A 216,449-nucleotide genomic window follows, 5' to 3' on the forward strand; every position below is an offset into this window, starting at 1 on the left:
TCGGCGGGCTCTCCTGGGCGGCGCCGCAGGCGCTGCGGGTGCTGGACGCGGCCGGCTGCGAGGTGATCCTGGTCGAGACCGTCGGGGTCGGCCAGTCCGAGGTCGAGGTCGCCGCCCAGGCGGACACCACCGTGGTGCTGCTGGCCCCCGGGATGGGCGACGGCATCCAGGCCGCCAAGGCCGGGATCCTGGAGATCGGCGACCTCTTCGTGGTCAACAAGGCCGACCGGGACGGTGCCGACGCCACCGCGCGGGAGCTCAACCACATGCTGGGCCTCGGCGAGGCCCGGGAGCCGGGGGACTGGCGCCCGCCGATCGTCAAGACCGTCGCGGCCCGCGGCGAGGGCGTGGACGAGGTGGTCGAGGCGCTGGAGAAGCACCGCGCCTGGCTGGAGGAGCACGGCGAGCTCGCCGCGCGCCGCCGCCGCCGGGCCGCCGAGGAGATCGTGGCGATCGCGCTGGCCGAACTGCGCGCCCGGATCGGCGACCTGCGCGGGGACCGGCACCTGGCCGCCCTGGCCGAGCGCGTGGCCGACGGCGCCCTCGACCCGTACGGCGCGGCCGACGAACTGGTTGCCGGCCTGACCGCGAGCTGAGCCCGCGCGCGGTGAGCCGGCCGGGCCGGCTCACCGCGCGGCGGGAACGACGAAGGGCCGGTCCCGGGGGACCGGCCCTTCGGTGCGGCAGGGCCTACGGCTTGCCGCGGAGGCCGCGGAGGTGCTCGGCGACGGGGGCGAGGGCCTCGTACATGTCGTCGAGCTGCTCCGGGGTGAAGCGGTCGATGAAGTGGGCCCGGACGCTGCGCACGTGGTCCGGGGCGACCTGCTGCATGGTCTCCCAGCCGTGCTCGGTGAGGTGGGCGTAGAGGCCGCGGCGGTCGCCGGGGCACTCCTGGCGCAGGACGAGGCCGGCGTTCTCCATCCGGGTGATCTGGTGGGAGAGGCGGCTCTTCGACTGGAGGGTGGCGGTCGCGAGGTCGGTCATGCGCATCCGGCGGTCCGCGGCCTCGGAGAGCACGACCAGGATCTCGTAGTCGTTGATCGCCAGGTTGTGCGGCTGGAGTTCACGGCTGAGCTGGTACTCCAGCAGCTTGGACACCTCCAGATGGGCGCGCCACATCCGCTGCTCCCTGGCGGTCAGCCAGGGGGTCTCCTCCCCGGGCTGCGACGGCGGGTCGTCCGCAGTGTCGATCGTGTGCGTATCCATGGGCCCAGCATAGCCGATATAGTTCAATCTTGTACAAGTTTACAGACCGAAACGTCGGCCGAGGTCGCCCAGGTTACCGAGGCCCGGCAGGTTCGGATTCCCGCCGCCGTGCCCGCCCGGCTGGATCGGCACCCCGCCGACCGGCACTCCCGCCTCGGCGCCGACCTGTCCGACCGGCTGCTCCGCCATCAGCTTTTCACTCGATTGCAGCAGCACCTGGCCGGCGCCGATGAACTCGAACTGGTGCTCCTCGCCGGAGGCGCCGCCGAAGCCGGTCAGCCGCCGCAGGCCGCCGATCAGCCCGTGCATGTAGTCGTGGTCGTAGTGGTGGCACGGCGCCGGGCAGTCCGCCCAGCCGACCAGCGCCTGCGGGTCCACCCGGATCGGCGGCTCGACGAAGTGCACCGGGCCGTTGGAGGCGGCCACGAAGCGGCCGGTGCCGATCAGGGTCAGGAAGCCCGGGATGATCGACTGCTTGAGCCGCAGCGTCGGGTCGAAGGCCAGCAGGTTGCCGGAGCGGACGGTCAGGTTGCCCTCGTCCAGGTCGTACGAGTTGAGGTCGAACGCCCGGTCGGCCAGCAGCAGCTTGCCGCGGCCCTCGGCGATCACCCAGTCCGCCGCGTGCATCGGCGAGTTGAAGTGCTGCCCGAGCATCCGGTCGATCGCCCCGGCCCCGACGCCCCGGAAGGAGATGTCGCCGTAGTAGGCGACCATCTTGCCCTTCTGGAGGAAGTACGAGCCGTTCAGGTCGACCGAGAAGGCGTACGGGTTGACGTTGTCCCCGGCCGGCAGGCTGTGGGCGTCCCACACCACCGGGCCGGCGTCGCCCCGGCCGGTCGGCAGCGGGGCCACCGGTCCGCCGAACTGCTCCTGGGCGTAAGGCTGTTGCTGGCCGTACGGCTGCTGCTGGGGCTGCTGGGCCGGCGGGGGCGGCGGGTAGCCCTGCTGGGGGTGGCCGCCGGGCGGCGGCGGGTAGCCCTGCGGCGCGCCGTAGTTCGGCGGGGGCGGCGGGACCGCGAAGCCGGGCTGGGTCGGCTGGTTGTGCGGCGAGCCGTACGGGGGCTGCGGCGGGTAGGACATCAGAGCTTCTCCTCGCTCGCCTGGACGTACACCGCACCCTGCCCGGACAGTTCCAGCTGGAACGCCTCGCCCGAGCCGCGGCCGATCATGTCGCGCCACCCCAGCGCGGTGGACAGCTTGTTGCGGACGTCGCCGCGGTGCGCCACGTACGCCTGCGGGTCGACGTGCACCGACTGGCCGGGGACGATCGGCAGCTCGAAGACGCCGCCGTGGGCCATCACCGCGACCGCGCCCTGGCCCTCCAGCTTGGTGGTGAACAGGCCCTGCCCGGTGACCTGGCCGCGGACCATGCCCATCACGCCGCCCTGCGAGCCCATGAACATGGTGGACTGCCGCAGCGTGCCCTCGAAGGCGAGCAGCCGGTCCGCCTCGACGTACAGGGTGTCGCCGAACAGGTCGATCACGTGGACGTGGTGGCCGCCGTGGCCGAACATCACCCGGCCCTGGCCCTCGACGGTCATCAGCGGGGTGTCCTCGTTGGCCACCCGGCGGCCGATCATCGACATCACGCCGCCCTGCCCGCCGGTGATGTTCGGCGTGAAGCGGACGTCGCCGCTGTACGCGAGCATCGCGCCGCGCTGGCTGAACAGCCGCTGCCCGGGCACCACCTGGGCCTCGACCATCTTGCCGTTGATCTTCGTGAAGCCCATCAGACGTCGCCCCCGACGGTGACCTTCTCGGAGGGCTGGACGTACACCAGGCCCTCGCCGGTGAACTCGATCTGGACGGCCTCGCCGCCGCCCTCGCCGATGACGGTGGTCCAGCCGGCGCCCGACTTCAGGCTGCGCTGCAGGGTGCCGGTGTGCGCCACGTACGCCCCCGGGTCGACGCGCAGCGGCATGCTCTTGTCGACCCGCAGGATGACGGCGGGGCCGTTGGAGGTGACGGCCGCCCAGCCGTGGCCCTCCACCTTGGTGGTGAACAGGCCGTTGCCGGAGGACATGCCGTTGAGCCCGGTGAAGCTGGTGCCGGTGTGCAGGGTGCCCTCGGTGCAGAGCAGGTTGTCCGCCTCGACGTACAGCGTCTCGCCGTTCAGCCGGACCAGATTGATCTCGGTGGCCTTGTCGGCGAAGTAGCAGGTGCCCTGTCCCTTCACCTCCATGACCGTCATCTTCTCGCCGGTCAGCCTGCGGGTCACCATGCCCCGCAGGCCGTCCCCGCCGCCGGTCAGCTTCTTGAAGGCCATCTGCCCGGTGTAGGCGACCATCGAACCGTTTCGCGCCTTGACGGCGTCCCCGCCCAGCTCGACTGCGAGCACGCGGGATCCCTGGAGTCTGAACTGAGCCACGGCCGCAATCTAGCCGCTGCGGGCGCGACCCGGGGAGAGTGCGCGGGACAACTGGTACCGGGCTGCGACAAACGCGCCGGTCAGACTCCGGCGCGCGCCCCCCGTCCGGAGTGCGGAACGGTGCCGGCCGCCTGCTCGACCTCCAGCAGCGAGGCCGAGTGGCGCTCCGCCTCGAAGGCCGCCACGCCGCCGCGCAGCCCGAACAGGCGCTTGGAGAGCATGATCCAGAGCACCGCCGCGATGTTCAGCACCAGGGTGCAGACCTTCAGCGCGCTGACGTGGTGGCTCAGCTCGTAGCCCTCCAGCGGCAGGAAGGCCGCGGTGGCGACCACCGTCAGGTACTCGGCCCAGCGCTTGTTCAGCCAGAGGCCGACCGCCTCGACGATCTCGACCACCGCGTAGGCGATCAACGCGCCCGCGACGATCAGCAGGGTGCTCTTCCTGAACTCGAAGGTCTTGCGGATCGTCTCGACGATCGGGGCGTGTTCGAGGTCCCAGTGGAAGTGGTCGGTGACCGGCTTGAAGACCGTGAGGTTCTCGTCGAACACCCGGTGCACCGCGTCCTGGCTGTTGGAGAACTTCCACACGGCCCAGGCGACCACGATGATCAGCAGTCCGCGCAGCACCCGCTCGACGGCCAGGAAGCGCAGGATGAACAGGTCCCGCAGCGCCTTGCCGCGCGGCACCAGCGGCGCGTCCCCGGCCGGGCCGGAGCCGTGCGGGTCGCCCAGCGCGAAGTCGCCGCAGCGCAGGCAGCGCCAGGCGTCGCCGAGGGCGGTCGTGGCGTGCAGCCGGGAGGCCAGCTCGGGCTCCGTCGGCGCGTAGGTGATGTGACCGCGCCTGGCGCAGGTCCTGCGGTCCCAGTCGAGCTCGAACATCTGCGGCTACCCCCGTGTGCGATGCGTCGGCGCCCGGATCGGTGGGCGCGCGGGCAGCAGGATAGGGGTTCCCGGCGGTCGGCGGCCGCGCTCGGCGGCGTTCCGGAACACGGCTGTGACAGGGCGGCCCGGCCCTATGAGATGCGGCACGGAGGCCACCCCCGGCCGGGGTGCCGCACATGTGCTCGGTGATAATGGGCCGGAAGGCTTGTGAGTCGCTTCACAAGCGCGTCCGCGCCGCCGACCCCCGTATCGAGGTATCCATCGTGAACAGCAGCGCCGTCCACCGCCTGCGCCTGGTCTCCGGCCCCGAAGGGGTCTCCTTCATCCTGCTGCTGATCTGCTCGGTACTGAAGCGGACCACCTCGTTCGACGCCGTCCCGGTGATGGGCATGGTCCACGGCGTCCTGTTCATCCTGTACGTGGTCTTCTGGATCCAGGCCTGGCAGGCGCAGAAGTGGGACGCCAAGCGCGGCGTCCTGATGTTCGTGCTGGCGGTGCTGCCCACCGGCGGCTTCTTCGCCGAGCGGATGCTCGGCCGCGAGGAGCGGGGCGAGCCGAAGCCCGCCACCGCCTGAGCCCCGGCTCCATCGTGGACGGTCGACAGGCTGCCACGGCCTCCTCTCCCAAAGGGCCGCGGCAGCCTGTCGCCGTTTCTTACCGGGGGTGGCTCGTCTCCCGCCGGGGTGGCGCGGTCGGCCGCTAGTTGACGTTCACCGCGCTCCAGGCCGCCGCGACCGTCTTGTACTCGGTGCTGGTCGCGCCGTACAGGTCGGTGGCCGCCTTCAGGGTCGCCGCGCGGGCGGCCTTGTAGTTGGTGGTGGAGGTCATGTAGACGGTCAGCGCGCGGTACCAGATCGCGGCCGCCTTGGTGCGGCCGATCCCGGTCACCGTCGAGCCGTTGGAGGTCGGGCTGTTGTAGCTGACCCCGTTGATGACCTTGGCGCCGCTGCCCTCGGAGAGCAGGTAGAAGAAGTGGTTGGCGACGCCCGAGGAGTAGTGGACGTCCTTGTTGCCGACCGTGGAGGACCAGTTGTCGGCCGACGCGCCGTCCTTGGAGGGCTTGTCCATGTAGCGCAGCGGGGTGCCGTTGCCGTTGATGTTGAGCTTCTCGCCGATCAGGTAGTCACCCGGGTCGACGGACAGGTTGGCGGACCACTCGACCATGGTGCCGAAGATGTCCGAGGTGGCCTCGTTGAGGCCGCCGGACTCGCCGGAGTAGATCAGGCCGGCGGTGGCCGAGGTGACGCCGTGGCTCATCTCGTGGCCGGAGACGTCGATGGCGGTCAGCGGGTGGGTGTTGCTGGAGCCGTCGCCGTACGTCATGCAGAAGCAGGAGTCGTCCCAGAACGCGTTGACGTAGTTGGTGCTGTAGTGCACCCGGCTGGCGGCGCCGACCCCGTTGTTCTTGATGCCGTTGCGGCCGAAGGTGTTCTTGTAGTAGTCCCAGGTGGCCGCCGCGCCGAACTGGGCGTCCACGGCGGCGGACTCGCGGTTGGAGGGCAGGCCGTTGCCCCAGGAGTTGGTGGTGTTGCTGAACAGCGTGCCGCTGCCCGAGGTGCCGCCCTTGAGGTCGGTGGTGGACTGGTTGCCCCGGGAGGCGTCCTTCAGCTGGTAGGAGCTGCCGCTCTGGGTGGTGGTCAGCGTGACGGTGCCGACGTTGACGCCCTTGCCGGTGCCGGTGGCGGTCTGCACCTTCTCGTCGCTGGCGAGCAGCGCGCCGGTGGCGGCGTCGGTGATCACCTCCTGGCGGCTCGGGGTGCCGTCCGCGCGCTGGCCCTCGACCACGGTGCGGTGGGCGAGCCGCGGGGTGCCGTCGGCGGCCCAGACGACCAGCTCGGGCGCGCCGGCGCCGTCGACCCGGCTGAGTGCCGCCTCGTCCCGGTCGGCGGCGACGCCGACGGTCGCGCGCACCGCGGCGGTGGCCGCCTCGGCGGCCTGGGGCGCGGCGAGGCCCGGGGTCAGGCTGGTCACCGCCAGCTGCCCGGCGAAGGCCCGGTCGACGGACTTCACCGAGCCGTCGGCCTTCTGGTGGACGACCAGGTCGCCGCCGATCACCGGCAGGCCCGCGTAGGTCCGGTCGTACCGCAGGTGGCGGGTGCCGTCCCGGTCCACCACCACGTCCTTGGGAACCAGCTTCTCCTGGCCGCCGAGGGCGAGGGCCTGGGCGACCGGGGCGCTCTGCCCGGCGGCCAGCGCGAGCAGCGCGGACTGCTGCTGCGCCGGCGAGGGGGCGGCGGCCTGGGCGGGGACGGCGGCGATCTGGATGACGCCGGCCAGCAGGGCGGTGGCGGAGAGTACGGCTCCGACAGTCAGCTTTCGCTTCACGTGCGGGGGTTCCTTCCACGAGACCCGCGGGTGCGATGCGGGTGCGCCGCGTACCGGGGCGCCGGGGTTGGCGCCTTGGGGGCGGTAGGGCGCGGACGTGCCGGTCCCGTGCGGCTTCTGACACTCCGCCGGATGTGGGTGGGGCGGCGGAGGATCGGACGGGACTTGGTCAGAAGCATGACAATTGTCGGCAGGGATGGACAGGGCGCCTCCCGGATTGGCCAGGAACCGCCAGCGCCGGTACGGATGGTTCGGCTGCCGCCCGTTGCCCGGTTTCCGGCGGTTCGTCCCCCCTGGCGGGACTCCGCCAGCCGGACGGCCTTGACAGCCGCCCGGGACGGCGGACGGCCCGGCGGGGAACGGCCGGACGCCCGGGCCCTCCCTGGGGAGGACCCGGGCGTCCGGTGCGCCGGTGCGGTGCGTCAGTTGACGTTGACGGCGGCCCAGGTCGCGGCGACCGCGCTGTACTCGGCGCTGCTCGCGCCGTACAGGTCCGTCGCCGCCTTGAGGGTGGCGGTGCGGGCGCCCGCGTAGTTGGTGGTCGAGGTCATGTAGACGGTCAGCGCCTTGTACCAGATCTGCGCGGCCTTGTCCCGGCCGATGCCCGTGAGCGTCGAGTTGTTGTAGGTCGGGCTGTTGTAGCTGACGCCGTTGATGGTCTTGGCGCCGCTGCCCTCGGCGAGCAGGTAGAAGAAGTGGTTGGCCACGCCCGAGGAGTAGTGGACGTCCAGGCTGCCGACCGAGGACGACCAGTAGTCGGCCGAACGGCCGTCCTTGGACGGCTTGTCCATGTAGCGCAGCGGGGTGCCGTTGCCGTTGAGGTCGATCTCCTCGCCGATGAGGTAGTCCGGCTTGTCCGTGGAGAGGTTGGCGTAGAACTCGACCATGGTGCCGAAGATGTCCGAGGTGGCCTCGTTGAGGCCGCCGGACTCGCCCGAGTAGTTCAGGTTGGCGGTGGCCGCGGTGACGCCGTGGGTCATCTCGTGGCCGGCCACGTCCAGCTCGGTCAGCGGGTGGGTGTTGCTGGCGCCGTCGCCGTACGACATGCAGAAGCACTGGTCGGACCAGAAGGCGTTGACGTAGTTCTTGCCGTAGTGGACCCGGCTGGCGGCGCCGACGCCGTCGTTGCGGATGCCGTTGCGGCCGAAGGTGTTCTTGTAGAAGTCCCAGGTGGCCGACGCGCCGAACTGGGCGTCCACGGCGGCCGACTGGCCGTTGGCGACGGTGCCGTCGCCCCAGGCGTTGTCCGCGTCGGTGTAGAGCGTGCCCGAGCCGGAGGTGCGGTTCTTCATGTCGCTGGTGGACTGGCCGCCGCGGGAGGCGTCCTTCAGCGAGTAGCCGCCGGACACCTGGGTGGTGGTCAGGGAGACGTTGCCGACGAAGACGCCGTTGCCGGAGCCGGCCGCGGTCCGGACCTGCTCGTGGGTGGAGAGCACCTGGCCGGTCGCGGCGTCGGTGACCAGCAGCTGGCTGCTCGGGGTGCCGTCGGCGCGCAGGCCCTCGACCGTGGTCTGGTACGCCAGGCGCGGCGAGCCGTCGGCGGCCCAGACCACCAGCTTGGCGGCGCCGGTCTGGTGGACCTCGGTCAGCGGCGACTCGTCCTCGTCGACGGCGATGCCGACGGTGGACTGCACGGCGCCGGTCGCCTGGGCGGCGGCCTTGTCGGCGGGGATCTGCGGGGTGAGGCTCGGCAGGGCGATGGTGGCGCCGGTGGCCTTGTCCACGGAGGTGGTCGAGCCGTCGGCGCTCTGGTGCACCACCAGGTCACCGCCCAGGACCGGGAGGCCGGCGAAGGTGCGCTCGTAGCGGAGGTGGCGGGTGCCGTCGGCGTCCACCACGGCGTCCTTGGCCACCAGCTGCTCCTGGCCGCTCAGGGCCAGGGCGTGCGCCACCTTGCCGGCCTGGCCGTTGGCCAGGGCGATCAGGTCGGCGCGCTGCTGCGCGGCCCGGGAGTGCGGGGCGGGGTCCGCGACGGCCGCGGTGCTCACCTGGACGACACCGGTGAGCAGGGCGGTGGCGGAGAGTACGGCGACTGCGGCGAGCTTTCGCTTCACGAACGAGTCCTTCCGGGAAACCGCGAGCAGGCGCGGTCGCGCGGCGTTCCGGGGGCCGGGGCGGCACCTGAGGGGCGGAACGTGCGCTGACGTGCAGGCCCCGTGCGGTCGAAGCGGCTTCGCCACCGGTGGGTGGGGGTGGTGGCTGTCGAACGGGGTTGGCCGAAAGCATGACAATCGAGCACATCAAATGACAGGTCTTGCTCATGAATTGGCCAAGTTCCGCCAAGGTGAAGGAATATGAACGAGCGGATAAAAGGGACGTATCGCTCGTCCTTGCAGCGGGTTACCGTCCGAACCGAAGCCTGGTGGCGCGGCGCGGGGCCGATCCGGGGTCAACCCCGCCGCGACCGGAGCCCGTTGCCGCGCGTTCACACCGCCGCAATGTCCTGGTATGGACCTGGCCGTCCGGTTGGCGGGTTCTCGCCACGTGCTGCGCTTGTCCACCATCAGGGACGCCTGGTACCGCGAACCCCCTGCGCCGGTACGGTAAGGAGGTGGCCAAGCCCCTCGCTCTCGACTTCGACCCGATCGCCCGCGCCGACGAGCTGTGGACCCGCCGTTGGGGCGGGGTCCCCTCGATGGCGGCGATCACCTCGATCATGCGCGCCCACCAGATCCTGCTGTCCCGGGTGGACGCGGTGCTCAAGCCGTACGGGCTGACCTTCGCCCGCTACGAGGCGCTGGTGCTGCTGACCTTCAGCCGGACCGGCGAGCTCTCGCTCTCCAAGGTCGGCGAGCGGCTCATGGTCCACCCCACCAGCGTCACCAACACCGTCGACCGCCTGCAGCGGGCCGGCCTGGTCGCCCGCCGCCCCAACCCGCTCGACGGCCGCGGCGTGCTGGCCACGATCACCGACCGCGGCCGCGAGGTGGTCGAGGAGGCGACCCGCGAGCTGATGGCGATGGACTTCGGGCTGGAGGAGTACGACGCCGAGCAGTGCCGCCAGGTGTTCGATCTGCTCAGGCCGCTGCGGATCGCCGCGGGGGACTTCGCCGAGCAGGCCGAGGGGGCTGCGAAGCGGAGGAGGTGAAGGCGGCTACCCTCGTGTGAGCGGTGCGCGGATCCGGGCGTACCGGCCGATACTGCCGAGCGACGCGAGGAAGATCATGAAGGCGACCCCCCTGCTGGGCTGGTACCGGGGCCTGGCCATTGCGACCGGTCTGGCACTGCTGGTGTTCTGCGGCTTCATGGTCGCGAAGTACGGCTTCGAGACCGCCGAGGGCGTGACCACGTACGTCGCGATGCTGCACGGCTACCTCTACATCGGGTACTTCGTGGTGACCTTCATGCTCGGGCAGAAGCTGAAGTGGCCGATGGGCCGGCTGGTGCTCACCCTGGCGGCGGGCTGCATCCCCTTCCTCTCCTTCGTCTTCGAGCGCAAGGTGGCCCGCGAGGCCGCCGAGAAGCTCCCGGCGGGCGCCGGCGCCCGCCAGCCGGCCGGGGTCTGAGCCCCGCCTCCCGCGCCTTCCGGAGCGCCCCTTCCCCGACCGGGGGAGGGGCGCTCCGGCGTTCGCGCGGCCGCGGTCCGCCGTGGTCACCCGTGCTTCCTGCCCGTGCTTCCCGCCCGCGCTTCCCGCCCGCCGGGGGCGACTGCGACCCGGCTGCCATCGACAAGTAGTAGGACGTCCGAGTAAATTGTTAGGACGTCCTACTAGCTGTGCCGCCCCGTCGCCGTGGCGGCCGTACGGAGCGGAGTTCGGGGTCATGGACGCCGAGGAGATCGAGCGCGGCCGGCAGCGCTGGCAGCAGCGATACGACAAGGCCCGCAAGCGCGACGCGGACTTCACCACCCTCTCCGGCGACGAGGTCGAGCCGGTCTACGGCCCGCCCGCCGGGCAGGCCTACGAGGGTTTCGAGCGGATCGGCTGGCCGGGCGAGTACCCGTACACCCGCGGTCTGCACCCGACCGGCTACCGGGGCCGCACCTGGACCATCCGGCAGTTCGCCGGCTTCGGCAACGCCCGGCAGACCAACGAGCGCTACCGGATGATCCTGGACGCGGGCGGCGGCGGCCTCTCGGTCGCCTTCGACATGCCCACCCTGATGGGCTACGACTCGGACGACGCCAAGTCGCTCGGCGAGGTCGGCCACTGCGGCGTGGCCATCGACTCGGCCGCCGACATGGAGGTGCTGTTCGACGGCATCCCGCTCGGCGAGGTCACCACCTCGATGACGATCAGCGGCCCGGCCGTGCCGATCTTCTGCATGTACCTGGTCGCCGCCGAGCGCCAGGGGGTGGACCCGGCGGTGCTCAACGGCACCCTCCAGACGGACATCTTCAAGGAGTACATCGCGCAGAAGGAGTGGCTCTTCGCCCCCGAGCCGCACCTGCGCCTGATCGGCGACCTGATGGCCTACTGCGCCGAGGGCATCCCCGCGTACAAGCCGCTGTCGGTCTCCGGCTACCACATCCGCGAGGCCGGTGCGACGGCCGCGCAGGAGCTGGCGTACACCCTCGCGGACGGCTTCGGCTACGTCGAGCTGGGCCTGTCCCGCGGCCTGGACGTGGACGTCTTCGCGCCCGGCCTGTCCTTCTTCTTCGACGCGCACCTGGACTTCTTCGAGGAGATCGCCAAGTTCCGCGCCGCCCGCCGGATCTGGGCCCGCTGGATGCGCGACCGCTTCGGCGCCAAGACCGACAAGGCGCAGTGGCTGCGCTTCCACACCCAGACCGCCGGCGTCTCGCTGACCGCGCAGCAGCCGTACAACAACGTGGTCCGCACCGCCGTCGAGGCGCTGGCCGCGGTGCTCGGCGGCACCAACTCGCTGCACACCAACGCCCTGGACGAGACCCTGGCGCTGCCCTCCGAGCAGGCCGCCGAGATCGCCCTGCGCACCCAGCAGGTGCTGATGGAGGAGACCGGCGTCGCCAACGTGGCCGACCCGCTGGGCGGTTCCTGGTACGTCGAGGCGCTGACCGACCGGATCGAGCAGCAGGCCGAGGCGATCTTCCAGCGGATCCTGGACAAGGGCCGCGAGGACCACGAGATCGGCCCGATCACCTCCGGCATCCTGCGCGGCATCGAGGAGGGCTGGTTCACCGGGGAGATCGCCGAGGCGGCCTTCCAGTACCAGCAGGGCGTGGAGAAGGGCGAGAAGCGCGTGGTCGGCGTCAACTGCCACCCGCGCAGCGTCACCCCGGAGCTGGAGATCCTGCGGGTCAGCCACGAGGTCGAGCGCGAGCAGGTCCGGGTGCTCAAGGAGCGCAAGGCGGCCCGTGACGAGGCGGCCGTCCGGGCCGGGCTGGACGCCATGCTGGCGGCGGCGCGCTCGGGCGAGTCGATGATCCCGCCGATGCTGGACGCGGTGCGCGCCGAGGCGACGCTGGGCGAGATCTGCAACGCGCTGCGGGAGGAGTGGGGGACGTACCGGGAGAACGCGGCGTTCTGATCCGCTGACGCGCCGGTCCGCCGGTCCGCCGGTCCGCTGGCCCGCAGACCCGTCGACCCGCGCAGGCCGCCCGTACGGGAATCCGTACGGGCGGCTCCGCCGTGCCCGGGCGGGTCAGCCGGCGATGAGCGGGCCGAGCAGCAGGTCGGTGAAGCGGCGGGTCCACTCGGCGGTGATCGGCTCGCCGCTGACCAGGACGCGGTGCTCGACGGTGCCCGCGATGGTGTCGAAGATGATGTCGACCTCCTCGCGGGCCGCCGCGGCGTCGGTGTCCGCGTCGAGCTCGCCGCGCGCCTGGGCGGCCGCCCGGCCCTGGCGGACCAGCCGCTTCTGCGGGTCCACGATGGACTCCCGGATCCGGCGCCGCAGCTGCCGGTCCCGGGTGCCCTCGGCGAACAGCGCGAGCAGCGCGGCCTGGGTCTCCGGGCGGGCCAGCAGGTCGGCGAACTGGGTCACCACGGCCTCGATGTCGGCCCGCAGGCTGCCGAGGTCGGGCATCTCCAGCTCGTCGAAGAGGCTGGCGACGGCGTCCACCACGAGCTCGTTCTTGGACGGCCAGCGGCGGTAGAGGGTGGTCTTGGCGACCCCGGCGCGGCTCGCCACGTGGCCCATGGTCAGGCCGCCCCAGCCGAGTTCGGCCAGCGCCTCGCGGGTGGCGTCGAGGATGGCGCGGTCGGCGGCGGCGCTGCGCGGGCGGCCCTTGGCCCGGATGATCCCTGCGGGCTCCGCGGCCGCCGGGACCCGGGCCGTCGGGGCCTGGTCGGAACAGGCCTGGTCCGGGCTCTCCGGGCTGTCCGGGCTCGCTGGGGGCTGGGCGGCCGGCACCGGGCCTCCTTGCGCTTTACCGGTAAGTAACTTGGGTGGGGCTGGTAACGGTAGCGACTGTTCCCCCGTTCGGGGAGCGGGGCACCCCGGGAAAGTGGGGCAGGTCACGTCCCCGAACCGCCGGTGGGGCTTGCGGGCGGGGCACCGGCTCCAGTTACGCTACGACTCGTAGCGAAAGCAGTGACAACCAGGCGCCGCCTCCTGTGGGACGGGAGCGGCGCGGGCGCGGGTGGGGATCCGCGCCGAACGGTCCAGGCTACCGGGGGAGGGGCACCGCGCCCGGGAATCCGCACCGCGCGGCCCGTGCGGGGCGACTTTCCGGAGGTTGGTGCCCGCGAGCAGCGCGGACGGGGGAGGATGGTGCCATGCAGCCACGGAATTCGCGTCTCAACAGCTCCGCCCTGCGCGGAGCGGTCGACCTCGCCGCAGTGAAGGCGGCCGGCGAAGCCGCCCAGAAGGCCGAGCAGGCCCGGGCCGAGCGGGCCCGTCAGGCGGCGGCCGCCGAGTCGGCCGGAGCGGCCCCGGCCCAGTCCGCCTACCAGCTCGTCATCGACGTCACCGAGGACGACTTCGAGACCGAGGTCGTCCAGCGCTCCACCGAGGTGCCGGTCGTCATCGACTTCTGGGCCGAGTGGTGCGGGCCCTGCAAGCAGCTGAGCCCGGTCCTGGAGGGGCTGGCCGAGGAGTACGCCGGCCGCTTCGTGCTCGCCAAGATCGACGTGGACGCCAACCCGCTGCTCTCCCAGCAGTTCGGCATCCAGGGCATCCCGGCCGTGATGGCCGTGGTCGCCGGCCAGCTGGTGCCGCTGTTCCAGGGCGCGGAGAGCGCCGCCAACGTCCGCAAGATCCTGGACCAGCTGATCCTGGTCGCCGAGCAGCGCTTCGGCGTGTCCGGCGGCGCGGGTGCCCCGGGCGAGGCCGCCCCCGCCGCCCCGCAGCGTCCCGAGGACCCGGCGCTGTCCGCCGCGCACGACGCGCTGGCCGCCGGTGACCTGGGCGGCGCCATCCAGGCGTACCGGAACGTGCTGGCCGACGAGCCGGGCAACACCGAGGCCAAGCTGGGCCTGGCCCAGGCCGAGCTGCTGAAGCGGATCGAGGGCCTGGACCTCCAGACCGTCCGGGCGGCGGCCGCCGCCGACCCGAAGGACGTCGAGGCCCAGCTCAAGGCGGCCGACCTGGACCTGGTCGGCGGTCATGTCGAGGACGCCTTCGGGCGCCTGGTGACCACGGTCGGGCGGACGGCCGGCGAGGACCGGGACACCGCCCGGCTGCGCCTGCTGGAGCTGTTCGAGGTGATCGGCCCGGAGGACCCGCGGGTCGTCGCGGCCCGTACGGCGCTGGCGCGCGTGCTGTTCTGAGCCCGGTTCGGGCCGGGTTCGGGCCCATCCCCGCCCCGGTGCCGGCTCGGTTCCGCGCCGGGTTCGGGCCGGGCGCCTGGCACGGTGGATGACCTGCGGTGTCGTCGGGTGATTTGGCGACAATCCGGTCAACCGCCCAGAGGTTTACCAAATCTTGATTTCACCCGTGGATGGTCACGTCATGTGACCGTCCACGGGTGTTTCGCTTCTGTTTCCGGCGGATTTCGTCCTCACGTTTCCTTCAAGTCGTCACGCAGGGTGCACTTCGGGCCGATTCCATGATCAATGCCACCCAGTGTTGGATTACCCGTCAGTAAGTCACCCCTTGTGCTTCGCCCGGGATTCAAGCACGATCGGCCACGCCCGGTCCCGGGCTCCACGGCCCCCGACCCCGGTCGGTCACGCGGAGTGCGGGATCCCCACCGGGTGATCCGCCGGCTCCGGCCGGCGGGAGGGAGGGCAGGGGGGTATCCGCGGTCCCACGGCGGTTCCTGTCCTTCGACCGGCCGCGCGGCCCTGCGCGGTCGCTGGTTGTCGCTCGGGGGTGATCGCCGATGTCGTCGGTCCTGCCCGCCGCCCCGCAAGGACGGCCGGTGCTTGGACGGGACGCCCGCTGCACGCGGGCCGTTCCCGCGTCCGACGACGCCCAAGGCGCTCTCCGCTACCGAGGACGTAGCTCTCTCCCATCCCAGGCCCCCACCGGTGCGGGACGCACCGCCGGGGAGCCGGAGATGTACGTCCTAGAAGGAGGACTCGCATGTCCCAGACCTACGGCAAGACCCGCTGGAAGCGCTTCGCCCTGGTGATGGTGCCGAGCGTCGCGGCCACCGCGATGGTGGGCGTCTCGATCGCCAACAGCGCGCTCGCCGCCTCGTTCAGCATCTCCGGCCAGCAGTTCAAGGTGAGCACCTCTCACCTGCACGGCACCAACTTCGCCCAGTTCGGCACCGTCGACATCGAGGCCAACGGCACGCCGCACCCGGTCGCCGTCTCGGCCTTCGACCACGCCGACATCGAGAACCTGTGCCAGTCGGTGGTGACCGACCTGTCCGGCTTCGGCCTCGGGAAGATCACCCTCCAGCTGAACGCCGGTACCGAGGCGGGCAAGCCGGTCCAGGCCGACAACCTGCTGATCGACCTGGAGCAGCTGAAGGCGGACGCGACCTTCACCAACATCAACATCGGCCAGGACGCCTCCACCCTCGCCGGCTCGGCGACCCAGGGCTGGTCGCCCCACGCGGCCGTCCAGAAGGCGACCGGGAACAAGGGCCTGCCGACCGGTGCCACCGGCTTCGCCCAGGCCGCCAAGGAGGCCGACCTGACCGGCGTCCAGCAGACCGCCCGGGCCACCTCCGCCGGGACGTTCAAGCTGAACGGCCTGAACCTCTCCCTCAAGAGCGGCGACGGCAAGGGCAACGAGTGCTTCTGAGCCTCGCCTGACGGTGCGCCGGACGGCGTGCCCGAGTGACGGCCCGGGGCCGGGGGCGGTGACAGACCGCCCCCGGCCCACCCCCATTGTTCTTCCCTCGTAGCGACGTCGAGGAGCTGCACCATGTCCAGCGCAACGGTCGAGACGCGGCCCCGCCAGCAGAACCCCGTCGGGTGGCTCTGGCGGCACTTCCGTGAATTCCGCCGCACCAGGCCCTTCTGGGGCGGACTGCTGGCCATGATCGCCGGCGTTCCGATCCTCTACTTCCCCTACGCCCACCTGTCGTTCGGCGGCCTGACCATCGCGATGTCCACCACGGCCGGCGCGGGGTCACTGATCATCGGGATCCTGATGGTCATCCTCGGGCTGACCGCCTGGTTCCAGCCCGCGGTACGGGTCTTCGCCGGCATCGCGACCATCCTGCTGACGCTGGTGTCGATCCCGGTCTCCAACCTCGCGGGCTTCGGCCTGGCGCTGCTGCCGGGCCTGATCGGCGGCGGGCTGATGGTCTCCTGGGCGCCGCTGCCGGAGCCCACCGCCGGGACGGCGGCCAAGGGCCGACGCCGCCGGGCGAAGGGCGCCGACGGCGCCGCGGCCGGGAACGCCGTGGCGCAGAGCATCGCCACCGAGCCGGCCGTTGAGCCGCCGACCGCCGAACTGCCCGCCCAGGGCACGCCGCAGGCCGCCGGGACCGCTGTCGAGAACGCCGCCGTCCCGAAGCAGGGCGGAGCCGTGGAGCAGGAGGAGGCACGGTGACCGGGCCGGCCGAGCAAGCCGACGGCACGACCGTTCCCGCGCCGCGCTCCGGCCGGCACGCGGCCCCGCGCACGTCCGTCCGGGTCCGGCTGAGAGGCCGGGCGCTGGCGATGGCGGCGGTGCCGACCGCGCTGCTGATGGCCGCCGCCTACACGCCCAACCCGGCGGTCGCCGAGTCCGCGGCGGGCAAGCCCTGCGGCACCGCGCCGGCCGTCGTGCCGGACGTCGCGCCGATCGAGACGCCGGTGCCCAAGAGCGAGCTGCCCGAGCCGCCGCCGGGCCCGTCCACCGCGCCGGGTACGGCCCCGACCGCCGCGCCCCCGGCCGGCCCGTCCACCGACCCGGGCTCGGTGCCGACGCAGGCGCCGCCCGGCGCGCCCGTGCAGCAGCCCACCTCGCCGGTCAAGCCGCCGGCCGCCGGGACGGCCACCCCGTCCGCCGAGCAGTCCGCCGCCCGTTCTGCCGCCACCGGCGACGCGGCCGTGTCGGGCGCGGTCCACCAGGGCACCGCCACCGGGACCGGTACGGTGTCCCAGGCCGGGCTGATCGACGACCTGGTCGGCGGCATCACCCGGCTGTTCAACCCGGACGGTTCGCCGAGCAGCCCCGCCCCGGCCACCACCCCGGCGGCGCCGACCACCCCGGCGGCGCCGACCACCCCGGCCGCCCCGGCAGCCCCGCCCGCCCCCGCCCCGCGTACGGGCACCGCGGACCAGCCCGCCCAGCCGCAGGCCCCGGCCGCCGCCGCCCAGCAGGCCGCGCCGCCCGCGACCCAGCCGGCCGCCGGCCGGCCCTCGCCCACCGCGACGCCGAGCGGCAAGGCGAGCACCAAGCCGGCGCCCTCCGCGGACGCCAGGCCGACGCCGTCGGCGACGCCCTCCGCGGGCGCCTCCGGCACCCCGTCCGCCACGCCCACCGAGAACCCCGACTGCGATGTGGACGCCCGCGGCCTGACCGCCGGGGCGGCCGCCTCCGGGCACGTCGTCCCGGAGCAGAACTGGACCCTGAAGACCAGCCGGCTCGCCCTGCACGGCGCGGCGTTCCACGGCGTCTACGACGTGAAGACCCCGACCAGGACCAAGCGCGTGCTGAAGTTCGTGGTCGACAGCGTGGACATCGACAACCTCGACATGTCGACCCTGGAGGGCAACGGCGTCACCTTCCACGTCCAGGGCGCCCCGGGCTCCACCTCGACCATGCGCCAGGGCCCGGTCACCATGTACGTGGAGCGGCTGTCCGGCCACCTCTCCAAGGTGCTCGGCCTGCCGATCCCGATCGACCTGGGCGAGATCACCCTCACCCCGGACACCCTGCCGCGCTGGCTGTACGACCTGATCGGCGCCATCCCGATCCCGCTGGACCTGGAGCTGACCGGCGTCACCGCCAAGCAGGCCGGCCAGTTCGGCGGCACCCTGCACATCCCGGGGATGCACCTGTTCAACGACGACGCCCCCTACAGCGACAAGTGAGCGGGAGCCGACGCCGAAACGCCCGTGGGGCGGCCCTCCCGGAGGAGGACCGCCCCACGGGCGTTCGGGCCTGACGGGTGCTCACTCGCCCCGGGTGCCCAGGTGGTGCACCTGCACCATGTTGGTGGTGCCGGGGATGCCGACCGGGACACCGGCGGTGACGATGACGGTGTCGCCCTCGTCGAGCCGGCGCATCCGCAGCAGCTCCCGGTCGACCTGCGCGACCATCGCGTCGGTGGTGGCCACCTGCTCGGTCACGTACGCCTCGACGCCCCAGCTCAGCGAGAGCTGGTTGCGGGTGGCGGAGTCCGGGGTGAAGGCGATCACCGGGATCGGCGAGCGGTAGCGGGACAGCCGGCGGGCGGTGTCACCGGACTTGGTGAAGGCGACCAGCGCCTTGCCGTCCAGGAAGTCGCCCAGCTCGCACGCGGCGCGGGCGACCGAGCCGCCCTGGGTGCGCGGCTTGCGGCCCGGGTTGAGCGGCTGCAGGCCCTGGGAGACCAGCTCCTCCTCGGCCTTCTCGCAGATCCGGCTCATGGTGCGGACGGTCTCGACCGGGTACTTGCCGACGCTGGACTCGGCGGAGAGCATCACCGCGTCGGCACCGTCCAGGATGGCGTTGGCGACGTCGGAGACCTCGGCGCGGGTCGGGCGCGAGGCGTGGATCATCGACTCCATCATCTGGGTGGCGACGATGACCGGCTTGGCGTTGCGGCGGGCCAGGGTGATCAGCTGCTTCTGGACCAGCGGCACCCGCTCCAGCGGGTACTCGACGGCCAGGTCGCCGCGGGCGACCATGATGGCGTCGAAGGCGAGGACGATCTCCTCCATGGCCTCGACGGCCTGCGGCTTCTCGATCTTGGCGATGACCGGCACCCGGATGCCGACCTCGTCCATGACCTCGTGGACGTCCTTGATGTCGTCCGCGTTGCGGACGAAGGACAGGGCGATCATGTCGACGCCCAGGCGCAGCGCGAAGCGCAGGTCGTCCTTGTCCTTCTCGGACAGGGCGGGCACGTTCACGGCCGCGCCGGGCAGGTTGATGCCCTTGTTGTTCGAGAGCACGCCGCCCTCGACCACCACGGTCCTCACCCGCGGGCCGTCGACGCTGACGACCTCCAGGGCGATGACGCCGTCGTTGATCAGGATCGGGTCGCCGGGCTTCACGTCGCCGGGCAGGCCCTTGTAGGTGGTGCCGCAGATGTGCTGGTCACCGGGGACGTCCTCGGTGGTGATGGTGAACTCGTCGCCGTTGTCGACGGTCACCGGGCCGTTGGCGAAGGTCGCCAGACGGATCTTCGGACCCTGGAGGTCGGCAAGGACGCCGATGGCCTTGCCGGTGTCCTCCGAGACCTGGCGGACCTTGCGGTACCGCTCCTCGTGGTCCGCGTGGTTGCCGTGGCTCATGTTCAGTCGGGCGACGTTCATCCCCGCCTCGACGATGGCCTTCAGCTGTTCGTAGGAGTCCGTCGCCGGACCCAGGGTGCAGACAATTTTCGCTCGGCGCATATGGATCAGTCTATCCGTTCGTGTTATAGGTGCATTCGGCACGCACCGGGAGGAATCGCCGACGAATGGTTCCGAGGAGTGAGACGGTTTCGTGTCAGTCCTCGGACTCCCGGCGTTCCCGGTGCACCAGCGCGAAGGCCTGTCGGGCGATCTCCAGCTCCTCGTCGGTGGGCACCACGGCGACCGCCACCCGGGCGTACTCGGGGGAGACGATCCGGGCCTCGCCGGACCGCACCGAGTTCAGCTCCGGGTCGACGGCGATGCCCAGTTCCTCCAGTCCCGCGGTGGCCGCCGCGCGCACCGGGGCCGCGTTCTCCCCGACGCCTGCGGTGAACGCGATCGCGTCCACCCGGCCCAGCACCGCGTAGTAGCCGCCGATGTACTTGCGCAGCCGGTGGACGTACGAGTCGAACGCCAGCTTCGCGTCCGCGTCCCCGTCGTCGGCCCGGCGCATGATCTCGCGCATGTCGTTCTCGCCGCACAGCCCGCGCAGGCCGCTGCGGCGGTTGAGCAGGTCGTCGATCTCGTCCACGGACAGCCCGCCGACCCGGTGCAGGTGGAACACCACGCCGGCGTCGATGTCGCCCGAACGGGTGCCCATGACCAGGCCCTCCAGCGGGGTCAGGCCCATCGAGGTGTCCACGCAGCGGCCGCCGGCGACCGCCGAGGCGGAGGCGCCGTTGCCCAGGTGCAGCACGATCACGTTGACCTCGGCCGGGTCCTTGCCGAGCAGCCGGGCGGTGGCCCGCGAGACGTACTGGTGCGAGGTGCCGTGGAAGCCGTAGCGGCGCACCCGGTGCTGGTCCGCGACGGCCCGGTCGATCGCGTACCGGGCCGCGTACTCGGGCATCGAGGCGTGGAAGGCGGTGTCGAAGACGGCCACCTGCGGGAGGTCGGGGCGCAGCGCGCGGGCCACCTCGATGCCGGTGATGTTGGCCGGGTTGTGCAGGGGCGCGACCGGGATCAGCCGGCGGATCTCCTTGAGCACCTCGTCGGTGATCACCGTCGGCTCGGTGAACCGCAGGCCGCCGTGCACCACCCGGTGTCCGATCGCGGCCAGCTCGGGGGAGTCCAGCCCGAGGCCGTCGGCGGCCAGCTCCTCGGCGACGGCCTTGAGCGCGGCGGCGTGGTCCGGGAAGACCTGGACGGCCTCGCGCGGCCCGCCGGTGCGCGGGGTGTGCACCAGCCGCCCGCCGGCCTCGCCGATCCGCTCGACCAGCCCGGAGGCAAGCGCGGCCCCGTCCAGCATGTCGATCAGCCGGTACTTCACCGACGAGGAGCCGGCGTTCAGGACGAGAACGCGGGTACCTTCAGTCATGCGCCGGGCTCCTTGCTGTCCGACTCGTGGTTCTGGGCCTGGATGGCGGTGATCGCGACGGTGTTGACGATGTCCTGCACCAGCGCCCCGCGGGAGAGGTCGTTGACGGGCTTGCGCAGCCCCTGCAGCACCGGGCCGACCGCGACCGCGCCGGCCGAGCGCTGGACCGCCTTGTAGGTGTTGTTGCCGGTGTTGAGGTCCGGGAAGACCAGCACGGTGGCCCGTCCGGCCACCGCGGAGCCCGGCAGCTTGGTGGCCGCGACGTGGGCGTCCACCGCCGCGTCGTACTGGATCGGGCCCTCCACCAGGATGTCCGGCCGCAGCTCGCGGACCAGCTCGGTGGCCTTGCGGACCTTGTCGACGTCCGCGCCGGAGCCGGAGGTGCCGGTCGAGTACGACAGCATCGCGACCCTCGGCTCCACCCCGAACTGGGCGGCGGTGGCGGCCGCCTGGATGGCGATGTCGGCCAGCTGCTGGGCGTCCGGGTCGGGGTTGACCGCGCAGTCGCCGTACACCAGCACCTTGTCGGCCAGGCACATGAAGAAGACCGAGGAGACGATCGAGGCGCCCGGCGAGGTCTTGATCACCTCGAAGGCGGGCCGGATGGTGGCGGCGGTGGAGTGCACCGCGCCGGAGACCATGCCGTCCGCGATGCCCTCCTGGACCATCAGGGTGCCGAAGTACGAGACGTCGGTGACCACGTCCAGGGCCAGCTCGACGGTCATCCCCTTGTGGGCGCGCAGTCTCGCGTACAGCTCGGCGAACTGGCGGCGCAGCGGGCTGGTCGCCGGGTCGACGATCCGCACCCGGGCGCGGTCGGCGGCCGGGGCCTCGGCCGGGAGGTCGATGCTCAGGCTCGCGGCCTTGCGGCGGACGGCGTCCACCTCGCCGAGCAGGGTGAGGTCGCAGATGTTGCGGCGCAGCAGGATCTCGGCGGCGCGCAGCACCCGCTCCTCGGTGCCCTCCGGCAGCACGACGTGCCGGCGGGCGGCCCGGGCGCGCTCCAGCAGCTCGTGCTCGAACATCATCGGGGTGACCCGCTCGGACCGGCCGACCTCGATGCGGTCGGTCAACTCGACGGTGTCGACGTGCAGTTCGAACAGGCCGAGGGCGATCTCGGCCTTCCGGGGGCTGGCCGAGGTGAGCTTGCCCTCCAGGTGGGTCAGATGGGCGGCGGTCGGCCAGCTGCCCTCGGGGACGACCGCGACCGGGGTGCCGGGGGCGAGCCGGGCGGCCAGCGCCATCACGTTGGGGCCGGGGTGCTGGCCGAGCGTCAGCAGCACGCCGGCGATCGGCGGGGCGCCGGCGGCGTGCGCGGCCAGCGAGCCGACCACCAGGTCGGCGCGGTCCCCGGGGGTGACCACCAGGGCGCCCTCGGTCAGCGCGTCCAGGAAGGTGGGCAGCATGGCGCCGCCGAAGACGTAGCCGCGCACGTCCCGGGCGAGGCCGGCGGCGTCCCCGAGCAGCACTTCGGCGCCGGTCGCCTCGACCAGCTGCGCGACGGTGGGCGCGGCCAGCGCCGGCTCCTCCGGGATGACGTAGGCGGGGATCGGCAGCTTCTCGCCGAGGGTGCGCTGGATCCGCTGCTTGGCGCCCGGGGCGACCCGGTTGGCGATCATCGCCAGGGTCTCGCAGCCGAGGTCGGTGTACGCCCGGTGGGCGTTGCGGACCTCGGCGGTCACCGTCTCGGCGTCCGCTCCGTGGCCGCCGACCACCGGCAGCACGGCGGCGCCGAACTCGTTGGCCAGCCGGGCGTTGAAGGCCAGTTCGTCCGGGATGCCGGTGTCGGCGAAGTCGGTGCCGAGCACCAGCACCGCCTGGCAGCGCCGCTCCAGCGCGTGGAAGCGGTCGACCAGGACGGAGACCAGCTCGTCCTGCCCGTGGGCGGCCTGCAGCGCGGCGGCGTCCTCGTAGGTGAGGCCGTACAGCTCGGTGCCCGGGAGGTCGAGCCGGTACCGCGCGCGCAGCAGCTCGACGACGTGGTCCGACCCCGACTCGCCGGGCGCGGCCGCGTGCACCAGCGGACGGAACACCCCGACCCGGTCCACCTGGCGGGTGAGCAGTTCCATGACCCCGAGTTCGACGGCCTGTCGGCCGTCCCCCCGGTCGATGCCGGTCACGTACACGCTGCGCGCCACGTGGGTGTCTCCGTCCCGTCGTCTCGGAAAGTGGTCATATCGACCATACCTTCGCACCCCGAACGACCGTCCGCGAGCAGAGGGGCGGGGCTCGGGCAAGGGGCGGAGGTCCCGCCCGGGTGCGCGCCCGGCGGGGCGGGCACCCGGGGCCGCCGGGCGCGTGGCCGAGCGGCCCCGGGCGGGCGGGCCCTCAGCGCACCGGGCGGGCGGGCCCTCAGCGCACCGGGCGGAGCCAGAGGGTGGCGAGCGGGGGGAGGACCAGATCGGCGGAGCGGGGCTGACCGTCCCACTCCACCGGCTCGGCCTTGACCGGGTGGGAGTTGCCGGTGCCGCTGCCGCCGTACTCCTCGGCGTCGGTGTTCAGCACCTCCTCCCACAGCTGCTCGCGGCCCGCCAGCCGGGGCAGGCCGACCCGGTGGCCGTGCCGGACGACCGGCGAGAAGTTGCAGACCGCGACCAGCGGGGAGCCGTCGGCCGCGTACCGGACGAAGGAGAGCAGGTTGTCCTCGGCGGCGCCGCCGTCGAGCCAGCGGAAGCCGTCCGGGACGGTGTCCAGCTCCCACAGTGCCGGGGTGTCGAGGTAGCGCCGGTTGAGGTCGCGGACCAGCCGGCGCACCCCGAGGTGGTCCTCGTGGGCCGGCCACTGCTCGTCGAGCACCCACCACTGCGGGCCCTGCTCGTGGTCCCACTCCGCGCCCTGGGCGAACTCCTGCCCCATGAACAGCAGCTGCTTGCCCGGGTGGGACCACATGAAGCCCAGGTAGGCGCGGTGGTTGGCGCGCTGCTGCCACCAGTCGCCGGGCATCTTGGAGACCAGCGCCTGCTTGCCGTGCACCACCTCGTCGTGCGAGATCGGCAGGACGTAGTTCTCCGAGTAGGCGTACACCATCGAGAAGGTGATCTCGTTGTGGTGGTACTTCCGGTGCACCGGCTCCTTGGACATGTAGACCAGCGAGTCGTGCATCCAGCCCATGTTCCACTTCAGCCCGAAGCCGAGGCCGCCGGCGTCGGTGGGGCGGGTGACCCCGTCCCAGGCGGTGGACTCCTCGGCGACGGTCACCACGCCCGGGCAGCGCCGGTAGACGGTGGCGTTCATCTCCTGGAGGAAGGCGGCCGCGTCCAGGTTCTCCCGGCCGCCGAACCGGTTGGGCGTCCAGGCGCCGCCCTCGCGGGAGTAGTCGAGGTAGAGCATCGAGGCGACGGCGTCCACCCGCAGGCCGTCGACGTGGAACTCCTCGCACCAGTACACCGCGTTGGCGACCAGGAAGTTGCGCACCTCCTTGCGGCCGTAGTCGAACTCCAGCGTCCCCCAGTCCGGGTGCTCGGCGCGCAGCGGGTCGGCCGGCTCGTACAGCGGCTCGCCGTCGAAGCGGGCGAGCGCGAAGTCGTCCTTGGGGAAGTGCGCGGGCACCCAGTCGACGATCACGCCGATGCCGTGCCGGTGCAGGGTGTCCACCAGGTACCGGAAGTCGTCGGGGCCGCCGAGCCGGGCGGTGGGGGCGTAGTAGCCGGACACCTGGTAGCCCCAGGAGCCGCCGAAGGGGTGCTCCATCACCGGCATGAACTCCACGTGGGTGAAGTTCAACTCCTTGAGGTAGCCCGGCAGTTCCTCGGCGATGGCGCGGTAGGTGGTGAGCTCGGGGCGCCAGGACGGCAGGTGCAGCTCGTACACCGACATCGGCGCCCGGTGGTGCGCCGTGCGGGCCCGGCGGGCCATCCAATCGCCGTCCTGCCACGCGTAGTCGGAGGAGGTGACCACCGAGGCGGTGCCGGGCGGGCACTGGGCGGCCCGGGCCAGCGGGTCGGCCTTGTCCAGCACCCAGCCCTGCCGGGTGTGCACCTCGTACTTGTAGCAGGCCCCCTCGGCGAGGCCGGGGACGAACAGCTCCCAGATCCCGGACGAGCCGAGCGAGCGCATCGGGTGCCCGGTGCCGTCCCAGTGGTTGAAGTCGCCGATCAGCCGCACCCCGACGGCGTTCGGCGCCCAGACCGCGAAGGCGGTGCCGGGCACCCCGTCGACGGTGCGCGGGTGCGAGCCGAGCGCGCGCCACAGCTGCTCGTGCCGGCCCTCGGAGATCAGGTGCAGGTCGAGCTCGCCGAGGGTGGGCGCGGCGCGGTAGCCGTCGTGCTGGCGCAGCGGCTCGCCGCCGGGGTACGTCACCAGCAGGGTGTACTCCGGCGGCTCGCCGCCGGCCACCAAGCCGGTGAACAACCCGCCCTGCTGGTGGGTGAGTTCGGCGGGGCCGTGGGCGGTCTCGACGACCACCCGCTCGGCGAACGGGCGCAGCACCCGGATCGCGGTGCCGCCGTGCACCGGGTGCGCGCCGAGCAGGGCGTGCGGGTCGTGGTGCTGCCCGCCCACCAGCCGGTCGACCTCGGCCGGCGGCAGCGGCGCCTCGGGCAGCCGCAGCGCCCCGGCGGGGGCGGGTCGCCCGCTCCCCGCGGGCTCCCCGGCCGCGGGCGGTCGGGCGGTCGGGGGCTCCGGTCCGGTGCCGGTGCCGGTGCCCCCCTCCTCCGCGGTCGCCCGGCGGGCCGCGCGCTCGCGGCCGGCGCGTCCTTCGGCCGCCCGCCCTCCGGCGGGGAGCGGTCCGGCCAGGAAGGTGGCCGGCACGGGGCGGGTGGGGCGGCCGGTCGGGTCGATCGGCGTCACGGCGGGGTCCTCCTGGGACGGGGTGGGCGGGGCCTGCGGACGGGACGGGAAGCGGGGTCAGACGGACAGGGCCAGCCGGTTGATCGCGGCCAGTGGGATCGGCAGCCAGCTCGGCCGGTGCCGGGCCTCGTAGACCACCTCGTACACCGCCTTGTCGATCTCCAGCGCACGCATCAGCTCCGGTGAGGCGGCCGGGTCGGCGCCGCCGCCGGCGGTGTAGCCGGCGCAGTAGGCGGTGCGGTTGCGCTGGGCCCAGGCGGCGGCCAGGTGGGCCAGTTCCGGGTCGACCGGGCCGCCGGCCAGCAGGTGGGCGGCCGCGTAGTCGAAGGAGCGCAGCATCGCGGCGACGTCGCGCAGGGCCGGCTGGGGCTCGCGGCGCTCGTTGACCGACTTGGCCGGCTCGCCCTCGAAGTCCAGCAGCACCCAGCCGTGCGGGGTGCGCATCGCCTGGCCGAGGTGGAGGTCGCCGTGGATGCGCTGGACCGGCAGGCCGTCCGGGTGGGCGTCGGCGAGCTGCTGGAAGGCGGTGCGCAGCGCGGCCCGGAAGCGCAGCAGCCCGGGGACGGCGGCGACGGCGCTGTCCAGCCGGTCGGCCATCGCGCCGGCCAGCCGTCCGGTCTGGGTGCGGTCGAGCCGGGCGACCGGCATCGAGCGGGCCAGCACCCGGTGCACCTCGGCGGTGGCCCGGCCGAGCCGGTGCGCCTCGATGGCGAAGTTGCCGGGGGAGCGGTCGCCCTTGAGCCGGCCGACCTGGTCGAGGGCCAGCTCCCAGCCGTCCTCGGCGTCCGGCAGGTAGCGCTGCAGCAGTCCGAGGGTGGCGGGCTCGGCGCGCTCCATCCGGCTCTCGAACCAGGCGGCGACCCGGGGGATGCGGGTGGAGCCGGCCCGGGAGAGCGCGAGCGAGAGTTCCAGGTCCGGGTTGGTTCCCGGGTGGATGCGGCGGAACAGCTTGAGGATGTACGAGGTGCCGTAGATGACCGAGCTGTTGGACTGCTCGGCGGTGGAGGCCCGCCCGGGGAGGTCGGCGGGCAGTCCGGAGCCGGGGGTGCGGCGGAAGGACAGCGCGCCGAAGCGGTCGCCGGTGGCCAGGTGCTCCAGCAGCCGCCCGGTGAGCTCGGGGTCGTGCACTGCGTCGTAGAGGGTCGCGCCGTCGTAGGGGCCCTGGCTGAGCCGGCCGAGCACGGCGCCGGGCCCGATGTCCCCGAGGCCGCCCGAACGGATGCCGAGCAGCAGCTGGTAGATGTCGCCGTGCGGGGCACCGGCCGTGGTGGCGTGCTCGACCCGCAGCAGCAGGTGCAGCAGGGCCGGGTCGCCGACCTGCAGGGGGGTGCCGACCACCGGGGTGAGGCCGGTGATCGGCCGCCCCTTGCCGGCGTACCAGCGCTGGGTGGGCAGCCATGCGGAGATCAGCGGCAGGGCCGCCTGGACGAGTTCGCTGACGCCCACGGCGGTTCTCCGGGCCCCGGTGCCCCGGGTGCCCGCGGCGGCGGAACCGGCGGCGGAGTCGTCCTGGAGGTGGGCTTGAGAACGGGAGATTTCGGACATGACTCCCTTTCCCCGGAAGCGCGCGGGCTGCCCGGGTCGTGGCCGGGTCCGTCAGTCTTCCGGATTGCGGCGGCGCGGCGGTCGCGGCACGCGAGCACGGCTCGGGTGTCACGCCTTCGTGTGGGTGGCCGTTGGGCTGTTCTCCGTACGCGGTGTGCAGAGAACTCCGGGGGCGCGGGGTTCTACTCGCGCCCCCGGAGGGTCTGGTGGTGCTGTTCATGCTGGTGCGCGGCGTGCGGCGGATCGTTACTTCGATCGCCTGGTCCCGCTCAGGCGCGGGGGCTGCCGGAGCTGGAACCAGTAGAAGCCGTGTCCGGCCAGGGTGAGCAGGTAGGGCCACTCGCCGATCGACGGGAAGCGCACCCCGCCGATCAGCTCGACCGGGTACCGGCCGCCGTACTGCCGCAGATCCAGCTCGGTCGGCTGCGCGAACCGCGAGAAGTTGTTCACGCACATGACCAGGTCCCCCTCGTACTCGCGCACGAAGGCCAGCACGGCGGGGTTGCTGGAGGGCAGCTCGGCGTAGCTCCCGAGGCCGAACGCCGGATTGAGCTTGCGGATCTCGATCATGCGACGCGTCCAGTGCAGCAGCGAACTCGAACTGCTCTGCTGTGCCTCGACGTTGGTCACCTGATAGCCGTACACCGGGTCCATGATGGGCGGCAGACTGAGCCTGCCCGGGTCGGCGGAGGAGAAACCCGCGTTGCGGTCCGGGGTCCACTGCATCGGGGTGCGCACGCCGTCCCGGTCGCCGAGCCAGATGTTGTCGCCCATGCCGATCTCGTCCCCGTAGTAGAGGACCGGCGAGCCGGGCAGCGAGAGCAGCAGGGCGGTGAACAGCTCGATCTGGTTGCGGTCGTTCTCCAGCAGCGGGGCGAGCCGGCGGCGGATGCCCACGTTGGCGCGCATCCGCGGGTCCTTGGCGTACTCCGCGTACATGTAGTCGCGCTCCTCGTCGGTGACCATCTCCAGGGTCAGCTCGTCGTGGTTGCGCAGGAAGATGCCCCACTGGCAGCCGCCGGGGATCCGCGGGGTCTTGGCGAGGATCTCCGACACCGGGTACCGGGACTCCCGGCGCACCGCCATGAAGATCCGCGGCATCACCGGGAAGTGGAACGCCATGTGGCACTCGTCGCCGCCCGAGGTGAAGTCGCCGAAGTAGTCGACGACGTCCTCGGGCCACTGGTTGGCCTCGGCGAGCAGCACGGTGTCCGGGTAGTTGGCGTCGATCTCCTTGCGGACCCGCTGGAGGAACTCGTGGGTCTCCGGCAGGTTCTCGCAGTTGGTGCCCTCGCGGGCGAACAGGTACGGCACCGCGTCCAGCCGGAAGCCGTCGATGCCGAGGTCGAGCCAGAACCGCAGCCCGGCGATCATCTCGTCCTGGACCCGGGGGTTGTCGTAGTTGAGGTCCGGCTGGTGGGAGAAGAAGCGGTGCCAGAAGTACTGCTTGCGGACCGGGTCGTAGGTCCAGTTGGACGTCTCGGTGTCGACGAAGATGATCCGGGCGTCCGGGTACTGCTTGTCGTCGTCGGCCCACATGTAGAAGTCGCCGTACGGCCCGTCCGGGTCGGTCCGGGAGGCCTGGAACCACGGGTGCTGGTCGCTGGTGTGGTTCATGACGAAGTCGATGATGATGCGCATGCCGCGGGCGTGCGCGGCGTCGACGAACTCCATGAAGTCGGCGAGGTCGCCGAACTCCGGCAGCACCGACGTGTAGTCGGACACGTCGTAGCCGCCGTCGCGCAGCGGCGAGGCGAAGAACGGGGGGAGCCAGAGGCAGTCGATCCCGAGCCACTGGAGGTAGTCGAGCCTGGCCGTGAGCCCCTTGAGGTCCCCGACCCCGTCGCCGTTGCTGTCCTGGAAGGACCGCACCAGCACCTCGTAGAAGACCGCACGCTTGAACCACTCGGGGTCGAGCTTCTTCTTCGAGGTCTCGGGGAAGGTGTCGGGGACGGGCTCGTTCACTGTCACGCTGGGTTCCTCCGAACCGTGAGGAGGTGAGCCGGCTCGGCTGAGGGATCGAGCCGGACGTAGTTGCGCCGGCCCCAGGTGTAGACGGCGCCGGTGAGCTCGTCGTGCACCGCGTAGGGGCCGTCGCCGTCGAGCGTGACGGTGGCCTCCTGGACGTGGTGCGGGTCGAGGTTCACCACGGTGATGACCTGGTCGGTGAGCCCCTCGGGGGTGGTCGCGGTCTTGGAGTAGGCGAGCACCTGGTCGTTGTCGGTCGGGTGGAAGCGCAGGTCGCGCAGCTGCTGGAGGGCGGGGTGGCGGCGGCGCAGCCGGTTCAGCACGGTCAGCAGCGGGGCCAGGGTGTCGGTGCGGCTCCAGTCGCGCGGGCGCAGTTCGAACTTCTCCGAGTGCAGGTACTCCTCGGAGCCCGGGTGGGCCGGCTCGTTCTCGTACAGCTCGTAGCCGGCGTAGACGCCGTAGCTGGGGGAGAGGGTGGCGGCGAGCACCGCGCGGACCGCGAAGGCGGCCCGGCCGCCGTGCTGGAGGTACTCGTGCAGGATGTCCGGGGTGTTGGTGAAGAAGTTGGGCCGCATGTACGCGGCCGCGTCACCGCTGAGTTCGGTGAGGTACTCGGTGAGTTCCGGTTTGGTGGTGCGCCAGGTGAAGTACGTGTACGACTGGTGGAACCCGATCTTCGCCAGGGTGTGCATCATCGCCGGGCGGGTGAAGGCCTCCGCCAGGAAGACCACGTCGGGGTCCGTCCGGGCGACGTCGGCGAGCACCTTCTCCCAGAACACCACCGGCTTGGTGTGGGGGTTGTCGACCCGGAAGATCCGGACCCCGCGGGACATCCAGAACCGGAGGATCCGGATGGTTTCCTTGACGATTCCGTCCATGTCCTGGTCGAAGTTGATCGGATAGATGTCCTGGTACTTCTTCGGCGGATTCTCGGCGTACGCGATGGTGCCGTCCGCGCGGTGGCTGAACCATTCCGGATGCTTGTTCACCCACGGGTGGTCGGGGGAGCACTGGAGGGCGAAGTCCAGCGCGACCTCCAGGTGCAGCGCCCGCGCCTCGGCGACGAAGTGGTCGAAGTCCTCGATGGTGCCGAGGTCCGGGTGGACGGCGTCGTGGCCGCCCTCGGGGGAGCCGATCGCCCAGGGCGAGCCGACGTCGTGCGGACCGGCCGTCAGGGTGTTGTCCGGGCCCTTGCGGAAGGCTCGGCCGATCGGGTGGACCGGCGGCAGGTAGACCACGTCGAAGCCCATCGCGGCGACCGCCGGCAGCCGCTCGGCAGCGGTGCGCAGGGTGCCGGAGCGCGGCGGCTCGACGCCGGCCGGATCCACCACGGCGCCCTCCGAACGGGGGAAGAACTCGTACCAGGAGCCGAACAGCGCGCGCTCGCGGTCCACCTGGAGCGGCAGCGGGCGGGAGGCGCTGAGCAGCTCGCGCAGCGGGTGGCGGGCCAGCACGTCGAGCACCTCGGGGGCGAGCGCGGCGGCCAGCCGGGACAGCGGCGGCATGGTCGGGTCGCGCAGCGCGTCGGCGGCGGCCAGCACGTCGGCGCGGCCCTCCTTCTTGGGCACCCCGGCCGCGGCCCGCTCCAGCAGCCGGGCGCCCTCCTCCAGGACCAGCGCGGTGTCGATCCCGGCGGGCAGCTTCACCGAGGCGGTCCGGCGCCAGGTGGCGACCGGGTCGCTCCACGCCTCCACCAGGTACGACCAGCGGCCGGGCGCGGTCGGGGTGACGTACGCGCCCCAGCGGTCGGTGCCCTCGGCCAGCTCGCGCATCGGCGTCCACGGGCCGCTGCGGCCGCGCGGGTCGCGCAGCACCACGTTGGCGTTGACGGCGTCGTGGCCCTCGCGGAAGACGGTCGCGGTGACCAGGAAGGTCTCGCCGACGACCGCCTTGGCCGGGCGGCGGCCGGCGTCGACGAGGGGACTGACGTCCAGGACGGGGATGCGGCCGATCACGGTGTCGCTCTCTGTCGTCTTGCGGGCGGAGGGCTTGCGAGCGGTGGACTTCCGGGCGGGCGCCCGGGTGGCCGGCGCCCCCGTGGCGGCGGCCTCCGGCGTGGCGGCCTTCGCGGCGCCGGCCTTGGAGGCGCCGGCCTTCGGGGCGGTGGCGGTGGCGCGGCGCGTGGTGGTGCGCCTGCGGGGTGCCGCCGCCGGGTCCTCCTCGGCCCCGGGGTGCCGGGCCGCCGCGGAGGGCTGGGCTTCGGAGGATCCGCCACGGACCGCCCCGGACGCCCTCGGCGCCGGCATCGCCGGATCTGTCCGAGTGTCAGAATCCATCCGTCCGGCGGATTCCGCGACCGCTGCGTCGTGGCCTTCGGCCACCGGTGTGGACTGGTCCCGCGTGTCGCCGTGCATGCCAAGCTCCTGCCCGAGATCGGCGGCAGCTCCCCGCGGGCCGGGGTCGGGCCGGGGGAGTACCGGAGGACTGCTGGGTGGGGAGGACGTGCGACCGGAGCCTGCCCGCGCCGCTGTTCCCGGCAACCTGCCCGGCGTCCGCCGGGCCGGTGGCGGGACGTCCCGGAGCCCGTGTGCGTCCCGGCGCACGCCTCCGCGGGGCACGTCCCCGACCGACCCGGTCCACCCGTGAACGAGCGGGCCGGGGGCGAGGACACGCGTCCGCGCGCGGCGGGCGCCGAATGGGCTAAGAAGGACGGGAACGGCCAACGCGAAAAGGATTCGGACGTGCTGCTTCGCGGGGGACGCCACCCGTCGTCGCACTCCCCACAGCATCAGCGGCCTTCGGTCATCCTCGCACCGGCGGCGAGGTTTTCGCAGCGGTACGACAGTAGTTTCGGGCCTTCTCCCGGGCGGACACACGATCGGAAATGGCCCCGTACCGAAGAGTTCACGTATTGGTAGCGCGGGCCCCCGAAATGTGCGCCCCGCGCGCCCCCCGTACAGACCAATGCGCCGAATGCGATCTCATCAATAGCCCGAACGGGCGCCCAATAGCCCACTTGACGCACTGTCGGGCCGACCGCCGCGGCTACGCTTCACGCCGTGAAGGCAATCCGCAGATTCACCGTCCGCACCGTCCTGCCCGAACAACTCCAGCCGTTGCACGAGCTGGCCCTCAACCTGCGCTGGTCCTGGCACCCCGAGACCAGGGACCTCTTCCGGTCCGTGGACCCGGAGGTCTGGGCCGCGACCGGCGAGGACCCGGTGCGGCTGCTCGGGGAGGTCCCGGCCGCCCGACTGGCCGCACTCGCCACCGACCGGCGCTTCCTGCGCAGACTCGGCGACCTCGCCGACGACCTGCGCGAGTACCTCACCGGCCCCCGCTGGTACCAGACCCGGCAGCAGTCCGACGCCGCCCCGCTGCCCGCCGCGATCGCCTACTTCTCGCCCGAGTACGGCATCGCCGCCGCGCTGCCCCAGTACTCCGGCGGGCTCGGCATCCTGGCCGGCGACCACCTCAAGGCCGCCAGCGACCTCGGCGTGCCGGTCATCGGCGTCGGCCTGTTCTACCGGCACGGCTACTTCCGCCAGTCCCTGAGCCGGGACGGCTGGCAGCAGGAGCGCTATCCGCTGCTCGATCCGGACGAACTCGCGGTCAGCCTGCTGCGGGAGGCCGACGGCACCCCCGGCCGGGTGGACCTCGCCCTGCCCGGCGGCCGCACCCTGGCCGCCCACATCTGGAAGGCCCAGGTCGGGCGGGTCCCGCTGCTGCTGCTCGACTCCGACATCGAGGCCAACTCGCCCGCCGAGCGGGACGTCACCGACCGGCTGTACGGCGGCGGCAGCGAGCACCGGCTGCTCCAGGAGATGCTGCTCGGCATCGGCGGCGTCCGGGCGGTGCGGGCTTACTGCCGGCTCACCGGGCACCCCGCCCCCGACGTCTTCCACACCAACGAGGGCCACGCCGGCTTCCTCGGCGTGGAGCGCATTCGGGAGCTGGTCGCCGACGGCCGGAACGGCCTCGACTTCGCCGCGGCCCTGGAGACCGTCCGGGCCGGCACCCTCTTCACCACCCACACGCCCGTCCCGGCCGGCATCGACCGCTTCGACCGCGAGCTGGTCGCCCGCCACTTCGGCGGCGACGCCGCGCTGCCGGGCGTGCCGGTCGACCAGGTGCTCGCGCTCGGCGCCGAGAGCTGGCACGACGGGGACCCGAAGCTGTTCAACATGGCCGCCATGGGCCTGCGGCTGGCCCAGCGCGCCAACGGGGTCTCCACCCTGCACGGCGAGGTCAGCCGCTCGATGTTCAACGGCCTGTGGCCCGGCTTCGACGCCGCCGAGGTGCCGATCACCTCGGTCACCAACGGCGTGCACGCCGCCACCTGGATCGACCCGGCGGTGGTCCGGCTCGGCGCCGCCGAACTCGGCGCCGAACGCGCCGAGGAGGCCATGACCACCGGTGAGACCGGGCGCTGGACGGGCCTGGAGCGGATCGGCAACACCGAGGTCTGGGAGCTGCGGCGCGCCCTGCGGGCCCAGCTGGTGGAGGAGGCCCGCCGCCGGCTGCACGCATCCTGGCGCCGGCGCGGGGCCGGCGGGGCCGAGCTCGGCTGGGTCTCCTCGGTGCTCGACCCCGACGTGCTCACCATCGGCTTCGCCCGCCGGGTGCCCTCGTACAAGCGGCTCACCCTGATGCTGCGCGACCCGGAGCGGCTGCGCGCCCTGCTGCTGCACCCCACCCGGCCGGTGCAGGTCGTGGTCGCCGGCAAGGCCCACCCGGCCGACGACGGCGGCAAGCGGCTGATCCAGCAGATGGTCGCCTTCGCCGACGACCCGGCGGTGCGGCACCGGATCGTCTTCCTGCCGGACTACGACATGGCGATGGCCCAGCGCCTCTACCCGGGGTGCGACGTCTGGCTGAACAACCCGCTGCGCCCGCTGGAGGCCTGCGGCACCTCCGGGATGAAGGCCGCGCTCAACGGCTGCCTCAACCTGTCCGTCCTGGACGGCTGGTGGGACGAGTGGTACGACGGCCGAAACGGCTGGGCGATCCCCACCGCCGACGAGGGCGGCGGGGCGCTCGACCCGGACAGCGGCGAGGCCGAGCGGCGCGACGACATCGAGGCGGCCGCGCTCTACGACCTGATCGAGAACCAGGTCGCCGCCCGGTTCTACGACCGGGACGCGGACGGGCTGCCGCAGCAGTGGATCGCCATGGTCCGGCACACCCTGGTCACCCTCGGGCCCAAGGTGCTGGCCGGGCGGATGGTCCGGGAGTACGTCGAACGGCTGTACGCCCCGGCGGCGCAGGCCCAGCGGGAGCTGGTGGGTGAGCACCCGGAGGCGAGCGGGCGAGTCACCCTCCCGCCCCGAGCCGAAGGGCGCGCCGGTGGCGAAGGTGAGGAGCGACAAGCGATCGACGGAGGAGGGAGTGCCGGAGCGACGACCGTCGGCGCCGGGTCCGAGCGCCCGGAGGCGAGCGGGCGAGTAGCAGCCGGGCGGTTCACCGGCGCCCGCGAGCTGGCGGTCTGGAAGGCGAAGGTCCGCGAGGCGTGGCCGGCCGTGCGGGTCGAGCACGTCGAGGCGGACTGCCCGGCCGAGGCGCAGGAGCTGGGCAGCTCGCTGGCGCTGCGGGTGCAGGTCGCGCTCGGGGCGCTGGAACCGGGCGACGTCGAGGTGCAGGTGGTCTCCGGCCGGGTGGACGAGCGGGACCGGATCTCGGACGCCTGCCTGCTCGCCCTCAAGCCGGTCGGCGGGCCCGACCTGGACGGCCGCACCCGCTACGAGGGCTCGCTGGAGCTGTGCCGGACCGGTCCGTTCGGCTACACCGTCCGGGTGCTGCCCGCGCACCCGCGGCTGGCCTCGCCGGCCGAGTTGGGGCTGGTCGCCCTGCCCGCCGAGTCGGCCGGGATGGACGCCGGACTGCTGCGCTGACCGCACGGACGGCCGCCGTCCCGCCGAGGCGGACGGCGGCCGCCCACGCGGCACCGCCGTGAACCGGGCGCACGGCCGCGGCCGTACCTCCGGTCGGGAAGTGGGGTGGCCCGTCCGGGTGCGTGACGGCGCACCCGGACGGGCACATTCAGGGGGCCGAGGGCCTAGACCAGGCTGTCCCGCCAGGCCCGGTGGAGGGCGGCGAAACGGCCGGAGCCGTCGATCAGCTCCTGTGGGGAGCCATCTTCCACGATCCGGCCCTGGTCCATGACCAGGACCCGGTCGGCGATCTCCACGGTGGAGAGCCGGTGGGCGATGATCACGGCCGTCCGGCCGGCCAGCACGGTGCGCATCGCCCGCTGCACGGCCTGCTCCCCGGGGACGTCCAGGGAGCTGGTCGCCTCGTCCAGGATCAGCACCGCCGGGTCGGCCAGCAGGGCGCGGGCGAAGGCCACCAGCTGGCGCTGGCCGGCCGAGATCCGGCCGCCGCGCTTGCGCACGTCGGTGTCGAAGCCGTCCGGCAGGGCGGCGATGAACTCGTACGCGCCGATGTCGCGGGCGGCCTGCTCGACCTCCTCGCGGGTGGCGCCGGGACGGCCGATCGCGATGTTCTCGGCGACGGTGCCGGAGAACAGGAAGGACTCCTGGGTCACCATCACCACCCCGCGCCGCAGCTCGGGGGTGGCCAGGTCGCGCAGGTCCACGCCGTCCAGCCGGATCCGGCCGTCGGTCGGGTCGTAGAAGCGGGCCAGCAGCTTGGCGACCGTCGACTTGCCCGCGCCGGTGGCGCCGACCACCGCGACCGTCTGCCCGGCCGGGATCAGCAGGTCGAAGGCCGGCAGCACCTCCTTGCCGGTGCGGTAGGCGAAGCGGGTCTTCTCGAAGGAGACCTCACGGGCGGTGGTCCGCCCACCCGGGAGGGGCTTCGGCTCGGCCGGCTCGGCGACGGTCGGCTCGTGGGCGAGCAGGCCGGCGATCTTCTCCAGGGCGGCGGCGGCCGACTGGTAGCTGTTCAGGAACATCGCCAGCTGGTCGACCGGGTCGTAGAGCCGGCGCAGGTAGAGCGCGAAGGCGGTGAGCACGCCCAGCTCCAGCGCGTCCTCGACGACCAGGTAGCCGCCGAGCAGCACCACGCCGGTGGTCCACAGGTTGGCGGTGGTGCGGGAGAGGCCGACGTAGCGGGCGAGCTCCAGGAAGCCGTCCGCGGTGGCGAGGGCGGACTGCCGGTTGATCACCGCGAAGGCGGCGTCGTTGGCCTCCTCGCGGCGGAAGGCCTGCACCGGGCGGATGCCGTTCATGGTCTCGGTGAAGCGGACGATCAGCGAGGCGGCCGAGGTGCGCGAGCGCCGGTAGACCCGGCGCGAACGGTGGCGGAAGGACCGGGCGATCAGCGCCAGCGGCAGGAAGGACGCCAGCGAGACCAGGCCGAGGCGCCAGTCCAGCACCACCAGCAGCACCGAGATGTAGCAGACCGACAGGAAGACGGCCAGCAGCTCCTGCAGGCCCTCGGAGAGCAGCTCGCGCAGGGCGTCGATGTCACTGGTGGCGCGGGAGATGATCCGGCCCGAGGTGTAGCGCTCGTGGAAGTCCAGGCTGAGCCGCTGGGCGTGCCGGAAGATCCGGCCGCGCAGCTCCAGCACCACGTCCTGGTTGACCCGGGCGCTGATCTTGATGAACACCCACTGCAGCACCGGGCTGAGCAGCGCGCAGAACAGGTACGCCGCGACCACCGCGATCAGCGGGCCGGCGTCGTGGTCGCGCAGCGCCGGGATGCCGCGGTCCATCGCCACCGCGACCAGCAGCGGGCCGGACTGGAGCGCGGCCTGCTGGACCAGGATCACCACCATGGCGATGGCGATCCGGCCCCGGTGCGGGCCGAGCAGCGAGCGCAGCAGCGCCCGGGGCGCGCCCGGCGGGACGGGGATGTCCTCCTCGTCGGCGGGCGGCGGGGGCAGCTCCTCCTCGATCGGCGCGGCGGGGCCGGCCTGCACGGGTTCGGCGGTGGTGGTCACGCGTGCCCTCCTTTCGACAGCAGGGGGCCGTCGGGCACCGGGGTGGCCTCGCCCGACATCAGTTCTCGGTAGTGCGCGCAGTCGCGCAGCAGCTCCTGGTGGGTGCCGACGGCCGTGATCCGGCCGTCCGCCAGCACCGCGACCCGGTCGGCGAGCAGCACGGTGCTGGGGCGGTGGGCGACCACCAGGGCGGTGGTGGCGCCGAGGACCTCGCGCAGCGCCCGCTCGACCAGGGCCTCGGTGTGCACGTCCAGCGCGGAGAGCGGGTCGTCCAGCACCAGGAAGGCCGGGTCGCCGACCACCGCGCGGGCCAGCGCGAGGCGCTGGCGCTGGCCGCCGGACAGGCTCAGGCCCTGCTCGCCGACCTCGGTGTCCGGGCCCTGCGGGAGCTTCTCGACGAAGCCGGCCTGGGCGGTGGCGAGGGCGGTGCGCAGCTGCTCCTCGCCGGCGCCCGGGGCGCCCATCAGGACGTTCTCCCGGACGGTGGCGGAGAACAGGGTGGGTTCCTCGAAGGCGACCGCGACGAGTTCGCGCAGCCGCTGCCGGGGGAGCTCGCGGATGTCCCGGCCGTCCAGCGTGATGGTGCCGCCGGTGGCCTCGTACAGCCGGGGGAGCAGCGCGGTGAGCGTGGTCTTGCCGCTCCCGGTGGCGCCGACCAGGGCCATCGTCTCGCCGCTGCGGATGTGCAGGTCGATGCCGGCCAGCAGGTCGGGGGTGCCATCGGGGGCGTCGGGATAGCGGAAGCGGACGCCGGTGAGGCGGATGCCGTCCCGGGCGGCGGGCCCGGCGGCGGCGCCCGGGGCGGGGGTGTCCGCCTCGGGGGTGTCCGGCTCGTCCAGCACCTCGAAGAAGCGGTCGGTGGCGGTGGCCGCCTCGTTGGCGTAGGCGAGCAGCCAGCCGAGCGACTCGACCGGCCAGCGCAGCGCGAGCGCGGTGGACAGGAAGGCGACCAGGGTGCCGGCGCTCAGCTCGTCGTGGGCCACCAGGTAGGAGCCGACGGCGAGGGCGCAGCCGAGCGCGATCTCCGGCAGGCCGACGATCACCGCCCAGAGGTTGGCGAGCAGGTGCGCCTTGTGCAGCTCGGTGCGGCGCAGCTGCTGGGTCTGGGCGCGGAAGCGGTCGGCCATCGAGCGGTGGCGGCCGAAGGCCTTGAGGATGCGGATGCCGAGGACGGACTCCTCGACCAGGGTGGCGATGTCGCCGTTCTGGTCCTGGGCGAGCCGGGCGGCGCCGGAGTAGCCGGCCTCGAACCGCCGGGTGAGCACGAACAGCGGGACGGCCGGGGTCAGGGCGATCAGCGCGAGCCGCCAGTCCTGGGTGAACATCACCGCGGTGCCGGCCAGGAACATCACCGAGTTGACGATCAGGAAGACCAGCGGGAAGGCCAGGAACAGCCGCATGGTGTACATGTCGGCGGTGGCCCGGGAGAGCAGCTGGCCGGAGCCCCAGCGGTCGTGGAAGGAGACCGGCAGCCGCTGGAGCTTGGCGAAGAGGTCCCCGCGCATCGCCGTCTCCAGCCCGGCCAGCGGGCGGGCCAGCACCACCCGGCGGGTGTAGAACAGCGCGGCCTCGACCAGGCCGAGGAGCAGCAGCAGGCCGACCAGCGGCCAGAGGCCGGCCAGGTCGTGCTCGGCGAGCGGGCCGTCCACGATCAGGCCGAGGACCACCGGCACGGCGAGGGTGCTGAGCATGCCGAGCGTGGCGGTCGTCACCGAGACGGCCAGCCGGCCGCGGACGGCGCGGGCGTACGGCCACAGGCGCAGCAGGGAGCGGACCGCGGAGCGCCGCGGCCCGGGCCCGGTCGGACCGGCTCCGTCGGCTCCGTCGGTCGGTGCGAGCGCGTCGGTCGGGGCGGTCCGGGGGCTTCCCTGGGGCGGGTTCTCGGGGTCTTGTCTGTTCTCGGCCATCTCGGTGAGCGTAGGCAGAGAGCCGGTCACTTCTCATCCGGTTTTTCGCGCCTGTCGGGGACGCTCGGCGAGAACCGGCCACCCGAACGGGCGGGGCGGGCGTGAGATGCGGGGCGTGCGCCGCCGTTCGTGCAGGGAGGAGTGCGCCGTGCGCCTCTTGCGAGCGCCCGCCGATCGACCGATGAGATCTCCTGACGGATGTTCGGTGTTACGAGAGTGACAGGAGTGCTCAGATGACGGTCGAAACCGAGCCGACCCCCGGCCCGGGCTCCACAACCGTGCAGGTACGGGCCCAGCTCAGCCTCAGCACCACCGCGGCGCGGAACCTGGCCACGACGACCAAGTCGAAGCCCCAGATGCAGGAGATCACCTCCCGCTGGCTGCTGAAGATGCTGCCGTGGGTGCAGGTCAGCGCCGGCACCTACCGGGTCAACCGGCGGCTGAGCTACGCCCCCGGGCGCGGCCGGGTGAGCTTCGCGAAGACCGGCTCCGCGGTGAGCGTGATCGCCCCCTCGCTGACCGAGGTGCCGGCGCTGCGCGGTTTCGAGGACGAGGAGGTGCTGGCCGAGCTGGCCCGCCGGTTCGTGCAGCGGGACTTCGCGCGGGGCGAGGAGCTGGTGCGGGAGGGGGCGCCGATCGACGAGGTGTTCCTGATCGCGCACGGCAAGGTGGACCGGATCGGCACCGGCAAGTACGGCGAGCAGACCGTGCTCGGTTCGCTCGCGGACGGCGACCACCTCGGCGACGAGGCGATCACCGAGGGCGGCGGCAGCTGGCCGTACACCGTGCGGGCGAGCACCCCCGGTGTCGCGATGGCGCTGTCCTGGTCGGTGCTCCAGGAGCTGATCGGCCGCTCCGAGTCGCTGCGCGAGCAGCTGCTGGGCTTCGCCGCCGACGCCGCGCAGGCGCAGAACGAGCACGGCGAGGCGGAGATCGACCTCTCGGCCGGCCACGAGGGCGAGTACGAGCTGCCCCGCGCCTTCGTGGACTACGAGCTGAGGCCGCGCGAGTACGAGCTGAGCGTGGCGCAGACCGTCCTCAAGGTGCACACCCGGGTCGCGGACCTCTACAACAAGCCGATGAACCAGACCGAGGAGCAGCTGCGGCTGACCATCGAGGCTTTGCGGGAGCGGCAGGAGCACGAGCTGATCAACAACCCGGAGTTCGGCCTGCTCGGCAACGCCGACTTCGACCAGCGGATCCAGACCCGGGCCGGGGCGCCCACCCCGGACGACCTGGACGAGCTGCTGAGCATGCGCCGCGAGACCGACTACCTGTTCGCCCACCCGCGCGCGATCGCGGCCTTCGAGCGGGAGTGCAACCGGGCCGGCCTCTACCCGGGCACCGTCGACGTCCTCGGCAAGCGGCGGCCGACCTGGCGCGGGGTGCCGATCTTCCCGTGCAACAAGATCCCGGTGTCCGACCAGCAGACCACCGCGTTCATCGCGATGCGGGTCGGCGAGGACAACCAGGGCGTGGTCGGCCTCACCCAGGTCGGCATCCCGGACGAGGTGGAGCCGGGCCTGAACGTCCGGTTCATGGGCATCGACGAGAAGGCGATCGCCTCCTACCTGGTCAGCACCTACTACTCGGCGGCGGTGCTGGTGCCGGACGCGATCGGTGTGCTGGAGAACGTCGAGCTCGGGCGCGCCCGCGGCTGACCCGGTCTAGGCGTCCGGGGCGGGCGCGCGCAGCAGTCGCAGCGAGCGCCCGCCCAGGACGACGGCGCCGCGCCGGCACGGCCCGCCGGAGTCCGCGGCGGCGGTGTCGACCACCGTCTCCCAGTCGGCCGACGGCGCCGCCCAGGGCTCGCCGGGCAGGGTGAACACCACCGGCTCCGGGCCCCCGTTGAGCAGCAGCAGGAAGCCGTCGTCGCTCAACGGCAGCCCGGCGTCGTCCCGTTCGGACATCGCCGTGCCGGAGAGCAGCATGCCGAGGCAGGCGGTCGGCGCGAACCAGTCGTCCTCGGTCATCTCCCGGCCCCGCGGGGTGAACCAGGCGAGGTCGGGCTGCCCGCCGGGGGTGCGGGCCCGGCCGGAGAAGAACGCCCGCCGGCGCAGCACCGGGTGGGCCCGGCGCAACCGGACCAGCCGGGCGGTGAGTTCGCACAGCTCCTGCCAGCAGGGCTGCTCCAGCAGCGACCAGTCCAGCCAGCCGACCTCGTTGTCCTGGCAGTAGGCGTTGTTGTTGCCGCCCTGGGTGCGGCCCAGCTCGTCCCCGGCGGTGAGCATCGGGACGCCGGCGGAGAGCAGCAGGGTGGCGGTGAGGTTGCGGAGCTGGCGCAGCCGCAGCGAGTTGACCGCCGGGTCGGTGGTCTCGCCCTCGGCGCCGTGGTTCCAGGAGCGGTTGTCGTCGGTGCCGTCCCGGTTGTCCTCGCCGTTGGCCCCGTTGTGCTTGCGGTCGTAGGAGACCAGGTCGCGCAGGGTGAAACCGTCGTGCGCCGTCACGTAGTTGACCGAGGCGTACGGGCGGCGGCCGGCCCGCTGGTAGAGGTCGGAGGAGCCGGAGAGGCGGTAGCCGAGTTCGCGCACGTCCGGGCGGGCGCCGCGCCAGAAGTCCCGGACGGTGTCGCGGTACCGGTCGTTCCACTCGGCCCACGGCGGGGGGAAGCCGCCGACCTGGTAGCCGCCCGGCCCGACGTCCCAGGGCTCGGCGATCAGCTTCACCCGGCTGAGCAGCGGGTCCTGGGCGACGGCGGCGAGGAAGGGGTGGTCCGGGTCGACGGCGTCCCCGCCGTTCGGGCCGCCGCGGGCCAGGGCGGCGGCCAGGTCGAAGCGGAAGCCGTCCACGCCCATCTCGGCGACCCAGTAGCGCAGCGAGTCGGTGATCAGCCGGATCACCTGCGGACGGCGGGTGTCCAGGGTGTTGCCGCAGCCGGTGTAGTCGGCGTAGCCGCGCGGGCGGTTCGGCGGGAGGCGGTAGTAGGCGGCGTTGTCGATGCCGCGCAGCGAGAGCGCCGGGCCGAGGGCGCCGCCCTCGGCGGTGTGGTTGAACACCACGTCCAGGATCACCTCGATCCCGGCGGCGTGCAGGGCGCGGACCATCCGCTTGAACTCGCCGACCTGGCCGCCGCGGGAGCCGGAGGCGGAGTAGCCGGCGTGCGGGGCGAAGTAGCCGATCGTGTTGTAGCCCCAGTAGTTGACCAGTCCGCGGGCCTGCAGGTGGTCCTCGCTGGCGTGCTGGTGCACCGGCAGCAGCTCGACGGCCGTCACCCCGAGCCGGGTGAGGTGGGCGACGGCGGCGGGGTGGGCGAGGCCGGCGTAGGTGCCGCGCAGCTCCGGGGGGACGTCGGGGTGGCGCATGGTGAAGCCGCGCACGTGCAGCTCGTAGAGCACCGTCTCGGGCCAGGGGGTCTTCGGGCGGTGGTCGTCGGACCAGTCGTCGTCGTCGTGGACGACCACGGACCTGGGCACGTACGGCGCGGAGTCGCGGTTGTCCCGGACGGTGTCGGCGACGTCCGCCTCGGGCCAGTCGCGGACGGCGGCGCAGGCGGCGTCGTGCGAGGTGTAACAGCCGTCCACGGCGCGGGCGTACGGGTCGAGCAGCAGTTTGGCCGGGTTCCAGCGGGCGCCGGTCCACGGGTCCCAGCGGCCGTGCACCCGGAAGCCGTAGCGGGTGCCGGGGAGGACGCCGGGGAGGAAGCCGTGCCAGACCTGGAAGTCCTGCTCGGTGAGGCGGTGGCGGCTCTCCCGGCCGTCCTCGTCGAACAGGCACAGCTCGACGGCCTCGGCGCCGCCCGCCCAGAGCGCGAAGTTGGTGCCGCGGCGGCCGAGCCGGTCGGTGCGGTAGCGGGCGCCCAGGGGTTGCCAGCTGCCGGGGGTCAGCTCCTGGTCCGACGCCATCGCCATGGCCTCCCTGGGCGCGGTGTTCCGGGTCCGTTCACCTTCTCTTTCCCGGATTGCGTCGGCCGGAAGCAGTGTGCCCGGACGGGCGGGTCGACGGGGGCGGGATTCCGGGGCGACCGGCGTGTCCCCGCGTCGCCGCGCCTCGTTGTTCCGGGCGTCGAGACGTGAACAGTGGGAGGCCCCGGGATGCGGCGCCGAGGACGGGTGTGGGCGCGGGGCGCGGCGGCGGTGGCCTGCTGTCTGGCCGTTCTCACGGGGTGCGGCGGGGGCCTCCCCCCGGCGGTGCCGGGCGGGGACGCGGTCGCGGCCGGCGGGCGGACGGCGCCGCCGGCGCCCTCCCGGGCGGTGATCAGCGCGCTGCCGGCCGACGGGGCGCAGGACGTGAAGCCGGAGGGGGCGGTCCGGGTGGGCGTCGTCCAGGGGCGGCTGGTCTCCGTCCGGCTGGCCGACGCCAAGGGCACCGAGGTGCCCGGCACGATCGGCCCGGACGGCGCCGGCTGGGCGCCGGACGGCCCGCTGCCGCTCGGCACCGCGTTCACCCTGGACTCCGTCGCCGAGGACGACCGGGGCCAGAAGGCGGCCCAGCACTCGGCGTTCACGACCGCGGCGCGGGAGCACACCTTCGTGGCGTTCTTCACGCCGGAGGACGGCTCCACGGTCGGCGTCGGCATGCCGGTGTCGCTGCGCTTCAGCCGTCCGATCGCCGACCGGGCGGCGGTGGAGAAGGCCGTCCAGGTCGTCGCCGACCCGCCGGTGCCGGTGGCCGCGCACTGGTTCGGCGGCCAGCGGCTGGACTTCCGTCCGCAGCGGTACTGGGCGGCCGGCACCAGGGTCACGGTGGCGCTGCGGCTCAAGGACGTGCAGGGCGCGCCGGGGGAGTTCGGCACCCAGACCCGGGACCTGCGCTTCACCGTCGGCCGGGCGCAGGTCTCCACCGTCGACCTGGACGCCCACACCCTGACGGTCCGGGCCGGCCAGGGCGGCAGGGTGGTCCGGGTGCTCAAGGTCTCCGGCGGCAGCCCCGACCACTCCACCTACCGGGGGGTGATGGTGGTGTCGGAGAAGTACCGGGAGACCCGGATGAACTCGCAGACCGTCGGCATGGGCGACGAGTACGACATCAAGGACGTCCCGCACGCGATGCGGCTCACCGCCTCCGGCACCTTCGTGCACGGCAACTACTGGGCGGACCCGCAGGTGTTCGGCGCCGCCAACACCAGCCACGGCTGCATCGGGCTGGCCGACGCCAAGGGCGGGGCGAGCAAGGACTCCCCGGCGGGCTGGCTGTTCGAGCACACCCTCCCGGGGGACGTGCTGGAGGTGACGGCCTCGTCCGGTGACCTCGTACCGCCGCAGAACGGGCTCAACGGCTGGAACGTGCCGTGGGAGCAGTGGGTGGCGGGCAGCGCGCTGCGCCGGGCGCCGTCGGCCGGGGCGTCCGGTCCGCCGTCCGGGCCCGCCGCACCGTAGGGCACTTCGGCCCGATTCCGCCCGTTCCGTCCGTCTTTACGACTGCTTCACATGCCGTCAACCCGACTCCTCCCGGGGTTCACTCGAACGGCTTAGTTATCCTGCTCCGGCGCGTCCGCAGCCCGGGCCGAAAGAGTCGGCGACCGGTGCAACTCACAGGGGCACTCAACGCGTCAAGAGAGTGAATACCGGGAGGGGAGAAACCGTGAAGACGGGTAAGACGGCCGGCACCGCGATACGCACCAGCAACCGCTACGGGCGCCGGGGTGCGATGGCGCTGGTCATGGGCGGGGTACTGCTGCTCACCGCGGCCTGCAACGACGACAAGGGCAGCGGTTCGGGCGACTCGGCGGGCGGCAGCGCGGCCTCGGCGCCCGCGGCGGCGGACGGGGGCGCGCCGGCCACGCCGAAGCCCTCGGCCGCGGTGCTCGCCGTCGAGCCGAAGGACGGCGCCCAGGACGTCGCGCCGAACGGGCTCCAGGTGTCCGTCTCCAACGGCAAGCTCACCACGGTCGAGGTGACCGACAAGAACGGCAAGCCGGTCGAGGGTGCGGTCACCCCGGACGGTGCTGCCTGGAAGCCCACGGGGGCGCTCGCGGTCGGCATGGCGTACAAGGTGAACGCGCAGGCCAAGGACGGCGAGGGTCTGGTGGCCGCGTCCACCACCTCGTTCACCACGCTGACGCCGGAGAAGAAGATCTCCACCAACGACAACATCAGCGACGGCGCCACCTACGGCGTCGGCATGATCGTCTCGGTGAACTTCAACAAGGACGTCAAGAACAAGGACGCCGTCGTCAAGGGCATCACCTTCGAGACCAGCAACGGCACCGTGGTCAAGGGCCACTGGTTCGGCGACCGCCGGGTGGACTTCCGTCCGGAGCAGTACTGGGCGCCGGACACCAAGGTGACCGTCAAGTACCGGCTGAAGAACGTCGAGGTCGCGCCGGGCATCTACGGCGACGTGGACAAGGACGAGCCGTTCACCATCGGCCGCTCGATGATCTCCACGGCGGACGCCAAGTCGCACCAGATGACCATCGAGACCGGCGGCAAGAGCACCACCGTGCCGGTCACCCTGGGCGCGGACGCCACGCCGTCCTGGGGCGGGACGATGGTCGTCATGTCCAAGGAGAAGGTCACCCGGATGAACTCGCAGACCGTCGGTCTCGGCGGCGAGTACGACATCCAGGACGTGCCGCACGCGATGCGGCTGACCACCTCCGGCACCTTCGTGCACGGCAACTACTGGGCCAACCCGTTCGGCAAGACCAACGCCAGCCACGGCTGCGTGTCGATGCAGGACGTGAAGGGCGGCAGCGACAGCTCGGTCGCGGGCAAGTTCTTCAACGACTCGATGATCGGCGATCCCATCAAGATCGTGAACACCAAGGAGAAGACCGTCGCGCCCTCCAACGGGCTGGGCGGCTGGAACCTGGAGTGGGCCAACTGGTAGGCCCTACCCGGCGGTAGGCCCGGGTACTCCGGGCCTACCGGCGAGTCCTCCGTCGTGCGGTCCGACCTCACCCGTTGGGGTCGGACCGCCGCGGTTTCCGGGGCGACGAGCCTCACGAATGGCGCAACCTTTCCGGTGGCCGGGCGCGTGTGTCCGGTCGGGTCCGTCGGGTCCACGGGGAGTTTCTCGGGTTTTCTGAGGGAGGGAATCGACGTTGAGGTCGATACGCAGAGTGGTGGCCGTCGGTCTGGTCGGCGGGGCGATGGCGCTGACGGCCGCCTGCGGCGGGGGTGACGGGGGCAGTGGATCGGGTGCGGGCAGCGCGGCCAAGGCCGACCTCGGGGCCGGTGCGGCCGGTGCGGCCAGTGCCAAGCCCGCGGCGGCGGCGCCCACCAGCACGGTGCCGAAGGTCTCCACCGCCGCCGTGAGCATCGAGCCCAAGGCCGGCTCGGTGGACGTGGCGCCGAACGCGCTGAAGATCGGCGCGACGGGCGGCAGGCTCACCACCGTCAAGGTGAACGACCGGACCGGCAAGGAGGTCCCCGGCGCCATCGCCGCGGACGGCGCCTCCTGGGCGCCCGCGGCCCCGCTGGAGGTGGGCACCGCCTACCAGGTCAGCGCGATGGCCGCGGACGCCGACGGCGCGGTGGCCACGGCGGACAGCAGCTTCACCACGCTGACCCCGACGGCGCTCGCCAAGGCCTCGGACAACGTCGACAACGGCGCCACCTACGGCGTCGGCATGATCGTCTCGGTGAACTTCAGCAAGGACGTCAGGAACCGGGACGAGGTCGCCAGGGGCATCACCTTCGAGACCGACAACGGCACCGTGGTCAAGGGCCACTGGTTCGACGACCGCCGGATCGACTTCCGTCCGGAGCAGTACTGGAAGCCCGGCACCAAGGTGGTCGTGCACTACCGCCTCAAGAGCGTCGAGATCGCCCCGGGGGTGTACGGCGGGGACCGGGACGAGCCCTTCACGATCGGGCGGTCCCAGATCTCGACGGTTGACGTCGCCGCACACAAGATGACGGTCGTACGGGACGGCGTGCCGAGCGACATCGACATCAGCGCCGGTGCGCCCGAACACCCCACCTGGAACGGGACGATGGTCATCATGTCCAAGGAGGGCGTGGTGCGGATGCAGTCCAGCACCCTCCCGGGGATGACCGGTGCGCCGTACGACCTCCAGGTCCCGCACTCGATGCGGCTGACGACCTCCGGCACCTATGTGCACGGCAACTGGTGGAGCAGGAACAGCACCTTCGGCGAGGACAACGTCAGCCACGGCTGCGTGGGCCTCAAGGACGTCGAGGGCGGCGGTGCGGACACCTCGATGGGCAAGTTCTACGACGGTTCGCTGGTCGGCGACGTGATGACCGTGAAGAACTCGTCGAGGAAGGAGACGCTCGACCCGGCGAACGGGCTGAGCGGCTGGAACCTGCCGTGGAGCAACTGGTAGCCGGCGGCTGAGCGGGGAGCCGGGGTCAACCCGGGCTTGACGGAAGTCGGCCCGGGTGGCCCCTTCTTGCTCGCGGCATATGCCGATCGGGTGAGATCGTTTGCTCATTGTCCGTACGCGGCTGCTTGCGTTCCGCAATGATGGTCCGCATGGCGGGTTGGGGCGAAACAGATCAGTCGTCAGTTTCCGGGGCCGGCGCGGTGGCCGAGGTGTCCTGGATCCACCTCCAGGGCGGGCTCTCGGCGCTGGAGCGGCTCTCCTCCGAGGAGCTGGAGGAGATGTACTCCGACAGACTCCGCGACCCGTCCGCGCCCAACGAGGTGCGGCTGCCGTCCCGGACGGAGTCGGGGCCGGTGGCCCGTCGGCTGGTGCTGTGCGTCCTGGAGTCCTGGGATCTCCACCAGCACCTGGAGGTCGGGGAGCTGCTGACCGGCGAGCTGGTGGCCAACGCGGTGCGGCACGCGGCCGGACGGACCATCGGCCTGCACGTCAGCCGCAAGCCCGGCTGGCTGCGGATCGAGGTCCGGGACTCCTCCCGGGCGCTGCCCTGCATGATCCTCGCCGAGGCCAGCCCGGTGAACGAGCGGGGGCGGGGGCTGAGGATCGTCGACGACCTCGCCGACCGCTGGGGCGCGGACCTGCTGCCGAGGGGCAAGGGCGTCTGGTTCGAGCTGAAGGTGCGGGGCTGAGGCTCCCGGCCCGGGAGAACACGCGGGGCCCCCGGATTCGCCGTGGTCCGGCGGATGGGGGCCCCTGCAGGTCATCGCGCCGGCCAAGGGGGTGCGTGCCGCGCGATGGGCGTCGGCAGTGCCAGGTCGGGCCCGCCGAAGTTCGACGCCTTGACTATCGCACGGATCTCAGCATGTGAGCAAACCGGATGACTTGGAATGCAAGGTTTGTTATCTGGTTCACCTTGGGATTTTGCATAGGTTAACGCCATCGCCTGTGAATATTCATGATCACGGTGATGTGGCCATGGCTTGCCGGATCCGGGCGGCGTGGGCGCGGACGGCGGTGGGGGAGAGGCCGCCGGAGCGGGGCGGCGGGGGTGGAGGGGCGCCGTGGCAGGCGCGGCAGAGGCCGCCGAGGAGGGCGTGCGGACGGCACGGGGTGCGGCAGGCGGTGCATTCGAGGACGCGGGCCTGCCGGGGGTGGCCGTCCAGGGGCGTGCGGTCCGGGGGCAGCTTGTCGAGCAGGCGGCGGCGGGTGAAGGCCGCCGGGCTGTGGATGTCCGGCGGGAGGTTCGCGGTGAGCGCGGCGGTGAAGAGGGCGGGCGTGGTGCCCCGGGCCAGCCACTCGGCGGCCAGCGGTTCGAGCGCGGCGCAGTCGGCGGCGGAGAGGGCGAGGCGGGCGTCCGCGAGGCCGAGGCCGGCGAGGGCGGCGTAGGCGGCCGAGGCGGGGGAGGTGCGGTTGAGCGTTCGCTCCTGCGGGGGATCGGGCGTGGTGGGCGTTGACGTCTCGCCGGTCATGGTGAACCGCGTCCACCAGGCGTCCGAGCGGGGCGTGCGGGAGAAGTAGGTGCGGAACACCCAGCGGCAGTCCTTGGCGCTGATGCGCTCCCGGACGCGACGCAGGTGGCCTGCGGTGGAGAGCCTGTTGAGGGCGGTGCGGCAGGCCATCTGCCCGTAGTGGGGTTGGAGGACGGCGAGGGTCTTGACGTCCATGGCGGCGCCGTCGGGCAGGTGGTCGATGAGCGAGGCGAGGTACGCCTCGCGCGCCGGGAGGTGGGCGAAGTCGGTCGCGGAGCGGGGGAGTTGCTCCGGGGCGGACTGCTTGCCGTACCCGGGAGAGGCCATGGGGGTAGAGTCGTGGGCAGCCACAGGATCGAGTTCCGTTCGATCGTGAGGGTCAGACCCCCGTTCGGTGCTGCTAACACCGGCGGGGGTTGTTTCGTTGGTGCGCACGCTACACGGCGGAACGCGGCGTGGTGAAGCTGTGACGATAAGTCATATGTGCTGTGTACGGGGCTGGTTGGAAGGTGGTTGCCCACCCATTCCCTTAGGGGTCACTCGGCCTCGGCGGCTTGAGCTTCGGCCGCGAAGGAGACGAAGGACGACCAGGCCTCGGGGGAGAAGGCGAGGGTCGGGCCGGCCTTGTCCTTGGAGTCCCGGACGTGGACGGTGGAGGGGCAGGAGGCCACTTCGACGCAGTTGCCGCCGTCGTCATTGCTGTAGCTGGACTTGCTCCAGGAGACGGCGACTTCGACGCAGGCGCCGCCATTGTCGTCGCTGTAGCTGGACTTAAACCAGTCGGCTTCGGCGCTCATAGCTCCTCCGAGACTTTCCCGATGAACTCTACGGACTCCTCAACACTGAGGGCCTGCATGCGGATCATGCCATGCCGCTGCTTGAGGACGTTCACCCTGTCCGGGTCGGCATGCAGCACGCCGGTCCGATGTCCTTCCACGTATGCCAGCTCCTCGCGGTCGGCCGTCTCCAGTAGGGTGATGGGGCCGGTGAGGGCTGGGTAGGCCGCACGGTTCGCGGGAAGTACCTGGACCGCGACGTTCCGCCGACTGCTCAAATCGATGATGTGCGCGAGCTGCCTCTTCATGAGGTCCGCGCTGCCGACCTTTGCCCGCAGTGCGACTTCGTAGATCACGAAGCCGAATAGCACCCTCGGGGAGTTCGCCAGCTTCTCCTGGCGTTGCATTCGGCCCGCCACGCGCGCCTCGACGGTGTCGTCGTCCAGGGGCGGCAGGGAATGGCTGATCAACTCTCGGGCGTACTCCTCGGTCTGGAGCAGTCCCGGGATGAGCAGGGCTTCGTACGTGTGGATCGCGATGGCGCTGGCTTCGGCGTCCGTGTAGCCCTGCAAGTAGGACGGAAACTTCTCCGGCGTCATGAAGGTCGCCGCTCCCAGCAGCATCCCCTTCGCGTCACACAACTCGTCTGCCGCCTGCAGCAGTTGGAGCGTCGGCTTGCGCCTTCCTGCCTCCATCGAGCGCACGCTCTCGATGTCGTAGTGGGCGGCCTGGCTCAGCTGTTCCCGGCTCACGCCCGCGAGTGTGCGCCAGCGCTTGACCTGATCGCCGCAGTACCTCCACGACATCGGGTTCTGCTTCGGCGTGCTCACGGCCCGGCACCCCTTCCTGCCCTGGTCGCTGGGCGGTCAAAGCTCTGGCTGTACTTACGTGGTTACTCCTGAGGCTATGCCTGGCTGCCGACCCTTGAAGGGTGAAATGGCCGAACTCAGCCCTCACGAGTGAAGCCGTCCGTACACCCCCAAGGACTCCCTGATGCTCACTCAGCCTGCCGACCTCGTCGAGTGGATGTTCCCCCGCCTCCCCCGCAGCGCCGGCCGTGCCCGGATCCGCTTCATCCGGCAGGCCTTCGAGTGGGAGGTGCCCGTCGACGCCGCCGAGACCGGCCTGATCCTCCTCAGCGAACTCGTCACCAACGCCTGCCGTCACGCCCGCTCCCCGCGCGATCGGATGATCGGCGTGCGCGTCCTCCTCCCCACCGTCTCCCTGCTCCGCATCGAGGTCTCCGACGCGAACCCCGACCTCCCGACCCTGCGCGACGCCACCCCCGACGACGAGTCCGGCCGGGGCCTCGAACTCGTCGCCGCCCTCGCCACATCCTGGGGCGCCCACCCGCGCGGCGAGGGCTACATCGGCAAGACCGTCTGGTGCGAACTCGCCCTCCCCGCCCCGGCCAACCCCCACGGCTGAGCCCCCTTCCCCCACCGCCCGCGCAGGAAGTCGACCCCGCCGACTTCCTGCGCTCGCCGCCGCTCTGTGGCCCGCCGACTGGGCCACCCACCGACCGCGCGAGAAGTCAGCCGGGCCGACTTCTCGCGCCGGCCTCGCGGCCTCGGTGCGGGAAGTCCACGATCTTCAGGCTGCCGCGGGCGTGTGGCAGCCTGTTCAGGCTTGCCCAAGGCCGGTTTGCGCGATTGACTTGCAGAGAAACGCCTGACAGCCCGCGAAGGGGGGATCGCAGATGTTGCTGAACTTCAGGGTCGCGAACCACCGCTCGATCAGAGAGGAGCAATCGCTCCAGCTCAACCCGGTCTATGAAGCGGACAGGCCGCCGGGGACGCACTGGGAAGCGGTCCCTGTGGCGGGCATCTTCGGAGCCAATGCCGCCGGCAAGTCGAACGTGATCGATGCCCTGGCGTACATGAGCAGGATGGTCGTCAACTCGCACCGGGACGCGGAGCCGGACGGTGGTGTGGCCCGGCAGCCCTTCCGTCTCGAAGGGGCGGCGCGAGAGGAACCGTCCTGGTACGTGGTGGACCTACTCATCGACGGAGTCCGCTACACCTACGGGTTCAGCGTGGACGACGACCGAGTGGTCGACGAGTGGCTGCACAGCTTTCCCCACGGCCGGAAGCGCAAGATCTTCGAACGTTCGGTGGATGGACTGGAGATCGGCGATTCGCAGCACCGGCGGGAGCTGGAACTGGTCGAGAACATCACCGAGCCCAACGTCCTCTTCATGTCCCTCGCGGCACGCTCCCGGCAGGACGACTTCCGCCCTGTTTACGACTGGTTCGCCCGGAGCCTGCAGTTCAGCCGACGGTCACAGGGAGCGAGCGGCATCGGTGTGGCGCGAATCCTGGAGAACCCGGACCGGAATCCCGAGTTCATCGGTCTGCTGCGCGCCGCAGACCTCGGGATCGCGGAATGCGGCACAGATCGCGTGCTGCTGGATGAGGAGGAGCTGCGGAAACGCTACGGCACGCGCATTCCGCAATGGCGGCTCGCGGAACTCGAAGAGCACGGACCGCGTGAGGTCATGCGCCCGTGGATAGGACATCGCGGGCGCGACGGGATCGTCAGGATGGACGTGTCCGAGGAGTCCGAGGGCACTCAGGCCCTGCTGCGGCAGGCACCTCTCATCATGGGGGCACTCCGTCGGGGCGGTACCTTCGTGGTGGACGAAATCGATTCGAGCCTCCACCCGATTCTCACAGCACGCTTGATCGGGCTTTTCCAGGATTCCGGGACCAATCCGAACGGTGCCCAGTTGATCTTCACCTCGCACGACTCCAGTCTGCTCGGTCGGGCAGGCGGGGAGGACGTCCTGCGGCGGGATCAGGTCTGGTTCGTGGAGAAGACCGAGCACGGCGAGACGGAGCTGTTCGCCCTCGCCGACTTCAAGCCGCGCCAGGAGGAGAACCGCGAGCGACGGTACCTCAGCGGGAGCTACGGCGGTGTGCCGTACATCGACGACAATTTTGCCAGCGCCGTGGCGGCGCGGGGGGACGATGATGGCAAGGGCGGAGAAGCCGAGCGGACGCAAGCGTCCCTCTTTTGACACGTCACTGACCAGGCGGACGGGGCACCGGGAGTCGAAGCAGAGGCTTCTGGTGGTCTGTGGCGCGAAGGTGACCGAGCGCGACTACCTTCAGGGGCTGAAGTCGAGCGTTCGGAATTCAGCCGTTTCCCTGAGGATCGTCGAACACCCGAGGTCGCCCTCCCAGGTCGTTGACCACGCGGTGCTCCTGCGTGACCAGGCGGGCGGCGAATACGACGCGACGTGGTGCGTTCTCGACGTTGACGACTTTCCCGACCTGGAGCGGACGGCAGTCGAAGCGCGGCGGAAGAACATCGAGGTAGCGTTCTCGAACCCCTGCTTCGAGGTGTGGCTCCTGCTGCACTTCAAGGACTATCGCCGTCCGGCTCGCTCCTTCAAGGAGCTCATGCCGGTCCTTGGTGAAGTGTTCCCCGCCGGATACGGCAAGACCGGCATGAAGTTCGACCGCTACGCGCCGCACTGGCGGCTGGCTGCGAGGCGGGCGGAGCAACTGGCCGAATGGGGGAAGGAGCACGAGGTCAATCCGTCCACCGGGATGTGGAAGCTCGCGCTCGCCATCGGAGGTGGTGAAGCGCGGCTGTGAAGGGCCGCCGGGTGATCTTCGCGCCCTCCGGCTGGGCCTGCGGGTCGCGGAGCACCGGCAGGGCCACAGGTACGGTTCGTCCTGCACGACCTCGGAGGCGACCATAGCCGTCACGGCCAGGGACAGCTGGAGGCGGGAGCGGCGCATGAGCGGGTCCTTCCGACGGGCCGATACCCCGCGTAAGGAGTGCCGGACCCGTGGGTCAGGCCGCGCGAGAAGTCGGCCGGGCCGACTTCTCGCGCGGGTCGGTCGCTACCATCGACGCGTGAACCTGTACTGGCACGTCGTGCTGCCACCGCTCAGCGCCTGACCGGGCGCGCGCTTCGGTGGCTTGATCCCCTGCGACCCCGGCTCGGCCTGATGGTGGCCGCCGTGGGCCGACGGCGTGCGCCCGTTCTCGAAACCAGTTGCCTTGACGGTCTTCGACGACGGAAGTTCACCCCTGTGCCGAATCGTTTGTCCTCGCCTGTCCGTGCCGATTCCCCGGCTCCCCGCCGCGCCCGTCCGCGCGGCGGCGCGGTGCCGATCCTGATCGCCTCCGCCCTCTGGGGCACCACCGGGACGGTCAGCTCGCTGGCGCCCGCCGGTGCCCCGGCGGCCGGGATCGGGGCCGCCGGGCTGGTCCTCGGCGGGCTGCTGCTGTTCCTGTCCGACCGCTCCGCCCGGGCACTGCCCCGGGCCTGCGGGCCGCGCGAGCGGTGGCTGCTCGCGGCCGGCGCGGTCGCGGTGGCCGGGTACCCGCTCACCTTCTACCCGGCGGTGAGCCGCACCGGGGTGGCGGTCGCGACGGTGATCGCGCTCGGCAGCGCACCGGTGTTCACCGGGCTGCTCGGATGGCTGTCCCGGCAGGGACGGCCGGACGGGCGGTGGGCCGGGGCCACGGCGCTGGCCGTGCTCGGCTGCGCGCTGCTGGTGCTGGGCCCCGAACTCGCCGGCGGCGGCGGGTCGGTGGACCCGCAGGGTGTGCTGCTGGCGGCGCTCTCCGGGCTCTCGTACGCCTTGTACTCGCTGATCGGCGGGCGGCTGATCGCGCACGGGCACCCGTCGGGCGGGGTGATGGGGGCGATGTTCGGCGGCGGGGCGCTGATCGTTCTGCCGGTGCTGGTCGCCGGTGACCCGGGATGGCTGGCCTCGCCGCGCGGGGCGGGCGTGGTGCTGCACCTCGCGGTGGTCACCACCTTCCTCGCGTACTGGCTGTTCGGCCGCGGCCTGCGCCACACCACCGCCCAGACCGCCACCACCCTGACCCTCGCCGAGCCGGCCGTCGCGGCGGTCCTCGGCGTGGCGGCCCTGGGCGAGCGCCTGCCCGCCGTCTCCTGGTGCGGCCTCGCCGTCCTGGCCGGCGGCCTGGCCGTCCTGGCCCTTCCAGCGCGAAGGTAGCGCCGACCACCACTGCACGAGAAGTCGGCCGGGCCGACTTCCCGCGCCGCGGGGCCAGGCCTCAGAGGGCGAAGTGGGTGGCGATGCCGTCGAGGACGCAGTCGAGGCCGGTCTCGAACTGCCAGTCGGGGTCGTCCTTGCGGGTGGCCTCGTGCAGGTAGCGCTCGTAACCGGGGTAGCGGCCGGTGGCCATCAGCCAGCTCATCCGGGGGGCGAGGCCGGCCCGGATCTGGTCGCCGTCGGACCAGCCGCGTTCGCGGCGCAGGGCCTCCAGGGCGATCTCGGCGGAGACCGAGCCGTGGACGTAGCCGGTGACGGTGCGGAACACCGCCATGGTGGTGTCGGCGTCCAAGCCGTGGTCGGCCAGGGCGGTGAACGCGTGCTCCGGGACGGCGAGCTGGTGGGGGCTGAGGGCGAACGGGGTGGCCGCCCGGACGGTCCACGGGTGGGCCAGGTGCATGGCCCGCAGATGGACGGCCAGGGCGCGCATGGTCTCCCGCCAGCCCTCCGCGGGGGCGTCCAGCGGGAGCCGGCCGTAGACGGAGTCGACCATCAGCTCGATGAGCTCGTCCTTGCCGGAGACGTACCGGTAGGCGGCCATCGGGGCGACGCCGAGCTCGGCGGCCAGTCGGCGCATGGTGACGGCGTCCAGGCCCTCGGCGTCGGCGATGGCGACCGCGGCCTCGGCGATCCGGTGCGGCGTCAGGGTGGTGCGCGGCGCGGGGGCCGGGCGGGCCAGGCGCTCCCAGAGCGAGGCCGGGGGCTTGTCGTCGCCTGCGGCGGGGGCCTGCTGGGCCGGCATGGGGCGGGCTCCTTCCGACGGGGGGCGGGCCCACCGTAGCACCCTCGTGCGTACGGCGTATCGGTAGTGGACGCCGTACACCTCGCTGTGTACGTTGTATCCGGCGGATACGCCGTACACCAGATCCAGGAGGGGGATCCCCATGTCCACGGAGCAGGCCCTGAAGGTCGCGGTCCTCGTCGGCAGCACCCGCGAGGGACGCTTCGGCCCGGTGGTCGCCGACTGGCTGTTCGGCCACCTCGACGCCCGCGGCGACCTGACCGCCGACCGGATCGACCTGGTGGAGACCCCGCTGCCGGTCACCTTCCCGTCCTTCGGGGGTGAAGTCCCGTCGGCCGACGCCGAGTTGCTGGCCGCCGTGTCGCCCCGGCTGGAGGCGGCCGACGCGTTCGTGATCGTCACGCCCGAGTACAACCACAGCTTCCCGGCCCCGCTGAAGAACGCCATCGACTGGCACAACCGCGAGTGGCACGGCAAGCCGGTCGCCTTCGTCTCGTACGGCGGCCTGTCCGGGGGCCTGCGGGCCGTCGAGCAGCTCCGGGTGGTGCTGGCCGAGCTGAACGCCGCGACGATCCGCAACACGGTCAGCTTCCACGGCGCCGCGCGGTGCTTCGACGCCGACGGCGGGGCGCTCGACCCGGCCGCCGACGCCGCCGCCAAGACCATGCTCGACCAGCTCACCTGGTGGGCGCGGGCGCTGCGGGACGCCCGGCGGGCCCGCCCGTTCGCGGCCTGAGCCAGGGAGCGACGGGGGAGGGAACGGGGGACGGCGAAGGCCCCCGGGCGGGACGGGGGTCCGCCCGGGGGCCTTCAGAATGCCGGGATCAGCACTCGATGTGCCGGAATCAGCACTCGATGACGTTCACGGCGAGGCCGCCGCGCGAGGTCTCCTTGTACTTGATCTTCATGTCGGCGCCGGTCTCCTTCATCGTCTTGATCGCCTTGTCCAGCGAGACGTGGTGCCGGCCGTCGCCGCGCAGCGCCATCCGGGCCGCCGTGACGGCCTTGACCGAGGCCATGCCGTTGCGCTCGATGCAGGGGATCTGGACCAGGCCGCCGACCGGGTCGCAGGTGAGGCCGAGGTTGTGCTCGATGCCGATCTCGGCGGCGTTCTCGACCTGCTCGGGGGTGCCGCCGAGGACCTCGGCGAGGCCGCCCGCGGCCATCGAGCAGGCGGAGCCGACCTCGCCCTGGCAGCCGACCTCGGCGCCGGAGATGGAGGCGTTCTCCTTGAACAGCATGCCGATGGCGCCGGCCGCGAGCAGGAAGCGGACGATGCCGTCGTCGTCGGCGCCCGGGATGAAGTTCAGGTAGTAGTGCAGGACGGCCGGGATGATGCCCGCCGCGCCGTTGGTCGGCGCGGTGACCACCCGCCGCCCGGAGGCGTTCTCCTCGTTGACGGCCATCGCGTAGAGGGTCACCCACTCCATCGCGTTGGCCGGCCCGATGCCCTCGGCGCGCAGCGCCCGGGCGCCCGCGGCCGCCCGGCGGCGGACCTTGAGGCCGCCCGGCAGGATGCCCTCGCGGGACATGCCGGCCCGCACGCACTCCTGCATCACGGACCAGATCTCCAGCAGCCCGGTCCGGATCTCCTCCTCGCTGCGCCAGGCCTTCTCGTTCTCCAGCATCAGGGCGGAGATCGACAGCCCGGTCTCCCGGCTGAGCCGCAGCAGCTCGTCGCCGGTGCGGAAGGGGTACTTCAGCACGGTGTCGTCGGGCTTGACCCGGTCCGCGCCGATCGCGTCCTCGTCCACCACGAAGCCGCCGCCGACCGAGTAGTAGGTCTTCTCCAGCAGGGTGGAGCCGTCCGCCGCGTACGCCCACAGGGTCATCCCGTTGGCGTGGTACGGCAGCGAGCGGCGGCGGTGCAGCACCAGCTGGGTGTCCGGGTCGAAGTCGACGGGGTGCTCGCCGAGCAGGCTGAGCCGCTTCTCGGCGATGATCCGCTCGACGTCCTTGTCGGCCTGGTCGACGTCGACGGTGCGGGGCGAGTTGTCCTCCAGGCCCAGCAGGACGGCCTTCGGGGTGCCGTGGCCGTGGCCGGTGGCGCCGAGCGAGCCGTACAGCTCGGCGCGCACGCCCGTCACGCGGTCCAGCAGGCCTTCGGAGCGCAGTCGGCGGGCGAACATCCGGGCGGCGCGCATCGGGCCCACGGTGTGGGAGCTCGACGGGCCGATGCCGATGGAGAAGAGGTCGAAGACGCTGATGGCCACGGGGGACGTCCTTGTCTGGTCTCGTGGAAGGACTTGCGGGCAGGGAGGGGCCGACACGGGACGGGGCACCGCGCGCACAGTCCAGTGTGCGCGGTGCCCCGGGGTGCCAGGTACGCCGGAGGGGTGAGGCCCGTCACCCCGCCCGAAGGATCACCGCGGTGATCAGAGGTTCGGGTACAGCGGGTACTTCTCGGCCAGGGCGGCGACCCGGGCCTTCAGGGCGTCGGCGACGGTCTCGTCGAAGGCGGGCTTGAGCGCCTCGGCGATGATGTCGGCGACCTCGCGGAAGTCCTCGGCCTGGAAGCCGCGGGTGGCCAGGGCCGGGGTGCCGATGCGCAGGCCCGAGGTGACCATCGGCGGGCGGGGGTCGTTCGGGATCGCGTTGCGGTTGACGGTGATGCCGACCTCGTGCAGCCGGTCCTCGGCCTGCTGGCCGTCGAGCTGGCTGTTGCGCAGGTCGACCAGCACCAGGTGGACGTCGGTGCCGCCGGAGAGCACGGAGGCGCCGGCCTCGGCCACGTCGGCCTGGAGCAGGCGCTCGGCGAGGATGCGGGCGCCGTCCAGGGTGCGCTGCTGGCGCTCCTTGAACTCCTCCGAGGCCGCGACCTTGAAGGCGACCGCCTTGCCGGCGATCACGTGCTCCAGCGGGCCGCCCTGCTGGCCGGGGAAGACCGCGGAGTTGATCTTCTTGGCGTACTCGGCCTTGGACAGGATGACGCCGCCGCGCGGGCCGCCCAGGGTCTTGTGGGTGGTGGTGGTGACCACGTCCGCGTACGGCACCGGGTTCGGGTGCAGCCCGGCGGCCACCAGGCCGGCGAAGTGCGCCATGTCCACCATGAGCAGCGCGCCGACCTCGTCGGCGATCCGGCGGAACGCGGCGAAGTCGAGCTGGCGCGGGTAGGCCGACCAGCCGGCGATGATCAGCTTCGGCTGGTGCTCCTTGGCGAGGCGCTCGACCTCGGCCATGTCGACCTGGCCGGTCTTCTCGTCCACGTGGTACGCGGCCACGTCGTAGAGCTTGCCGGAGAAGTTGATCTTCATGCCGTGGGTCAGGTGACCGCCGTGGGCCAGCGACAGGCCCAGGATGGTGTCGCCCGGCTGGATCAGCGCGAACATCGCGGCGGCGTTGGCCTGCGCGCCGGAGTGCGGCTGGACGTTGGCGTGCTCGGCGCCGAACAGCGCCTTGATGCGGTCGATCGCGATCTGCTCGACCACGTCGACGTGCTCGCAGCCGCCGTAGTAGCGGCGGCCGGGGTAGCCCTCCGCGTACTTGTTGGTGAGCACCGAGCCCTGGGCCTCCATGACCGCCACCGGGGCGAAGTTCTCGGAGGCGATCATCTCCAGGGTGGTCTGCTGGCGGTGCAGCTCGGCGTCGACCGCGGCGGCGATCTCCGGGTCGAGGGCGTGCAGGGACTGGTTGAGAACCGTCATGGTGTGGTCTTCCCGGGAGGAGGAGGGAAAGGGGCCGGGGCGGGGCGGCCGCCGCGCGACCGCCCCTGGCAGGCGGATCAGCCCTGGGGGTTGGTGAGCGCGTCGTACTCGTCGGCGCTGAGCAGCTCGTCGGTGGCCTCGACGCGCACCTTGAACAGCCAGCCGCCCTCGAACGGGGCGCTGTTGACCAGGGCGTTGTCGTCCAGGACGTCCTGGTTGACCTCGGTGACCTCGCCGGTCACCGGGGAGTACAGGTCGCTGACCGACTTGGTGGACTCCAGCTCGCCGCAGGTCTCGCCGGCGGTCACGGTGTCACCGACCTCGGGGAGCTGCACGTAGACGATGTCACCGAGCGCGTCGGCGGCGTGCGCGGTGATGCCGACCGTGGAGACACCCTCCGCGTCCGCGGCGGTCAGCCACTCGTGCTCCTTGGTGTACTGCAGGTGCTGGGGGTTGCTCATGGCGTCATTCTCCAGGATGGGAAGCGGGTACGACGAAGCGGGCCGCCGCGCGGACGGCCGCGACGTGCGTGTATGGGGAAAACCGGGGCTCGGCGGGGGCTCAGCGGGCGCGCTTGTAGAACGGCAGCGCGACGACCTGGACGGGCTCGTGCTTGCCGCGCACGTCCACCGCGACGGTGGTGCCGGGGGCGGCGTGGGCGGCGTCGACGTAGGCCATCGCGATCGGCTGCCCCAGCGTCGGGGACGGCGCGCCCGAGGTGATCCGGCCGATCGGCTCGCCGTCGGCGGAGACCACGGTGTACTCGGCGCGCGGCACCCGCTTGCCCTCGGAGACGAGGCCGACCAGCACCTTCGGCGGGTTGGTCTCGGCCGCGGCGGCGGCCTGCTCCAGCGCCTTGCGGCCGACGAACGCGCCCTCGTTGGTGGTCTTGTCGAAGCGGACGACCCGGCCCAGGCCGGCGTCGAACGGGGTGAGGTCGGTGGACAGCTCGTGCCCGTACAGCGGCATTCCGGCCTCCAGGCGCAGCGTGTCGCGGCAGGACAGGCCGCACGGGACCAGGCCGTGGCCCTCGCCCGCGGCGGTCAGCGCCTGCCAGACCGGCTCGGCGTCGACCGGGTGGCAGAAGATCTCGAAGCCGTCCTCGCCGGTGTAGCCGGTGCGGGCGAGCAGCACGTCGCGGCCGGCCACCTGGGCCGGGAGGATCGCGTAGTACTTCAGGCCGGGCAGGTCGGCGTCGGTGGTCTTCGCCAGGATGGCGGTGGCCTCCGGGCCCTGGACGGCGATCAGCGCGTAGGTGTCGCGGTCGTCGGTGACGACGGCGTCGAAGCCCTTGGCGCGGGCGATCAGCTCGTCGAGGACCAGCTGGGCGTTGGAGGCGTTGGCGACGACCAGGAAGGCGTCCTCGCGCAGGCGGTAGACGATCAGGTCGTCCAGGATGCCGCCGTCCTCGGCGCAGATCATGGTGTAGCGGGCGCGCAGCACGCCCAGCGCGGAGACGAAGCCGACCAGCGCGTGGTCCAGCATCTCGCCGGCCTGCGGGCCGGTGACGGTGATCTCGCCCATGTGCGAGAGGTCGAACAGGCCGGCCTTGGTGCGGACCGCGAGGTGCTCCTCGCGCTCGCTGCCGTAGCGCAGCGGCATGTCCCAGCCGGCGAAGTCGGTCATGGTCGCGCCGAGGGCGCGGTGCAGCGCGTCGAGCGCGGTCAGGCGGAGGGACGACATGGCCAGGAACTCCTCGGTCGGGGCACTCAGGGGTGCGCGCACCGGACCGGACCCGCTCGGGGGCCGACCCTGCGCGCGGGCATGCGGCGGCGTGGGTCTCCCCATCTGTCGTCGAACCTGAGAGCTTCACCGCCCACCTGCCCGCAGCTGTTTCCAGCTTGGGGGACAGCATGGCGGCTTGCACCGTGGGTGGGCGCACGACAGGGCCGGGCGCCGCTTTCCAGATGTGCCTAACCCGTGCGGTAGGGGTGCCTGAGAGATTCCGGGGAGGACTTGCTCCTTCGGCGCCGGCTGTGCCTGAACGGCACTCCGGGCTCTCCCGCGCGGGTTCGAGCGGCCGGTATGGAGTTGTGGGGGCCCGCGGCGCATGCCGTCGGACGCGCACATCATGGCACGTCCGGGACGACGAGGGGAGGGGGGACCCGGTCACACCGCGCGGGACCCGAACACGAGTCCTGACCCCGCCCCCGCGCGCCTCTAGACTGCTGCGCGTCGGCGCAGCAGAGGGCGGCCGAACGGCAGAGGGCGGAATCGGCGGCGCATGGGGTACCCGGTGGAGCAGCAGCAGGGGTGGGGCGGACCGGAGGAGGCGCCTGCGGGCGGCTCCTGGCCGGCCAACGAGCTGGAGCAGGTGCTGACCGCGGCCCTGGGCGACCCGGGCGCGACGCCGCGGGTGATCGAGGTGCTGGCGCGCAGCCAGGTGTGGGTGCCGCTGCCGGCCGGCGGCGACCCGCAGGGGCAGTCGCTGGACCTGCCGACGATCGAGCTGGGCGGCGACCCGTACGTGCCGGTGTTCTCCTCGCAGGAGGTGTTCCTCCAGCAGGCGCCCGGGATGGCCTTCGCGATCGCGCCGGTGTGGGAGTTCGCCCGCGGGCTGCCGCTGGGCGTGGGCATCGCGGTGAACCCGGAAGCGGCGGTGGGCCTGCCGGTCCCGCCGCAGGGCGTCGCCGAGCTGCGCCGCGGCCCCCGCGAGGACCGCTGGGACGCCGCCGGCGACCCGGCGCCGACCGGCGGGCGGGTGGCGCTGCGCGAGCCGGTGCCGGGCGAGAACCCGGAGCACTTCCTGGCCGCCTGCCGGGCCGAACTCTCGGCGCTGCCGGGGGTGCTGACCGCCCGCAGGGCGCTGGCCAGCATCGAGGGCGAGCCGACCGTGATGTTCGTGGGCGTCCAGTTGGACCCGGCGGCGCCGGCCGATCCGGCCGCGGTGAACGACGCGCTCGGCCGAGCGCTGGGAACCGCGCCGCTGCCCGGCGGCGTCCACCTCGTACTGCTCGACCTCGCCGACGACCCGGTGGTCGAGTGGCTGCTCACCCGGGTACTGCCCTTCTATACGCGGGCGTGAGCGGGTTCGTATCAGAGGCACGTCGCCGTGGCGGTGGCCGGTGCCGCGCCATAGGGTGCGTGCAGACGGCCGACGGGCCGGCGGGTTGAGGGAAAGAGGCGCGGCGAGGTGGGCGCATGAGTGCGGGAACGGGAGCGGGCGGTGTGCCGGGGGCCTGGGGCCAGGCACCGGCCGCCGGGCGCCCGGGAGCTGATCCCGGCGCGTTGGAGCGCGCCCTGGGCGATGTCGCGCCGGAGCGCTACGACGCGTACGAGCGGCTGCTGCACGCGCTGGCGGACGGCCGGGTCTGGATGCTGCTGTGGCACGGCACGCCGGGCAGCCCGGACGCGCAGTACGGGAACATGGAGATCAGCGGCCACGGCTACGCGCCGGCCGTCACCTCGCCCGAACAACTGACCTCCTCCGGCTGGGCACGGGCCCACGAGGTCATCTCCGGCCGGGAGATCGCGGCCTCGCTGTACCGCACCCGCTGGGGCCTGTGGCTCAACCCGCACGCGCCCGGCGGGGGCGTCGGGGTGCCGTGGGCGGACCTGCGGCGGGTCGCCGCGGGCCTGGACCGGCTGCCGGCCGGGCCGTTGAAGCTGAGCGAGCCGCAGCTGAACGCCCAGCCGTTCTTCGCGCTGCTGGAGCGGCAGGCCGGCGAGGTGCGCGCGGTACGTGCGCTGCGCCGGGCCTGGGTGCAGCCCGCGGTGGGGGAGCCGTACCTGGCGATCGGCCTCGACCTGTACGAGAGCTCGCCGCCGGCGGTGGAGGCGGTGCGGGCGCTGATGCGGCGCGCCATCGCGGTGGCCCCGGAGGGGCTGGCGGTGTCCACGGTGGCGATGTCGGACGAGTACGACCCGGTGGCGCTGTGGATGCGCGCCAACGCCCGGCCGTTCTTCGACCGGGAGTCGGGCCGCCCGCCGACCGGTCCGTACCCGCCGGTGCCCCCGCCGCCGTACCCCGGGCAGTCGATGCCGGGCTACGCGTACGGCACCCAGCCGCCGGCGCCGGGCTGGCAGCAGCCGTCGCCGCAGCGGCCGTGGCCCGGCTACCCCGGGCGCTGATTCCCGAAACCCATTCCCGCGAAGCCGACTTGATTGTCCGTCAAGTCGGCTTCGATGCTTTCCGGACGAATTTCCGGATGTGCGGCCCGGTCATCTTGACATGGCAGTTACAGCCATGTGAAGAGGTGTATGCCGAAGATCGGGAAGGTGCATGCGCGCAGATCACAGTTGGGCATCTGTCGGTTGTCAGGGCTGGCGCAAGCCAGTTCGGATGGCAGAGAGTTCTGCGCAACGCACCGCGCGTGCTGGAACCCCACAAAGGTGAGCGCGCACGCCGACAGCCCGGCCACGCGACGCCCATCCCGCGTGGTGGCAGTGCCTGTGCACGAAGCACTGCCGTCAACACCCGCTCCTCCTAAGCACTTCCGCACGTCCGCAGCCGCACCGCCGAAGCCGGCGACCGGCACCCGTGGGCCGGCCACCGTCGGCGAGGGGACCTACTGACCATGACCGCATCCGTGACCACCGCCGGGAACGATCCGGAGGCACCCGCCGCCGCAAGCCCGGCCAAGAAGATCGAGGGCCGCTCCCTCGGTCAGATCGCCTGGACCCGCTTCAAGCGGGACAAGGCCGCCGTCGTCGGCGGCGTCGTGGTGATCCTGCTGATCCTGCTCGCCGTGCTGGCCAAGCCGATCGAGTCGTTGTTCGGGCTGGACCCGGACGCCCTCCACCAGGACCTGCTGGACGCCGACCTCGGTGGCCTGCCGTTCGGCGACTGGGGCGGCATGAGCTGGGAGCACCCGCTCGGCGTCGACCCCCTGCAGGGCCGCGACCTGCTCACCCGCGTCATCGAGGGCTCCTGGGTCTCCCTGCTGGTCGCCTTCGGCGCGACCGTGCTGTCCAACACCATCGGCACCGTGCTCGGCATCATGGCCGGCTACTACGGCGGCTGGGTGGACACCCTGATCAGCCGGGTGATGGACGTCTTCCTGGCCTTCCCGCTGCTGCTCTTCGCCATCGCGATCTCCACCTCGCTGCAGGGCGGCGCGTTCGGCCTGCACGGCCTGCCGCTGCACATCATGGTGCTGATCTTCGTGATCGGCTTCTTCAACTGGCCCTACATGGGCCGGATCGTGCGCGGCCAGACGCTCTCGCTGCGCGAACGGGAGTTCGTCCACGCGGCCCGCAGCCTCGGGGCGCGCGGCCCGTTCATCCTGTTCAAGGAACTGCTGCCCAACCTGGTCGGTCCGATCCTGGTCTACTCGACCCTGCTGATCCCGACCAACATCCTCTTCGAGGCCGGGCTGAGCTTCCTCGGCGTCGGCATCCAACCCCCGCAGGCCTCCTGGGGCGGGATGCTCCAGGACGCCATCCGGTACTACCAGGTGGACCCCCAGTACATGGTGGTCCCCGGGCTGGCGATCTTCGTCACCGTGCTCGCCTTCAACCTGCTCGGCGACGGCCTGCGCGACGCCCTCGATCCCAAGAGCAACTGACCCAGCGTCATCCACTGACCCCGAGTCATCACATGACCCTGCGTCAGGACCCTCCACCGCCTCCACTTCCCCAAGGGGTTGATCTCACCCATGCGTAGGTCCCGTACCGTCGCCCTGACCGCTGCGGCCGCCGCCGCGGTCCTGGTCGTGACCGGTTGCACCAGCTCGTCGAAGAGCGGCGGCTCCTCCTCGGCCTCCGGCGCCGCCGGGGGCGGCGCCAACGCGGCCACCAAGAGCATCGTCAACGCCTCGGACAAGAAGGGCGGGACGGTGACCTACGAGATGAAGGGCACCCCGGACTCGCTCGACCCGGGCAACACGTACTACGCGTACATCTACAACTTCTCGCGGCTGTACTCCCGCGCGCTGACCACCTTCAACCCGGCGCCGGGCGAGGAGGGCAACAAGCTCGTCCCGGACCTCGCCGAGTCGATGGGCCAGCCGAGCGCGGACGGCCTGACCTGGACGTACAAGCTGCGGGCCGGCCTGAAGTACGACGACGGCACCCCGATCACCTCGAAGGACGTCAAGTACGCCGTCGAGCGCTCCAACTACACGGACGTGCTCACCAACGGCCCGACGTACTTCCGCAACCTGCTGGTCGACAACCCGACGCCGTACGAGGGTCCGTACAAGGACAAGGCCGGCGGCCTGAACTCGATCGAGACGCCGGACGACACCACGGTGGTCTTCCACCTCCAGCACCCGTTCGCGGACTTCGACTACCTGGTCAGCGCCCCGCAGACCGCGCCGGTCCCGCAGGCGAAGGACAACGGCGCCGAGTACGTCAAGCACGTCATGTCCTCGGGCGCCTACAAGTTCGAGTCCTACGAGGACGGCAAGCAGGCCGTCCTGGTGCCGAACACCAACTGGGACAAGAGCACCGACCCGATCCGCAAGCAGCTCGCGGACAAGATCGTGCTCCGGTTCAACATCGACCAGGCCACCATCGACAAGGACCTGCTGGCCGGCAACGCCCAGGTCGACCTGGTGGGCGCCGGCGTCGACCCGCAGACCCAGGCGCAGATCCTGCAGGACCCGAAGCTGAAGGCCAACACCGACAACGCCTACGGCGGTCGCCTGGTCTACATGGCGATCAACTCCAAGCTCGCGCCGTTCGACAACGTCGAGTGCCGCAAGGCCGTCCAGTTCGCGATCGACAAGGTCTCGGTGCAGACCGCCCAGGGCGGCCCGATCCGCGGCCAGATCGCCAACACGGTGCTCCCGCCGGACGTCCCGGGCCACCAGGACTTCAACCTGTACGAGACCAAGGACAACAAGGGCGACGAGGCCAAGGCCAAGGAGCACCTGAAGGCGTGCGGCAAGGAGGGCGGCTTCAACACCGTCATCTCGGCCCGCACCGAGCGCGCCACCGAGATCGCCGCCGCGACCTCGATCCAGGCCGCGCTGAAGAAGATCGGCATCACCGCCGAGATCCAGCAGTACCCGCAGTCCAAGTACCTGACGGACAACGCCGGTTCGCCGAAGTTCACCGCCGACCACAACATCGGCCTGATGATGATGCAGTGGGGCGCCGACTGGCCGACCGGCTACGGCTTCCTCCAGCAGATCGTCGACGGCCGCGCGGTCAAGGAGACCGGCAACAACAACCTCGCCCAGCTGGACGACCCGGCGGTCAACAAGCTGATCGACGACGCGGCGGTCAACCCGGACCAGAAGGGCCGCGAGAAGATCTACGCCGACATCGACAAGAAGACCATGGAGCAGGCGGTCTACGTCCCGCTCACCTACTTCAAGGTCTTCCTGTACCGCCCGTCCAACGCCACCAACCTGGTCTCCACCTCGGCGTTCTCGGGTGAGTACGACTACCTGAACATCGGCACCACCAAGTAAGAGCCTGGCTCGCATCCCTGAAGGCAGGTGAAGGCAGCGGCGCCCGCCGCCGTCCGGAGGATCCCGGACGGCGGCGGGCCGCCGGAGCCGCCCTACTGTGTTTGCCTACATCATCCGCAGGACCTTCGCGGCCGTGATTCTGCTGCTGGTCGTCAGCGCGGTCACCTTCGCGATCTTCTTCCTGCTGCCGCGCCTCGCCGGCGAGACGGCCGACCAACTGGCCGCCCAGTTCATCGGGAAGAGCCCGTCCCCCGAGACGATCGCGGCGGTCAAGCAGAACCTCGGCCTCGACCAGCCGCTGTACGCCCAGTACTGGAAGTTCCTCAAGGGCCTGGTCGCCGGCGCCGAGTACAACTTCGGGCCGGAACCGGCCACCTGCCACGTGCCCTGCTTCGGCTACTCCTTCAAGAACCACCTCGAGGTCTGGCCCGAGCTCTCCAAGCGGATCCCGACGACCATCTCGCTCGCCGCCGGCGCGGCCGTGCTCTGGCTGGTCTCCGGCGTCGCCACCGGCGTCGTCTCCGCCCTGAAGCCGCGCTCGATCTTCGACCGGCTCTCCATGGGCGTCGCGCTCGCCGGCGTCTCGCTGCCGGTCTTCTTCACCGGCGCGCTGCTGCTCACGCTGTTCAGCTACGAGTGGCCGATCCTGGACAACCTGCAGTACGTGGACTTCACGGAGAACCCGCTGATGTGGGCCCGCAACCTGATCCTGCCGTGGATCTCGCTGGCCTTCCTCTACTCCGCGCTCTACGCCCGGCTCACCCGCGCCGGGATGCTGGAGACCATGAGCGAGGACTACATCCGCACCGCCCGGGCCAAGGGCCTGGTCGAGCGCAAGGTCGTCGCCCGGCACGGGCTGCGCGCCGCGCTCACCCCGATCGTCACGATCTTCGGCATGGACCTCGGCCTGCTGCTCGGCGGCGCGCTGATCACCGAGCAGGTCTTCTCGCTCCAGGGCGTCGGCCAGTTCGCCGTCCAGGCGATCTCCGACAACGACCTGCCCAAGATCCTCGGCGTCACCCTGCTCGCCGCCTTCTTCATCGTCGTCTGCAACCTCGTGGTCGACCTCCTGTACGCGCTCGTCGACCCCCGGGTGAGGCTCTCGTGACCGACCTCCAGAAGAACCCGGCGGACGCCGCGCGGACCCCGTCCGGCGAGCCCTTCCTCTCCGTGCGGGACCTGCGGATCCACTTCGACACCGACGACGGCCTGGTCCGCTCGGTGGACGGGGTCAGCTTCGACCTGCACAAGGGCCGCACCCTCGGCATCGTCGGCGAGTCCGGCTCCGGCAAGTCCGTCACCTCGCTGGGCATCATGGGCCTGCACCGCTCCAAGCGGGCCCGGATCAGCGGCGAGATCCGGCTGAACGGCGAGGACCTGATCGCGGCCGGCCCGGACCGGGTGCGCCAACTGCGCGGCCGCGAGCTGGCGATGATCTTCCAGGACCCGCTGACCGCGATGCACCCCTACTACACGGTGGGGCAGCAGATCGTCGAGGCGTACCGGGTGCACCACCCGGAGGCCACCAAGAAGCAGGCCCGGGCCCGCGCGATCGAGATGCTCGACCGGGTCGGCATCCCGCAGCCCGACCGCCGGGTGGACGACTACCCGCACCAGTTCTCCGGCGGCATGCGCCAGCGCGCGATGATCGCCATGGCCCTGGTCAACGACCCCTCGCTGCTGATCGCCGACGAGCCCACCACCGCCCTGGACGTCACCGTCCAGGCGCAGATCCTGGACCTCATCCGCGACCTGCAGGAGGAGTTCGGCTCCGCCGTCATCATCATCACCCACGACCTCGGGGTGGTCGCCGAACTGGCCGACGACATCCTGGTCATGTACGGCGGCAAGTGCGTCGAGCGCGGCCCGGCCGAGACCCTCTTCGACTCGCCCGAGCACCCGTACACCTGGGGCCTGCTGGGCTCGATGCCGCGACTGGACCGGGAGCTCCAGGACCGGCTGGTGCCGGTCAAGGGCACCCCGCCCAGCCTGATCAACGTGCCGTCCGGCTGCGCCTTCCACCCGCGCTGCCCGTACGCCGCCCTGACCGACGGGCGTTCCACGAGCGAGGTCCCGGTGCTGACCGAGGCCGCCTCCGGACACTTCGCGGCCTGCCACCTGGCGGCCGCAGAGCGGCACCGCATCTTCGCCGAAGAGATCGCGCCCCGGCTGTGAGCCCGGCCTCGTACCACCTTTCTGGAGAGAACCGATGACGGACACTCAGGCGGCGGCGACCCCGTCGCCGGCAGCCGCCCCCGGCCGCGAACCGCTGCTGAAGGTGGCCGGCCTGACCCGGCACTTCCCGATCCGCAGCGGGCTGCTGATGCGCCAGACCGGCGCGGTGCGGGCCGTCGACGGCATCGACTTCACGGTCAACGCCGGTGAGACGCTGGGCGTCGTGGGCGAGTCCGGCTGCGGCAAGTCGACCATGGGCCGACTGGTCACCCGGCTCGACGAGCCGACCGGCGGGACCATCGAGTTCGAGGGCACCGACATCACCCACCTGGGCGTCGGGGCGATGCGGCCGCTGCGCCGCGACATCCAGATGATCTTCCAGGACCCGTACTCCTCGCTGAACCCCCGGCACACCGTCGGCACCATCGTCGGCGCGCCGTTCAAGCTCCAGGACGCGGTGCCGGCCGGCGGGCTCAAGAAGGCCGTCCAGGAACTGCTGGAGCTGTGCGGGCTCAGCCCCGAGCACTACAACCGCTACCCGCACGAGTTCTCCGGCGGCCAGCGCCAGCGCATCGGCATCGCCCGGGCGCTCGCGCTCAAGCCGAAGATGATCGTCGCGGACGAGCCGGTCTCCGCGCTGGACGTCTCGATCCAGGCGCAGGTCGTCAACCTGCTGGACGACCTCCAGCAGGAGCTCGGGCTGACCTACCTGATCATCGCGCACGACCTCTCGGTGGTCCGGCACGTCTCGGACCGGGTCGCGGTGATGTACCTCGGCAAGATCGTGGAGATCGCCGACCGGAACTCGCTCTACCGCAGCCCGATGCACCCGTACACCAACGCGCTGATGTCCGCCGTGCCCGTCCCGGACCCGCGCCGCCGCCAGCGCGCGGGCCGCGAGCGGATCCTGCTCAAGGGCGACGTCCCCTCGCCGATCAACCCGCCCAGCGGCTGCCGCTTCCGCACCCGGTGCTGGAAGGCGCAGGACGTGTGCGCGAGCCAGGAACCGCCGCTGACGGCGCTGGAGACCGGGCACCAGGTGGCTTGCCACTTCCCCGAGAACGCTCCGGAGAGCGCCACGGTCTGAGGTCCAGCCGGTACGCAGGAGGCCGCCCGCCCCGCTCGTGGGGTGGGCGGCCTCGGTGCGTCGGTCCGCGGGTCAGGCGCCGCCGGCCGGCTCCGGCTCGCGCGTGCCCGGGGCGGCGAGCGGCGCCGGGGCGGGCGCCGGGAAGCGCCGGTCCAGCGCCGCGACCGCCTTGCGGCCGAGCTTCTGGAAGGGGATCTCGACCAGCCGGTAGGAGAGGTACCCGAGCACCACCAGCGCCCCGAGGTAGCCGAGGGTGAGCGCGGCCTGCCTCTTCGGCCCGACGACCGGCGGGTGGCTCCGGAGCAGCCGGGCGAGGAGGAACATCAGCGGGCCGTGCAGCAGGTAGACCGAGAAGCTGATCGTGCCGAGCCCGCCGAGCCAGCGCGGGAAGCGGCGGCGGCGCAGCAGCACGGCCGCCGCGAACAGCGCCCAGGCGGCCAGGTAGGCCGACGAGAAGGACTGCCACGAGGGCGTCCAGGTGTGCCACAGCGCCGTGCCGCGGTTGTACAGGTAGCCGACCGTGACGCCGGTGACGACCACGAAGGCGCAGCAGAACAGGGCCGGGAGCCGGTCGAGCTGCCCGTGCTCCAGCCGGTACAGCACGGTGCCGGCGAACATGGTCGCGAAGATCAGCATGGTCTCGAAGCCGGTGGTCCGGTTGTTCACCGTGATCAGGACCAGGCCCAGGCCGCCGAGCAGCAGCGCGCCCCAACGGGTCAGGTCCGGGCGGGCGGTGGCGATGCAGGCCATCGCCGTCAGCACCACGATCCCGGCGGCCGCGACCAGGTTCCCGGTGGCCGCCGGGTCCACCGAGATGCCGCCGATCGGCAGCCAGGCGCCCAGCACCAGGGCGACGGACGCGAAGCCGATCGTGATCGGCGCGCTGTGCCGGTGCCAGCCCCGGACGAAGAGCGCCGAGACGAAGTAGTAGAAGACCATCTCGTAGGTGAGCGACCACATCACCCCGAGCGCGCCGGGCACCCCCAGCAGGTCCTGGAGCAGCAGGCCGTTGGCGGCGAACGACAGCGCCGGGTGGTCGAAGGCGAAGTCCTGGACGACCTGGTCGCCGCGGGGCAGCACCAGCAGGCTCGCCCCCACCGCGACGGCCACCGCCGGGTAGAGGCGGAAGAACCGTCCGGTCCAGAACGCCCGGACGTCGCCGCGCCGTTCCAGCGAGGCCGGGACGATGTACCCGCTGACCAGGAAGAACAGCATCACGCCGAAGAGGCCGAGGTCCAGCTGCCGGGGCACCCAGGCCGCGTGCCGGATCTTGTCGAGCAGCCCGAAGTGGTGCATGGCCACGGCGAGGGCGGCGACGCCGCGCAGCGCGTCCAGCCAGCCGAGCCGCGCGGTGGCGCGGGAGACCGGCGGCTCGGGTGCCGACCGGGGCTTCACGAGCTTCACAGGCGGAGGCTAGCGGAATCCGGCGGGCGGCACCGGCGCACCCGACGCGTCCGGAGCACCCGTGCGGATCGGGTACACATGGACGGTGACATCCCAGCTCTTCCCGACCGACGTGCAGCAGTCGCTGGACCTCGTCGGCATCTTCGTCTTCGCCCTCTCCGGGGGCCTGCTCGCCGTCCGCAAGAACATGGACATCTTCGGGATCTGCGTGTTGGCGGAAGCCACCGCCCTGGGCGGCGGGGTGATGCGCGACCTGGTGATCGGTGCCACCCCGGTCGCCGCGTTCACCAACCTCGGCTACTTCGTGACGCCGCTGGCCGCCGCGCTGGTGGTGTTCTTCCTGCACCCGGAGGTCGAGCGGATCAACCGGGCGGTGCAGACCCTGGACGCGCTCGGGCTCGGGCTGTTCTGCGTGACCGGCACCGCCAAGGCGCACGACTTCGGGCTCGGCGCGGTCGCGGCGATCGCGCTCGGCATGGTGACCGCGGCCGGCGGCGGTGTGATCCGCGACGTGCTGGCCGGGGAGATCCCCTCGCTGCTGCGCTGGGACCGGGAGATCTACGCCGTCCCGGCCCTGGTCGGCGCCACCGTGGTCGCGCTGCTGATCGGCGCGGACCGCCTCACCGGGGTGACCGGCACCGCCGCCGCGCTCACCGCCTTCGGGCTGCGGATGCTCGCCCTGAAGTACGGCTGGCGTGCCCCGCGGGCCTGGCACCGCAACGGTTCTCGCACCAGCGAGGAGTAGGCGAGCCGCCGTACGCGAGCGAGATCGCCTCGGCGGTGCAGAGCAGTTCCGGCACCATCCGGGCCAGTTCGGCCGGCGGTACCTCGCTCGCCGGGGCGCTCAGCGCGCAGGCCGCGACCGTCCGCCCGCCGCTGCCCGCGACCGGCGCCGCCACGCAGGTCACCGGCTCGTGGTGCTCGCGGGACTCGGCCGCCCAGCCCAGGCGGCGCACCGCCGCCAGCTCGTTCGGCAGGTCCTCCTCGCGGGCGCCGTCCGCGGACAGCCCGGCGAGCAGCACCCGGCCGACGGCCGTCCCGTCCACCGGCGCCCGGCGCCCGATCCGGGACGGCTCCGCACCCGGCAGCCCGGCCACCTCGTCCAGGTAGAGCACCTCGCCGTCGTGCAGCACGGCGAGCCGGACGGTGTAGCCGCAGCGGGCGTTCAGCGCGGCCAGGTACGGCGCGGCGACCTGCCGGACGTCGAAGTCCTCCAGCGCGCGGTGGGCCAGCGAGAGCACCCGGCCGCCGATCCGGTAGCGCAGGTCCGGCTGGCGGCGGGCGAAGCCGTGCTCCTCCAGGGTGCGCAACAGCCGCAGGGCGGTGGACTTGTGCACCCCGAGGCTGCTGGCGGCCTGCTCCAGCGAGAGCGGCGCGTCGCCGAGTGCGTCGAGCAGGGTCAGCGCGCGGTCGACCGACTGCGACATGGCGTCTTCCCGTGGATCCGGCTGACTGGTGGCGTCAGGCTAACCGCTGGGGGGCGCAGTGGTACAAACCAGTGCCGGACGCGGCCGTCCGGCGGCGGTGCGCCGACGGCGCCGCGCGCGGTGGCCGGACCGGGGCGTGGCCCCGGTGGGCGGTCCGGTGGCCGGATCGGAGCACGGGCCTGGAGGGCCGGGCGGCGCCGCGCTCTACAATCGGGGGGTTATGCCATACCTGGACCATGCGGCGACCACGCCGATGCTGCCCGAGGCGATCGCCGCGATGACGGCGCACCTGGGGGTGGTCGGCAACGCCTCGGCCCTGCACGCGGCCGGCCGCCGGGCCCGCCGGGTGGTCGAGGAGTCCCGGGAGTCGCTGGCCGAGTCGCTGGACGCCCGCCCCAGCGAGATCGTGCTCACCGGCGGCGGCACCGAGTCCGACAACCTGGCGGTCAAGGGCCTGTACTGGGCCCGCCGGGACGCCGACCCGGCCCGCACCCGGGTGCTGTGCAGCCCGGTCGAGCACCACGCGGTGCTGGACGCGGTGCACTGGCTCTCCGAGCACGAGGGCGCCCGGGTCGACTACCTGCCGGTGGACGGCTACGGCCGGGTGCACCCCGAGGCGCTGCGCGAGGCGATCGAGCGGGACCCTGCCGCGGTCGCGCTGATCACCGTGATGTGGGCCAACAACGAGGTCGGCACCGTCCAGCCGGTGCGCGAACTGACCGCCGTGGCGGCCGAGTACGGCATCCCGGTGCACGCCGACGCGGTGCAGGCGCTCGGTCAGGTCCCGGTCTCCTTCGCCGAGTCGGGGCTCACCGCGCTCACCGTCACCGGGCACAAGATCGGCGGCCCGTTCGGCATCGGCGCGCTGCTGCTCTCCCGGGGCGCCGCGCCCGTACCGCTGCTGCACGGCGGCGGGCAGGAGCGCGACGTGCGCTCCGGCACCCTGGACGCCCCCGGCTCGGCCGGCTTCGCGGCCGCCGCGGCGCTCGCCGTGGAGCGGCGGGCCGGACACGCGGCCGCGGTGGGCGCGCTGCGGGAGGAGCTGGTGGCCGCCGTGCTGGCCGCCGTCCCGGACGCGGTCCTCAACGGCGACCCGTCGGCCGGGGGCCGGCTGCCCGCCAACGCCCACTTCTCCTTCCCCGGCTGCGAGGGCGACGCGCTGCTGATGCTGCTGGACGCGGCCGGCATCGAGTGCTCGACGGGCTCCGCCTGCTCCGCCGGGGTGCCGCAGCCCAGCCACGTGCTGCTGGCGATGGGCGTCGACCCGCTGCTGGCGCGCGCGTCGCTGCGGTTCTCGCTCGGGCACACCTCGGTGCGGGAGGACGTGGCGGCGCTCGGCGAGGCCATCGGGCCGGTGGTGCAGCGGGCGCGCAACGCGGGGCTGGCCTCCGTACGGCGGTAGCTCCCGCGCGGTGGGGCATGTCCGGCGGCCCCGTAGGCTTGTACTCACCATGACTGACTTCCCGGGTGCCCCGACCACTCCCTCCACCGGCCGTCTGCGCGTGCTCGCGGCGATGTCCGGCGGAGTCGACTCCGCCGTCGCCGCCGCCCGCGCCGTCGAAGCGGGGCACGAGGTGACCGGCGTCCACCTGGCGCTCTCCGCCAACCCGCAGTCCTTCCGGACCGGCGCGCGCGGCTGCTGCACCATCGAGGACTCCCGGGACGCGTGGCGCGCGGCCGACGTGATCGGCATCCCGTTCTACGTCTGGGACCTCGCCGAGCGCTTCCGCGAGGACGTGATCGACGACTTCGTCGCCGAGTACGCGGCCGGGCGCACGCCCAACCCGTGCCTGCGCTGCAACGAGAAGATCAAGTTCGCCGCGCTGCTGGACAAGGCCGTCGCGCTGGGCTTCGACGCCGTCTGCACCGGCCACTACGCCCGGATCGTCGACCTGCCGGACGGCTCGCGCGAGCTGCACCGGGCCGTCGACGCCGCCAAGGACCAGTCCTACGTCCTCGGCGTGCTCGACGCCGACCAGCTCGCCCACTCGCTCTTCCCGCTCGGCGACACCACCAAGGACGCCATCCGCGAGGAGGCCGAGCGCCGCGGCCTGGCCGTCGCCAAGAAGCCCGACAGCCACGACATCTGCTTCATCGCCGACGGCGACACCCAGGGCTTCCTGGCCAAGCACCTCGGCACCGCGACCGGCGACATCCTCGACGTCGACGGCACCAAGCTGGGCGAGCACGACGGCGCGTACGGCTTCACCATCGGCCAGCGCAAGGGCCTGCGGATCGGCCGCCCGGCGGCCGACGGCAAGCCCCGCTACGTGCTGGACATCTCCCCGGTGAACAACACCGTGACGGTCGGCCCGGTCGAGGGCCTCGACGTCACCGGGCTGACCGCCATCCGCCCCCGCTGGTGCGGCACCGAGCCGCTCGCCGACGGCCGCTACACCGCCCAGCTCCGCGCCCACGGCGAGGAGGTGCCGGTGTACGCCTCCGTGGTCGACGGCGAGCTGCGGGTCCAGCTGGACACCCCGGTGCGGGGCATCGCCCCCGGCCAGGCCGTGGTCCTCTACGACGGCACCCGCGTCGTCGGCTCGGCCACCATCGCGACGACGGAACGCCCGGCCGTCACCGCCTGAGCGCGCTCCGGTCGGCCGGGAGCTCCATCCGCCGGAGCGGGCACGGGGCGGACCACGGGTAATGCCGGTGAAGCGCTGCCGCAGCGCGTGATAGACCAGACGGCATCATGAATATCTCTGTCTTCTGCTCCGCGTACTCGCTCGACGACCGCTACTCCGCCCCCGCCGCGGAGTTCGCCCGGCTGCTGGGGGAGGGCGGGCACACCCTGGTGTGGGGTGGCTCGAACGCCGGGCTGATGGGGCTGCTCGCGGACGAGGTGAAGGCCGCCGGGGGCCGGCTGGTCGGGGTGATGGTGGAGATGCTGCGGCACAAGGCGTACGTCGGTGCCGACGAGCTGGTGTGGACGGCCGACCTCGGCGAACGGAAGGCGGTGCTGGCCTCGCGGGCGGACGCCATCGTCGTGCTGGTCGGCGGGCTGGGCACGCTGGACGAGGTCGCCGAGGTGCTCGAACTCAAGAAGCACGGGATGTTCGAGAAGCCGGTGGTCGTCCTGGACAGCGAGGGCTTCTACTCCGGCCTGCGCACCCAGATGGAGCGGATGGACGCCGAGGGCTTCCTGCCGCGCCCGCTCGCCGAGCTGATCACCTTCGCGGACACGCCCGCCGAGGTCTTCGCCCAGCTCAAGGCCTGATTGGATCAGGGCCATGGCTACCCATCTGATCACCGGCGCCGGCTCCGGCATCGGCGCCGTCCTCGCCGAGAAGCTCGCCGCGCGCGGGGACGAACTCTGGCTGCTGGCCCGCGACGCCCGCCGGGCCGCCGAACTGCGCGAGCGCTTCCCCGGCGCCCGTACCCTCGTCGGGGACCTCGGCGACCCGGGCAAGCTCTCCTGGGCCTTCGGCCACCAGCAGCTGCCCGTCGAGCTCGACTCCCTCCTGCACGTCGCGGGCGTGGTCGAGCTGGGCACGGTCGGCGACCTCACCCCCAAGGCCTGGCAGGAGACGCTCAACGTCAACCTCGTCGCCCCCGCCGAGCTGACCCGGCTGCTGCTGCCGTCCGTCCGGCTGGTCAAGGGCCACGTGGTCTTCGTCAACTCCGGCGCCGGCCTCAACGCCCACGCCGAGTGGTCGGCGTACGCGGCCAGCAAGCACGGCCTGAAGGCGCTCGCCGACGCGCTGCGCCAGGAGGAGCACGCGGGCGGTGTCCGGGTCACCTCGGTCTACCCCGGCCGGACCGCCACCGCGATGCAGGTCAAGGTGCACCAGCAGGAGGGCAAGGAGTACGACGCCGACCGCTGGATCGAGCCGGAGTCCGTCGCCCGGGCGGTCCTCGCCGCCCTCGACGCCTCCCGCGACGCGGAGATCACCGACATCACCGTCCGCCCCGGACGGTAGCGCCCAGCGCGGGAAGTCGGCCCGGCCGACTTCCCGCGCACGCGCCGGGGTCCGTCCGGGTGAGCCGGCGCCGTCCGGCTGAGTAGGCTCGGGCAGGTGAGCACCGGACACCCCTTCCCTGACCTGCGCGGCGCCGCCACCGGCGTCGGCTCGCTGCCCGGCACCGACGCGCGGGAGGCCGCCAAGACCTCCACCGGCGCCCTGGAGCACCTGCCGTTCCTCCCCGAGCTGCCCGCCCGCGGCCCCGGCGCCGACACGATCGGACGCGGCGCCGGCCTGCTGGTCGAGCTGTTCGCGCAGACCGAGCCGAGCGGCTGGCGGTTCACCGACCGCCCCGGCCGGGACACCCGGCGGGCCCACTCCTGGCTCGGCGAGGACCTGGACGCGCTGGAGGAGTTCACCCAGGGCCACCAGGGCGCGCTCAAGGTCCAGGCCGTCGGCCCGTGGACGCTGGCGGCGAACATCGAGCTCAAGCACGGCGAGAAGGCGCTCTCCGACCCCGGCGCCTGCCGCGACATCGCCGGCTCGCTCACCGAGGGCCTGCGCCGCCACCTCGCCGACGTCCGCAAGCGGGTGCCCGGCGCCGAGGTCGTGCTGCAGCTGGACGAGCCCTCGCTGCCCGCCGTCCTGGCCGGATCGGTGAAGACCGCCAGCGGCTTCCAGCGGCTGCGCTCCGTCGACCGGCAGGTCGCCGAGGAGGTGCTGCGCGAGGTGGTCCGGAGCCTGGACGCGCCCGTCGTCGTGCACAGCTGCGCGCCGGACGTCCCGGTCCCGCTGCTGCGCCGCGCCGGGGTGGCCGGGATCTCGCTGGACTTCTCGCTCCTCACCGAGCGCCAGGACGACGACCTGGGCGAGGCGGTGGAGGGCGGCACGACGATCCTCGCCGGTGTCGTCCCCGCCACTGACCAGGCGGTGTCCGACCCTGCCGGTAGTGTCCAGGGTGTCAGGACCTTGTGGCGCAGGCTGGGGTTCGCCCCGGAGCTGCTGGGCCGCCGTGTGCTGGTGACGCCGACCTGCGGGCTGGCCGGGGCCTCCCCGGCGTACGCCCGCAGGGCGCTGTCGCTCGCGGCGCGGGCGGCGCAGAGCCTGGTGGACAACCCGGAATGAGAATGCAGGAGGGCTTGCGGTGACGGCTGTCGAGGGCTGGGAGGACGTCCCGGCGGAGGTGCGCAGGCGGCACGCCGAGCTGGCGCAGGAGATCACCGACCACCGCGCCCGGTACTACGAGCAGGACGCGCCGACCGTCAGCGACGCCGAGTTCGACGCGCTGATGCGGGAGCTGGAGGGGATCGAGGCCGAGCACCCGGCCCTGGTCACCCCGGACTCCCCGACGCAGCGGGTCGGCGGCGCGCCCACCGCGCTGTTCGCCGAGGTCGAGCACCGCGAGCGGCTGCTCAGCCTGGACAACGCGATGGACGACGAGGAGCTGGCCGCCTGGGCCGAGCGGGTCGCCACCGAGCTGCACGGCATCGACTACCACTACCTGTGCGAGCTCAAGGTGGACGGCCTGGCCGTCAACCTCACGTACGAGAACGGCCAGTTGACGCAGGCGGCGACGCGCGGCGACGGCCGGGTCGGCGAGGACATCACCGCCAACGTCCGCACCATCAAGGAGATCCCGCACCAGCTCAAGGGCGACGACATCCCGGAGCTGGTCGAGATCCGCGGCGAGGTCTACTTCCCGACCGAGGCCTTCGACGCGCTCAACGCCTCCTTCGCGGAGGAGAACGAGCGCCGCCGGCAGGAGAACGAGGAGCGCGCCAAGGAGGGCAAGCGGCCCCGGGCGATGATCCGGCTGTTCATGAACCCCCGCAACGCCGCCGCCGGTTCGCTGCGCCAGAAGGACCCGCACGTCACCGCCTCCCGCCCGCTGCACATGGTGGTGCACGGCATCGGCGCCCGGGTCGGCTTCGACATCGACAACCAGTCGCACGCCTACCGACTGCTGCACGACTGGGGCCTGCCCACCGCCCGGCACAACAAGGTGGTGAAGACGCTCGCCGAGGTGCGGGCCTTCATCCAGCACTTCGGCGAGCAGCGGCACTCGGTCGAGCACGAGATCGACGGCGTGGTCGTCAAGGTGGACGAGATCGCCCTGCAGGGCCGGCTCGGCGCCACCTCCAAGTCGCCGCGTTGGGCGATCGCCTGGAAGTACCCGCCGGAGGAGGTCACCGGCAAGCTGGCCGAGATCAAGGTCGGCATCGGCCGCACCGGCCGGGCCACCCCGTACGCGGTGCTGGCCGAGCCGGTGAAGGTGGCCGGCTCGATGGTGCAGTACGCGACGCTGCACAACCAGGAGATCGTCAAGGCCAAGGACGTGCTGCTCGGCGACACCGTCGTGCTGCGCAAGGCCGGCGACGTCATCCCGGAGATCCTCGGCCCGGTCTACGACCTGCGGGACGGCACCGAGCAGGCCTTCGTGATGCCCTCGCACTGCCCGGAGTGCGACAGCGAGCTGCGGCCGATGTCCGAGGGGGACATCGATCTGCGCTGCCCCAACGCGCAGTTCTGCCCGGCCCAGATCCGGGAGCGGATCGCCTTCCTGGGCGGGCGCTCCTGCCTGGACGTCGAGGGCCTCGGCTACGTCGCGGCCACCGCGCTGACCCAGCCGCTGGAGCCGGCCGAGGCGCCGGTCCGGAACGAGGCCGACATCTTCCGGCTGACGCCGGAGAAGCTGCTGCCGATCAAGGTGCTGGTCCGGGACCCGAAGACCGGCATGCCCAAGCTGGACGACCGGACCGGCAGGGAGAAGGAGGTCTTCTTCTTCGCCACCACCAAGGGCGAGCCGAAGAAGTCGCTCCAGGTCCTGATCGACAACCTGGAGGCGGCGAAGGAACGGCCGCTCTGGCGGTTCGTCAACGGCCTGTCCATCCGGCACGTCGGCCCGGTCGCCGCCCAGGCGCTGGCCAGGGAGTTCCGCGACCTGGAGAAGATCTTCGAGGCGAGCGAGGAGCGGCTGGCGGCCGTCGAGGGGGTCGGCCCGATCATCGCCCGCTCGATCCGGGAGTGGTACGCGGAGGAGTGGCACCGGCGGATCCTGGAGAACTGGAAGGCCGACGGCGCCCGCTTCACCGAGGAGTTCGCGGACGAGGAGGGGGCGGAGCGCCCGCTGGAGGGCCTGACCGTCGTGGTGACCGGCACCCTGGCCGGCCACACCCGGGACGGCGCCAAGGAGGCGCTGACCTCCCGTGGAGCGAAGGTGACCGGCTCGGTTTCGAAAAAGACCGATTTTGTGGTCGCCGGTGACAACCCTGGGTCCAAATACGACAAGGCTGTTCAGCTCGGCCTGCCGGTCCTGGACGACGCCGGGTTCGCCGTCCTGCTCGCCGACGGGCCCTCCGCCGCCCGCGCCCACCTGGGGCTTCCGGAGCCGGAGGAGGCGGAGGAGCCGACGGAGAAGCCCGTCGGGGACTGACCCGGAGCCGACCCGAGCGGCCGGTGGCCGGACCGGTGTTGTTATCGTCCTGATGCGGCGTCACCGGGTGCCGTGCGGTGAAAGCGGGCATTGTGTCACTGTGCGACACCCGGGCGCGGTGGCGCGTTTCCGGTTGTCCGAAAGTCTGCCCACCGGGTGGACCCCGGCTTACCCTGGAGCGCAACAGAGTGTCAGCAGGGGTGGGGGCACCGGCTGGGCCGGTGCTCCTCGGGGTCGCTCCATGCCCGGCAGCTGTCGGTACCGGCACGGTGCCTCACCGTAAGGCGGCCTGACGGGGCGGGCCCGACGGAGGACAGGGCTTATGGATCGTACGACCGGCGGTGCGCCCACACGCCCGCCGCAGGGGGTGGCGGGTGCGGTCCTGCTGCTCGGCGTGCTGCTGGCCGGAGCCGCGCCGCTCATCCCGCTGGCCGTCCTGGTCTACCGGTACGAACCCGAGTTGCTGCCGCTGTTCGCCGTGCCCCTGGCGGTGCTGGTGGCGGCCTGGCGGATCGCCCGGGACCGCGCCCGCGACCAGCTGACCGACCCGCTGACGGACCTGCCCAACCGTCAGGCCCTGCTGCTGGCCGCGCAGGAGGCGATCGCGGAGTGTGAACAGGGCTACAGCGTCGGTCTCATCCTGCTCGATCTCGACCGCTTCCGGTCACTCAACGACACACTCGGTCATACGGCCGGTGACCGGTTACTGGTTCACATCGCCCGCCGACTGCACCGGGCACTGCGCTCCGGAGGACCGGCCGGCAGCGCCACCCGGGAGTCCATCGACGACGTCTTCGCCGGGCTCCCCCGGCACTACCGCCGCGGCCGCCCGATGGTGGCCAGGATGGGCGGCGACGAGTTCGCCGTCCTGCTGCCCGGCATCAACTGCCCGGACAGCCTGGAGCGGGTCGCCAAGGCGCTGATCGCCGAACTGGCCGCCCCGATCCGGCTGGACGGGCTGTTGCTCGTCCTGGAGGCCAGCGGCGGCGTCTGCGTCTACCCGCAGCACGCCCAGGACGCCGAGTCGCTGCTGCGCCGCGCCGACGTCGCGATGGGCCACGCCCAGCGCGGATGCAGCGGGGTCGCCCAGTACGACGAGACCCAGGACGCCGACACCCCGTACCGGATCGGGCTGCTGGGGGACCTGCGCCGGGCGCTGGAGACCGGCGAGGTGCAGCTGCACTACCAGCCGAAGGTGGCCTTCGACGGCCGGGTGGTCGGCCTGGAGGCGCTGCTGCGCTGGGAGCGGCCCGGCCAGGGGAAGGTCTCGCCGGACGAGTTCGTCGGGCTCGCCGAGTCCAGCGGCCTGATGCCCCGGCTCACCGACTACGTGCTGGAGGCGGCCGTCGGCCAGCTCGCGTACTGGCGCGAGCAGGGCCTCCAGGTGCAGGTCGCGGTCAACGTCTCGCCGCGCGACGTGCTCAACCCCGGCTTCGCCCAGCGGGTGGCCGGCCACCTCGTGCGCCACCAGGTGCCGGCCCACGCGCTCCAGCTGGAGATCACCGAGCGGCTGCTGCTGGACGACTCCCGGCGGGCCGCCGACACCCTGGCCGAGCTGCGCGGCTACGGCGTCGGGATGTCCCTGGACGACTTCGGCACCGGGCACTCCTCGCTGGTGCGGCTGCGCAGCCTGCCGGTCGGCGAGCTGAAGATCGACCGCTCCTTCGTCTCCCGGATGGTCGCCGACGACCACGACGCGGCGGTGGTCCGCTGCTCGGTGGAGCTCGCCCACTCGCTGGGCCTGACCGTGGTCGCCGAGGGCGTCGAGGACGACGAGACCTGGGAGCGGCTGCACTGCATGGGCGTGGACGCCGTCCAGGGCTGGCTGGTGTCGGCCGCGCTGCCGGCCGAGCAGGCCACCGCCTGGCTGCGGGTGCACCGCACCGGCGCCCCGCCGGTGGAGCGGCTGGGCGTGCCGCCCCAGCTGCACGCCGGCTTCCAGCCGGTCCAGGCCGCCAAGCCGATCGCCCAGCCGATCGCCCAGCCGGTTCGGCCGCCGGTGCTGCCGCCGACGCTCCCGACGCTCCCGCAGGTCCGGCCGCCGGTCATCCCGCCGACGCTGCCGCCGGTGGCCCAGGTGGTGCAGGCCGCGCACATGGAGATCAAGCCGCAGGGCTGGGCCCGCACCCGGCCGCAGTAGCGCCCCGCCGGACGCCGGGGTCGACGCCTGCCGGGAGCCTGCCGTACACCGGGGCCGACGCCCGCCGGACGCCCGCGGCCGGGCCGGTGACGGGCGCCGCGGCTCACTCGTTGGCCGGGGTGGGGGACGGGCCCCATAGGATGGGGTCCAAAGACCATGAGGACGGAGCGCCGAACAGGCTGCTCCTGCCCGGGCCCGGCACCGCCCCGCAAGGCACCGCCGGGTCTCACCAGAACTCACCCTGAGGATCGCTGCATGCCTGGCATCACGCGCGAGGAGGTCGCCCACCTCGCCCGGCTGTCGCGTCTTGAGCTGAAGCCCGAAGAGCTGGACCACTTCGCCGAGCAGCTCGACGTGATCATCGGCGCGGTCGCCCGCGTTTCCGAGGTCGCCGGACAGGACGTCCCGCCGACCTCCCACCCGCTGCCGCTGACCAACGTCATGCGCGCGGACGAGGTGCGGCCGTCGCTCACCCCGGAGCAGGCGCTGTCCGGCGCCCCCGCCGCCGAGGAGCAGCGTTTCCGTGTGCCGCAGATCCTCGGGGAGGACTGACCGAGATGTCCGAGCTCATCCGTTTCACCGCCGCCGAGACCGCGGGCGCCATCGCCAAGGGCGAGGTGTCCGCCGTCGAGGTCGCGCAGGCCCACCTGGACCGCATCGACGCCGTCGACAAGAAGGTCAACGCCTTCCTGCACGTCGACACCGAGGGCGCGCTGGCCGCGGCCCGGGCCGTCGACGCGAAGCGCGCCAAGGGCGAGGAGCTGGGCCCGCTGGCCGGCGTCCCGCTCGCACTCAAGGACGTCTTCACCACCAAGGGCATCCCGACCACCTGCGGCTCGAAGATGCTCGAGGGCTGGATCCCGCCGTACGACGCCACGCTGACCAGCCGTCTCAAGGGCGCCGACGTCGTCATCCTCGGCAAGACCAACATGGACGAGTTCGCGATGGGCTCCTCCACCGAGAACTCCGCGTACGGCGTGACCGGGAACCCGTGGGACCTCTCCCGCATCCCCGGCGGCTCCGGCGGCGGTTCGGCCGCCGCGCTGGCCGCCTTCGAGGCCCCGCTGGCGATCGGCACCGACACCGGCGGCTCGATCCGCCAGCCCGGCGCCGTCACCGGCACCGTCGGCGTCAAGCCGACCTACGGCTCGGTGTCCCGCTACGGCCTGGTGGCGTTCTCCAGCAGCCTGGACCAGGGCGGCCCGTGCGCCCGCACCGTGCTGGACGCGGCGCTGCTGCACGAGGCCATCGCCGGGCACGACCCGCTGGACTCCACCTCGATCGACGCGCCGGTCCCGGCCGTGGTCGAGGCCGCGAAGATGCGCGACGTCCGCGGGATGCGGATCGGCGTGGTCAAGGAGTTCGCCGGCGAGGGCTACCAGGCCGGCGTGATGCAGCGCTTCGACGAGTCGGTGGAGCTGCTGCGCGAGCTGGGCGCCGAGGTCGTCGAGGTCTCCTGCCCGTCCTTCACCCTGGCGCTGCCGGCGTACTACCTGATCGCGCCCAGCGAGTGCTCCTCCAACCTGGCCCGCTTCGACGCGATGCGCTACGGCCTGCGGGTCGGCGACGACGGCAGCCGCTCGGCCGAGGAGGTCACCGCCCTGACCCGCGAGGCCGGCTTCGGCCCCGAGGTCAAGCGCCGCATCATCCTGGGCACCTACGCGCTGTCCTCGGGCTACTACGACGCCTACTACGGCTCGGCCCAGAAGGTCCGCACGCTCATCTCGCGCGACTTCGACGCCGCCTTCGCGGGCGTGGACGTGCTGGTCTCGCCGACCACGCCGACCACCGCCTTCCCGATCGGCGAGCGCGCCGACGACCCGATGGCGATGTACCTGGCCGACCTGTGCACGATCCCGTCCAACCTGGCGGGCAACGCGGCCATGTCGCTGCCGGTCGGCCTGGCTCCGGAGGACAATCTCCCGGTCGGCCTGCAGATCATCGCACCCGCGATGGCGGACGACCGCCTGTACCGCGTGGGCGGCGCCGTCGAGGCCGCACTCAACGACAAGTGGGGGCACACCCTGCTGGAGGAGGCACCGGCACTGTGAGCAAGATCGAGAAGGCCAAGGCCCAGTCCGCTTCGCTCAAGGGCTTCAAGCACAGCAAGCCCGGTCTGTGGCTGTCCATCGGCACCAGCGCGTTCGGCGCGATCTCCGTCGCCAAGGACGTCCGCAAGGCCCGCGAGGAGAGCGACACCCTCAAGCTGGTCAACGCCCTGGTCGGCGCGGCCGCGCTGATCACCGGCACCGCGCTGCTGGTGCGCGAGCTGCGCCAGCTGGGCTCCGACGACGTGCTGCTGGGCTGAGCGCCCCGGCCCGGCCGCGCACGAGCGGCGGCCGGGCCCGTACCTCCCAAAGTCTTTTGAACGAAGGGACGCTGTGAGCGTCATGAACCTGGTCTCCTACGAGGACGCTCTCGCGTCGTACGACCCGGTGATGGGCCTTGAGGTCCACGTCGAGCTGGGCACCAAGACCAAGATGTTCTGCGGTTGCTCGACCGAGCTGGGTGCCGAGCCGAACAGCCAGACCTGTCCGACCTGCCTGGGCCTGCCGGGTTCGCTGCCGGTGGTCAACGCGGTCGGCGTGGAGTCGGCGGTCAAGATCGGCCTGGCGCTGAACTGCGAGATCGCCGAGTGGTGCCGGTTCGCGCGGAAGAACTACTTCTACCCGGACATGCCCAAGAACTTCCAGACCTCGCAGTACGACGAGCCGATCGCCTTCAACGGCTACCTCGACGTGCAGCTGGAGGACGGCTCGACCTTCCGGGTGGAGATCGAGCGTGCCCACATGGAGGAGGACACCGGCAAGTCCAGCCACGTCGGTGGCGCGACCGGCCGCATCCACGGCGCCACCCACTCGCTGCTCGACTACAACCGGGCCGGCATCCCGCTGATCGAGATCGTCACCAAGCCGATCGAGGGCGCCGGCGAGCGGGCCCCCGAGGTCGCCAAGGCGTACGTCGCCGAGCTGCGCGAGCTCATCCGTTCGCTCGGCGTCTCCGAGGCCCGGATGGACAAGGGCCAGATGCGCTGCGACGTCAACCTGTCGCTGCGCCCGAACGGCACCGAGACCTTCGGCACCCGCTCGGAGACCAAGAACGTCAACTCGCTGCGCAGCGTGGAGCGGGCCGCCCGGTTCGAGATCCAGCGGCACGCCACGGTGCTGACCGACGGCGGCACCATCGTCCAGGAGACCCGCCACTTCCACGAGGACAACGGCACCACCACCTCGGGCCGGATCAAGGACAACGCCGAGGACTACCGCTACTTCCCCGAGCCGGACCTGGTGCCGGTGGCCCCCTCCCGCGAGTGGGTCGAGGAGCTGCGCGCCGCGCTGCCCGAGCTGCCGCGGGTGCGCCGCGCCCGGCTGCAGGCCGAGTGGGGCCTGTCCGACAAGGACATGCAGTCCGTCCTCAACGCCGGTGCGGTGGGGCCGATCCAGGAGACCATCGCGGCCGGTGCCCCGGCCGACCAGGCCCGCAAGTGGTGGATGGGCGAGCTGGCCCGCCGGGCCAACGAGACCGGCACCGAGCTGAGCGAGCAGCCGATCACCCCGGTGCAGGTCGCCCGGGTCGCCGCGCTGGTCGCCGAGGGCAAGCTGAACGACAAGCTGGCCCGCCAGGTCATCGAGGGCGTGCTGGCGGGCGAGGGCGAGCCGGACGCGATCGTCGAGAAGCGCGGCCTGGCCGTGGTCTCGGACGACTCCGCGCTGGGTTCCGCCGTCGACCAGGCCATCGCCGAGAACGAGGGGATCGCCGCCAAGATCCGCGACGGCAAGGTCCAGGCCGTGGGCGCGCTGGTCGGCGCGGTCATGAAGGCCACCCGCGGCCAGGCCGACGCGGCCCGGGTGAAGGACCTGATCCTGGAGAAGCTTGCTTCCTAAGGCTTCTAAGGCATCTAAGGGCCCCTAAGTAAGGCCTAAGGCCCCATCTCTCCTATGTATCTAGGAGGGATGGGGCCTTAAACCTTTTCTGGAGCCCGATCTAAGGCATCCGCGCCCCGGAAGATGCGGCACGCTCCCGATGCGGCACCCCCCGCTGGGGGAGGAAGCTCTTACCTGTCAGCAAGACGGAGTGGAAGACCCGAGGGGGAACCGGAAATGATCGAGTACCAGACCTTCCAGCAACAGGCCCACGAGCTCGTGGCCCGCGCCGAGCACGAGCGCCTGGTGCGCGAGGCCAAGGACGCCCGCCGACTGCGCCGGCGTCCGGTGGCCGCCCGCTTCCAGCGGCGCCCCGTGCGTCGGCCCGAATGCTGACGGCACGGCACCACGACGGTGCCGAGGGGGTTTCGGAGGGGGAGACGCTGCGAGTGAGCGTCTCCCCCTCCGGGCGTTCGCGGCCGGAACCCCGTTCGCCTGGGGAGATAACCCCTCGGCCGGGCCCCACCGGCTATGGCATGCTCGCATCCATGCAGCAGACATCGGTCAGCCCCGTCTTCGTCGGCCGCGGCAGCGAGATCACCGAGCTGACCGACGCGCTGCGCCGCGCGGGCACCGGCAGCCCCCAGGCCGTCCTGATCGGCGGCGAGGCGGGGGTCGGCAAGACCCGGCTGCTGGAGGAGTTCCTGGAGCGCGCCGCCGCCCAGGGGGCGGTCACCACGCTCGGCAGCTGCCTGGAGGTCGGCGCCGAGGGCCTGCCGTACGCTCCGCTGGCCGCCGCGCTGCGCCGGCTGCACCGCTCGCTGGGCCCCGAACTGGGGGCCGCCGCGGCCGGCAGCGAGGGCCATCTCGCCCTGCTGCTCTCCGAGTTCGGCGAGGTGGACGGCGAACCCAACGACGAGTACAGCCGGGCCCGGCTGTTCGAGCACACCGCGAGGCTGTTCGAGCGGCTCGGCGCGGAGCGTACCCTCGTCCTCGCCGTCGAGGACCTGCACTGGTCCGACCGCTCCACCCGCGAGCTGCTCGCCTTCCTGGTGCGCACCCTGCACCGGTCCCGGGTGCTGCTGGTCGCCACCTACCGCACCGACGACCTGCACCGCCGGCACCCGCTGCGCCCCTTCCTGGCCGAACTCGAACGGCTGCGCACCGTCCAGCGGCTGGAACTGGCCCGGTTCGACCGCCGCGAGGTGGCCGCCCAGCTGGCCGGCATCCTCGGCACCACCGCCCCCGACCGCCAGCTGGTGGACCGCATCCACCGGCGCTCGGAGGGCAACCCGTTCTTCGTCGAGGAACTGGCGACCGCGTTCGAGGACGGCTGCGGCGCCGGGCTGACCGACTCGCTGCGGGACATCCTGCTGGTGCGGGTCGAGGGCCTGGACGAGGAGGCCCAGCGGGTCGTGCGGATCGCCGCCGAGGGCGGCTCGCACGTCGAACACGCCCTGCTGGCCGCCGTCCTGGACGACGACGAGGAGGCGCTGATCGAGGCGCTGCGGGCGGCCGTCGGCGCCAACATCCTGCGCCCGGACAGCGAGGGCGAGGGCTACCGGTTCCGCCACGCGCTGGTCCGCGAGGCGGTCTCGGACGACCTGCTGCCCGGCGAACGGCACCGGATCAACCGCAGGTTCGCGCTCGCCGTGGAGGCCCAGCCGCAGCTGGTCCCCGGCGACGCGCTGCCCGCCCGGCTGGCCAACTACTGGTACCACGCGCACGATCCGGCGCGCGCCCTGCCGACCGCCCTGGACGCCGCCCGCGCGGCCCGCCGGCGCAACGCCTTCGCCGAGCAGCTCGGCATGCTGGAACGGGCCCTGGAGCTGTGGGACCTGGTCTCCGAGGAGGTGCTGGCGCACACCCTGCGCCCGTACGACTGGGCCGAGACCTACCCGCCCGGCTCCTGCGACCACAACGCCGCGGACGAGGACTGCGACCGGATCCAGCTGGTCGACGTGCTGGCCGAGGCGGTGGTCGCGGCCCGGCGCTGCGGCGACCGCGAGCGCGGCCTGAGCCTGGCCAAGCGCGGGCTGCGGCTGGTCGACGAGGCGGAGCACCCGGTGCGCGCGGCCTGGTTCCGGATCAACCGGGCCCGGATGCTGGGCAGCCTGCGCCGCTCCGGCGACGAGGAGGAGATCGCGAACGCGCTGCGGCTGGTGGAGCACCTGCCGCCGACCGCCGTCCAGGCCGAGGTGCTCGCGCTCGGCGCCGGGACGGCGATGCTCAAGCGGCCCAGCCCCGAGGCGATCGAGCTGGCCGAGCGGGCGATCCGGATCGCCCAGGAGGTGGGCGCCCACTCGGTCGAGGTGCACGCCCGGATGACCCTCGGCGGGCTGCGCTACGACGTGCACGGCGACGCCGAGGGCGGGCTGGCCGAGCTGGCCGGGGCGGTCGAGCGGGCCCGCCGGCTGGGCGTGCCCGACCTGCTGCTGCGCGGCATCAACAACCTGGCCAGCATGCAGCGCGGGCTGGGGCGGCCCGAGGAGGCGGTCCGACTGGCCCGGGAGGGCCTGGAGTTCGCGGACGGCAACGGCCTGCTGCGCAACATCGGCACCATCCTGACCGGCAACCTGGTCGAGGCGCTGACCGACCTCGGGCGGGTCCGGGAGGCGGCCGAGGTGCTGGCCGGCTTCGAACTGACCAGCCTGAGCGGCACCCACGCCGAGTTCCTGGACCGGATGCGCGGCGAACTCGCCCTGCTCAAGGGGGACCTGGCCACCGCGGCGACCATGCTGGCGCAGGCCCGGTCGGCCAACCGGGTCGGCCAGGTGCAGCACAGCGTGCCGATCAGCCGGCTGGCGGTGCGGCTCGCAGCACTCGGCGGCCGGCCGCTGGAGGCCCGGGCCGAACTGCTCGCCGCGCTGGAGGACGGCGGCCGGCTCGGCCACGAGTCCGACGTCTACCCGCTGCTGGCCGAGGCCGCCGCGGTGGAGGCGGACAGCCGGGGCCTGCCGCAGGCCGGGGCGGGCCGGGCCGAGGCGCTGGCAGCGATCTCCGCGGCCGCCGCCGGCCTGCGGCCCCGGGCGCCGCTGCACCACGGCTGGGCCCGGCTGCTGGAGGCCGAACTGGCCCGCGCCGAGGGCGCGGACACCCCGCAGCGGTGGGCCGCCGCCGTCGAGGCGCTGCGTCCGACCGGTCTGCCGTACCCGCTGGCGCTCGCCCTGCTGCGGGCCGGTGAGGCCGAGGTGCAGGCCGGCCGGCGCGAGGCCGGTGCCGAACTGCTGCGCGAGGCGGCCGAACTGGCGGCCGTCCGGGACGACCGGCTGCTCGGCGGGCAGATCGCCGCGCTGGCCGAACGGGCCGGGCTGAGCCTCGCCCCGGCCGAGCGGACGGCCACCGTGCCGGCCCCGGCCGCCGGGGACTCCTTCAACCTCACCCCCCGGGAGCGGGACGTGCTCCGACTGCTCGCCCGCGGCTGGACCAACCGGCAGATCGCCGAGGAGCTGTACATCTCTCCGAAGACCGCCAGCGTGCACGTCTCCAACATCCTGGGGAAGCTCGCGGTCGGCGGCCGCGGTGAGGCGGCCGCGCTGGCGCACCGGCTGCGGCTGTTCCCGGACGATCTGGCCGCCTCCGGGCGCTGAGCAGGGCTCCACGGCGGCCCCGGACCGGCTTCGGCCGGTCCGGGGCCGCTGTTCGTCCGCGGTTCGTGGGCCGCTCGTCCGCGGTTCGTACGCCGTTCGTCCGTCCTGGCACCGGTGTTCGGGCGCCGCCGCGTGCTCCCGTGCGCGCCGCGTGAGCCCCCGCCCGCGCGCCGCCGCCAACCGGGCCGATCCGTAGGAATCGGGGGCATTTCCCCACCCTTTAGCCATTACTCTAAGTTGAGTGTGCGTGTCATTGAGTGACGGAATTGGTGTAGGGTCCATTTTGGGAGCATCGGTACGGTGCGGCGACCGGCAGGCCGCCCACCCCCTGGGCCGCCGCCCTGACGGGGCGCCGGTCCACCGCGCACGTCCGAGAGGTGCGCGGCCGGTGGCCCGTGGCCGGGGCGCGAGGCCCCGGGCCGGAGGGGGAGAGGCCGAGTGAGCTCCACCGAAACGGTGCTGCCCGGAACCGGACGCCCGGAAGCACCGCACACCGACACGTCCGCCGCCGACGTGCCCGCACCCGTCCGCCACGGCCCGCTGCGCCGGCTCCGGGAGAGCCGCGCACTGCCCGGGTTCGTCCTGGGCGGGCTCTGCCTGGCCTACGCCACGGGCGCCGCCGCCGGCTGGGGTTCACGCCAACTGTCCGTCTTCATGGGCGACTTCGGGCTGGCCGCGGCGGCGCTGGCGGCCGCGCTGTCCTGCCTGGTGTACGGCTGCACGGTCGGCGGGCACGCCCGTCCGGCCTGGCTGCTGTTCGGCCTCTCCTCGCTCATGGTGGCCTTCGGCAACGGCACCTGGGGCTGGTACGAGCTGGTCGTGCGCACCCCGCTGCCCCAGGACTCGCTCGCCGAGTACGCCTTCCTGCTGTTCGCCCCGCTCGCCATCACCGGCGTCCTGGTGCTCGCCCAGCACCCGCGCACCGCGGCCGGCTGGCTCTGCCTGCTGCTCGACGGCTGGCTGATCGCCGGCTCGCTGTTCACCCTCAGCTGGAGCCTGGCGCTCGGCCGGATCGCGGACGGCGAGGACGGCTCGCCCCTGCGCCTGGCGCTCAACCTGGCCTACCCGGTGCTGGACATCCTGCTGGTCAGCCTGGTGGTCGGGCTGCGCTTCGGCGGCCGCGACGGCAACCGGGCGGCGGTGCACACCGCCATGCTGGCGCTCGCCGTCACCGTCACCTGCGACGCCCTGTTCACCTCCCCGGAGCTGCGCAGCAACTACCACTCGGGCGAACTGCTGGACGCCGGCTGGTTCTCCGGCAGCCTGCTGCTGGGCTGGGCGCCGTGGTCGCCGCGCTGGCGCCGTCCGCTGCGCGAGCACCCCTCGGCCGGCGGCCTGCCGCACCGCCGGGTGGCCACCACCTTCAGCGCGCTGACCCCGTACGCCGCCGCCGCGGTCTGTACCGCCGGCATCCTCTACAACGCCCTCGGCGGACGCGAGTTGGACCGGGTGGTGGCCGCGGCGGCCTGCACCGTCGGGCTGGCGCTGATCCTCAGGCAGGGCGTGATGCTGCTCGACAACCTCTCGCTCGCCCAGGAACTCGCCCACAAGGAGGCGCACTTCCGCTCCCTGGTGCAGGGCTCCAGCGACGTCATCATGATCGCCGGCGCCAACGGCGTGCTCTCCTACGTCTCCCCGGCCGCGCTCGGCGTCTACGGGCGGGACCCGGAGGAGCTGGTCGGCGGCAACCTGCTGGACCTGGTCCACCCCGAGGACGTCGGCCGGGTGCTCTCCGAGGTCCGCCGCTACCTCGCCAGGGTCCGGCTCACCGCCCACCGCAGCCCCGGCGCCGCCGAGCCCTCCGCCCGGGTCGAGTGCCGGATCAGCTCCGGCGCCGGCGAGTGGCTGCACGTCGAGTCGACCGTCAGCAGACATCGTGACGGCCTGCTGCTCAACAGCCGGGACGTCACCGAACGCGTCATGCTGCAGGCCCAGTTGCAGCACAACGCCTTCCACGACCCGCTCACCGACCTGCCCAACCGGGCGCTGTTCACCCAGCGGCTGCGGGCCGCCCTCGGCACCCGCGGCCAGCAGGACGGGACGGGCTCCGGGATCGCGGTGCTCTTCCTCGACCTGGACGGCTTCAAGGCGGTCAACGACACCGCCGGGCACCAGGTCGGCGACGAACTGCTGGTGCAGGCCGCCCGTCGGCTCCAGAGCGCCGTCCGCTGCGGGGACACCGTCGCCCGGTTCGGCGGCGACGAGTTCGCCGCGCTGGTCTGCGGCCCGCTCGGCCGCCTCCAGGTCCAGGAGCTGGCCGAGCGGCTGCGCCTCGCGCTCTCCGAGTCGTACTGGATCGGTGGCGCCGAGCTCAGCGTCGCCGCCAGCATCGGCATCGCCTTCGGCACCCCCGAACGCGGCCCGGCGGCCGACCCCAGGGCCGCCGCCGACGAGCTGATGCGCAACGCCGACCTCGCGATGTACCGGGCCAAGTCCGAGGGCAAGGGCCGGGTGGTGCTCTACACCCCGGCGATGCGGGCGGACCTGGAGCGCCGCACCGAGCTGGAGGAACGGCTGCGGCTGGCCGTCCGGGAGGGCGGTTTCACGCTGCTCCACCAGCCCGTGGTGGACCTCGGCAGTGGCGCGGTGACCGGCGTCGAGGCGCAGGCCCGCTGGCGCTCGGTGGGCGGCCTGCTGCTCACCCCGGCCGAGTTCCTGCGCTCGACCGAGCACGGCGACGCGGCCACCCGGTTCTCCCGCTGGCTGGTCCTGGAGGCGGTCAGCGCGGCCGTCGAGCGGCGCGGCCTGCCCGGCCGGGGCCGCGGCGCGCCGGATCCCGTCCCGGTGGCCGTCCGGCTCTCGGTGGAGCGGCTCTGCTCGCCCGGCCTGTACGAGACGGTGGCCGCCGCGCTGCGCGACAGCGGGCTGCCGGCCGACGAGCTGGTGATCGAGGTGGCCCGGATGGGCCCGGACTCGCTCGCCGACGAACTCGGCCGCCGGCTCTCCGCCCTGCGCGGCCTCGGCGTCTCCACCTGGCTGGCCGGGTACGGAGCCGGCGGCGGCTCGCTCGGCGCCCTCGCCCGGCTGCCGCTGGACGGGCTCAAGCTGGACCGCACGCTCGTCCAGGACCTCGGCGAGTCCCCGCTCAGCCGCACCCTCGCCGGGCACGCGCTGCGGCTGGGCCGCGACCTCGGGATGGCCACCGCCGCCGAGGGCGTGGACCTGCCCCGACAGGTCTCCGTGCTGCGGGAGCTGGGCTGCGGGCAGGGCCAGGGCTCGGCCTTCGCCCCGCCGCTGGACGAGCCCCGGCTGCGCCGGGCACTGGCCCGCCGCGACTACCCGCTGCCCGCCCCGGCGGGCCCGCTGCCGGCCCGCCGGCCGTACCCCGCCGCCGCCGACGACACCCGGACGGGTGGCCGGACGGACGCCGCGCCGGGACGTGGCGCACATCACCACGGAGCCCCTGACCTGCCCGGACACCGTGCCGTCGCAGGCCCGGCGGGTGGTCCGCATGGCGAGACGGTCGTCCCACCTGCTTGACACGCCGCCCCGCACGGGAGGAAGGTCGTTGCCATGCGCACCCGAATTCTCGTACTTGGCGGGCGCGTCGGCTGAGTGGGCTCGTACGCCCTGCTCGTGACAGACCGACGCGCCACCCCTCGCATGCCCTTGGGCACGAGGGGTTTTTTGTTGCACTGACGCTGTTCCACCTCCGCAAGACCCCTGGCCTCGGCCGCCCGATCACGTCCGATCCGTCGGACCGAGCGGGACGATTGAGGCAGAGCCGGCGATCGGCCCGGACCGGGACCCCACCCTCGCAGCACCGGGGCCCGCAGCACCGGGCCGGCAAAATCCGAGAAGAGACAGGCAGATGACTGAGCACGCCGCATCCCCCCGCCGCGGGGACAACCCGGCCGCCAACGCTCCCGCTCCCCAGCACGTCGTCGAGACCATGACCGGCGCCCAGTCGCTCATCCGCTCCCTGGAGGCCGTGGGCGCGGACACCGTCTTCGGCATCCCGGGCGGGGCCATCCTTCCCGCGTACGACCCCCTGATGGACTCCGTCAAGGTGCGCCACATCCTCGTCCGGCACGAGCAGGGCGCCGGTCACGCCGCCACCGGCTACGCCCAGGCCACCGGCCGGGTCGGGGTCTGCATGGCGACCTCCGGCCCGGGTGCGACCAACCTGGTCACCCCGATCGCCGACGCGTACATGGACTCGGTGCCGGTCGTCGCCATCACCGGCCAGGTCTCCTCCAAGGCGATCGGCACCGACGCCTTCCAGGAGGCGGACATCTGCGGCATCACGATGCCGATCACCAAGCACAACTACCTGGTCACCGACCCGGCCGAGATCCCCCGGGTGATCGCCGAGGCCTTCCACATCGCCGCCACCGGCCGCCCCGGCCCGGTCCTGGTCGACATCGCCAAGGACGCGCTCCAGGCGACCACCACCTTCCGCTGGCCGGTCGAGACCGCGCTGCCCGGCTACCGGCCGGTGACCAAGCCGCACGCCAAGCAGATCCGCGAGGCCGCGAAGATGCTGGTCGGCGCCAAGCGCCCGGTGCTGTACGTCGGCGGCGGCGTGCTCAAGGCGCGGGCCACCGCCGAGCTGCGGATCCTCGCCGAGCTGACCGGCGCCCCGGTGGTCACCACCCTGATGGCGCTCGGCGCCTTCCCGGACAGCCACCCGCAGCACCTGGGCATGCCCGGCATGCACGGCTCCGTCCCGGCCGTCACCGCGCTCCAGAAGTCCGACCTGCTGTTCACCCTCGGTGCCCGCTTCGACGACCGCGTCACCGGCAAGCTGGACGGCTTCGCCCCCAACGCCAAGGTCGTCCACGCCGACATCGACCCGGCCGAGATCGGCAAGAACCGCCCGGCGGACGTGCCGATCGTCGGCGACGCCCGCGAGGTGCTCGCCGACCTGATCGTCGCCGTCCAGGCCGAGTTCGACGCCGGCCACAAGGGCGACTACACCGAGTGGTGGGAGCGGCTCGACGAGTGGAAGCGGACCTACCCGCTCGGCTACGAGCCCGCCCCGAACGGACAGCTCTCGCCGCAGCAGGTCATCGAGCGGATCGGCCGGCTGGTCGGCCCCGACGCGATCTACGCCGCGGGCGTGGGCCAGCACCAGATGTGGAGCTCGCAGTTCATCCAGTTCGAGAAGCCGGGCACCTGGCTCAACTCGGGCGGCGCCGGGACGATGGGCTACGCCGTCCCCGCGGCGATGGGCGCCAAGGCCGGCCGCCCGGAGAGCGCGGTCTGGGCCATCGACGGCGACGGCTGCTTCCAGATGACCAACCAGGAGCTGGTCACCTGCGCCCTGAACGGCATCCCGATCAAGGTCGCGGTCATCAACAACGGCTCGCTGGGCATGGTCCGGCAGTGGCAGACGCTGTTCTACAACCAGCGCTACTCCAACACCGTGCTGCACTCCGGCCCCGGCCACGACGGCATCGAGCCGCCGGCCCAGGGCACCCGGATCCCCGACTTCGTCCTGCTGTCCGAGGCGATGGGCTGCGTGGGCCTGCGCTGTGAGCGCCCCGAGGACCTCGACGCCGTCATCAGGCAGGCGATGGAGATCAACGACCGCCCGGTGGTCATCGACTTCATCGTCCACCAGGACGCCATGGTCTGGCCGATGGTCGCGGCCGGCACCAGCAACGACGAGATCCAGTTCGCCAAGGGCGTGCGCCCCGACTTCGGCGACGACCTCGACTGATGTCCCTGCCAGCCCACCCGGAACGCCTGAGGAATCCCATGTCCAAGCACACCCTCTCCGTCCTGGTCGAGAACAAGCCCGGCGTGCTCGCCCGCATCGCCGCGCTGTTCTCCCGGCGGGGCTTCAACATCGACTCCCTCGCCGTCGGCTCGACCGAGCATCCGGACGTGTCCCGGATGACGATCGTGGTCAACGTCGAGGACCTCCCGCTGGAACAGGTCACCAAGCAGCTCAACAAGCTCGTGAACGTGATAAAGATCGTCGAACTCGACCAGTCCGCTGCGATCCAGCGGGAACTGGTCCTGGTGAAGGTCCGCGCCGACAACGAGACCCGGTCGCAGATCGTCGAGATCGTCCAGCTGTTCCGTGCCAAGACCGTCGACGTGTCGCCGGAAGCGGTGACCATCGAGGCCACCGGCAGTTCGGACAAGCTGGAGGCCATGCTCCGGATGCTGGAGCCTTACGGCATCAAGGAGTTGGTCCAGTCCGGCCTGGTCGCCATCGGCCGCGGCGCGCGCTCCATCACGGACCGCTCGCTGCGCGCCCTGGACCGCAGCGCGTAAACAGCGCGAGACCGTCTCAAGTCCCGAAGCGAAGACCCAAACCCCCGCCGGTGCGCATACGGTGAGTACCGCGTACCCGGCAACCATCACGCAAGGAGATGTGCCCCCGTGGCCGAGCTGTTCTACGAAGACGACGCCGACCTGTCCATCATCCAGGGCCGCAAGGTCGCGGTCATCGGCTACGGCAGCCAGGGCCACGCCCACGCGCTGTCGCTGCGCGACTCCGGCGCCGACGTCCGGGTCGGCCTGAAGCCGGAGTCCAAGTCCCGGGCCAAGGCGGAGGAGGCCGGCCTGCGCGTCGTCACCCCGGCCGAGGCGGCGGCCGAGGCCGACGTCATCATGATCCTGGTGCCGGACCCGATCCAGGCCGACGTCTACGAGGCCGACATCGCCCCGCACCTGAAGGCCGGCGACGCCCTGTTCTTCGGCCACGGCCTGAACATCCGCTTCGGCTTCATCAAGCCCCCGGCGGACGTCGACGTCTGCATGGTCGCCCCGAAGGGCCCGGGCCACCTGGTCCGCCGCCAGTACGAGGAGGGCCGCGGCGTCCCCGCGATCGTCGCCGTCGAGCAGGACGCCTCGGGCCAGGCCTTCGCGCTGGCGCTGTCGTACGCCAAGGGCCTGGGCGCCACCAAGGCCGGCGTCATCAAGACCACCTTCACCGAGGAGACCGAGACCGACCTGTTCGGTGAGCAGGCCGTCCTCTGCGGTGGCACCGCCGCCCTGGTGAAGGCCGGTTTCGAGACCCTGGTCGAGGCCGGCTACCAGCCGGAGATCGCCTACTTCGAGTGCCTGCACGAGCTGAAGCTCATCGTCGACCTGATGTACGAGGGCGGCCTGGAGAAGATGCGCTGGTCGGTCTCCGAGACCGCCGAGTGGGGCGACTACGTCACCGGCCCGCGGATCATCACCGACGCCACCAAGGCCGAGATGAAGAAGGTCCTCGCCGAGATCCAGGACGGCACCTTCGCCAACACCTGGATCGCCGAGTACAAGGCCGGTCTGCCCAAGTACAACGAGTACAAGAAGGCCGACGAGGACCACCTGCTGGAGACCACCGGGAAGAAGCTGCGCTCGCTGATGAGCTGGGTCAACGAGAAGGCCTGACCCGGTCAGGGCCGTACCGGCCCCGATTCTGTAACTTCCTTGTACAAGTAGGCTGCTCTCGTCCGAGTGATTTCGCCGGACGGGAGCAGCCCGCTGTCCAGCCCGTCGATACACTCCGAGTGCGCGTCAGGCCCACAGCGTCGTGCGTCTACTCACGCGGCATGCCACCTTCCCCCGCCCTCCACGGCCACCTACGTGCCCGGGGGAACCGGACAGTTAAGGATCCACTGTCGTGAGCACTGTGAACACTGTGAAGACCGGCGTAGTTCTGATCGCCGAGGAGCTCTCGCCCGCCACCGTCGACGCCCTCGGCCCCGACTTCGAGATCCGGCACTGCAACGGCGCCGACCGCACCGAGCTGCTCACCGCGATCGCCGACGTCGACGCGATCCTGATCCGCTCCGCCACCAAGGTCGACGCGGAGGCGCTGGCCGCCGCCCGCAGGCTCAAGGTGGTCGCCCGGGCCGGCGTCGGCCTGGACAACGTGGACGTCGCCGCCGCCACCAAGGCCGGCGTGATGGTCGTCAACGCGCCGACCTCCAACATCGTCACCGCCGCCGAGCTCGCCTGCGGCCTGCTGATCTCCGTCGCCCGCAACATCGCGCCGGCCAACGCCGCGCTCAAGCAGGGCGAGTGGAAGCGCAACAAGTACACCGGCGTCGAGCTGAGCGAGAAGACCCTCGGCGTCGTCGGCCTCGGCCGGATCGGCGTCCTGGTCGCCCAGCGGATGTCCGCGTTCGGGATGAAGATCGTCGCGTACGACCCCTACATCCAGGCCGCCCGCGCCGCGCAGATGGGCGTCAAGCTGGTCTCGCTGGAGGAGCTGCTGGAGGTCTCGGACTTCATCACCGTCCACCTCCCCAAGACCCCGGAGACGATCGGCCTGATCGGCGACGAGGCGCTGCACAAGGTCAAGCCGACCGTCCGCATCGTGAACGCCGCCCGCGGCGGCATCGTGGACGAGGAGGCGCTGGCCGCCGCGCTGCGCGAGGGCCGGGTGGCCGGCGCGGGCCTGGACGTGTACGCCAAGGAGCCGTGCACCGACTCCCCGCTGTTCGCCTTCGACAACGTGGTCGCCACCCCGCACCTGGGCGCCTCCACCGACGAGGCGCAGGAGAAGGCCGGCATCGCGGTCGCCCGGTCGGTGCGCCTCGCGCTGGCCGGCGAGCTGGTGCCGGACGCGGTGAACGTCCAGGGCGGCGTGATCGCCGAGGACGTCCGCCCGGGCCTGCCGCTGGCCGAGAAGCTCGGCCGGATCTTCACCGCGCTGGCCGGCGAGGTGGCCGTCCGCCTCGACGTCGAGGTCCGCGGCGAGATCACCCAGCACGACGTGAAGGTGCTCGAACTGTCCGCGCTGAAGGGCGTGTTCGAGGACGTCGTGGCGGAGACGGTGTCCTACGTCAACGCCCCGCTGTTCGCCCAGGAGCGCGGTGTCGAGGTCCGCCTGACCACCTCCAGCGAGAGCCCCGAGCACCGCAACGTGATCACCGTGCGCGGCACGCTCGGGAACGGCGAGGAGATCGCCATCTCCGGCACGCTGGCGGGCCCCAAGCAGACCCAGAAGATCGTCGGCGTGGACGCCTTCGACGTGGACGTGGCGCTCACCGACCACATGGCCTTCTTCAAGTACGAGGACCGCCCCGGCGTGGTCGGCGTGCTCGGCCGCCACCTCGGCGACGCGGGCATCAACATCGCCGGCATGCAGGTCGCCCGTGACGGCGGCAGCGCGCTGGCCTCCATCACCGTGGACACCGAGATCCCGCACGAGGTGCTGTCGGCCATCGCGGCCGAGATCGGCGCCCGCTTCGCGCGCTCGGTCGACCTGGGCTGATCCTCCCGGCTCGCACAGGGCTCCGGGGCCCGGACCGCCGTTCGAACGGCGGTCCGGGCCCTGCTGCGTTCTCCCGGGTGACACCCGTCTCAGATACTAGGAAATCCAAGTATTCGTGCAGACACGGCCCGGGCATGGCCGTACCGTGGAAGGGCCATACGGTGTGCCGCCCCTGTAGCCAGGGTCTGCGGCCCGTGTGCGCGTGCGCCCTCACGAGCGGGTGACCCCTGCTCCCGCGCTCCCTTCCCCTCTTCGCGCCGCCCGTCGCGGCGCCGTTCCCAAGGAGCCCGGTATGTCGCCGACCGCCGACCGTCACGCCACTTCCGCCCCCGCCGCCACCCCCGTCCGCGCCCCTCGCCGCCGCCGGGCCGCCGAGCGGAACCCCTTCGCGGCCGCCGCGCTGCAGCGCTCGCTGGACCGCCGGGACAACGGCGGCATGACCGGCCACCACTGAGCGGCTCCGCTGTCGGGCCGGGACGGGCCGATGGTGGCGTCCGGCCGGTGGTCCGCTCGGCCGGTGCCGTCCGGTCGGTGACGTCCGGTCGGTGCGTCCGGCTGGTGGCGTTCATCCGCCGAATGGGCCGTACGGGTCGTCAGGGTGTCACCCAGTAGAGTGCAACCTCGTTCCGTCCGAGGGAAGTTGCTCGTCCCCGTCGGCGCGATCATCCTAAATTCGGGGCCCTCGGAGGGGTGATCGACGTTCGCGTGGGCGAGCGTCAGCGACACGGAGTGCGGATCAGTCCCCCTGCCGGGGGAGAGGGCCCAGTGCGTCTGCCATCCGTCCGCCGACCCGCCGCCCGGATCGGCCTCACCCTGGTCCTGCTGGCCGGAAGCGCCGTCCTCGCCGCCACCCCGGCGGCCGGCGGCCCACCGACCGCGGGGCCGCCGGCGGCGGGACCACCGTCCGCCGGGCCGCCGTCCGCCGGGCCGCCGGGGCCGGGCCGAACGGCATCCGTCCTGCTCGAACTCGGCACCGAGACGGCCGGCTCCGCCTGGCAGCGCGCCGCCGACGGGGCCCGGCGGGCCCGGCGCTCCCCGGAGGCCGTCCGGCAGGAGGCCGCGCGGGCCGGGGCGGCCCAGCGGGCCCGGGCCGGGGACGCGCTCGACCGGCTCGCCGGCGCCGTCCACCGGGCCGCACCCACCGCCCGCGAGCTCTACCGGACCCGGACCGTGCTCGCCGGCCTCGCGGTCAGCGCGCCCGCCGACCGGCTGCCCGCGCTGCGGGCCCTGCCGGGCGTCCGGGCCGTCCACCCGATCGTCGCCAAGCGGCGCGCCAACGCCCACTCCGTCCCGCTGACCGGCGCCCCGCAGGTCTGGGCCGGCGACCAGGCGGCCGGCACCGGCCGGGGCACCCGGATCGGGATCATCGACAGCGGCATCGACTACACCCACGCCGACTTCGGCGGTCCCGGCACCGAGGAGGCCTTCCGCTCGGTCGAGCGCGGCCGGCCCGCGCCGCCCGCGCTGTTCCCCAACGCCAAGGTGGTCGGCGGCAGGGACCTGGTCGGCGACGACTACGACCCCGACCCGGCCTCCCCGCACCACCAGCCGGTGCCGCACCCCAGCGACAACCCGATCGACTGCGTGCGCAACGGGCACGGCACCCACGTGGCCGGCACCGCGGCCGGGTACGGCGTCACCGCCGACGGCCGCCCGTACACCGGCCCGTACGGGCCCGGGCTGGACCCGGCCGGCTTCCGGATCGGCCCCGGCACCGCCCCGGGCGCGCAGCTCTACGCGATCCGGGTGTTCGGCTGCGACGGCTCCACCGACCGGGTCACCGAGGCGCTCGACCTGGCCGCCGACCCGAACGGGGACGGCGACCTGAGCGACCGGCTGGACGTCGTCAACCTCTCGCTCGGCAGCCACTTCGGCAGCACCGACGACACCGACGCCCTGGCCGTCGACCGGCTCGTGGAGCTGGGCACCGCCGTGGTCGCGGCGGCGGGCAACGACGGCGACGTGTACGGCATCGGCGGCAGCCCCGGCACCGCCGCCCGGGCGATCACCGTCGCCGCCTCGGTGCACGGGCACGCCGACGTGGACGGCATCACCGTGCTCGCCCCCGCCGACCAGGCCGGGGTCGTCCCGGCGCACTGGAGCGAGCGCTACCAGGGCTGGTCCACCGCCGACGTCAGCGGCGAACTCGCCCTGCCCGCCGACCAGTCGGACGGCTGCACCGCGTTCAGCGAGGCCGACCGGCAGCGGCTGGCCGGGCGGATCGCGCTGCTCGCCTGGCGCACCCGGGAGGCCGACCGGGCCTGCAACTCCGGCCCGCGCGCCGACCACGCCGCCGACGCGGGCGCGATCGGCGCGCTGTACGCCGCCGACTCCGACCACCTCGCCGAGATCTCCGGCGACGACCGGATCCCGGCCGCGCTGCTGGCGCACGCCGACGGCGAACGGCTGCGGCGGGCCGCGGCCGCCGGGCCGGTCGTGGTCCGGCTCGCCGCGCCCGGCAATCCCCTGCACGGCTCCGTCGCCCAGGACCAGCCGGCCCGGGTCGACACCCTGACCGACTTCACCTCGCGCGGCATCGGGGTGCCGGGCGTGGTCAAGCCCGACCTGGCCGCCCCCGGCGAGAGCATCTGGTCCACCCTGGTCGGCAGCGGCGCCGGCGGCCAGCGCGAGAGCGGCACCTCGATGGCCGCCCCGCACGTGGCCGGCCTCGCCGCGCTGGTCCGCGCCGCGCACCCGGACTGGCCGGTCGAGCAGGTCAAGGCCGCGCTGATGAACACCACCGTGGACACCTTCCTCGGCGACGACCGCGGCGGGCCGGTCTACGGGCCCGAGCGCACCGGCGCCGGGCGGGTCCGCGTCGACCAGGCGGTCCGTACGCCCGCCGTCGCCTACGCGGCGGGGGAGGGCGCGGTGGAGGGCGGCGTCGGGGTCTCCTTCGGCCCGGTCGAGGTCGACGGGCCGACGGAGGCCACCCGGGAGATCGAGGTGCGCAACACCTCGGACGCGCCGCTGGCCTACCGCACCTCGTACGCGGCGGCCACCGAACTGCCCGGCGCCTCCTACCGGGTGGCGCCGGCCCGGGTCGACGTCCCGGCGGGCGGCACCGCGCGGGTGCTGGTGACGCTGTCCGTCCCGGGAGAGCCGGGGCGCGCGCCCGACCCGACCATCGACACCGTGCAGGGCGGCCGGGCCCGCACCTACCGGGGCGAGCTCTCCGGCCGGGTGCTGCTCACCCCGGTCGGCGACGGCGGGCTGCCGCAGCTGCGGGTCCCGGTGCTGGCCGCCCCGCACCCGACCGGCGAGCTCGCGGTGGCGGCCGCCGTCCGCACCGCCCGGGACGGCACCCTGGTCGCCCTCGGCGGCAGGGCCGCGCCCGGCGATCGACCCGGGCTGGTCGGCGCCTTCGCCCTCGGCGGCGAAGGGGTCCGCTGGCCCGACTGCCCGCCCGGCGGCAGCGGCTCGGAGGTCGCGCCGGGCGCGGGCGTCCGGCCCGGGGCCGCGGCGCAGGAGGCGGACCCGGCGGACGGGCTCTGCGTCGAGCACCCCGGCGAGCGGTCCGCCGACCTGCGCGCGGCCGGTGCCGCCGTCGACTCCGAACTGCTGTACGTGGGCGCCCAGTTGTGGGCTCCCGCGGTCACCCCGGTGGGGCTGTACGGGGTGCGGGTGGCGCTGGACACCGACGGGGACGGCAGCACCGACGTCGTCCTCAAGGCCGACCGGCAGCGCGGCAGCGACGTTCTGGTCTCCCGCGCCCTGGATGCCCGCACCGGCGCCGAACTGGACGTCCAGCCGCTCAACGCCCACTGGGGCGACACCGACACCGCCCTGCTGGACAGCGACGTCCTGGTGCTGCCCGTCCGGCTCAGCGCCCTGCCCGGTGTCGGGCCCGGGCACAGCACCGTCCGCTACGGCGTCTGGACCGGCTACGCCGGGGGCGGCACCCCGGACGCGGCCGAGGCGCTCTCCGCCATCGGGCTGGACGGCACCACCCCGTCCGTCCCGCTCGACGTGCTGCACCCCGCGCTCACCGCGAGCGTCGGCCTCGACGGCCCGGCGGCGGTGGTGGTCCCGGCCGGCCCGGGCAGCGTCCTCGCCGTGCGCCGGGCGCCGGGCGACACCTCGCGGCTCCTGCTGCTGTACCACCTCAACCCGGTCGAGCGGCGGGCCCAGGTGTTCGACCTGCCCTGACCGCCGGGCCTCGGGAGGGCGGCCCACCGGGACTCCGGTGGGCCGCCTGTCGCGTTCCGGCGGCCCGTAGCCGCGTCAGGTCCCGGCGGTCAGGGGCCGGTCTCCGGCCGCCCGGCGGCGGTCGCGGCGCGGGCGGCGGGTCGGGCGGCGGGAGGGCCGGGCGAAGACGGCCACCAGGGCGAGCACCGCCGCGGTGGCCGAGGCGACGGTGAGGCCCTCGGTGAGGCCGGGCGGGCGGAAGGCGCAGTCGATCCGGGAGGCCCCGCCGCCCAGCGGGACGCCGATCATGCCGAGCACCGGGGTGGGGGCGGCGCGGCGCCCGCCGTCCACCGCGCAGGTCCAGCCCTCGGTGGCCGGGACGGAGAGCAGCGCGGTGCCGGTGGACCCCGCCGGGAGGGCCGCGGTGACGGTGTGCCCGCCGGCCTCCACCCGGGTGGCGCCGGTCGCGGTGAGCCGGGCGACGGCGGCCTCCAGCGCGCCGGCCCGCAGGCAGCCGATCGGGCGGGCCGGGACCTGGCTCACCACGTCCGACCGCAGGGTCACCCGGACGACGCCGTCCGCCGGGACGGTCCCCAGCCGGTGGATCGGCACGGCCGTGGTGGGCTGCTCGCCGTCGCTGCGGAAGCCGGTGCCGAGAGCGCTGACCGTGCCCCGGTACCAGACCCCGTGGAAGAAGGCCGTCCCGCCCGGCGTGCAGGTGGCGGTGAACACCGTGCCCTCCTCGCCGCTCGGCACCGACCAGCCGCTGGTGCCGTGCAGCAGGGGCGCCGGCCCGCCCGCCGGGACGGGCAGCGGAGCGTCGTACACCTGGCTGCCGAGCAGTGACTCCTGCCGGGCCCAGACCGAGGAGGTCTCCGTCCGGGCACCCGGGGGCAGCACGGTGACCAGTGGCGGTGCGGCGGCCGCCCGGACCGGGGTGAAGGAGCGCGGCGACGCGTCCGGCCCGGCGCCGTCGAGGTGGGTGCGGACGCCGAACAGCGCCTGCCCGACCGGGTCGGTGACGCTCGCGGTCTGCCGTCCGCCGGCCGTCCAGCCCGCGCCGAGGTCGTGCAGCAGCAGGGCGGTGGCGGTCGGCAGGTAGCCGCTGAAGTAGCCGCCGCCCTGGCCGTTCAGCAGCAGCGGGTCGTTGGGGGTGAAGGCGTGCGGCCCGGGGTCGTCGCGGCCGCGCGGCCAGTCGGCGGCCGCGCGCAGCGCCGCGTGCCCGGCCCGGACGGCCGCCGGGGAGGCCCCGTCCCCGGGGGCCGCGCCGAGCACCGCGGACCCGGACCAGACGGCGTTGCCCAGCACCGCGCCGCCGATCGCCCAGGTGGCGAGCGCGTGCGCCCGCCGGTCCGCGGGCCGGCGGTCCAGCAGCCACAGCGCGGCCGACAGCACGGCGCCGCCGACGGCCAGCAGCACCCAGGTGGCCGGGCGCACCGGTTGCCGGCCCGCCGCCAGGCCGGCGAGCACCGCCACCGCGGCGGCGCCGCCCAGCACGGTGAGCCGGTCCGGGCGGTGCGCCAGCGACACCCAGCCCGCCAGCACCAGCAGCCCGCTGAGCACGAAGGCCACCCGGTACGGTCCGCCGGCCGGGATCACCGGGCCGTGCCAGACCAGCAGGGTCGGGGTCCAGACGAAACCGGCCGCCACCAGCACCAGCGCCGCGCACCACAGGGCGCGCTCCCGCGGCCGCACCCGCCGGTTGAACGGCAGCCCGCAGACCACCAGCAGGCCGAAGACGCCGATCGCCATGTCCGGCAGCCGCGGCCCGCCGTGGGTGGCGGGCAGCAGCCGGGCGAGGTGGGCGCCGACGCCGGACGGGCCGAGCGGATCCACCGGGGACTCCGGCTGGGCCCGGCGGGCGGCCAGGACGGCGACGAACAGCACCGGCGAGGCGAGCAGCACCCCGGCGGTGGCCATGGTGACGGCCCGGCCGGTGGCCCGGACCCGCCGGCGGAACGGGCGCGGGTCGGCGAACAGCCGGACGGCGAACAGCAGCCCGGCGGCCAGGGTGGCCAGCGCGGCGGTGTACAGGTTGCCCGCCCAGGCCAGCGCGACGCACAGCGCGCCGGCCACCCAGTGCCGCTCGCGCAGGCACCAGTCGGCGGCCAGGCCGAGCAGCGGCAGCGAGACCAGGCCCCAGAGCCACATCGGGGCGGCCCCGCCGACGTCCAGCACCCAGGCGCACAGCCCGTACCCGACGGCGGCGAGCGCCCGCAGCGGGCGCGGGCCGGGGTGGAGGCGGCCCAGCAGGTGGGTCATCAGGGCGGTGCCGAGGCCGATGGTCGCCAGGGTGACCAGCAGGACGGCGAGCCGGCCCTGGTCCCGGGGGAGGAGCGCGGTGGGCCAGGAGAAGGGGTTCATCAGGTAGGCGAAGAAGTCCGCCGGGAACGGGGCGCCGTAGCCGCTGTTCCAGTTGAACAGCAGGTCCCCGGCGGCCTGTCCGTGCAGCAGGTCCCACAGGTGCGCGTGGTACGGCACGGCGACCGCCTCCGCCCCGGCCGGCCACTGCCCGCGCACCGCCGCCGCCAGCCCGTACCCGCCCGCCGCCAGCCCCGCCGCACCCCCGCAGACCAGCACCTCCCGCCGCCTGCCCATCCGCACCCCCGCCGCACCGTCCCGCTCCCGACCCCGCCACCCTAAGCACGCCCCCAGCGCCCCCCACGCCACACGCGCCCCCTCGAAGGAGTGAAGCCCTGGGAGGCTTTGCCGAGTAGCCTGGGAGGGCCGTCAGGATGCCCGTATGGGAGGAACCATGAGCATCGCGCCGTACCCCGACTGGATTCGGCCTCCTGCTGGTGGCTACACCGCAGAGGATCTTGACCGGCTGCCTGATCTCCCGCCGCACACCGAACTGCTCGACGGGAGCCTGATCTTCGTGAGTCCGCAGACAAAGTTCCACGTCCGGGCGAAGCGCGTGTTGGAACGGGGGCTGGAGGCGGCGGTCCCGGAGGGTTGGGAGGTGTGGCCGGAGATGACGGTCACGCTCGACCACCGGAACCGGCCGGAACCCGATCTCCTCGTGGTCCACGAGGACTCGGACACCGGCTACCGCCAGACCGGATTCTCCGCCGAGCACGTTCTGCTGGCGGTCGAGGTAGTTTCCGAGGAGTCCCGCGAACGCGACCGGGAGATCAAGCCCGGTAAGTACGCCGCTGCCGGAATCCGTCATTTCTGGCGCGTCGAGTGTGACGAGGGACGCCCCGTGGTTTACACGTTCGAGCTGGAGCCGGCGTCTAAGCGGTACTTCCCGACCGGCATCTACCACAAGCAGCTGAAGGTCGATCAGCCGTTCCCCATCGAGATCGACCTGAGCTGACCGTCCGCATGGTGGACGCCGGGTGTCAGCACCTGGGACGGCGGAGTAGGGTCCGAGCATGTCTCGCACCATTCGTCTCGCAGTTGTCCCCGGTGACGGAATCGGCCAGGAAGTGGTGGCCGAAGGCCTCAAGGTCCTGGGTGCCGTGCTCCCCGCCGACGTGAAGCTGGAGACCACCGAGTACGACCTCGGGGCCCGGCGCTACCACCGGACCGGGGAGACGCTGCCGGACGACGTCCTGGCGGAGCTGAAGTCCCACGACGCGATCCTGCTGGGCGCCATCGGCGACCCGAGCGTGCCGTCGGGCGTGCTGGAGCGGGGGCTGCTGCTCAAGCTGCGGTTCGCCTTCGACCACCACATCAACCTGCGCCCGGGCCGGCTCTTCCCCGGGGTGGCGTCCCCGCTGGCCGGCCAGCCGGAGATCGACTTCGTGGTCGTCCGCGAGGGCACCGAGGGCCCGTACGTCGGCAACGGAGGCACGCTGCGCACCGGGACGCCACAGGAGGTGGCCACCGAGGTCAGCCTGAACACGGCGTACGGCATCGAGCGTGTGGTGCGCGACGCCTACCGCCGGGCGCAGGCGCGGCCGCGCAGGAAGCTCACCCTGGTGCACAAGAACAACGTGCTGGTGCACGCCGGGCACCTGTGGACGCGGATCTTCGCCGAGGTCGGCCGGGAGTTCCCCGAGGTCACCACCGACTACCTGCACGTCGACGCGGCGACCATCTTCTTCGTCACCCAGCCCGAGCGGTTCGACGTCATCGTCACCGACAACCTGTTCGGCGACATCCTGACCGACCTGGCCGCCGCCGTCACCGGCGGGATCGGCCTGGCCGCGAGCGGCAACATCAACCCGAGCGGCGAGTTCCCGTCCATGTTCGAGCCGGTGCACGGCTCGGCGCCGGACATCGCGGGCCAGGGCAAGGCCGACCCGACCGCCACGGTGCTGTCGGTCGCGATGCTGCTGGAGCACCTCGGCTTCGCCGCCGAGGCCGCCGAGGTCGAGGCCGCCGTCGCGGCGGACCTGGCCGAGCGCTCCGGCACCCGCAGCACCTCCCAGGTCGGCGACGCGCTCGCCGGCCGAGTATCCGGCTAGCGGGCCGGATCCAAGAGCGGGGTTCCGGCTAGCGGGCCGGATCCGACAAGGTCTCCGGCCCGGCGGGCCGGACCGCGCACAACCGCAGTCTGCCGCCCTCGATGAGGGCGGACAGCTGTTCGGCACGGCCCTCTGGATGCGAGTATCGACAGTGGGCCGTGCCGTTGTGCGTTCATTCCGGTGATTTTTCGCCGAAACGTTTCCGCAGCGGTGGCGGCCCGGACCAACCCCACGGTGAAGGAAACAGCCATGAGCACGGCCACCCAGGCGCCCATCACGTTCGACCTCAAGCCCTCCGCCCACCCGCTGCCCGCAGCGGAGCGCGAGGCCCGGCTGGCCAACCCGGGCTTCGGCCGGGTCTTCACCGACCACATGGTCACCATCCGCTGGACCGAGGGCGTGGGCTGGCACGACGCCCAGCTGGCGCCGTACGCGCCGCTGGAGATCGACCCGGCGAACATGACCCTGCACTACGGCCAGGCGATCTTCGAGGGCCTGAAGGCCTACCGTCAGGCCGACGGCTCCATCGCCACCTTCCGCCCGGAGGCCAACGCCGCCCGCTTCCAGGCCTCGGCCCGCCGCCTGGCGATGCCGGAGCTGCCGGTGGAGGCCTTCGTCGAGGCCGTCGAGCTGCTGGTCCGCCAGGAGCAGGACTGGGTGCCGAACGAGCCGGAGCAGAGCCTCTACCTGCGCCCGTTCATGTTCGCCACCGAGGTCGGCCTGGGCGTCCGCCCGGCCAACTCCTACCTCTTCATGATCATCGCCTCCCCGGCCGGCGCCTACTTCCAGGGCGGCATCAAGCCGGTCTCGGTCTGGCTGTCCAAGGAGTACGTCCGGGCCGCGCCCGGCGGCACCGGCGCGGCCAAGTGCGCCGGCAACTACGCCGCCTCGCTGGTGGCCCAGGCCCAGGCCGCCGAGAAGGGCTGCGACCAGGTGGTCTGGCTCGACGCCGCCGAGCACCGGTGGGTCGAGGAGATGGGCGGCATGAACCTGTACTTCGTCTTCGGCGAGGGCGCGGACGCGAAGATCGTCACCCCGGAGCTGTCCGGCGCCCTGCTGCCCGGCATCACCCGCGACTCGCTGCTCCAGCTGGCCGCCGACCTCGGCTACGCCGTCGAGGAGCGCCGGATCTCCACCGACGAGTGGCAGCAGGCCAACGCCGACGGCACCCTCACCGAGGTCTTCGCCTGCGGCACCGCCGCCGTCATCACCCCCGTCGGCTCGGTGAAGTCCGCCGCCGCGGACTGGACCGTCGGCGACGGCGAGCCCGGCCCGGTCACCATGGAGCTGCGCAAGGCGCTGCTGTCGATCCAGGGCGGCCGGACCCCGGACACCCACCACTGGCTGCACAAGATCGTCTGATCGCCGCACCGGCCCCCGCCGCGCCCCGGGCCGCACCCGGCCCGCCCGTTCCGCATCGCGAGACGGGCGGGCCGGAGCCCGGGCGGCTGTGCCAGACTGCGAACGTGTCCTCGCTCTCGCTGATTATTAGCAGCAGGCGCGCCGGTCCGCAGTGACCGCTTCCCGCACGACCCGATGCGGAGCGACCACGAGCGTCCAGACCCGCGCGCAGACCTCTCGCACCCGCGAGGGGTCTTTTTGTTTCTCCCGGACCGGCCGAGGGCCCTCACGAGGGGCCCGGGGACACCGGGACCGCGCGCGGGATCCTGGACAGTGGAGCCGGGACGGAAAGTCCGGCAGAGCAGTACCTACCTCCCCGAAACGGAGAACCAGGGGTCATGACCGAGGTCACCCGTACCGACGACAGTTTCCACGTGTTCGACACCACGCTGCGCGACGGAGCACAGCGGGAGGGCATCAACCTGACGGTGGCGGACAAGCTGGCCATCGCCCGGCACCTGGACGAGTTCGGGGTCGGCTTCATCGAGGGCGGCTGGCCCGGAGCCAACCCGCGGGACACCGAGTTCTTCGCCCGCGCCGCCGCCGAGCTGGAGCTGGAGCACGCCCAGCTGGTCGCCTTCGGCGCCACCCGCCGGGCCGGCGGCAAGGCGGCGGAGGACCCGCAGCTGGCCGCGCTGGTCGCCTCCGGCGCCCCGGTGATCACCCTGGTGGCCAAGGCGCACGACCGGCACGTGGAGCTCGCGCTGCGCACCACCCTGGACGAGAACCTGGAGATGGTCCGGGACAGCGTCGAGTTCCTGCGCTCCCGGGGCCGGCGGGTGTTCATCGACTGCGAGCACTTCTTCGACGGCTACCGGGCGAACCCCGAGTACGCCGTGTCGGTGGTCCGCACCGCGCACGAGGCCGGCGCGGACGTGGTGGTGCTCTGCGACACCAACGGCGGGATGCTGCCGGCCGGCGTCCGGGAGACCGTCGCCGACGTGCTCGCCCGGACGGGTGCCCGGCTGGGCATCCACGCCCAGGACGACACCGGCTGCGCGGTGGCCAACACCCTGGCCGCGGTGGACGCCGGGGCGACCCACGTGCAGTGCACCGCCAACGGCTACGGCGAGCGGGTCGGCAACGCCAACCTGTTCCCGGTGGTCGGCGCGCTGGAGATCAAGTACGACCGCCGGGTGCTGCCCGCGGGCCGGCTGGCCGAGATGACCAGGATCTCGCACGCGATCGCCGAGCTGGTCAACCTGGCCCCGTCCACCCACCAGCCGTACGTCGGCTTCTCGGCCTTCGCCCACAAGGCGGGCCTGCACGCCTCGGCGATCAAGGTCGACCCGGACCTGTACCAGCACATCGACCCCGAGCGGGTCGGCAACACCATGCGGATGCTGGTCTCCGACATGGCCGGCCGGGCCTCCGTCGAGCTCAAGGGCAAGGAGCTCGGCTACGACCTCTCCAGCGACCGGGACCTGGCCGGCCGGGTGGTGGCCAAGGTGAAGGAGCAGGAGAACCTCGGCTACACCTACGAGTCCGCCGACGCCTCCTTCGAGCTGCTGCTGCGCGACGAGGTGCGCGGCCGCCGGGACCGCTTCTACACCCTGGAGTCCTGGCGGACCATCAGCGAGCAGGGCCCGAAGGGCTTCACGGGCAACGAGGCCACCGTCAAGCTGTGGGCCAAGGGCGAGCGCCGGATCGCCACCGGCGAGGGCAACGGCCCGGTCAACGCGCTGGACCAGGCGCTGCGCACGGCCCTGGAGGGCATCTACCCGCCGCTGGCCACCTTCGAGCTGGTGGACTACAAGGTCCGCATCCTGGAGGGCCAGCACGGCACCGGCTCCAAGACCCGGGTGCTGATCGAGTCCACCGACGGCGTCTCCACCTGGTCGACGGTGGGCGTGGCGGACAACGTGGTCGCGGCCTCCTGGCTGGCGCTGGAGGACGCGTACACCTACGGCCTGGTCCGGGCCGGCCTGGAGCCCACCGAGTAGCCGGCGCGCGACGCGCCGGTGGCCCGCGGGACCTCGGGTGAGGTGCCGCGGGCCACTGCTACCCGCACGCCCGGCTCCGGGACGCTCCCCGTCCGGTGCCGCCCGGCGCGGCCCGCGCGATCACCGCAGTCGAGCCAGCAGGGCGTGTTCGACGAGGGTGATGAGGGCGCTCTTGGCGCTGTCGCGGCGGCGGGCGTCGAGGGTGATGACGGGGGTGTCGGTGCCGAGTTGGAGCGCTTCGCGGACTTCGTCGGGGGTGTGGGGCTGGTGTCCGTCGAAGCCGTTGAGGGCGACGACGAAGGGCAGTCCGCTGTTCTCGAAGTAGTCGAGGGCGGGGAAGCAGTCGGCGAGGCGGCGGGTGTCGACGAGGACGATGGCTCCGATGGCGCCGCGGACGAGGTCGTCCCACATGAACCAGAAGCGGTCCTGTCCGGGGGTGCCGAAGAGGTAGAGGATGAGGTCTTCGTCGAGGGTGATGCGGCCGAAGTCCATGGCGACGGTGGTGGTCGTCTTGCCGGAGACGTGGCTGAGGTCGTCGATGCCGGCGGAGGCCGAGGTCATGACGGCTTCGGTGCGCAGGGGGTTGATCTCGGAGACGGCGCCGACGAGCGTGGTCTTGCCGACGCCGAAGCCGCCCGCGACGACGATCTTCGCGGAGGTGGTGGCGCGGGTGGGGGCGGCCGCGTTAGAGCTTGCGAAGTCCACTGAGGACCCTTTCGAGCAGCGTGACGTCGGGCTGGTTTCCGGTTTCGCCGCCGGAAGCGGGCTGGTGGATGGCGACCAGGCCGGCCTCGGCCAGGTCGGCCACGAGGATGCGGGCCACTCCCAGGGGAAGGGAGAGCAGCGCCGACACCTCGGCGACGGACTTGACCTCCGTGCACAGCGTGCAGATCCGCTGGTGCTCGGGCAGCAGGGTGGCCAGGCGCTGCGGGTCGACGTCGGCGGAGACCAGGGCCTCCAGCGCGAGTTCGTAGCGCGGCCGGGTCCGGCCACCGGTCATCGCGAACGGCCGGATCAGCGGGCCGGAGTCGGGTTCGTCCTCGAACTCCTCGACGTGGCCGGGGTCCTGGGCGGGCGAGTACCCGGGGGTCGGCTCGGGCGCCGGGGCCGGGTAGCCGGGGGCCGGGGCGCCGTACGAGGGCTGCCGGGCGTACTGGTCGTACTGGCCGTACTGCTCCTCGGGCCGGGGGTACGGCTGCTGCTGCTGTCCGTACTGGTGCCGGCCGTACTGCTGACCGTGGCCGACGCCGGGTGCTCCGAAGGCGTCATGGCCTGTGCCAGGGTACGGAACGCCGTACTGGCCGCTGCGGTCGTCGGGCGGTGTCACGGTTCCTCTCCTCACAGGGTGCGGCGGTGCGGTGCGAGCTTCGGCGCAGGTCCGGAGCCGGTGGTGCGAAGGCCGTACAACGTCCGAACCCGAGCCCGCCGAAGCGGGCCCGGGAAGGACGCGGAGGTACTTCGAATACCTGGACGGTATCCGACGAACCGTCAGTGCAGGAGACTGCCCTGGAGTTCCGCGCGGAGAGCGGGGGTGAGGACGGCGCCGGCGCGGTCGACGAGCAGGGCCATCTCGTAGCCGACGAGGCCGATGTCGGAGTCGGGCGCGGCCAGGACGGCGAGCGCCGAGCCGTCGCTGACGGCCATCAGGAACAGGAAGCCCCGCTCCATCTCGACGACGGTCTGGTTGACCTCGCCGCCCTCGAAGATCCGGCTGGCGCCGGAGGTGAGGGAGGTGAGGCCGGAGGCGACGGCGGCGAGCTGGTCGGCACGGTCGCGCGGGAAGCCCTCGGACATGCACAGCAGGAGGCCGTCCGCGGAGACCACCACGGTGTGGGACACCCCGGGGGTGTTGTCCACGAAATTGGTGATCAGCCAGTTCAGGTTCTGTGCGGCCTGGCTCATCTGAGTCAACTCAACGCTCCTGGTGGTTCGAGCCGCCGAAGAGATCGGTGCTCCGGTTCTGTCCGTTGCCGGACTGGTCTACCTGATCGGGGTCGATCCGGAAGCTTCCGGTGTTACCGGCGCTGCGGCCCTGCTCCACGCCGCGGCGCAGGTTGGTGAGGCGGCCACGGACCTCCTCCGGGCTGCGGGAGACCTGCGGCCCGTCCTGCGGGGTGGACTTGGCGTTGCCGGGCACCAGGTTCTGCTTGGGCACGCGGCGCGGCAGACCGGAGCCGGTGGTGCCGCCGGAGGCGGGCTCGCGCAGCTGCTCGGCCCGCTGCCAGTCGCCGTCGTTCGGCGACTGCCAGGGGCTGGCGGTCGGGCCGGTCGGGCCGTATCCGCCGAGCGAGGACACGTCGTGGCCGCGCTGGTTCGAAGGCGTCGAGGAGGTGTCCTTGGCGCCGGCGAACCAGTTCGGGCTGTCGCCGGACGGGCTGCCGCCGGCCGGAGCGGCGGGGAGGCCGCCGCCGGCCAGCTGCTCGCCGGGGCGGCGCTGCGGCAGCCCGGACGGCAGGGTGGTGCGCGGGGCCTCGGCGGCCGGCAGCGCGGGCGGCTCCGGGGAGTACGGGTGGCCGGCCGGGGACTCCTCGGCGGGCCGGCCGTACTGGTCGGCGTACTCGTCCTGCCGGTAGCCGCCCTGGTCGTAGCCGTACTGGTCGTCGGCGAAGCCCTGCTGCTGGTCGTAGCCCTGCTGGGGGTACTGGTCGTAGCCGTCCTGGGCGTACTCGTCCTGCTGGTAGCCGCCCTGGTCGTAGCCGCCCTGGTCGTAGCCGCTCTGGTCGTAGCCGTACTGGTCGTCGGCGAAGCCCTGCTGCTGCTCGTACCCCTGCGGGGCGTACTGGTCGTAGCCCTGCTGGTAGTCCTCCTCGACCTCGGCGTCCACCACCGGCGTGTGCGGGCCGCTCTCCAGGGCCGCGCGGCGGACCTGGTCGAGGCGCTGCGAGCGCTGGACGGCCTCCAGGGCCGGGCTGAACCCGCTGGAGCCGGCGTTGCCGGTGCCGGTGAGGTGGTCGTCGAAGCCGAGCTCGGCCGCGCTGCGGGCGCGGGAGTCCGGCGCCCACTCGGCGGTCGGCTCCTGCTCGGCGAAGATCCGGGAGACGGTGAACTGCTCGTCGGGCTCCGGCGCCGCACCCGACTGGGTGACGAACGGCGGGAGCATGACCAGCGAGGTGGTGCCGGCGGACTCGCCCGACGGGCGGAGCTGGACGCGGACGTCGTGCCGCTGGGACAGCCGGCCGACCACGAACAGGCCCATGCGGCGGGAGATGGTGGCGTCCACCGTGGGCGGCTCGGCCAGCTTCTCGTTGATCTCCGCGAAGTCCTCGGCGGTGAGGCCGATGCCCTTGTCGTGGATCTCGACCAGCACCCGGCCGTCCGGCAGGCGGGTGGCGTTGACCAGCACCCGGGTCTGCGGGCTGGAGAACGAGGTGGCGTTCTCCAGCAGCTCGGCGAGCAGGTGGACGAGGTCGGTCACGGCGGCGCCGACGACGTCGACCTCCGGGATGCCGGAGAGCTCGACGCGCTCGTACTGCTCCACCTCGGAGGCGGCGGCGCGGAGCACGTCGACCAGCGGGACCGGGGTGTTCCAGCGGCGGCCGGCCTCCTCGCCCGCGAGGACGAGGAGGTTCTCACCGTTGCGGCGCATGCGGGTGGCGAGGTGGTCCAGCTTGAAGAGGTTCTCCAGCTGGTCCGGGTCGGCCTCGTTGTTCTCCAGGTCGGTGATCAGCGCCAGCTGGCGCTGGATCAGGCTCTGGCTGCGGCGCGACAGGTTGGTGAAGATCGCGTTGACGTTCCCTCGCAGCAGGGCCTGCTCGGCGGCGAGCGCCACGGCCTGCTGGTGGACCTGGTCGAACGCCCGGGCGACCTCGCCGATCTCGTCCTTGCCGTGCAGGGGGATCGGGGCCACCGAGGTGTCGACCCGGTCGGGGTCGGTCTTGGAGAGCTTCTCGACCAGGTCCGGCAGGCGGTGGTCGGCGATCTCCAGGGCGGCGCTGCGCAGGGTGCGCATGCCGAGGATCATCGAGCGGGCCACGTAGCCGGTGAGCAGACCGGCCAGGATCAGCGCCGCGACGACGATGATCGTGTTGAGGATGGCGTCGTAGAGCGCGTTGTCCTTCAGGGCGCGGGAGTCGGTGAGGACGTCGTCCAGCAGCGCGACTTCGGTGTCCCGCAGGGCCTGGATGTGGGTGTTGGCGGCCTGGTTCCAGTTGTCCGGGGTCAGACCGGCGGCCTTCGCCTCGGCGAACGCGGCGTCGGCGGCGGCCTTGCCCTTCAGCTGGCCCTCCGAGGCGGCCTGGCTGTACGAGGCGGCCAGGGCCAGCAGGCCCTGCATGGTGGGCGCCGCGCCGTTGGGCATCTTGTAGGCCGAGCGCTCCTGGGAGGTGGCCAGGGCGACCTGCGCGTCCGAGTACTTCTTGGCGTCCTCGGGGGCGCTACCGGTCTTGAACTCGTTGAGGGAGACCTGCTCCAGCTTCTCCGCGAGCACGATCTGCTGGGTCGCGTCGACGTTCTCGTACCGGGTGGTGCCGTTCTGCGCGATGCCGACCAGCAGGCTCAGCATCAGCGAGCGCTGGGTCGAGGCGGACGCCTTGGCCAGCGACATCGCGTAGATCGCGCGGCCCTTGCTGGTGGCGTTGGTGGAGCCCAGGCCGACCGAGTTGTCGTACGCCAGCAGCGGCGCGAACATCGTCGAGTAGGCGTTGGCGGTCGCGCTGATGAACAGCTCGGGGCCGTACGCGTTGGCCCGCAGGTGCGGCAGGTCGACCACGAGGGACTGGAAGGCGTCGTGGCGGCGGGGCAGCTCGCCGGACTTGTCGGAGGCCTCATAGGCGGCGTTGTAGGCCTTCAGCGCGGCGTCGGTCTCGTTGCGGCGCTTGGTGACCTCGTTGTTCGGGTCCTGCTTGGTGAGCAGGGGTATGAGCGTCTTGTCGCGCTCGTTCTCCAGCGCCTCGGCGAGTTCGGTCGCCGCCTTGGCCAGCTCCGCGGTCTTCTCGGCGCGCGAGGCCTTGATGTAGCCGTCGACCGAGGTGTTCACGCGCAGACCGCCGAAGACGAGACTGATGATCACGGGGATCAGCAGGATCGCGATCAGGCGGGTCGGCACGCGCCAGTTGCGCGGGCGGAGGAAGTCGTACCGGCTGGAGCCGCCGTCGTCGCCCGACGAGCCGCCGCTGCGGGGCGTCGTGGGCGCGGACTGGGGCCCGGCGGCCGGGACGGGGGTCGGGCCGCGTTCCTCGGTGGGAGTGAACGCGGAGAACCCGGCCGGGTCCCCCGGGGTACCGTTCGGCTCGCTCTGGCGGGGCTCGGAGCGCCGCTGCGGGGCGGGTTGCTGCTTACGCCTCACTCGACAACTACCTCTCGGCCGACTGCCGGCCATGGATCAATCCAGCGCTACCCCGGGGCTCCGATCGGCCGCCGGACGGGCCGGCGCAGGAGACATCCAGGGGTAGCTGGAATTTCAGCACGTGCAGGGATGGGGGACAAACAGCCGCCGTCCGGCACCCGCGTCGGCACAATCCGGACAATCACCGACATGACGGAGCAAAACCGTGGTCACCTGGCGCTGAGTGACGCTGTTTCGCCACGCTGAGTCATTGTTGATCACAAAATGCCTACCGAACTGTTATCCGCTGCTTATACACGGGTCTTGCGCGGGCCCCCGGGGGGACACCGGCCGGTAAGCGCCGCGGCCCCGACGGCCCGTCGTCCGGACGGGCCGTCGGGGCTGGGCGGCTGCTCGTGGACCCGCCGTCCCCGCTCAGCGGAGCCGGGCGAGGAGGGCGTGTTCGACGAGGGTGATGAGGGCGCTCTTGGCGCTGTCGCGGCGGCGGGCGTCGAGGGTGATGACGGGGGTGTCGGTGCCGAGTTGGAGTGCTTCGCGGACTTCGTCGGGGGTGTGGGGCTGGTGTCCGTCGAAGCCGTTGAGGGCGACGACGAAGGGCAGTCCGCTGTTCTCGAAGTAGTCGAGGGCGGGGAAGCAGTCGGCGAGGCGGCGGGTGTCGACGAGGACGATGGCTCCGATGGCGCCGCGGACGAGGTCGTCCCACATGAACCAGAAGCGGTCCTGTCCGGGGGTGCCGAAGAGGTAGAGGATGAGGTCTTCGTCGAGGGTGATGCGGCCGAAGTCCATGGCGACGGTGGTGGTCGTCTTGCCGGAGACGTGGCTGAGGTCGTCGATGCCGGCGGAGGCCGAGGTCATGACGGCTTCGGTGCGCAGGGGGTTGATCTCGGAGACGGCGCCGACGAGCGTGGTCTTGCCGACGCCGAAGCCGCCCGCGACGACGATCTTCGCGGAGGTGGTGGCGCGGGTGGGGGCGGCCGCGTTAGAGCTTGCGAAGTCCACTGAGGACCCTTTCGAGCAGCGTGACATCGGGCGTTCCGCCCGACTCGCCCGCGGCGGCGGGCTGGTGGATGGCGACGAGACCGGCCTCGGCAAGGTCGGCGACGAGGATGCGGGCGACACCGAGCGGCACGCCGGCCAGTGCGGAGATCTCCGCGATGGACTTGACCTCGCGGCAGAGGCCGACGATCCGGGCGTGCTCGGGCAGCAGCCCGCTGGTCCGGTCGGCCGAGCCGGTGGTGGAGATCAGGGCCTCGATGGCGAGCTGGTAGCGCGGCCGGGTCCGGCCGCCGGTCATCGCGTACGGGCGGACCAGCGGCTGCTGCTCGTAGCCGTCGGACTGCTGCCCGCCGTAGCCGCTGCCGTACCCGTTGCCGTACGAGCCGGCGGGTGTCGAGGGCGGGGTCATGGGTCCTCCTAGTGCTGCAGCCTTGAGCAGCCGGTTCCAGCTGGGGCGGTGCCAGCTGAGGCGGGATCAGCTGCCTGAGGGTAGCTGAGGGGGTCGCGCCGGGTCCGGTCGGGTCGGACCCGGCGAGGCAGGTGGGACGGGTGGGCGGATCCGCTCGGGGCCCGGCTCAGTGCAGGAGACTGCCCTGGAGTTCCGCGCGGAGAGCGGGGGTGAGGACGGCGCCGGCGCGGTCGACGAGCAACGCCATCTCGTAACCCACCAGACCGATGTCGGAGTCCGGCGCGGCCAGGACGGCGAGCGCCGAGCCGTCGCTGACGGCCATCAGGAACAGGAAGCCCCGCTCCATCTCGACGACGGTCTGGTTGACCTCGCCGCCCTCGAAGATCCGGCTCGCCCCGTTGGTCAGCGAGGTGAGGCCGGAGGCGACGGCGGCGAGCTGGTCGGCACGGTCCCGGGGGAAGCCCTCGGACATGCACAGCAGGAGGCCGTCCGCGGAGACCACCACGGTGTGGGACACCCCGGGGGTGTTGTCCACGAAGTTGGTGACCAGCCAGTTCAGGTTCTGTGCGGCCTGGCTCATCTGGTTCAACTCAACGCTCCTGGTGATCTGCGCCGTTGCCGTCGCTCCGGCCACCGAAACTATCGAATCCGGGCTGCTGGGCACCATGCTGGAAGCCCGGCTGGTTGGCGGCCTGCTCGGCCCCGGCGCGCCGGCCCTGCTGGATGCCGCGGCGCAGGTTGGTCAGCCGGCCGCGGACCTCCTCGGGGGCCCGGGAGACCTGCGGACCGGTCAGCGGCGAGGCCTCGGCGGTGCCGGAGACCAGGTTGGCCTGCGGGGTCCGCCGGGGCAGGCCCGACATGGTGACCCCGCTGGTCGAGGGCTCGCGGACCTGCTCGGCCCGGCGCCAGCGCTCGTCGTTCGCGGACGGACGCCACGGCGCGTCGCCGGGCTGCGGCTGGCCGTGCTGCTGCGGCTGCTGCTGCTGCGGAGCCTGCTGCGGCTGCTGCTGGGGGGCGAACTGCTCCTGGGCCGGCTGCTGGAACTCCGGCGCGGAGGTGCCCGGGCGGCGCGGCTGGTACGACCGCGGCCGTGCCTGCTGCTGGCCGTCGGCCTGCGGGTACCACGGCTGCTCGCCGCCGCCCTGCGGAGCGCCGGCCTCGGACGGGCCGGTCGGCAGCGCCATCGGCTCCTGGTGCGGCAGCGGCTGCCGCTGCTGCGGGGCCTGTTCCTGACGCACCGGCTCCGGCCGCGGCGGGTTCGGCACGTTCGGCAGCACCGGCTCGACCAGGCCGAGGCCCAGCGGGTCGCGCGGGTCGATCTGGCTGGCCTCGAAGCGCGGGCGGGCGAACTGCTGGGTGCTCTCCACCGGCGCCGGCTCGGCCGACGGCAGGGGCTGGGGCTGCTGCTGGGCCTGCGGCGGCAGCGGCTGGGGCTGGCGGTCGCGCTGCGGGGCGTCCGGGCCGGGGCGCTGCGGACCGCGCGGGCCCTGGGCGGCGGGGCGGCCGGGGCCGCCGGGGCCCTGCGGGGCCGGACGGCGCTGCGGCAGGCCGTCCTGCGGACGGTTGCCCGGGCGGGCGCCCTGCTGCGGAGCGCCGGGACCGCCGGGGCGGCCGTGCTGCGGGTGCTCGCCGGTCCGGGCGGCCGGACCGCCGTCGAACCCGCCGGCGGGACGCGGCCGCTCCTGGCCGGGGCGGCCCGGCTGGGGCTGACCGGCCTGGGGCTGGCCGGGCTGGGGCTGACCGGGCTGGCCGGGCTGCTGCTGCTGACGGTCGCGGCGGGGCAGGCCGTTCGGGCCGCTCTGCGGCGGGCCCTGGCGGCCCGGGGCGCGCTGCGGCAGACCGCCCTGCTGGGCCTGCTGCGGAACCTGCTGCTGGGGCTGCTGCGCCTGCGGGGCCGGCTGCTGCTGCGGCTGAGCGGGCTTGCGGCCCTGGCCCTGCTGACCACCGCCCTGCGGGACGACGGGGTTGTCCCGCAGCGACTTGCCGACCTGGCGGGTCGGCAGACCGCCGCCGGGCGCACCCGGACCGGCCTGCCCACCGGGACCGGCCTGCGGACTGGCCTGCGGACTGGCCTGCGGACCGGTCGGAGCGGCCGGACCGCCCTGGCCGAGCTGCGGACGGCCGCCCTGCGGGGCACCGCCGGCCGCCGGGCCCTGGCCCAGCGCGGCCGGAGCGCCCTGACGGCCGGGCGGCATCTGGCGCTGCTGGCGCGGCGTCGGGGCGACCCCGCGCTGCTGCTTGCCCTGGGCGGCACCGGCCCGGCCGGAGCCGGAGCCGCGGCGGTCGCCGGAGTTGGTGACGTCCACCGGGAGCATGACCAGCGCGGTGGTGCCGCCGGAGTCGCTGGGGCGCAGCTGGATCCGGATGCCGTGGCGCAGCGACAGGCGGCCGACCACGAAGAGGCCCATGCGGCGGGAGACGGAGACGTCCACCGTCGGCGGGTTGGCGAGGCGCTCGTTGATCTCGGCGAGGTCGTCGGGGCTCAGGCCGATGCCGGTGTCGTGGATCTCGACCAGCACGCGGCCGTCCGGCAGCGCGTGGCCGGTGACCCGGACGCGGGTCTGCGGGCTGGAGAACGAGGTGGCGTTCTCCAGCAGCTCGGCGAGCAGGTGGACGAGGTCGTTGACGACGCGGCCGGCGACCTCGGCCGACGGCACGGCGGCGAGCTCGATGCGCTCGTACTGCTCCACCTCGGAGGCGGCGGCGCGGAGCACGTCGACCAGCGGGACGGGACGGGTCCAGCGGCGGCCCGGGTCCTCACCGGCGAGGACGAGGAGGTTCTCGCCGTTGCGGCGCATGCGGGTCGCGAGGTGGTCCAGCTTGAAGAGGTTGGCCAGCTGGTCCGGGTCCGCCTCGCGGCTCTCCAACTCGGAGATGAGCGACAGCTGGCGCTGGATGAGGCCCTGGCTGCGGCGCGAGAGGTTGGTGAACATCGCGTTGATGTTGCCGCGCAGGAGGGCCTGCTCGGCGGCGAGGCGGACGGCCTCGCTGTGCACCATGTCGAACGCGTGGGCCACGTGGCCGATCTCGTCGGTGGAGTCGACGGCGACCGGCTCCACCGTGGTGTCGACGTCGTGCGGGTCGGCCTCGGAGAGGGTCTTGACCAGCTCGGGCAGGCGACGCTCGGCGACGTCCTCGGCCGCGGCCTGGAGGCGGGTCAGCGAGCGCACCATCGAGCGGGCGATCAGACCGGCGCCACCGAGGGCGACGAGCAGCACCAGGGCGACCGCGACACCGATGATCAGGGCGTCGGCGTCGGCCTGGGACTGGAGGTCCTGGGCCTTGCCGTCCAGGTTCTCGATGAGCTTGGACTCGATCCGGCGCTCGGCGGTGATCTTGGCGCTGGCCTTCTCGAACCAGTCCTTGTAGCTGACCGCCTCGGTCTGCCGGATGCCGCTCTGGGTGAGGATCGTGGAGGCGTAGCGGTCGGCGTCGGCGACCACCGAGTTGTAGCTCAGCTGGCTGCGCAGGTTGTCCAGGTCGTGCGCGGTGTAGATGTTGTTGAAGCTCGCGATCGCGTTGTCGTACGAGCTGCGCAGACGGATACCGAAGGACTCGTCGCTGGGGCTGAGGTCGGGGGTCTTCGGGTTGGCGAGCGCGGCGCTGATCAGGGCCCGCTGCTGCGAGGTCGCGTTCTTCGCCAGCGAGAACTGCTGGAGCGCGCGGGTGGAGACGACCAGGTCCTTGTTGTTCGACGCGAGCGCGATGTCCTGGGTGATGGACAGCAGGTCGCGGATGATCACGTCGTAGGCGGTGATCGTCGACTGGATGTTCTGGTTGTTCTGGTACGGCAGGCTGCGGGTGTCCGCGATCGAGTTCAGGTCCTTGCGGATCTGGAGCAACAGCGCCTTTCCGCCGGACAGTTCGAGGTTCTCGAACTTGTCGGAGGACGCGGTGAAGGTGCGGCTCAGGTCGTCGGTGGACTTGCGGGCCGCGACGATGTCGTCGTCCAGCGGGGCGGTCGGCTCGTGGGTGATCGGGCCGGCGCTGATGTCGCGCTCGGTCTGCAGCGCGTCCGCGAGGTTGGTCGCCTTCTTGGCCAGGTCGGACAGGTTGGCCATCTGGGCGAGTTGCTGCGAGTTCTCCATCGAGCTCTGGATGCGCAGGCCACCGAGGACCAGCGAGACCAGCACGGGGAGGGCGAGCAGCGCGATCAGACGGGTGCGGATGCGCCAGTTGCGCATCGCGAGCCGGTTCAGACCGGTGGCGCGGCGCCGGGTCAGGGACGTCCGGAGTTTGTCCCGGGCGGTCTTGCGCTCCTGGCCGTCCTCCTCCGGGCGTCCGGGGCCCTCGGGCGTCACCGGCTCGGCCGGGCCGCCGGGGGCCGCCGCCTGTTGAGGGGCTGCCACAGGCTCACGCGACTCCGGGTTTCCCGCGGCGCCGCTACCCCTTTTGAAACGTCCCTGCACTGGCGTCGCAACCTCTGGACCGGGCGTCCCGCCGCGTCGCCACGGCCTGGACGGTGTCGAGTTTCCATCCGCACCCCGGCCGGTCCGGGAGAGCGGGCACCGGGGTGGACCACTCCCTACCCACGGTCCGTCGCATTCCAGCACAGCCGGGGAATCCCAACAAGGGCCGCAGGAACCAGGCGCCCGACGCTACCGACCGCTTGCGCGATCTTACGGACTGTGCGGTAACCGGACCGGAATACCGCCCTTTTCGGACACTCGCCGGAGACATGCCAAGCAGGCCCGGGGTCGGGAAGAGTCACAGACCTTCCGGAATGCCCCTTATCGGTGGAATGTCGGAAAATCCCGATGCGGCGAAATGTCGGATATCTGCGCTTTGCTCTGCATTTTGTGAGCAAAATCACAGTCTAATGTGTAGCTTTGGTCACGGTCTCTGTGGAATGAGATCTCGTAACCTGGCTGTCTCCGGAGCACGGCCCCGATCAGCCTGCCCAGAACCCCTCCGAATCAATCGGAATCCATCAGGCCGGTGCCGATCCGCCGTGATCGGCCCGGCCCATGAACACGAGGTGCTCTCGATGTCCCAGGCGAAGAACGCCACCAAGTCCACGCTGTCCTGCCGCCCCACGGCGAACCCGCGCCGGACGACGCTGGCCTCGGTCGAGGACTTCAGCAAGATCCCGGGCGCCCGCAAGCCCGAGGACGTCGTGACCTACGGCACCGAGCTGCCGGCCGCCACCGCCAACCCGCGCCGCACCCAGCTGATGGTGGCCCCGGTCGTCGTCGTGCGGGACTGACGCCTCCCCGCCGCTTTCCGCCGAGGGCGCCGCCGTCACACCGGTGACGGCGGCGCCCTCGGCGTTTCCATCTCCAACCGTCCTGAACAGGGGCAAAGCGGTCAGCCGGGGCCCCACGCGATAGCCTGGAGCCCAAAGATTGACGGGGCCGCGCCCACCACGGGCGGCGCGCCCGACCAGCGCCCGGGCGCGCCCCGGGCGGCCGACGAAGCGAGGGGTAGCCCAGCCGTGCGCATTGCCAGGTTTTCCGTCCGGGAAGGGAGCCCTGCCGCCGGCAGCGTCTCCTTCGGCGTGGTGGAGGGCGACCCTTCCCAGCCCGACTCGCTGGTCGTCCACGCGCTGGCCGGCCACCCGTTCGGCCAGCCCCAGCCCACCGGTGAGAGCTACCGCTTCCAGGACGTCCGGCTGCTCAGCCCGATGCTCCCGAACAAGATCGTGGCGGTCGGCCGCAACTACGCGGCACACGCGGCGGAGCTGGGCAACGACGTCCCGGACGTCCCGCTCACCTTCTTCAAGCCGTCCACCTCGGTGATCGGCCCGACCGAGAGCATCGCCTACCCGCCGTTCTCCTCGGACGTCCACCACGAGGCGGAACTCGCCGTGGTGATCGGCCGGATGTGCCGCGAGGTGCCGCTGGACCGGGTGCCCGAGGTGATCCTCGGCTACACCTGCGCCAACGACGTCACCGCCCGGGACGTCCAGCAGCGCGAGGGCCAGTGGGCCCGGGCCAAGGGCTTCGACACGGCCTGCCCGCTGGGCCCGTGGATCGAGACCGACCTCGACCCGGGCGACCTCGCGATCACCTGCACGGTCAACGGCGAACTCCGCCAGACCGGCCGCACCTCCCTGATGATCCGCTCGGTCGCCGAGCTGATCGTCCACGTCTCCGAGGCCATGACGCTGCTGCCCGGCGACGTCATCCTCACCGGCACGCCCGCAGGGGTGGGCCCCCTCAACGTCGGCGACGAGGTCGCCGTCTCCATCGAAGGCATCGGCACTCTCACCAACAAGGTGATCAAGCGTGGCTAACACTGACCCGGCCGTCCGGGTTCGCTTCTGTCCGTCCCCGACCGGCAACCCCCACGTGGGGATGGTCCGTACGGCCCTCTTCAACTGGGCCTACGCCCGCCACAACGGCGGCACGCTGGTCTTCCGGATCGAGGACACCGACTCCGCCCGCGACTCCGAGGAGTCGTACGACCAGCTGCTCGAGGCCATGAGCTGGCTCGGCCTGGACTGGGACGAGGGCCCGGAGGTCGGCGGGCCGCACGCGCCGTACCGCCAGTCGCAGCGGATGGACATCTACGCCGATGTCGCCCGCCGCCTCCACGAGGCCGGGCACGCCTACCACTGCTACTGCTCCACCGAGGAGCTGGACGCCCGCCGCGAGGCCGCCCGCGCGGCGGGCAAGCCCTCCGGCTACGACGGCCACTGCCGTGAGCTGACGGAGGAGCAGCTGGCGGTCTTCAAGCTGGAGAAGCGCGAGCCGATCCTGCGCTTCCGGATGCCCGACAGGACCATCAGCTTCGACGACCTGGTCCGCGGCACGCTGACCTTCGAGCCGGAGAACGTGCCGGACTACGGCATCGTCCGGGCCAACGGCGCCCCGCTGTACACCCTGGTCAACCCGGTGGACGACGCCCTGATGGGCATCACCCACGTGCTGCGCGGCGAGGACCTGCTGTCCTCCACCCCGCGGCAGATCGCGCTGTACGCGGCGCTCGCCGAGATCGGCGTCGGCAACGGCACCACCCCGCGCTTCGGCCACCTGCCGTACGTGATGGGGGAGGGCAACAAGAAGCTCTCCAAGCGCGACCCGCAGTCCTCGCTGAACCTGTACCGCGAGCGCGGCTTCATCCGCGAGGGCCTGCTCAACTACCTGTCCCTGCTGGGCTGGTCGCTGGCCGAGGACCGCGACCTGTTCGACATGGACGAGATGGTCGCCGCGTTCGACGTCACCAAGGTGAACGCCAACCCGGCCCGCTTCGACCTGAAGAAGTGCGAGGCGATCAACGCCGAGCACGTCCGTCGGCTCGCCCCGGAGGACTTCGTCCGCCGCCTGGTGCCGTTCCTCCAGGGCGCCGAGCTGCTGCCGGCCGAGCCCACCGCCGAGCAGCTGGACCTGCTCGCCAAGGTGGCGCCGCTCACCCGGGAGCGGATGGTCGTGCTGAGCGAGATCGTGAACATGGCCGGCTTCCTGTTCGTGGCGCCGGAGAAGTTCGCCCTGGACCCGGACGACGCGGCCAAGGTGCTCACCGCGGACGCCCGCCCGGTGCTGGAGGCCAGCGTCAAGGCGCTGGAGGAGCTCGCGGACTTCACCCCGGAGCCGATCCAGGCGGCGCTGCGCGCGGCGCTGGTGGAGGGGCTGGGCATCAAGCCCAAGTTCGCCTTCACGCCGCTGCGGGTGGCCGTCACCGGCCGCCGGGTCTCCCCGCCGCTGTTCGAGTCCATGGAGCTGCTGGGACGCCCTGAGACGCTGCGCAGGCTGCGCGCCGCCCTGGACGCCCTGCCGGCCGCCTGAGCGGGTCGCCGAGCAGGCCGCGGGCCCGGCTTCGTGCCGGGCCCGCGGCGTACCCGGAGGTCATCGCCGGGCCTCCCGGCCGCTGCCTGGGGTTATCGATTTTGGAGCCAGGGCCGACGTCGGGTAATGTTCTTTCTGCGCCGCCCGGGAGGGAACGGACGAGGGAGCGAGAGCCCCTCGGAAGGGACCGACCGAGAGGCGCAACGCCTGAGAAGGGCCCGCAGGGGCTCAACTCTGGTGGGGTATGGTGTAATTGGCAGCACGAGTGATTCTGGTTCATTTAGTCTAGGTTCGAGTCCTGGTACCCCAGCGCAGTACGTCAGTACGGCACACAAAAGAAGATCAAGCCCCCGTTGTGTAGCGGCCTAGCACGCTGCCCTCTCACGGCAGTAGCGCCGGTTCGAATCCGGTCGGGGGTACTGATCCCGCAAGGGATCACCTGGAAAGCCCCCGTTGTGTAGCGGCCTAGCACGCTGCCCTCTCACGGCAGTAGCGCCGGTTCGAATCCGGTCGGGGGTACTGATCCCGCAAGGGATCGCCAGGAAGCCCCCGTTGTGTAGCGGCCTAGCACGCTGCCCTCTCACGGCAGTAGCGCCGGTTCGAATCCGGTCGGGGGTACTTCAGAGCAGGAAGCCGATGGGCTCGCCCATCGGCCCTTGCTTTGTGTTGGGGTATGGTGTAATTGGCAGCACGAGTGATTCTGGTTCACTTAGTCTAGGTTCGAGTCCTGGTACCCCAGCCAGAAATTGGAAAGGCCCCGGTTCCGGGGCCTTTTTCGTTTTGCGTCGAAGGCCCTCGAAAGGGCCCCACCCGGTCACGGGTGGGGCCCTTTCGGCGTTCCCGGGGCGTGCCGCGGGGCGGCCGGCCGGGGGCCGGGGCACCGCTCGGGCACGCCCTCCGCGCTGTCCATGCGCTAAGACCGAGGTCTCACTCCGCGAGACACAAGTTCAATCTCCGGCGAAAAGCGCCACCCTGGACGGGAGCGGCCCGGGAGTCTCAGGGCGGCGCACACGCTTTGACCTCGACACACGAGAAGGCCGGCAACGCGGCCGGCTGGAGGGAATCCGATGGGACGGACACTCGCAGAGAAGGTCTGGGACGACCACGTCGTGCGGCGCGCGGAGGGCGAACCCGACCTCCTCTTCATCGACCTGCACCTGCTCCACGAGGTCACCAGCCCGCAGGCCTTCGACGGGCTGCGGCTGGCCGGCCGCAAGGTCCGTCGCACCGACCTGACGATCGCCACCGAGGACCACAACACCCCCACCCTGGACATCGACAAGCCGATCGCCGACCCGGTCTCCAAGGTGCAGCTGGAGACCCTGCGCAGGAACGCCGCCGAGTTCGGCGTCCGGATCCACTCGCTCGGCGACGTCGAGCAGGGCGTCGTGCACGTCGTCGGCCCCCAGCTCGGCCTGACCCAGCCCGGCATGACCGTGGTCTGCGGTGACTCCCACACCTCCACCCACGGCGCCTTCGGCGCGCTGGCGTTCGGCATCGGCACCAGCCAGGTCGAGCACGTGCTGGCCACCCAGACCCTGCCGCTGGCGCCGTTCCGGACGATGGCGGTCACCGTCGAGGGCGAACTGCCCGAGGGCGTCACCGCCAAGGACCTGATCCTGGCCGTCATCGCGAAGATCGGCACCGGCGGCGGCCAGGGCTACGTCCTGGAGTACCGCGGTTCGGCGATCCGGGGCCTGTCCATGGAGGCCCGGATGACCGTCTGCAACATGTCGATCGAGGCCGGCGCCCGGGCCGGCATGATCGCCCCGGACGAGACCACCTTCGCCTACCTGGAGGGCCGCCCGCACGCCCCGAAGGGCGAGGACTGGGACGCCGCCGTCGCGTACTGGAAGACCCTGGGCACCGACGAGGACGCGGTCTTCGACCACGAGATCTTCATCGACGCGAACGAGCTGACCCCGTTCGTCACCTGGGGCACCAACCCCGGCCAGGGCGCCCCGCTGGGCGCGAACGTGCCGGACCCGGCCTCCTTCGCCGACCCGCAGGAGCGCCTGGCCGCCGAGAACGCCCTGGCGTACATGGGCCTGGAGGCCGGCACCCCGCTGCGCGAGGTGAAGGTCGACGCGGTCTTCGTCGGCTCCTGCACCAACGGCCGGATCGAGGACCTGCGGGCCGCCGCGGCCGTCGTGGAGGGCCGCCGGATCGCCGACGGCGTACGGATGCTGGTGGTCCCCGGGTCCGTCCGGGTCGCCCTCCAGGCCGTCGAGGAGGGCCTGGACAAGGTGTTCACCGCGGCCGGCGCCGAGTGGCGCCACGCGGGATGCTCGATGTGCCTGGGCATGAACCCCGACCAGCTCGCCCCCGGGGAGCGCTGCGCCTCCACCTCGAACCGCAACTTCGAGGGCCGGCAGGGCAAGGGCGGCCGCACCCACCTGGTCTCCCCGCAGGTCGCCGCCGCGACCGCCGTCCTGGGCCGGCTCGCGGCCCCCGCCGACCTGACCGCCGACGTCGCTGCCGTGGAGGCCTGAGCCATGGAGAAGTTCACCACCCACACCGGCCGGGCCGTCCCGCTGCGCCGCAGCAACGTGGACACCGACCAGATCATCCCCGCCCACTGGCTCAAGAAGGTCACCCGATCCGGTTTCGAGGGCGGCCTGTTCGAGGCCTGGCGCAAGGACGAGTCGTTCATCCTCAACCGGCCCGAGCGGCAGGGCGCCACGGTCCTGGTGGCCGGCCCCGAGTTCGGCACCGGCTCCTCCCGGGAGCACGCCGTCTGGGCGCTCCAGAACTACGGCTTCCACGCGGTCATCTCGTCCCGCTTCGCCGACATCTTCCGGGGCAACTCGCTGAAGAACGGCCTGCTGACGGTCGTCCTGCCGCAGGAGACCGTCGAGCGGCTCTGGGTGCTCACTGAGAGTGACCCCTCGGCCGAGATCACCGTCGACCTGGAGGCGCGCGAAGTGCGTGCCGAGGGCGTCACGGCGGCCTTCGAACTGGACGACAACGTCCGGTGGCGGCTGCTCAACGGCCTGGACGACATCAGCATCACGCTGCGGAACGAGGCCGACATCGCGGCCTTCGAGGCGACCCGTCCGGCGTTCAAGCCCCGTACTCTGCCGGTCCCCTGAGTTCCCTTCAGAACAAGCATTCTGACGATCCGCCGGATGGCCCGCGCCCCCCTCGGGGGGGCCGGGCCATCCGTCGTTCCGGAGCACGAGTTAGCGCCGGGGGCCGCCCCGGATTGCCCATTTGGCTTTGCGGAAGAGGGCCCCGCGCAAGTACAACTGCGGGTAGATGGCACAATCAGTACATGCACCGGCACCATGAACCTCCGTACGCGGGCGGCGAACCCGCGGCTGAGGACTCCATGGGCCGGCCATCCGAACGCCGAATTGACGACCGGCCGGACGTCACCTCCGCGCCAGCTGAGGGGCCGGACGACCAGGAAGTCGCAGCGCTCTACGCGCTCGTGGCCGAGCGGTTGAAGCAAGCTCACGACCGCGTGCATGCGCTGAACGTGTCTGCCGATGCAAAGACCGCTCTCACCCGTCAACTCCTCATCGTCACCGAGGCCGCCAAGCGCGATCTTCCGGAGGCGGCAAGGCGGTTGAGTCGCTTTGTACATGACCTCGACGAGCGGCCCCCGCCGCTCGACTGAGGTCGCCGACGCGCAAATCCATTGCGACACTAGGGTGATTCGCGCGTTTGGTAATTGAAAGTCCGCAGATACATACCTAACGTGCGAAAAGAACGGATGGAATCATCCGGCGCCCGTTTCCGAAGGGGAAGACGTGAACAAGGCTCAGCTTGTCGAAGCGGTGGCCGAGCAGCTGGGCGGTCGCAAGGCTGCCGCAGAGGCCGTCGACGCAGTGCTCGACACCATGGTCCGTGCCGTTGTGGCCGGTGACCGGGTTTCGGTCACCGGGTTCGGCACCTTCGAGAAGGTGGAGCGCTCCGCGCGCTTCGCCCGCAACCCGCAGACCGGCGAGCGGGTCAAGGTCAAGAAGACCTCGGTCCCGCGCTTCCGTCCCGGCCAGGGCTTCAAGGACCTGGTCAGCGGCAGCAAGAAGCTGCCGAAGGAGGGCCCCTCGGTGAAGAAGGCCCCCAAGGGCTCCCTCACCCCGGGCAAGAGCGGCGTCGCCGCCACCCCGGCCGCCAAGCGTGCCGCCACCAAGCGCTCCGCCGCTGCCGCCGCCGCTCCGGCCACCAAGAAGGCCGCCGCCAAGAAGACGGCGACCACGGCCGCCGCCAAGAAGACGACCGCCACCCCGGCCGCCGCCAAGAAGACCACGGCCACCGCCAAGAAGAGCGCCGCGAAGACCACGCCCGCGAAGACCACCGCCGCCAAGAAGACCACGGCGACCGCGACCAAGGCCGCCGCGACCAAGAAGACCGCCGCGGCGAAGAAGGCGACCACCACGGCCGCCGCCAAGAAGACCACGGCCACCGCCAAGAAGGCGACCGCCACGGCCAAGAAGACGGCGCCGGCGAAGAAGACCGCCACCCGCAAGACCACCGCGCGCAAGACCTCTGCCAAGTAAGGTCCCCGCGCGACCGTCCCAGGACGGCCTTCGGCTGAGAGCCGCGGCACCCCCTCCCGTGAACCCACGGAGACCGGTCGCCGCGGCTCTTTCGATTTCCGGGCGCTTAGTCAGGATTCGAGGGCGTGCGGCGGCGCTCGCCGGGCCGCGGCGCGCGGGTGGGGCGGTCAGCCCTCGGCGGGATCGGGGAAGGTCTGCAGCGTCACGAAGACCACCCGGCGGGCCTCGCCGGCGCCCTCGGTGCGGATCCGCACCCGCTGGCCGGGGCGCAGCAGCCGCAGGCCGCCGGCGTCGAAGGCGGCCGCGTCGAACGGCACCGGGGTCCCGTCGTCGAGCAGCACGGAGCCGGCCCGGGTGGCGGGGTCGAAGGTGAACGCGGTGGCCTGCATGCGAGCAGCATAGCGAGCGGGCCGGTCCCGGCCGGGGATCAGGTCGCGGTCGGGCCCGGGCGCGCCCGGGACGCGCTCGGAAGGCGCTCGGGACGGGCTCAGGACGGGTTCAGGACAGGCTCAGACGGGCGAACAGCGCGCTGGTGTGCGGGCCGAGGCCGAGCGCCGCGGCCTCGCCGAGGTCCGTCCCGGTGTCCACGTCCCGGCGCACCGACTCCACGTCCGCGAGGCGCAGTTCGAGCGCCCCGCCGGCCGCGTGCCGGGCCCGCGAGCCGTCCCCGAAGGCGGGGGAGAGCGGGCGGCCGGGGGCGCAGGCGAGCAGGGTGGTGCCGAGGCCGGGGGAGTCCGCCAGGAAGGCCCGGCCGCCCGGCGGCACCGCGCCCAGCACCCGGGCCAGTTCGGCCGCGCGCAGTGCCGGGAGGTCCGCCGAGAGCGCCGCCAGCGGGGAGCGCGGAGCCACGGCCAGGGCGCTCGCGGCGCCGTGCGCCAGCGCCCGGTTGAGGCCGCCGCCGGGCTCGTCGGCGACCACCAGGGCGCCCAGCGCGGCCAGCCGGGCGCCGGCCGCGGCGTCGCGGGTGACCACCAGGACCCGGTCGACGCCCGGGGTCGCCAGGGCGGCGGTGACGGTGTCCAGGGCGAAGGACAGGGCCAGGTCGGCCCGGTGCGCCCCGGCGTACGGGGCCAGTCTGCTCTTGGCCAGGGCGAGCGGCTTGAGCGGAAGCACCAGCGACCAGCCGGCCGTGGGTGCGGGGGGCGCGACGGGCCCGCTGGGGCGTACGGTGTCCTGGGTCATCGGCGTCATTGTGACGCCGGTCCCGGAGCCCTCGCCAGGCCGTCCGAGCTGTGCGGACGTGCGTTTGATCACGCCCGCCGGGCGGGTTGGCGCGGTTGCTCGACAGCCGGTGAGCGGGCGGGCGACACTGTTCCGCGCCCGCGGCCCGGGCACCGGTCGGAACGGTGCGCGGCACCGGGACGCCATGACCGCGGTAATCCGTGCCGCGTCGGATGAGAAGGAGCTGGGGTGGCCCGCCGCTCGTACGCCAAGTTCGGCAACGCCGACTACGGCATCTGGTACCGCTTCGCGGCCGTGCTGGTGAAACCGGTGACAACCGCCCTGGTGAAGCCCGACTGGCGGGGCTGGGAGCACATTCCGAAGGACGGCGGCTTCATCGCCGCGGTGAACCACAATTCGATCATCGATCCGGTGATCTACGCGCACTGGCAGTACAACAGCGGACGTCCGCCGCGGATTCTCGGCAAGTCCTCGCTGTTCTCGATCCCCTTCATCGGATTCATGCTGCGCAAGACCGGCCAGATTCCGGTGTTCCGCGAGTCCACCGACGCCGCGCAGGCGTTCCGGGCCGCGATCGACGCGGTCAACGGCGGTCAGTGCGTGCAGTTCTACCCGGAGGGCACGCTCACCCGGGACCCGGACCTGTGGCCGATGACCGGCAAGAGCGGGGTCGCCCGGGTCGCGCTGATGACCGGTGCGCCGGTCATCCCGGTGGCGCACTGGGGCGCCCACGAGATCATCCCGCCGTACGGCCGGCCCGGTTTCGGGAAGGGCAGGTTCAACCTCTTCCCGCGGCACCGGGTCACCGTCGCGGCCGGGCCCGCGGTGGACCTGAGCAAGTACCAGGGGCAGGAGCTCACCGCCCAGGTGCTCGCCGACGCGACCGAGGACATCATGACGGCGATCACCGCCGTGCTGGCCGAGGTCCGGGGCGAGGAGCCGCCGGCCGAGCGCTACGACATGCGCAGGGCCGCCCGGGAGCGGGCCGCCGCCGCGCTGGCCGAGCGCCGGCGCGCCAAGGGCGAGCGGGGCAAGGGCACCGAGGAGGCCGGCAAGTGACCCGCTGCGCCGTGATGGGGACCGGCTCCTGGGGCACCGCGTTCGCGATGGTGCTCGCCGACGCGGGCTGCGAGGTCGTGCTGTGGGCCCGCCGCCAGGAGCTGGTGGACGCCGTCAACTCCACCCACGAGAACCCGGACTACCTGCCCGGCGTCCGGCTGCCCGACACCGTGCGGGCCACCACCGACGCCGCCGAGGCGCTGGCCGGCGCCGACTTCGCGGTGCTGGTCGTGCCCTCGCAGACGCTGCGCGACAACCTGGCCGCCTGGACGCCGCTGATCGAGCCGCAGACCGTGCTGGTGAGCCTGATGAAGGGCATCGAACTCGGCACCGCCAAGCGGATGAGCGAGGTGATCGACGAGGTCACCGGGGTCGGTCCGGAGCGCGTCGCGGTGGTCAGCGGGCCCAACCTGGCCAAGGAGATCGCCAACCGGCAGCCCGCGGCCAGCGTGGTCGCGTGCTCGGACGAGGCGGTCGCCAAGCGCCTCCAGGCGGCCTGCCACACGCCGTACTTCCGGCCGTACACCAACACCGACGTGGTGGGCTGCGAACTCGGCGGCGCGGTCAAGAACGTGATCGGCCTGGCGGTCGGCATGGCGGCCGGCATGGGGCTCGGCGACAACACCAAGGCGACCCTGATCACCCGCGGGCTGGCCGAGACCACCCGGCTCGGCGAGGTGCTGGGCGCGGACCCGCACACCTTCGCGGGCCTCGCCGGGATGGGCGACCTGGTGGCCACCTGCTCCTCGCCGCTGTCGCGCAACAACACCTTCGGCATGAACCTGGGCCGGGGCATGTCGCTGGCGGAGACCGTCGCGGCCACCCGGCAGACCGCCGAGGGCGTCAAGTCCTGCGAGTCGGTGCTCGACCTGGCCCGGCGCAGCGGGGTCGACATGCCGATCGTCGAGGCCGTGGTGGACGTGGTGCACAACGGTCGGCCGACCCAGGAGGTGCTGCGGGCGCTGATGTCGCGTTCGGCGAAGGCGGAGCGGCGCTGAGCCCGGCCGGTCACCGTCCGGGCCGGCGGTCGCGGGCCGGGGTCGGCGCACGCCCGGTTCCCCGGCGCCGCTGACTTTCCGGAAACATCCCGCACGGTAGTCTCAAACCCGATATGAGCATCGAACAGACCTCCCCGAACCGGCCTGACCGGAAGCCGCGCGTCGCGCTGGTCTTCGGCGGGCGCAGCTCCGAGCACGCGATCTCGGTCTCCACCGCGGGCAGTGTGCTCAGGGCGATCGACCGCGACAAGTACGACGTGCTGCCGATCGGCATCACGCACGAGGGCCGCTGGGCGCTGACCAGCGACGAGCCGGCCCGGATGGCCATCACCGACGGCAGGCTGCCGGACGTGGCGCACGTCGCCGAGGGCGTCGACGGCCAGGTCGCGCTGCCGGTCGGCCCGGGCAGCCGCGAGGTGGTCCTGACCGAGCCGGGCAGCGCCCCCAAGGCGCTCGGCGAGGTCGACGTGGTGTTCCCGCTGCTGCACGGCCCGTGGGGCGAGGACGGCACGCTCCAGGGCCTGCTGGAGCTCTCCGGCGTCCCGTACGTCGGCAACGGCGTGCTGGCCAGCGCGGCCGGCATGGACAAGGAGTTCGCCAAGCGGATCCTGGCCTCGCACGGTCTGGACGTCGGCCGGTACACCATCGTGCGGCCGCGCGAGTGGGACTCCGAGGCGGGCCGCGCGGCGGTGCGCGAGCGGGCCGCCGAGCTGGGCCTGCCGCTGTTCGTGAAGCCCTGCCGGGCCGGCTCCAGCATCGGCATCACCAAGGTGAAGGACCTGGCCGACCTCGACGCCGCGATCGAGGAGGCCCGCCGGCACGACCCCAAGCTGATCATCGAGGCGGGCGTCACCGGCCGCGAGATCGAGTGCGGGGTGCTGGAGTTCGAGGACGGCCCGCGGGCCAGCGTGGCCGGCGAGATCCTGGTCGGCGAGGGCTTCGACTTCTACGACTTCGAGGCCAAGTACATCGACTCCTCGGACGTGAGGATCCCGGCGGACCTGACCGCCGGGGAGCTCGCCGAGATCCAGCGCCAGGCGGTCGAGGCCTTCGAGGCGCTCGGCTGCGAGGGCCTGGCCCGGGTGGACTTCTTCCTGCTGGAGGACGGCACCTGGATGATCAACGAGATCAACACCATGCCCGGCTTCACCCCGATCTCGGCCTACCCGAAGATGTGGGAGGCCAGCGGCGTCTCGTACCCGGAGCTGATCGACCGGCTGCTCGGCACGGCGCTGCGGCGCTCGACCGGACTGCGCTGACCGCGTCCGCGGCGGAGGGCGGGCCGGGAAGCTCCCGGCCCGCCCTCGGTACGTCCCGTCAGCCGGCGGCCGACACCCGGTTCAGCCCGGGACGTTGGCCTTGACCACGCCGCTCAGGGCGGCCGCCGGGTCGAAGGGGTTCCGCGCGGCCCCGGCCGGGACGGTCACCTCGACGTAGGCGGCGCGCATGGTCGTCACGAAGCGGTAGCCGCCGTCGGCGAGCTGCTGCGACCACCAGGTGACGTCGTCGACGCTCGGGGACCAGTCCGCGGCGTGGTCGCCGTCCAGCTCCTCCGGCCGGTCGATGCCGCAGCGCAGCACCGTCCGGGGCGAAGCGCCCCAGGCGGCCACGTACGGCGAGGCGGGCGACGGGTCCCGGCGGGCGTGCCCGAGCAGCTCGGCGGGCAGCGCGGCGGCGAGCGACCGGCAGTACCCGGCCGCCCGGCCGCTCGGCTGCGGGACCTCCACCTCCGGGTCGGCCGGGCCCCAGCTGCCGAGCAGCACCACGACCGTGCAGGTCAGCGCGACGGGCAGGGCCAGCCAGCGGACCGGGGCCGGCAGGGCGGTCAGCGCCTTGGGGACGCGCAGTTCTCTGGCCACCCGCCGATGGTAACCGGGGCCCGGGTGCCGGGGACCTGCCGGTGCGCCGGCTCAGAGGTGGACCACGGGGCAGGTGAGGGTGCGGGTGATGCCCTCGACCTTCTGGACCCGGGCCACCACCATGCGGCCCAGCTCGTCCACCGTCTCGGCCTCGGCCTTGACGATCACGTCGTAGGGTCCGGTGACGTCCTCGGCGGAGAGCACGCCGGGGATCTCGGAGATGGTCCGGGCCACGGCGGTGGCCTTCCCGACCTCGGTCTGGATCAGGATGTATGCCTGTACCACGGGGACCTCCCGGCGGGCGGTTAGGGGGATCGCCGCCGTGATCGCCCGGTCAGGCGCATTGGGTGGGACGGGCTCACCGGCAGTCTGATCACCACGCTACCGCGCAGCGGGCCGGGGAGGGGAGACCCCGGGGCCCGGGAAGGGCGTACGCTGCGCGCGGGGGAGCGCGACGGGGGCGAACCGGATGGAAACGCGAGAGGACGGCAGATGCAGGGGACCGTGGGCGAGCTCGGCGAGTTCGGCCTCATCAGGGAGCTGACCGCCCGGGTACCGCTCACCGACGCGGTCGACCTCGGCCCGGGTGACGACGCCGCGGTGGTGCGGGCCCCGGACGGCCGGGTGGTGGCGACCACGGACGTCCTGATCGAGAACCGGCACTTCCGCCGGGACTGGTCCACCGCCTACGACGTGGGCCGCAAGGCCGCCGCCCAGAACCTCGCCGACGTGGCCGCGATGGGGGCGGTGCCGACCGCCATACTGCTCGGCCTGGTCGCCCCCGCGGACCTGCCGACCACCTGGGCCACCGAGTTGATGGACGGGCTGCGCGACGAGTGCCAGGTGGCCGGGGCGACGGTGGTCGGGGGCGACGTCGTGCGCGGCGACACCGTCACGCTCGCCATCACGGCGCTCGGCGACCTCCAGGGGCGTGCGGCGGTGACACGCTCCGGCGCGCAGGTCGGCGACGTGGTCGCGGTGACCGGCTGGCTCGGCTGGTCGGCCGCCGGCCTGACCGTGCTCCAGCGCGGTTTCCGCTCCCCGCGCGCCTTCGTCGAGGCGCACCGCCGCCCCGAACCGCCGTACCACGCGGGCCCGGCGGCGGCGGAGTTGGGCGCGACCTCGATGATCGACGTGAGCGACGGGCTGGTCGCCGACCTCGGCCACGTGGCCCGGGCCAGCGAGGTGGACATCGACCTCAGGGCCGCCGACTTCGACGTCCCGGCGCAGATGGCCGACATCGGCCAGGCGGTCGGGGTGGACCCGCTGGTCTGGGTGCTCTCCGGCGGCGAGGACCACGCGATCGTGGCCACCTTCCCGCGCGGGGTCCAACTCCCCGCCCGCTGGCGGGTGGTGGGCGAGGTGACCGGCCGCCCGACGGGCAGCCGCAGCGGCCGGGTGACGGTCGACGGCGCGCCCTGGGACCGGGTCGGCGGCTGGGACCACTTCGCCGAGTAGCGCGCGGGCCGCACCGATCCCCGTACGGGGGGCGGCGCGTGACGCTCCGGTGCGTGCGGGGGACGGGCTTCGCGCGGTCGTTGTGCGTAGGCTTTGCGGCATCCCGGCCCGCCCGTCCGACGCGGGTGGTCCGAACCCCCTGCGAGCGGGAGCACACCAGACATGCGCATCGGTGTACTGACCAGCGGCGGCGACTGCCCCGGCCTCAACGCGGTGATCCGCTCGGTGGTGCACCGGGGCACCGACGTCCACGGGGACGAGATCGTCGGCATCCTGGACGGCTTCCTCGGGCTGATCGAGGGCCGCGCCAGGACGGTCACCCACGACGACGTCACCGGCCTGCTCACCCTCGGCGGCACCGTCCTGGGCTCGGCCCGGGTGCGGCGGGACCGGATCGCCTGGGCGGTGGAGAACGCCAAGCAGCTGGCCCGGGAGATCGGCATCGACGCGCTGATCGCGATCGGCGGCGAGGGGACGCTGACCGCCGCCAAGCTGTTCAGCGACGCCGGACTGCCCGTGGTCGGGGTGCCGAAGACCATCGACAACGACATCGACGCCACCGACGTGACCTTCGGCTTCGACACCGCGGTGCACGTCGCGACCGAGGCGATCGACCGGCTGAAGACCACCGCCGAGTCCCACCAGCGCGTCATGGTGGTCGAGTTGATGGGACGGCACACCGGCTGGATCACCCTCACCGCGGGCATGGCGGGCGGTGCGCACGGCATCCTGATCCCGGAGAAGCCCTTCGACATCGAGGCGGTGGCCCGGATAATCGAGGACCGCTTCGCGCGCGGAAAGAAGTTCGCCATCATCGCCGTCGCCGAGGGCGCCTGCCCGGTGCCCGGCACCATGCGCTTCGACCACGGCGAGGTCGACCAGTACGGCCACCGGACCTTCGGCGGGATCGGCAACCGGCTCGCCCACGAGCTGGAGGACCTGCTCGGCAAGGAGGCCCGCCCGGTCATCCTCGGCCACGTCCAGCGCGGCGGCACCCCGACCGCCCGGGACCGGGTGCTCGCCACCCGGTTCGGCTGGCACGCGGTGGAGGCCGTCCACCAGGGGGCGTTCGGGCACTTCACGGCGCTGCGCCGGACCGGCGTCGAACTGCTGCCGATCGGCGACGCGGTGACCCGGCTGAAGACGGTCCCGCGGGACCGCTGGGCGGAGTCCGAGGCGGTGCTCTGAACCACCGCGGGTAGGTTGGGGACCATGTCCTCCACCGCACCTCCCCGCGTGCTCACCGTCGCCGGCTCCGACTCCGGCGGCGGCGCCGGCATCCAGGCCGACCTCAAGACGATGCTCGCCCTCGGCGTCCACGGCATGAGCGTGATCACCGCCGTCACCGCGCAGAACTCGCTCGGCGTCCAGGGCTACTGGGAACTGCCCGCCGAAGCCGTCCGGGCGCAGTTCCGCAGCGTGGTGGACGACATCGGGGTGCAGGCCGTGAAGACCGGCATGCTCGCCTCCGTCGAACTCGTCGAGACCGTCGCCGAACTGCTCGCCGGGGTGGACGCCCCGGTGGTGGTCGACCCGGTCGGGGTCTCCAAGCACGGGGACGCGCTGCTGGTCGCCGAGGCCGTCGCCACCGTCCGGGAGAAGCTGCTGCCGGTCGCCACCCTGGCCACCCCCAACCTGCACGAGGTGACCCAGCTCACCGGGCTGACCGTCGAGGACGAGTCGCGGATGCTGGACGCCGCCAAGGCGCTGGTCGACCTCGGGCCGCGCTGGGCGCTGGTCAAGGGCGGCCACCTGCCGGGCGAGGCCGCCGACCTGCTGTACGGCGGGCCGGACGAGGTGCACTGGTTCCGGGCGCCGCGCTACGACAACCGGCACACCCACGGCACCGGCTGCACCCTGGCCAGCGCGATCGCGGCCGGCCTGGCCAAGGGCGAGCCGCTGCCGCGGGCCGTGGCCTCGGCCAAGGAGTACGTCACCGGCGCGATCGCCGGGGGCTTCGCGCTGGGCGCCGGCATCGGCCCGGTCGACCACGCCTGGCGCCGGCGCTGAGCGGCTCCCGGTGCTGAACGGCCGGGAGGCCGGACGGCCCGGAGGGGCCCGGGTGGCGCGCCGAAGCCGGACGGCCCGGAAAACAGTGGTGGGCGGGCTCCTGGGAGGAGTCCGCCCACCACTGGTGAGTCCGGAAAACGGCGTACCCGGCCACGGAAACAGCGAAGCCGGTTCATCCGAGGATGAACCGGCTCACTGGAGGACCGGCATGCCGGTCTGCGCGTCAGCGCGAGACCTTACCGGCCTTGATGCACGAGGTGCAGACGTTGAGCCGCTTCGGCGTCCGCCCAATCACAGCGCGCACCGTCTGGATGTTGGGGTTCCAACGACGGGGGGTACGGCGGTGAGAGTGGGAGATGCTGTTGCCGAAGCCCGGCCCCTTGCCGCAGACGTCGCAGTTGGCAGCCACAGGAGTCACTCCAAGACTTCAGATCAGATACTTTCGAAAACCCCGCTCAGCCACCAGAACACTCACGTGCACCAGACCGGTCAAGGGGGTGAGCCTGGACGGTTCCAGGCAACCGGAAGAGCATACAACGCTTGCTTCCGTCCCACGAAACTACCATGACCGGCCGAGTGATCGCTCCGGTCGCCGGTCCGGACGGCCCTCCCCGGCCCCCGATAACCTGCCGGTATCACCCCTCGCCGTCGGCCCCGAACGTGCCGCTGCCCCTCGGGCGACCGCGGCGTCCCATCCGGAGGAGACCTGGTGCTGCACACGCTCGACGCCCCGGCCGTGCGCACCTGGTGCCAGCTCGCCCTGCGCGCGCTCGGCCAGGCCCGCGAGGAGATCGACGCGCTCAACGTCTATCCCGTCCCGGACGGCGACACCGGCACCAACCTCTACCTGACCGTCGAGTCCGCCGCCGCCGAGGTGGAGAGCCGCTTCGCCGACCCCGCCGTCGACCCGGCCCCCGGGCTGGCCGACACGGTCCGGGCGATGGCCCGCGGCGCGCTGGTCGGCGCCCGCGGGAACTCCGGGGTGATCCTCGCCCAGTGGCTGCGCGGCACCGCCGAGACGCTGGCCGACGGCGGAGGCGCCGAACAGCTGCGGGCCGCCCTGCAGCGGGCCGCCGACTCCGCCTACCAGGCCGTCGCGGAGCCCGTCGAGGGCACCCTGCTGACCGTCGCCCGGGTCGCCGCCCGGGAGGCCGTCCGGGCCGGGGACGGGCTCGCGCAGGTCGCCGACACCGCCTACCGGGCCGCCCGGGACGCGCTGCGGCACACCCCCGAGCAGCTCGCCGTCCTGGCCGAGAACGGGGTGGTGGACGCCGGCGGGCGCGGCCTGGTGGCCGTGCTGGGCGCGCTCGCCGACGCCGTCGCCGGACAGCAGCCGATGGGGCCGGTCGCGCTGCGCGGGGACGTCCGGGCCATTGAGAGCTGCGAGACCCACCTCAGGCCGCCCGGCCCCGGCCACCCCGCCTTCGAGGTCATCTACCTGCTGGACGCCCCCGACGAGGCGCTGCCCGCGCTGCGCGAGCGGCTCGCCGGGCTCGGCGACTCGCTGGTGATCGGCGGCGGCGACGGCCTGTGGAACGTGCACGTCCACGTGGACGACGCGGGCGCCGCCGTGGAGGCCGGGGTCGGGGCCGGCCGCCCGCACCAGATCCGGATCACCCACTTCGCCGAGGCCGCGGCCCGGGCCGGCACCGCCGCCGAGACCGGCGAGCGCGAGGACCGGGCCCGCGCGGTGCTCTCGGTGGTCTCCGGCGGGGGCCTGGCCGAGCTCTGCGAGCAGGCCGGCGCCGTCGTCCTGCACGCCGACCCGGACCGCCCGCCGGCCAGCGCCGAACTCGCCGCCGCGGTGCGCCGCTCGGCCGCCCGCGAGGTCGTCCTGCTGCTCAACGACCCCGAGCTGCGCGCCGCCGCCGGGGCCGCCGCCGACCAGCTGCGCGAGGAGGGGGTGCGGATCGCCGTCCTGCCCACCCGCTCGCCGGTGCAGGGGCTGGCGGCGCTCGCGGTGCACGAGGGCGGCCGCCGCTTCGACGAGGACGTGGTCGCCATGACCTCCGCCGCCGGGGCCACCCGGTACGCCGAACTGGCCGTCGCCGAGGGGGAGTCCTGGACGATGGCCGGAGTCTGCCAGGCCGGGGACGTGCTCGGGCTGATCGACGGCGACGTCGCGGTGATCGGCACGGGCCTCGCCGAGGTCGGCGAGAGCGTGCTGGACCGGATGCTCGGGGCGGGCGGCGAACTCGTCACCCTGATCCTCGGCGAGGGCGCCGACGAGGAGCTCGCCGAACGGCTGGTCGCCCACGTCCGGCACCGGCGGCCCGAGGTGGACGCGGTGGTCTTCCACGGCGGGCAGGAGCCGGCGCCGCTGCTCATCGGGGTGGAGTAGGGCCGCTTCGTCGGTGCCTTGGTGTAAACAGGGGCCTGATGGGCGCTCTCGATGAACCACTGACCAAGCTCGTCGGCGACCGCACCGCGAAGGTGCTCGCCGACAGCCTCAAGCTGCGCACGGTCGGGGACCTGCTGCACCACTACCCGCGCCGCTACGTCGAACGCGGCCAGCTCACCAGCCTGGACGAGCTGGAGGTCGACGAGCACGTCACCGTGCTGGCCCGGATCGAGAAGGTCACCCTGATCCCGTTCCGCGGCCGCAAGGGCGACCGGCTGGAGGTCGTCGTCACCGACGGCCGCAGCCGGCTGTCGCTGGTCTTCTTCAACCAGGGCTGGCGGCAGAAGGAGCTCAGGGCCGGCGCCCAGGGCCTGTTCGCCGGCAAGGTCGGGGTCTTCAACCGGACCCGCCAGCTGGTCTCGCCGGACTACCAGCTGCTCGACGAGGACGCCGGGTCGGACGCCGCGGAGCGGTTCGCCGGCCGGCTCATCCCGGTCTACGGCGCCAGCGCGCAGATGCCCAGCTGGAAGCTGTCGATCTGCGTCGAGACCGCGCTCGCCAAGCACCTCGGCGACGTCGGCGAACCGCTGCCCGCCGAACTGCGCGAGCGGCACGACCTGATCCCGCTGCCCGAGGCGCTGGAGCTGATCCACCGCCCGCGCGGCCACGCCGACCGCGAGCGCGCCCAGAGCCGGCTGCGCTGGGACGAGGCCTTCGTGCTCCAGGTCGCCCTCGCGCAGCGCCGGGCCGCCGACTCCGCCCTGCCCGCCAAGCCGCGCCGGGCCCGCGAGGGCGGCCTGCTGGACGCCTTCGACGCCCGGCTGCCGTTCACCCTCACCGAGGGCCAGCGGAAGGTCTCCGCCGAGATCGCCGCCGACCTCGCCACCGACCACCCGATGCACCGGCTGCTCCAGGGCGAGGTCGGATCGGGGAAAGCTCAGCCGCTCGATGCGCTGGTGCTGACACCGGGCGGCTTCAAGGCCATGGGTGACATTCGCGTCGGGGATCTGGTGGTGACGCCGTCGGGTGATCTGGCACCCGTTGAGGGCGTATTTCCTCAGGGTGAGCGCGATGTCTGGCGGCTCGTCCTGTCGGACGGCAGCTCCGTCGAGTGCGATGACGAGCATCTGTGGATCGTCGCAACCAGCTGCGCCTGGCATCGCGGTGACGAGCCCAAGATCCTGACGACGCGGGAGATCCGTAACGACACCTGGAAACGCAACGGAACGTCCAAGTGGTACCTGCCGCGGGCGGCGCCCGTCGATCTCGGGGGGACGGGCGAGCAGCCGCTCGATCCCTACCTGATGGGCGTGCTTCTGGGGGACGGGACGTTCCGCCACCAGCTGGGGTTCTCGACGGCCGATGCCGAGATCCTGGATGCGGTCCAGGCGGCCATTCCGCCGGACTGCGTGGTCACTCGGAAGCTCAGCAGGCCCTTCGACTACCTGATCAGGCTGCCCGGCCCACGTGGTGGGACACGGCGGAACCCGGTGATCCAGGCACTTCGCGAGCTTGGCCTCTGGGACCTGACCTCCCATGGAAAGTTCGTGCCCGAGGTCTACAAGAATGCCTCGATCAAGCAGCGACTTTCGCTACTGCAGGGGCTGATGGACACAGACGGCACCGTTGGGCGCAACGGCTACGACGTCTCGTTCTGCAGTGCCTCACGCCGCCTGGCGGATGACCTGGCCTGGCTGGTGCGGTCCCTCGGCGGGCGAGCGCGGGTGCTTGCGAGGAAGGCCGCGTTCGTGGTGTCGGTCGGGCTGCCTGACGAGTTCCCGCCGTTTCGCCTCTCTCGGAAGGCCGAACGGGTCGCGGACCGGCCCAAGTACAACGCCTTCCGGCGCGGCATTCGGCAGGTCGAGTACGTCGGCCGCAAGCCGGTGCAGTGCATCCGGGTCGGGCACCCCGATTCCGCCTACGTCACCGACAACTTCACCGTGACGCACAACACGCTGGTCGCGCTGCGCGCCATGCTCGCCGTGGTGGACGCGGGCGGCCAGGCGGTGCTGCTGGCGCCCACCGAGGTGCTCGCCCAGCAGCACCACCGCTCGATCGTCGAGATGATGGGGGACCTCGCCGAGGGCGGCATGCTCGGCGGCTCCGACCTCGGCACCCGGGTGGTGCTGCTGACCGGTTCGATGGGCGTCGCCGCCCGCCGCCAGGCGCTGCTCGACATGGCTTGCGGGGACGCCGGGATCGCCATCGGCACCCACGCGCTGATCGAGGACAAGGTCCAGTTCCAGGACCTCGGCCTGGTCGTGGTGGACGAGCAGCACCGCTTCGGCGTCGAGCAGCGGGACGCGCTGCGCGCCAAGGGCGAACAGCCGCCGCACCTGCTGGTGATGACGGCCACCCCGATCCCGCGCACCGTCGCGATGACGGTCTTCGGGGACCTGGAGACCTCCGTCCTGGACCAGCTGCCGGCTGGCCGCTCGCCGATCTCCACCCACGTCGTCCCGGCACTGGAGAAGCCCAACTTCCTCACCCGGGCCTGGGAGAGGGTCCGCGAGGAGGTCGCCAAGGGCCACCAGGCGTACGTGGTCTGCCCCCGGATCGGGGACGAGGAGCCCGCCGCGGACCCGAAGAAGAAGCGCCGCGGGGCCGTCGAGGACGGCTTCGAGGAGGTCGCCGACGCGGGCGCCGGGAGTGACGAACGGCGGCCCCCGCTCTCGGTGGTGGAGACGGCCGGGAAGCTGGTCGAGGGCCCGCTGAGCGGCCTGCGGGTGGAGATCCTGCACGGCCGGCTCGCGCCGGAGGCCAAGGACGAGGTGATGCGCCGGTTCGCGGCCGGCGAGGTGGACGTGCTGGTCGCCACCACGGTCATCGAGGTCGGCGTCAACGTCCCCAACTCCACCGCGATGGTCATCATGGACGCCGACCGCTTCGGCGTCTCCCAGCTCCACCAGCTGCGCGGCCGGGTCGGCCGCGGCAGCGCACCGGGCCTGTGCCTGCTGGTCAGCGAGATGCCCGGCGGCAGCGCCGCGCGGGCCCGGCTGGACGCGGTGGCGGGCACCCTGGACGGCTTCGAGCTGTCCCGGATCGACCTCGAACAGCGCCGCGAGGGCGACGTGCTGGGCCAGGCCCAGTCCGGGGTGAAGTCCTCGCTCAAGGTGCTCTCGGTGCTGGAGGACGAGGAGGTCATCCTCACCGCCCGCACCGAGGCCACCCGGCTGGTCGCCGAGGACCCGGAGCTGACCGCCCACCCGGAGCTGCGCACCGCGCTGGAGAGCCTGCTCGACGAGGACCGCGCGGCCTACATGGAGAAGGGCTGAGCGGTCCCGGACAGGTCGGATTGTCAGACCCCCGGGAGAGAATGAAGGTGTTCAGGGCGCACCCCCAAGGTGCGTACCTGGCGCGACACTTGGGGGTCAAGCCATGGCATTCCGTCATCTCAACGAGCTCCCGCTGGGCGACAAGGTCTTCCGGATCGAACTCGCCAGCGACGACGACCGCGAGGTCACCCTCACCCTGACCGGCTGGCGCGAGGGTGCGGCCGCCGCGCCGCTCGCCTCGGGCAAGCTCCGCCTGCCGGTCGAGGACGTCGCCTCGCTGCGGATCGCGCTCAACCGCGCGCTGCGGGCGCTGGCGATCGTCGCCGACGTCTCCGAGCCCATCCCCGACCGCGACGTGCTGCGCGAGCTGTACCCCGGCCACGGCGCCCCCTGGGTGCCGCAGCACGAGGAGGAGCTGGTCCGGCGCTTCCACGACGGCGAGACCATCGCCCGGATCGCCGCCCGCTTCGGCCGCACGCCCGACTCCGTCCGGACCAAGCTGCGCGAGCTCGGGCACGACCCGCGCCGCCCCGAGTTCTGCCCGCCCGACGGCTGCCTGTCCTGGTCCCGCTACGCCTCGCCGGCCCTGCTCGGCGCGGGCACCCCGGCCCCGGCGGCGGGCTCCGAGGCGAGCTGACCACCCGAGTGCGCGACCGTGGCCCCTGCCGGGCGAACCGGCAGGGGCCACGGCCGTCACCCGCCGGCTCGGGATAGCGTGGTCGGGCAGCGACGAAAGGACCTCCCACCACCATGACCCGCGTGATCGCCGGGGCGGCCGGCGGCCGCCGGCTGGCCGTACCGCCCGGCCGGGGCACCCGACCGACCTCCGACAAGGCCCGCGAGGCGATGTTCTCCACCCTGGAGGCGCTGCGCGGCACCGTGCACGGGGCCCGGATGCTGGACCTGTTCGGCGGGTCGGGCGCGGTCGGGCTGGAGGCGCTGTCGCGCGGCGCCGAGCACGTCCTGCTGGTCGAGGCGGACGGCCAGGCGGCCCGGGTGATCCGGGAGAACGTCCGGACGCTCGGCCTGCCGGGAGCCGAGGTTCGGGCCGCCAGGGCGGAGAAGGTGATCGCCGGCCCGCCGCCGCAGACCCCGTACGACCTGGTCTTCCTCGATCCGCCGTACGCCGTGACGGACGCGGAACTGCGCGAGATGCTGATCACACTCCTGGCTACGGGCTGGCTCGCGGAGGACGCACTCGTCACCGTGGAGCGCAGCACCCGTGGCGGCGAGTTCCACTGGCCCGAGGGTTTCGAGGGGCTGCGCTCCCGCCGCTACGGCGAGGGCACGCTCTGGTACGGTCGCGCCGCCGCCGCGGCCGGCGAGCAGGAATAGCGGGCCGCGGCCCGCTGCAGTCGTCACCCCACGAGGGAGCACAAACGCCATGCGCCGAGCCGTCTGTCCCGGTTCGTTCGACCCGATCACCAACGGCCACCTCGACATCATCGAGCGGGCCTCGAAGCTGTACGACGTCGTGCACGTCGCGGTGGCGATCAACCGCAACAAGCAGGGCATGTTCACCGTCGAGGAGCGGATCGAGCTGATCGAGGAGACCACCGCCCAGTACGGGAACGTGGTGGTCGAGGCGCACCTCGGCCTGCTGGTGGACTTCTGCCGCGAGCGGGACATCCCGGCCATCGTCAAGGGCCTGCGCGCGGTCAGCGACTTCGACTACGAGCTGCAGATGGCCCAGATGAACCACGGCCTGACCGGTGTCGAGACGCTCTTCCTGCCGACCTCGCCGACGTACAGCTTCCTCTCCTCGACGCTGGTCAAGGAGGTCGCCTCGTACGGTGGCGACGTCTCGCACCTGCTGCCGGAGACGGTGCACCGCCGGCTGGTCGAGCGGATCGCGGAGCGCAAGGCCCAGCAGTAGTCCGCTGCCTGTCCCTTTCTGCCGGTTCGTCATGGATTGTCCCGGGGGCGGGAGACCGGTTCGGCTCAGGCGTTGTGACCCCGCAGCGCACTGGCCGTACAGTCTGTATTCCTGCCCCGCGGTGAGGTCCACCGCGTCGGGCCTGCCTCCGCCGGACCGTCGGCGGCACACGGAAAGACGAAGCCCCGTGGACGTGCAGAACAAGGTCGACGAGATCGTGGCGGCGGTCGAGAACGCCCGCTCGATGCCGATGTCGGCCTCCTGCGTGGTGAACCGGGCCGAGCTGATCGGCCTGCTCAACGACCTCAGGTCGGCCCTGCCCGCCGAACTCGCCCAGGCCCAGTCGGTGATGGCCGACCACGAGCAGGTGGTGGCGGACGCCCAGGCCGAGGCCGAGCGGATCATCCAGGGCGCGCACGCCGAGCGCGGCTCGCTGATCTCGGACACCGAGGTGGTCCGCCAGGCCCAGGCCCAGGCCGACCGGATCCTCGCCGAGGCGCGCGCCGAGGTCGACGCCAAGCGGGCCGAGGCCGACGACTACGTGGACAGCAAGCTCGCCAACTTCGAGGTCGTGCTGACCAAGACGCTCGGCGCGGTCGGCCGCGGCCGCACCAAGCTGCGCGGCGACTCCAGCGTCTTCGAGACCGAGTCCGAGGGCGAGGCCGACGGCGAGGAGTTCCGCCCGCAGCGGATCAGCCCGAGCCCCGAGGTCGACGAGTACGTCGATGTGAAGCTCGCCACCCTGGAGAACGTGCTCGGCGCCACCCTGGAGGCGGTCGGCAAGGGCCGCGACAAGCTGCTCGGCAAGCGGCCCATCGACGAGCTGGGCGCCTACCTGGCCGCCGCCGACCAGGCCCAGCAGGCCAAGGAGCGGGCCGAGGCGGTCGCGGCGGGCTTCGCCCAGGACGCGGACGGCGCGGACATCGCCTGGTACCGCGAGGACGTCCCGCAGCAGCAGACCTGGCCGGAGCAGGCCCCGGCCGCGGCCGGGTGGCAGGCCCCCGGCACCGACCAGTACGCGGCGGCCCAGCAGCCGGGCGGGCAGTACGCCGAGGTGTACGGCGGCGGCTACGACCCGGCCGGCCAGGGAGACCCGTACAACACCCAGTGGGGCCAGCAGCAGGGCGGCTACCAGCAGCAGGGCTACCCGGACCAGCAGCAGGGCGGCTACGGCTATCCCCAGCAGCAGCAGGGCTACCCGGCGCAGTCGTACGACGGCTACACCTACCCCCAGCCGCCCGCCGCCCCGCCGGCCGTGCCCCACCAGCAGCAGGGCCAGGGCCAGCAGGGCCAGGCCCAGGGCCAGGGCCAGGGGCAGGGCCTGGACGAGACCAGCTTCTTCGACACCAGCATGATCGACATGACCAGGCTGCGGGAGCTCGGCGGGCGCTGAGCAGCACGTCGCGGGAGTCTCCTGACGGGACCGAAGTTGGGCCTGGCGGGAGACTCCGGTAGTCTGACCACTCCGGCCTCTCCATGTCCGGCTGTCGGCTTGCCCTCGCAACGCCGTCCGGTACGGAGACGCAATCGAAGATTCCCCATGGAAGTCAGGACACCGTGAACCGCCTCGACCACCGCGACCCCCTCGTGTTCGACACGCACGAGCTCGGTCGTCGCCCGGGCTCGATGCGCAAGGTGAGCCGGACCCTGGAGGCCCCCGAGGGCTTCGGGATCATCGACGTGATCGGCGTGCCGGAGAAGAGCCCGATCGAGCTGGAGCTCCGCCTGGAGTCCGTGGTCGAGGGCGTGCTGGTCACCGGTACCGCCGGGGCCCACGTCGAGGGCGAGTGCGTCCGGTGCCTGGAGCCCGTCGAGTTCGACGTCGACGTGGACTTCCAGGAGCTGTACTACTACCCGGAGTCCGACGAGCGCCACCGCGCCCGGACGGCCGGGGCCGAGGACCTCGACGAGGACTCGGAAGAAGAGACTTACCGTCTGGAGGGCGACTTCTTCGACCTCCGGCCGGTGCTGCGTGACGCGGTGGTGCTCGCACTGCCGCTGCAGCCGGTGTGCCAGGAAGACTGCCTGGGCCTGTGCTCCGAGTGCGGAGCGCGCCTGAGTGACGACCCGGCGCACCACCACGATGCCGTCGACCCCAGGTGGGCGGCTCTGCAGGGACTCTCCGCCGCCCCCGGCGACGAGGGTGACGGATCTAAGAACAGCGACACCCGTGAGGGTCTCGCCGAGAACCAGGAGAAGTAGCCGTGGCTGTTCCGAAGCGGAAGATGTCGCGCAGCAACACGCGCCACCGCCGTTCCAACTGGAAGGCCGTCGTTCCGGCCCTCGTGGCCTGCGACCGCTGCCACGAGCCGAAGCTCGGCCACATCGCGTGCCCGAGCTGCGGCACGTACAACCGTCGCCAGGTCCTCTCGGTCTGATCGGCGGGGTGTACGGATCGATGTCGGACGGTAACTCCACCCGCAAGGCGTCCACCGCCCCGAAGGGTTCCTCTTCAGGCGGAGGCAAGGCCGGCGGGCCGGCTTCGACCGAATACGACGTCCTGGAAGGGCGCCTCGGGTACACACTCGAGCGCGCCCTTCTGGTACGTGCCCTGACCCACCGCTCGTACGCGTACGAGAACGGCGGGCTGCCCACCAACGAGCGCCTGGAGTTCCTCGGCGACTCGGTGCTGGGCCTGGTGGTGACGGACACCCTCTACCGCGTCCACCCGGACGTCCCGGAGGGCACGCTCGCCAAGCTGCGCGCCGCGGTGGTCAACTCCCGCGCGCTCGCGGACGTCGGCCGCGGCCTGGAGCTCGGCGCGTTCATCCGCCTCGGCAAGGGCGAGGAGGGTACCGGCGGCCGCGACAAGTCGTCGATCCTCGCCGACACCGTCGAGGCCGTGATCGGCGCCGTCTACCTGGACCAGGGCCTGGACGCGGCCACCGAGTTCGTCCACCGGCTGTTCGACCCGCTGATCGAGGAGTCCTCTCAGCTGGGCGCCGGCCTGGACTGGAAGACCAGCCTCCAGGAACTCACCGCCTCGGTGGGCATCGGAGTGCCGGAGTACGTGGTCATGGAGTCCGGCCCGGACCACGAGAAGACCTTCACCGCGGCGGCCCGGGTGGCCGGCGAGGACTTCGGCAGCGGCGTCGGCCGCTCGAAGAAGGAAGCCGAGCAGAAGGCCGCCGAGAGCGCCTGGCGCGCGATCAAGGAGAAGTACGCCGACCGGCTGCCCGCCGGGGCGTAGCGCGGGCCCACTGGGCACCCCTCCGGGCGGCGACGCGTCCGAGTAGCCTTCACTCCTGCTGATCCCTACCGAGCAGGAGGCGTGTTCCGGTGCCCGAACTTCCCGAGGTCGAGGTCGTCCGCCGTGGTCTGGCCAACTGGGTGGCCGGGCGGACCGTCTCCGACGTCCAGGTGCTGCACCCGCGCGCGGTGCGCCGCCAGCCGGCCGGCGCGGCGGACTTCGCGGCCCGGCTGACCGGCACCACCCTCGGCACCGCGCAGCGGCGCGGCAAGTACCTGTGGGTGCCGCTGGCCGGTACCGGCGTGGGATTCTCGCTGATCGGCCACCTCGGGATGAGCGGCCAACTGCTCGTCCAGGACCCGTCCGTCCCCGACGAGACGCACCTGCGGGTGCGGCTGCGCTTCGCCGACGGCGGGCGCGAACTGCGCTTCGTCGACCAGCGGACCTTCGGCGGCCTGGCGGTCGAGGAGGCCGAGGAGGGGGACCCGGGGGGCACCCCGGTCTCCATCGCGCACATCGCCCGCGACCCGCTGGACCCGCGCTTCGACGACGCCGCCTTCGCGGCCGCGCTGCGCGCCAGGCGGACCACCGTCAAGCGCGCCCTGCTCGACCAGACCCTGATCAGCGGCGTCGGCAACATCTACGCCGACGAGGCGCTGTGGCGCTCGAAGCTGCACTACGACCGCCCGACGGCGACCCTCACCCGCCCGCAGGCCCTGCTGCTGCTGGCCAACGCCCGGGACGTGATGACCGCGGCGCTCGCCGTCGGCGGCACCAGCTTCGACAGCCTCTACGTCAACGTGAACGGCGAGAGCGGCTACTTCTCCCGGGACCTCGACGCCTACGGCCGCGAGCAGGAGCCCTGCCGCCGCTGCGGCACGCCGATCCGGCGGGCGGCCTGGATGAACCGCTCCAGCTACTTCTGCCCCCGCTGCCAGCGCGTGCCGCGCATCCGCACCGGGGCCTGAGACAGGGCGCGGCCCGTGGGTGCCCGCCGGATCCGACGGGTACCCACGGGCCACGCCCCGGGCTACTTGTGCGCGAGTTCGGGTTCCTCCGCGGACGCCTCCCCGGGCGCGCCGTGGGTGTCCTGGCCGAAGTAGGCGACCCCGACCGCGGCGACCACCGCCAGCAGGAAGCCGGCCGCGCCGAGCCAGCCGAGGCCGGCCTTGGTGGAGTCCCCGAGCCAGAGCACGCCGGCCGCGCCGGGCAGCACCGTCTCACCGACCACCAGGGCGGCGGTCGCGCCGTTCACCGAGCCGATCTGGAGCGCCACGGTGTGGATGTACATGCCGCCGATGCCGCCGACCAGGACGGCGTAGAGCGCCGGGTCGGTGAGCAGCGAGCCGAGGTCGAACGGCTCGATGCCGTTGAGGACGCGCACCCCGACGCCCAGGGCGCCGAAGCCGAGGCCGGAGAGCAGGCCGGCGACGATCGCGCCGTTGGCGCCCATCCGCCGCACCACCAGGCTGCCGCCGACCAGCAGCACGGTGGTGACGATCAGCAGCCACCAGTGGAAGGACATCGCCGCGTGGTGGCCGCCCTCCGGCCCGGCCGACACGGCCAGCAGCACCAGCGCCGAGCAGAGCACGGCGATCGAGGCCCACTCCAGCTGCTTGAGCCGGATGCCCAGCAGCTTGATGCTGAGCACCGCGGTGATCACCAGGTTGGCGCTGATGATGGTCTGGGAGAGGAACAGCGGCAGCAGCCGGGCGGCCAGCGCGCCGAGCCCGAAACCGATCAGGTCGAGCACCGTGCCGAGGATGAACTCCCAGGTGACGGCGGCCTTCGCGGTCGAGGAGAGGCTCGGGCCGCCGTGCTCGGTGGTCGAGCTGGTGGCGCCCTTGGCCGCCTCCTCCCGGGCCGAGCGGCGGGAGCCGACGGCCTGGAGGACCGAGCCGGTGCCGTAGCAGGCGGATGCCGCCACGGCGGTGACGAGGCCGATGATCACCGAGCGCTCCGATCGGGAGTTGGGTCAGGAACGGGCTGAGTAAAGAAAAGGCAATGGGACCGGTGGTCCGGGACCACTATGCCGGTTCGCACGGTACGGTCGGCACGCCCCCCGGAGTACCCCGGAACCGGGCCGGGCCTGCCGGAACGTACGTCCGGCGGCCTCCGGCGGTTCCCGGGCGGGCCGCGGGTCAGGGACGGCTGGGGGAAACATCATCCCCGAGGAGGGGAGCGGCCCCGGCGGTCGGCGGGGACTCTTGTCAACACCAGTATGCGAAGGGTATGGCGTGCTCGGGGGCAGGTCGCGGTAGCGTCGGGGGCATGAGAACCCTTGCACGACCTTCCCGGGGCGCCGGGCCGCTTGCCCTGGTGGCGGCGCTGCTCGGGCTGCTGCTCCTGCTGGCGCCGGCGGCCTCCGCGGCCGGGCTGAGCGACGCCGCGGCCACCCTGAAGAAGGGCCAGGTCTACGTCGACCCGGCGATGACGGGCCGCTTCAGCCAGGCCCAGGCCGACGCCCTGACCAAGAAGATCGACAAGGCCGACAAGCCGATCTTCGTCGCGGTGGTCCCCGACTCGCCCTCCTACGCCAAGGAGACCGTCTTCAAGGACCTCCGCACCAAGGTCGGCATCGACGGGGTGTACGCGGTCTGGCGCGGTGACCAGTTCACCGCCCGGGCCGACCGGGGCGCGCTGGGCGCCGGCCTCCCGGAGCGGATCGCCGGCGCGGCCTTCCGCTCGAACAACGGCGACATCGACGCCACCCTGAACGAGTTCGTCGACCAGGCCGCCCCGCAGACCAAGGGCACCGGGGTCAACCACAGCACCTCGATCGCCTGGGTGGTCGTCCCGGTGGTGCTGGTCGCACTGGCCGGCGCCGGTGTCTTCCTGCTCTTCCGCCGCGCCAAGAAGCGCAAGGAGGAGCAGGCCCGGGCCGAGCTGGAGCAGCTGCGCCGGGTGGTGGACGAGGACATCACCGCCTTCGGCGAGGAGCTGGACCGGCTCGACTTCAACCCGGCCGCGGCCGACGCCGACGACGCCCAGCGCACCGACTACACCCACGCCCTGGACTCGTACGAGAAGTCCAAGCGGCTGATGGACGAGGCCAAGCGGCCGGAGGACGTCAAGCAGGTCACCGAAGCGATCGAGGACGGCCGGTTCGCGCTGGCCGCCCTGAGCGCCCGGCGGGGCGGGCGCCCGCTGCCCGAGCGCCGTCCCCCGTGCTTCATGGACCCGCGGCACGGCCCGTCCGTCAAGGACGTCGACTGGTCCCCGGCCGGCGGCTCGGTCCGTTCCGTGCCGGTCTGCCAGGCCGACGCGGACCGGGTGGCGGCCGGCCTCGACCCGGCCGTCCGCACCGTGGACACCGAGCACGGCCCGCAGCCGTACTGGAACGCCGGCCCGGCGTACGCCCCGTATGCGGGCGGCTACTACGGCGGCTTCGGCGGCGGGCTGCTGCCGGCCCTGCTGGTCGGCACCATGCTCGGCTCGGTGATGAGCTCGCCGGCGTACGCGGCCGGGCCGATGATGGACGGCGGCCACGGCTACCAGGACCAGAACGAGGGCGGTGACTTCACCGGCGCCGACTTCAACGGCGGCGACTTCGGCGGGTTCGGTGGTGGCGGCGACTTCGGTGGCGGCGGCGACTTCGGCGGTGGCGGCGACTTCGGCGGCGGGGACTGGTAGCCCGCCGGACCGACCGTCCGCTCCAGCGGCCCCGCCGGTGCTCCGGCGGGGCCGCTGCCGTTCCTCCGCGCGGGCGGGCGTGCCCCGGTCGGCGGGTGCGGACGGCGTCCCCGGTCGGCGGCGCGGGGCGGGTCGAGGCCGGGCGCGCGGGGGGTCGGGGCGTGTCCTAAGGTCGGGGCATGCACGGTCGCGACGCCCACAGTGAGGAACCGGTCCGGGTGACCGCCTGGGTCCGGGGGAAGGTCCAGCAGGTCGGGTTCCGCTGGTGGACCAGGGCGCGGGCGCTGGAGATCGGACTGACCGGCTACGCCAGCAACCTCGGCGACGGCCGGGTGCAGGTGGTGGCCGAGGGGCTCGCCCCCGACTGCGAACAGCTGCTGGCCCGGCTGCGCGGCCCGGGGACCCCGGGGAACGTCAGCGGGGTCACCGAGATCTGGACGGCCGTCGGCGCCGGTTACGAGGGTTTCGAGATCCGCTGAGCCGCCTCCGGACCGCCCCGGGGCGCACCCGTCGACGGACCACCGGCGGCCCGCCGCACGGGCTTCCGGGAAAAGATCGGGAACCGGCGGTGTCACGAGGTTGCCATCCGGGCAGACTCGTGGTTGACTCCGCATCGAACGATGATCCACGAGCACGTGGTGGACCCGTCCCGGAACCCCCCAGGCGTGACGACACCGCCGGGCAGGTGACAGGGACGCGGTAGCGTGCGGTGATCGTGTTGACCCTTTCCGTCTTTGGTGAGACGCTGGAAGCCCGCGCACACGACCGCGTTCTCCCGGTAGGCGCATGCCCTCGTGAGCCCAGCTCACGGTGGTTATGCCGTAGTGCCCAGCCAGCACTTCCGGTGACGCGCCGCGCGTGCGTCCCCCTTCCCCCTAGACCTGGACCGTTCCGGTTCGGTCACTCAGCGTGGAGGACCATTCATCATGGCAAAGGCGCTTCTCGGGTACGTCGGCGGCCCCGACCCGCGAATGCTCTCCGAGATGCGACGGCTTCAGCAGCGCGTCCAGGATCTTGAAGCCGAGCTCCTTCGGATGCAGGCTGAGAACGACGCACTGACCGCTGTCGCCGGCGAGCACTCGCTGCTCAACAGCATCGATCTGGATCAGCGGGAGCCGGCTCTCACCTGAGTCCCGCCCGGTCCTCGCAGATCGACGCCGCTGTGCACTGAGCCGCCCCGAAAGGGACGCAGCTTGCAAGGGACGCCCGGATGTGGCGTCCCTTCGTCGTGTCCGGCTCCCGATACAGTCGGTTCCCGTCGTGAGCGATAGAGGGGAACCGGCCGCGTGCACCTGAAGAGTCTGACGCTGCGCGGGTTCAAGTCCTTCGCCTCCAGCACCACCCTGCGCTTCGAGCCCGGCATCACCTGCGTCGTCGGCCCGAACGGCTCCGGCAAGTCGAACGTGGTCGACGCGCTGTCCTGGGTGATGGGCGAGCAGGGGGCCAAGTCGCTGCGCGGCGGCAAGATGGAGGACGTCATCTTCGCCGGGACCAGCGGGCGCGCCCCGCTCGGCCGCGCCGAGGTCAGCCTCACCATCGACAACGGTGACGGCGCCCTGCCGATCGACTACTCCGAGGTGACGATCACCCGGACGATGTTCCGCAACGGCGGCAGCGAGTACGCGCTCAACGGCGAGACCTGCCGCCTGCTGGACATCCAGGAACTGCTCTCCGACTCCGGCATCGGCCGCGAGATGCACGTCATCGTCGGGCAGGGGCAGCTCGACTCCGTCCTGCACGCCGACCCGATGGGCCGCCGCGCCTTCATCGAGGAGGCGGCCGGCGTCCTCAAGCACCGCAAGCGCAAGGAGAAGGCGCTGCGGAAGCTGGACGCGATGCAGGCCAACCTCAACCGGGTCCAGGACCTGGTGGCGGAACTGCGCCGCCAGCTCGGACCGCTCGGCCGGCAGGCCCGGATCGCCCGCCGGGCCGCCGGCATCCAGGCCGACCTGCGCGACGCCCGGCTGCGGCTGCTCGCCGACGACCTGTGCGCGCTCCGCCGGGCCGTCGAGGCCGAGATCGCGGACGAACTGGCGCTGCGGCTGCGCCGCACCACCGTCGAACAGGAGCTGGCCCGCGCGGTGCAGCGCGAACGCGTCCTGGAGGCGCAGGTCCAGCAGCTCGGGCCCGGCCTGGAGACCGCCCGGCAGACCTGGTACCGGCTCTCCGCGCTCGCCGAGCGCACCCGCGGCACCATCGGGCTGGCCGAGGCCCGAGCCCGGCACGCCGTCGCCGGGGGCCGGGGCGAGGAGCGGCGCGGGCGCGATCCGGAGGAGCTGGAGCGGGAGGCAGAACGGGTCCGCGAGGAGGAGGCCGCGCTGACCGAGGCGCTGGAGGAGGCGCGGTACGCGCTGGCCGAGGCGGTCGAGCGCAAGGACGGCGTGGAGCGGGAGCTGGCCGCCGAGGAGCGCCGGCTGCGGGACGCCGCCCGGGCGATCGCCGACCGCCGGGAGGGCCTGGCCCGGCTGCAGGGACAGGCCGCCGCCGCCCGGTCCAGGGCCGCCGCGGCGCAGGCCGAGACCGGTCGGCTCGCCGAGGCCCGGGACGAGGCGCTGCTGCGCGCCGAGGCCGCCCAGGGCGAACTGGAGGAGCTCCAGCAGCAGGTCGACGGCCTGGCCGGGGCCGACGAACAGGCCGAGGACCGGTACCGGCGGGCGCGCGAACGGCTGGCCGCCGTCGAGGCGGAGCTCGCCGCGGCCCGGGAGACGGCCGGCGCCGCCGAGCGCGAGCGGGCCGGGCTGACCGCGCGGCACGAGGCGCTCTCCCTCGGGCTGCGCCGCAAGGACGGCACCGGCGCGCTGCTCGACGCGGGGGAGCGGCTGGGCGGGCTGCTCGGCCCGGCGGCCGCGCTGTTGCGGATCGAGGCCGGGTACGAGGTGCCGCTCGCCGCGGCGCTCGGTGCGGCGGCCGACGCGGTGGCCGTCGACTCGCCGTCCGCCGCCGCCGGGGCGCTGCGGCTGCTGCGGGCCGAGGACGCCGGCCGGGCCGCGCTGCTGATCGCCGGTGCCGCCGACCCGGCGGAGACAGCCGGTGAGCCGCTGCCGGACGGTGCCCGCTGGGCGGCCGAACTGGTGGACGGCCCAGCCGAGTTGATCGGTGCGGTCCGGCGGCTGCTGGCCGGGGTGGCGGTGGTCGCCGACCTCGACCGGGCGCTGCGGCTGGTGGCCTCGCACCCCGGACTCTGTGCCGTCACCGCCGACGGGGACAGGCTCGGTGCCGGCTTCGCCCAGGGCGGCTCCGGCGGCGCGCCGAGCCTGCTGGAGACCCAGGCGGCGGTGGACGAGGCGGCCCGGGCGATCGGTGAACTCACCGCCCGCTGCGCCGAGTCGGCCGAGCGGCTGGCCGAACTCGCCGAACTGCGGCGGGAGACGGCCGCCGAGGTGGAGCAACTGGCCGAGCTGCGACGGCAGCAGGAGAAGGAGCGGGCCCAGGTCGCCGGGGCGCTCGGCCGGCTCGGCGGGCAGGCCCGGGCAGCCGCCGGGGAGGCCGGGCGGCTGTCGGCCGCCGCCGCGCGGGCCGCGCAGGGGCTGGCCGAACTGATCGACAGCGCCGAGGAGTCGGCGCAGCGCCTGGCCGCCGCCGAGGAGTCGGCGCAGGCGGGGGAGGACGAGCCGGACACCGCCGAGCAGCAGCGGCTGGCCGAGGCCGCCGGCGCCGCCCGGCAGGCCGAACTGGAGGCCCGGCTCGCGGTGCGCACCCACGAGGAGCGGGTCCGCGCCCTGACCGGCCGGGCCGACCAGCTGGACCGGGCCGCCCGCGCCGAGCGCGAGGCGCGCGCCCGGACCGCCGAGCGCCGCCGGCGCGCCGAGCACGACGCCTCGGTGGCGAACGCCGTCGCGGCGGGCGCCCGGCAGCTGCTGGCCTGCCTGGAGGTGTCGCTGGCCCGCGCGGACGCCGGGCGGGCGGCCGTCGAACAGGCGCGCACCGAGCGCGAGCAGGAGCTGCGCGAGCACCGGGAACACGGCCGCGCGCTCAAGGAGGAGCTGGACAGGCTGGTCGACGCCGGGCACCGGGACGAGGTGCTGCGCGCCGAGAAGCGGCTGCGGATCGAGCAGCTGGAGGCCCGTGCGCTGGAGGAGTTCGGCATCGACGGCGGCGAGCTGGTCGCCGGGTACGGTCCGGACCAGCCCGTCCCGCCGTCGTCCGCGGCGGAGGGCGCCGACGCCGCCGGCGCGGGAGGCGCGGGAGGCGCGGAAGGCCGGGAGCCGGAGGCGCCGTACCCGTACGTCCGGGCCGAGCAGGAGAAGCGGCTGCGGGCGGCCGAGAAGGCGTACCAGCAGCTCGGCAAGGTCAACCCGCTGGCGCTGGAGGAGTTCACCGCGCTGGAGGAGCGCCACCGGTTCCTCGGCGAGCAGCTGGACGACCTCAAGCGCAGCCGGCGCGACCTGCTGGACATCGTCCGGGACGTGGACCAGCGGGTCGAGCAGCTGTTCACCTCGGCCTACCACGACACCGCCGCCCAGTTCGAGGGCGTCTTCGCCCGGCTCTTCCCGGGCGGGGAGGGCCGGCTGGTGCTGACCGACCCGGACGACATGCTCGGCACCGGGGTCGAGGTGGAGGCCCGCCCGCCGGGCAAGAAGGTCAAGCGGCTGTCGCTGCTGTCCGGCGGCGAGCGCTCGCTGACCGCGGTGGCGCTGCTGGTGGCGATCTTCAAGGCCCGGCCCAGCCCGTTCTACGTGATGGACGAGGTGGAGGCGGCGCTGGACGAGACCAACCTGCGCCGACTGGTCGGGATCATGGAGGAGCTGCGGGAGAGCTCCCAGCTGATCGTGATCACCCACCAGAAGCTCACCATGGAGTCGGCCGACGCCCTCTACGGCGTGACCATGAAGGGCGACGGCATCTCGCAGGTGATCAGCCAGCGGCTGCGCACGGGGACACCTCCCGGCCGCCAGGCCGGGGGAGGGCACCGGGAACCGCGGCCCCGGGCCGCGCGAACCGCATCGGTGTAGAGCGGCTGCGGTCCATCCGGGCTCCGGTCGCGGATACTGGAGCGGTTATGGAATACGTGATCCTTGCCGTAGTCATCGCCGTGGTCGCCGTCGGCGCGATCGCGGGCCTCGTCGTTTCCGGCAGACGACGCCAGCAGCTGCCCCCGAAGTCGCAGGCGCCGGTCATCACGGCGCCGAAGCCCACCCCGCGGGAGCCCCAGGTCGGCGAGGAGTCCGCGCCGCCGACCGAGGCGCCCCGCCGCACCATCGAGGAGGTGGAACTCCCGGCGGAGGCCGAGGCCCCCGAGGCCGTCGAGGTCGCGCCGGCCGAGGCCGAGGCGGCGCCCGCCGTCGAGGTCCCCGAGCCCACCGCCGGCCGGCTGGTCCGGCTGCGCTCGCGGCTCTCCCGCTCGCAGAACTCGCTCGGCAAGGGCCTGCTCTCGCTGCTCTCCCGGGAGCACCTGGACGAGGACACCTGGGAGGAGATCGAGGAGACGCTGCTCACCGCCGACGTCGGCGTCGCGCCGACCCAGGAGCTGGTCGAGCGGCTGCGCACCCGGGTGAAGGTGCTCGGCACCCGGACGCCCGACGAGCTGCGCGCGCTGCTGCGCGAGGAGCTGGTCGAGCTGGTCGGCAAGGACTCCGACCGCGCCGTGCGCTCCACCAAGCACGAGGAGGGCCCGGCGGTGGTCCTGGTGGTCGGCGTCAACGGCGTCGGCAAGACCACCACCACCGGCAAGCTGGCCCGCGTCCTGGTCGCCGACGGCCGCAAGGTGGTGCTCGGCGCCGCCGACACCTTCCGTGCCGCCGCCGCCGACCAGCTCCAGACCTGGGGCGAGCGGGTCGGGGCGCGCACCGTGCGCGGCCCGGAGGGCGGCGACCCGGCCTCGATCGCCTTCGACGCGGTCAAGGAGGGCATCGCCGAGGGCGCGGACACCGTGCTGGTCGACACCGCCGGCCGCCTGCACACCAAGACCGGCCTGATGGACGAGCTGGGCAAGGTCAAGCGGGTCGTCGAGAAGCACGGCCCGGTGGACGAGGTGCTGCTGGTGCTGGACGCCACCACCGGCCAGAACGGCCTGATCCAGGCCCGGGTGTTCGCCGAGGTGGTCGACATCACCGGCATCGTGCTGACCAAGCTGGACGGCACCGCCAAGGGCGGCATCGTGGTCGCGGTCCAGCGCGAGCTGGGCGTACCGGTCAAGCTGATCGGCCTGGGCGAGGGCGCGGACGACCTGGCTCCGTTCGAGCCGGGGGCGTTCGTGGACGCGCTGATCGGGGACTGACGCAGCCCGCGCGAAGGCCGTACGAAGGGCCCGCCCCCTGCCGGGGCGGGCCCTTTCGCGTACCCGTGGCCGGGCGGGTCGGTGCGCCCCGGGACCGGCGGGCCGGTCAGGAGGCCATCCAGGCCGGTTCGGCGGTGCGCTCCCGGCTGCGGTGGCAGGCGTAGGCGAGGGTGCCGAGCAGCAGCCGCGCCTCCGGCGGGCAGCCCGCGTTGTCGCGGGTGGGGCGGCGCAGCCAGCGGACCGGGCCGAGGCCGTCGAGGACGGTGGGCGGAGCGGCGACGTAGCTGCCCTCACCGTGGCAGGTCAGGTCGAGCGCGGCGTCGTCCCAGCCCATCCGGTACAGCAGGTCGGGCAGACGCCGGGCGGTGCCGGCGGCGACCAGGAACTGGAGCCGGCCGGTGGGGGCGGCGAGCACCGGGCCGACCTGCGTCCCCATCCGCTCCAGCCGGACCAGCGCCTGGAGGCCGGCCTGCTCGGGGACGTCCAGGACGTCGAAGGCGCGGCCGGTGGGGAACAGCACCGAGGTCTCGGCGCGGGCGGCGCGGGCCCGGCCGCCGCCGCCCGGCACGGGGTGCAGGCCGGGCGCGGCGCAGCGGGGGGAGCCGCAGGGACAGCGGGTCGGGGCGGTGGCGCCGGTGACCGGGGTGCCGGCGGCCGGGTCGCCGGTCGTGACCGCCCAGCCCCAGCGGCCGGTGTACTCCGCGGCGGCCTGGGACGCGGTGACCTTGGTGCGGCGGCGCGCGCCCAGCGGTGCCAGCCGCAGGTGCCCCAGTCGAAGTTCGCCGAACAGGTTGTCCATGCCTCCCCCAACAGGTTCTCGTTGCCGATGGTTACGGGACGGTGACTGTGTGTTGATTGTCAGCTGTGTGGTGCGTAGTGCGGTGGCGGCGCGCAGCGCGCGATGTGCGCCTGTTCCGCCGGTGCGCCTCGGGCGCCGCCTTGTGGGGGCGGCGCCGATGCCGGATCGTCGTGTTCGTGAGACTGTCGCCGTCCCGAGTGGACGGTGAACTCGCCTGTGGCTGAGGTGGGTTGTGGACTCCGCCGGGTCCTCCGGGAGGCGCCGGGGGACTTGGCGGCCCGCATATGCCGGACCGTCGGGACTCCCTAAGTGAAGCGTGTGCCCCCGGGCTTCGGTTCACTCCTGGGGGTGGCGAAAGGTGGCGTTTCGCCAGGGCCGCTCCCACGGGCCCCTCGCGGGGCATTACGTTCAGCACGCGGATGTCGTCGAGGAGTCTGTTCCGGGCCGTCGAGGAGCGGGAGTTGGGAACCTGACGGATCGTCCGCAACGATGGCACACCAGTGCGAGGGTGCCGCGGGTCCGGCAGCTCCGCGGCACGGCAGCACCTCAGGCACGGCACGTCTGGCAAGAGCCCGCAACCGTCGGGCGGTCACGATCGGGGGCCCCGCTAGGGGCCGGGCGGGATGGGGACGTTACCCATGGCAGAGAAGCAACCGAATGAGAAGCTGACCACGTGGTTCGCCCGCAGCGGCTGGTCCAAGGGCGAGTTGGCCCGCCAGGTCAACCGCCGGGCCCGGCAGATCGGCGCCCACCACGTCTCCACCGACACCTCGCGGGTGCGCCGCTGGCTCGACGGCGAGCAGCCCCGCGAGCCGATCCCCAAGATCATGTCGGAACTCTTCTCCGAACGGTTCGGCTCGGTGGTCTCGATCGAGGACCTCGGCCTGCGCGCCGCGATCCCGGTCTCGACCGTGGGCGGCGGCGTCGACCTGCCGTGGAGCGGCCCGCAGACCGTCCAGCTGATCAGCGACTACTCCCGCAGCGACCTCATGCTCAACCGCCGGGGCTTCCTCGGCACCTCTCTCGCGCTGACCGCGGGCGCCGCGCTGATCGAGCCGATGCAGCGCTGGCTCGCCCCCGGCCCGACCGGCGTGCCCACCCCGATCCTCACCGCGGCCAACGGCGGCGAGGCGTTCACCGGCCGGCTCTCCGAACCGGAGCTCGAACTGCTCGAGCAGACCACGGTCATGTTCCGGCAGTGGGACGCGCAGAACGGCGGCGGGCTGCGCCGCAAGGCCGTCGTCGGCCAGCTGCACGAGGTCACCGACCTGCTCCAGGAGACGTACAGCGAGGACACCACCAAGCGGCTGTTCCGGCTCACCGCCGAACTCGCCCACCTGGCCGGGTGGATGTCGTACGACGTCGGGATGCACCCGAGCGCGCAGAAGTACTACGTGCTCGCCCTGCACGCGGCCAAGGAGGCCGGCGACCGCCCGTTCGGCGCGCTGATCCTCACCGACATGAGCCGCCAGATGATCCACCTCAACCGGGGCGAGGACGCCCTGGAGCTCATCCACCTCGCCCAGTACGGCAGCCGCGACGCCGCCACCCCGCGCCAGCAGTCCCTGCTGTACGCGATGGAGGCGCGCGCCTACGCCACCATCGGCGAGGTCAACCGCTGCGCCCGGGCGGTCCGGCTGGCCGAGGACACCTTCACCGACATCCGGGACGGGGACCAGGAGCCGGACTGGCTGAAGTTCTTCTCGCCGGCCGAGCTGAACGCCGAGAACGCGCACTCCTTCCGCGACCTCGCGTACCACTCGGACAACGCCGAGCTCTACGCCTCGATGTCCGCGCCGGTGATGGAGCGCGCGGTCGACCTGTTCCGCCAGGACGCCGACCACGTGCGCTCGTACGCCTTCAACCTGATCGGCATGGCCAGCGTCCACCTGCTGCAGAAGGAGGCCGAGCAGGCCGCGGTGATGGCCGAGCAGGCGGTGGACATCGCCACCAAGGTGCGCTCGGAGCGGCTGAACTCCCGGGTGCGCAAGACCACGGAGGCCGCGGCGGCCCGGTTCAAGGGCGTGGACGCGGTGAGCCGGCTCAAGGAGCGGGTGGTCCAGGACATCCCGGAGTTCGTCTCGGTGGTCTGACCGGCCCGGCCGGGGGCCCTCCGAGGAAGCTCCACCGACCGTGGCGGCCGCCGCCGCCACGGTCGGTGGCCTGTCCGGCGGCGGTTGGCGGCGGCTCCGGTGCCCGGCGGCGCGGCGGCGGTTCACGCAGCCGTAACCCGCGCGTCGCACGCGTCACGGCGGTGAAACAACCGGTCGCACCGGCCGAAACCAGCCTTCGGCACGCTCCTCCTCAACGCCGACGCCCCGGTGACACCACGGGACGGGTCCCCGGGTGCGGATCGGCCTGGACGCAGAGGAGACGCCGATGCCGGACGGCTTCAGTGCGGGCGACACCGCCTTCGTACTCATCAGTGCGGCCCTGGTCATGCTGATGACCCCAGGGCTGGCCTTCTTCTACGGGGGCATGGTCAGGGCCAAGAGCACGCTGAACATGCTGGCGATGAGCTTCCTCTCGCTCGGCATCGTCAGCGTGCTGTGGGTCCTCTACGGCTACTCGCTCAGCTTCGGGTCCGACTCCTTCGCCGGCCTGATCGGCGACCTGGACCACCTCGGGATGCGCGGCCTCGGCATCGACGAGCTGACCGGCACCATCCCGGTCACCGCCTTCGCGCTCTTCCAGCTGATGTTCGCGGTCATCACTCCGGCGCTGATCAGCGGCGCCGTCGCGGACCGGGCGAGATTCGCCGCCTGGGGCCTGTTCATCGCGCTCTGGGTGACGATCGTCTACTTCCCGGTCGCGCACTGGGTGTTCTTCTTCGACGGTGGCCGGGGCGGCTGGCTGGGCGACCGCAACGGCGTGATCGACTTCGCCGGCGGCACCGCCGTGCACATCAACGCGGGCGTCGCCGGGCTGGCGCTCTGCCTGGTGCTGGGCAAGCGGATCGGCTTCAAGAAGGACCCGATGCGCCCGCACAGCCTGCCGCTGGTGATGCTCGGCTCGGGGCTGCTCTGGTTCGGCTGGTTCGGCTTCAACGCGGGCTCGGCGCTGGCCGCCAACGGCGTCGCCGCGATGGCGATGGTCAACACCCAGGTCGCCACCGGCGCGGCCCTGGTCGGCTGGCTGGTCTACGAGAGACTCAAGCACGGCGCCTTCACCACGCTGGGCGCCGCCTCCGGAGCGGTGGCCGGACTGGTCGCGATCACCCCGGCCTGCGGCTCGGTGAGCCCGCTCGGCGCGGTCGCGATCGGGCTGGTCGCGGGCGCCGTCTGCTGCGCCGCCGTGTCGCTCAAGTACCGCTGGGGCTTCGACGACTCGCTCGACGTGGTGGGCGTGCACGCGGTCGGCGGGGCGGTCGGCTCGCTGCTGGTCGGCCTGTTCGCCACCGGTGGGGTCGGCCAGGAGGTCAAGGGCCTGTTCTACGGGGGCGGGATCGGGCAGCTGGGCAAGCAGGCGATGGGCGTGGCGGTGGTCGCGGCGTACTCCTTCGTGCTGTCCTGGCTGCTGGCCAAGGCGGTCGACCGGCTGGTCGGCTTCCGGGTCGCCGGGGAGGTCGAGGTGGCCGGCATCGACCAGGCCGAACACGCCGAGTCCGCCTACGATTTCAGCGCCGTGGGGGCGGGTCTGGCCCGGGCCCTGCCGGGCCTGGCCGCCGCTGCCGCGACGCCCGCCGCCGAACAGGCCGCCGCTGCGGAGCCGGTCGCCGCGACGCCCGCCGCCGAACGGGCCCCCACCACCGGGTCCGCCGTGAAGCCCGCCGAGAAGAAGACCGAGGTCGACGCCCGATGAAGCTCATCACCGCCGTGATCAAGCCGTACCGACTCGACGAGGTGAAGGCCGCCCTGCAGGCCTTCGGCGTGCACGGCCTGACCGTCACCGAGGCCAGCGGCTACGGCCGCCAGCGCGGCCACACCGAGGTGTACCGGGGGGCCGAGTACACCGTGGACCTGGTACCGAAGGTCAGGATCGAGGTCCTGGTCGAGGACGAGGACGCCGAGGACCTGATCGACGTCCTGGTGAAGGCGGCCCGGACCGGGAAGATCGGCGACGGCAAGGTGTGGAGCGTGCCGGTCGACACCGCCGTACGGGTCCGCACCGGCGAGCGCGGCCCGGACGCCCTGTAGCCCGACGGCCGACAGCCCGCAGCGGACGGCGGGCCCGTTCACCCGGAAGGGTGCGGGTCCGCCCGACGGCGTACCGGCGTCGTCCGGGCGGCGGAACGGGGTGCGCTCGCCCTTCATTCCGCACCCGGCCGCTCCCCCCGCACGCTCCACCCCGCCACGCTCCACCTCCGGCCGCTCCACCCGGTCGGACGCCCATCCCGTGGGGACGGCGCACCGGCAGGACGGTTCACCAGCACGACGGACGGGACCCACGCGCATGACCACCGAGACCGCCCCCTCCGACCCCGCCGACCCCGCCGGCCACTGCGCCGCCCGGGCCGCGCTGCTCGCCGGCCCCGGCCCGGGCGGCCGGCCCCGCCGCCGGGCGCTGGCCCGGCTCACCGACGACTGGCTGACCGGGCTGCTCGCGGCTGCCGGAGCCCCGCCCGGCGTCGCGCTGGTCGCGGTCGGCGGCTACGGGCGCGGCGAGCTGTCCCCGCGCAGCGACCTGGACGTCCTGCTGCTGCACGACGGCCCGATCGCCCGGGAGCTGCCCGAGCGGATCTGGTACCCGGTCTGGGACTCGGGCGCCAAGCTCGACCACGCGGTGCGCACCGTGGCGGAGGCCCGCGCGGTCGCCGCCGCCGACCTCAAGGCCCAGCTCGGCCTGCTGGACGCCCGTCACCTCGCCGGGGACCGGGCGCTCACCGACGCGCTGCGCTCCGCGGTGCTCACCGACTGGCGCGCGAGCGCGCCCGCGCGCCTGCCGGAGCTGCGCGAGCTGGGCCGCGAGCGGGCCGAACGGCACGGTGAGCTGTCCTTCCTGCTGGAACCCGACCTCAAGGAGGCCCGCGGCGGCCTGCGCGACGTCGTGGCGCTGGACGCGATCGCCGCCACCTGGCTGGCCGACGCGCCCCGGGACGGCCTGGACGCCGCCGCGCAGCGGCTGGCCGACGTGCGGGACGCCCTGCACCTGGCCACCGGCCGGGCCACCGACCGGCTCAGCCTCCAGGACCAGGACCAGGTCGCCGAGCGGCTCGGGGTGCTGGACGCCGACACCCTGCTGCGCCAGGTCTACGAGGCCGCCCGCACCGTCGCGTACGCGGGCGACGTCACCTGGCGGGCGGTGGACCGGGTGCTCGCGGCCCGCGGCGACCGGGGCCGGCGGGTGCGCCGGCTGGGCATCCCGTTCGGCGGCGCCGGACGCGGCACCGGCGCGGTGGCCCGGGGCACGGTCGAGCGGCGGCCGCTCGCCGAGGGCGTGGTCGAGCAGGACGGCGAGGCGGTGCTCGCCCAGGGCGCCCGCCCGGCCGCCGACCCGGTGCTGCCGCTGCGTGCCGCGGCGGCCGCCGCGCAGAACGGGCTGACCGTCTCGTACGCCACGGTGCGCCGGCTGGCCGCCGAGTGCCGCCCGCTGCCGGTGCCCTGGCCGGACGAGGCGCGCGAGCAGCTGGTCACCCTGCTGGGCGCGGGGGAGTCGGCCGTCCCGGTGTGGGAGGCGCTGGAGGCGGAGGGGCTGGTCCGCCGGCTGCTGCCGGACTGGGAACGGGTGCGCTGCCGCCCGCAGCGCAACGCGGTGCACCGCTGGACGGTGGACCGGCACCTGGTGGAGACGGCGGTGCGGGCCGCCGCGATGACCCGCCGGGTGGCCCGGCCGGACCTGCTGCTGGTCGCCGCTCTGCTGCACGACATCGGCAAGGGCTGGCCGGGGGACCACAGCGAGGCCGGCGAGGTGATCGTCCGCGACCTCGGCGCCCGGATGGGCTTCGGCCCCGAGGACACCGAGACCCTGGCGGTGCTGGTCCGCCACCACCTGACCCTGGTGGACACCGCGACCCGGCGCGATCCGGACGACCCGGCCACCGTCGAGGCGATCACCAAGGTGGTCACCACCGTGCCGGAGCTGGAACTGCTGCACGCGCTCACCGAGGCGGACGCGCTGGCCACCGGCCCTGCCGCGTGGAGCGGCTGGCGGGCCTCGCTGGTGGACGGCCTGGTGGCCCGGGCGACGGACCGGCTGGCCGGGGCGGGCGTCCCGCCGGTGGAGGCGGCGCCGACCGCCGAGCAGGAGCGGCTCGCGGTCGAGGCCGCCCGGACCGGGCAGCCGGCGCTGTCGCTGCTGGCCCGGTCGGAGGGGGCGGAGCCGGGCGCCGAGCCGATGGGAGTCGAGCTGAACCTGGCCGTCCCGGACCGTCCCGGGCTGCTCGGCACCGCGGCCGGGGTGCTCGCGCTGCACCGGCTGGCCGTCCGCTCGGCCGGACTGCGCGAGCTGGACCCGGCGGGCGCCGGGCCGGTGCTGCTGCTGTCCTGGCGGGTGGCGGCCGAGTACGGCGAGCTGCCCGAGGCGGCCCGGCTGCGGGCCGACCTGCGCCGGGCGCTGGACGGCTCGCTGGACGTCGCCCGCCGTCTCGCCGAGCGGGACGCCGCCGCCCCGCGCCGCCGGGGCATCCCCACCCCGCCGCCGCTGGTCGCGGTGGCGCCCGCGGTGGCCTCGGCTACCGCGACCGTGCTGGAGGTCCGCGCGCACGACGCCCCCGGGCTGCTGCACCGGATCGGCCGGGCGCTGGACGGGGCGGGCGTCCGGGTGCGCACGGCGCACGTCTCCACGCTGGGCGCGGAGGCCGTCGACTCGTTCTACCTGACCGACGAAGCGGGCCGCCCGCTGACCGCCGCGCGGGCCGGCGAGGTGGCGGCGGCGGTCCGGGCCGCGCTGGCCTGAGCACCGGTCCGGGGCGGGCCGAGCGCCGGTCCGCGCCGGGCCGAACACCGGATCCTCGCTGGGCCGAGCGCCGCTCCGGGCCTGGTGCGGGGCCGTGGACGGGACCCGGGCGGGGGCCGCGGACCGGGGTTCCGCACGGGGGTGGAGACCGTACCCGGGGCGGCCGGATACCCTGGGGGGCGACGACCGTACCGATACCGATGCCGCAGAGGACCCGCGACGACGTGTTCGACACCCTTTCCGATCGCCTCGCAGCGACGTTCAAGAACCTCCGGGGCAAGGGCCGCCTGAGCGAGGCGGACATCGACGCCACCGCCCGCGAGATCCGCATCGCGCTGCTGGAGGCGGACGTCGCGCTGCCGGTCGTCCGGGCCTTCATCAAGCAGGTCAAGGAGCGGGCGCTCGGTGCCGAGGTCTCCGGTGCGCTGAACCCGGCGCAGCAGATCATCAAGATCGTCAACGAGGAGCTCATCGCGATCCTCGGCGGCGAGACCCGCCGGGTGCGGTTCGCCAAGAGCGGCCCGACGGTGATCATGCTCGCCGGTCTCCAGGGCGCCGGCAAGACCACCCTCGCGGGCAAGCTCGGCCACTGGCTGAAGAAGCAGAAGCACACCCCGCTGCTGGTCGCCTGCGACCTCCAGCGCCCCAACGCGGTCAACCAGCTCCAGGTGGTCGCCGAGCGCGCCGGCGTGGCCTTCTACGGCCCGCAGCCGGGCAACGGCGTCGGCGACCCGGTGCAGGTGGCCAAGGACTCGATCGAGTACGCCAAGCAGAAGCAGTACGACGTCGTCGTCGTCGACACCGCCGGCCGCCTGGGCATCGACGCCGAGCTGATGCAGCAGGCCGCCGACATCCGCGCCGCGGTGAACCCGGACGAGGTCCTGTTCGTCGTCGACGCGATGATCGGCCAGGACGCGGTCACCACCGCGCAGGCCTTCCTCGACGGCGTCGACTTCACCGGTGTGGTGCTCTCCAAGCTCGACGGCGACGCCCGCGGTGGTGCGGCCCTGTCGGTCGCGCACGTCACCGGCCGGCAGATCATGTTCGCCTCCAACGGCGAGAAGGTCGACGACTTCGACGCCTTCCACCCGGACCGGATGGCCTCGCGCATCCTCGGCATGGGTGACGTCCTCTCGCTGATCGAGAAGGCCGAGCAGACCTTCTCGCAGGCCGAGGCGGAGAAGATCGCCGCCAAGCTGCGCGGCGGCCCGAAGCAGTTCACCCTGGACGACTTCCTGTCCCAGCTGGAGCAGGTCCAGAAGATGGGCTCGATCTCCAAGCTGCTCGGCATGCTGCCCGGCATGGGCCAGATCCGGGACCAGATCAACAACATCGACGACAAGGACGTCAACCGGGTCGGCGCGATCATCAAGTCGATGACCCCCGCCGAGCGCGCCGAGCCGGAGCTGATCAACGGCTCCCGCCGGGCCCGCATCGCCAAGGGCTCCGGTGTCCAGGTCGGCGAGGTGAAGAACCTGGTCGAGCGGTTCTTCGAGGCCCGCAAGATGATGTCCGCGATGGCCTCCGGCAAGGGCGTTCCCGGCATGCCGGGGATCCCGGGCATGGGCGGTGGCGGGAAGAAGTCCGCCAAGAAGGCCCCGCAGGCCAAGGGCAAGCGCAAGAGCGGCAACCCGCTGAAGCGCGCGCAGGAGGAGGCCGAGGCCGCCCAGCGCCGTGCGCTCGGCCCGGGCGCCGGCCAGGCCCCGGCGGACGGCGGCGCGTTCGGCCTCGGCGCGGGCAAGGGCCCGGCCGACTTCGAACTGCCCAAGGAGTTCAAGGACATGCTGTAGTCCTTGATCACCATCCGATAGCCATCCGATCATCCTCTGATCGACGGCGATCGGCCTTGATCGATTTTGGTCGGCCCGCCGCCCGGTGTTTCCGGGCGGCGGGCCGATCGCGTGTCCGATGATGGGGGCATGCGAGTGATGATCAGGGCCCCGAGGGCCGAGGACACGGCCGCGTACGCCGAGGCGGTCCGGCGGTCCGCCGAACACATCGGCCGGTGGAACCCGGTCGAGCCGGACGGACTGCCCGACCTGCTGAAGCGCCAGGGGTCCGGGCTGCGCACCTTCCTGATCCTCGACCGGGACACCGGCGGACTGGTCGGCAAGGTGAACGTCGCCAACATCGTGATGAGCCGGTTCTGCAACGCCACGCTCGGCTACGACTCGTACCTCCCGTTCAACGGCACCGGGCGGATGACCGAGGGCATGCGGCTGGTCGTGGACCGCTGCTTCGCCCCGCAGTCGGCCAACGGGCTGGGGCTGCACCGGCTGGAGATCAACGTCCAGCCGGACAACGAGCGCTCGGTCGCGATGGCCAGGCGGCTGGGGTTCCGGCACGAGGGCTTCTCCCCGCGGATGCTGTTCCTCCAGGGGGACTGGCGCGACCACGAGCGGTTCGCGCTGACCGCCGAGGAGTGGCCGGGCGCGACGGCATAGCCGTTGGTGGGACCGCATAGCCGCTGGTCGGGCGGCCCGGGCGGGGGCGTGCGGAGGGCCGGGCGCGGCGTTGCGATTGGCTCGCCCGAGCGCCTGTCCGTATTGTCCGACGGGTGACCGAACCCGTGCCGCCACGTCAGACACCCGACCCGCCCTGGCGTTCGGAGGGCGCTCCACCTCCGCCGCCGCCCAAGCGCCGGATGCCCGGCGGATGGGTGGGCCTCGCCCTCACCGCCCTCGTGGTGTTCCTGATCTCGGACCTGCTGCTGTCCTTCTTCGGCCCCGCCGGTGCCACCACGATCTCGTACACCGAGTTCAACAACCAGCTGAACAAGGGCAACATCACCAAGATCTACGCCAAGGGCGACGCGATCGAGGGCACCCTCAAGTCGGCCCAGCCCAAGCCGGACGGCGGCAAGGGCGAGTACACCGAGTTCGACACCCAGCGGCCCTCCTTCGCGGGCGACAACCTCTGGACCACCCTGCAGCAGCAGGGCGTCGAGGTCACCGCCACCTCGCCGGTCCAGCAGCGCAGCTTCCTCACCAACCTGCTGCTCTCGCTCGCCCCGATGCTGCTGCTGGTCTTCATCTGGGTGCTGCTCGCCCGCCGGATGGCCGGCGGGCTCGGCGGCGGGCCGCTCGGCCGCAAGGCGCCGCCCAAGCCGGTCACCGCCGAGGAGGGCCGCCGCACCACCTTCGCCGACGTGGCCGGCATCGACGAGGTCGAGGCCGAACTCACCGAGGTCGTCGACTACTTGAAGAACCCCGAGCGGTACCGCAGGCTCGGCGCCAAGATGCCGCGCGGGGTGCTGCTGAGCGGCCCGCCCGGAACCGGCAAGACCCTGCTGGCCCGGGCCGTGGCCGGCGAGGCGAACGTGCCGTTCTTCTCCGCCTCCGCCTCCGAGTTCATCGAGATGATCGTCGGCGTCGGCGCCAGCCGGGTCCGCGAACTGTTCGCCGAGGCCCGCAAGGTCGCCCCGGCGATCATCTTCATCGACGAGATCGACACCATCGGCCGCCAGCGCGGCGCCGGCGGCGGCATGGGCGGCCACGACGAGCGCGAGCAGACCCTCAACCAGATCCTCACCGAGATGGACGGCTTCACCGGCTCCGAGGGCGTCATCGTGATCGCCGCCACCAACCGGGCGGACGTGCTCGACCCGGCCCTGCTGCGCCCCGGCCGCTTCGACCGGCGGATCACCGTCAGCCCGCCCGACCGGGAGGGCCGTGCCGCGATCCTGCGCATCCACAGCCGCAGCGTCCCGCTGTCCGGCGACGCCGACCTCAACCAGCTGGCCAAGGTCACCCCGGGGATGACCGGCGCCGAGCTCGCCAACCTGGTCAACGAGGCCGCGCTGCTGGCCGTCAAGCGCAAGCAGGACGCGGTCAACGAGCGGGACCTCTCGGACGCCCTGGAGAAGGTCCAGCTCGGTGCGGTGCGGCCGCTGGTGATGCCGCAGGAGGAGCGCGAGCGGACGGCCTACCACGAGAGCGGGCACGCGCTGCTGGGCATGCTCCAGCCCGGCGCGGACCCGGTCCGCAAGATCACCATCGTGCCGCGCGGCCGGGCGCTCGGCGTCACCCTCTCCACCCCGGAGAACGACCGCTACTCGTACACCGAGCCCTACCTGCGCGGCCGGATCATCGGCGCGCTCGGCGGCATGGCGGCCGAGCAGGTGGTCTACGGGGTGATCACCACCGGTGCGGAGAGCGACCTGGAGCAGGTCACCAACATCGCCCGCGGGATGGCCGGGCGCTGGGGGATGAGCGAGCGGGTCGGCCGGCTCACCGCGGTGCCCTCCGACCCGCAGGGCGCGTACGGGCTCTCCGCCGCCCCGACCACCCTGGACGCGGTGGACGAGGAGGCCCGGCGGATCGTCTCCGAGTGCTACGACGACGCGGTGCGGATCCTGACCGAGCAGCGGCACCGGCTGGACGCGCTGGCGGCGGCGCTGCTGGAGGCGGAGACGCTGGACGAGGAGGCGGCGTACCGGGCGGCGGGGGTGCCGCGGGAGGTGGCCTCGGCGGGTTCCGACGGGTCTGCGGGCTCCGACGGGTCCGAGGGACCTGGCGGGCCCGACGGGGCCGACGGAAAGTCGATCGACCAGGCGTGAAGCAGGGTGCCGGGGGCGCTCGCCATGGTGGCGGGCGCCCCCGGTCAGCGTGGCCGCTCGGCGACCAGGTACCGGAACAGGTTCTCCATCCGCACGGAGCCGTCCGCGCGCAGGTACGGCTGGAGCGCCTCCTCCAGCTCCTTGACCACCAGCGAGGCGCCGGAGAACTCCTCGGCCGGTTCGAACAGGCCGGTGGAGAGCAGGCCGCGCACCGCGCTGTCGAGGTCGGCGTAGGCGAACGGGCAGCTCACCCGGCCGCTGCCGGCCGGGCGCAGACCGGCCGGGGCGAGCAGGTCCTCCAGCGCGCCGGGCACGCTCAGCTCGAACGGGTCGCGCGCGGTGGTCCGGCCCGCCATCCGCCGGGCCACGTCCAGCACCGGTGCGCTCTCGCAGCGCTCCGGCGGGCCCCAGGCGGCCAGCACCACGTGCCCGCCCGGGAGGGTGAGCCGGGCGGCCTCGGCGACCACCGGAGCGGACCCGGCGCCGCCCGGCAGCCGCTCGAAAACCGTCACCAGCGAATGGGCCGAGCGGGGGACGGCGGCGGCCGTCCCGGACCCGGCGCACACCCGCAGCCGACGGTCGTGGGCCAGCTCGCGCAGCTCGTCCCGCGGCTCCTGCCCGGCGACCTGGGCGCCCCGGCCGGCCGCGATCAGCAGGGCCAGTCCGGACCGGCAGCCCAGGCCCAGCACGCTGGTCGCCGGGCCGACCTCCAGCCGGTCGTAGACCGCCTCGTAGAGCGGCACCAGCATGCGTTCCTGGATCTCCGCCCAGTCGCGCGCCCGCGCGGAACGGGCGGACCCGGTCCGCGGGTGGTGCGGTCGTGCGCCGGTCGGTCGTGCGGTCGTGCCGGTCGTCCGAGCTGAAGCCATGGCGGCCTCCCATCCGGTCCTTCGGTGTGCTGCTACGGCTCCCCCAAAGTCCCGCCCCACACCAGCGAACAGCGGGTCGGGCCCGGCGTCCAGAGGGGTGCGGGGTGGTGCGCGGGTGTCGCGGTGGTGCGCCCCCGCCCGGCGGTGCGGCGCGCCCCCGTCCGGTGATACCGATTCGAAACCGGGGCCCCGGGCCCCGTACCATTCGCCCCATGGCTAAGGCACCCGTTCTCACCCCTCAGGCGGAAGACTTCCCGCGCTGGTACCAGGACCTCATCAACAAGGCCGAGCTGGCCGACAACGGTCCGGTGCGCGGCACCATGGTCATTCGACCGTACGGCTACGGCCTGTGGGAGCGGATGCAGCAGGAGATGGACGCGCGGATCAAGAAGGCCGGCGCACAGAACGCCTACTTCCCGATGTTCATCCCGCAGTCCTACCTGACCAAGGAGGCCGAGCACGTCGAGGGCTTCGCCCCCGAGCTCGCGGTGGTCACCCACGGCGGCGGCAAGCAGCTGGAGGAGCCGGTCGTCGTCCGGCCGACCTCCGAGACGATCATCAACGAGTACTTCTCGAAGTGGGTGCAGAGCCACCGCGACCTGCCCCTGCTGATCAACCAGTGGGCCAACGTGGTCCGTTGGGAGCTGCGCCCGCGCGTCTTCCTGCGCACCACCGAGTTCCTCTGGCAGGAGGGCCACACCGCCCACGCCACCTACGAGGACGCCCGCGACTACGCGTCGATGATCCACACCCAGGTCTACGGCGACTTCATGACCAACGTGCTCGGCATCGACGTCGTGCTCGGCCGCAAGACCGCCAAGGAGCGCTTCGCCGGCGCCATCAACACCCTCACCCTCGAGGGCATGATGGGCGACGGCAAGGCGCTGCAGATGGGCACCAGCCACGAGCTGGGCCAGAACTTCGCCAAGGCGTTCAACACCACCTACCAGCTGCAGGGCGCCGAGCGCGAGCACGTCTGGCAGACGTCCTGGGGCGTCTCGACCCGCATGGTCGGCGGCCTGATCATGTCCCACGGTGACGACAACGGCCTGCGGGTCCCCCCGCGCCTGGCTGCCGTCCAGGCCGTCGTGCTCGCGATCAAGGGCGACGACGCGGTCATCGCCAAGGTCCGCGAGATCGGCGCCCAGCTGGAGGCCGCCGGCATCCGGGTCGTGGTCGACGACCGCACCGACACCCCGTTCGGCCGCCGCGCCGTCGACTGGGAGCTCAAGGGCGTTCCGCTGCGCATCGAGGTCGGCCCGCGCGACCTGGAGAACGGCACCGCGATGCTGGCCCGCCGCATCCCGGGCGGCAAGGAGCCGGTCTCCATCGACGCCCTGGCCACGCTGCTCCCGGGCGTGCTGGAGGAGGACCAGGCGCTGCTGCTGCGCCAGTCCCGCGAGCGCCGCGAGTCCCGCACGGTCGACGTCAAGACCGTCGACGAGGCCGTCGAGGCCTCGGCGACCGGCTGGGGCCGGATCTCCTGGGCCGACCTCGGCGCGGAGGGCGAGGCCAAGCTGGCCGAGCAGGGCGTCACGGTGCGCTGCATCGTCGCGGCCGACGGCTCGGTGCCGCAGGCGGACGACCAGGAAGGCAACGTCGCGATCGTCGCCCGCGCGTACTGACCTCCGTCCCGGTGTCCGGCGGATGTCCCCTCGGCGTCCGCCGGACGTCCGTCGTCCACGGGTAATGACCGTCACCGGCGACATTTGCCCGGAATGCGGATGGGTAAGAATCCGGTAACTGTTCAGGTGTGTCCCTGCGGTGGACATCCCTACTGGCCGGTCAACTCCCGGTATTAACGGAATAGCGGTACGGTGTACGGCCCGTGGCCCTGTCAATCCGGCAGGCCCACGGGCCGTACGTCCTGGGTGGCGACAGCCCGCCCCCCGGACGGAATTCAGCAGGCCCGTCGGCGTTGCGACGGGCCGAAACCGGCAGGGGGTTGGTCTTGCGTCAGATCCGGAACGCGCAATTCGCGCGCGGCCTTGCATTCCTGGGAGTTCCCTGTGAATTCCCCGGGAACGAGAACATGCGGAACATCGGCTCGCACTCCATCGTTGGTCTAGCGTGAGCACGACACAGCCCCTCGTTCTCGCGGCCGAACTGGCCGCCGCCTGGAGCGACATCCAGGCCTACCACCAGGACCTCCCCGACCTCGCCTCGCCCGAGGCGCTGATCGGAGAGTCCTCCTCGGCCTGCGGGACGCGGCTCGGATTCGAGCGCCTCCTCCACGAGGCCGCCCACGGTCTGGCCGCGGCCCGGGACATCCGGGACACCTCGCGGGCCGGCCGCTACCACAACCGGCGCTTCCTGATGCTCGCTTCCGAGCTGGGCCTGGCGCACCCGGTCGAACCGCACGCGAGCAGCGGCTTCTCCCAGGTGACCATGCTCAAGGAGACCCAGGAGCGGTACGCCGAGACCATCGAGCGCCTGGACCGTGCCCTCGGGGCGCACCAGGAGGCGGTGGCCGGCGACGGCGCGACGCGCGCCTTCCGCGGCCCGGCGGCCCGGCACGGCTCCTCCGGGGGCGGCGTGCGGGTCAAGGCGGTCTGCGGTTGCGGGCGCAACGTCCGGGTCGTCCCGTCGGTGCTCGCGCAGGCGTCCATCGTCTGCGGGGCGTGCCAGCAGCCGTTCAAGATCGCGTAGTCGGCGCCGACGTCCCGGCGGGCTGCTGTGCGGGCAGCCGTCCCGCCGGACTGAGCGGCACGGCGTCGCGGCTTGAGCTCTTGGGCTCTTGAACTCTCGAGCTCTGGGAGCTCCTGGGCAGTGAAGAGTGAGCGGTACGGCAGGACAGCGGTGATGTCTTCGGGTTGGACCGGGAGCGGGGGCTCCCGGTCGAGCCCTGACCGGGCGCCCGGTCCCGCGTACAGGCGGTTCTCGCCGATGTGGCAGAATGGACAGCTGAGTACTCGGCAGCCGGGCAGGACCCCTCTCTCCTACGGCTGGCGTGTCCCTTGAACGGTCCGCCGCGCAACCCCACGCGATGGCGAGCCCGTTCACCCACGTCAACACCAGGAGAATCCACTCCCGTGGCAGTCAAGATCAAGCTGAAGCGTCTCGGCAAGATTCGCTCCCCGCACTACCGCATCGTCGTCGCCGACGCCCGCACCAAGCGTGACGGCCGCGCGATCGAGGAGATCGGCATCTACCAGCCGACCTACAACCCCTCGAAGATCGAGGTCGACAGCGACCGCGCCCAGTACTGGCTGTCCGTCGGCGCCCAGCCGACCGAGCCGGTTCTCGCCATCCTGAAGCTGACCGGCGACTGGCAGAAGTTCAAGGGTCTGCCGGCCCCGGCGCCGCTGAAGGTCGCCGAGCCGAAGGTCGAGGACTTCTCGCACCTGTTCGCGAAGGCCGTCGCCGGCTTCGAGGACGCCACCACCGGCGTCGCCATCACCCCGAAGGCCAAGAAGTCGGACAAGGCCGAGGCTGAGGCCGACGCCGCTGCCGAGGCCTGATCGTGATCGAGGACGCCCTCGACCACCTGGTGAAGGGCATCGTCGAGCACCCCGACGAGGTGCAGGTGCGCTCGCGCAACCTGCGTCGGGGTAACACCATCGAGGTGCGGGTGCACCCCGATGACCTCGGCAAGGTGATCGGCCGGGGCGGCCGTACGGCGCGCGCTCTGCGCACCGTGGTCGGCGCCCTCGGCGGTCGCAACGTCCGGGTCGACCTGGTCGACGTGGACAACATTCGCTGACGCTGCTGCTCGTTCAGCCGTCAGGGCTTGTGAGGCCGACCGGGACGCATGTCGTCCCGGTCGGCCTTTTCGCATTTCCGTTCGCATTTCCGTCGCACCATCGCTTCGCAGCCCGTCGCTTTTCGTTTCGGCTCAGGAACTCCAGGAGAACGATCACCGTGCAGCTCGTCGTCGGCAGGATCGGCCGTGCCCACGGCATCAGGGGGGACGTCAGTGTCGAGGTCCGCACCGACGAGCCGGAACTCCGGCTCGGCCCCGGTGCCGTCGTACTCACCGACCCCGCGTCCGTCGGACCGCTGACCGTCGAGTCCGGCCGGGTGCACAGCGGCCGGCTGCTGCTGCGCTTCGCCGGTGTCAAGGACCGCAACGCGGCCGAGGCCCTGCGCGGCACCCTGCTCATCTCCGAGGTCGACCCGGAGGAGAGCCCCGAGGACCCGGAGGAGTACTACGACCACCAGCTGATCGGCCTGGACGTGGTGCTGCTCGACGGCACCCCGGTCGGCGAGCTGACCGAGGTCGTCCACCTGCCGTACCAGGACCTGCTCACCGTCCGGAAGGCCGACGGGACGGAGGTGCTGGTGCCGTTCGTCACCCAGATCGTGCCGACCATCGACCTGGAGAACCAACGCGCCGTGATCACCCCGCCGGCCGGGCTGATCGACCCGGAGCGGGCCGAGGTCGCGGGGAGCTCCTCGGCCGAGGGGGCCGAGGGCTCGGAGGAGTCGAAGTGACCGTCGAGGAGAACGCCGGGGCGGGCGACGCGGCTGGTTCGAGCGGCGCGGCTGTTTCCGGCGGCGCGGCCGGTTCGGGCGGCGCGGTGTCCGGCGGCGCCGGTTCCGGCGGCGTGCAGAGCGGCATGCGGATCGACGTCGTCACGATCTTCCCCGAGTACCTGGAGCCGCTGGACGTCTCGTTGGTCGGCAAGGCCCGCGCCCGCGGCCAGCTGGACGTGCACATCCACGACCTGCGCGGGTGGACCCACGACGTGCACCGCACGGTCGACGACAGCCCGTACGGCGGCGGCCCCGGCATGGTGATGAAGCCCGAGCCGTGGGGCGAGGCGCTGGACGCGGTGGTCGCCGCCGGCCCCGAGGGGCAGGTGCCCACCCTGGTCGTGCCGACCCCGAGCGGGCGCCCGTTCACCCAGGAGCTCGCCCAGGAACTGGCCGGCCGCCCCTGGCTGGCCTTCACTCCCGCCCGGTACGAGGGCATCGACCGCCGGGTGATCGAGGAGGCGGCCACCCGGATGCCGGTGGTCGAGGCCTCGATCGGCGACTACGTGCTGGCCGGCGGCGAGGTCGCCGTGCTGGTGATGGTCGAGGCGATCGCCCGGCTGCTGCCCGGGGTGCTCGGCAACGCCGAGTCTCACCGCGACGACTCCTTCGCGCCGGGCGCGATGGCCGACCTTCTGGAGGGCCCGGTCTACACCAAGCCCGCCGAGTGGCGCGGCCGCACGGTGCCGGACGTGCTGCTCAGCGGCAACCACGGCAAGATCGCCCGCTGGCGCCGCGAGCAGGCCTTCGCCCGGACCCTGGCCAACCGGCCCGACCTGGTCGAGCGCTGGCAGTACGGCTCCTTCGACAAGAAGGAGCGCGAGGCGCTGAGCATCCTCGGCCTGGCCTGGGACGAGCGGCTCGGCCGATTTCGGTCCGTGGCCGGTGATGTGGAAGAATAGGCCGCTGTTGTCTGTCGCTGGTCCCCTTCCGTAGGGGGCACGTGGACCGGCGCCCCCGCCACGGGGGGATCGTCGTCAGCCGAAGCGGCCCGCAGCACATCCCATTGAGACGACTTTCCGTGGGCGGCCCGTGGCGCCCGCGATGGAGAGCAACATGAGCAACAAGCTCGCTGCTGTCGACGCGGCCTCGCTGCGTAGCGACATTCCGGCCTTCCGCGCCGGTGACACCCTGAAGGTTCACGTCCGGGTCATCGAGGGCAACCGCTCCCGTGTCCAGGTCTTCCAGGGCGTCGTCATCCGTCGCCACGGCGCCGGTATCGGTGAGACCTTCACCGTCCGCAAGGTCAGCTTCAACGTCGGCGTGGAGCGCACCTTCCCGGTGCACACCCCGGTCGTCGAGAAGATCGAGGTCGTGACCCGCGGTGCGGTTCGCCGCGCCAAGCTGTACTACCTGCGTGACCTCCGCGGCAAGGCCGCGAAGATCAAGGAGAAGCGCGACCGCTGATCCACCGGCCCCCGGCCTCGCCGGGGGATCGGAACGCTCGGAGGGGGCCGAACGGCCGCAAGGTAAGCTCACCCCCCGATGAGCACGCATGAACCACCCGCGGACCGCGACGGCAGTCCCGCACCCACCGGTGCGGACTCGCTGTCGCGGTCCGCGGTCGTTACCGGGGGCGATCCCGCGGCCGTCTCCGGTGCGACCGTCTCCGGTGGGGTCGTCTCCGGTGGGGCCGGCGGCGATGCGGCGGCGGACGGCGTCGAGCGCCCGGAGCGCGGCGACGGGCCCGAGCACGCCGAGGATCCGGAACAGACCGACGGCTCCGGCGAGGACGGCCCGGACCAGGACGAGGATCCGGGGCACTCGCGTTCGCGGGACCTGCTGCTGTTGGTCGGGATCTGCCTGACGGCCCTGCTGCTGGTGAACGCCTTCGTCGCGCGTCCGTTCGCGGTGCCCTCCGGGTCGATGGAGGAGACCCTGCGCCCGGGCGACCGGCTGGTCGCGAACCAGCTCGCCTACGCCTTCGGCGGCCACCCCCAGCGGGGCGACGTCGTGGTCTTCGACGGGACGGGCTCCTTCCTGCGCGAGTCGGCGAAGCCGTCGGGCTTCTGGGACGGCCTGCGCTCCTTCGCCCAGGACCTCGGCCTCGCGCCGGCCGGGGACACCGTCTACGTCAAGCGGGTGATCGGCGTCGGCGGGGACCGGGTGACCAGCACCGGCCCGGGTGCGCCGATCACCGTCAACGGCGTGCCGGTCGACGAGACCTCCTACCTGTCCCCGGGCGACGACCCGTCGAGCGTGGCGTTCGACGTCGTCGTGCCGGCCGGCGAGCTGTGGGTGATGGGTGACCACCGCAGCGCCTCCCGGGACTCCCGCGACCACCTCGGCGAGCCCGGTGGCGGCTTCGTGCCCGAGGAGAAGGTGATCGGGCGGGCGGACTGGGTGGTCTACCCGTTCTCGCGCTGGACCAGTCTGGAACGGCCTGCGGCCTTCGCCGTGATGGGGGGAACGGGCGGTCATGGGGAGCAGGGGTAAGGGACGGCTCGCCGACCGTCCCGCCGCGGAGCCGTCGGGTGCCGGCCGGCGGGCCGCCGGGGGACCGAGGGGAACGGGAGGGGGCGGCGCGGCAAGCAGTGGCCCGACCGGGGCCCGGCCGGCCCGTGGCCGGGCCGAGCGACGGCGCAGTGCCCGCAAGGCGGCCCGCCGGCGCAAGCGTTCGCTGGTGCGCGAGGTGCCGCTGATCGTCCTGGTGGCCCTGCTGGTGGCGCTGGTGTTGAAGACCTTCCTGGTCCAGGTGTTCGTGATCCCCTCGGGCTCGATGGAGCAGACCATCCTGATCGGGGACCGGGTGATGGTGGACAAGCTGACCCCCTGGTTCGGCAGTGAGCCGCAGCGCGGTGACATCGTGGTGTTCAAGGATCCGGGCGGCTGGCTGGAGCGCGACCACGAGCCGTCCGACGAGGGCCCGGTGCTGGGCGTGACCAAGCAGGTGCTGACCTTCGTCGGACTGCTGCCCTCCGACGACGAGCAGGACCTGATCAAGCGGGTGATCGGCGTCGGCGGGGACACCGTCGAGTGCTGCGACGCGCAGGGGCGCCTCAGCGTCAACGGCCGTCCGGTGGAGGAGCCCTACCTCGCGCCGGGCAACCCGCCGTCCCGGCAGATCTTCAAGGTGCTGGTGCCGCGGGGGCGGCTGTGGGTCATGGGCGACCACCGGGACGTCTCCGCCGACTCCCGTTTCCACATGGGTAATCCGGGACAGGGGACGATCCCGTTGGGCGACGTGGTCGGTCGCGCGTTCGTGATCGCCTGGCCGCTGGACCGCTTCCATCAACTCGATGCGCCGAGTTCACTCTCCTCTCTCTCACGGATGCCGCAGGCCGGTGGAACTGCCGCGGGATCGGTGGGCGTTGGGCCGGTTCCTGTGGAACCACCGCTCGTTATGGGGGTGTTGGGCATCCTTCCGCTCGTGGTTCGCCGGTCCGGGCGGCCTCCGGAGTGAGCCGCGCCGGCCGCCGACCGGACAGGCCTCGCGTGTGGGACCGCGAGCCGGATGCCTCGGAGTGATAGAGAAGTGCAGGTGCGGCCGGGAGTGCTCCCGGCCGTGGGCCGAGGCTGTGCTGGTGTCAGGGGAGTCCGCGGTGGGCAGCCCTGAGGCGTTCATGGTCGAGGTGAGCGTGGTGCCCGCTGTGCGGCACTCTGAGCGCGGGCGCGCGGGCGTCCGCACAGCAGGGAGGAGACGTTGTGGGGGATTTGGTGATCGGCGCCCGGTCAGGCGCCGGAGAGCCCGAGGGTCCGGGCCGTCGGGCGGACCGGTCCGCCGAGTCCGCGTCCTCCTCGGCCTCGGTCGAGGACGCGGCGGCGCAGACCGCCGACGGGCAGGGTGGCACCGGTTCGGAGGACCCCCCGGACTCCCCGCACCCGGGGGCCGAGCCCGCGGACGGGTCGGAGTCGGAGGCTCCGGCCAAGCCGCGCAAGCCGCGGTCGTTCTGGAAGGAACTGCCGATCCTGGTCGGCATCGCGCTGGTCCTCGCGCTGGTGATCAAGACCTTCTTCGTCCAGGCGTTCTCCATTCCGTCGGAGTCGATGCAGAACACGCTGCAGGTCGGCGATCGCGTCCTGGTGGACAAGCTGACCCCCTGGTTCGGGGCCGAACCCGAGCGCGGTGAGGTCGTGGTGTTCCACGACCCGGGCGGCTGGCTGAACGACGAGCCGACCCAGCAGAGCAGCAACTCCGTCCTGCGCGGCGTGCAGGACGTGCTCAGCTTCGTCGGCCTGATGCCCTCGGCCAACGAGAAGGACCTGATCAAGCGGGTCATCGCGGTCGGCGGGGACACCGTCGAGTGCGAGGGCGAGGGGCCGGTCAAGGTCAACGGCGTCGCGCTCGACGAGCCGTACGTCTACCAGGGCAACACCCCCTGCGGCGACCGTCCGTTCGGCCCGGTCAAGGTGCCCAAGGACCGGATCTGGGTGATGGGCGACCACCGCGCCAACTCGCTGGACTCCCGCTTCCACATGGACCAGCCGGGTGGCGGCACCGTTCCGGTGGACAACGTGATCGGGCGCGCCTTCGTGGTGGCCTGGCCGGTCGGCCACTGGTCGACGCTGCCGGTGCCGGACACCTTCGACCAGAAGGGCCTGGCGGCGGCCGCGCCGATGGCGCCCCCCGTGGCCGGTGCGGTGGGGGCCGTCGCCCTGCTCCCGCTGGTGCGTCGGGTGCGGGGTCGCGCGGAGCGCCGCAAGGAGTCCTGAGCTCCGCCGGATCGTGTTCCACCGGGTTGCCCCCGGCTCTTGCGCGGGCCGTGGTACCGACGAGTAATCTGCTCGGACGTGCCACGGCCCGTCGGCTTCTCCGCCCGTGCCTCCGGCGTGCCAGTGGTGATCTCCGGTCGGCCAGAGGTGGACGGTTCTGATGAGCGGTGTCGTGGAGCAGACGGTCGACCACCCGAGCGCGCCTGCCCGTGCGGGCCGCCGGCCGGCCGCGGTGCTGCAGGGCGTCGCGCTGGCGCTCGGACTGGTGCTGATGATCGGCGGCTTCGCCCTGATCGCGATCGACTACCGGCCGTACAAGATCCCCACCGCCTCGATGCACCCGACGCTGCGCATCGGGGACACCGTGCTCGCCCGCAAGGTCGGCGGCGGCGACGTCGGGCGGGGCGACGTGGTGGTCTTCCGGGACCAGGCCTGGGGCAGCGAACTCATGGTCAAGCGGGTGGTCGCGGTCGGTGGGGACACCGTCGCCACCACCGGGGCCGAGCACCGGCTGACGGTCAACGGGCAGCCGGTGGAGGAGCCCTACCTCGCGACGCAGGGCCGCCAGGGCGATTCGTTCAGCGTGACGGTGCCGCAGGGCCGGCTGTTCCTGCTCGGTGACAACCGGGTGGGCTCGCTGGACTCTCGGACCCACCTGGAGGTCGACGGCGGGACCGTCCCGGCCGATGCCGTGGAGGCCAGGGTCGAAGCCACCGTGCTGCCCTTCGACCGGACGGGCCTGCTCGACCGGGTCACGGACTTCGACGGCTTCGCGGGCCCGAAGGCCTCGCAGCCGGGGCCGCTGGCGCCCTTCGCCTTCGCCTCCGTCGCGGGCGCGGCGCTGATCCTCGTGACCTCGGCGGTGGGCGGGGTGGCGGGCCTGGCCCGGCGGATCCGGGGGCGCAGCTCCTGAGCGGGACCGTCGCCCGGCCGGCCGCTCTGCCGAACATCGCCCCGGACGGCCACGCCGGGTGGCAGGATCGGTAGCGCCATCGATGCGAACGGAAGGAGCGTGGAGCGCTGCCATGACAGCACGGCGTCGCAGGGCGGCGCGGATCCTGCTGCTGGACGGGCTGGACCGCATCCTCCTCTTCCTGGGGGCCGACCCGGCCACCCCGGGGGAGACGTGGTGGTTCACGCCCGGGGGCGGATTGGAGGCGGGGGAGGACGTGCGCGCGGCCGCCGAGCGGGAGCTCGCCGAGGAGACCGGCCTCCGGGGTGTGGACCTGGGGCCCTTGGTGGCGTACGGCACGGTGTCGTTCTCCTTTCAGGGACAGCGTTACGAGCAGGAGCAGTGGTTCCACCTGGCCCGGACCACGGAGACGGGCCTGGACCACTCGGGCATGGGCGCGGACGAGCACGCCCAGCTGCTCGCGGCGCGCTGGTGGACGGTCGAGGAACTGAGGGGGACCGCGGAGACGGTCTATCCGGTCGGACTGGTGGACTTCCTGGAGCGGCTGCTGGCCGAGGGCCCGCCGGTGGATCCGGTACGGCTCTGACCGTGGGTGCGGTGGTCCACAATGGGTGGACGTGACAAATGAGGGGACGCCTGGATGAGTGCCGAAGATCTCGAGAAGTACGAGACCGAGATGGAGCTCAAGCTCTACCGGGAGTACCGGGACGTCGTCGGCCTGTTCAAGTACGTGATCGAGACCGAGCGACGGTTCTACCTCACCAACGACTACGAGCTGCAGGTGCACTCGGTCCAGGGCGAGGTGTTCTTCGAGGTGTCGATGGCGGATGCGTGGGTCTGGGACATGTACCGGCCGGCCCGGTTCGTCCGCAAGGTCCGGGTGCTGACCTTCAAGGACGTGAACATCGAGGAACTCGCGAAGAGCGATCTGGAGCTGCCCTCGGACGAGTCCGGCTTCGGGAGCTGACGTTGGACGACTCCGTCCCGCGTTGTCCAGCCGAATTTCGCGGGAACGGACCTCTTCACCCCTGCGGGTGACAAGAATTGTCGACAAGTGGGGGTTATCCACAGGGGACGGTAATTCCCGGGCCTCGTCGTGCGCATTGGTGCAGCCTCCTCCGCGGAGGTGGTCACCATGCAGCACACCGTCGTGCAGGACCAGGCCGTACCGGACCGGGCAGTACCGGACGCGGCCGCAGCCGGGAAGGCCCCGCGGGCGATCCCGGACCGCAGCACCAAGAACGGGCTCGGCCGCTACGGGGAACGGGTCGCCGCCCGCCGACTCGCGGAGGCCGGGCTCCGCATCCTGGACCGCAACTGGCGCTGCGTCGAGGGCGAGCTGGACATCGTCGCCCTCGACGGCGACACCGTGGCGGTCTGCGAGGTGAAGACCCGCTCCGAGCGGGGCTTCCAGCAGCCCACCGAGGCCATCGACCGGGCCAAGGCCGCCCGGCTGCAACGCCTGGCCGAGCGCTGGATGGCCGAGCGCTGGCCCGGTCACTTCGCCGAACTGGCCGGGCCCGGCTACGACCCGGGGCCCACTGATCCGCAATGGCCGCCCGCCCCACCGGGCGGGGTGCGGATCGACCTGGTCGCGGTGGTCAACCGGGCGCGGGGTGCGGCCCTGGTCGACCACCTGCGGGGGGTGGTCTGAGATGGCCTTCGCCCGCACCTGTTCCGTCGCGCTGGTCGGCGTCGACGGAGTGATCGTCGAGGTCCAGGCCGATCTGGAGCCCGGGGTGGCCGCGTTCACCCTGGTCGGCCTGCCCGACAAGGCGCTCACCGAAGCCCGCGACCGGGTCCGTGCCGCGGTGGTGAACAGCGGCGAGGCCTGGCCGCAGCGCAAGCTGACGGTCGGCCTCAGCCCCGCCTCGGTGCCCAAGAGCGGCAGCGGCTTCGACCTCGCGGTGGCCTGCGCCGTGCTGGCCGCCGCCGAACGGCTCGACCCCTCCGCCATCGCCGACCTGCTGGTCATCGGCGAGCTGGGGCTGGACGGCCGGGTGCGGCCGGTCAGAGGGGTGCTGCCGTCGGTGCTGGCCGCCGCCGACGCCGGTTACGAGCGGGTGGTGGTCGCCGAGCAGACCGCGCCCGAGGCCTCGCTCGTCCCCGGGGTGACGGTGATCGGCGTCCGCAGCCTGCGCCAGCTCGTCGCCATCCTGACCGGCACGACGGCACCGGAGGAGCCGCCCGACCCGATCGGCGGCCGGCCGGATCCGCTGATGGCCGGGCTGATGCTGCCCTGCGCGGGTGTGCGGGGCCTGCCCGACGACCGGACGGCCCGGCTCGACATGGCCGACGTGGCCGGCCAGTACGAGGTCCGGCGGGCCCTGGAGATCGCCGCCGCCGGAGGACACCACCTCTACCTGAAGGGCCCACCGGGCGCGGGCAAGACGATGCTGGCGGAGCGGTTGCCCGCGCTGCTCCCGCCGCTGACCCAGAAGGAGGCCCTGGAGGTCACCGCCGTCCACTCGGTGGCGGGGCTGCTCCCGGCCGGGCGCCCACTGATCGACACCGCCCCCTACTGCGCCCCGCACCACTCCACGACGATGCCGGCCATCGTCGGCGGCGGCAGCGGTCTGCCGAGACCGGGGGCGGTGTCGCTGGCCCACCGGGGCGTGCTCTTCCTGGACGAGGCGCCGGAGTTCCCGGTCCGGGTGCTCGACGCGCTGCGCCAGCCGCTGGAGTCGGGCGAGGTGGTGATCGCCCGCTCGGCCGGATCGCTCCGGCTCCCGGCCCGCTTCTTGCTCTGCCTGGCGGCCAACCCCTGCCCGTGCGGCCGGTACTCCCGGCGGGGCGAGGGCTGCGAGTGCACCCCGGCCATGGTCAGCCGCTACCAGGGGCGGCTGTCCGGGCCGCTGCTGGACCGGGTGGACCTCCAGGTCCAGGTGGCCCCGGTGACGAGGGTCGAGCTCATGGAGCGGGACACCACGGCGGAGACCACCGAGACCGTCGCGGCCCGGGTGCTGGCCGCGCGGGAGCGGGCGGCGGCCCGGCTGGCGAACACCCCGTGGCGGACCAACGCGGAGGTGCCGGGCCACGAGCTGCGCACCCGCTGGCAGCTCGCGGCCGGCGCGCTCAACGACGCCGCGCGGCAGCTGGAGCGGGGGCTGCTGACCGCCCGGGGCCTGGACCGGGTGCTCAGGGTCGCCTGGACGGTCGCCGACCTCGCCGGACGCGACCGGCCGGACCAGCGGGACGTCCGCACGGCCCTGGTCCTGCGCACCGGCGTGGAGCACGGGCTGCCGCTGACCGAGCGGGTCTTCGGCCGGCTCGGTGGAATCCCGGCGCAGCGCGGCAGCCCGGAGGACGGCCGGCCCGGGGAGCCCGAGGCGCCGGACACGAAGGCGCGGAACCAGGAGGGTGAGGCATGAACCAGTTGCTGAGGCAACCTCGGATCCCCACGGCGGCCGAGGCCGGGGGCGGAACCACCACCGACGCCGGGTCCGAGCCCGAGCGCCTCGCCCGGGTGCTGCTCGGCCGGATCAGCGAACCGGGGGACGCGGTGGTCGGCCGGTGGCTCGGCCAGCTCCCCGCCGTCGACGTGGTCAGGGCGATCCGGGACGGAACGGTGCCCGACCACCCCGGGCTGGACGCCACCCGGCTGGCCGGGTACCAGGCGCGGCTCCCCGGGCTGGACCCGCGGACGGACCTGAAACGGGTACGGGCCGTCGGTGGACGGTTCATCATTCCGGGGGACACGGAGTGGCCCAGTCAACTCGACGACCTGGGCGACGGACGTCCGATCGGGCTCTGGGTGACGGGCACCGGCTCGCTGCGGCTGCTCGCGCTCCGCTCGGTCGCGATGGTGGGCTCGCGCGCCTGCACGGCCTACGGTGCCCATGTCGCGGGGGAGCTGTCGGCCCAACTGGCGGAGCGCGGCTGGGTGGTGGTCTCGGGAGCCGCCTACGGGATCGACGCCGCCGCCCACCGCGGGGCGCTCGCGGTCGGTGGGACGACCGCCGCCGTGCTCGCCTGCGGCGTCGACGTGGCCTACCCCAAGGGCAACGCCGAACTGATCCGGCGGATCGGCGTCCAGGGCCTGCTGGTCAGCGAACTCCCGCCCGGGGAGCACCCGAACCGCTTCCGCTTCGTCCTGCGCAACCGGGTCATCGCGGCGCTCACCCGGGGAACGGTGGTGGTCGAGGCGGCGGTGCGCAGCGGCGCCCTGAGCACGGCCAGACGGGCGCGGGACCTCAACCGCCACACCATGGGCGTCGCGGGCCCGGTGACTTCGGAGCTCTCCGCCGGGGTGCACGCCCTGATCCGCAGCGGCGGTGCCACCCTGGTCACCGACGCGGCCGAGATCACCGAGCTGATCGGGGCGATCGGGGACGACCTGGCGCCGCAGCGCAGCGGCCCGGTGCTCCCGCGCGACCTGCTGGAGCCGGCCGTCGCCCGGGTGCTGGAGGCCGTACCGGCGACGGCGGAGGGAGCGCCGATCGAGCGGCTGGCCCGGCAGTCCGGTCTCCCGCCGGACGAAGTCCTGCAACGCCTCTACGAGTTGGGCTCGCTCGGCTACGTGGAGCGGCACGGCGCGCACTGGCGCGTGGTGCGGAGGAGGTGAGCACCGGAGCGGAGGCCACACGCCCGCACCCAGCGCGCCGGGGGGACGCACGTCGGAGCCACCCTGCTGACCTGCCGATCCGTGCTCCTGTTCGTCGCCTGGATCCGGTGTGCGAACGCCACCGGATCGGGGGACGACCGAGTGGCGGTAGCGCTTTGCAGTGAGTCGGTCACGCTACGCTCCACATGCCTTCCCTATCAGCACATGACTCGGCAGAACGGCGCAGACCAACGCATGCCCACACACATTCCCGGACACAGAGTGACCGGTGGTGCTCGGTCCTCGGGAGGGCCGCGGACCGACCGGCGTTCCGCGCCCGACTACCCGTCGAAGCCGGCGGGGGCGATGGGAGGCCTGTCGCGCCAGGGCGGCCGGCCGACGGTGGTGCCCCAGCCCGTGGATGCGGCCCGAGACGCCGAACCGGCCCAGGGCGTCGACGCGGCCGGTCCTGCGGGCGCGCCCGTCGGTACGCCCGCCGGCGCGCCCCCCGGCGCGGTCGTCGACGGCGCGCCCCGGCCATCCGGAAGCGCGCCGACCCCGGGCGCCACCTCCCCGGCCCTCACCTCGCCGGTGCCCGCCCCGTCGGTGCCCGCCCCGCCGCTGTCCGCGCCCCGCCGGGAGAGGGCGCCGGGCGGCGATCAGGGGCAGGAGGCCAGGGAGGCCGCGGCCCAGGGGCGCACCGCGCTCGAAGCACTCTGGCGCTCCTACAAGGAGACCGGGGACCAGCGGCTGCGCGAGCAGCTGATCCTGCACTACTCACCGCTCGTCAAGTACGTGGCGGGGCGGGTCGGGGTCGGCCTGCCCTCCAACGTCGAACAGGCGGACTTCGTCTCCTCCGGGGTCTTCGGGCTGATCGACGCGATCGAGAAGTTCGACATCGACCGCGCCATCAAGTTCGAGACGTACGCGATCAGCCGCATCCGCGGCGCGATCATCGACGAGCTGCGCGCCCTGGACTGGATCCCGCGCTCGGTGCGGCAGAAGGCGAAGGCGGTCGAGCGGACGTACGCGACGCTGGAGGCCCGGCTGCGCCGGACGCCGCACGAGCCCGAGGTCGCGGCGGAGATGGGCATCGCGATCGAGGACCTGCACGCCATCTTCAGCCAGCTGTCGCTGGCCAACGTGGTGGCGCTGGACGAACTGCTCCACCCGGCGGGGGAGGGTGGCGACCGGCTGAGCCTGATGGACACCCTGGAGGACCACGGCGCGGACAACCCGGTCGAGGTGGCCGAGGACCGCGAGCTGCGCAGGCTGCTGGCCCAGGCGGTCAACACCCTCCCCGAGCGGGAGAAGACGGTGGTGACGCTCTACTACTACGAGGGCCTCACCCTCGCCGAGATCGGACAGGTGCTGGGGGTGACGGAGAGTCGGGTGAGTCAGATCCACACCAAGTCCGTCCTCCAGCTGCGCGCCAAGCTGTCGGACATCCGATAGGGCGTCGCACCCCGGCCGTCGGCCGCCGGCTGTCCGAAGCCAGTGGTCGGAAGCCGGGCGTCGGCCGCCAGCTGCCCGAAGCCAGCAGCCCGAATCCCGCCATCGGAAGCCAGCAGCCCAGAAGCCAGCCCTCGGAAGCCGGCCGTCGGAAGCCGCCCGTCGGGCCCGCGCTTCCTTCGGATGCGCGGCGCCGTACCGGCCGGAGGTATGGCTCCGTACAGTGGGTGCGTGCCGAAGATCCGAGCGGCCACGGTGGCCGAGCATCGCCAGCTCCAGCGAGCAGCCCTCCTCGATGCTGCCCGCGTCCTGCTCACCGAGGGCGGTATGGAGGCCCTGACCTTCCCCGCGCTCGCGGCGCGCACCGGGCTGGCGCGTTCCTCGGTCTACGAGTACTTCCGCTCCCGCGCCGCCGTGGTCGAGGCGCTCTGCGAGGTGGACCTCCCGCTCTGGGCGGCCGAGATCGAGGCCGGCATGGAGAGCTGCGACACCGCCGTCGAACGGATCGAGGCCTACGTCCGGGGCCAGCTGGCGCTCGCCGCCCACCCCCGGCACCGCGCGGTGGTGGCCATCTCGGCGCTGGAGCTCGACGAGGCCGCGCGCGAGCGGATCAGAGCGGCGCACGGCAGGCTGGCCGGCCTGGTCGGCCGCACGCTGGAGGACCTCGGCCACCAGCAGCCCCGGCTCGCCGCGGCCCTGGTCCAGGGCGTCGTGGAGGCGGCGACCCGCAGGTCCGAGCAGGCCGCCGCCGGAGGCCGCACCGGCTGTGCGACCGAGAGCGCCGAGGAGATCGCCGACGCCGCCGTCGCGATGGTGCTGCACGGACTCGTCCGCGGCTGAGCCCGGCCCGGATCGCCATTCGCGGGCGTACGGCGGGGCGCCCTACCCGTCCCCGCCCGCCAGCGGCAGCAGTCGCGCCGTGCCCGCGCCGAAGAGGGCCAGCGGGTCCAGGTAGCGGCTTCCGCGCAGCAGCCCCCAGTGCAGGCAGTCGCGCCCCGCGCAGTGCCGCCCGTCCGCGGCGAGCAGACCGACCGGCTGCCCGGCGCTCACCGGAGTGCCGACCGGGACGGTGCCGGTGACGGGCAGATAGGTGGTCCGCAGCGGGGGAGAGCCCGAGCCGGGGTGGGAGACGGTCACCACCGGCCGTCCCGCGACCAGCCCGGAGAAGGCGACCACTCCGGGAGCCGCCGCCCGGACCTCGCCCCCGGGGACGGCGGCGAGGTCCACGCCCCGGTGCCCGGCGGCCCAGACCTTCGCCGGTGGCTCGAACCGGCCCAGCAGCCCGCGGGGCCCGCCCACCGGCCAGGCCCGCGCGCCACCCCACCCGGCCCCGCGACCCGTGCCGGTGGCGCCGTCCACACCGCTACCGCCCGAGGCCCCGGAAACCCCGGGGACCCCCGAAGCCTCCGAAGTCACTGAGATCCCCGAGACGCCCGAGGCCATCGGGGCGCCCAAGGCCCCCGACAGCACGAGCGCCACCGCCACCACTACGGCCACCACCGACACCGACACCCCGCCGAACCCGCCGCGACCAGTCATGCCCGCAGGCTCGCCGCCCCGGCGCCCCCGCACCACCCACATCCGGATTCCTGTGGACAAACCACCCCCACTCCCGAGCGCCGTCCCTCGGACGGGTGTACGGGCGCCGCCATCCGGTGTACAAACGGCATACCTCCGGGGCCCCCGGGCAAGCGGCCGACCAGCCCGCGCCACCCTCCCGCGTCCGCCCACGCGTCCCCACGCCCACTCCCGGCTCCACCCCCGGCCCCACTCCCGCCGGCCCGCCGGAACCGGCCCGCCCCGGCCGTTGCCCGGGCTCCGCCCAGGTCCCCGGCGGGCCCCCGGCCACGCGTGGAGTCGCTCGCCCCTCGGCGCTTCCCGTACACTTCACACGCGACCCGGTCCGCCGGGTCGACTTCGCACGCCCCGCCACCGGCGGTCGGACGCGGTTCGTCCGCGGCCCCGCCAGGTGCGAGTGCCGCTCGGTCCGCCGAGCCCGACCGGCCCCCGGGCCGTGAGGGGAAAGCGGCTCGGCACGTTCGGGGCGTCAGGCGTGGCTGTCACCTGGCCGCCACGGACAAACCGAGCCTGACCCGGCTGTGGGCTACCGCTGCGACGCAGTGCCGCTGCCGGGCCGTAACACCAAGGAGCACGGCAATGGCCGTCGTCACGATGCGGGAGCTGCTGGAGAGCGGCGTCCACTTCGGTCACCAGACCCGCCGCTGGAACCCGAAGATGAAGCGCTTCATCATCACCGAGCGCAACGGCATCTACATCATCGACCTCCTGCAGTCGCTGAACTACATCGACCGCGCCTTCGAGTTCATCAAGGAGACCGTTGCCCACGGCGGCAGCGTCCTCTTCGTCGGCACGAAGAAGCAGGCTCAGGAGGCCATCGCCGAGCAGGCCACCCGCGTGGGCATGCCCTACGTGAACCAGCGCTGGCTCGGCGGCATGCTGACCAACTTCTCGACCGTCTACAAGCGCCTCCAGCGCCTGAAGGAGCTCGGCGAGCTGGACTTCTCGGACGTGGCCGGTTCCGGCCTGACCAAGAAGGAGCTCCTGGTCCTCCAGCGCGAGCACGACAAGCTGGAGAAGACCCTCGGCGGTATCCGCGACATGCAGCGCGTTCCCAGCGCCGTCTGGATCGTGGACACCAAGAAGGAGCACATCGCGGTCGGCGAGGCCCGGAAGCTCAACATCCCGGTCGTCGCCATCCTCGACACCAACTGTGACCCGGACGAGGTCGACTACAAGATCCCGGGCAACGACGACGCGATCCGCTCCGTCACCCTGCTGACCCGCGTGATCGCCGACGCCGTGGCCGAGGGCCTGAAGTCCCGCGCCGGTGTCGCCAAGGGCGACGCCAAGGCCGAGCCGGGTGCCGACCAGCCGCTGGCCGCCTGGGAGAAGGACCTCATCGAGGGCGAGAAGAAGGCCGAGGAGGCCCCCGCCGCCGCCGAGGCCCCCGCCGCCGCTGAGGCTCCCGCCGCCGAGGCCCCCGCCGCCGAGGCGCCGGCCGAGCAGGCCTGACGTACCCAGGGTGAGGGGCACCCGCCGGTACGAAACCGGCAGGTGCCCCTCTCTCCAGCGCCGGGACCGAACCACCGGTCCCGGCGCCACTCCACGCAGACACGCGAGACGCGAGAAGAGATTCACACCATGGCGAACTTCACCGCCGCGGACGTCAAGAAGCTCCGTGAGCTCACCGGCGCCGGCATGATGGACTGCAAGAAGGCCCTGGACGAGGCCGAGGGCAACGTCGAGAAGGCCGTCGAGCTCCTGCGCATCAAGGGCCAGAAGGGCGTTGCCAAGCGCGAGGGCCGTGACGCCTCCAACGGCGCCGTCGCCTCGCTGATCGCCGAGGACAAGAAGTCCGGCGTTCTGGTCGAGCTGAACTGCGAGACCGACTTCGTCGCCAAGGGTGACAACTTCGTCAAGGTCGCCGACGCGATCGCCGCCCACGTCGCCAAGACCGCCCCGGCCGACCTGGACGCCGCCCTGGCCTCCGAGATCGAGGCCGGCAAGACCGTCCAGCAGTTCGTGGACGAGGCCAACGCGACCCTGGGCGAGAAGATCGTCTTCCGTCGCTTCGCCCAGTTCGACGGTGACGGCTTCGTCGCGGTCTACCTGCACAAGACCAGCCCCGACCTGCCGCCGGCCGTCGGCGTCCTGGTCGAGCTGGACAAGGAGAACGCCGAGGTCGCGAAGGACGTCGCGCAGCACATCGCCGCCTTCGCGCCGAAGTACCTGTCCCGCGAGGAGATCCCGGCCGAGGAGCTCGAGAACGAGCGCCGCGTCGCCGAGGCCACCGCCCGCGAGGAGGGCAAGCCGGAGGCCGCCCTGCCGAAGATCGTCGAGGGTCGCGTCACCGGCTTCGTGAAGGAGAACTCCGTCCTGGAGCAGGCCTTCGCGAAGGACAACAAGAAGACCGTCGCCAAGGTCCTCGAGGAGAACGGCGTCGCCCTCAAGCGCTTCGCCCGCTTCCGCGTCGGCGCCTGAGCCACGTTCCACCTGGTCCCCGGCCCCTCTACGCTGGGAACCGCCCCCGCCCGCTGACCCGGGCGGGAGGAACGCCGAACGGGCTCACCCCGCGCCCACCGTCAACGGGCGGGCTCGCGTCGGCACCATGAACGACGAGGAGGCCATTGCCGTGCAGGACACCGAACCGGTTCCCGCGGCAGTGGCCTCCTCTCGTGTACACGCAGGCGGGGCATCCGCACACCCGCGCCTGTGACCAGTAGGTGCAAAAAGGAGAAGTCCATGCAGGAGACGCAGGAGACCGCGCAGGACCCCAGGGCCGGCTCGCGCCGCCGGGTGCTGCTCAAGCTGTCCGGTGAAGCCTTCGCCGGTGGCGGCGGGCTCGGCGTCGACCCGGACGTCGTGCACGCGATCGCCCGGGAGATCGCCACGGTCGTCCGCGCCGGTACCGAGGTCGCGGTGGTCATCGGCGGCGGCAACTTCTTCCGGGGCGCCGAGCTCCAGGTCCGCGGCATGGACCGCGCCCGTTCCGACTACATGGGCATGCTCGGCACCGTCATGAACTGCCTGGCGCTCCAGGACTTCCTGGTCAAGGAGGGCATCGAGACCCGGGTCCAGACCGCCATCACCATGGGCCAGGTCGCCGAGCCGTACCTGCCGCTGCGCGCCGTCCGGCACCTGGAGAAGGGCCGCGTGGTGATCTTCGGCGCCGGTATGGGCATGCCGTACTTCTCCACCGACACCACGGCCGTCCAGCGCGCCCTGGAGATCCACGCGGACGTCCTGCTGATGGGCAAGAACGGCGTGGACGGCGTCTACGACTCCGACCCGCGGACCAACCCGGACGCGGTCAAGTTCGACGCGCTGGAGTACTCCGAGGTCATCGCGCGCGACCTCAAGGTGGCCGACCTCACCGCGATCACGCTGTGCAAGGACAACAACCTTCCGATGCTGGTCTTCGAACTGCTGGCGGAGGGCAATATCGCGCGCGCGGTGAAGAGTGAGAAGATCGGCACACTCATCAGCCAGGATTCTGTCCGGGCCTGAGCAGTAACCAGCCGTACGGAACGGGGCGGGCGCCGCGACCGGCGACCGCCCGACACCGGTCGGAACGACAGCAGATGAACCGGACAGGGAGACCACAGTGATCGAAGAGACCCTCCTCGAGGCCGAGGAGAAGATGGAGAAGGCCGTCCTCCACGCCAAGGACGACTTCGCGGCCATCCGCACCGGCCGCGCGCACCCGGCGATGTTCGCCAAGATCGTCGCCGAGTACTACGGCGCCAAGACCCCGATCAACCAGCTGGCCTCGTTCTCGGTGCCGGAGCCGCGGATGGCGGTCGTCTCGCCGTTCGACAAGACCGCGCTGAAGGCCATCGAGCAGGCGATCCGCGACTCCGACCTGGGCGTCAACCCGTCCAACGACGGCTCGATCATCCGCGTGGTGCTGCCCGAGCTCACCGAGGAGCGCCGCCGGGAGTTCATCAAGGTCGCCCGCACCAAGGGCGAGGACGCCAAGGTCTCGATCCGTTCGGTGCGCCGCAAGGCCAAGGACGCCATCGACAAGCTGGTGAAGGACGGCGAGGTCGGCGAGGACGACGGCCGCCGTTCCGAGAAGGAGCTCGACGACACCACGGCCAAGTACGTGGCCCAGATCGACGAGCTGCTGAAGCACAAGGAAGCCGAGCTGCTCGAGGTCTGATGAACGACGCCCCTGACGCCCCCGGCTACTGGGGCCCGTCCGACCAGCAGTTCCAGCCCCACCCTCCGGCGCCGCACCCGCAGGCCGCCCGTGCCCGGGCCCACCCGGCGCCGGGGTACGGTCCGCAGGCGGCGCCGGCCCAGGGGCACCCCGGCCACCCGGGCGGCCACGCCGTGCCCCCGGGCACGCCGGGTGCCGCCCAGGGGGTGCCGGGCCACCGTTCGGGTCAGTCGCAGCAGCCTCCGGTGTACTGGGGCGGCGACGCGGAGGAGACTCAGGTCATGCCTCCCGTACCGGCCGAGCCCGGCCCGCCGCCCGGCATGCCCGACCCCGGTCGCCCGGTCGGCCACGGCCGACCCGCGGCCCACGGCCGGCCCGCCACCGGCGGACCGTCCGAGCCCGCCGAGGGGCAGGCCGGGGCGTCCGGCCGGCTGAGCGGCCCGCTGTTCCGGGACGAGCGGCCCGAGCCGGCGCCGCCGGGTGTGACGGAGACGGTCGTGCTGCGCGCGATATCCGACGACGCCACCCCTGCCCCCGGTCACGGCACCCCGCCGCACCCGGGGGCACCGGTGCGTCCCGCGCCGCCGGCGAACCACCTGGCGGCCGGGCAGCCCCAGTTCTCGCCGTCGTCCCATCCAGGGCAGGAGACACCCGTGGCCGCCCAGCCCGCCCCGCAGCCGCAGCCGCGCAAGCAGCGCGGTGGCCGTAACCTCCAGGCCGCCATAGGCGTGGGCGTCGGTCTCGGCGCGGTGATCGTCGCCTCGCTGTTCGTGGTGAAGGCGCTGTTCCTGGTCGTCGTGATGGCCGCGGTCGCGGTCGGCGTCTGGGAGCTGACCAGTCGGCTCTCCGAGCGCAAGCAGATCAAGGCGCCGCTGGTGCCGCTGGTCGTGGGCGGCCTCGCGATGGTCGCCACCGGCTACTGGGCCGGCGTCCAGTGGGCCGCCGCCTCGCTCGCGCTGACCGGGCTGGCGGTGATGGTCTGGCGGATGGCCGAGCCGCCGGAGGACTACCTGCGGGACATAACGGCGGGCGTCTTCACGGCGTTCTACGTGCCGTTCCTGGCGACCTTCGTGGCGATGATGCTGGCGGCCGACGACGGCCCCCAGCGGATCGTGCTCTTCCTGATCGTGACGATCTGCAGCGACACCGGCGCCTACGCGGTGGGCTACAAGTTCGGGAAGACCAAGCTGGCCCCGACGATCAGCCCCGGCAAGACCCGCGAGGGCCTGGCCGGCGGCATCGCCCTGTCGATGCTCGCGGGCGCGCTGCTGATGCAGCTGATCATCGACGACGGCAGCTGGTGGCAGGGCCTGATCCTGGGCGGCTGCGCGGCGGTCACCGCGACCCTGGGCGACCTGGGCGAGTCGATGATCAAGCGCGACCTCGGGATCAAGGACATGGGCACGCTGCTACCCGGCCACGGCGGCATCATGGACCGGCTGGACTCGCTGCTGCCGACCGCCCCGGTGGTCTGGCTGCTGCTGGCCGCCTTCGTGGGCAGCTGACCCGCGCGGACGGGAGACGTACGTACCCGGGAGGGCCCCGGACGCCTGGCGTCCGGGGCCCTCGCGCGTCTGCGACACTTGAGGAACCATGCCTAAGCCCGGAGAACTCACGTTTGTCGCGCCGCGCGGCGCCAAGCCCCCGCGACACCTCGCCGACCTCAGCCCCGCCGAGCGCAAGGAGGCCGTCGCCGAGCTGGGCGAGCAGCCGTTCCGCGCCAAGCAGCTCTCCAACCACTACTTCGGCCGGATGTCGAACGACCCGGCGAGCTGGACGGACATCCCCGCCGCCAGCCGGGAGAAGCTCACCGAGAGCCTGCTGCCCGAGCTGATGTCGGTGGTCCGGCACGTCTCCTGCGACGACGACGCCACCCGCAAGACGCTCTGGAAGCTCTTCGACGGCACGCTCGTGGAGTCCGTGCTGATGCGCTACCCGGACCGGGTCACCATGTGCATCAGCTCGCAGGCCGGCTGCGGCATGAACTGCCCGTTCTGCGCCACCGGCCAGGCCGGACTGACCCGCAACCTGTCCACCGCCGAGATCGTCGAGCAGATCGCCGCCGGGATGCGCTCGCTCAAGGCGGGGGAGTTCGGCGCGCGGGCCCCCCAGGACGGGAGCGGCCCGGGCGGCGAGGCGCGGCTGTCCAACGTGGTCTTCATGGGCATGGGCGAGCCGCTGGCCAACTACAACCGGGTGCTGGCCGCGATCCGCCGGCTGACCGACCCGGCGCCCGACGGCTTCGGCCTGTCCCAGCGCGGCATCACGGTCTCCACCGTCGGCCTCGTCCCGGCGATGAACCGGTTCGCGGACGAGGGCCTCAGCTGCCGTCTGGCGCTGTCGCTGCACGCCCCGGACGACGAGCTGCGCGACGAGCTGGTGCCGGTGAACACCCGGTGGAAGGTCGCCGAGGTGCTGGACGCCGCCTGGAACTACGCCGAGAAGTCCGGCCGCCGGGTCTCCATCGAGTACGCGCTGATCAAGGACATCAACGACCAGGCCTGGCGGGCCGACCTGCTCGGCCGACTGATCAAGAACCACCGGGTGCACGTCAACCTGATCCCGTTGAACCCGACGCCCGGTTCCAAGTGGACGGCCTCCCGGCCCGAGGACGAGCGCGAGTTCGTCCGCCGCCTCCAGTCGCACGGCGTGCCGACGACCGTCCGCGACACCCGCGGCCAGGAGATCGACGGCGCCTGCGGCCAGCTCGCCGCGGCGGGCTGAGCCCCACCGGGGAGATCCGCTACCGGAGTCCGGCGGCCGCCAGCGCGGCGGTCGCCCCGCCGGTCAGCAGCAGCGTGCTGCCCACCGCGAGGGTGCGCAGCGCGACCGCGCCGAACAGCAGCCGGGGCGAGGTGCCGAGGCGCAGCAGCGCGTCGGTGACCTCCCGGCGGTCGGTGCGGACCTCGGCGAGCCGGGTGACCACCGCGGCGGCCGCGCAGCCGAGCACCAGGCAGGCCTCGACGGCGGGCAGCGCGTCGGCGCTGTCCGGCGTGCCGATCCAGTAGCGGATGGTGGTGAGCACCAGCGCGACGGCGAGGGTGAGCACGGCCAGCGGCGCGCCGAGCCGGCGGGCCTGGGCGGTGAGCCCGCGCCCGGCCAGCAGCCGCAGCGGGGTGGGCCGCCCGAGGGCGAGCAGCCGCCCGGCCCAGGCCAGCAGCGGCCCGGTGAGCAGGGCGAGGCCGAGCGCGCTGGCGGCCCAGCCGCCGAGGGCGGCGGTGCTGGTGGAGCCGAGCCCGGCGGGCAGGTGGATCGGGCGGCCGTCGACCGCGGCGCCGGGCCGCAGGGCGATGAGTTCGAGCGCGGCGCCGATCACGCCCAGCCCGACCCCCAGGGCGATCCGCCAGACCCCGAAGCCGGTCGGGGCCTGGGTGCGGCCGCCGGGCAGGGAGTCGGTGACGGGCACCGCGCAGGCGGCGGCGGTGCCGGCGGTGAGCGGCACCAGGGCGAGCAGGGCGACCGGGGCGGCGGCCGGCAGCGGCGCGCCCATGCCGAGGTCGGGGGCGAGCGAGGGCCCGGCGACGTCGTTGCGCAGGACCAGGAAGGCCAGCAGGGCGAGCACGCTGCCGAGGGTGCAGGCGAGCGCGACCTCGCCCGCGATCAGCGTCCTGATCCGGCGGGAGCCGGCCCCGGCGGCGGTGAGCCCGGCGATCCGCTCGGGCCACCGGGCGGGCACCGCGCGGGCGGCGACGGCCGCGAACCAGGCGACGGCGGCGAGCGGGGGCAGGCACCAGAGCAGCCGGACCAGCGGGTCGGCGCCGCCGGCCGGGTCGCTCATCGCCCGGCCGAGGGAGCGCAGCAGGAAGGCGGCGACCACGGTGGCGGCCAGCGCGGTGAGCAGCCAGCGGCCGAGGTCGGGCACCCGGTAGCCCCGGGCCAGACGGAGATAGAACACGTCGACTCTTTCAGCGGCTCGGCGTCGTCGCGGGCCCGGCGTCGTCAGCGGCGGGTGGCCGTGACGGCGGGCGCTGCGACGGCCCCGGGGGCGGCGGTGCCGCGGGGGACGGGGGCGACGGGGGCGGTCAGCCGTCCGTCGACGAGGGCGACGGTGCGGTCCGCGAACCGGACGAGCTCGGGGTCGTGGGTGGCCAGGACGAGGGTGAGCTGGTGCGACCGGGCCGCGCTGGTCAGTATCCGCATGACCTGGTCGGCGGCCTCGCGGTGCAGCGGGGCGGTGGGGTCGTCGGCGAAGACGACGGGAGGCAGCGGGGCCAGCGCGCGGGCGACGGCGACCCGCTGGCGGCGGCTCTGGACCAGCCGCTCGGGGCGCAGGCGGGCGCAGTCGCCGACGTCGAGGCGCTCCAGCCACTCGTCGGCGGCGGTGTAGGCGGCCTTGTGGCCGGCCCCGGCGAGCAGCAGCGGCAGGGCGACGTTCTCCCGGGCGGTCAGTTCGGGCACCAGGTGCGGCTCGGAGCCGACGAAGCCGAAGCGGTCGCGGCGCAGCCGTTCGCGGCCGGCCCGGGAGAGGGTGTGCACGGGGGCGCTGTTGAACCAGACCTCGCCCTCGTCGACCGGGAGCTGCGCGGAGAGGCAGCCGAGCAGGGTGCTCTTGCCGGAGCCGCGCGGGCCGGTGACGGCGAGCACCTCGCCCTCGCGGACGCCGATCGAGATGCCGCGCAGGGCGGGGGTGCCGTCGTGGGACTTGACGATCCCTCGGGCCCACAGCACGTCGTTGTCAGGCGGTGCCGCTGACATGAGGATCCATCCTGGGTGGCCGCAGGGATATGACAGTCGTCAGATTAGAACGACGGGGGCCGGTCGCGGTGGCGGCGCACTGGTCCATCACGGGCATATCACCCGCATTCAGGCATGTTTGGTCGTACGACTGTGATGTTGCGGGGCGGGGTGCGGTGGTCCGCGGACGCCGAAGGGCGGCCCCGCGGGGAGCGGGGCCGCCCTTCGGCGGAGGGTGGGGAAGAAGGCTCAGGGGATCAGATCTTCGCCCACGCGTCGGTGAGGCTGGTCCGCAGGATCTGCTCGATCTCGTCGAAGGTCGACTGGTCGGAGATCAGCGGCGGGGCCAGCTGGACGACCGGGTCGCCACGGTCGTCGGCGCGGCAGTACAGGCCGTTGTCGAAGAGCGCCTTCGACAGGAAGCCGTAGAGCACGCGCTCCACCTCGTCGTCGTTGAACGACTCCTTGGTGACCTTGTCCTTCACGAGCTCGATGCCGTAGAAGTACCCGTTGCCGCGGACGTCGCCGACGATCGGCAGGTCGCGCAGCTTGTTCAGGGTGCCCAGGAAGGCGGCCTCGTTGTCGAGGACGTGCTGGTTCAGGCCCTCGCGCTCGAAGATGTCGAGGTTGGCCAGCGCCACCGCGGAGGAGACCGGGTGGCCGCCGAAGGTGTAGCCGTGCAGGAAGGTGTTGTCGCCCTTGTAGAACGGCTCGGCGAGGCGGTCCGAGATGATCGTGGCGCCGATCGGGGAGTAGCCCGAGGTCATGCCCTTGGCGCAGGTGATCATGTCGGGCTGGTAGCCGAACTTGTCGGCGCCGAACATGGTGCCGAGGCGGCCGAAGGCGCAGATGACCTCGTCCGAGACGAGCAGCACGTCGTGGCGGTCGCAGATCTCGCGCAGGCGCTGGAAGTACCCGGGCGGCGGCGGGAAGCAGCCGCCGGCGTTCTGCACCGGCTCGACGAAGACGGCGGCGACGGTCTCGGCGCCCTCGTTGAGGATGGCCACCTCGATCTCGTCGGCGCACCAGCGGCCGTAGGCCTCGGGGTCGACCGTGCCGTCCGGGCCCTCCAGGAAGGCGGGGGCGCGGTAGATGTTGGTGTTCGGGGCCTTGTGGGTGCCCGGCACCAGCGGCTCGAACGGGGCCTTCAGGCCCGGCAGGCCGGTGATGGACAGCGCGCCCTGCGGGGTGCCGTGGTAGGCGACGGCGCGCGAGATGACCTTGTACTTGGTCGGCTTGCCGGTCAGCTTGAAGTACTGCTTGGCGAGCTTCCAGGCGGTCTCGACGGCCTCGCCGCCGCCGGTGGAGAAGAAGACCTTGTTCAGGTCGCCCGGGGCGTAGTGGGCCAGGCGCTCGGCCAGCTCGACGGCCTTCGGGTGGGCGTAGCTCCACACCGGGAAGAAGGCGAGCTCCTTGGCCTGCTTGGCGGCGGCCTCGGCGAGCTCCTCGCGGCCGTGACCGGCCTGCACGACGAACAGGCCGGCCAGGCCGTCGAGGTACTTGCGGCCCTTGTCGTCCCAGACGTAGGTGCCCTCGCCCCTGACGATGGTCGGCACGGGGGAGTTCTCGTACGACGACATGCGGGTGAAGTGCATCCACAGGTGGTCGTAGGCGGTCTTGGAAAGGTCCTTCTGCGCCGGGTCGGCTGTCATCGGGTGCCCCAGGTGTAGGTCTGTTTCCGGAGCTTCAGGTAAACGAAGCTCTCGGTGCTCCGCACGCCGGGAAGGGCGCGGATGCGCTTGTTGATCAGTTCGAGCAGGTGCTCGTCGTCCTCGCAGACCAGTTCGGCCAGGAGGTCGAACGAGCCTGCGGTGCAGACCACGTAGTCGACCTCGTCGAGGGCGGCCAACGCGTCGGCGACGGGCTCGATGTCACCCTCGACCCGGATGCCGACCATCGCCTGGCGGGTGAAGCCGACGGTGAGCGGGTCCGTGACGGCGACGATCTGCATCACGCCCTGGTCGAGCAGCTTCTGGACGCGCTGCCGGACGGCCGCCTCGGACAGGCCGACGGCCTTGCCGATGGCGGCGTACGGGCGGCGCCCGTCCTCCTGGAGTTGCTCGATGATCGCCTTGGAGGCGGCGTCGAGGGGAACGCTGGCGTTCCGGTCGCGGTTGGCCACGCGGCCACTGTGCCTGATCGTTCCCGTGTTCGCAAGCGTGGAAACTGCTGATTTCGTCGTGATCTTGGAAAACGCATGCGGATTTCATTGCTCAACGACACTCGGCCTGTCGATACCGGCAGTCGTGCGGCTACCCTGGCACCGTGCGCGCGCGTCCCCCCGGGGGCGGCGCACGTACCGCCACCAGTGGACCGCGCCCCTCCGGGTGTGGCCACTCGGGACCCTTCGTACGCCGGATCCGCCGACGTACCATGGCGCCGGAATCTGCAACGCCGCAGGCCCAGACCGAGGAGAGATCCGTGAGCGACCTTCGCACGCTGCGCAACTACGTCAACGGTGAGTTCGTCGACGCGGCCGACGGCCGCACGCTCGACATCGTGGACCCGACCACCGGCGAGGTGTACGCGACGTCGCCGCTGTCCGGTGCCGCGGACGTGGACGCCGCCATGGCCTCCGCCGCGGCCGCGTTCCCGATCTGGCGCGACGCCACCCCGAGCACCCGGCAGAAGCTGCTGCTCAAGATCGCCGACGCGGTCGAGGCCCGGGCCGACGAGATCGTCGACACCGAGGTCCGCAACACCGGCAAGCCCCGCGCGCTGACCCTCTCCGAGGAGATCGGTCCGATGGTGGACCAGATCCGGTTCTTCGCCGGTGCCGCCCGCCTGCTGGAGGGCAAGGCCGCCGGTGAGTACATGGACGGGATGACCTCGATCATCCGCCGCGAGCCGGTCGGCGTCTGTGCCCAGGTCGCGCCGTGGAACTACCCGATGATGATGGCGGTGTGGAAGTTCGCCCCGGCCATCGCCGCGGGCAACACCGTGGTGCTGAAGCCGTCCGACACCACCCCGGCCTCCACCGTGCTGCTGGCCGAGATCATCGGCGGCGTGCTCAAGGAGCTGGACCTGCCGGCCGGCGTCTTCAACGTCATCTGCGGCGACCGCGAGACCGGCAGGCTGATGGTCGAGCACCGGACCCCGGCGATGGCCTCCATCACCGGTTCCGTGCGCGCCGGCATCTCGGTCGCCGAGTCCGCCTCCAAGGACGTCAAGCGTGTCCACCTGGAGCTGGGCGGCAAGGCCCCGGTCGTGGTCTTCGAGGACGCCGACATCGCCGAGGCCGTCGAGGGCATCTCGATGGCGGGCTACTTCAACGCCGGCCAGGACTGCACCGCCGCCACCCGCGTGCTGGTGCACGAGTCGATCCACGACGCCTTCGTCGAGGCGCTGGCCAAGGCCGCGGCCGAGACCAAGACCGGCGGCGTGGACGACGAGGACGTGCTGTACGGCCCGCTGAACAACGCCAACCAGCTGAAGCAGGTCTCCGGCTTCATCGAGCGGCTGCCCGCCCACGCCAAGGTCGAGGCCGGTGGCCACCGGGTCGGCGACAAGGGCTACTTCTACGCCCCGACCGTCGTCTCCGGCCTGAACCAGGACGACGAGATCATCCAGAACGAGGTCTTCGGCCCGGTCATCACCGTGCAGAAGTTCACCGACGAGGACCAGGCCGTCGAGTACGCCAACGGCGTCGAGTACGCGCTGGCCTCCTCGGTGTGGACCAAGGACCACGCCCGCGCCATGCGGATGTCGCGCCGCCTGGACTTCGGCTGCGTCTGGATCAACACCCACATCCCGCTGGTCGCCGAGATGCCGCACGGCGGCTTCAAGAAGTCGGGCTACGGCAAGGACCTGTCGTCGTACGGCTTCGAGGACTACACCCGCGTGAAGCACGTCATGACCGCGATCTGAGCGGGTCGTGGCCATCGGCGCCGTATGACCGCGATCTGAGCGGGTCGTGACCATCGGCGCGGTATGACCGCGATCTGATCGCTGATCATCGGCTGAAGTGTCCACGGCCCGGGTCCTCTCGACCCGGGCCCGTGCGTCTTTGCACCCTGTCGGCGGTCGGCACGACCGGCTGACACGATGGAACTGCCCTTCCGGGACCGGCGGCCCTAGCCTTACCGGCATGAGCATCCCCACCGCTGACTCAGCCGCCGGCCAGGCCGTCAAGGCCGCCGACCGCGCGCACGTCTTCCACTCGTGGTCCGCCCAGGCGCTGATCGACCCCCTCGCGGTGGCCGGCGCCGAGGGCTCTTACTTCTGGGACTACGAGGGCAACCGCTACCTCGACTTCTCCTCGCAGCTGGTCAACACCAACATCGGCCACCAGCACCCGAAGGTGGTCGCCGCGATCCAGGAGCAGGCGGCGAAGCTCTGCACCATCGCCCCCGGCTTCGCGGTCGAGTCGCGCAGCGAGGCCGCCCGGCTGATCGCCGAGCGCACCCCCGGGGACCTCGACAAGATCTTCTTCACCAACGGCGGCGCCGAGGCCAACGAGAACGCCATCCGGCTGGCCCGGCTGCACACCGGCCGGCAGAAGGTCCTCTCCACCTACCGCTCGTACCACGGCGCCACCGCCAACGCGATCGCCCTCACCGGCGACCCGCGGCGCTGGCCCAACGAGAGCGGCGTCTCCGGCGTGGTGCACTTCTGGGGCCCGTACCCGTACCGCTCCAACTTCCACGCCGAGAACGAGGCGCAGGAGTGCGAGCGCGCGCTGGAGCACCTGGAGCAGGTGATCGCGTTCGAGGGGCCGGGCACCGTCGCGGCGGTCATCCTGGAGACGGTGGTCGGCACCGCGGGCATCCTGGTCCCGCCGGCCGGCTACCTGGCCGGGGTGCGGGAGATCTGCGACCGCTACGGGATCGTGTTCATCCTGGACGAGGTGATGGCCGGCTTCGGCCGCACCGGCGAGTGGTTCGCCGCCGACCACTGGGGCGTCACCCCGGACCTGCTCACCTTCGCCAAGGGCGTCAACTCGGGCTACGTGCCGCTGGGCGGCGTGGCGATCAGCGCCGAGATCGCGGCCACCTTCGCCGAGCGCGCCTTCCCCGGCGGGCTCACCTACTCAGGCCACCCGCTGGCCTGCGCCTCCGCGGTGGCGACCATCAACACCATGGCGGAGGAGGGCATCGTCGAGAACGCCCGGCACATCGGCGAGACCGTGCTCGGCCCCGGCCTGCGGGAGCTGGCCGAGCGGCACCCGTCGATCGGCGAGGTCCGCGGCCTCGGCGTGTTCTGGGCGCTCGACCTGGTGCGCGACCGGGAGACCCGCGAGCCGCTGGTGCCGTACAACGCGGCCGGCGCCGACAACGCACCGATGGCCGAGCTGGCCGCCGCCTGCAAGCAGCGCGGCCTCTGGCCGTTCGTCAACATGAACCGCTTCCACGTCGTCCCGCCGTGCACCGTCACCGAGGAGGAGGCCAAGACCGGCCTCGCGGTGCTGGACGAGGTCCTGTCGCTCACCGACGCGCACACCGTCTGACGTATCTACCAGGACGGCCCCGGACACCCGCGTGTGCCCGGGGCCGTGCCACGCTCCGGAAGGCCCGCCATGCCCAGCCGCACCACCCCGACCCGCCGCCCCGCCGACTCCCCCGCGCTGCGCCGACGCTCCCTGCTCGGCGGGGCCGCGCTGCTCGGCGCCGGCACGCTGACCGGCTGCGGCATCCCGTCCGCGTACGTGGCCGAGGACCGCCGCTCGGCACCGGACCGCTCGGAGAGCGACAAGCGGCTCGTCTTCTCCAACTGGACGCAGTACATCGACACCGACGACGAGGGCGGCCGCCCGACCCTGGACGCCTTCAGCGAGCGGACCGGGATCGAGGTCGCCTACACCGAGGACATCAACGACAACGACGAGTTCTTCGGCAAGATCAGCCCGGTGCTCACCCAGGGCGCCGCCCCCGGCCGGGACCTGATGGTGGTCAGCGACTGGATGGCCGGGCGGTACGTCTCGCTGGGCTGGGTGCAGGCCATGGACCGGGACAACCTGCCCAACGTCACGGCCAACCTGGACCCGCAGCTCGCCGACCCGGCCTTCGACCCCGGGCGCAGGCGCAGCGTGCCGTGGCAGTCCGGGATCACCGGCATCGCCTACAACCGCAAGGCGCTCGGCCGGGAGATCAGGTCCACCGCCGATCTGTGGGCGCCCGACCTCAAGGGCCGGGTCACCCTGTTCGCCGGGCTGGACGAGGCGCTCGGGCTGCTGATGCTCTCCCAGGGCGCGGACATCGCGAAGTTCGGCGACGACGACGCGCACCGGGCGATGGACCTGGTGCAGAAGTGGGTCGACAGCGGCCACGTCCGGCGCTTCACCGGCAACGACTACACCAGCGACCTCGCCTCCGGGGCGGCGCTCGCCTGCCAGGCCTACTCCGGCGACGCCGTCCAGCTCACCGCCGAGAACCCCGACATCGAGTTCGTGGTGCCGGAGGAGGGCGGCGAGCTGTGGGCGGAGAGCCTGATGATCCCCAACCGGGCCGCCCACAAGCGCAACGCCGAGCTGCTGGTCGACCACTACTACCGGCCCGAGGTGGCCGCCGAACTCGCCGCGTTCGTCCAGTACATCTGCCCGGTGCCGGCCGCCCGCGAGGTGCTGGCGGCCAGCGGCGACAAGGAGAAGGCCGAACTCGCCGAGAACCCGCTGGTCTTCCCGACCGAGGAGATGCGCGCCCGGCTGCACACCATGCGCGACGTCACCTCGGCCGAGCGGCCCGAGCTGCACAAGGTCTGGGGCCGCATCACCGGGGTGTGAGCACGGGGGCGTCGAGGAGCGCCGGGGCGGGACGGACGGCGCTCAGCGCCGGACGGCGTCCAGGGCGAGCAGCGCCACGTGCAGGGAGAGGCAGGACTCCACCTGGTCGAGGTCGACGCCGAGGATCCGTTCGACCTTGTGCAGCCGGTCGTAGAAGGACGGCCGGGACAGGTGCGCGGCGTCCGCCGCGGCCGACTTGTTCCGGCCCTGCTCCAGGTAGATCCGCAGCATCCGCACCAACTGGCCGTTGTGCTCGGCGTCGTGGGCCAGCAGCGGGCCCAACTCCCGTTCCACGTACGTCTGCAGCCGGGCGTCGTCGCGCAGCAGGTGGAGCAGGCCGCGCAGCCGGACGTCCGGCAGGCGGTAGTAGGAGGAGCTGCGGCCGCCGGGCGCGTCGTGCAGGGCGGCGTCGGCGACCTGGGTGGCCTCCAGCAGGGTGCGCCGGGCGTCGCGCACCGAGCCGACCGAGGAGCCGACCGCGACCACCGGGCCCGCCGGGTCGCCGCCCTCCCGCCCGGGCTCGGCCGACATCCGGCGCAGCGCGGCCGAGAGGGCGTCCAGCGCGGCGTGCTCGTCCTGCTGGGTGCCGAGCGCGATCAGCAGGCCGACGGCCTCGTCGTCCAGCGCCCCGACCAGGGCGGACAGCCGGCAGGCCCGGACGGCTCCGGCGGCCAGCTCGGTGAAGTCGCGCAGCCGGGCTTGGGCCTCCAGCGCGGCCGGGATCGGTCCGCGCCGCTGCCGCAGCACCACGCCGACCAGTCGGCGGCCCTCCAGCGGAACGCCCAGGGCCTGGGCGCGCAGCGCGGCCTCGGAGACGGTCAGCGCGTGGGTGAGGATGCCGGACAGCAGGGTGCGGTGGGTCTGCCGCTCCAGGCTCTCCCGGTCGCGCACCACCAGCCGGTTGAGCGCCAGCGCGGAGGCGCCGCGTTCCAGCAGCATGGCGTGCGGGTGCGCCTCGCCCTCGGGCAGCGGGCCGGGCTCCTGCACCAGCACCAGACGGCCCCAGTCCTGGCCGCGGGCGCCGACGGTGGTGACCAGCCAGCCGCTGCGCGGGTCGTGGCCGGTGCGCCCGGCCGGGCGCACCCCGCGCGAGCGGCGCTCCCAGTCCTCCAGCACCTCGGCCTCCGGGCGTCCGGCGGTGTCGTGGGCGAGCACCTGGTGGGCCAGGTTCTCCAGGACGACCGGGGCGCCGGCCATCCGGGCCACCTGGCGGATCACCTCGGGCGGCTCCGCGCCCTCCACCACCAGCTCGTTGAAGACCTGGTGGACCGACTCGGAGACCCGCAGCTGCTCCAGCTGGGCGTTGACCACGAGCGCGTGCACGGCCTCGGTGACGGCGACGAAGCGCAGCTCGCGGCGGAGCGTGATCACGGGCAGCCCGCGCTGCTCGGCGGCGTGGACCAGGGCGCGGGGGAGCGAGTCGAAGTAGCGCCGCCCGAACTCGACGACCAGGCCGGCCACCCCGACCTCGTCCAGCTCCCGCACGTAGCGGGCCAGGGCCTCGCGGTCCTCCGGCAGCGCGATCCCGGTGGTCAGCACCAGCTCGCCGCCGCGGAGCATCCCGGCGACGTCGGGCAGCTCGCTGACGTGGACCCAGCGGACCGGCCGCTCCAGGTGGTCGGCGCCGGCCACCACCTGGGGCAGGCCGCGGCGCATCACGTCCAGGTCGAGGACTCGGGCGACGGTGGGGAGCATCGCGGGCCTCCGGAGCCGTGGGGACCGGAGCGGGGGCTCCGGGGTGGTCAGAGTGTCAGGTAAATCATCCATCGGCCGAACGACCTGTCGCCCTGCCCGCACCCTTGCACCCTGTAAGGCCCTTCGTGCCGAGACTGCCGAAGTGACCCTTGTCACCCCCGCCCCGCAGCGGGCAAGGTCAGCGGGACCGCAGACCCCCAACCGCGGACGCGTGACCCCGCAGCGGTCGAACCACGGCACTTGGAGGAACCAGATGGACCTGACCGACTTCGGCCCGGGCGCGCAGTACATCGCGGGCCGGCAGACCAGGGGGAGCGGTGAACCCTTCCAGGTCGTCAACCCCGCCGACGGCAGCGTGGTCGAGCAGGTCGCGCTGGCCACCACCGGGGACGTGGACACCGCCGTCGCCGCCGCCAGGGCCGCCCTGCCCGGCTGGTCCTCGGCCACCCCCGGCGCGCGCTCCGAGGCGCTCACCCGGCTGGCCGCCGTCCTGGCCGGCGCGGCCGGGGACCTGGCCCGGGTGGAGACGGCGCAGACCGGCAAGCCGGTCAAGCTCGCCACCGAGTTCGACGTGCCCGGCACCGTCGACAACGCCGCGTTCTTCGCCGGCGCCGCCCGCAACCTGGAGGGCAAGGCGGCCGGCGAGTACTCCGGCGACCACACCTCGTACGTGCGGCGCGAGGCGGTCGGCGTGGTCGGCTCGATCTCGCCGTGGAACTACCCGCTGCAGATGGCCGCCTGGAAGATCCTCCCGGCGATCGCCGCGGGCAACACCATCGTGCTCAAGCCGGCCGAGCTGACCCCGCTGACCTCGCTGATGTTCGCCCGCGCCTGCACCGCCGCGGGCATCCCGGACGGCGTGGTCAACGTGGTCACCGGCGCCGGACGCACCGCCGGCGAGCACCTGGTCGGGCACCCGGACGTCGCGATGGTCTCCTTCACCGGCTCCACCGGCGTCGGCAGGAGGGTCGCCGAGATCGCCACCGCGGGCGTCAAGCGCACCCACCTGGAGCTCGGCGGCAAGGCCCCGTTCGTGGTCTTCGACGACGCCGACCTGGACGCCGCCGTGCACGGCGCGGTCGCGGCCTCGCTGATCAACGGCGGCCAGGACTGCACCGCCGCCACCCGCGCCTACGTCCAGCGCCCGCTGTACGACGCCTTCGTGGCCGCAGTGGCCGAGCTGTACGCGGCGATCCGGATCGGCGACCCGCTGAACCCGCGCACCGACCTCGGACCGCTGGTCTCCCACGCCCACCGCGACCGGGTGGCCGGCTTCGTGGAGCGCGCCCGCTCGTACGCCACCGTGGTCACCGGCGGCCGGGCCCCGGAGAAGGGCCACGACGGCACCGACCTCACCCGCGGCGCGTACTACCGGCCCACCCTGATCACCGGCGCGGCCCAGGACAGCGAGGTCGTGCAGGGCGAGATCTTCGGCCCGGTGCTGGTCGTGCTGCCGTTCGACGGCGACGACGAGGGCCTTCGGCTGGCCAACGACACCCCGTACGGCCTGGCCGCCTCCGCCTGGACCGCCAACGTGCACCGCTCGCTGCGCGCCACCCGGGAGATCGCGGCCGGCTGCGTCTGGGTCAACGACCACATCCCGATCATCAGCGAGATGCCGCACGGCGGCTACAAGGCGTCCGGCTACGGCAAGGACATGTCCCAGTACTCGCTGGACGAGTACACCCAGGTGAAGCACGTCATGTTCGACACCACCGCGGTGGCCCGCAAGGACTGGCACCGCACCGTCTTCGGAGACAGATAACCCCCAGGCCCCAGCGGGTGCCCCCACACCCCATCTCCCCCCAGGAGGCCCGTTCCATGGCGTTCAACGAGCTCACCGACGGTCTGCCCGAACCGGTCCGAAGGGCCTGGGAACGCAGCCTGACCAGCGGCCGGGCCGCGCTCGGCCGCCGCACCCTGCTGCGCGCCGCCGCGCTGACCGCCGGAGCGGGCACCCTGGCCGCCTGCGGCATCCCGGCGGCCCCCCGGGCGACCGGGGACTCGACCGCGAACGCCGCCAAGGACCTCTCGGAGACGCAGAAGGAGGTCGACTTCTCCAACTGGCCGCTGTACGTGGACACGGACGAGAAGGACAAGGAGCGGCACGGCACGCTGGACGCCTTCACCGAGGCCACCGGTATCAAGGTCAGGTACACCGAGGACGTCAACGACAACGTCGAGTTCTTCGGCAAGGTCAAGCCGCAGCTCGCCGCCGGCCAGGACACCGGCCGCGACCTGATGGTGCTCACCGACTGGATGGCCGCCCGGCTGATCCGGCTCGGCTGGGCGCAGAAGCTCAACCCGGCGAACGTCACCACCGCGATCACCAACATCGAGGCGCGCTTCCGCGCCCCCGACTGGGACCCGGGGCGGCTGTACTCCTACCCGTGGGCCGGCATCCAGACCGTCGTCGCGTACAACCGGAAGGCGACCAGGGGGAAGGAGGTCACCAGCGTCTCCCAGCTGCTGGACGACCCCGACCTCAAGGGCCGGGTCACCTTCCTCTCCGAGATGCGCGACAGCATCGGGATGGTCCTGCTGGACCAGGGCAAGGACACCGTGAGGTTCACCGCTGACGACTACGACGGCGCGGTCGCCCGGCTGCAGAAGGCCGTCGACAACAAGCAGATCCGCCGCTTCACCGGCAACGACTACGGCCAGGAGCTCTCCGCCGGGGACATCGCGGCCTGCATCGCCTGGGGCGGCGACCTGATCCAACTGCGGGCCGACAACCCGGACATCGAGTTCGTCATCCCGGAGAAGGGCTACATCGCCTCGACCGACAACATGCTGGTCCCGGCCAAGGCGCAGCACAAGGCGAACGCGGAGAAGCTGATCGACTTCTACTATCAGCCGAAGATCGCGGCGCAGCTGGTCGCGGGCATCGGCTTCGTCTCCGCCGTCACCGGGATGAAGGACGAGCTCGCCGGCATCGCCCCGGACACCGCGGCCAACCCGCTGGTCGTGCCCACCCCCGAGATGGCGGTCAGGGCGCACGTGTTCCGCACGCTCTCCGAGAGCGAGGAGAGCGACTTCGAGCAGAAGTTCTCCAAGCTCATCGGCGCCTGACCCCACTCCCGGCAGAGAGACCCAGGAAGACACCACCCCATGACAGACCAGCAGCGCGACGCGGCCGTCGGCGGCGACGTCCGGCTCACCGGCATCGGCAAGACCTACGGCTCCTTCACCGCCGTCCACCCGCTCGACCTGACCGTCCCGCAGGGCTCGTTCTTCGCCCTGCTCGGCGCCTCCGGCTGCGGCAAGACCACCACCCTGCGCATGATCGCCGGCCTGGAGGAGCCCACCACCGGCACCGTCCTGATCGGCGGCCAGGACGTCACCGCCCTGCCCCCGTACAAGCGGCCGGTGAACACCGTCTTCCAGAGCTACGCGCTCTTCCCGCACCTGGACATCTTCGAGAACGTCGCCTTCGGCCTGCGCCGGCGCGGCCGGAAGGACGTCAGGAAGCAGGTCGAGGAGATGCTGGAGCTGGTCGAACTCGGCCCGTACGCCCGGCGCAAGCCGCACCAGCTCTCCGGCGGCCAGCAGCAGCGCGTCGCGGTCGCCCGCGCGCTGATCAACCACCCGCAGGTGCTGCTCCTGGACGAGCCGCTCGGCGCGCTCGACCTCAAGCTCCGCCGCCAGATGCAGCTGGAGCTGAAGCGGATCCAGACCGAGGTCGGCATCACCTTCGTGCACGTCACCCACGACCAGGAGGAGGCCATGACCATGGCCGACACCATCGCGGTGATGAACGGCGGCCGGGTCGAGCAACTGGGCGCCCCCGCCGAGCTGTACGAGAACCCCGCCACCACCTTCGTGGCCAACTTCCTCGGCCAGTCCAACCTGCTGCCCGCCGAGGTCACCGGCACCGAGGGCGGCGACCTGCTGCTCAGCGCGGCCGGAGCCCGCCTCGCGGTGCCGAAGGCGCGCTGCGCCACCGACGCCACGCGCGTCCACCTGGGCGTGCGCCCGGAGAAGATCACCATCACCCACGCCTGCGAGCAGGTCGCCGACGGCCGCAACCGACTGGTCGGCACGGTGCTCGACTCCAGCTTCATCGGCGTCTCCACCCAGTACGTGGTGCGCACCGACGGCGGCCAGGAGGTCACCGTCTTCGAGCAGAACATGGAGCGCGACGCCCGGATCGTCCCCGGCGCCGCCGTCCAGCTGCACTGGAACCCGGCGCACTCCTTCGCCCTGGACGCCGCCCAGGCGATCGACGCGGGCACCGCGGAGGAGGCCGCATGACCGCCACCACCCCGGCCGCGCCGCCGCGAGTCGTCCCGCTGGAACCGGCGGAGCGCAGGCCGAGGCGCAGGCTCACCCCGTACTGGCTGCTGCTGCCCGGCCTCGCCTGGCTGGTCGTCTTCTTCGCCGTCCCGATGGTCTACCAGGCGTCGACCTCGCTGCAGACCGGCTCGCTCGAAGAGGGCTTCAAGGTCACCTGGCACGTCTCGACCTACTGGGACGCCCTGGTCGAGTACCGGTGGCACTTCCTGCGCTCGTTCTCCTACGCGGCCGTCGCCACCGTGCTCTGCCTGGCCGTCGGCTACCCGCTCGCGTACACGATCGCCTTCAAGGCGAGCAAGCGCTGGCGCAACGTCATCCTGATCCTGGTCATCGCGCCGTTCTTCACCAGCTTCCTGATCCGCACGCTGGCCTGGAAGACCATCCTGTCCGACGGCGGCCCGGTGGTCGGCGCGCTGAACGCGCTGCACGTCCTGGACGTCACCAACCTGCTCGGCCTGACCGACGGCGACCGGGTGCTGGCCACGCCGCTCGCGGTGGTCTGCGGCCTGACCTACAACTTCCTGCCGTTCATGATCCTGCCGCTGTACACCTCGCTGGAGCGGATCGACCCGCGCCTGCACGAGGCGGCCGGCGACCTCTACGCCCGGCCGTTCACCACCTTCCGCAAGGTGACCTTCCCGATCTCGCTGCCGGGCGTGGTCGCGGGCACCCTGCTGACCTTCATCCCGGCCTCCGGCGACTACATCAACGCCCAGCTGCTGGGCTCGCCGAGCGAGCAGATGGTCGGCAACGGCATCCAGAAGCAGTTCCTGAACGTGCTCGACTACCCCACGGCGGCCGCGCTGAGCTTCATCCTGATGGCCCTGATCCTGGGCATGGTGACGGTCTACATGCGCAAGGCCGGGACGGAGGATCTGGTCTGATGTCCCGGATGTCCAAGTGGATCCGCGCCCACCTGGTGGTGCTGGCCGGCCTGCTGGCCCTCGCCTACCTGGTGCTGCCCAACCTGGTCGTGCTCGCCTTCTCGTTCAACAAGCCGGTGGGCAAGTTCAACTACGAGTGGAACGAGTTCTCCACCGACGCCTGGACCGACCCCTGCGGCGTGGCCGACATGTGCGGGTCGCTCTCGCTCAGCCTGCAGATCGCGGTGCTCGCCACCATCGGCGCCACCGTGCTCGGCACCATGGTCGCCTTCGCGCTGGCCCGCTACCGCTTCCGCGGCCGCTCGGCCACCACCGCGATGATCTTCCTGCCGATGGCCATGCCCGAGGTGGTCATGGCGGCCTCGCTCGGGACGCTCTTCCTCAACATGCGCATCCCGTTCGGCTTCACCACCATCCTCATCGCGCACATCATGTTCTGCCTCAGCTTCGTGGTGACGGCGGTCAAGGCGCGCGTGATGAGCATGGACCCGAGGCTCGAACAGGCCGCCCAGGACCTCTACGCGACCCCCACCCAGACCTTCCTGAGGGTCACCCTGCCGCTGGCGGCGCCCGGCATCGCGGCGGGCGCGCTGCTCAGCTTCGCGCTCTCCTTCGACGACTTCATCATCACCCAGTTCAACTCGGGGCCGACCACGGTCACCTTCCCGATGTTCGTCTGGGGCGCCTCGCAGCGCGGCATCCCGGTGCAGGTGAACGTCATCGGCACCGCGATGTTCCTGGCCGCCGTCGCGCTGACCGTCGTCGGCCAGTGGCTGGGCAACCGCCGGAAGGCCACCGCCTGACATACGGTCGGCAGTAGTCGACACGGCTGACAACGGCCGACAGCGGAATGGCAGCGGTGGCACGTAAGAACGTCATCTATTCGTAGAAAGTGGCTGATAATGCATGGACTCCGCCCGCGCGCTCAGTGACGCCAGGCCCACCCCCTTCTGGCTGGAGGACCCCGGCCGGCCGGCGGCGCTGCCCGCCCTGGTCGGCGACACCACCTGCGACCTGCTGGTCGTCGGCGGCGGCTACTCCGGTCTGTGGACCGCCCTCATCGCCAAGGAGCGCGACCCCTCGCTGGACGTCGTGCTGGTCGAGGGCAACGAGGTCGGGTGGGCCGCGTCCGGGCGCAACGGCGGATTCTGCGCGGCCAGCCTCACCCACGGCTTCGGCAACGGCCTGGACCGCTGGCCGTCCGAACTCGCCCAGCTGGAACGCCTCGGTGCCGCCAACCTCGACGGCATCGAGGCCACCCTGAAGCGCTACGGCATCGACGCCGAGTGGGAGCGCACCGGCGAGATCGACGTCGCCACCCAGCCCCACCAGGTCGAGGAGCTCCACGAGATCGCCGAGGCGGTCGCCCGGTACGGCTTCGACATCACCGTCCTGGACGCCGACCAGCTGCGCGCCGAGGTGAACTCGCCGACCTTCCTCGGCGGCCTCTGGGACAAGGAGGGCGTGGCGATGGTCCACCCCGCCAAGCTCGCCTGGGGCCTCAAGGACGCCTGCCTGGGCCAGGGCGTGCGGATCTTCGAGCACACCCGGGCCACCGACCTGCGGGAGCACGGCAGCGGCATGGCCGTCCGCACCCCGTACGGCCGGGTCCTCGCCCGCAAGGTCGCGCTCGGCACCAACGTGTTCCCGTCGCTGCTCAAGCGGGTCCGCCCGTACATCGTCCCGGTGTACGACTACGCGCTGATGACCGAGCCGCTCGACGACGAGCAGCTCGCCTCGATCGGCTGGCGCGGGCGGCAGGGCCTCGGCGACAGCGCCAACAAGTTCCACTACTTCCGGCTCTCCGCCGACAACCGGATCCTCTGGGGCGGCTACGACGCGGTCTACCACTTCGGCGGCCACGTCCGGCACGAGTACGACCAGCGGCCGGAGACCTTCCGCACCCTGGCCAACCACTTCTTCCGCTGCTTCCCGCAGCTGGAGGGCCTGCGCTTCACCAACGCCTGGGGCGGCGCCATCGACACCTGCAGCCGGTTCTCGGCGTTCTTCGACACCGGCTACCGGGGCAAGGTCGCGTACGCCGTCGGGTACACCGGGCTCGGTGTCGGCGCGACCCGCTTCGGCGCCGAGGTGATGCTCGACCTCCTCGCCGGCGAGCGCACCGAGCGCACCTCGCTGGACATGGTGCGCAGCAAGCCGCTGCCGTTCCCGCCCGAGCCGGTCCGCTGGGCCGGGATCGAGCTCACCACCCGGTCGCTGGAGCGGGCGGACCGCACCGGCGGCCACCGCAACCTCTGGCTGCGCACCCTCGACCGGCTGGGGCTGGGCTTCGACAGCTGAAGCGCGAATCCCCCGGTCGGGTGCTCCTAGTCGTGTAATCGGGACCCGTCGTCCGCCTCTCCTTGGTGACGGCGGGTCTCGCACCTCCCGCCGTCTCCGAACAGTACGAACGGCGAGAAGCGGGGACACGACATGGAGACCACCGGACTGCACTGGCTCGCCCAGGTGGCACCGGACCCGGAAGCCCTCCGGGAGCAGTGGGAGCGCACCGGGCTGGGCCTGGTGCTGCTGCCGGCCGGCCGGCGCTGGGACGTCCTCTCCGTCCCCGGACGGCTCGGGCGCCCGGCCCTGGAGATCATGGAACCGTGCACCAGCGGCCCGGTCCTCACCGACGCCGCGGGCGAGCACGTCGGCTTCCTGGTGCCCGTCGGCACCGCCGCCCGCTGGATCGGCACCGGCGTGCGCGCTGCGGGGGAGGGCACCTGGATCGTCGTCCCGCACCCCGAGCGGACCAGCCGGGGCGTGCGCTGGCTGGTCCCGCCGGACGGCTCCGGGCGGCTCAACGACCCGGTGCTGCTGGAGCTCGTCCTGCACGAGGCGGCGGCGAGGCTCGGCGGCTGGTGAGCCCCGCGGTGTCCGACGCCCGGGGCCCGGTGGTGCCGGCGCGCGGAGGGCGGGCGAGGCAGACTGGAGGCGTGACCACCGTCCCGCACGCCGTCGACGCGTCCCTCCGCCCGGGCCCCGCCCAGCTGCGCCTGGCCGCGTCGGCCGTACCCGTCTGCGACCGGTACGGCCTCGCGCTGGCCGGCGGGCACGCGCTGCGCGCCCACGGCGTCGCGGCCTGTCCGCAGGACGGGCTGACCCTGGTGACCGGCGGGGCCGACCTGCCGGAGGTGGCCGCCGCCCTGGGCGAGGCGTACCGGGCGGCGGGCGGCGGGGTCGCCGAGCGGCCGGGGACACCGCGGCTGGAGCAGCTCGCCGTCCGGCTGGCGCTGGGCGGGCGGTCGCACACGGTGGAGCTGCGCAAGGAGCCGCTGGGCCACCGCCCGGTCCGGCTGGACCTCGGTGCGCCCGGACCGGACGAGCCGCCGGTGGTGCTGCCCGTGGTCGCCCTGGAGGACGCGGCTGCGCTGACCACCGCGCTGCTGGTGGACCGGGGCATGCCGCGTGACCTGATCGATGTGCACGCCCTCACCCGCTGCTACCGGGAAGGCGAACTGCTCGCGCTGGCAGGGGAGTTGGACCCGGACTTCCAGCCGGCGGCGCTGGCCGACCGGCTGGAGACGCTCGCCGAGGCGGCGGACGGCCGGTTCCGCGCCCGGGGTGTCCCCGCCGACGGGGTGGACGAGCGGAAGCGCTGGGCGCTGGCCTGGGCGCAGGACCTGCGGCTGGACCTGCTGGAGACCCAGGAGGCGGCGGACGGGCTGCACGACCCGTACCTGGAGGAGCCGGAGGACGGGGACTCCTGACCCCGGCCGGGCGGAGGCCCCCGTTCGTCCGACCGAGTGACCGGACGACCTGTAAGGCTGAATCCATGATCCCCGTCAGCCTGTTCGTTGAGCCGGGCCGAAGCGGCCACCAGACTGGGAGACGAGCGCGGTAGCCCCGTGATTCCCGTCGACCGGCCCACCGCGGGCGGCGCCAGACCGGACCGGTGGCAGGACGCCGCCCGGGACTTCGGAGGCAGACGGACCTTGAGCAAGCACATCATTCACTGGATCGGCGGCAAGCCGGTCGCCACCGCCGGTGCGGCCCCCCGTCGTGGCGAGATCTTCGACCCGGCCACCGGCCAGGTCTCCGGTCAGGTCGACTTCGCCGGGATCGCCGAGGTCGACCAGGCGGTGGCCGCCGCCGCCTCGGCCTTCACCGAGTGGCGCACCGCCTCGATCGCCAAGCGGACGACGGTGCTCTTCGCCTTCCGCGAGTTGCTGAACGCCCGCCGCGACGAGCTGGCCTCGATCATCGTGGCGGAGCACGGCAAGGTGCACTCCGACGCGCTGGGCGAGATCGCCCGCGGCCTGGAGGTCGTGGAGTACGCCTGCGGCATCCCGCAGCTGATCAAGGGCGGTTTCACCGAGCAGGCCTCGACCGGCGTCGACGTCTACTCGATCCGCCAGCCGCTCGGCCCGGTCGCGATCATCTCGCCGTTCAACTTCCCGGCGATGGTGCCGATGTGGTTCTTCCCGATCGCCATCGCCGCCGGCAACACCGTCGTGGTGAAGCCCTCGGAGAAGGACCCGTCCGCCGCCAACTTCCTCGCCGAGCTGTGGAAGGAGGCCGGTCTGCCGGACGGCGTCTTCAACGTCGTGCACGGCGACAAGGTGGCCGTCGACCGCCTGCTGGAGCACCCGGACGTCAAGTCCGTCAGCTTCGTCGGCTCCACCCCGATCGCCCGCTACGTCTACGAGACCGGCACCCGCTACGGCAAGCGCGTGCAGGCCCTGGGCGGCGCCAAGAACCACATGCTGGTCCTGCCCGACGCCGACCTTGACCTCGCGGCCGACGCCGCCGTCAACGCCGGCTTCGGCGCGGCCGGCGAGCGCTGCATGGCGGTGTCCGTGCTGGTCGCGGTCGACCCGATCGGTGACGAGCTGGTCGAGAAGATCAAGCAGCGGATCGCCACCCTGAAGGTCGGTCCGGGCTGCAACGGCGACTCCGAGATGGGCCCGCTGGTCACCGGCCAGCACCGGGACAAGGTCACCTCCTACGTGGAGTCCGGCGTCGCCGACGGCGCCGAGCTGGCCGTGGACGGCCGCAAGCACCCGGTCACCGCCGAGGACCGGAACGGCTCCCCGACGGCCGACGGCTTCTGGCTCGGCCCCACGCTGTTCGACCACGTGAAGCCCGGCATGTCC

The 216,449-nt window shown here is 72.7% G+C and carries 173 protein-coding genes, 5 tRNA genes, 1 pseudogene and 1 riboswitch (2 of these 180 cut by a window edge); of the genes and pseudogenes, 128 read left to right on the top strand and 51 right to left on the bottom strand.

All coding sequences use genetic code 11. The annotated features are described in order from the left end of the window. Positions 1-596 carry the 3' portion of a methylmalonyl Co-A mutase-associated GTPase MeaB gene (meaB, locus tag ACZ5GH_RS23260; RefSeq protein ID WP_387750364.1) on the top strand. It extends 361 nt beyond the left edge of the window, so only the last 596 of its 957 coding nucleotides appear in the window; the start codon falls outside the window, past its left edge; its stop codon occupies positions 594-596. A gap of 94 nt (positions 597-690) precedes the next feature. On the opposite strand, the gene ACZ5GH_RS23265 is transcribed toward meaB, so the two are convergent. The 5 genes from ACZ5GH_RS23265 to ACZ5GH_RS23285 form a co-directional block, all read right to left on the bottom strand. Further along, on the bottom strand, positions 691-1,206 hold the full coding sequence (locus tag ACZ5GH_RS23265; protein WP_464335160.1) for a MarR family winged helix-turn-helix transcriptional regulator: 516 nt from the start codon (positions 1,204-1,206) through the stop codon (positions 691-693). A gap of 39 nt (positions 1,207-1,245) precedes the next feature. After that, positions 1,246-2,058, bottom strand: coding sequence for an AIM24 family protein (locus tag ACZ5GH_RS23270; RefSeq protein WP_387750608.1), 813 nt, complete (start codon positions 2,056-2,058; stop codon positions 1,246-1,248). Between the two features lie 227 nt (positions 2,059-2,285). Further along, positions 2,286-2,936, bottom strand: a complete 651-nt coding sequence (locus ACZ5GH_RS23275) for an AIM24 family protein (RefSeq protein ID WP_387750369.1) — start codon at positions 2,934-2,936, stop codon at positions 2,286-2,288. Continuing rightward, positions 2,936-3,574, bottom strand: a complete 639-nt coding sequence (locus ACZ5GH_RS23280) for an AIM24 family protein (protein ID WP_387750372.1) — start codon at positions 3,572-3,574, stop codon at positions 2,936-2,938. The genes ACZ5GH_RS23275 and ACZ5GH_RS23280 overlap by 1 nt, the downstream gene beginning before the upstream one ends. A gap of 80 nt (positions 3,575-3,654) precedes the next feature. Further along, the gene (locus ACZ5GH_RS23285) at positions 3,655-4,452 is read right to left on the bottom strand and encodes a DUF2127 domain-containing protein (RefSeq protein ID WP_464335161.1); all 798 of its coding nucleotides are present in this window, start codon (positions 4,450-4,452) and stop codon (positions 3,655-3,657) included. Between the two features lie 266 nt (positions 4,453-4,718). Between ACZ5GH_RS23285 and ACZ5GH_RS23290 the strand changes: the two genes are divergently transcribed. Next, positions 4,719-5,030, top strand: coding sequence for a DUF3817 domain-containing protein (locus ACZ5GH_RS23290; RefSeq protein WP_387750377.1), 312 nt, complete (start codon positions 4,719-4,721; stop codon positions 5,028-5,030). A gap of 124 nt (positions 5,031-5,154) precedes the next feature. Here the strand turns inward: ACZ5GH_RS23290 and ACZ5GH_RS23295 are convergent, their stop codons facing one another. Together ACZ5GH_RS23295 and ACZ5GH_RS23300 are read right to left on the bottom strand one after the other, a co-directional pair. Continuing rightward, complete coding sequence (locus ACZ5GH_RS23295) at positions 5,155-6,780, bottom strand: M4 family metallopeptidase (protein WP_464335162.1); 1,626 nt, start codon at positions 6,778-6,780, stop codon at positions 5,155-5,157. 422 nt (positions 6,781-7,202) lie between these two features. Next, on the bottom strand, positions 7,203-8,834 hold the full coding sequence (locus ACZ5GH_RS23300; protein WP_387750383.1) for a M4 family metallopeptidase: 1,632 nt from the start codon (positions 8,832-8,834) through the stop codon (positions 7,203-7,205). A 497-nt stretch (positions 8,835-9,331) separates the two neighbouring features. Between ACZ5GH_RS23300 and ACZ5GH_RS23305 the strand changes: the two genes are divergently transcribed. The 3 genes from ACZ5GH_RS23305 to ACZ5GH_RS23315 all read left to right on the top strand — a co-directional run bounded on the left by ACZ5GH_RS23305 (position 9,332) and on the right by ACZ5GH_RS23315 (position 12,228). Then, complete coding sequence (locus ACZ5GH_RS23305) at positions 9,332-9,868, top strand: MarR family winged helix-turn-helix transcriptional regulator (RefSeq protein ID WP_387750386.1); 537 nt, start codon at positions 9,332-9,334, stop codon at positions 9,866-9,868. A gap of 76 nt (positions 9,869-9,944) precedes the next feature. Then, the gene (locus ACZ5GH_RS23310; protein WP_387750389.1) at positions 9,945-10,286 is read left to right on the top strand and encodes a DUF3817 domain-containing protein; all 342 of its coding nucleotides are present in this window, start codon (positions 9,945-9,947) and stop codon (positions 10,284-10,286) included. 256 nt (positions 10,287-10,542) lie between these two features. After that, entirely contained in the window at positions 10,543-12,228 is a 1,686-nt protein-coding gene (locus ACZ5GH_RS23315; RefSeq protein WP_401110901.1) for an acyl-CoA mutase large subunit family protein, read from the top strand. Between the two features lie 114 nt (positions 12,229-12,342). On the opposite strand, the gene ACZ5GH_RS23320 is transcribed toward ACZ5GH_RS23315, so the two are convergent. After that, complete coding sequence (locus ACZ5GH_RS23320; protein WP_387750611.1) at positions 12,343-12,942, bottom strand: TetR/AcrR family transcriptional regulator; 600 nt, start codon at positions 12,940-12,942, stop codon at positions 12,343-12,345. Positions 12,943-13,418: 476 nt separating this feature from the next. On the opposite strand from ACZ5GH_RS23320, the gene ACZ5GH_RS23325 reads away from it, so the two are divergent. From ACZ5GH_RS23325 to ACZ5GH_RS23340, 4 genes are all read left to right on the top strand, one after another. Further along, positions 13,419-14,411, top strand: a complete 993-nt coding sequence (locus ACZ5GH_RS23325; protein WP_464335163.1) for a tetratricopeptide repeat protein — start codon at positions 13,419-13,421, stop codon at positions 14,409-14,411. 757 nt (positions 14,412-15,168) lie between these two features. Next, a complete protein-coding gene (locus ACZ5GH_RS23330; protein ID WP_387750397.1) occupies positions 15,169-15,840 on the top strand; it encodes a DUF6230 family protein in 672 nt (223 codons plus the stop codon). A gap of 123 nt (positions 15,841-15,963) precedes the next feature. After that, complete coding sequence (locus ACZ5GH_RS23335; protein WP_464335164.1) at positions 15,964-16,596, top strand: DUF6114 domain-containing protein; 633 nt, start codon at positions 15,964-15,966, stop codon at positions 16,594-16,596. Beyond that, positions 16,593-18,065, top strand: coding sequence for a DNA polymerase III subunit gamma/tau domain-containing protein (locus ACZ5GH_RS23340; protein WP_464335165.1), 1,473 nt, complete (start codon positions 16,593-16,595; stop codon positions 18,063-18,065). The genes ACZ5GH_RS23335 and ACZ5GH_RS23340 overlap by 4 nt, the downstream gene beginning before the upstream one ends. 81 nt (positions 18,066-18,146) lie before the next feature. Here the strand turns inward: ACZ5GH_RS23340 and pyk are convergent, their stop codons facing one another. From pyk to ACZ5GH_RS23375, 7 genes are all read right to left on the bottom strand, one after another. Then, positions 18,147-19,574, bottom strand: coding sequence for a pyruvate kinase (gene pyk, locus ACZ5GH_RS23345; protein ID WP_387750405.1), 1,428 nt, complete (start codon positions 19,572-19,574; stop codon positions 18,147-18,149). 94 nt (positions 19,575-19,668) lie between these two features. Next, positions 19,669-20,892: an acetate kinase gene (locus tag ACZ5GH_RS23350; protein ID WP_387750407.1), complete on the bottom strand. Its 1,224-nt coding sequence runs from the start codon at positions 20,890-20,892 to the stop codon at positions 19,669-19,671. Further along, positions 20,889-23,030 carry a phosphate acetyltransferase gene (gene pta / locus ACZ5GH_RS23355; protein ID WP_464335166.1) on the bottom strand — a complete coding sequence of 714 codons (2,142 nt, stop codon included), beginning with the start codon at positions 23,028-23,030 and terminating at the stop codon, positions 20,889-20,891. The genes ACZ5GH_RS23350 and pta overlap by 4 nt, the downstream gene beginning before the upstream one ends. Positions 23,031-23,244: 214 nt before the next feature. Beyond that, positions 23,245-25,680, bottom strand: coding sequence for a 1,4-alpha-glucan branching enzyme (gene glgB, locus ACZ5GH_RS23360; protein ID WP_464335167.1), 2,436 nt, complete (start codon positions 25,678-25,680; stop codon positions 23,245-23,247). A gap of 57 nt (positions 25,681-25,737) precedes the next feature. Beyond that, positions 25,738-27,225: a maltokinase N-terminal cap-like domain-containing protein gene (locus ACZ5GH_RS23365; RefSeq protein ID WP_387750416.1), complete on the bottom strand. Its 1,488-nt coding sequence runs from the start codon at positions 27,223-27,225 to the stop codon at positions 25,738-25,740. Positions 27,226-27,471: 246 nt separating this feature from the next. Then, the gene (gene treS / locus ACZ5GH_RS23370; RefSeq protein ID WP_387750418.1) at positions 27,472-29,196 is read right to left on the bottom strand and encodes a maltose alpha-D-glucosyltransferase; all 1,725 of its coding nucleotides are present in this window, start codon (positions 29,194-29,196) and stop codon (positions 27,472-27,474) included. Next, positions 29,193-31,148, bottom strand: coding sequence for an alpha-1,4-glucan--maltose-1-phosphate maltosyltransferase (locus ACZ5GH_RS23375; RefSeq protein WP_387750614.1), 1,956 nt, complete (start codon positions 31,146-31,148; stop codon positions 29,193-29,195). Before ACZ5GH_RS23375 ends, treS begins: the two co-directional genes overlap by 4 nt. 1,044 nt (positions 31,149-32,192) lie before the next feature. Here ACZ5GH_RS23375 and glgP point away from each other — a divergent pair. Next, positions 32,193-35,024 (top strand): alpha-glucan family phosphorylase, encoded by a 2,832-nt coding sequence (gene glgP, locus ACZ5GH_RS23380; RefSeq protein ID WP_387750421.1) that lies wholly within the window; start codon positions 32,193-32,195, stop codon positions 35,022-35,024. Positions 35,025-35,188: 164 nt separating this feature from the next. Here the strand turns inward: glgP and ACZ5GH_RS23385 are convergent, their stop codons facing one another. Continuing rightward, positions 35,189-37,036: an ABC transporter ATP-binding protein gene (locus tag ACZ5GH_RS23385; protein ID WP_464335168.1), complete on the bottom strand. Its 1,848-nt coding sequence runs from the start codon at positions 37,034-37,036 to the stop codon at positions 35,189-35,191. Next, complete coding sequence (locus ACZ5GH_RS23390) at positions 37,033-38,943, bottom strand: ABC transporter ATP-binding protein (protein ID WP_464335169.1); 1,911 nt, start codon at positions 38,941-38,943, stop codon at positions 37,033-37,035. The genes ACZ5GH_RS23385 and ACZ5GH_RS23390 overlap by 4 nt, the downstream gene beginning before the upstream one ends. A gap of 233 nt (positions 38,944-39,176) precedes the next feature. Here ACZ5GH_RS23390 and ACZ5GH_RS23395 point away from each other — a divergent pair, with 233 nt between their 5' ends. Beyond that, complete coding sequence (locus ACZ5GH_RS23395; protein ID WP_387750430.1) at positions 39,177-40,604, top strand: family 2B encapsulin nanocompartment shell protein; 1,428 nt, start codon at positions 39,177-39,179, stop codon at positions 40,602-40,604. Between the two features lie 6 nt (positions 40,605-40,610). On the opposite strand, the gene glgX is transcribed toward ACZ5GH_RS23395, so the two are convergent. Further along, positions 40,611-42,791, bottom strand: a complete 2,181-nt coding sequence (gene glgX, locus ACZ5GH_RS23400; protein WP_464335170.1) for a glycogen debranching protein GlgX — start codon at positions 42,789-42,791, stop codon at positions 40,611-40,613. Positions 42,792-43,133: 342 nt separating this feature from the next. On the opposite strand from glgX, the gene ACZ5GH_RS23405 reads away from it, so the two are divergent. The 4 genes from ACZ5GH_RS23405 to ACZ5GH_RS23420 all read left to right on the top strand — a co-directional run bounded on the left by ACZ5GH_RS23405 (position 43,134) and on the right by ACZ5GH_RS23420 (position 47,865). Next, entirely contained in the window at positions 43,134-44,258 is a 1,125-nt protein-coding gene (locus tag ACZ5GH_RS23405; RefSeq protein ID WP_464335171.1) for a L,D-transpeptidase, read from the top strand. Between the two features lie 205 nt (positions 44,259-44,463). Further along, complete coding sequence (locus ACZ5GH_RS23410; RefSeq protein WP_387750439.1) at positions 44,464-45,714, top strand: L,D-transpeptidase; 1,251 nt, start codon at positions 44,464-44,466, stop codon at positions 45,712-45,714. A 214-nt stretch (positions 45,715-45,928) separates the two neighbouring features. Continuing rightward, positions 45,929-47,176 carry a L,D-transpeptidase gene (locus tag ACZ5GH_RS23415; protein WP_464335172.1) on the top strand — a complete coding sequence of 416 codons (1,248 nt, stop codon included), beginning with the start codon at positions 45,929-45,931 and terminating at the stop codon, positions 47,174-47,176. 209 nt (positions 47,177-47,385) lie between these two features. Further along, on the top strand, positions 47,386-47,865 hold the full coding sequence (locus ACZ5GH_RS23420; protein ID WP_387750445.1) for an ATP-binding protein: 480 nt from the start codon (positions 47,386-47,388) through the stop codon (positions 47,863-47,865). A gap of 270 nt (positions 47,866-48,135) precedes the next feature. On the opposite strand, the gene ACZ5GH_RS23425 is transcribed toward ACZ5GH_RS23420, so the two are convergent. From ACZ5GH_RS23425 to ACZ5GH_RS23435, 3 genes are all read right to left on the bottom strand, one after another. Continuing rightward, on the bottom strand, positions 48,136-48,972 hold the full coding sequence (locus tag ACZ5GH_RS23425; RefSeq protein ID WP_387750448.1) for a hypothetical protein: 837 nt from the start codon (positions 48,970-48,972) through the stop codon (positions 48,136-48,138). A 209-nt stretch (positions 48,973-49,181) separates the two neighbouring features. Beyond that, positions 49,182-49,442 carry a DUF397 domain-containing protein gene (locus tag ACZ5GH_RS23430; RefSeq protein ID WP_387750451.1) on the bottom strand — a complete coding sequence of 87 codons (261 nt, stop codon included), beginning with the start codon at positions 49,440-49,442 and terminating at the stop codon, positions 49,182-49,184. Beyond that, positions 49,439-50,251, bottom strand: a complete 813-nt coding sequence (locus ACZ5GH_RS23435; protein WP_387750453.1) for a helix-turn-helix domain-containing protein — start codon at positions 50,249-50,251, stop codon at positions 49,439-49,441. Before ACZ5GH_RS23435 ends, ACZ5GH_RS23430 begins: the two co-directional genes overlap by 4 nt. Positions 50,252-50,414: 163 nt before the next feature. Here ACZ5GH_RS23435 and ACZ5GH_RS23440 point away from each other — a divergent pair, with 163 nt between their 5' ends. The 4 genes from ACZ5GH_RS23440 to ACZ5GH_RS23455 all read left to right on the top strand — a co-directional run bounded on the left by ACZ5GH_RS23440 (position 50,415) and on the right by ACZ5GH_RS23455 (position 54,403). Continuing rightward, the gene (locus tag ACZ5GH_RS23440) at positions 50,415-50,849 is read left to right on the top strand and encodes an ATP-binding protein (protein ID WP_387750456.1); all 435 of its coding nucleotides are present in this window, start codon (positions 50,415-50,417) and stop codon (positions 50,847-50,849) included. Positions 50,850-51,120: 271 nt separating this feature from the next. Beyond that, complete coding sequence (locus tag ACZ5GH_RS23445; protein ID WP_387750459.1) at positions 51,121-52,440, top strand: AAA family ATPase; 1,320 nt, start codon at positions 51,121-51,123, stop codon at positions 52,438-52,440. Then, the gene (locus ACZ5GH_RS23450) at positions 52,394-53,023 is read left to right on the top strand and encodes an RloB family protein (protein ID WP_387750462.1); all 630 of its coding nucleotides are present in this window, start codon (positions 52,394-52,396) and stop codon (positions 53,021-53,023) included. Before ACZ5GH_RS23445 ends, ACZ5GH_RS23450 begins: the two co-directional genes overlap by 47 nt. 519 nt (positions 53,024-53,542) lie before the next feature. Further along, positions 53,543-54,403 (top strand): EamA family transporter, encoded by an 861-nt coding sequence (locus ACZ5GH_RS23455; RefSeq protein WP_464335173.1) that lies wholly within the window; start codon positions 53,543-53,545, stop codon positions 54,401-54,403. A gap of 61 nt (positions 54,404-54,464) precedes the next feature. Here ACZ5GH_RS23455 and ACZ5GH_RS23460 read toward each other — a convergent pair whose 3' ends face one another. Continuing rightward, positions 54,465-55,205, bottom strand: a complete 741-nt coding sequence (locus ACZ5GH_RS23460) for a TetR/AcrR family transcriptional regulator (RefSeq protein ID WP_387750468.1) — start codon at positions 55,203-55,205, stop codon at positions 54,465-54,467. Between the two features lie 142 nt (positions 55,206-55,347). Between ACZ5GH_RS23460 and ACZ5GH_RS23465 the strand changes: the two genes are divergently transcribed. Continuing rightward, the gene (locus tag ACZ5GH_RS23465) at positions 55,348-55,941 is read left to right on the top strand and encodes an NADPH-dependent FMN reductase (protein ID WP_387750471.1); all 594 of its coding nucleotides are present in this window, start codon (positions 55,348-55,350) and stop codon (positions 55,939-55,941) included. A gap of 109 nt (positions 55,942-56,050) precedes the next feature. On the opposite strand, the gene ACZ5GH_RS23470 is transcribed toward ACZ5GH_RS23465, so the two are convergent. The 4 genes from ACZ5GH_RS23470 to gcvT form a co-directional block, all read right to left on the bottom strand. Further along, positions 56,051-57,418: an L-serine ammonia-lyase gene (locus ACZ5GH_RS23470; protein WP_387750474.1), complete on the bottom strand. Its 1,368-nt coding sequence runs from the start codon at positions 57,416-57,418 to the stop codon at positions 56,051-56,053. Between the two features lie 162 nt (positions 57,419-57,580). Beyond that, positions 57,581-58,849 carry a serine hydroxymethyltransferase gene (glyA, locus tag ACZ5GH_RS23475; RefSeq protein WP_387750477.1) on the bottom strand — a complete coding sequence of 423 codons (1,269 nt, stop codon included), beginning with the start codon at positions 58,847-58,849 and terminating at the stop codon, positions 57,581-57,583. A gap of 77 nt (positions 58,850-58,926) precedes the next feature. Further along, the gene (gcvH, locus tag ACZ5GH_RS23480) at positions 58,927-59,310 is read right to left on the bottom strand and encodes a glycine cleavage system protein GcvH (protein WP_387750480.1); all 384 of its coding nucleotides are present in this window, start codon (positions 59,308-59,310) and stop codon (positions 58,927-58,929) included. A 100-nt stretch (positions 59,311-59,410) separates the two neighbouring features. Further along, entirely contained in the window at positions 59,411-60,532 is a 1,122-nt protein-coding gene (gcvT, locus tag ACZ5GH_RS23485; protein ID WP_387750482.1) for a glycine cleavage system aminomethyltransferase GcvT, read from the bottom strand. Positions 60,533-60,762: 230 nt separating this feature from the next. Then, positions 60,763-60,864, bottom strand: a riboswitch (glycine riboswitch). Positions 60,865-61,073: 209 nt separating this feature from the next. On the opposite strand from gcvT, the gene ACZ5GH_RS23490 reads away from it, so the two are divergent. From ACZ5GH_RS23490 to ACZ5GH_RS23520, 7 genes are all read left to right on the top strand, one after another. Further along, positions 61,074-61,874, top strand: coding sequence for an enhanced serine sensitivity protein SseB C-terminal domain-containing protein (locus tag ACZ5GH_RS23490; protein ID WP_464335174.1), 801 nt, complete (start codon positions 61,074-61,076; stop codon positions 61,872-61,874). 116 nt (positions 61,875-61,990) lie between these two features. Continuing rightward, positions 61,991-62,920 carry an enhanced serine sensitivity protein SseB C-terminal domain-containing protein gene (locus tag ACZ5GH_RS23495; protein WP_387750488.1) on the top strand — a complete coding sequence of 310 codons (930 nt, stop codon included), beginning with the start codon at positions 61,991-61,993 and terminating at the stop codon, positions 62,918-62,920. Positions 62,921-63,366: 446 nt separating this feature from the next. Further along, on the top strand, positions 63,367-64,356 hold the full coding sequence (locus ACZ5GH_RS23500) for an ABC transporter permease (protein WP_387750491.1): 990 nt from the start codon (positions 63,367-63,369) through the stop codon (positions 64,354-64,356). A gap of 90 nt (positions 64,357-64,446) precedes the next feature. After that, a complete protein-coding gene (locus ACZ5GH_RS23505; RefSeq protein WP_387750494.1) occupies positions 64,447-66,210 on the top strand; it encodes an ABC transporter substrate-binding protein in 1,764 nt (587 codons plus the stop codon). Between the two features lie 97 nt (positions 66,211-66,307). Next, positions 66,308-67,318 (top strand): ABC transporter permease, encoded by a 1,011-nt coding sequence (locus ACZ5GH_RS23510; RefSeq protein WP_387750497.1) that lies wholly within the window; start codon positions 66,308-66,310, stop codon positions 67,316-67,318. Continuing rightward, positions 67,315-68,385 (top strand): ABC transporter ATP-binding protein, encoded by a 1,071-nt coding sequence (locus ACZ5GH_RS23515; RefSeq protein ID WP_387750500.1) that lies wholly within the window; start codon positions 67,315-67,317, stop codon positions 68,383-68,385. Before ACZ5GH_RS23510 ends, ACZ5GH_RS23515 begins: the two co-directional genes overlap by 4 nt. 34 nt (positions 68,386-68,419) lie before the next feature. After that, positions 68,420-69,472, top strand: coding sequence for an ABC transporter ATP-binding protein (locus ACZ5GH_RS23520; RefSeq protein ID WP_387750502.1), 1,053 nt, complete (start codon positions 68,420-68,422; stop codon positions 69,470-69,472). Positions 69,473-69,544: 72 nt separating this feature from the next. Here the strand turns inward: ACZ5GH_RS23520 and ACZ5GH_RS23525 are convergent, their stop codons facing one another. Then, the gene (locus ACZ5GH_RS23525) at positions 69,545-70,876 is read right to left on the bottom strand and encodes an acyltransferase family protein (protein WP_464335175.1); all 1,332 of its coding nucleotides are present in this window, start codon (positions 70,874-70,876) and stop codon (positions 69,545-69,547) included. An 85-nt stretch (positions 70,877-70,961) separates the two neighbouring features. Here ACZ5GH_RS23525 and ACZ5GH_RS23530 point away from each other — a divergent pair, with 85 nt between their 5' ends. Continuing rightward, positions 70,962-71,621, top strand: coding sequence for a trimeric intracellular cation channel family protein (locus ACZ5GH_RS23530; protein ID WP_387750506.1), 660 nt, complete (start codon positions 70,962-70,964; stop codon positions 71,619-71,621). On the opposite strand, the gene ACZ5GH_RS23535 is transcribed toward ACZ5GH_RS23530, so the two are convergent. Continuing rightward, complete coding sequence (locus ACZ5GH_RS23535) at positions 71,527-72,303, bottom strand: IclR family transcriptional regulator (protein ID WP_387750509.1); 777 nt, start codon at positions 72,301-72,303, stop codon at positions 71,527-71,529. The two genes, ACZ5GH_RS23530 and ACZ5GH_RS23535, sit on opposite strands and share 95 nt — an antisense overlap. A 220-nt stretch (positions 72,304-72,523) precedes the next feature. Here ACZ5GH_RS23535 and ACZ5GH_RS23540 point away from each other — a divergent pair, with 220 nt between their 5' ends. The 20 genes from ACZ5GH_RS23540 (at position 72,524) to ACZ5GH_RS23635 (ending at position 102,549) form a co-directional block, all read left to right on the top strand. Beyond that, the gene (locus ACZ5GH_RS23540; protein ID WP_387750512.1) at positions 72,524-73,705 is read left to right on the top strand and encodes a cysteine desulfurase family protein; all 1,182 of its coding nucleotides are present in this window, start codon (positions 72,524-72,526) and stop codon (positions 73,703-73,705) included. Between the two features lie 49 nt (positions 73,706-73,754). Next, the gene (mnmA, locus tag ACZ5GH_RS23545) at positions 73,755-74,891 is read left to right on the top strand and encodes a tRNA 2-thiouridine(34) synthase MnmA (RefSeq protein ID WP_387750515.1); all 1,137 of its coding nucleotides are present in this window, start codon (positions 73,755-73,757) and stop codon (positions 74,889-74,891) included. Between the two features lie 107 nt (positions 74,892-74,998). Beyond that, on the top strand, positions 74,999-75,523 hold the full coding sequence (locus tag ACZ5GH_RS23550) for an LOG family protein (protein WP_387750518.1): 525 nt from the start codon (positions 74,999-75,001) through the stop codon (positions 75,521-75,523). A gap of 13 nt (positions 75,524-75,536) precedes the next feature. Beyond that, positions 75,537-76,226 carry an SDR family oxidoreductase gene (locus tag ACZ5GH_RS23555; RefSeq protein ID WP_387750521.1) on the top strand — a complete coding sequence of 230 codons (690 nt, stop codon included), beginning with the start codon at positions 75,537-75,539 and terminating at the stop codon, positions 76,224-76,226. Between the two features lie 96 nt (positions 76,227-76,322). Next, the gene (locus tag ACZ5GH_RS23560; RefSeq protein WP_387750523.1) at positions 76,323-77,333 is read left to right on the top strand and encodes a methionine synthase; all 1,011 of its coding nucleotides are present in this window, start codon (positions 76,323-76,325) and stop codon (positions 77,331-77,333) included. Between the two features lie 19 nt (positions 77,334-77,352). After that, a complete protein-coding gene (gene ligA, locus ACZ5GH_RS23565; RefSeq protein WP_464335176.1) occupies positions 77,353-79,641 on the top strand; it encodes an NAD-dependent DNA ligase LigA in 2,289 nt (762 codons plus the stop codon). Between the two features lie 322 nt (positions 79,642-79,963). Next, positions 79,964-81,781, top strand: a complete 1,818-nt coding sequence (locus ACZ5GH_RS23570; RefSeq protein WP_387750528.1) for a putative bifunctional diguanylate cyclase/phosphodiesterase — start codon at positions 79,964-79,966, stop codon at positions 81,779-81,781. Between the two features lie 255 nt (positions 81,782-82,036). Further along, positions 82,037-82,333 (top strand): Asp-tRNA(Asn)/Glu-tRNA(Gln) amidotransferase subunit GatC, encoded by a 297-nt coding sequence (gatC, locus tag ACZ5GH_RS23575; protein WP_030057414.1) that lies wholly within the window; start codon positions 82,037-82,039, stop codon positions 82,331-82,333. Between the two features lie 5 nt (positions 82,334-82,338). Then, positions 82,339-83,832 carry an Asp-tRNA(Asn)/Glu-tRNA(Gln) amidotransferase subunit GatA gene (gene gatA / locus ACZ5GH_RS23580; protein ID WP_464335177.1) on the top strand — a complete coding sequence of 498 codons (1,494 nt, stop codon included), beginning with the start codon at positions 82,339-82,341 and terminating at the stop codon, positions 83,830-83,832. Beyond that, entirely contained in the window at positions 83,829-84,089 is a 261-nt protein-coding gene (locus ACZ5GH_RS23585; protein WP_464335178.1) for a hypothetical protein, read from the top strand. Before gatA ends, ACZ5GH_RS23585 begins: the two co-directional genes overlap by 4 nt. An 82-nt stretch (positions 84,090-84,171) precedes the next feature. Continuing rightward, complete coding sequence (gene gatB / locus ACZ5GH_RS23590) at positions 84,172-85,665, top strand: Asp-tRNA(Asn)/Glu-tRNA(Gln) amidotransferase subunit GatB (protein WP_387750616.1); 1,494 nt, start codon at positions 84,172-84,174, stop codon at positions 85,663-85,665. A 216-nt stretch (positions 85,666-85,881) separates the two neighbouring features. Continuing rightward, on the top strand, positions 85,882-86,040 hold the full coding sequence (locus ACZ5GH_RS23595) for a hypothetical protein (protein WP_387750535.1): 159 nt from the start codon (positions 85,882-85,884) through the stop codon (positions 86,038-86,040). Between the two features lie 152 nt (positions 86,041-86,192). Continuing rightward, positions 86,193-89,234, top strand: a complete 3,042-nt coding sequence (locus tag ACZ5GH_RS23600) for a helix-turn-helix transcriptional regulator (RefSeq protein ID WP_387750538.1) — start codon at positions 86,193-86,195, stop codon at positions 89,232-89,234. 540 nt (positions 89,235-89,774) lie between these two features. After that, positions 89,775-92,714, top strand: a complete 2,940-nt coding sequence (locus ACZ5GH_RS23605) for a putative bifunctional diguanylate cyclase/phosphodiesterase (RefSeq protein ID WP_387750619.1) — start codon at positions 89,775-89,777, stop codon at positions 92,712-92,714. A gap of 331 nt (positions 92,715-93,045) precedes the next feature. After that, the gene (locus ACZ5GH_RS23610; RefSeq protein WP_387750540.1) at positions 93,046-94,899 is read left to right on the top strand and encodes an acetolactate synthase large subunit; all 1,854 of its coding nucleotides are present in this window, start codon (positions 93,046-93,048) and stop codon (positions 94,897-94,899) included. Positions 94,900-94,937: 38 nt separating this feature from the next. Continuing rightward, positions 94,938-95,462: an acetolactate synthase small subunit gene (gene ilvN / locus ACZ5GH_RS23615; protein ID WP_049657946.1), complete on the top strand. Its 525-nt coding sequence runs from the start codon at positions 94,938-94,940 to the stop codon at positions 95,460-95,462. A 108-nt stretch (positions 95,463-95,570) separates the two neighbouring features. Further along, a complete protein-coding gene (ilvC, locus tag ACZ5GH_RS23620; RefSeq protein WP_387750543.1) occupies positions 95,571-96,569 on the top strand; it encodes a ketol-acid reductoisomerase in 999 nt (332 codons plus the stop codon). Positions 96,570-96,810: 241 nt separating this feature from the next. Continuing rightward, positions 96,811-98,400: a phosphoglycerate dehydrogenase gene (gene serA / locus ACZ5GH_RS23625; protein WP_464336855.1), complete on the top strand. Its 1,590-nt coding sequence runs from the start codon at positions 96,811-96,813 to the stop codon at positions 98,398-98,400. Between the two features lie 292 nt (positions 98,401-98,692). Then, a complete protein-coding gene (locus ACZ5GH_RS23630) occupies positions 98,693-98,854 on the top strand; it encodes a hypothetical protein (protein ID WP_464335179.1) in 162 nt (53 codons plus the stop codon). 311 nt (positions 98,855-99,165) lie between these two features. Continuing rightward, positions 99,166-102,549 carry a S8 family serine peptidase gene (locus ACZ5GH_RS23635; protein ID WP_464335180.1) on the top strand — a complete coding sequence of 1,128 codons (3,384 nt, stop codon included), beginning with the start codon at positions 99,166-99,168 and terminating at the stop codon, positions 102,547-102,549. 75 nt (positions 102,550-102,624) lie between these two features. Here ACZ5GH_RS23635 and ACZ5GH_RS23640 read toward each other — a convergent pair whose 3' ends face one another. Beyond that, a complete protein-coding gene (locus ACZ5GH_RS23640) occupies positions 102,625-105,126 on the bottom strand; it encodes a YfhO family protein (protein ID WP_464335181.1) in 2,502 nt (833 codons plus the stop codon). A 157-nt stretch (positions 105,127-105,283) separates the two neighbouring features. On the opposite strand from ACZ5GH_RS23640, the gene ACZ5GH_RS23645 reads away from it, so the two are divergent. From ACZ5GH_RS23645 to cimA, 4 genes are all read left to right on the top strand, one after another. Continuing rightward, positions 105,284-105,847, top strand: coding sequence for a Uma2 family endonuclease (locus ACZ5GH_RS23645; protein ID WP_387750555.1), 564 nt, complete (start codon positions 105,284-105,286; stop codon positions 105,845-105,847). A gap of 58 nt (positions 105,848-105,905) precedes the next feature. Beyond that, positions 105,906-106,943, top strand: a complete 1,038-nt coding sequence (locus tag ACZ5GH_RS23650; RefSeq protein WP_387750558.1) for a 3-isopropylmalate dehydrogenase — start codon at positions 105,906-105,908, stop codon at positions 106,941-106,943. A 249-nt stretch (positions 106,944-107,192) separates the two neighbouring features. After that, on the top strand, positions 107,193-108,305 hold the full coding sequence (locus ACZ5GH_RS23655; RefSeq protein WP_387750560.1) for a branched-chain amino acid aminotransferase: 1,113 nt from the start codon (positions 107,193-107,195) through the stop codon (positions 108,303-108,305). Between the two features lie 377 nt (positions 108,306-108,682). Then, positions 108,683-110,287, top strand: a complete 1,605-nt coding sequence (gene cimA / locus ACZ5GH_RS23660; RefSeq protein WP_464335182.1) for a citramalate synthase — start codon at positions 108,683-108,685, stop codon at positions 110,285-110,287. 120 nt (positions 110,288-110,407) lie between these two features. Here the strand turns inward: cimA and ACZ5GH_RS23665 are convergent, their stop codons facing one another. The 8 genes from ACZ5GH_RS23665 to ACZ5GH_RS23700 form a co-directional block, all read right to left on the bottom strand. Further along, positions 110,408-110,992, bottom strand: coding sequence for a GTP-binding protein (locus tag ACZ5GH_RS23665; RefSeq protein ID WP_464335183.1), 585 nt, complete (start codon positions 110,990-110,992; stop codon positions 110,408-110,410). Beyond that, a complete protein-coding gene (locus ACZ5GH_RS23670) occupies positions 110,973-111,614 on the bottom strand; it encodes a DUF742 domain-containing protein (RefSeq protein WP_387760877.1) in 642 nt (213 codons plus the stop codon). The genes ACZ5GH_RS23665 and ACZ5GH_RS23670 overlap by 20 nt, the downstream gene beginning before the upstream one ends. A 161-nt stretch (positions 111,615-111,775) precedes the next feature. Then, on the bottom strand, positions 111,776-112,189 hold the full coding sequence (locus ACZ5GH_RS23675) for a roadblock/LC7 domain-containing protein (protein ID WP_030248297.1): 414 nt from the start codon (positions 112,187-112,189) through the stop codon (positions 111,776-111,778). Between the two features lie 10 nt (positions 112,190-112,199). Next, positions 112,200-115,571, bottom strand: coding sequence for a nitrate- and nitrite sensing domain-containing protein (locus tag ACZ5GH_RS23680; protein WP_464335184.1), 3,372 nt, complete (start codon positions 115,569-115,571; stop codon positions 112,200-112,202). A 414-nt stretch (positions 115,572-115,985) separates the two neighbouring features. Then, positions 115,986-116,570, bottom strand: a complete 585-nt coding sequence (locus ACZ5GH_RS23685; protein ID WP_464335183.1) for a GTP-binding protein — start codon at positions 116,568-116,570, stop codon at positions 115,986-115,988. After that, on the bottom strand, positions 116,551-116,976 hold the full coding sequence (locus ACZ5GH_RS23690; protein ID WP_387759303.1) for a DUF742 domain-containing protein: 426 nt from the start codon (positions 116,974-116,976) through the stop codon (positions 116,551-116,553). Before ACZ5GH_RS23690 ends, ACZ5GH_RS23685 begins: the two co-directional genes overlap by 20 nt. 166 nt (positions 116,977-117,142) lie before the next feature. Then, positions 117,143-117,556 (bottom strand): roadblock/LC7 domain-containing protein, encoded by a 414-nt coding sequence (locus ACZ5GH_RS23695; protein ID WP_387759430.1) that lies wholly within the window; start codon positions 117,554-117,556, stop codon positions 117,143-117,145. Positions 117,557-117,566: 10 nt separating this feature from the next. After that, complete coding sequence (locus ACZ5GH_RS23700) at positions 117,567-121,325, bottom strand: sensor histidine kinase (protein ID WP_464335185.1); 3,759 nt, start codon at positions 121,323-121,325, stop codon at positions 117,567-117,569. A 638-nt stretch (positions 121,326-121,963) separates the two neighbouring features. Here ACZ5GH_RS23700 and ACZ5GH_RS23705 point away from each other — a divergent pair. From ACZ5GH_RS23705 to ACZ5GH_RS23760, 12 genes are all read left to right on the top strand, one after another. After that, complete coding sequence (locus ACZ5GH_RS23705) at positions 121,964-122,182, top strand: hypothetical protein (protein ID WP_360349040.1); 219 nt, start codon at positions 121,964-121,966, stop codon at positions 122,180-122,182. Positions 122,183-122,410: 228 nt separating this feature from the next. Further along, positions 122,411-123,211 carry a fumarylacetoacetate hydrolase family protein gene (locus tag ACZ5GH_RS23710; protein ID WP_387759307.1) on the top strand — a complete coding sequence of 267 codons (801 nt, stop codon included), beginning with the start codon at positions 122,411-122,413 and terminating at the stop codon, positions 123,209-123,211. Between the two features lie 61 nt (positions 123,212-123,272). Next, entirely contained in the window at positions 123,273-124,703 is a 1,431-nt protein-coding gene (gene gltX, locus ACZ5GH_RS23715) for a glutamate--tRNA ligase (protein WP_464336856.1), read from the top strand. 238 nt (positions 124,704-124,941) lie between these two features. Then, a tRNA-Gln gene (locus ACZ5GH_RS23720) sits at positions 124,942-125,013 on the top strand. A 36-nt stretch (positions 125,014-125,049) separates the two neighbouring features. Beyond that, positions 125,050-125,122: transfer RNA gene (locus ACZ5GH_RS23725), tRNA-Glu, on the top strand. A 27-nt stretch (positions 125,123-125,149) separates the two neighbouring features. After that, a tRNA-Glu gene (locus tag ACZ5GH_RS23730) sits at positions 125,150-125,222 on the top strand. 26 nt (positions 125,223-125,248) lie between these two features. Continuing rightward, positions 125,249-125,321 (top strand) — tRNA-Glu (locus ACZ5GH_RS23735). Positions 125,322-125,370: 49 nt separating this feature from the next. Beyond that, positions 125,371-125,445 (top strand) — tRNA-Gln (locus ACZ5GH_RS23740). Positions 125,446-125,770: 325 nt separating this feature from the next. Continuing rightward, positions 125,771-127,195, top strand: coding sequence for a 3-isopropylmalate dehydratase large subunit (gene leuC, locus ACZ5GH_RS23745; protein ID WP_387759308.1), 1,425 nt, complete (start codon positions 125,771-125,773; stop codon positions 127,193-127,195). A 3-nt stretch (positions 127,196-127,198) separates the two neighbouring features. After that, positions 127,199-127,795, top strand: a complete 597-nt coding sequence (gene leuD, locus ACZ5GH_RS23750; protein ID WP_464335186.1) for a 3-isopropylmalate dehydratase small subunit — start codon at positions 127,199-127,201, stop codon at positions 127,793-127,795. Positions 127,796-127,977: 182 nt separating this feature from the next. After that, complete coding sequence (locus ACZ5GH_RS23755) at positions 127,978-128,325, top strand: SCO5555 family protein (protein ID WP_387759310.1); 348 nt, start codon at positions 127,978-127,980, stop codon at positions 128,323-128,325. A gap of 133 nt (positions 128,326-128,458) precedes the next feature. Beyond that, complete coding sequence (locus ACZ5GH_RS23760; protein WP_387759311.1) at positions 128,459-129,208, top strand: HU family DNA-binding protein; 750 nt, start codon at positions 128,459-128,461, stop codon at positions 129,206-129,208. Between the two features lie 167 nt (positions 129,209-129,375). Here ACZ5GH_RS23760 and ACZ5GH_RS23765 read toward each other — a convergent pair whose 3' ends face one another. Both ACZ5GH_RS23765 and cofC read right to left on the bottom strand, forming a co-directional pair. Further along, entirely contained in the window at positions 129,376-129,597 is a 222-nt protein-coding gene (locus tag ACZ5GH_RS23765) for a hypothetical protein (RefSeq protein ID WP_189923473.1), read from the bottom strand. Between the two features lie 109 nt (positions 129,598-129,706). Then, positions 129,707-130,390 carry a 2-phospho-L-lactate guanylyltransferase gene (cofC, locus tag ACZ5GH_RS23770; RefSeq protein WP_387759313.1) on the bottom strand — a complete coding sequence of 228 codons (684 nt, stop codon included), beginning with the start codon at positions 130,388-130,390 and terminating at the stop codon, positions 129,707-129,709. A 228-nt stretch (positions 130,391-130,618) separates the two neighbouring features. Here cofC and ACZ5GH_RS23775 point away from each other — a divergent pair, with 228 nt between their 5' ends. The 3 genes from ACZ5GH_RS23775 (at position 130,619) to ACZ5GH_RS23785 (ending at position 133,706) form a co-directional block, all read left to right on the top strand. Next, positions 130,619-131,449 (top strand): lysophospholipid acyltransferase family protein, encoded by an 831-nt coding sequence (locus tag ACZ5GH_RS23775; RefSeq protein ID WP_387759315.1) that lies wholly within the window; start codon positions 130,619-130,621, stop codon positions 131,447-131,449. Then, on the top strand, positions 131,446-132,447 hold the full coding sequence (locus ACZ5GH_RS23780) for an NAD(P)H-dependent glycerol-3-phosphate dehydrogenase (protein WP_387759317.1): 1,002 nt from the start codon (positions 131,446-131,448) through the stop codon (positions 132,445-132,447). Before ACZ5GH_RS23775 ends, ACZ5GH_RS23780 begins: the two co-directional genes overlap by 4 nt. Before the next feature lie 113 nt (positions 132,448-132,560). Continuing rightward, a complete protein-coding gene (locus tag ACZ5GH_RS23785; RefSeq protein WP_387759318.1) occupies positions 132,561-133,706 on the top strand; it encodes a D-alanine--D-alanine ligase family protein in 1,146 nt (381 codons plus the stop codon). Positions 133,707-133,787: 81 nt separating this feature from the next. Here ACZ5GH_RS23785 and ACZ5GH_RS23790 read toward each other — a convergent pair whose 3' ends face one another. After that, complete coding sequence (locus tag ACZ5GH_RS23790) at positions 133,788-134,306, bottom strand: DUF3515 family protein (protein WP_464335187.1); 519 nt, start codon at positions 134,304-134,306, stop codon at positions 133,788-133,790. A gap of 51 nt (positions 134,307-134,357) precedes the next feature. Beyond that, positions 134,358-134,591, bottom strand: a complete 234-nt coding sequence (locus ACZ5GH_RS23795) for an Lrp/AsnC family transcriptional regulator (protein WP_387759322.1) — start codon at positions 134,589-134,591, stop codon at positions 134,358-134,360. Between the two features lie 207 nt (positions 134,592-134,798). On the opposite strand from ACZ5GH_RS23795, the gene ACZ5GH_RS23800 reads away from it, so the two are divergent. The 3 genes from ACZ5GH_RS23800 to thiD all read left to right on the top strand — a co-directional run bounded on the left by ACZ5GH_RS23800 (position 134,799) and on the right by thiD (position 137,774). Then, positions 134,799-135,764: a thiamine-phosphate kinase gene (locus ACZ5GH_RS23800; RefSeq protein ID WP_387759324.1), complete on the top strand. Its 966-nt coding sequence runs from the start codon at positions 134,799-134,801 to the stop codon at positions 135,762-135,764. Positions 135,765-135,926: 162 nt separating this feature from the next. Then, positions 135,927-136,952 carry an ATP-dependent 6-phosphofructokinase gene (locus ACZ5GH_RS23805; protein WP_464335188.1) on the top strand — a complete coding sequence of 342 codons (1,026 nt, stop codon included), beginning with the start codon at positions 135,927-135,929 and terminating at the stop codon, positions 136,950-136,952. 24 nt (positions 136,953-136,976) lie between these two features. Continuing rightward, positions 136,977-137,774 carry a bifunctional hydroxymethylpyrimidine kinase/phosphomethylpyrimidine kinase gene (thiD, locus tag ACZ5GH_RS23810; RefSeq protein WP_387759328.1) on the top strand — a complete coding sequence of 266 codons (798 nt, stop codon included), beginning with the start codon at positions 136,977-136,979 and terminating at the stop codon, positions 137,772-137,774. 223 nt (positions 137,775-137,997) lie between these two features. Here thiD and rpmB read toward each other — a convergent pair whose 3' ends face one another. Beyond that, entirely contained in the window at positions 137,998-138,183 is a 186-nt protein-coding gene (gene rpmB, locus ACZ5GH_RS23815) for a 50S ribosomal protein L28 (RefSeq protein WP_014138233.1), read from the bottom strand. Between the two features lie 300 nt (positions 138,184-138,483). Here rpmB and ACZ5GH_RS23820 point away from each other — a divergent pair, with 300 nt between their 5' ends. The 10 genes from ACZ5GH_RS23820 (at position 138,484) to mutM (ending at position 149,424) form a co-directional block, all read left to right on the top strand. Then, the gene (locus tag ACZ5GH_RS23820) at positions 138,484-140,115 is read left to right on the top strand and encodes a DAK2 domain-containing protein (protein ID WP_464335189.1); all 1,632 of its coding nucleotides are present in this window, start codon (positions 138,484-138,486) and stop codon (positions 140,113-140,115) included. Between the two features lie 38 nt (positions 140,116-140,153). After that, positions 140,154-143,390 carry a helicase-related protein gene (locus ACZ5GH_RS23825; protein ID WP_464335190.1) on the top strand — a complete coding sequence of 1,079 codons (3,237 nt, stop codon included), beginning with the start codon at positions 140,154-140,156 and terminating at the stop codon, positions 143,388-143,390. A 103-nt stretch (positions 143,391-143,493) separates the two neighbouring features. Then, entirely contained in the window at positions 143,494-144,027 is a 534-nt protein-coding gene (locus ACZ5GH_RS23830) for a hypothetical protein (RefSeq protein ID WP_387759335.1), read from the top strand. 113 nt (positions 144,028-144,140) lie between these two features. Next, positions 144,141-144,725, top strand: a complete 585-nt coding sequence (gene rsmD / locus ACZ5GH_RS23835; RefSeq protein WP_387759337.1) for a 16S rRNA (guanine(966)-N(2))-methyltransferase RsmD — start codon at positions 144,141-144,143, stop codon at positions 144,723-144,725. Between the two features lie 49 nt (positions 144,726-144,774). After that, complete coding sequence (gene coaD / locus ACZ5GH_RS23840) at positions 144,775-145,266, top strand: pantetheine-phosphate adenylyltransferase (protein ID WP_387759340.1); 492 nt, start codon at positions 144,775-144,777, stop codon at positions 145,264-145,266. A 187-nt stretch (positions 145,267-145,453) separates the two neighbouring features. Further along, a complete protein-coding gene (locus ACZ5GH_RS23845) occupies positions 145,454-146,659 on the top strand; it encodes an ATP synthase F0 subunit B (protein ID WP_464335191.1) in 1,206 nt (401 codons plus the stop codon). Between the two features lie 164 nt (positions 146,660-146,823). Beyond that, positions 146,824-147,468: a YceD family protein gene (locus ACZ5GH_RS23850; protein ID WP_387759344.1), complete on the top strand. Its 645-nt coding sequence runs from the start codon at positions 146,824-146,826 to the stop codon at positions 147,466-147,468. Positions 147,469-147,470: 2 nt separating this feature from the next. Then, positions 147,471-147,644 carry a 50S ribosomal protein L32 gene (gene rpmF / locus ACZ5GH_RS23855; protein WP_030056747.1) on the top strand — a complete coding sequence of 58 codons (174 nt, stop codon included), beginning with the start codon at positions 147,471-147,473 and terminating at the stop codon, positions 147,642-147,644. 20 nt (positions 147,645-147,664) lie between these two features. Beyond that, entirely contained in the window at positions 147,665-148,456 is a 792-nt protein-coding gene (rnc, locus tag ACZ5GH_RS23860) for a ribonuclease III (protein WP_387759346.1), read from the top strand. A gap of 89 nt (positions 148,457-148,545) precedes the next feature. After that, positions 148,546-149,424 carry a bifunctional DNA-formamidopyrimidine glycosylase/DNA-(apurinic or apyrimidinic site) lyase gene (gene mutM / locus ACZ5GH_RS23865; protein ID WP_464335192.1) on the top strand — a complete coding sequence of 293 codons (879 nt, stop codon included), beginning with the start codon at positions 148,546-148,548 and terminating at the stop codon, positions 149,422-149,424. Between the two features lie 62 nt (positions 149,425-149,486). Here the strand turns inward: mutM and ACZ5GH_RS23870 are convergent, their stop codons facing one another. Further along, entirely contained in the window at positions 149,487-150,407 is a 921-nt protein-coding gene (locus tag ACZ5GH_RS23870; protein WP_464335193.1) for a DMT family protein, read from the bottom strand. A 320-nt stretch (positions 150,408-150,727) separates the two neighbouring features. Here ACZ5GH_RS23870 and ACZ5GH_RS23875 point away from each other — a divergent pair, with 320 nt between their 5' ends. The 5 genes from ACZ5GH_RS23875 to ftsY all read left to right on the top strand — a co-directional run bounded on the left by ACZ5GH_RS23875 (position 150,728) and on the right by ftsY (position 158,306). Further along, positions 150,728-152,089: a hypothetical protein gene (locus tag ACZ5GH_RS23875; RefSeq protein ID WP_464335194.1), complete on the top strand. Its 1,362-nt coding sequence runs from the start codon at positions 150,728-150,730 to the stop codon at positions 152,087-152,089. 179 nt (positions 152,090-152,268) lie between these two features. Then, a complete protein-coding gene (locus ACZ5GH_RS23880; RefSeq protein WP_387759354.1) occupies positions 152,269-152,568 on the top strand; it encodes an acylphosphatase in 300 nt (99 codons plus the stop codon). Between the two features lie 447 nt (positions 152,569-153,015). Then, positions 153,016-153,219, top strand: coding sequence for a hypothetical protein (locus ACZ5GH_RS23885; RefSeq protein ID WP_270143783.1), 204 nt, complete (start codon positions 153,016-153,018; stop codon positions 153,217-153,219). 156 nt (positions 153,220-153,375) lie between these two features. Next, positions 153,376-157,041 carry a chromosome segregation protein SMC gene (gene smc, locus ACZ5GH_RS23890; protein WP_464335195.1) on the top strand — a complete coding sequence of 1,222 codons (3,666 nt, stop codon included), beginning with the start codon at positions 153,376-153,378 and terminating at the stop codon, positions 157,039-157,041. Between the two features lie 47 nt (positions 157,042-157,088). Further along, positions 157,089-158,306 (top strand): signal recognition particle-docking protein FtsY, encoded by a 1,218-nt coding sequence (gene ftsY, locus ACZ5GH_RS23895; protein WP_387759357.1) that lies wholly within the window; start codon positions 157,089-157,091, stop codon positions 158,304-158,306. Positions 158,307-158,412: 106 nt separating this feature from the next. Here the strand turns inward: ftsY and ACZ5GH_RS23900 are convergent, their stop codons facing one another. Further along, a complete protein-coding gene (locus tag ACZ5GH_RS23900; protein WP_387759359.1) occupies positions 158,413-159,105 on the bottom strand; it encodes a bifunctional DNA primase/polymerase in 693 nt (230 codons plus the stop codon). 638 nt (positions 159,106-159,743) lie between these two features. Here ACZ5GH_RS23900 and nsdA point away from each other — a divergent pair. The 7 genes from nsdA (at position 159,744) to ftsH (ending at position 170,497) form a co-directional block, all read left to right on the top strand. After that, positions 159,744-161,198 carry a transcriptional repressor NsdA gene (gene nsdA / locus ACZ5GH_RS23905; RefSeq protein ID WP_387759360.1) on the top strand — a complete coding sequence of 485 codons (1,455 nt, stop codon included), beginning with the start codon at positions 159,744-159,746 and terminating at the stop codon, positions 161,196-161,198. A gap of 286 nt (positions 161,199-161,484) precedes the next feature. Beyond that, the gene (locus ACZ5GH_RS23910) at positions 161,485-162,906 is read left to right on the top strand and encodes an ammonium transporter (protein WP_387759361.1); all 1,422 of its coding nucleotides are present in this window, start codon (positions 161,485-161,487) and stop codon (positions 162,904-162,906) included. Beyond that, positions 162,903-163,241, top strand: coding sequence for a P-II family nitrogen regulator (locus tag ACZ5GH_RS23915; protein ID WP_359829808.1), 339 nt, complete (start codon positions 162,903-162,905; stop codon positions 163,239-163,241). Before ACZ5GH_RS23910 ends, ACZ5GH_RS23915 begins: the two co-directional genes overlap by 4 nt. A 256-nt stretch (positions 163,242-163,497) precedes the next feature. Next, the gene (locus ACZ5GH_RS23920; RefSeq protein ID WP_464335196.1) at positions 163,498-165,939 is read left to right on the top strand and encodes a [protein-PII] uridylyltransferase; all 2,442 of its coding nucleotides are present in this window, start codon (positions 163,498-163,500) and stop codon (positions 165,937-165,939) included. 224 nt (positions 165,940-166,163) lie between these two features. Next, positions 166,164-167,729 carry a signal recognition particle protein gene (ffh, locus tag ACZ5GH_RS23925; protein ID WP_387759433.1) on the top strand — a complete coding sequence of 522 codons (1,566 nt, stop codon included), beginning with the start codon at positions 166,164-166,166 and terminating at the stop codon, positions 167,727-167,729. Between the two features lie 129 nt (positions 167,730-167,858). Next, the gene (locus ACZ5GH_RS23930; protein ID WP_387759365.1) at positions 167,859-168,383 is read left to right on the top strand and encodes a GNAT family N-acetyltransferase; all 525 of its coding nucleotides are present in this window, start codon (positions 167,859-167,861) and stop codon (positions 168,381-168,383) included. A gap of 113 nt (positions 168,384-168,496) precedes the next feature. Beyond that, positions 168,497-170,497, top strand: coding sequence for an ATP-dependent zinc metalloprotease FtsH (gene ftsH, locus ACZ5GH_RS23935; RefSeq protein WP_464335197.1), 2,001 nt, complete (start codon positions 168,497-168,499; stop codon positions 170,495-170,497). Between the two features lie 44 nt (positions 170,498-170,541). Here ftsH and ACZ5GH_RS23940 read toward each other — a convergent pair whose 3' ends face one another. Next, positions 170,542-171,246, bottom strand: a complete 705-nt coding sequence (locus ACZ5GH_RS23940; RefSeq protein ID WP_387759369.1) for a class I SAM-dependent methyltransferase — start codon at positions 171,244-171,246, stop codon at positions 170,542-170,544. A gap of 332 nt (positions 171,247-171,578) precedes the next feature. Between ACZ5GH_RS23940 and proS the strand changes: the two genes are divergently transcribed. From proS to ACZ5GH_RS24030, 18 genes and pseudogenes are all read left to right on the top strand, one after another. Further along, positions 171,579-172,991 carry a proline--tRNA ligase gene (proS, locus tag ACZ5GH_RS23945; RefSeq protein WP_464335198.1) on the top strand — a complete coding sequence of 471 codons (1,413 nt, stop codon included), beginning with the start codon at positions 171,579-171,581 and terminating at the stop codon, positions 172,989-172,991. Positions 172,992-173,436: 445 nt separating this feature from the next. Beyond that, positions 173,437-174,015 (top strand): hypothetical protein, encoded by a 579-nt coding sequence (locus ACZ5GH_RS23950; RefSeq protein ID WP_049650398.1) that lies wholly within the window; start codon positions 173,437-173,439, stop codon positions 174,013-174,015. 383 nt (positions 174,016-174,398) lie between these two features. Then, a complete protein-coding gene (rpsP, locus tag ACZ5GH_RS23955) occupies positions 174,399-174,827 on the top strand; it encodes a 30S ribosomal protein S16 (protein ID WP_045700219.1) in 429 nt (142 codons plus the stop codon). Between the two features lie 2 nt (positions 174,828-174,829). Further along, entirely contained in the window at positions 174,830-175,069 is a 240-nt protein-coding gene (locus ACZ5GH_RS23960; RefSeq protein WP_030056773.1) for an RNA-binding protein, read from the top strand. 158 nt (positions 175,070-175,227) lie between these two features. Next, a complete protein-coding gene (gene rimM, locus ACZ5GH_RS23965; protein ID WP_464335199.1) occupies positions 175,228-175,800 on the top strand; it encodes a ribosome maturation factor RimM in 573 nt (190 codons plus the stop codon). 125 nt (positions 175,801-175,925) lie between these two features. Continuing rightward, complete coding sequence (gene trmD / locus ACZ5GH_RS23970) at positions 175,926-176,744, top strand: tRNA (guanosine(37)-N1)-methyltransferase TrmD (RefSeq protein ID WP_387759434.1); 819 nt, start codon at positions 175,926-175,928, stop codon at positions 176,742-176,744. 154 nt (positions 176,745-176,898) lie between these two features. After that, complete coding sequence (gene rplS, locus ACZ5GH_RS23975; protein ID WP_030306736.1) at positions 176,899-177,249, top strand: 50S ribosomal protein L19; 351 nt, start codon at positions 176,899-176,901, stop codon at positions 177,247-177,249. A gap of 78 nt (positions 177,250-177,327) precedes the next feature. Continuing rightward, a complete protein-coding gene (gene lepB / locus ACZ5GH_RS23980) occupies positions 177,328-178,278 on the top strand; it encodes a signal peptidase I (protein WP_464335200.1) in 951 nt (316 codons plus the stop codon). A 187-nt stretch (positions 178,279-178,465) separates the two neighbouring features. After that, positions 178,466-179,245: a signal peptidase I gene (gene lepB / locus ACZ5GH_RS23985; RefSeq protein WP_464335201.1), complete on the top strand. Its 780-nt coding sequence runs from the start codon at positions 178,466-178,468 to the stop codon at positions 179,243-179,245. A gap of 242 nt (positions 179,246-179,487) precedes the next feature. Beyond that, positions 179,488-180,495 carry a signal peptidase I gene (gene lepB, locus ACZ5GH_RS23990; protein ID WP_387759377.1) on the top strand — a complete coding sequence of 336 codons (1,008 nt, stop codon included), beginning with the start codon at positions 179,488-179,490 and terminating at the stop codon, positions 180,493-180,495. A 160-nt stretch (positions 180,496-180,655) separates the two neighbouring features. Beyond that, positions 180,656-181,408, top strand: coding sequence for a signal peptidase I (gene lepB / locus ACZ5GH_RS23995; RefSeq protein ID WP_464335202.1), 753 nt, complete (start codon positions 180,656-180,658; stop codon positions 181,406-181,408). A 112-nt stretch (positions 181,409-181,520) separates the two neighbouring features. Then, positions 181,521-181,994: an NUDIX hydrolase gene (locus ACZ5GH_RS24000; protein ID WP_464335203.1), complete on the top strand. Its 474-nt coding sequence runs from the start codon at positions 181,521-181,523 to the stop codon at positions 181,992-181,994. A gap of 54 nt (positions 181,995-182,048) precedes the next feature. After that, positions 182,049-182,375, top strand: a complete 327-nt coding sequence (locus ACZ5GH_RS24005) for a DUF2469 domain-containing protein (RefSeq protein WP_188301739.1) — start codon at positions 182,049-182,051, stop codon at positions 182,373-182,375. A gap of 168 nt (positions 182,376-182,543) precedes the next feature. Further along, complete coding sequence (locus tag ACZ5GH_RS24010; protein ID WP_387759381.1) at positions 182,544-183,062, top strand: YraN family protein; 519 nt, start codon at positions 182,544-182,546, stop codon at positions 183,060-183,062. Position 183,063: 1 nt separating this feature from the next. After that, on the top strand, positions 183,064-184,779 hold the full coding sequence (locus ACZ5GH_RS24015; RefSeq protein ID WP_464335204.1) for a YifB family Mg chelatase-like AAA ATPase: 1,716 nt from the start codon (positions 183,064-183,066) through the stop codon (positions 184,777-184,779). Further along, the gene (gene dprA, locus ACZ5GH_RS24020) at positions 184,776-185,972 is read left to right on the top strand and encodes a DNA-processing protein DprA (protein ID WP_387759391.1); all 1,197 of its coding nucleotides are present in this window, start codon (positions 184,776-184,778) and stop codon (positions 185,970-185,972) included. The genes ACZ5GH_RS24015 and dprA overlap by 4 nt, the downstream gene beginning before the upstream one ends. 684 nt (positions 185,973-186,656) lie before the next feature. Then, a pseudogene (whiG, locus tag ACZ5GH_RS24025) lies at positions 186,657-187,406 on the top strand (RNA polymerase sigma factor WhiG); the annotation flags it as partial. 252 nt (positions 187,407-187,658) lie between these two features. Beyond that, on the top strand, positions 187,659-188,243 hold the full coding sequence (locus ACZ5GH_RS24030; protein ID WP_387759436.1) for a TetR/AcrR family transcriptional regulator: 585 nt from the start codon (positions 187,659-187,661) through the stop codon (positions 188,241-188,243). A 42-nt stretch (positions 188,244-188,285) separates the two neighbouring features. Here the strand turns inward: ACZ5GH_RS24030 and ACZ5GH_RS24035 are convergent, their stop codons facing one another. Further along, a complete protein-coding gene (locus tag ACZ5GH_RS24035) occupies positions 188,286-188,702 on the bottom strand; it encodes a peptidoglycan DD-metalloendopeptidase family protein (protein WP_387759392.1) in 417 nt (138 codons plus the stop codon). An 858-nt stretch (positions 188,703-189,560) separates the two neighbouring features. On the opposite strand from ACZ5GH_RS24035, the gene rpsB reads away from it, so the two are divergent. From rpsB to rlmN, 6 genes are all read left to right on the top strand, one after another. Next, positions 189,561-190,436 carry a 30S ribosomal protein S2 gene (gene rpsB / locus ACZ5GH_RS24040; protein WP_387759394.1) on the top strand — a complete coding sequence of 292 codons (876 nt, stop codon included), beginning with the start codon at positions 189,561-189,563 and terminating at the stop codon, positions 190,434-190,436. Between the two features lie 129 nt (positions 190,437-190,565). Then, positions 190,566-191,405, top strand: a complete 840-nt coding sequence (gene tsf, locus ACZ5GH_RS24045; RefSeq protein WP_387759396.1) for a translation elongation factor Ts — start codon at positions 190,566-190,568, stop codon at positions 191,403-191,405. Positions 191,406-191,666: 261 nt separating this feature from the next. Next, positions 191,667-192,431 (top strand): UMP kinase, encoded by a 765-nt coding sequence (gene pyrH, locus ACZ5GH_RS24050; protein ID WP_380654412.1) that lies wholly within the window; start codon positions 191,667-191,669, stop codon positions 192,429-192,431. A gap of 97 nt (positions 192,432-192,528) precedes the next feature. After that, positions 192,529-193,086 (top strand): ribosome recycling factor, encoded by a 558-nt coding sequence (frr, locus tag ACZ5GH_RS24055; protein ID WP_387759399.1) that lies wholly within the window; start codon positions 192,529-192,531, stop codon positions 193,084-193,086. Between the two features lie 281 nt (positions 193,087-193,367). Continuing rightward, complete coding sequence (locus ACZ5GH_RS24060) at positions 193,368-194,591, top strand: phosphatidate cytidylyltransferase (protein ID WP_464336857.1); 1,224 nt, start codon at positions 193,368-193,370, stop codon at positions 194,589-194,591. 88 nt (positions 194,592-194,679) lie between these two features. Further along, positions 194,680-195,810 carry a dual-specificity RNA methyltransferase RlmN gene (rlmN, locus tag ACZ5GH_RS24065; protein WP_387759401.1) on the top strand — a complete coding sequence of 377 codons (1,131 nt, stop codon included), beginning with the start codon at positions 194,680-194,682 and terminating at the stop codon, positions 195,808-195,810. A gap of 19 nt (positions 195,811-195,829) precedes the next feature. Here the strand turns inward: rlmN and ACZ5GH_RS24070 are convergent, their stop codons facing one another. The 4 genes from ACZ5GH_RS24070 to ACZ5GH_RS24085 form a co-directional block, all read right to left on the bottom strand. Further along, positions 195,830-196,981: a hypothetical protein gene (locus tag ACZ5GH_RS24070; RefSeq protein ID WP_464335205.1), complete on the bottom strand. Its 1,152-nt coding sequence runs from the start codon at positions 196,979-196,981 to the stop codon at positions 195,830-195,832. A gap of 44 nt (positions 196,982-197,025) precedes the next feature. Further along, entirely contained in the window at positions 197,026-197,781 is a 756-nt protein-coding gene (locus ACZ5GH_RS24075; protein ID WP_387759405.1) for an ABC transporter ATP-binding protein, read from the bottom strand. 236 nt (positions 197,782-198,017) lie between these two features. Continuing rightward, positions 198,018-199,412, bottom strand: coding sequence for an aspartate aminotransferase family protein (locus tag ACZ5GH_RS24080; protein WP_387759407.1), 1,395 nt, complete (start codon positions 199,410-199,412; stop codon positions 198,018-198,020). Beyond that, on the bottom strand, positions 199,409-199,882 hold the full coding sequence (locus ACZ5GH_RS24085; RefSeq protein WP_030243538.1) for an Lrp/AsnC family transcriptional regulator: 474 nt from the start codon (positions 199,880-199,882) through the stop codon (positions 199,409-199,411). The genes ACZ5GH_RS24080 and ACZ5GH_RS24085 overlap by 4 nt, the downstream gene beginning before the upstream one ends. A gap of 251 nt (positions 199,883-200,133) precedes the next feature. Between ACZ5GH_RS24085 and ACZ5GH_RS24090 the strand changes: the two genes are divergently transcribed. From ACZ5GH_RS24090 to ACZ5GH_RS24100, 3 genes are all read left to right on the top strand, one after another. Continuing rightward, positions 200,134-201,627, top strand: a complete 1,494-nt coding sequence (locus ACZ5GH_RS24090; protein WP_387759409.1) for a gamma-aminobutyraldehyde dehydrogenase — start codon at positions 200,134-200,136, stop codon at positions 201,625-201,627. Positions 201,628-201,847: 220 nt separating this feature from the next. Then, positions 201,848-203,206 carry an aminotransferase class III-fold pyridoxal phosphate-dependent enzyme gene (locus ACZ5GH_RS24095; RefSeq protein WP_464335206.1) on the top strand — a complete coding sequence of 453 codons (1,359 nt, stop codon included), beginning with the start codon at positions 201,848-201,850 and terminating at the stop codon, positions 203,204-203,206. A gap of 69 nt (positions 203,207-203,275) precedes the next feature. Beyond that, a complete protein-coding gene (locus ACZ5GH_RS24100; protein WP_464335207.1) occupies positions 203,276-204,478 on the top strand; it encodes a polyamine ABC transporter substrate-binding protein in 1,203 nt (400 codons plus the stop codon). Positions 204,479-204,520: 42 nt separating this feature from the next. Here ACZ5GH_RS24100 and ACZ5GH_RS24105 read toward each other — a convergent pair whose 3' ends face one another. Further along, positions 204,521-206,173, bottom strand: coding sequence for a PucR family transcriptional regulator (locus ACZ5GH_RS24105; protein ID WP_464335208.1), 1,653 nt, complete (start codon positions 206,171-206,173; stop codon positions 204,521-204,523). A 253-nt stretch (positions 206,174-206,426) separates the two neighbouring features. On the opposite strand from ACZ5GH_RS24105, the gene ACZ5GH_RS24110 reads away from it, so the two are divergent. The 9 genes from ACZ5GH_RS24110 to ACZ5GH_RS24150 form a co-directional block, all read left to right on the top strand. Beyond that, positions 206,427-207,938, top strand: a complete 1,512-nt coding sequence (locus ACZ5GH_RS24110; RefSeq protein ID WP_464335209.1) for a gamma-aminobutyraldehyde dehydrogenase — start codon at positions 206,427-206,429, stop codon at positions 207,936-207,938. Between the two features lie 56 nt (positions 207,939-207,994). After that, complete coding sequence (locus ACZ5GH_RS24115) at positions 207,995-209,245, top strand: polyamine ABC transporter substrate-binding protein (RefSeq protein WP_387759415.1); 1,251 nt, start codon at positions 207,995-207,997, stop codon at positions 209,243-209,245. A gap of 39 nt (positions 209,246-209,284) precedes the next feature. Beyond that, positions 209,285-210,427, top strand: a complete 1,143-nt coding sequence (locus ACZ5GH_RS24120) for an ABC transporter ATP-binding protein (RefSeq protein ID WP_464335210.1) — start codon at positions 209,285-209,287, stop codon at positions 210,425-210,427. Next, positions 210,424-211,353: an ABC transporter permease gene (locus tag ACZ5GH_RS24125; RefSeq protein ID WP_464335211.1), complete on the top strand. Its 930-nt coding sequence runs from the start codon at positions 210,424-210,426 to the stop codon at positions 211,351-211,353. Before ACZ5GH_RS24120 ends, ACZ5GH_RS24125 begins: the two co-directional genes overlap by 4 nt. After that, positions 211,353-212,156, top strand: coding sequence for an ABC transporter permease (locus tag ACZ5GH_RS24130; protein ID WP_401117456.1), 804 nt, complete (start codon positions 211,353-211,355; stop codon positions 212,154-212,156). Before ACZ5GH_RS24125 ends, ACZ5GH_RS24130 begins: the two co-directional genes overlap by 1 nt. A gap of 103 nt (positions 212,157-212,259) precedes the next feature. Next, on the top strand, positions 212,260-213,654 hold the full coding sequence (locus ACZ5GH_RS24135; protein WP_401117454.1) for an NAD(P)/FAD-dependent oxidoreductase: 1,395 nt from the start codon (positions 212,260-212,262) through the stop codon (positions 213,652-213,654). A 132-nt stretch (positions 213,655-213,786) separates the two neighbouring features. Beyond that, on the top strand, positions 213,787-214,218 hold the full coding sequence (locus ACZ5GH_RS24140) for a bifunctional DNA primase/polymerase (RefSeq protein WP_387759425.1): 432 nt from the start codon (positions 213,787-213,789) through the stop codon (positions 214,216-214,218). A 71-nt stretch (positions 214,219-214,289) separates the two neighbouring features. Continuing rightward, the gene (locus tag ACZ5GH_RS24145) at positions 214,290-215,063 is read left to right on the top strand and encodes a nucleotidyl transferase AbiEii/AbiGii toxin family protein (RefSeq protein ID WP_464335212.1); all 774 of its coding nucleotides are present in this window, start codon (positions 214,290-214,292) and stop codon (positions 215,061-215,063) included. A gap of 225 nt (positions 215,064-215,288) precedes the next feature. Next, positions 215,289-216,449: the 5' portion of a CoA-acylating methylmalonate-semialdehyde dehydrogenase gene (locus tag ACZ5GH_RS24150; RefSeq protein WP_401117448.1), read on the top strand. 363 nt of this gene lie beyond the right edge of the window; the window shows 1,161 of its 1,524 coding nt (coding positions 1-1,161); the start codon lies at positions 215,289-215,291; its stop codon lies beyond the right edge, outside the window.

This window comes from Kitasatospora sp. Xyl93, assembly GCF_055383135.1.

Bases quoted from the DNA above. Each gene is read 5' to 3' on its own strand.
- ACZ5GH_RS24090 (WP_387759409.1), top strand. From the start codon at position 200,134: ATGGCGCCGGAATCTGCAACGCCGCAGGCCCAGACCGAGGAGAGATCC.
- ACZ5GH_RS23490 (WP_464335174.1), top strand. From the start codon at position 61,074: ATGGGGTACCCGGTGGAGCAGCAGCAGGGGTGGGGCGGACCGGAGGAG.
- cofC (WP_387759313.1), bottom strand. From the start codon at position 130,390: ATGACCCAGGACACCGTACGCCCCAGCGGGCCCGTCGCGCCCCCCGCA.
- ACZ5GH_RS23690 (WP_387759303.1), bottom strand. From the start codon at position 116,976: ATGACCCCGCCCTCGACACCCGCCGGCTCGTACGGCAACGGGTACGGC.
- ACZ5GH_RS23550 (WP_387750518.1), top strand. From the start codon at position 74,999: ATGAATATCTCTGTCTTCTGCTCCGCGTACTCGCTCGACGACCGCTAC.
- ACZ5GH_RS23930 (WP_387759365.1), top strand. From the start codon at position 167,859: ATGCGAGTGATGATCAGGGCCCCGAGGGCCGAGGACACGGCCGCGTAC.
- ACZ5GH_RS23675 (WP_030248297.1), bottom strand. From the start codon at position 112,189: ATGAGCCAGGCCGCACAGAACCTGAACTGGCTGATCACCAATTTCGTG.
- ACZ5GH_RS23880 (WP_387759354.1), top strand. From the start codon at position 152,269: ATGCACGGTCGCGACGCCCACAGTGAGGAACCGGTCCGGGTGACCGCC.
- dprA (WP_387759391.1), top strand. From the start codon at position 184,776: ATGAACCAGTTGCTGAGGCAACCTCGGATCCCCACGGCGGCCGAGGCC.
- gcvT (WP_387750482.1), bottom strand. From the start codon at position 60,532: ATGTCGTCCCTCCGCCTGACCGCGCTCGACGCGCTGCACCGCGCCCTC.
- ACZ5GH_RS23875 (WP_464335194.1), top strand. From the start codon at position 150,728: ATGAGAACCCTTGCACGACCTTCCCGGGGCGCCGGGCCGCTTGCCCTG.
- ACZ5GH_RS23900 (WP_387759359.1), bottom strand. From the start codon at position 159,105: ATGGACAACCTGTTCGGCGAACTTCGACTGGGGCACCTGCGGCTGGCA.
- gatB (WP_387750616.1), top strand. From the start codon at position 84,172: ATGAACCTGGTCTCCTACGAGGACGCTCTCGCGTCGTACGACCCGGTG.
- rpsB (WP_387759394.1), top strand. From the start codon at position 189,561: ATGGCCGTCGTCACGATGCGGGAGCTGCTGGAGAGCGGCGTCCACTTC.
- ACZ5GH_RS23800 (WP_387759324.1), top strand. From the start codon at position 134,799: ATGCAGGGGACCGTGGGCGAGCTCGGCGAGTTCGGCCTCATCAGGGAG.
- ACZ5GH_RS23265 (WP_464335160.1), bottom strand. From the start codon at position 1,206: ATGGATACGCACACGATCGACACTGCGGACGACCCGCCGTCGCAGCCC.
- ACZ5GH_RS24080 (WP_387759407.1), bottom strand. From the start codon at position 199,412: ATGACAGCCGACCCGGCGCAGAAGGACCTTTCCAAGACCGCCTACGAC.
- ACZ5GH_RS24095 (WP_464335206.1), top strand. From the start codon at position 201,848: ATGAGCATCCCCACCGCTGACTCAGCCGCCGGCCAGGCCGTCAAGGCC.
- ACZ5GH_RS23535 (WP_387750509.1), bottom strand. From the start codon at position 72,303: ATGTCGCAGTCGGTCGACCGCGCGCTGACCCTGCTCGACGCACTCGGC.
- ACZ5GH_RS23885 (WP_270143783.1), top strand. From the start codon at position 153,016: ATGGCAAAGGCGCTTCTCGGGTACGTCGGCGGCCCCGACCCGCGAATG.
- ACZ5GH_RS23910 (WP_387759361.1), top strand. From the start codon at position 161,485: ATGCCGGACGGCTTCAGTGCGGGCGACACCGCCTTCGTACTCATCAGT.
- ACZ5GH_RS24130 (WP_401117456.1), top strand. From the start codon at position 211,353: ATGTCCCGGATGTCCAAGTGGATCCGCGCCCACCTGGTGGTGCTGGCC.
- gcvH (WP_387750480.1), bottom strand. From the start codon at position 59,310: ATGAGCAACCCCCAGCACCTGCAGTACACCAAGGAGCACGAGTGGCTG.
- ACZ5GH_RS24005 (WP_188301739.1), top strand. From the start codon at position 182,049: ATGAGTGCCGAAGATCTCGAGAAGTACGAGACCGAGATGGAGCTCAAG.
- gltX (WP_464336856.1), top strand. From the start codon at position 123,273: ATGGTCCGTACGGCCCTCTTCAACTGGGCCTACGCCCGCCACAACGGC.
- ACZ5GH_RS23640 (WP_464335181.1), bottom strand. From the start codon at position 105,126: ATGGGCAGGCGGCGGGAGGTGCTGGTCTGCGGGGGTGCGGCGGGGCTG.
- ACZ5GH_RS24140 (WP_387759425.1), top strand. From the start codon at position 213,787: ATGGAGACCACCGGACTGCACTGGCTCGCCCAGGTGGCACCGGACCCG.
- proS (WP_464335198.1), top strand. From the start codon at position 171,579: ATGGCTAAGGCACCCGTTCTCACCCCTCAGGCGGAAGACTTCCCGCGC.
- ACZ5GH_RS24125 (WP_464335211.1), top strand. From the start codon at position 210,424: ATGACCGCCACCACCCCGGCCGCGCCGCCGCGAGTCGTCCCGCTGGAA.
- cimA (WP_464335182.1), top strand. From the start codon at position 108,683: ATGACCGAGGTCACCCGTACCGACGACAGTTTCCACGTGTTCGACACC.
- ACZ5GH_RS23460 (WP_387750468.1), bottom strand. From the start codon at position 55,205: ATGCCGGCCCAGCAGGCCCCCGCCGCAGGCGACGACAAGCCCCCGGCC.
- ACZ5GH_RS23390 (WP_464335169.1), bottom strand. From the start codon at position 38,943: ATGGCCGAGAACAGACAAGACCCCGAGAACCCGCCCCAGGGAAGCCCC.
- ACZ5GH_RS23285 (WP_464335161.1), bottom strand. From the start codon at position 4,452: ATGTTCGAGCTCGACTGGGACCGCAGGACCTGCGCCAGGCGCGGTCAC.
- ACZ5GH_RS23365 (WP_387750416.1), bottom strand. From the start codon at position 27,225: ATGTCCGAAATCTCCCGTTCTCAAGCCCACCTCCAGGACGACTCCGCC.
- ACZ5GH_RS23350 (WP_387750407.1), bottom strand. From the start codon at position 20,892: ATGACTGAAGGTACCCGCGTTCTCGTCCTGAACGCCGGCTCCTCGTCG.
- ACZ5GH_RS23765 (WP_189923473.1), bottom strand. From the start codon at position 129,597: ATGCAGGCCACCGCGTTCACCTTCGACCCCGCCACCCGGGCCGGCTCC.
- ACZ5GH_RS23275 (WP_387750369.1), bottom strand. From the start codon at position 2,936: ATGGGCTTCACGAAGATCAACGGCAAGATGGTCGAGGCCCAGGTGGTG.
- ilvN (WP_049657946.1), top strand. From the start codon at position 94,938: ATGTCCAAGCACACCCTCTCCGTCCTGGTCGAGAACAAGCCCGGCGTG.
- leuC (WP_387759308.1), top strand. From the start codon at position 125,771: ATGGGACGGACACTCGCAGAGAAGGTCTGGGACGACCACGTCGTGCGG.
- trmD (WP_387759434.1), top strand. From the start codon at position 175,926: ATGCGGATCGACGTCGTCACGATCTTCCCCGAGTACCTGGAGCCGCTG.
- ACZ5GH_RS23555 (WP_387750521.1), top strand. From the start codon at position 75,537: ATGGCTACCCATCTGATCACCGGCGCCGGCTCCGGCATCGGCGCCGTC.
- pyk (WP_387750405.1), bottom strand. From the start codon at position 19,574: ATGCGCCGAGCGAAAATTGTCTGCACCCTGGGTCCGGCGACGGACTCC.
- ACZ5GH_RS24120 (WP_464335210.1), top strand. From the start codon at position 209,285: ATGACAGACCAGCAGCGCGACGCGGCCGTCGGCGGCGACGTCCGGCTC.
- ACZ5GH_RS23520 (WP_387750502.1), top strand. From the start codon at position 68,420: ATGACGGACACTCAGGCGGCGGCGACCCCGTCGCCGGCAGCCGCCCCC.
- ACZ5GH_RS23825 (WP_464335190.1), top strand. From the start codon at position 140,154: ATGGGCGCTCTCGATGAACCACTGACCAAGCTCGTCGGCGACCGCACC.
- ACZ5GH_RS24000 (WP_464335203.1), top strand. From the start codon at position 181,521: ATGACAGCACGGCGTCGCAGGGCGGCGCGGATCCTGCTGCTGGACGGG.
- gatA (WP_464335177.1), top strand. From the start codon at position 82,339: ATGTCCGAGCTCATCCGTTTCACCGCCGCCGAGACCGCGGGCGCCATC.
- ACZ5GH_RS23315 (WP_401110901.1), top strand. From the start codon at position 10,543: ATGGACGCCGAGGAGATCGAGCGCGGCCGGCAGCGCTGGCAGCAGCGA.
- ACZ5GH_RS23325 (WP_464335163.1), top strand. From the start codon at position 13,419: ATGCAGCCACGGAATTCGCGTCTCAACAGCTCCGCCCTGCGCGGAGCG.
- rlmN (WP_387759401.1), top strand. From the start codon at position 194,680: ATGCCTAAGCCCGGAGAACTCACGTTTGTCGCGCCGCGCGGCGCCAAG.
- ACZ5GH_RS23830 (WP_387759335.1), top strand. From the start codon at position 143,494: ATGGCATTCCGTCATCTCAACGAGCTCCCGCTGGGCGACAAGGTCTTC.
- ACZ5GH_RS23655 (WP_387750560.1), top strand. From the start codon at position 107,193: ATGAGCACGGCCACCCAGGCGCCCATCACGTTCGACCTCAAGCCCTCC.
- ACZ5GH_RS23430 (WP_387750451.1), bottom strand. From the start codon at position 49,442: ATGAGCGCCGAAGCCGACTGGTTTAAGTCCAGCTACAGCGACGACAAT.
- ACZ5GH_RS23570 (WP_387750528.1), top strand. From the start codon at position 79,964: ATGGATCGTACGACCGGCGGTGCGCCCACACGCCCGCCGCAGGGGGTG.
- ACZ5GH_RS24135 (WP_401117454.1), top strand. From the start codon at position 212,260: ATGGACTCCGCCCGCGCGCTCAGTGACGCCAGGCCCACCCCCTTCTGG.
- ACZ5GH_RS23915 (WP_359829808.1), top strand. From the start codon at position 162,903: ATGAAGCTCATCACCGCCGTGATCAAGCCGTACCGACTCGACGAGGTG.
- rsmD (WP_387759337.1), top strand. From the start codon at position 144,141: ATGACCCGCGTGATCGCCGGGGCGGCCGGCGGCCGCCGGCTGGCCGTA.
- ACZ5GH_RS23785 (WP_387759318.1), top strand. From the start codon at position 132,561: ATGAGCATCGAACAGACCTCCCCGAACCGGCCTGACCGGAAGCCGCGC.
- ACZ5GH_RS24100 (WP_464335207.1), top strand. From the start codon at position 203,276: ATGCCCAGCCGCACCACCCCGACCCGCCGCCCCGCCGACTCCCCCGCG.
- coaD (WP_387759340.1), top strand. From the start codon at position 144,775: ATGCGCCGAGCCGTCTGTCCCGGTTCGTTCGACCCGATCACCAACGGC.
- ACZ5GH_RS23630 (WP_464335179.1), top strand. From the start codon at position 98,693: ATGTCGCCGACCGCCGACCGTCACGCCACTTCCGCCCCCGCCGCCACC.
- glyA (WP_387750477.1), bottom strand. From the start codon at position 58,849: ATGACGGTTCTCAACCAGTCCCTGCACGCCCTCGACCCGGAGATCGCC.
- ACZ5GH_RS23540 (WP_387750512.1), top strand. From the start codon at position 72,524: ATGCCATACCTGGACCATGCGGCGACCACGCCGATGCTGCCCGAGGCG.
- ACZ5GH_RS23600 (WP_387750538.1), top strand. From the start codon at position 86,193: ATGCAGCAGACATCGGTCAGCCCCGTCTTCGTCGGCCGCGGCAGCGAG.
- ACZ5GH_RS24015 (WP_464335204.1), top strand. From the start codon at position 183,064: ATGGCCTTCGCCCGCACCTGTTCCGTCGCGCTGGTCGGCGTCGACGGA.
- ACZ5GH_RS23335 (WP_464335164.1), top strand. From the start codon at position 15,964: ATGTCCAGCGCAACGGTCGAGACGCGGCCCCGCCAGCAGAACCCCGTC.
- thiD (WP_387759328.1), top strand. From the start codon at position 136,977: ATGTCCTCCACCGCACCTCCCCGCGTGCTCACCGTCGCCGGCTCCGAC.
- ACZ5GH_RS23940 (WP_387759369.1), bottom strand. From the start codon at position 171,246: ATGCTGGTGCCGCTCTACGAGGCGGTCTACGACCGGCTGGAGGTCGGC.
- ftsY (WP_387759357.1), top strand. From the start codon at position 157,089: ATGGAATACGTGATCCTTGCCGTAGTCATCGCCGTGGTCGCCGTCGGC.
- ACZ5GH_RS24105 (WP_464335208.1), bottom strand. From the start codon at position 206,173: ATGCTCCCCACCGTCGCCCGAGTCCTCGACCTGGACGTGATGCGCCGC.
- mnmA (WP_387750515.1), top strand. From the start codon at position 73,755: ATGACTGACTTCCCGGGTGCCCCGACCACTCCCTCCACCGGCCGTCTG.
- nsdA (WP_387759360.1), top strand. From the start codon at position 159,744: ATGGCAGAGAAGCAACCGAATGAGAAGCTGACCACGTGGTTCGCCCGC.
- ACZ5GH_RS23445 (WP_387750459.1), top strand. From the start codon at position 51,121: ATGTTGCTGAACTTCAGGGTCGCGAACCACCGCTCGATCAGAGAGGAG.
- ACZ5GH_RS24060 (WP_464336857.1), top strand. From the start codon at position 193,368: ATGCCTCCCGTACCGGCCGAGCCCGGCCCGCCGCCCGGCATGCCCGAC.
- ACZ5GH_RS23450 (WP_387750462.1), top strand. From the start codon at position 52,394: ATGGCAAGGGCGGAGAAGCCGAGCGGACGCAAGCGTCCCTCTTTTGAC.
- ACZ5GH_RS23645 (WP_387750555.1), top strand. From the start codon at position 105,284: ATGAGCATCGCGCCGTACCCCGACTGGATTCGGCCTCCTGCTGGTGGC.
- ACZ5GH_RS23500 (WP_387750491.1), top strand. From the start codon at position 63,367: ATGACCGCATCCGTGACCACCGCCGGGAACGATCCGGAGGCACCCGCC.
- rplS (WP_030306736.1), top strand. From the start codon at position 176,899: ATGAGCAACAAGCTCGCTGCTGTCGACGCGGCCTCGCTGCGTAGCGAC.
- ACZ5GH_RS23595 (WP_387750535.1), top strand. From the start codon at position 85,882: ATGATCGAGTACCAGACCTTCCAGCAACAGGCCCACGAGCTCGTGGCC.
- ACZ5GH_RS23705 (WP_360349040.1), top strand. From the start codon at position 121,964: ATGTCCCAGGCGAAGAACGCCACCAAGTCCACGCTGTCCTGCCGCCCC.
- ACZ5GH_RS23495 (WP_387750488.1), top strand. From the start codon at position 61,991: ATGAGTGCGGGAACGGGAGCGGGCGGTGTGCCGGGGGCCTGGGGCCAG.
- ACZ5GH_RS23920 (WP_464335196.1), top strand. From the start codon at position 163,498: ATGACCACCGAGACCGCCCCCTCCGACCCCGCCGACCCCGCCGGCCAC.
- lepB (WP_464335202.1), top strand. From the start codon at position 180,656: ATGAGCGGTGTCGTGGAGCAGACGGTCGACCACCCGAGCGCGCCTGCC.
- ACZ5GH_RS24115 (WP_387759415.1), top strand. From the start codon at position 207,995: ATGGCGTTCAACGAGCTCACCGACGGTCTGCCCGAACCGGTCCGAAGG.
- ACZ5GH_RS23805 (WP_464335188.1), top strand. From the start codon at position 135,927: ATGCGCATCGGTGTACTGACCAGCGGCGGCGACTGCCCCGGCCTCAAC.
- ACZ5GH_RS24075 (WP_387759405.1), bottom strand. From the start codon at position 197,781: ATGTCAGCGGCACCGCCTGACAACGACGTGCTGTGGGCCCGAGGGATC.
- ACZ5GH_RS23650 (WP_387750558.1), top strand. From the start codon at position 105,906: ATGTCTCGCACCATTCGTCTCGCAGTTGTCCCCGGTGACGGAATCGGC.
- ACZ5GH_RS24010 (WP_387759381.1), top strand. From the start codon at position 182,544: ATGCAGCACACCGTCGTGCAGGACCAGGCCGTACCGGACCGGGCAGTA.
- ACZ5GH_RS23310 (WP_387750389.1), top strand. From the start codon at position 9,945: ATGAAGGCGACCCCCCTGCTGGGCTGGTACCGGGGCCTGGCCATTGCG.
- ACZ5GH_RS23505 (WP_387750494.1), top strand. From the start codon at position 64,447: ATGCGTAGGTCCCGTACCGTCGCCCTGACCGCTGCGGCCGCCGCCGCG.
- ACZ5GH_RS23465 (WP_387750471.1), top strand. From the start codon at position 55,348: ATGTCCACGGAGCAGGCCCTGAAGGTCGCGGTCCTCGTCGGCAGCACC.
- ACZ5GH_RS23610 (WP_387750540.1), top strand. From the start codon at position 93,046: ATGACTGAGCACGCCGCATCCCCCCGCCGCGGGGACAACCCGGCCGCC.
- glgX (WP_464335170.1), bottom strand. From the start codon at position 42,791: ATGGCGATGGCGTCGGACCAGGAGCTGACCCCCGGCAGCTGGCAACCC.
- leuD (WP_464335186.1), top strand. From the start codon at position 127,199: ATGGAGAAGTTCACCACCCACACCGGCCGGGCCGTCCCGCTGCGCCGC.
- ACZ5GH_RS23395 (WP_387750430.1), top strand. From the start codon at position 39,177: ATGACGGTCGAAACCGAGCCGACCCCCGGCCCGGGCTCCACAACCGTG.
- lepB (WP_464335200.1), top strand. From the start codon at position 177,328: ATGAGCACGCATGAACCACCCGCGGACCGCGACGGCAGTCCCGCACCC.
- rnc (WP_387759346.1), top strand. From the start codon at position 147,665: ATGTCGGACGGTAACTCCACCCGCAAGGCGTCCACCGCCCCGAAGGGT.
- ACZ5GH_RS23440 (WP_387750456.1), top strand. From the start codon at position 50,415: ATGCTCACTCAGCCTGCCGACCTCGTCGAGTGGATGTTCCCCCGCCTC.
- ACZ5GH_RS23755 (WP_387759310.1), top strand. From the start codon at position 127,978: ATGCACCGGCACCATGAACCTCCGTACGCGGGCGGCGAACCCGCGGCT.
- gatC (WP_030057414.1), top strand. From the start codon at position 82,037: ATGCCTGGCATCACGCGCGAGGAGGTCGCCCACCTCGCCCGGCTGTCG.
- tsf (WP_387759396.1), top strand. From the start codon at position 190,566: ATGGCGAACTTCACCGCCGCGGACGTCAAGAAGCTCCGTGAGCTCACC.
- ACZ5GH_RS24110 (WP_464335209.1), top strand. From the start codon at position 206,427: ATGGACCTGACCGACTTCGGCCCGGGCGCGCAGTACATCGCGGGCCGG.
- pyrH (WP_380654412.1), top strand. From the start codon at position 191,667: ATGCAGGAGACGCAGGAGACCGCGCAGGACCCCAGGGCCGGCTCGCGC.
- ACZ5GH_RS23425 (WP_387750448.1), bottom strand. From the start codon at position 48,972: ATGGCCTCTCCCGGGTACGGCAAGCAGTCCGCCCCGGAGCAACTCCCC.
- ACZ5GH_RS23695 (WP_387759430.1), bottom strand. From the start codon at position 117,556: ATGAGCCAGGCCGCACAGAACCTGAACTGGCTGGTCACCAACTTCGTG.
- ACZ5GH_RS23330 (WP_387750397.1), top strand. From the start codon at position 15,169: ATGTCCCAGACCTACGGCAAGACCCGCTGGAAGCGCTTCGCCCTGGTG.